This is a genomic window from Pantoea sp. ICBG 985 (assembly GCF_002928365.1).
GTDB classification, from domain to species: domain Bacteria; phylum Pseudomonadota; class Gammaproteobacteria; order Enterobacterales; family Enterobacteriaceae; genus Pantoea; species Pantoea dispersa.
This window is the reverse complement of the sequence record NZ_POWM01000002.1, coordinates 1-230686: the sequence shown is the minus strand read 5'-3', so window position 1 is coordinate 230686 and position 230686 is coordinate 1. Positions and strand designations below refer to the sequence as shown.

Below are 230686 nucleotides of genomic sequence, written 5' to 3'. Positions count from 1 at the left end.
GAATTTATGCGCGACATTCAGCAGCGTAACGTGTCGCCGCAGGATAAAGAGTTATTGTGGCGCACGCTCAGCGCGGTGACGTTACGGCGGCCGTAATGTTGCGCGGCGAACGTGCCGTCGATCGCAGCAGGCCTGTCATTTTGCTGCGTTTATTCCGGTCGCCCTGAATGGCGACCCTGTAACCGGTTAACGACTTTCAAGGGTGTGCAGTGATGCGCACCGCAACGCCATTCTGAAACTTCTCTTTCCAACTACCCCATGCGCTCTGTGATTGCGTTCACAACTCTGCAACAGCAACTTGTATGGTAGTATTATTGCGCGTATTTTTTCGTCATTACTGTCGCATTATTACTGGTGTGCCGCGCCTTCAGGCCACCAGCCAGGAGTGAATGATGAAAAGTGTGGTGATTGAACAACCGGGTAAACTGCTGCTGGCCGAGCGCGCGCTGCCACAGCCCGCCGCTGATGAAGTGCGGGTAAAAGTGAAATTTGCCAGTATCTGTGGCTCTGATGTGCACATCTGGCACGGTCACAATCCATTTGCCCGCTATCCGCGCGTGATCGGCCATGAGTTCTTTGGCGTGATTGACGCGGTCGGACAGGACGTTGATGCCAGCCGGCTGGGCGAGCGCGTGGCGGTCGATCCGGTGGTGAGCTGCGGCCACTGCTATCCCTGCTCCGTTGGCCGTCCTAATGTCTGTCAGTCACTGCAGGTGATTGGCGTCCACCGCGACGGCGGCTTCAGCGAGTATGCGGTGGCGCCAGCAAAAAATGCCCATCGCCTGCCGGCGAGCATTCCCGACCAACTCGCCAGCCTGGTTGAGCCCTTCACCATTGCCGCGAATATCACGGCGTTCCTCAAGCCGCAGCCACAGGATGTGGCGCTGATTTACGGTGCCGGTCCGATGGGGCTGACCGCCATTCAGGTGCTGAAAGGCGTATACGGCGTACAGCAGGTACTGGTGGTGGACCGCCTGCCAGAGCGGCTGGCGCTGGCGCAGCAAAACGGTGCCGATCGCCTGTTCAACAACAGCGAGATCCCGCTGGCGGCGCAGCTGGAAGGCGTTCAGCCGACGCTGCTTATCGACGCCGCCTGCCATCCGGCGATCCTCGCTGAAGCGGCTGCGCTGGCCTCGCCGGCAGCGCGCATTGGCCTGCTCGGGTTTTCTGCTGAGCCGTGCAGCCTGACGCAGCAGGCGTTGACCAGCAAAGAGCTGTCGCTGTTTACCTCGCGCCTGAACAGCAACCGCTTCCCGGAGGTAATTGCGTGGCTGGAACAGGGGCTGATCCAGCCGGAGAAACTGGTCACCCACTATTTCCCGCTGGCGCAGATCGAGCGCGCCATGACGCTGTTTGAACAAGACCCGCGCACCTGCTGCAAAGTGATCCTGCAAATGGATTGAGTGATGCGCCACACCAGATGTCCCTGATACCGGTGCGTACCCGCCGGCCACAACAATAATCCCCTGCATAAATCAGGCGCAGCGCCGCGGTCATCAAGGTCATCTCCCCGTGACGCTGCAGCCTGAAGAAGAACAGGGAAACGGAGTTTCTATGCTGAAGAATCTACGCTGGACCCTCGTACTGCTGCTGTTCCTGGTTTATATGATCAACTACCTCGATCGTATTGCCCTGTCGCTCACCGTGCCGCTGGTGGAAAAAGATCTGATGATCAATGCCGAGCAGTTCGGCCTGATCTTCGGCAGCTTCTTCTTCGGCTATGCGCTGTTCAATTTTATTGGCGGTTTAGCCACCGATAAATTCGGCCCGACGATTGTGCTCGGCACCGCCGTCGGCATGTGGTCGCTGTTCTGCGGCATGACCGCACTGGCGACCGGTTTCTGGTCGATGATGATTCTGCGCGTACTGTTCGGCATGGCGGAAGGTCCGATTTGCGCCTCGGCCAACAAAGCCATCAATGGCTGGTTTCCGAAAAAGCAGGCCGCCACCGCCATGGGCCTGCTGAGTGCCGGTTCCCCGCTCGGCGGCGCGGTCGCCGGGCCGATTGTCGGCTACCTGGCGCTCTCCTTCGGCTGGCGTCCGGCGTTTGTGGTGATCTGCCTGATTGGTCTGGTGTGGATGGCGCTGTGGTTCTTCTTCGCCGCCGACAATCCGGCGCGCAGTAAGCGCGTCTCTGCGCAGGAGCGCGCGCTGGTAGAGAAACTGAAAGCGGAAGAGCCGGCAGATATCATCGACGCGGACGGCAAAGCGCACGGCATGGGCTACTATCTGCGTCAGCCGATTATCCTCGTCACCGCGTTCGCCTTCTTCTGCTACAACTACATTCTGTTCTTCTTCCTGAGCTGGTTCCCGGCCTATCTGGTGCAGGCGCACGGGCTGGATATCAAAGCCATGAGCATCACGACCATGATCCCGTGGATTGTCGGCTTCATTGGCCTGGCGCTGGGCGGCTGGATTTCCGATAAAATCTTTAATATCACCGGTAAGCTGCTGCTATCGCGCAAGATTGTGCTGGTAGTGTCGCTGCTGGCGGCAGCGATATGTGTGGCGCTGGCGGGCACCATCAAAGAGGTGAATTCGGCAGTGATCATGATGTCGATCTCCATCTTCTTCCTCTACATCACCGGTGCCATTTACTGGGCGATTATTCAGGATGTGGTGCACAAGAGCCGCGTCGGCAGCATCAGCGGCTTTATTCACCTGATTGGCAGCCTGTCCGGCATTATCGGCCCGATCGTTACCGGCTTCATCGTGCAGCACACCGGCAAATTTGACAGCGCCTTTGTGCTGGCGGGCGTGGTAGCGGCACTTGGCGCGCTGCTGGTGCTGTTTGTGATTCGCAGCCCGAAAGCCAGCGACAAACCGGTTTCCGTTTAATCGAATGACTCTGCCGGGGCGCCGCGCGCCCCGTTTGCCACAAGGATTATGCATGTTACAACCCGATCGCCTTCCCGCTGACGTACAGCGCCCCACTTACGACCGCAGCCAGCTGAAAACCCGCATGGTGCACATCGGTTTTGGTGCCTTTCACCGCGCGCATCAGGCGCTGGCCACTGACCAACTGGCGCAGCACGGCAGCGACTGGGGCTACTGCGAAGTGAATCTCAACAGCGGCGCGCTGATCGCCGCTCTGCGCCAGCAGGATTTGCTGTACAGCGTGACCGAAATGGCCGACGACAGCCTGCACACGCGCATTGTTGGCATAATTACCCAGGCGCTGCACGCGAAAAGTGACGGTATTGAGGCGGTGATTGAAGCGATGAGCCAGCCGGAAATCGCCATCGTGTCGATGACGGTCACGGAAAAAGGCTACTGTTCGCTGCCGTCGAGCGGCCAGCTCGACCTGACGCATCCTGACATCGTGCACGATGTGGCGCATCCTGACGCGCCGCGCTCGCTGCCCGGCGTGATCCTGGCGGCGATTGAACGCCGTCGCCAGCGCGATCTGCCGCCTTTCAGCGTGATGTCGTGTGACAACATGCCGGAGAACGGCCACGTTACGCGCAATGTGATTACCCAGCTGGCGCAGCGCCGCAGCCCGGCGCTGGCGGATTACATTCAGACCCACCTCACCTTTCCCTCAACCATGGTGGATCGCATCGTACCGGCGATGACTGATGAAGCTTTCGCGACGCTGGAAGCGCGGCTGGGCAGTCGCGATCCGGTGGCGGTGGAAGCCGAACCTTTTTTCCAGTGGGTGATTGAAGATAACTTCGTCAGCGGCCGCCCGGCGTGGGAACAGGCCGGTGCGGAGCTGGTGCGTGATGTGCTGCCGTACGAAGAGATGAAGCTGCGCATGCTCAACGGCAGCCACTCGTTCCTGGCTTATCTCGGCTATCTGGCCGGGTATCAGCACATCAGCGATTGCATGGCCGATGCCAATTTTCGTCAGGCGGCGCGCGCGCTGATGCTGCAGGATCAGGCATCCACGCTGCGCACGCAGGATGTTGATTTGGTCGCCTATGCCGACTCGCTGATCGCCCGTTACGAAAACCGGGCGATTAAACATCGCACTTATCAAATCGCCACCGACGGTACACAGAAGCTGCCACAGCGCCTGCTGGATAGCGTGCGCTGGCATCTGCGTAACGGGACGGCCTGTGATTATCTGCTGCTGGGCGTAGCAGGCTGGATGCGCTATATCAGCGGCATCGATGAGCAGGGCGCGGCGATTGAGGTTCGCGATCCGCTCAGCGCGCAGCTGGCCAGCATTGTTGCCAATAGCGAGGATGGCCCGCAACGCGTTGAGGCCTTACTGCGCCTGCAGGCGGTGTTCGGCGACGATTTACGTTATCACTCAGTGTTTGTTACGCGGCTTACCGAGCTGTATCAGCAGCTGCGGCTTACCGGTGCACACGCCACGGTGCAGGCGCTGGTCACAGAAGGCTAAGCCGCCTGCACAAATGTGTAGCGCAGACGCAGCGTGCTGATTAGACTGACGCTTTCTCATCGGGCTGGCGGCGGCCAGCCGTAATACGGATATTGCTGCATGTCGATTGCCTATACCATAACCACCAGCGAACCGGTAAATCAGCAGATTTATCGCTATCTGCGGAAGGATATCGTGACCTGCGTGATCCATCCGGGCTCGCTGCTGTCGGAGAAAGAAGTGTCGGCGCGCTTCAACGTGTCGCGGCAGCCGGTGCGGGAAGCCTTCATCAAACTGGCGGAAGCCGGTCTGGTGCAGGTTCTGCCGCAGCGCGGCACCTTCGTGCGCAAAATCTCCGCTCAGCGCGTCGCCGACGGCCGTTTCATCCGTGAAGCGGTGGAGATCGCCGTGGTTCGCCGCGCCGCGCTGGAGATCGCTGCCACCGGACTGATGGCGCTGGAACACAATCTGCAGCTGCAGCGTCTGGCAGCGGAACGCCACGACAGCCAGGCGTTTCTGGCGCTCGACGATGAGTTTCACCGGTTGATTGCCGAAGGCATTGACTGTCTGCTGGCGTGGGAAACGGTGGAGAACATTAAAGCGACGATGGACCGCGTGCGCTTTCTGACGCTAAGCGAAGTGTCGCCGCCGGAGAGCCTGATTCAGCAGCACGAAGAGATATTTGCCGCGCTGAAAGCGCAAGATGCCGATGCGGCGGAGAAGGCGATGCGGCGACATCTGCAGGAGATGATTCTGACCATCACGCCGATTGCCGAGCGCAACAGCGAATGGTTTGAAGGGCCGTAGTGTTGTGGGGTGAGCTTGCGATGTGATGCTGTGGGGTGTGATGCGGTGCGGTTTGATGCCCTCACCCCGGCCCTCTCCCACCGGGAGAGGGAGCTGTTCCAGTAAGCTGTCAGAGAATTAACGCATTAAAAAACCGCACAATACTGTTCCCTCTCCCGCCTGCGGGAGAGGGTTAGGGTGAGGGTGAAAAACGCACCTCACACCATCAGGCAATCGTCACATCCTTCGCCAGATACACATCCTGCACCGCATTAATCAGCGCCACGCCCTCTTTCAGCGACTTCTTAAACGCCTTGCGCCCGAGAATCAGCCCCATGCCGCCGGCGCGTTTATTGATTACCGCCGTACGCACCGACTCTGCCACATCGGTCGCACCGGCTGAAGCACCGCCGGAGTTAATCAGCCCGGCGCGGCCCATGTAGCAGTTGGCTAGCTGGTAGCGCACCAGGTCGATCGGATTCTCACTGGTCAGCTTGCTGTACACGCGCTCATCGGTGTGGCCAAACTTCACCGCGTTATAGCCGCCGTTATTCTCTGCCATTTTCTGCTTCACAATGTCGGCACCAATGGTGGCCGCCAGATGGTTAGCCTGACCGGTTAAATCGGCGCTGGCGTGATAATCCACCCCATCCTTCTTGAAATCGTTGTTGCGCAGATAGGCCCACAGCACCGTCACCATGCCCAACTCGTGCGCGCGCTCGAAGGCCGCTGCAATTTCCTCGATCTGCCGGCGTGACTGCTCAGAACCAAAATAGATGGTGGCGCCGACCGCAACCGCGCCCATGTTGAACGCCTGCTCGACGCTGGCGTAGAGCGTCTGGTCATACTGCGTGGGATAGCTCAGGGTTTCGTTATGGTTCAGCTTGACCATAAACGGGATGCGGTGCGCGTAGCGACGTGACACGGAGGCCAGCACGCCATAGGTTGATGCCACACAGTTACAGCCAGCTTCAATCGCCAGCTCGACGATATTCTTCGGGTCGAAATAGGCCGGATTGGCAGCGAACGAGGCGCCAGCAGAGTGTTCCACGCCCTGATCCACCGGCAGAATCGACAGATAGCCGGTACCCGCCAGACGGCCGGTGTTGTAGAGCGTCTGCATATTGCGCAGTACCGCAGGAGAACGATTGTTATCAATCATCACGCGAACGACATAATCCGCGCCCGGCAAATAAAGGCTATCCGCTGGAATGGTCATGCAGCGATGTTGAAGAAGCGTATCCGCCTCTTTACCCAATAACTGTACGATGTCCGTCATGTTCGCTCCTGATAAATGGCTGGAAAAGAACCGGCACCTGCCGATTCGCCCCCACAGCCTGGACCGAAACGCGCCAGGCTGGCAAATTGCTGACTCCATTTTTCAGACGGATACGCAGTGAAAAAACGGCAATCTGGCGTTACGCCCTACCACCACTGATGAAAATGATGCACCGGCCCAATGCCGTGGCCGACCTCCAGCGAATCGGCGTGCAGCAGCGCCTGCTGCAGCCAGGCCTTGGCCTCCGCTACGGTGCCCGCCCAGTCCGCATGGCGCGGTCGCAATGCCGCCAGCGCCGCCGACAACGTGCAGCCGGTGCCGTGCGTATGACGGGTGTTAACGCGCGGTGCGGTAAAGCGCTGGCGGCCGGCACGGGTGATCAGCCAGTCCGGGCTTTCCGCATCGCTGAGATGACCGCCCTTCATCAGCACCGCTTCGCAGCCCAGTTCCAGCAGCGCATCGCCCTGCTCCAGCATAGTCGCCTCGTCCTGCGCCATGCTGCAGCCCAGCAGCGCTGCGGCTTCCGGCAGATTGGGCGTGATCAGCGATACCTGCGGCAGCAGTCGTTCACGAATGCTGGCTACCGCATCAGGCGACAGCAGCGCATCGCCGCTTTTGGCAATCATCACCGTATCCAGCACCACAAACGGCAGACTGGCGCGTTTCAGCTTCTCTGCCACCACCTCGACAATCGTCGTCTCTGCCAGCATGCCGATTTTCGCGGCGTCAATGCGCACGTCGTCCAGCACCGAGTCGAGCTGCGCCGCGACAAATGCCGGTTCGATGCGATACACCGACTGCACGCCGCGGGTGTTCTGTGCCACCAGCGCGGTAATCACGCTGGTGCCGTACGCGCCGAGCGCGGAAAACGCTTTCAGATCGGCCTGGATACCTGCGCCGCCGCTGGGGTCAGTGCCGGCAATAGTCAGGGCATTAATGCGTTTCATGCAGCCACCTCCAGCGTCCACAGCGCATCCACAAAAGCGGCGACGAAGCTGCCCGGCCCTGCCACACTACGCGCGGCCTGTTCACCGGCCAGCGACATCAAGCGACACGCCGCTGCCACGTGCTGGATGCGCTCACCCGGCAGGCTGCTGCACGCCGCGACTACGGCGGATAGCGCACAACCGGTGCCGACCACGCGCGTCATCAGCGGGCTGCCGCCGGGAATTGCCAGCGTCTGGCGGCCATCGGTGACGTAATCGACTTCGCCGGTTACCGCGACGATAGTGGTGCAGCGTTGCGCCAGCTGCTGCGCGGCGTTCAGTGCAGCATCGGTCTGGTGCACGCTATCCACACCGCGTCCGCCCGTGGCCTGGTGGGCTAAGGCGAGAATCTCTGAAGCGTTGCCGCGAATGGCCGCCGGTCGCAGGCTCAGCAGCTGCTGACAGAATTCCGTACGCAGGGTTAGCGCGCCTACCGCCACCGGATCGAGCGTCCACGGTGTGCCGGCCTGGTTAGCGGCCTGTACCGCCGCCAGCATCGCATCGCGGCGATCATAGGTTAAGGTGCCGACGTTAATCAGCAGCGCATCGGCAAAACCGGCAAACTGCGCCGCTTCATCGCCATCAATCACCATCGCGGGCGAAGCCTGCAGTGCCAGCAGCACGTTGGCGGTAAAAGTTTGCACCACGTCGTTGGTCATACAGTGCACCAGCGGTGCCTGCTGCCGCAGCAGTTGCAGAGAGTGCGCGAGTTGCGCCGGGGAAAGAGGGGCAGGCTGTGTCATAAGGCTCCCAACCGGCAATCAGGAAGGCGAATGCGGTCAGGCATCTGACTTCCCTACGCTGGCATTATCCAGATCAGGTATTACGGGTATTTCTCAGCCTTCACAAAGAAGGGCACCCCGAGTCATGCACGTCCGTGTCAGACGTGCCTTCACAGCATAAAGGGTCAGCTTAAAGTTGTAAATCCTGCGGCGGGTGCGCTTTTTTTGCCGGACAACGATGAGCAAAAATACGTGCGCCATCAATTTTCATGATTTTTTGATCATCAGGAAAATATAAACAAATCGACGGAGATCAATTTTTCCAAAAGCCCTAAAATTCATCAGGATAGTTAATTTAATCTGCCGGGGCAGTAGGCGGGAAATAAACAGAAGAAAGCGCGCAACTTGATTAATATCAAACCGGCCGGCGGCGTAACACGGCCTAATTCCCTTCCGGATTTGAAGACCGCTGTTTCACCTTCACCCGGAATCGCTAATGACTTTATTCAGTTTTCTTCCGCACGCGCACCACTGGCACAATATCACCATTTCCCGTCAAGGCGCCGTTGCCCCCGGTGGCCGTTACCGGTACTCCACGTACCTCGAAGCCGAATGCAAACGCTGCGGCGAGCGCATCCATAAAATTTATTATCGCGATATCAGCGATGAACAGGCGCGTCGCTGGCTGGGATAAAAAAAAGCCCCGCAACACAGGTTGCAGGGCGCTTGCGTGGCTATCGCAAAACTTATTCAGCCGGTTTGGTGCGGATCAGGTAATCAAACGCGCTCAGTGACGCTTTAGCCCCTTCCCCGCTGGCAATGATGATCTGCTTGTACGGCACCGTGGTGCAGTCGCCGGCGGCAAATACGCCTTTCAGGCTGGTTTCGCCTTTGGCGTCGATCAGGATCTCGCCCATGCGGTTGCGCTCTACCGCGCCTTCCAGCCAGTTGGTGTTGGGCAGCAGACCAATCTGAACGAAGATACCGCTCAGCGCCAGTTCGTGGCTGGTCTGGTTATTGCGGTCGATGTAGGTCAGACCGGTAACTTTACTGCCGTCACCTTTTACTTCGGTGGTCTGCGCGTTGAGGATCACATCGACATTTTTCAGGCTGCGCAGTTTATCCTGCAGCACTTTATCGGCGCGCATTTCGCTGGCGAACTCCAGCAGCGTAACGTGCTCGACAATACCGGCCAGATCGATAGCCGCTTCAACGCCGGAGTTACCGCCGCCGATCACCGCCGTGCGTTTGCCTTTAAACAGCGGGCCGTCACAGTGCGGGCAGTAGGTTACACCTTTGGTGCGATACTGCTCTTCGCCCGGAACGCCCATGTTGCGCCAGCGTGCGCCGGTAGCAATGATGATGCTGCGTGATTTCAGCACCGCGCCGGAAGCGGTTTCGATGGCGTGCAGGCCGCCCTCTTTCGCTGCCGGAATCAGCTTGATGGCGCTCTGGGTGTCAATCACGTCAACGTCATAGTCATCAACGTGCGCACGCAGGGAACCGGCAAGCTTCGCCCCTTCGGTTTTCGGCACGGAGATGTAGTTTTCAATGTCAACGGTGTCCAGCACCTGGCCGCCAAAGCGCTCGCCCATCAGGCCGGTACGGATGCCTTTACGCGCCGAGTAGATGGCCGCCGCAGCGCCCGCCGGGCCGCTGCCGACGATCAGCACTTCATAGGCATCACGCTTGTTCAGCTCTTCAGCCGCACGCTTATCCGCATTGGTGTCTACCTTACCGACGATTTCTGCCAGGCTCATGCGACCCTGACCGAACTCTTTGCCGTTGAGGTAAACCGCCGGCACGCCCATGACGTTGCGTTCGGTGATCTCGTTCTGGAACATGCCACCGTCGATGGCGGTATGACGGATGCGCGGATTGAGCACCGCCATTAAGTTCAGCGCCTGTACCACGTCCGGACAGTTGTGGCACGACAGAGAATAATAGGTTTCGAAATGCAGGTCGCTGTCCAGCGCAACAACCTGATCCAGCAGGCTCTGCGCCTCTTTCGACGGATGTCCACCGGTCTGCAGCAGTGCCAGCACCAGTGAGGTAAATTCGTGGCCCATTGGCGAACCGGCAAAGCGCGGACCGCTGTGGCTGCCTGGGTTAGTAATCAGGAATGATGGCTTACGTACCGGTTGATCGTTCTCTTCACGGAAGCTGACTTTATCAGACAGACTCGCGATATCGGTCAGCAGAGTACGGATCTCTGCGGATTTTGCGCCATCGTCCAGTGTGGCAATCAACTCAACCGGTTTCGTTAGTTTCTCAAGGTAGGCCTTGAGCTGGGTTTTTAAATTGGTGTCGAGCATAGTGAGTTCCTGTGAAGAAAATCGGGTGCCGCAGCACCCGATGGAAGAAAGATCAAAGGGCGTAGGTGACTTAGATTTTGCCAACCAGGTCCAGTGATGGAGCCAGCGTTGCGTCGCCTTCTTTCCATTTAGCCGGGCAAACTTCACCTGGGTGAGAAGCCACGTACTGAGCCGCTTTCACTTTACGCAGCAGGTCAGACGCGTCACGGCCGATGCCTTCTGCAGTGATTTCGATGGCCTGGATGATGCCTTCCGGGTCAACGATGAAGGTACCGCGGTCAGCCAGGCCTTCTGCTTCACGCATGATTTCGAAGTTACGGGTCAGAGCACCGGTCGGGTCGCCGATCATCGCGTACTGGATTTTCGCGATGGTGTCTGAAGAACCGTGCCAGGCTTTGTGGGTAAAGTGCGTGTCAGTTGAAACGGAGTAGATGTCTACGCCCAGTTTCTGGAACTCTTCGTAGTGGTCTGCCACGTCACCCAGTTCAGTCGGGCATACAAAGGTGAAGTCAGCCGGGTAGAAGAAGAAAACACTCCATTTACCTTCAACGTCTTTCTCGGTTACGTCGATGAATTCGCCGTTTTTGAATGCAGCGTTTTTGAACGGTTTGATTTTGGTATTGATGATAGACATGGGTGACCTCCGTTAAAAAGATGTGATGCAGGCTACATAATTTTCGGGCCAACTTCTAATATGCAGACGTTATCAATCAGATAATCAAAAGCTATCAAAGTGCCGACGCCAGATTTGATGCGGCTTGCCGCGGCATTCTACACAGAAAAGCCGCAGAGTTAACAGGCTTTATCTTTGCGCGCGGCAACTGCTATTTTTTTATAAACATTCAATCATCTTTGCTGCACAATTCAACTGCGTGCGCAACGCCGCTACAAAACGTGCCCGCTTACTCGTCATGGAGTCTGGAAGTGAAAATTCGTCTTTTTGAAGAAGCCGACCGCCCTTTTTTACGCACGCTGTATCTCGCGGCGCGCCGTCATAACTGGACATGGCTGGCCGGCGACGACTGGCAGCTGGAAGATTTCGACGCGATTATCCCCGGTGAAACGGTACTGGTAGCGGAGATCGACGGCCACCGTGCAGGCTTTGCCGGCGTGATGGATAACGATAATTTTTTGCACAGTTTGTATGTCGATCCGGCCTTTCAGGGCCAGGGCGTCGGCAGTGCGCTGCTGAACGCGGTGCAGCAGCGTTTTACCTCCACCGGCGCGCTGAAATGTCTGCTCCAGAACGAAGCGGCGCTGCAGTTTTATCAGCAGCACGGCTGGCAGCGCGAAGCGCTGGGAGAGAGCGAACAGGGTCAGTACGTGTTGATGCACCTGCCGCTGGCGTCACGCACCAGCGGCAGCTAAGGCTTAAACCGCGCGGAAGGCGATGTCGCCCGGAATCACCTCGCCCTGCCAGTAAAGCTGGGCGGCAACCCGGCCCGCAAGTTCACGATACAGCGCGGTGAATTCACTCTCCGGACGGCGAATCACGGTCGGTTCACCGTCGTCGAGATCTTCGCGCAGATTAATGTGCAGCGGCAGCTGAGCCAGCAGGCGGGTGTGATAATCCTCAGCCAGCTTCTGCGCACCGCCGGTACCAAAGATTGGCTCGTGATGGCCGCATTCGCTGCAGATGTGCATGCTCATGTTTTCCACCACACCCAGCACCGGCACGCTGACTTTTTCGAACATCACCATGCCCTTGCGCGCATCAATCAGCGCAATGTCCTGCGGCGTGGTCACCACCAGCGCGCCGGTCACCGGCACGTTCTGCGCCAGCGTCAGCTGAATGTCACCGGTGCCCGGCGGCATGTCCAGAATCAGGTAATCGAGATCCGGCCACAGCGTTTCGTTCAGCAGCTGCATCAGCGCCTTGCTGGCCATCGGTCCGCGCCACACCATGGCGTTATCGTCGGTCACCAGATAGCCGATTGAGTTGGTTGCCAGGCCGTGCGCCATGATCGGCGCCATGTGCGTGCCATCCGGCGAGGTGGGACGCTGCTTTTCGGTGCCGAGCATGTCCGGGATCGACGGACCGTAAATATCCGCATCAAGAATACCGACGCGCGCGCCTTCGGCCACCAGCGCCAGCGCCATATTCACGGCGGTGCTGGATTTGCCCACGCCACCTTTACCGGAGCTGACGGCGACGATGTTTTTCACGCCGTTGACGCCCGGCTGATTTTTCACGCGTTTCAGGGTGGCGATGTCATGACGCAGCCGCCAGTCGATGGCGCGCGTGTTGGTCAGGCGCAGCAGTTCTGCACTGGTCTGGGCTTTCAGCGCCTCAAACGCGCTGGCCCAGGCAAATGGCATCACCAGTTCAATGTGCAGCTTGTCGTCGAGCAGCGCCACGTGGCGTAGCGCTTTGAGGGTAGTCAGATTGTGTTGCAGCGTCGGATGCTCAAACTCGCTCAGCACGCCGATAACCACGGCGCGCAATGCTTCAGGTGAATGATGGTCCCGGGATTGTGCGGTCATCCCAACTCCTTATTTAGTCATGACGCCAGACGATGGCGGTGTGCCATCAATCATATCAGATAGGCGCTAAAAGTGACGTGGCCGAGCTGCTGTGTTTACGCCAGAGGGTGCTTCGGTTAACATCTAAGCCCGATTTTTTATTCACGGAATGCTACGCAAATTATGACTCAAGTCGCTAAAAAACTACTGGTAACGTGCGCCCTGCCGTACGCAAACGGCTCTATCCACTTAGGTCACATGCTTGAACACATTCAGGCTGACGTGTGGGTCCGTTACCAGCGAATGCGTGGCAATCAGGTGTTCTTCATCTGTGCGGACGACGCCCACGGCACGCCGATCATGCTGAAAGCCCAGCAGCTGGGTATCGCGCCGGAGCAGATGATTGCGGAAATGAAGCAGGAGCATGAGACCGATTTCGCAGGTTTCAACATCAGCTATGACAATTATCACTCCACGCACGGCGACGAAAACCGCCAGCTGTCTGAGCTGATTTACACGCGCCTGAAAGAGAACGGTTTCATTAAAAACCGCACCATTTCGCAGCTGTACGATCCGGAAAAAGGCATGTTCCTGCCTGACCGCTTCGTCAAAGGCACCTGTCCGAAATGTAAATCGCCCGATCAGTACGGCGATAACTGCGAAGTGTGCGGCGCGACCTACAGCCCGACCGAGCTGATTGAGCCGAAATCGGTGGTGTCAGGTGCGACGCCGGTGATGCGCGATTCTGAACACTTCTTCTTCGATCTGCCATCCTTCAGCGCGATGCTGCAGGCGTGGACGCGCTCCGGTGCGCTGCAGGAGCAGGTTGCAAACAAGATGCAGGAGTGGTTTGAAGCCGGTCTGCAACAGTGGGATATCTCCCGCGATGCGCCGTACTTCGGCTTCGAAATCCCTGGCGCGCCGGGCAAATATTTTTACGTCTGGCTGGATGCGCCAATCGGCTACATGGGATCGTTTAAGAACCTGTGCGACAAACGCGGCGACATCGATTTCGACGAGTTCTGGAAGAAAGATTCAAGCACCGAGCTGTATCACTTCATCGGCAAAGACATCGTCTATTTCCACAGCCTGTTCTGGCCAGCGATGCTGGAAGGCAGCAATTTCCGCAAGCCGACCAACCTGTTTGTGCATGGTTATGTCACGGTGAACGGCGCGAAGATGTCGAAATCGCGTGGCACCTTCATCAAAGCCAGCACCTGGCTGCAGCATCTTGATGCCGACAGCCTGCGCTACTACTACGCGGCCAAGCTCTCTTCGCGCATCGACGATATTGACCTTAATCTGGAAGATTTCGTCCAGCGCGTGAACGCTGACATCGTTAATAAAGTGGTGAACCTCGCCTCACGCAACGCCGGCTTTATCACCAAACGCTTTAACGGCCAGCTGGCAAGCGAACTGGCGGATCCGGCGCTGTATCAGACCTTTGTTGATGCGTCAGAGAAGATTGGTGAAGCCTGGGCCAGCCGCGAATACAACCGTGCGATCCGCGAGATCATGGCGCTGGCCGACCTGGCCAACCGCTACGTTGACGAGCAGGCACCGTGGGTGGTGGCGAAACAGGAAGGCCGCGATGCCGACCTGCAGGCGATTTGCTCTATGGGTATCAACCTGTTCCGCGTGCTGATGACCTGGCTGAAGCCGGTGCTGCCGTCGCTGAGCGAGCGCACAGAAGCCTTCCTGCAAAGCGAACTGAACTGGGATGGCATTGCGCAGCCGCTGCTCAACCACAGCGTAGCGCCGTTTAAAGCGCTGTATGGTCGTATTGAGATGGCAAAAGTGGAGGCGCTGATTGCGGCTTCGAAAGAGGACGCAGCGGCGGCGAACCAGCCAGCGGCAAGCGGTCCACTGGCCGATGCACCGATTGGCGAGACCATCACCATTGATGACTTCGCCAAAGTCGACATGCGCGTGGCGCTGATCGAGCAGGCTGAGCTGGTAGAAGGCTCCGATAAGCTACTGCGTCTGCAGCTGGATCTGGGTGGCGAGAAGCGCCAGATTTTCTCCGGCATTCGCGCCGCTTATCCGGATCCGTCGGTGCTGGTGGGCAAGATGACCATCATCGTCGCCAACCTGGCGCCGCGCAAAATGCGTTTCGGCGTGTCCGAAGGCATGGTGCTGTCTGCCGGCCCTGGCGGCAAAGACCTGTTTGTGCTGTCAGTGGATAGCGGTGCCCAGCCGGGTATGCCGGTGAAGTAAAGGTCAGTGCGCGCTGGCCCTCACCCTAACCCTCTCCCGCTTACGGGAGAGGGAACCGTTAAGTGCGGGGTTTGGGTTCAGAGCCAGGCCTTTACATAGCAAAACACCGCACAAGTCTACCTCCTCTCCCGCTTACGGGAGAGGGAACCGCTGAGTGCGGGGTCTGGGTTCAGAGCCAGGCCTGCACCTCGTTCGCTTGACTCATTCTCCCGCATTGAAAGGGCCGAACAGCGCACGTTGTTACCCATGTATCAAACCTGCACATAGCAAAACACCGCACAAGACTCCCCCTCTCCCGCCTGCGGGAGAGGGCTGGGGTGAGGGGAAAACCGCACCGCGCTTATCGCGCTAACATCAGACAGCGATAAATCTCCGCCATCACTGCCTCAAATTCATTAAACACCTGATGATTCCAGAAGCGCAGCTTTGTGCTGTCAGTGGATAGCGGTGCCCAGCCGGGTATGCCGGTGAAGTAAGGGTTGGTGCGCGCTGGCCCTCACCCTAACCCTCTCCCGCCTGCGGGAGAGGGAACCGCTGAGTGCGGGGGTTGGGTTCAGAGCCAGACCTGCACATAGCAAAACCCCGCACAAGGCTACCCCCTCTCCCGCCTGCGGGAGAGGGCTGGGGTGAGGGGAAAACCGCACCGCGCTCATCGCGCCAGCATCAGACAGCGATAGATCTCCGTCATCACCGCCTCGAACTCATTAAACACCTGATGATTCCAGAAGCGAATAACGCGCCAGCCGCAGCACCGTAAATACGCCGTGCGCCGGGCATCGTAAGCCTGCTCTTCAGGCATATTGTGCTGTCCGCCATCTATTTCCACGATCAGCGATTGCTCAACGCAGGCAAAATCAACGATGTACCCTCCTACTGGATGCTGGCGGCGAAACTTCGCGCCACACACATTTCGGTTGCGTAAATAGCGCCATAGTTTTTGCTCCGCTTGCGGCATCGCCTTTCGCAGCGCGCGCTGCGGTTGCACGGTGTGGTTCATCGCTGCTCCTTCGCTCTGGCAACCAGCTTACGCCGCTTTACTCAGCTTCAAAGCAGAGGTGTTGAAATCCTGAATCTGCATTCCAGTGTGATCGCTAGCACGCTAAGCGCTTAATGCGTATGATGAAGCGCCACGAAAACAGGAGCCTGACATGCCCACCGTGCTATCTGCCTGCTGGCGCTATCTGCGCGCCTTTGCCATTGTCTATGCCGCGCTGTATGCCGGCAACGGCCTTGCCGCCCTGCTGCCATTTACCATTCCCGGCAGCATCCTTGGCATGCTGTTACTGTTTGCCCTGCTGGCGCTGCAGATTATCCCGGTAACGTGGGTGAAACCCGGCTGTCAGCTGTTGATCCGCTACATGGCGCTGCTGTTTGTGCCGATCAGCGTTGGCGTGATGGGCTACACCGATATCCTCAGCGCACAGTTTGGCCCGATTGTCGTCTCCTGCATGGTCAGCACCCTGCTGGTATTACTGATTGTCGGCCTGAGCGCCGAGCGCCTGCAGCGTCCGAAGGAGTCCGGCCATGAGTGACGCCTGGTGGTCACTGCCGCTTACCGTGGTGGCGTATCTGCTGGCACGCCGTCTGGCAGCCAGAATTAACCTCTCCATTGTCAATCCACTGCTGGTGGCCATGGCGATCATTATTCCACTGCTGCTGCTGACGCACCTGCCCTACGCGCGCTATTTCGCTGGCAGCGCGCTGCTTAATCAGCTGCTGCAGCCCGCCGTGGTGGCGCTGGCGCTGCCGCTGTATGAGCAGATGCACCAGATTCGCGCGCGCTGGAAAACCATTATCAGCGTCTGCTTTATCGGCAGCATTACCGCCATGGTGTCCGGCACGGCGATCGCGCTGTGGATGGGGGCGACTCCGGAAATCGCAGCCACCATCCTGCCGAAGTCGGTGACCACGCCCATCGCCATGGCAGTGTCGAGCTCGCTACACGGTATTCCCGCCATCAGCGCCATTTGTGTATTGATTGCTGGCGTGCTGGGCGCGGTGTTTGGTCACATGCTGCTGAATCTGTTTAAAGTGCGCAGCAAGTCCTCACGCGGGCTGGCGATTGGCAACGCGTCACATGCGCTCGGCACCGCGCGCGCCGCGGAGATTGACTATCAGGAAGGCGCCTTCAGCTCACTGGCGCTGGTAATCTGCGGCATCATCACCTCGTTACTGGCGCCTTTCATTTTTCCTTTGCTGATGCGCTTACTGGGGTAAAACTTGCGAGAGATCTCGCAAAGTTGAAACAAGCCAATCAGCTTGCATTGTCATAGCGACATGGATCACATATAAACCTTGAGGCGGCGCTTCGCCGCTGACGAGTTAATGAGGCCATAACATCATGCATGCACGATTCACTTCCGCTTTCTCTGCCCTGCCCGCTACGCTGCAGAGCGCGCTTCAGCCGCTGCTGGACGCCGCTGATTTTCACGGCGTGCTGCGACCGCAGGAGGTGACTCAGCTGCAACAGGCAACCGGTCTGGATGATGATGCGCTGGCACTCGCACTGCTGCCGATTGCCGCCTGTTGTGCCGTGGCACCGGTTTCGCACTTTAACGTGGGCGCTATTGCGCGCGGCATCAGTGGCCACTGGTACTTCGGTGCCAACATGGAGTTTTTACATGCGCCATTGCAGCAAACGGTCCACGCCGAGCAGAGCGCAGTCACGCATGCCTGGCTGCGGGGCGAAGCGCAGCTGGCGACTATTACCGTCAACTACACGCCGTGCGGACACTGCCGCCAGTTTATGAATGAACTCAATAGCGGTACGGCGATTCGCATCAGCCTGCCGGGCCGCGCGGTCAGCACGCTGGCCGACTATTTACCCGATGCCTTTGGCCCGGCCGATCTCAATATCAGTGAACGGCTGCTGACGCCGGTCGACCACGGTTTCCTGCCGCAGGGCGATGCGCTGCAGCAGGCCGCGATTGATGCCGCCAGCCGCAGCCATGCACCTTACAGCCAGAGTTATAGCGGCGTGGCGTTGCAGAGCCGCAGCGGCCAGATTTACCCCGGGCGCTATGCCGAAAATGCCGCTTTCAACCCGAGCCTGCCGCCATTACAGGCCGCGTTGATTCTGATGAATATGCACAACGAAGCGCTGGAGGAGATTCAGCAGGCAGTGCTGGCAGAAAGCGCCGACGCCACGCTGAGCCAGTTTGATGCCACGCGCACCACCCTCGCCGCGCTCGGCTGCAGCAATTTCTCAGTTACTTTAGTTTCGAAACCAACAGTTTAGTGATCCTTTTACCGCTTTTGTGACCTTCTATTAACAAAAGCTGTACATCTGCAGGAATTTTCATAGGATCGGGCGCCAGAACTTCACAATAAACGGGTCTGGCGTTACCTTCTTGCTGGCGACACGTCAGAAAACACTGCAACCGGAGCAAACACTGCATGGAACTCGAGTACGAAAGTAAACGTCCGCTGTATATTCCTTACGCGGGTCCGATCCTGCTGGAATTTCCGCTGTTGAACAAAGGCAGCGCCTTCTCGCTGGAAGAACGTAACGAATTTAACCTCAATGGCCTGCTGCCAGACGCCGTAGAAACCATCGAAGAGCAGGCCGAGCGCGCCTGGCGTCAGTTCCTGGACTTCAAAAACAATAACGACAAGCACGTCTACCTGCGCAACATCCAGGACACCAACGAAACGCTATTCTATCGCCTGCTGGACAACCACCTGGAAGAGATGATGCCGATCATCTACACCCCAACGGTTGGCGCGGCCTGCGAACACTTCTCAGAAATCTACCGTCGCGCGCGCGGGGTGTTTATCTCCTATAACAACCGCGACCGCATTGAAGACATGCTGCAAAACGCCACCAAGCAGAATGTCAAAGTTATCGTGGTCACCGACGGCGAGCGTATTCTCGGCCTCGGCGACCTGGGCATCGGCGGCATGGGCATTCCTATCGGTAAGCTGTCGCTGTACACCGCGTGCGGCGGCATCAGCCCGGCCTACACCCTGCCGGTGGTGCTGGATGTCGGCACCAATAATCAGCAACTGCTGAACGATCCGCTCTACATGGGCTGGCGCCATCCGCGCATCACCGGCGAAGAGTATGAAGCCTTCGTTGATGAATTCATTCAGGCGGTGAAGCGCCGCTGGCCAAACGTGCTGCTGCAGTTTGAAGATTTCGCGCAGAAAAACGCCATGCCGCTGCTGGAGCGTTACCGCGATGAGATCTGCTGCTTCAATGACGATATTCAGGGCACGGCCGCTGTCACGGTGGGCACGCTGATCGCCGCCAGCCGCGCCGCAGGCAGCCGTCTGTGCGAGCAGAAAGTGGTGTTCCTCGGTGCCGGTTCCGCCGGCTGCGGTATCGCCGAGCAGATCGTCGCACAGATGAAATCCGAAGGCCTGAGCGATGATGAAGCGCGCGCGCGCGTGATGATGGTAGACCGTTTCGGCCTGCTCACAGACAAATTGCCTAACCTGCTCGATTTCCAGAGCAAGCTGGTGCAGAAGAGCGACAATCTGAAAGACTGGGACGTTACCAGCGATTCGATTTCACTGCTCGACGTGGTGCGCAATGCCCGGCCGGATATCCTGATCGGCGTATCCGGCCAGCCGGGACTGTTCACCGAAGAGATCATTCGCGAGATGCACAAGCACTGCAAACGCCCGATCGTGATGCCGCTCTCGAACCCGACCTCACGCGTGGAAGCAACGCCAGCAGATATCATCGCCTGGACCGACGGTGACGCGCTGGTCGCCACCGGCAGCCCGTTTGCACCGGTCACCTGGAAAGGCAAAACCTACCCGATTGCCCAGTGCAACAACTCCTATATCTTCCCGGGTATCGGTCTCGGCGTGATCGCTGCCGGGGCTACCCGCGTAACGGATTCGATGCTGATGACCGCCAGCCGCGCGCTGGCTGACTGCTCACCGCTGGTTAACGACGGTGAAGGTCCGGTGCTGCCAGAGATTAAGGACATCCAGGGCGTCTCCAAAGTGATCGCCATGGAAGTGGGCAAAGCGGCGCAGCTGGCGGGCGTGGCGGTGGTCACCTCCGAGGACGTGCTGTCGAAAGCCATCAACAACAACTTCTGGCTGCCGCAGTATCGTCACTACCGCCGTACCTCGATTTAATTGCAGACCGAAGCTGCCGCACGCTTCAGGTGCGGCAGCGCTTAAAAAAACGCCAGCCGACCGGCGCGAACTTGCTTAGCCGTGCCGCCTCAAGTAGCCTTGACCCATCTGAATTTTCGTCAACCGAGTGCCCGTGCGCATACTTAAACGCGTTTTCTTTGGTCTGTTTATCATCATCTTACTGGTGATGGCGACCGCGCTCGGCCTCGATCGCTGGATTAGCTGGCGAACCGCGCCGTTTATTTATGAAGATGTCGCTTCGCTGCCGCATCGCCAGGTCGGCGTGGTGTTGGGCACCGCCAAGTATTACCGCACCGGCGTCATCAATCAGTATTACCTGTATCGCATTCAGGGCGCGCTCAACGCTTACAACAGCGGCAAGGTGAATTATCTGCTGCTGAGCGGCGATAATGCGCTGCAGAGCTACAACGAGCCGATGACCATGCGACGTGATTTAATCAAAGCCGGCGTCGATCCCTCGGACATCGTGCTGGATTATGCCGGTTTCCGTACGCTGGACTCGATTGTGCGCACGCGCAAAGTCTTCGACACCAACGACTTCATCATCATTACCCAGCGCTTCCACTGTGAACGCGCACTGTATATCGCCCAGCACCTTGGTATTCAGGCGCAGTGCTACGCCGTGCCGTCGCCCAAGAATATGCTGTCGGTGCGGTTCCGCGAGGTGGGTGCGCGTCTCGGTGCGCTGGCGGATCTCTATCTGATGAAGCGCGAGCCGCGTTTCCTTGGCCCGCTGGTGCCGATTCCGGCGGTGCATGAAGTGCCGGAAGATGCGCAGAGCTACCCGGCGGTCACACCGGAACAGTTGCTCGAGCTGGAAGAGAAGCTGCGGAAATAATCGGCGAGAGGCCAGCAGCCGGATCTGACGTTGGTGAGTTAAGCAGGATCGCGGCGATGCTGCCGGTGCGCATCAATGCGCACCCTACAAAATACCGGCCATCCCCTGCAGTTCTCACCGCTATCCTTATTGTGCAATAAAAACAAAAAGGGCCGCGTTGCCGCAGCCCTGATGGGTGGCCTTGTTCTCTGCTATTTCTTGCGCGCGTATTTCAGTGAATCAAGCGCCACGGCGAAGATGATGATGCCGCCCTTGATGATGTACTGCCAGTACGGGTTCACGCCGATGTAAGTCAGACCGTAGTTGATGACGGTGAAGATGATCACACCGGTCACCACACCCGCGACGGTACCTACCCCGCCAGCGAACGACACGCCGCCCACCACGCAGGCCGCAATCGCATCCAGCTCATACATAAAGCCGAGGTTGTTAGTGGCGCTGCCGATACGGCCCGCTTCCAGCATCCCGCCGAAGGCATAGAACACGCCGGACAGCGCATACACCAGGATCAGGTTAAGCGGAACGTTAACGCCAGAGACTTTCGCCGCTTCCGGGTTACCGCCGATAGCAAAGATGTTTTTGCCGAAGCGGGTTTTGTTCCACAGGATCCAGACGAACACGATGGCGATAATCGCATAGAAGGTGATGAACGACAGCTTGAAGTCGCCGAAGCGCAGGAAGCCCTGGGCAAACTTCGAGAAGCCAGCGTCAAAACCGGCAATCGGTGAAGCGCCCACGAAGTCGTAGTACAGCGAGTTGATGCCGTAAACGATGATCATGGTGCCCAGCGTGGTGATAAACGGCGTCACCTTCAGGTAAGCGATGATCACGCCGTTAACCAGACCAATCACGCCACCGATGATGCACACGGTCAAAATCACCAGCGGAATCGGCACGGTTTCCAGATGCGGGAACACCTTATTGGCGTTATCCATCGACTGCAGCAGCGTTGCTGCCACCACCGCCGCCAGACCCACCTGGCGACCCGCCGACAGGTCAGTGCCCTGGGTCACGATCAGACCGGCTACGCCGAGGGCGATAATAATACGGACCGATGACTGAGTCAGAATGTTACTCAGGTTCATCAGGCTTAAAAAGGTCGGATCCTGGAAAATAATAATCGCCAGCAGCACCAACAGGACAACATAAATGCCGCCCTCTTTTAACCAGGTTAGCGCATTCTTTTTAGTAGTCGCTTTCATGTTAAAGCCCTTGCTTCATTAAAGGTGTAATGACGCTAAACGCAGGATTTCATTCTGCGAGGTCGTTTTAGTATCGACAATGCCCGCTACCTGACCATTACTCATTACCAAAATACGGTCGGTAATGCCCAGCAGCTCTGGCATTTCAGAAGAGATAATAATGATGCCCTTTTCTTTTTTCGCCAGCTCCGAGATCAGCTGATAAATCTCGAATTTAGCGCCAACGTCAATACCGCGCGTCGGTTCATCAAGCATCAGTATTTCCGGCTGCGTCAATAACCAGCGACCAATAATGACTTTTTGCTGGTTACCGCCGGAGAGCGATCCAATTTGGGTATGATGGCCGGGCGTTTTCACCCGCATGGCATCAATGACCCACTGGGTATCGCTTTTCATGCGTTTATTATCCAGCAGACCCATACTGGATTTATATTTCTTGATATTAGAAATGAGCGAGTTAAAACCAATATCCAGGTAGGCATAAATCCCGGTGGAACGCCGCTCTTCCGTTACCAGCGCAAAACCATGGTTGATGGCTTCGTTGGCGCTGTGGTTATTAATCGCTTTACCGTGCAGTTTAATGGTGCCGCCCGACTTCTCACGGATACCAAATAAGGTTTCCACAATGTCAGTACGCTTGGCGCCCACCAGGCCGGCAATCCCGAGAATCTCGCCTTTGTGCAGGTCAAACGAGATATCACGAATTGATGGCTGGCGCAGCGAGGTCAGATTGCGCACCTCCAGAATCACTTCACCCGGCACGTTAGTTTTGTCCGGGAAGCGCTGGTTGAGTGAACGGCCGACCATCATGGCGATGATCTTGTCCATGTCCAGCCCTTCCAGCGGCTGAGTGGCAATCCACTGGCCGTCACGCAGAATGGTGATCTCATCGCACAGCTGGAAAATCTCTTCCATTTTATGCGAAATATAAACAATACCGCAGCCGCGATCTTTCAGCTTACGGATAATGGTGAACAGGTGGTTAACTTCTTTTTCGGTCAGCGATGACGTGGGTTCATCCATAATGACGATTTTCGCGTCATAGGAAAACGCCTTGGCGATTTCAATCATCTGCATTTGTGATACCGAAAGCGTCGCGACTTTATCGCGCGGATCGATATCAATATCTAATTCATCAAAGATCGCTTTGGTATCACGATACATTTTATCCTGATCGACAAACGGACCTTTGCGCGGATAGCGCCCCAGCCACATGTTGTCCATCACGTTGCGCTGCAGCACCAGATTTAATTCCTGATGCACCATTGAAACGCCATTTTCCAGCGCCTCTTTGGAGGATTTGTAATCTATTTCCTCACCCTGAAACAGGATGCTCCCCGTATCCTTTTTATAAATCCCAAACAGGCATTTTAATAAAGTGGATTTACCGGCGCCGTTTTCACCCATTAAGGCATGGACGGAGTGCGGCCGCACTTTTAAATTCACATTATCTAAGGCTTTCACCCCTGGAAATGATTTCGAGACATTCGTCATCTCCAGCAGATATTCTCGCTGTGTGGTCGGATTCTCACTGGCCATAATTTACCTGGCTAAAAAAAGCGTTGGTCAGATGCAATAAGGCGCGGCAGAAAAGCCGCGCCCGGGACGAATTACTTCACAAACTGCGACAGGTTTTCTTTATCAACCGGTACGTACGGTACACGCACTACTTTGCCATCCATCTTGAAGTTGGTACCTGCGGTTGGCTCTTTGCCATTGGCCAGGTTGTTAGCAATGTCCAGCGTGGCTTTCGCCTGGTTTTCCGCATCGTTCAGCACGGTACCGGCCATCGCACCGGATTTCACCAGCGCCAGCGCTTCTGGCAGGGCGTCAACACCAAATACCGGAATGCTGGTTTTGTTGTGCGCCTTCAGCGCTTCAACCGCACCCATCGCCATCGCATCGTTGTTCGCGATGATCACTTCAATTTTGTTGGCGTTCGGGCCAGACAGCCAGGCATCCACTTTGTCTTTCGCCTGCGCGGTATCCCACATTGCGGTATCCATCGCCAGCTGCTGGGTTTTGATGCCGTCTTTGTTCAGGGTTTCGATAACGTATTTGGTACGCGCTTCAGCGTCCGGATGGCCCGGTTCACCTTTCAGCAGCACGAACTGAATCTGACCGTCTTTGTTCAGATCCCAGGCTGGCGTGGCTTTCCAGTGTTTCTCGATCAGCTCACCCTGCTTGATGCCGGACTCTTTGGAGTCGGTACCGACATAGTAAGCTTTGTCGTAGCTGGCCAGCACTTTCGCGTTAGGCTCTTTGTTGAAGAACACCACCGGCACGTCGTTCGCGCGCGCTTTGTCGATCACCACTGCCGCAGCAGCCGGATCCACCAGGTTGATGGCCAGCGCTTTCACGCCTTTCGCCATCAGCACGTCAATCTGGTCGTTCTGTTTGGATTGGTCGTTCTGTGAGTCGTTCATCAGCAGCTGAATGCCGCCAACGGCTTTCGCCTCTTTTTCGATGTCTTTGCGCACCATCGACATGAAGTTGTCGTCATATTTATAAATTGTCACGCCAATGCGGGTATCGGCGGCGTGCGCAGTTGCACCAAACATCATGCTGGCAACCAGTGCTGTGAGCGTGAAAACCTTCTTATTCATGGTATCTCCGGTTTTTTTATGCAGGGTATTTCATCGCGCCGTATTGCCTGCGGGCAGACAGCGCAGTCGGTTGAAACGCTATTTTTTATGGGGCAGGCGCTGCTACCAAGCCGGACCACCATCGCTATCCTGACTTCCCTGTAGGTAAACGCTTCCTGAAGTGTGTTGTGAACCATTTCAATCGGCTACTGAAACCAGACCGGGGAAGGAAAGCCCGGCGTTACATAATGTTTCAGTCCGGTAAGACGCTGCCATCATAGTGAGCGCCATGTTAATTAACTGTGAATACAATCACAGATTGGAAACGGTTACACGGCGCTATCGCCTGAATTAGTGACCGACTCCACAATTTGCCGCTGCGCCACCGAATGGCGCCGCACCAGCGTAGGCATGAAGCAGTGCGCGGCGTGCGGATCGAGCGTGCCTGCTGCGCCCTGCAGGGCCAGCTCAGTCGCCAGTTTCGCCATAGAAACAATGGGATAGCGCACTGTGGTCAATTGCGGGTCGGTGTAACGGGAAATGGGAATGTCATCGAAGCCGATGACAGAGAAATGCTGCGGTACCTGAATACCATTATCTTTCAGCGCGGTGAGTGCACCGGCCGCCATGCCATCGTTATAGGAGAACACCGCAGTGAGGTGCAGATTACGCCCCAGCAGCTCCACCATCGCGGCTTCACCGCCCTGCATGTCCGGTTCGGCATGCGCAATCCAGCCCTCCGGCGGGCGGATGCCCTGCTCCGCCAGTGCCTGCAGCCAGCCGTCGCGGCGCTGAGCCACGTCCTCAATCGGATGGCTGGAGCTGAGGTAACCAATGCGCTGATGGCCCTGCTGTAACAGCATGCGCGTCGCTACCTGCGCCCCGGTAACATTGTCGAGGCAGACGCAGCGGTGCTCGTAACCGGGAATAGTACGATTAATCAGTACCATACCGGGAACCTGATCCATAAACTGCGCCAGTTCCGCGTCTGTAAGCGTTTTCGCGTGCACCACCAGCGCGTTGCAGCGCTGGCGGATCAGCACCTCAATGGCATGACGTTCTTTCTCTTCCTGATGCCACGAATTGCTGATGAGCACATGCTTGTGCATGCGCTGCGCCACGGTATCCACCGCTTTAACCAGCGCACCAAAGAAGGGATCGGAAACGTCCATGACCACCACGCCGATGGTATCGCTCACCTGGGTAGCCAGCGCCTGCGCGTTGGCATTCGGCCGGTAGCCGAGCGATTCAACCGCCTGCAGCACGGCTTCGCGGGTATCAGAGGTGACTGCACTGCTGTTATTGAGCACCCGCGACACGGTGGCAACGGAAACCCCGGCCTGACGGGCGACATCACGAATCGTTATCATGCAGTTGTTCCACAGAGGAGAAAATGCGCGACTGGCGCGTAACGGCGCTATTCTGTCAGGGCATCGGAAACAGCTGCGTGAATTACGTCACACGGATGAAAACGGTTACATACAATTATGCAACCTTTGTGATGAACATCATTATCTGCCGGCGGACGCGTTATCCGCTTTTCCGGCGGCGAGCTGCGTCAGCCGGCGCCAGAGCCACTCCATCGGTCCCTGCGGGAAGACGCGCAGCCACAGCACGGAGAACAGAATATTGACCAGCCAGATGGCTGGTACAAAAGCCAGTAGCTGCAGGCGGTCAAATTTGAGGAACAGATCGAAGCGGTAGAACAGCGTGGTGCAGATTAGCGTCTGCAGCAGATAATTGCTCAGCGCCATGCGGCCGACGCACTGAATGGCGTAACTGAACCGCGTGGCGGCGATGGCCGGCCAGTAACCGAGACAGAGCGCAGCGTAGCCAAGGCTGATAAACGGACTGGCGAGATCGCGTGGCACCTGCAGGAAAAAGCCGCTCCAGCGAAATTCCCACTGTAGCAGCCACTGTGCCAGCACGCCGGGTATGGCAATCAGCCAGCCGATGGTCAGTAACAGCGCCGCCGCGTGTCGGTAGTGTTGCAGACTAAACTGGCCGCTCAGCCAGCCGCTGCGCATCAGCGCGGCACCGATTAGCATCAGCCCGGCCAACTGCCAGCCATACTGCGAAGCCAGCGCCATCAGGCCGGATGACAGGTGTTCGAGGCGATTCTGCACCGCTTCCCAGCCACCGACCAGTTTCCAGTAGCTCTCATACTCCAGATCTGCCGCGCCCGGCAGCCATGAGCGCGTCGGCTGCGGACTGGAGATGACGCCAAACACCAGCAGCACGACACAGCCCACCAGATAGAGCAGCACGCCGGTATGTAATAGCGCCCGCTCCGATGGCACGTCACGCAGCATGCGCCAGACAATCAACCCAATCAGGCCATAATCCAGCAGGATGTCGCCTTCCCACAGGAACACCGCGTGGATGAACCCGATGAAGACCAGCAGCGTTAAGCGCGAGGAGATCCAGCGGCTGCCGCGCGGCACCTGCAGTGCCAGTCCGGCACCAAACAGCAGCGCAAACAGCGTCAGGAATTTTAGCTGCGCCAGGCCATCCATGATTGCCCAGGTCCAGGCATCAGAAACGGAGGCTTCACCCTGCCAGGCCGGATTGAGATAGGCCGCCGAGGGCAGACCAAAGCCGACGATATTCAGCAGCAATATGCCGAGAATGGCGCAACCACGAATGAAATCCAGCGCGAGATAGCGTTGCATCGAGTGCCCTGACGGTGAGAGGAACACGGGCGACAACGACGCCGCCCGCGCTGCTTAGCTGTGGCGTACTGCGCGCAGAAACTCCTGACGCGTGTTCTGGCTCGATTTGAACAATCCGCCGAGTGAAGTGGTGGTGGTCGCGCTGGTCGCATCTTTGACGCCGCGCGCTTTCACGCAGTAGTGCACCGCATCGATCGACACCGCCACGTTATTGGTGCCCAGCAGGGTTTGCAGCGCCACCAGCACCTGCTGGGTTAAACGCTCCTGCACCTGCGGACGCTGGGCGAAGAACTGTACGATACGGTTGATCTTCGACAGGCCAATTACCTTGTCTTTAGGGATATAGGCCACGGTGGCTTTGCCGTCGATGATCACGAAGTGGTGTTCACAGGTGCTGGTCAGGGTGATATCACGCACGGTGACCATTTCGTCCACCTTCATCTTGTTTTCGATGACGGTGATTTTCGGGAAGTTGGCGTAATCCAGACCTGAAAAGATTTCGTCGACGTACATCTTGGCGATGCGGTGCGGCGTCTCCATCAGGCTGTCGTCTTCCAGGTCCAGATTCAGCAGCTGCATAATCTGGGTCATGTGGCCGGCGATCTCGCGCTTGCGTGACGCGTCGTCCATGTCGCGCACCGGGGCGCGTAATGGCGTTTCCAGGCCACGCGCCAGCAGTGCTTCGTGAACCAGGGCGGCTTCCTGACTTAAGGTGCTCATCGTACTCTTCTCCGGCAGGTGATGCGCCCGCAGGTCTGCGCCTGCGGGGGAAATTCTGAGCGCGTATTGTGAAACACAACGCGCGCTTAATCCAGCAATCAATCCGATTGGAGATGAAAGCGTTTCAGGTGGGCGATCGCCGCATCACCAGCGCCCCCGCCAGCAGCAACCCGCCTCCGGCCACCCACAGCGCCGGATCGAGCCGGTGCCACAGCAGGCTGGAAATCCAGGACAGCAGCGGCCCACCGAGCTGTCCGATGGCATAACCGGTCGTGAGCAGGCCGGCGAGATAGCGCGCGTGGTGCGGCGCCAGCTCCCGGCTGTACTGCAGCGACAGCTGGACCACGCAGAGAAAGCCGCCGCCAATCAGCAGAGCCGCCAGCAACAAACCGTTGATGCCCGGCAGTACGATGGCGGCGATCACGCCCAGCGCCTGCGCCCACAGCACCAGCGCCAGCCGCCGATGGCTGCTACCCCAGTGGCGCGTCACGATCCCCAGCACGATGCCGATCACCGCCGCGCCGCCAAACACCGGCCAGACAAACTGCGCAAAAGCGCTATCAGGGAAGCGCGCCGCCGCCATTTGCGACAGGAAGGTGGCGGGCAGAATATAGCCAAAGCCGGCGAGGCTGTAGCTGAGGATCAGGCGCTTCAGGTCACGCGTCAGCAGCAGCGGCTCGGCGGCCTGTTGCGGGCGATGCAGCTGTCCGCTGCGCGGCAGGAAACGCGCAATCGCGGCAATCAGCAGCAGCGCCAGCACACCGTACGCCGCCCAGGCAAACGCCGCGCTCACGCCGCTGGCGTGCAGCATTACCGCCAGCATGCCGCTGATGAAGATGCCGGTGCCGGGACCGGCAAACACCGCTGCCGACAGGCCCGGCCGGCCGTGATGCAGCAGTTGCTCATTGCTCCATGCTGCCACCAGCACCATTGCCCAGCCGCTGGCGACGCCGATCAGGAAGCGCACCACCGCATGCAGCCACGGCCCGCTGATACAGGCGGACAGCAACGTCAGCGCGACGGCACCCCAGACGCCCAGCTGCAGCCGCCACTCCACGCGCCGCTGCGCGCGCATCGCGTCAAACGATCCGGCCAGATAACCGAGATAGTTCAGCGCCGCGACCAGGCTGGCGCTGGCGAGCGTGAGCTGACCGTCGTGAATCATCAGTGGCACCTGCGGGGTAAACGCAAATCGCCCAATCCCCATTGCAACCACTAAACTTAAAAACGCGCTAAGCGCAACTCGCCACGCCATTCTGACTCCGGATCGATTGGATTATCACTTGTCAGCAGCATGCATGACGTTTAGACTCACGAAAAGTGAATAATATTAACCAAGTTGTTTACGAGAAGAGAATATGGATTTAGTACAGCTCCGCATGTTCTGTTCCGTGGCCGAAACCGGCTCACTGGCGCGCGCCGCCGAAATGCTGCATCGCGTGCCGTCTAATCTCACCACGCGACTGCGACAGCTGGAAGAAGAAATCGGCGTCGATCTGTTTATTCGTGAGAAGCAGCGCATTCGTTTGTCGCCGATGGGCCACAATTTCCTCAATTATGCGCAGCGCATTCTGGCATTGAGCGACGAGGCGCTGAACATGGCGCGCGCCGGTGAACCCGGTGGTAACTTTGCCTTCGGTTCGATGGAGAGCACCGCCGCCACCCGCCTGCCGGGATTGCTGGCCGCCTATCATCAGCGCTTCCCCAACGTCGCGCTGTCGCTGGTGACCGGCACCTCAGGCGATATCATCGATAAAGTGCGCGCCGGCACGCTGGCGGCGGCGCTGGTGGACGGTCCGGCCAGTCATGACGATCTGAATGGCTGCATCGCCTTTCGTGAAGAGATGGTACTGATCACCAGCCTCGAACATGCGCCGATTCACAGCGCCCGCGATACGCAGGGCGATACGCTGTTTGCTTTTGGCAACAGCTGCTCGTACCGCACCCGGCTGGAGTCCTGGTATCGCGACAGCCAGAGCGCACCGCACAGCGTTATGGAGATTCAGTCTTATCACGCCATGGTCGCCTGCGTAGCCGGCGGCGGCGGCGTGGCGATGATTCCCGCCTCAGTGCTGGCGCAGATGCCGGCCCGCGCGCGCGTGCAGCAGCACAGCCTGCCGCCGACCTGGCGCGACACGGCCACCTGGCTGATGTGGCGCCGCGACGCCTTTACGCCCAACGTTGAGGCGCTGAAGTATCTGATTATTGAAATGTTTGATGACCGCCCGCTCAACGATGAACTGCTGCATCCGCTGCAGGCCGCTGAGTAAGCGTTATTTTTTATCCAATCACGACATCACAGGAAGAGGGATTGCATGAACATGATTAAAACCCGCGCGGCCGTGGCCTGGGCTGCTGGCGAACCGCTGAAGATTGAAGAAGTGGATCTGATGCCGCCACAGAAAGGGGAAGTGCTGGTGCGCATCGTGGCCACCGGCGTGTGCCATACCGATGCTTACACCCTGTCAGGTAAAGATCCGGAAGGCGTATTCCCGGCGATCCTCGGTCACGAAGGTGGCGGCGTGGTTGAAGCGGTGGGCGAAGGCGTTACCAGCGTGGCGGTCGGCGATCACGTGATCCCGCTGTACACGCCAGAGTGCGGCAAGTGTAAATTCTGTCTCTCCGGCAAAACCAACCTGTGTCAGGCAATCCGCACCACGCAGGGCAAAGGGCTGATGCCCGACGGCACCACCCGCTTCTTTAAAGACGGTAAGCCGATCTTCCATTACATGGGCACCTCGACCTTCTCTGAGTACACCGTTGTACCGGAAATCTCCCTGGCGAAAATCAGCAAAGAAGCGCCGCTGGAAGAAGTGTGCCTGCTCGGCTGTGGCGTGACCACCGGCATGGGCGCGGTGATGAATACCGCCAAAGTGAAAGAAGGCGACACCGTGGCGATTTTCGGCCTCGGCGGTATTGGCCTGTCGGCGATCATTGGGGCGAAAATGGCGAAGGCCGGTCGCATCATCGGTATTGATATCAATACCAGCAAGTTTGACCTGGCGCGCAAACTGGGCGCAACCGACCTGGTTAATCCGAAAGATTTTGCTAAGCCAATTCAGGAGGTTATCGTCGAGATGACCGACGGCGGCGTGGACTTCTCGTTTGAGTGTATCGGTAACGTCAACGTGATGCGTTCCGCGCTGGAGTGCTGCCATAAGGGCTGGGGCGAATCAGTGATTATCGGCGTTGCCGGTGCTGGCGAAGAGATTTCTACCCGGCCGTTCCAGCTGGTTACCGGTCGCGTATGGCGCGGGTCGGCGTTTGGCGGCGTGAAAGGACGTACTCAGCTGCCGGGCATCGTGCAGGATTACCTCGACGGTAAGTTTGCGCTGAATGATTTCATCACCCACACCATGCCGCTGGAAGAGATCAACGAGGCATTTGAGCTGATGCATGAAGGCAAATCGATCCGTTCCGTGGTGCATTTTAATAAATAAGCAGGAGGCGACATGGCATCCACTCTGGAGCTGCTGGAAGAACACCGTATTTTTGGCGGCTGGCAGCAGCGCTGGCGTCATCAGTCCGCCGTGCTCAACTGCCCGATGACGTTCAGCATTTTTCTGCCACCGCCGCGCGACGACGCGCCACCGCCGGTGGTGTGGTTTCTCGCCGGGCTGACCTGCAACGATGAGAACTTCACCACCAAAGCCGGTGCGCAGCGCGTGGCGGCCGAACTCGGTCTGGTGCTGATTATGCCGGACACCAGCCCGCGCGGCGATGCAGTGGCCAATGACAGCGGGTACGATCTGGGCCAGGGTGCCGGGTTTTATCTCAACGCCACGCAGCAACCGTGGGCGGCACATTATCGCATGTTCGATTATCTCAGCGAGGAGCTGCCGGCACTGGTGGCGGATAACTTCAAGCTGAGCGATCGCCAGTCGGTAATGGGGCATTCGATGGGCGGCCACGGCGCGCTGGTGCTGGCGCTGCGCCTCGGCGGGCGCTTTGCGTCGGCGTCCGCGTTTGCGCCAATCGTCAATCCGACCGAAGTGCCGTGGGGACAGAAAGCCTTTGCCGCCTATCTGGGCGACGATCGCCAGACGTGGCGCGAGTGGGATAGCTGCCTGCTGATGCAGAACGCTGAACATCGCCTGCCGGTGCTGATCGATCAGGGCGATAGCGATCAGTTCCTCGCCGATCAGCTACGCCCGGAGCGGCTGGAAGCAGTGGCGCGCGAGCAAAACTTCCCGCTGGAGCTGCGTATCCAGCCGGGGTATGACCACAGCTACTTCTTTATCGCCAGCTTTGTGGAGGACCATCTGCGGTTCCACGCGCAGCATTTACTGGCGTAGTGCACTTTTCTGCCCCTCTGATGCTGAGGGGCAGAACGTGTCTGGCGTCAGGCCAGCGATTCCGCCACCAGCCCATCAATCATTACCTGCGGCATGCCCTGTGAGCAGTGCTCAATGCGGCCGCGCACGCCATACACCTGCGCCAGCGTCTCCGGCGTAATCACCTGCGACGGCACACCGTCGGCCAGCAGTTGCCCCTGCTTCAGCATCAGCGCGTGATCGGCATGACGCAGCGCGATATTGATGTCATGCACCACCACCACCGTCACCATGTTGCGCAGCCGGGTTTCGCGCCGCACCAAATCCATCACGTGGAACTGATAATTCAAATCCAGCGCGCTGAGCGGTTCATCCAGCAGCAGCAGTTCCGGACGGCGAATCAGCGACTGCGCCAGCCCGACCAGCTGCTTCTGGCCACCGGACAGCTGATCGAGATAACGCATCGCCAGGTGGGCAATGCCCAGCTGCTCCAGCAGGTGCATGATTTCCGCTTCACTGGCGGCGCTGTGTAATCCACCGGAGGCACGCTGCGCCACGATGATCGACTCCAGCACGTGCAGATGCACACCGGCTGGCAGCGTCTGCGGCAGATAGACCACGCGCTGCGCGCGCCGGGCAAACGGCTGGCTCATCAGCTCTTCACCGTTGAGCCACAGCTCGCCCTGCCCTTTGCTCAGACCGGCCAGCGCGCGCAGCAGCGTCGATTTGCCGCAGCCGTTGGGCCCCAGCAGCACGGTGATTTTGCCGCGTGGCAGCTGCGTGACATTGAGATCGTCGATGACGTTCCGCTTCGGGTAACCGGCGTAAAAGTGGCTGACGCGTAAGCCCTGCTCCATCACACTGTCCCCCGATGCCGCAGAATAATGCTGAGAAAGAACGGCACGCCCACCAGCGAGGTGACGATGCCGACCGGAATGATGACGCCGGGGATGAGGTTTTTCGAGGCCACCGACGCCAGCGACAGCACCAGCGCGCCGGTCAGCGCACTGGCCGGCAGATAGTAGCGGTGATCTTCACCAAACATCATGCGCGCAATGTGCGGCGCGACCAGGCCGATAAAGCCGATCGGGCCGACGAATGCCACCGCCAGCGCTGAGAGAATGCTGATGCGCAACAGCGTCGCCAGCCGCAGACGCCGCACATCAATGCCGAAGCTCACCGCGCGATCTTCACCCAGGCGCAGCGCCGTGAGTTTCCAGCTGCTGAGCATCGAGAACGGCAGCAGGATGGCAAAGGCGGCGCTCAGCACGCCCAGTTTTTCCCATGAGGCACGCGCCAGACTGCCCATGGTCCAGAACACCAGGCCCTGCAGCGTATCTTCGCTGGCGATGAACTGCATCATCGAAACCAGGGCGTTAAAGGTGAACACCAGCGCGATGCCAAACAGCACCACGCCGGAGGTTGAGACTTTGGTCCAGCGCGTGATGCCATCCAGCATCAGCGCGGCAAACAAGGCGAAGACAAAGGCATTGGCGGAGATCAGCCACTGGTCCGGCACGCCGGGAATACCGATGCCGAGAATGATTGCCAGCGCGGCACCAAACGCCGCTGCCGACGAGACGCCGAGCGTAAACGGGCTGGCCAGCGGGTTATTGAGGATGGTCTGCATTTCAGCGCCGGCGAGGCCGAGTGAGAAGCCGACCACCACTGCCATCAGCGCATACGGCAGACGGATGTCCCAGACGATCACGCGCGTGCCGGCGTCCACCGCTGCGGGATGGAGCAGCGTTTGCCACAGCGTGTCGAGCGTCAGGCCGGCCGGGCCAAGGGTGAAATCGAGGATAACTGAAGCGAGGATCGCCAGCACCAGCACACCAATCAGCAGCAGTCGCTGACGCAGAACCTGACGATAACGGGTCAGGGTATCGGCTTCGGTGCCATGTTCCGCCACCAGCGCGGAGTCCGTACTACGCATTGTTCTACCTGTTTCCTGTCGCCTTATAACGGCTGCCACAATAGAGCAGGTGATAATAATTATCAATGCTGTCTCTGTAACAAAGCCCGAATGGTTTGCGCCAGGTTTGCATAGCGTAATAGATCGCAAAAAAAACGCGGCCGTGGCCGCGTTGTCAGGCATTACTGCTTAAAGGAGGGGAATTCCATCTCGCTGTATTTCACGAAGCGGGTGCCGCGCGTCAGCTTATAGCCCAGCCAGATCACCAGGAACAGCGGAATGCCGATATAAGTTGCGGCTACGCCGTACCAGTCGATGCGATCGGCGAGGAATGCCTGATAATTCTGCCCCAGCGTAATGATCAGACACAGCGCGAACGCAAACATCGGACCCAGCGGGAAGAAGCCGGAGCGGTAAGGCAGATCGGCCAGATTCAGCCCCTGCGCCACATAGCCGCGGCGGAAGCGATAATGGCTGATAGCAATGCCGAGCCAGGCGATAAAGCCGGTCATCCCTGACGTATTCAGCAGCCACAGGTACACTTCCTGATTGCCAAATTTCGAGGTCAGGAAGCACAGCGCTGCCACCACCGTGGTCGCCAGCAGGGCATTGCGCGGTACGCCGCCTTTCGACAGCTTCGCAAAAATGCGCGGTGCCTTGCCTTCCTGCGCCAGGTTAAACAGCATGCGCGTTGAGGCGTACATCCCGGAGTTACCCGCCGACAGCACCGCCGTCAGGATCACCGCGTTCATCACCGCCGCCGCGGACAGCAGACCGGCATTCTGGAACACCAGCGTGAACGGGCTGACGCTGATATCGGTGACATCGTTATGCAGCAGTTGCGGATCGGTATACGGCAGAATCAGGCTGATGATCAGGATCGCGAACACATAGAACAGCAGAATGCGCCAGAACACCTGGCGCACCGCGCGCGGGATATTCTTCGCCGGGTCTTCTGATTCACCGGCGGCAATCCCGATCAGTTCGGTGCCCTGGAAAGAGAAGCCGACAATCATCGCCACGCCAATCATCGCCGCAAACCCGCCGGCAAACGGCGCATCTCCCACCGTCCAGTTGTGCCAGCCAGCATTTTCTGCGCCGCGCAGGATGCCGGTAATCATCAGCACACCGACCACAATAAAAATGATAACGGTGGCGACTTTGATCAGTGAGAACCAGTATTCCGCCTCGCCGAAGCCTTTGACCGAAATATAGTTGAGCAGGAACATCAGACCGAGGAACAGCGCGCTCCAGATCCAGCCCGGCGTGTCCGGGAACCAGTAGTTCATCACCAGCTGTGAGGCGACGAGGTCAACAGCGATGGTCACCGCCCAGTTGTACCAGTAGTTCCAGCCCAGCGCGAAGCCAAAGCCCTCTTCGACATATTTGGCGCCGTAGGTGGCAAAGGAACCGGAGACCGGCATAAACGCCGCCAGTTCGCCGAGGCTGGTCATCAGGAAGTAGACCATCAGGCCGATCAGCGCGTAGGAGAGTAACGCACCGCCAGGACCCGCCTGAGAGATAGTGGCACCCGAGGCGACAAACAGGCCGGTGCCGATAGAACCGCCAATGGCGATCATGGTGAGATGGCGCGCTTTTAATTCACGGCGCAGCCCAGGTTGTTGTGTTGTTTTTGAGTCATTATGCATGTGTAAACGCTATGCTGGATAAAAATAAGGCGCGATTGTAGCAGCAAAGCCTGCACTGTATAGCATTCGCCTCGGGTTATTAGTTACCTTCATAATCGGCCGGGAATTATTAGCCACAGCACAGGGCACACCGCAGCTATTCCCGGCAATAGGCGAGGAAGCGGCTCAGCGCTTTCGACAGATGTTTCTGCCGGTGATGGATGCGATACAGGGTGCGCGACAGGCGCGGCAGGGGCACCGGCACTTCCGTCAGCGTGCCCGCCTCCAGCAAATCGGTAATCACCCGGCGCGATAAGCAGCTGATGCCCATGCCGTGGCGCACCGCGTGTTTAATCGCCTCCGAATTGCCTAACTCCATCCCCAGCTGAAACTGCGGCAGGTGCGACAGCAGCAGGTAATCGACAATCTCACGCGTACCGGAACCGCGCTCGCGCAGGATCCACGGCGCAGCGGCCAGCGTCTCCAGCGTCACCGGCTGCTGTAACAGCGGCGCATCCGGCGCGGCGAACACCACCAGTTCATCTTCCAGCCACGGTTCGCTGATGATATCCGGCTCATGGCACGGCCCTTCAATCAGGCCGATATCGACGCGAAAATCGGCCACCGCATTGATGGCGTCCTGGCTGTTGCCGACGCTCAGCTCCAGCGGCAGCGTGGGAAAATCACGGCGATACGCGGCGATCATCCCCGGCAGCAGATAGTTGCCGATGGTGCTGCTGGCAAACAGGCGAATCGCTCCGTTGTCTTCTTTAAACAGCTGTTCGATCTCAATCGCCTGCTCCAGCAGCCCGACCGCACGCGGATAGAGCAGCCGGCCGTGCTCGTTGAGCACCAGCCGTTTGCCGACGCGGTCAAACAGCTGCACGCCGAGCTGACTTTCCAGATCGGCCAGGGCCGCGCTGACCGCCGACTGCGACAGCGCCAGCACCTGTGAGGCCTGCGTGGTGGAGCCGCTTTTCAGCACCTCGGTAAACACTTCAATCTGACGCAGCGTAATGTGCATGCGTGCTCCTTACATGGCGTACCGCTTCACCAGATAGATCACCACCGCCAGCCAGATCAGCAGCATCAGAATCAGGCCGCTCCAGCTGACGATCTTTTTGCCGCGCGCCCGCTGCACCTCGGCGCGTTCGGCGCTGCTGATGCGCACGTCGCGCGGCAGCAGACGCAGCAGGATCATCACGCCAAGCGGGATGATAATCGCGTCATCCAGCAGGCCAATAATCGGGATGAAGTCCGGAATCAGATCGATGGGGCTGAGCGCATAAGCGACGATGCCAAACGCCAGCAGCTTAAACCACCACGGCGTACGCGGATCGCGACAGGCAAACCACAGCGTCAGCACGTCCCGTTTGATGAGCTTCGCCCAGCGGCGCAAGCGCATGAACATTGTTGCCCTTCCTTATCACTTATTCCGGTTGATTATAAATATATTATCAATTTCACTTTTAAGCCAGCCAGGCGCACGCTAAAGCCTCACTGAGGAGAAGCGTATTATGGCTGAACTAAGCGTCAACAAAACCCCTTTTCATGTTCATCGCTGGCTGCCGGGACTGCTGCTGACCGCCGCCATCGCCGCAGGTGCCGCGTGGCTGGCCAGTCAGCCGTGGCTGGCTGGCGCGGGATTCGGCGCGCTGACGCTGGCCATCATTATCGGCATCGTGCTGGGTAATAGCCTGTATCCCCGCGTTGCGACCCCGTGCGACAGTGGAGTACTGCTGGCCAAACAGCGACTGCTGCGACTCGGCATCATTCTTTACGGCTTCCGCATCACCGTGCAGCAGATCGCCGATGTCGGCGTCAGCGGCGTGCTGATTGATGTGCTGGTGCTGAGCTCAACCTTTCTGATCACCTGCCTGATCGGTATCCGTGTACTGAAAATGGATCGTGAAACCGTGTGGCTGATTGGTGCCGGCAGCAGCATCTGCGGTGCGGCAGCGGTGCTGGCAAGTGAACCGGTGATAAAAGCCGCACCGTCGAAAGTGGCGGTCGCGGTGGCCACCGTGGTGCTGTTTGGCACCGTCGGCATTGTGCTGTACCCGTTTCTCTGGACGCTGCTGCCGCAGGTCAGCGCGCAGCACTTTGGCGTCTTTACCGGCTCGACGCTGCACGAAGTGGCGCAGGTGGTGGCGGCTGGCCATGCGATGGGCGCGGAAACGGAGAACACGGCGGTGATCGCCAAGATGCTGCGGGTGATGATGCTGGCACCGTTTCTGCTGATCCTCGGCAGCTGGCTGCAGCGCCAGCGCAGCCACCAGCGTCAGGCACAGCAGCCGATCCGCTTTCCGTGGTTTGCCTTGTTGTTTATTGTGGTGGCGCTGTTTAACTCGCTGCATCTGCTGCCACCGCCGGTGGTAACGGGACTGAATCAGCTGGCGAATCTGCTGCTGGCGATGGCGATGGCGGCGCTGGGCTTAACCACCCGTTTCGGCGCGCTGAAGCAGGCGGGCGTCAAACCGCTGCTGCTCGGTCTGCTGATGTTTATCTGGCTGATTCTCGGCGGCGGCGCACTGAATGTGCTGGTGCAACATTTCATGGCGTAAGCGCATCCGCTATCATGGGCGTTTTGCATCAGCAATCGCCCATTCAGGAGAGCGGCATGAAATATATCGGCGCACACGTAAGCGCATCCGGCGGCGTAGACCAGGCAGTGATCCGGGCCCATGAAATCGAAGCCACAGCCTTTGCGCTGTTCACTAAAAATCAACGCCAGTGGAAAGCCGCGCCGCTCTCTGCGCAGGTGATCGACGCTTTTAAAACCGCCTGCGATCAGTACAACTTCAGCGCCGCGCAAATCCTGCCACACGACAGCTATCTGATTAACCTCGGCCATCCGGTGATGGACGCGCTGGAGAAATCGCGCGAGGCGTTTATCGATGAGATGCAGCGCGCCGAACAGCTTGGTCTGACGCTGCTCAACTTCCATCCCGGCAGCCACCTGCAGCAGATTGATGAAGATGCCTGCCTGAAGCGCATCGCCGAGTCGATCAACATTGCGCTGGATAAAACCCACAACGTGGTAGCGGTGATTGAGAATACCGCCGGTCAGGGCAGCAACCTCGGTTTCCGCTTTGAACACCTCGCGGCGATTATTGACCACGTCGAGGATAAATCGCGCGTCGGCGTATGCATCGACACCTGCCACGCCTTCGCTGGCGGATATGATTTACGCAGCGAAGCCGACTGTGAAGCCACCTTTGCCGAGTTTGAGCGCGTGGTAGGCTTCCAGTATCTGCGCGGTATGCACCTCAACGATGCTAAAAGTACGCTCGGCAGCCGCGTGGATCGCCATCACAGCCTCGGCGAGGGCAACATTGGCAAGACCGCGTTTAGCTGGCTGATGAAGGATGCGCGTTTTGACGGTATCCCGATGATTCTCGAAACCATCAATCCGGATATCTGGAAGGATGAAATTGCCTGGCTGAAGGCCGAGCAGCAGGCGTAACGGGTTTCACCGGGGCCTGTCGCCAATAAAAAAAGGGAGCCGCGGCTCCCTTTGTTGTTCCTGGCTGCCGTTACGCGGCTTTGGCCAGTTCCTCTTCCGGACGTTTCAGAATCGCATAGCCCAGACCCGCAATCAGCGTACCAATCACAATCGCCAGCAGGTAACCCAGCACCGGGGTAATGGCGCCTGGAATCAGCAGGACGAACAGCCCGCCGTGCGGCGCCATCAGTTTGGCACCCATCGCCATGGAGATCGCACCGGTCACTGCGCCACCCACGATACAGCATGGCAGCACGCGCATCGGATCTCGCGCCGCAAACGGAATGGCACCTTCGGAGATAAAGCACAGGCCGAGTACCAGCGCGGCTTTACCGCCCTCCTGCTGACCTTTATTGAACTTACGACGCGCTACCAGCGTTGCCAGCCCCATCGCCAGCGGTGGCACCATACCGGCCGCCATGATCGCGGCCATCGGCGCGTAGGTTTGCGAACTCAACAGACCAACACCAAAGGCGTAAGCCACTTTGTTCACCGGACCGCCCATGTCGGTACACATCATGCCGCCCAGAATCGCGCCCAGCAGGACCGCGTTAGCGGTGCCCATGTTCGCCAGCCAGCTGGTCAGGCCGCTCATGATGCCGGCAACCGGTTTGCCTACCACGTAAATCATCAGCAGGCCGGTAATCAGACTGGCCACCAGCGGAATGATCAGAATCGGCTTCAGCGCTTCCATACTTTGCGGCAGCTTCACTTTGCTGCTTAGCAGTTTCGCGGCGTAACCGGCGATGAAACCGGCGATGATGCCGCCAAGGAAACCGGCGTTGATGCTGGTGGCGATCATGCCGCCAATCAGACCCGGCGTCAGGCCCGGACGGTCAGCAATCGAGAAGGCGATAAAGCCCGCCAGCACCGGCACCATCAGCGCAAAGGCGCTGCCGCCACCGATCTGCATCAGCGCCGCGGCTAAGGTGCCCTGCTCTTTAAACGCGGTAATCCCAAAGGCGAATGACAGCGCAATGCTCAGACCGCCGGCGACCACCATCGGCAGCATATAAGATACGCCGGTCAGCAGATGCCGATAGGCACCGGCTTTCTCTTTGCTGTCGCTCTGGCTGGCTGCCGCCTGGTTGCCGGAAGGCTGCCAGACTTTAGCTTCCGCCTGCGCTTTATCCAGCTCCTGTGCGGTTTTCTTCAGCGCCAGACTGGTGGAGGTGCGGTACATCGGCTTGCCGGCAAACTTCGCCAGATCAACGTCAATATCCGCCGCAACGATCACCAGATCGGCCGCCGCCACTTCTTCCGGGGTGATCGGGTTGCCGGCGCCGACTGAGCCGCGGGTTTCCACTTTTACCCACCAGCCGCGCTTGCTGGCTTCCGCCTCAATCGCCTCGGCTGCCATGAAGGTATGCGCCACGCCGGTCGGACAGGCGGTGACGGCCACAATACGTTTCTGCCCGGTGCTCTGCGCCGGTGCGCTTGCCGCCGGGGTTGCCGCAGCCGGCTGCCACGGTTGCGCCGCATCTTTAGCCAGCGCCAGCGCGGCCTGCGGATCGCGCAGCGCCTGCTGCACGTCCACGAGGGCAACGGACTTGCCGGCGAGCTGCGCGTTGTCGGTAACCTGCTGGCCAATCACCAGCACCAGTTCGGCGTCCGCGGCGCTGTCGACCAGCGTCAGTCCTGCCTGCCCTGCCGCCGCCTGCAGACGTTCCGAGGCTAAATGGCCCGATGCCAGGCCGAGTGACGAATCTTTTATCAGCAGCGTTTTCATTATCGCTCTCCTGCTGTTAGTTAACGGGTTGTAAGTCGACGCGCGCCATCATCGCGGCCAACTGGGTACGATCGGTCACGCCGACGTTGCTCTGGCTGACGGCCATGGCCGCCACCGCCGTCGCCAGACGCAGCGTGTGTTCACTGGATTCCCGCATCAGCAGGCCATAAATCAGGCCGCCAACCATCGAATCTCCGGCGCCTACGGTGCTGACCACTTCACACGCAGGCGGTTTGGCGATCCATTCGCCAGAGGCATTGACCCACAGCGCGCCTTCCGCACCGAGGGAGATCACCACGTGGGCAATGCCCTGCTCGCGCAGCTGGTGCGCGGCGTCAATCACATCCTGCAGCGTCGGCAGCTTGCGTCCAGCCCAGATCTCCAGCTCGCGGCGATTGGGTTTTACCAGCCACGGTGCCGCTTTCAGACCGGCCACCAGCGCTTCACGGCTGCTGTCAAAAATGATGCATGGGCAGTGGGTGCGCAGATCGCTCATCCATTTGGTGAACGCGTCCGGCGCAACGCCGGCTGGCAGGCTGCCGCTGACGCACACCATATCGAACTGACCCAGCCAGGTCAGCGAGTCGGCGGTGAAGCGGTCCCAGTCCTGTGGCGTGACGTCAAAGCCCGAGAAGTTGAGGTCGGTGACGTCGCCGTCTTTTTCCGTCAGCTTAACGTTAATGCGGGTACGGCCCTGCACCACCTGAAAACGATTAGCGATGCCGAGTTCGCTGAACAGCTGCTGAAAGCCGTCCTGATTCTCTTTGCCGAGGAAGCCGCCGACGGTGACGTCGATGCCGAGATCTTTCAGCACTTTGGCGACATTGATGCCTTTACCCGCAGCGTGCAGCCCGGTGGTTTTGACCAGGTTAACTTCGCCACGCTCGATCTCCGGCGTGTAGCCGACCAGATCGTACGCCGGGTTCAGGGTGATAGTGGCAACGCGACGACTCATGCTGCCCCCTCGCCCAGACCGCTATTAATGGCTTCTTCGATAGCGTGCAGTGCCTGCTGCGCATCGTCACCGCTGGCGGTGAAACGCAGACGATGGCCTTTCTTCACGCCCAGCGCGACCACCTTCATCAGACTGCGCCCATTAGCCGGCTTACCGCTGCCGTCGAGATTGGTCACGGTGATATCACTGTTGAACTGCTTGATCACGCTCACCAGCGCGGTGCCCGGACGCGCATGCAGACCGTGCTCGTTGCGGATGGTGAATTCCGCGGTTAAGACGTCCGCAGCTTCATCAACTTCGCTGGTCAGCAGCGCGAGAATACCTGCCGCGTCCGCCTTCAGAAGGCGTTCAGCCTGCTTGTTCAGCAGCAGATTGCTGAGGTAGCCCAGCACCTCAAGCGGGCGCTGATCGGTGGCGGCGACCGTCAGCAGCAGCGCTACCGGTTCGCCCTGATGTGTCAGCGGCGTCGCGCTGCGGCTCACTGCCACCGCGCTGTTGAGGTTGCCGTGCGTGCTGTCGCTCAGCCAGATGCCCTGACCGAGGCTGAGCGGCGCGTGCGAGACAACGTCCGCGACAAAGCTGGCGTCAACGGCACCGGCCGCCTGCAGACGACCGGCGTTCAGCGCCTGCAGCGTCATCAGATCGCTGGCGGCCACGTCAGTGGCGATCAGCGACGTATCGAACTGGAATTCAGCGGCCTGCTTTTCACCCATCAGCAGCGCGCGCAGCTCTTCAGCAGAGGCAGATTTCAGCTGCTCAGCGATGCTGTCATCGCTTAATACGTGGGTCAGCTGGCGCAGCAGCGCGAGGTGCTCGTCAGATTTGGCGGCAATGCCGATGGCGACGTACGCCGTCTGGCCATCACCCCAGTCCACGCCCTGCGGGAACTGATAAACCTGCACGCCGGTTTTCAGCACCAGATCGCGGGTATCGGTGGTGCCGTGCGGAATGGCGATGCCGTTGCCGAGAAAGGTGGTGGTTTGCTGTTCGCGCGCCAGCATGCCGTCGACGTAGCCTTCGGCCACATTTCCGGCCGCGGTAAGCGCAGCGGCAACCTGACGAATGGCCTGTTCTTTATCGGACGCGCTGGCGCCGGTGTGAATGGCCTGAACTTCGAGCTGGAACATATTTCTCCTCGCTTGCTGAAAGTGAATCGTTTCAGCCTGATGGCGAAAAAATACGCTGTGCGACACGGACTTAGCCGGGAGGACAACGCTGAAACGTTTCAGGGAATATGGTACAGCCCCCGATTACAGGCAAGAAAATGCGCAATCGGCGTAGCAGATTTTTGATGCTCCGCACACTTCGCGGCGGATTTAGGATTTTTCACAGCGGGCGCGCTGACGCGTTGCTGTAACGCGGTACCTGTGACGAGCGTGCTGTTCAGCTCGCGTCAGCTTAAACTCAGGGCGCGGTATCGGCTTCCAGCTGCAGCAGGTAGATCATGGCATCGGCGCGGCTGTTGCCGCACATCTCCACCTGTGGCTGTAAACCGGCACACACCGCCGGACGCAGCGGCGAGCCAAAAATTTTGCAGCGCTGCTGTTCGTCGAGCTGAACGCAGCGGGTATTGGCCGGTTTGCCGTCAGGCATACCCGGAATGGGGGAAGAGATGGAGGGGGCTGTGCAGCAGGCACCGCACTGGTCTCGACATAACATCATGCGCTCCTGCAAAGATTAGCGGCCGACAATAGCAGTCTGCACCGCGGAATTCTATGCGCGACCAACAATTTTCACCGGCCTCACTTGCCTGTTTTTCACCGCGCGAGTAAGTTGGCGCGCATCTACCTGGTTATAGCGAGTCAAGCATTATGCCAAAGGCAAACGAAATCAAAAAAGGAATGGCCGTCACCTGGAACGGTAAACTGTTGCTGGTGAAGGATATCGATGTCCAGAGCCCAAGCGCGCGCGGTGCCGCCACGCTGTACAAGATGCGTTTCACCGATGTGCGCACCGGCCTGAAAGTTGAAGAGCGCTTCAAGGGTGACGACATTATTGATGCCATCCAGCTCAGCCGCCGCGCGGTGACCTTCTCATACATCGACGGCGACGAATACGTGTTTATGGATGACGAAGATTACACGCCGTACAGCTTTAAAAAAGATCAGATCGAAGAAGAGCTGCTTTTTATTCCGGAAGGCGGCATTCCCGGTATCCAGGTGCTCACCATGGATGGTCAGGTGCTGGCGCTGGAACTGCCGCAGACGGTAGACATGGAGATTGTTGATACCTCACCTGGCATCAAAGGGGCATCCGCCAGTGCGCGCACCAAACCGGCGGGCATGAGCACCGGGCTGTCGATTCAGGTGCCGGAGTACCTGAGCAATGGCGATCGCATCCGTATCCATATTGCCGAGCGTCGTTATATGGGACGCGCCGATTAAGCGCACGATTTTCTCCGGCGGCGGTTGATTGTTATAGTATAACAACAGCCTGCGCGCCGGATGCGGTTGTCCGGCGCGGCTATTTTAACGGAGTAAATCATGACGCGCGTGAACCTGATTACCGGTTTTCTCGGTAGCGGTAAAACCACCACCCTGTTACATCTGCTGGCGCACAAACCGGCCAATGAGAAGTGGGCCATTCTGGTCAACGAGTTTGGCGAGATCGGCATTGACGGCGCCCTGCTCGCCGACCGCGGCGCCACGCTGAAAGAGATCCCCGGCGGCTGCATGTGCTGTGTTAACGGCCTGCCGCTGCAGGTTGGGCTGAATATGCTGCTGAAGCAGACTCAGCCGGACCGCCTGATTATCGAACCCACCGGCCTTGGCCATCCCAAACAGTTACTGAATATGCTGCGCGCAGCGGTATATCAGCCGTGGATCCGCGTGGACGCCACGCTGACGCTGCTCGATCCGCGTCAGTTAGCCGATACGCGCGTCACGGAGAATGAAAACTTTCGCGACCAGCTGATCGCCGCAGACATCATCATCGCCAACAAAAGCGACAAGTGGGATGCGGAAGATCGTCAGCGGCTGGCGAGCTGGCAGCAGCAGCATTTGGGCGACCGTCAACTGGTGGAAGCCAGCTGGGGCAACATTGATCCGGCGTTGCTGAGTCAGCCGGCATTGGCGGATCGTGCGGTACCCGATGCCGCGCATCATCATCATTCGTCACGTCCGCAGGGGCTGGCGGCGCTAAAACTGGAAGGCGAAGCGCGCTGGCGTCGTGCGTTAAATGAAGGTCAGGGCTATGCTTCCTGTGGCTGGATTTTCGATGGTGACACGGTGTTCGATACCATTCCGGCTTTAGAGTGGGCGCGGCTTGCGCCGGTGGATCGCGTGAAAGGCGTGCTGCGTACCGCTGACGGTCTGGTCAGCATTAACCGTCAGGGCGAAGACCTGTTCATCGAAACGCGCCCGGTCACGCCGCCGGATAGCCGTATCGAATTGATCCACCATCAGGCCGCCGACTGGAATGCCTTGCAGACTGCCCTGTTGAAGATTCGTTTAAATTAGCTGCGGTAGGTTTGCCCGTTATTTTTTTCTTTTTGAGTTACTTTTATGCGCACTACTCGTTTGATCACCATCCTGCTGCTGAATGCGCTGGGTGTGATGCTATTTATGTCGTGGTATCTGCCGCCGGAGCACGGGTTCTGGTTCGCTCTCGACAAAGGCATCTTTTTTGGCTTTAACGACCAGATGGTCGACCATCACGGCTTTGCGCTGCTGGTGGCGATCACCAATTTCCGCGGTTTTGATGCGGTGTCGCTGCTGGCGATGGGCCTGCTCTATCTGTGGTTCTGGCGCCGCGAAACGCCGCAGGGCCGACGTCGTATGCTGGCGATTGGTATCACCATGCTGCTGACGGCGGTGATTCTTAACCAACTGGGCCACCTGCTGCCGGTTAAGCATGCCAGCCCGACGCTGTTCTTTGATAACGTGCATCGCGTCAGCGAACTGACCGGTATTCCGGCAAAAGATGCGTCCAGAGACAGCTTCCCCGGCGACCACGGCATGATGCTGATTATCTTCGCCTGCTTTATGTGGCGCTATTTCGGCTTCCGCGCCTTCCTGATGGGCCTGCTGATTGTGGTGGTCTTTTCCCTGCCGCGCGTAATGGCAGGCGCACACTGGTTTACCGATATCGCGGTCGGTTCGCTGTCGGTGGTGCTGGTGGGCCTGAGCTGGTGGTTATTAACACCGGCCAGCGACAAACTGGTGAACTGGCTCTATCGTTCGCTGCCCGGAAAATATAAACCCCAGGCGTAATAGTTTAGCGCGGGCGATTATTCCCTGTATTTAAGATCGCCTGCGCTTATTTAATCCTGCAATAAACTATTAGCGGACTAAGCGTTTTCTGATAAAAGAAAAACCTATGCGTCAAATTGTCTGACAATGGCGTTATTCCTGGCCTGTCCAGTCAGAACCCTCTTAAAATCTCCCTTAGCGCCAGAATTAGCCGCTATTCCTGCCGTTAATTGACGCTTAAATCGCTACCAGTTGTTGATAAAGTAACCGTTGTGTTACAGATTGATTTCACATCAAAAAAACCTATAAAAATTTATATAAAAGCACTCGCCACGCGTTCTGTAATCGGTTAACCTCAACTCCGATTACTACCGTGCAGCATAAAATTCGGTACCTTAAGCAACAAAAATGTGTGCATTAACACATTTTAGTAATTAAGGAATTGTCTTAGAGGGTCGCACTTATTAATCTCAACCCGTTTTGTCATCTGGCTGGCGACATTCTGTCGTAAGGACATCGAAGGAAAACACGTACAATGGTCAAGTCTCAACCAATTCTGAGATACCTCAGGCGGATTATTCCCGCAGTAGCATTAGCAACCCTCTTATCGGCATGTAGCAGTACCCATAACGGTCAGAACGCGAATAACGAGAATCATGAAGTTAACAACCAGAATGGTTTTTTACTTCAGGCGTCTCAGGACGAATTTGAACAAATGGTGCAGAACGTGGACGTTAAGTCCCGCATCATGGAGCAGTACAGTGACTGGAAAGGTGTGCGTTATCGCTTAGGCGGCGACACCAAACGCGGCATTGACTGTTCTGCTTTTGTTCAGCGCACCTTTCGCGAACAGTTTGGTTTAGAGCTGCCGCGTTCCACATCGGAACAGCAGGACAGCGGTAAAGAGATTTCACGCAGTAAACTGCGTCCGGGTGATTTAGTGCTGTTCCGCGCCGGCTCCACCGGTCGCCATGTCGGCATCTATCTCGGCAACGACAATTTTGTACACGCGTCTACCAGCAGCGGCGTGATGATTTCCAGCCTTAACGACAGTTACTGGAAAAACCGCTACCGCGAAGCGCGTCGGGTACTGGCAAAAAACCCCAGTTAACCCCCTTCCTTCCTGATGTTCTCAGCCAGAGAATCTGAAAACGCTGCCCCGGCAGCGTTTTTTTTCGTCTGCGGTTGCTTAAGCCAAATCCATGGCGGAAAAAGTAATTGTGAATCAAAAATATAACGAGACTTTTCGCGCAGCCTCGTTATATTCTCGTTGCCTTGAACCAGCACAGTTGTATGCGTTTTTATAACAAAAAGGGCAAGATCAGGGGAACCAACTCCATGCCACTGTCGGGGACGTTAAATCGTCATGCCAGCTACTCGCGGCGCATCGCCTGGAGTAGCGTAATTATTGGGGTCGCGTTTTTTATCCTGTTTGTCACCGTCCTGCTCACGCTGACCTGGCAAAAACGCGTCCAGCAACACCAGCAGCTGCTGGCTCACAGCCGTGACGATCTGCAACAGGTGATGTCAACCCTGGTCGAGAGCCTTTATCCACTGCAGCAATACACTCAACTCAGCTGCAACAGTGTCAACCGTGAGCTGACCTCTCGCGCCGCCTTTGCCGGCAACATTCGCGCGATATTACTGGTACGCGACGGCAACGCTTACTGCTCTTCGGCTACCGGCGCATTTCTGCTGGCCGCCAGCGCCATTTCACCCGATTCAGAGCTGGAGCGCGACCGTGACGTCCGCCTGCTGCCCGGCACACCGCTGCAGCCCGCCAAGCCAGCGCTGGCGCTGTGGCTGAAAAGTCCAGGAGCGAGCGAAACCGGCATCCTCGCCACAATGAACCTCAGCATGACGCCTTACCAGCTGCTGGCCTCTTACCATCCCGAAATCACGCGCATGGCGCTGGTGGCAGGCGACAGCGCGCTGCTCAGCGGCACCAGCCAGGTGGTGCGCAGCCGCGATCTGCCGCCCGCCCTCACCGACCTGACGCTTGATGACGGCAGCATGCGCTTTGTGCTTTACGGCAGCACGCTGGCCTCACGCGATTACACGCTGGCGTTGCTGACCGGCCTGCTGCTGGCGCTGCTGGTTGCCGCAATCAGCTGGCTGCTGCTGTCGCTGCATCAGCGACCGGGACGTGAAATCCTGCTCGGCATCCGGCGCGGTCAGTTTCACGTTGAGTATCAGCCGCTGGTAACGGCACACAACGGCAAACCCTATGGCGTTGAAGCGCTGCTGCGCTGGACTCACCCGGTTGAAGGCATGATCCCACCCGATGTATTTATCAGCCACGCCGAAGCGCAGAACCTGATTATTCCTCTGACCCAACATCTGTTCAGCCTGGTAGCGCGCGACGCGCGTTTTCTCTGTCAGCAACTGCCGCGCGGCACCCGTCTCAGTCTGAATATGTCACCGCAGCATCTGGCATCGGCCAGTTTTCGCCGCGACGTGCAAGCGTGGATCGCCAGTATGCCCGCCGATCATTTTAACTATGTATTTGAAATCACTGAGCGCACCATGGTGCGGGAGAAGAACGCCGGCGAAATCTTCGCCTGGCTGCATGAACACAATTTCAAGATTGCCATCGATGATTTCGGCACTGGCCATAGCGCGCTGATCTACCTGGAAAAATATCCGTTCGACTACCTGAAAATCGATCGCGGCTTTGTGCAGAGTATCGGCACCGAAACCGTAACCTCGCCGGTACTTGACACCGTGTTGCTGCTGGCAAAGAAACTCAACCTGAAAACCGTGGCGGAAGGCGTGGAAACCGGCGACCAGGCGGCCTGGCTGGTTAACCGGGGCGTCACACATCTGCAGGGGTATCTGTTTAGCCGCCCGCTGCGCCCGGAAAAGCTGATCAGCTACTATCAGAGCCAGGCCAGTTTGGGTTAACGTCACGTACCGCGCATGAAACTGCTACCATACAGTGCGGATTATCACAGGAGAGCGCCCCACTTATGCTGCTTCGTCTTGCCACAGCACTACTGATGTGCAGCGCCATTGCGCCGGCGCACGCGGTCACTATCCATGAAAGCTATGCCTTTGCGAAGCTGGGCGAACCGAAATACGCGGTCAACTTCACCCATTATGATTACGCCAATCCGGCGGCGCCAAAAGGTGGCAAGATCACCCTCGCCGTGGTGGGCACTTACGACAACTTCAACCGCTATGCGTCGCGCGGCAACCCCGGTATCGGCACTGACACGCTGTACGACGGCCTGTTTACCACCTCAGACGATGAGCCCGGCAGCTACTATCCGCTGATCGCCGAATCAGCACGCTATCCCAGCGATTATCACTGGATGGAAGTGTCTATCAATCCGCACGCGCAGTTTCAGGACGGTACACCGATCACCGCGCAGGATGTCGCCTTCACCTTCGGCAAATTCATGACCGAAGGCGTGCCGCAGTTTCGCGTGGCGTTTCGTGGCGTGCAGGTGAAAGCGCTGAACCGGCTGACAGTGCGCATTGAGATGCCCAAACCGGATAAAGACCTGGTGCTGAGCTGGATCACGCTGCCGGTGCTGCCGGAAAAATTCTGGCAGAACAAAAAATTCAATGAGCCGATTGGCTATCCGCCGCTCGCCAGTGGGCCTTACCGCGTCACTTCGTACAAATCCGGCCAGTTCATCCAATATAGTCGGGTGAAGAACTACTGGGCGGCCAATCTGCCGGTGAACCGCGGTCGCTTTAATTTCGATACCCTGCGCTACGACTACTATCTCGATGACAACGTGGCTTTTGAAGCGTTTAAGGCCGGTGCCTATGATCTGCGCGAGGAGGGTTCGGCGAAGAAATGGGCCACACAATATCGCGGGCGCAACTTCACCAGCCACGCCATTGTGAAAGCCACCACGCCGAATGACGTCGCCACCGACACGCGCTGGCTGGCGTTCAATAACGAGAAAGCATTGTTTGCCGACCGCCGCGTGCGCGAGGCGCTGACGCTGGCGTTTGATTTTGAGTGGATGAACAAAGCGCTGTTCTACGGCGCTTACAAGCGGACCGACAGCTACTTCCAGAACACCGCTTACGCCGCCAAAGGCTATCCTGACGCCGATCAGCTGGTCCTGCTCGCGCCCTACAAGGCGCAGCTGCCTGCCGAGGTCTTTAACAACACCTACGCGCCGCCGCACTCTGACGGCAGCGGCTTTGACCGCAACAATTTGCTGCGGGCGATGGCGCTGCTGAAGCAGGCCGGCTGGCAGATCAAAAATCAGCAACTAGTGAACGTGAAAACCGGCCAGCCGTTTCAGTTTGAACTGTTGCTGCGCAGCGGTTCTCAGAACGACTGGGCGCTGCCGTTCCAGCACAGCCTGGCACGGCTTGGCATTACGATGACGCTGCGTCAGGTGGACAGTTCGCAATATCTGCGCCGGCTGCGCGAAGGCGATTACGACATGATTCCGTCGCTTTATCAGGCGATGCCGTGGCCCTCCACCAGCCTGCAATATGTCTGGCAGTCGGATTACATCAGCTCATCGTGGAACACCGCGCGGGTAAAAGATCCGCTGGTCGACCATTTCGTGCAGCAGATCGTGGCGCATCAGGGCGATGAAAAAGCGCTGCTGCCGCTCGGTCAGGCGCTGGATCGCCTGCTGCTGTGGAACGCCTACATGATTCCGATGTGGTACAACGCCGAGCAGCGGCTGGCCTGGTGGGACAAGTTTTCCCATCCGCAGATTAAACCGGCGTTTGCCACCGGGCTGGAAAACTGGTGGTACGATGTGAACAAAGCCGGTCGTTTACCGGCCGATCGACGCTGAGGAGAGCGGTTTGGGTGCTTATTTCCTGCGCAGGCTGTTGCTGATTATTCCCACGCTGTGGGCCATCATCACCCTGAATTTCTTTATCGTACAGATTGCGCCGGGCGGTCCGGTCGATCAGGCGCTGGCCAACATCCAGTTTGGTCATAGCACCGGTCTGCCTGGCGGTGGCGGCAGTGACAGCGGTGCGCGCGGTGCGCTGGTGCGCGACAATCCCGGCGACAGCCAGTACCGCGGCGCGCGCGGGCTGGATCCGGAGGTGGTGGCAGAAATAACCCATCGCTACGGCTTCGATAAGCCACTGCTGCAGCGCTATGGCGAAATGCTGTGGAATTACCTGCGTTTTGACTTTGGCGACAGCCTGTTTCGTAACGCCTCGGTGCTGCAGCTGATTAAAGAGAGCCTGCCGGTGTCGATCAGCCTCGGGTTGTGGAGCACGCTGATCATCTATCTGGTGTCGATTCCGCTGGGCATCAAAAAAGCGGTGCGCAACGGCAGCGCGTTTGATATCTGGAGCAGCATCTTTATCATCATCGGCTACTCTATTCCGGCGTTTTTGTTTGCCATCATGCTGATTGTGCTGTTTGCCGGCGGCAGCTATCTCGACTGGTTCCCGCTCCGCGGCCTCACTTCGCCGCAGTTTGACACGCTGCCGTGGTACAGCAAAATCAGCGATTATCTGTGGCATATCACCCTGCCGGTGCTGGCTACGGTAATTGGCGGCTTTGCCACCCTGACCATGCTGACGAAAAATTCGTTCCTTGATGAGGTGCGCAAACAGTACGTCGTCACGGCGCGCGCCAAGGGTCTGGATGAGAAGCGCATCCTGTACGGCCACGTGTTTCGCAACGCCATGCTGCTGGTGATCGCCGGGTTTCCCGCCACCTTTATCAGTATGTTTTTCACCAGCTCGGTGCTGATTGAGGTGATGTTCTCACTTAACGGCATGGGGCTGCTCGGCTATGATGCCACCATTCAGCGCGACTATCCGGTGATGTTCGGCACGCTGTATATCTTTACGCTGATTGGCCTGCTGATGAATATTCTCAGCGATCTGACCTATACGCTGGTCGATCCACGCATTGATTTTGAGGGCCGCTGATGCGTTTATCTCCCGTTAACCAGCAGCGCTGGCAGCGCTTTCGTCACAACCGGCGCGGCTACTGGTCGCTGTGGCTGTTTCTGCTCATTTTTGTGCTGTCGCTGGGCGCGGAATTATTAGCCAATGACAAACCGCTGCTGGTGCACTATCAGCAGCGCTGGTACGCACCGCTGCTGTTTAACTACAGCGAGAGCGATTTTGGCGGCCAGTTTGCCACGGCGGCCGATTATCAGGATCCGTGGCTGAAACAACGTATTGACCAGCAGGGCTGGGCGCTGTGGGCGCCCATCCGCTTCAGCGACAGCACCATTCATTTCGCCACCGACGTGCCCTTCCCGTCACCGCCGTCCGCGCAAAACTGGCTGGGTACCGATGCTAACGGTGGCGATGTACTGGCGCGTCTGCTGTACGGCACGCGCATCTCGCTACTGTTCGGTTTGCTGTTAACGCTGTTCTCCAGCGTGATTGGCATTGTGGTGGGTGCCCTGCAGGGCTACTTTGGCGGCCGCGTTGACCTCATCGGCCAGCGATTGATTGAAGTGTGGTCCGGCATGCCGACGCTGTTTATGCTGATTCTGCTCTCCAGCGTGATCCAGCCCAATTTCTGGTGGCTGTTACTGCTGACGGTGATCTTTGGCTGGATGAGCCTGGTGAGCGTCGTGCGCGCCGAGTTCCTGCGCACGCGTAACTTTGACTATATCCGCGCCGCACGCGCGCTGGGCGTGAGCGATAGCCGCATCATGTTGCGCCACATGTTGCCCAACGCCATGGTTGCTACGCTCACCTTTCTGCCGTTTATCCTGTGCGGTTCGATCACCACGTTAACCTCACTGGATTTTCTCGGCTTCGGCCTGCCGGTGGGCTCGCCGTCGCTGGGCGAACTGCTGCTGCAGGGAAAAAACAATTTACAGGCACCGTGGCTTGGCCTTTCTGGTTTCTTCGCCCTCGCCCTGCTGCTGTCGCTGCTGATTTTTATCGGCGAAGCGGTGCGCGATGCCTTTGATCCGAGCCGGGGGCGCTAAATGAGTTTGTTAACGGTGAATCATCTGGCGGTGGCGTTCGGGCCGCGCCGCGTGGTGGAAGATATCTCGCTGCGTATCGACGCCGGCGAAACGCTGGCTCTGGTAGGCGAATCGGGATCGGGCAAGAGCGTGACGGCGCTGTCGATTATGCGTCTGCTGCCGCAGCCGCCGGTGAGTTATCCGCAGGGCGAGATCCTGTTTGACGGGCGCGATGTGTTACAGGCCAGCGAACGTGAGATGCGCGGGCTGCGCGGCAACCAGATGGCGATGATTTTTCAGGAGCCGATGGTGTCACTCAATCCGCTGCACAGCGTGGAAAAGCAGCTGTATGAAGTGCTGTCGCTGCACCGTGGCATGCGGCGTGAAGCGGCGCGCGCTGAAATTCTCAGCTGCCTCGATCGCGTAGGCATTCGCCAGGCCGCGACGCGCCTGCAGGATTTTCCGCACCAGCTGTCCGGCGGCGAGCGCCAGCGCGTGATGATCGCCATGGCCTTGCTGACGCAGCCCAAACTGCTGATTGCCGATGAGCCCACCACGGCGCTGGATGTCACGGTACAGGCACAGATTTTACAGCTGCTGCGCGAACTGCAGCGCGAACTGAACATGGGCATGCTGTTCATTACCCATAACCTGAACATTGTGCGTCAGCTGGCCCACAGCGTGACGGTGATGCGCAACGGGCGCGAGGTGGAACACAACCGCTGTGACGCACTGTTTCGCCAGCCACAGCAGCCTTATACCCGTGAGCTGCTGGCCGCCGAGCCGGACGGCGCACCGGTGCCGCTGAACGACGCGCCGCCGCTGTTGCAGGTGAATAATTTGCAGGTGGGTTTCCCGATTCGCCGTGGACTGCTGAAGCGCACCGTGGCGGAAAAAACCGCGCTACACAATCTCAGTTTTACCCTGCGGCGCGGCGAAAGCCTCGGGTTAGTCGGCGAATCCGGGTCAGGCAAAAGCACCACCGGCCTGGCGCTGCTGCGCCTGATTGCTGCGCGCGGCGAGATCTGGTTCGACGGCCAGCCGCTGCATCAGCTGAGCGCGAAGCAGCTACTGCCGCTGCGCCAGCGCATTCAGGTGGTGTTTCAGGATCCCAACTCTTCACTCAATCCGCGCATGACGGTACAGCAGGTGATTGCCGAAGGGCTGGCGGTGCACCAGCCGCAGCTCAGCGCTGCCGAACAGGAAGCCAGAGTCATTGCGGTGATGGAAGAGGTTGGCCTGGAGGCAGCGAGCCGCAGTCGCTACCCGGCGGAATTCTCTGGCGGTCAGCGCCAGCGTATCGCCATCGCCCGCGCGCTGATCCTGCAGCCGCAGCTGATCGTGCTGGATGAACCCACCTCGTCGCTGGACCGCTCGGTGCAAAAGCAGATCCTCACCCTGCTGCGCCGTTTACAGCAGCAGCATCAGCTGGCGTATCTGTTTATCAGTCACGATTTGCAGGTGGTGCGCGCGCTGTGTCATCAGCTGGTGGTGTTGCGCCAGGGTGAAGTGGTGGAACAGGGTGAATGCGAAGCGCTGTTCAACGCGCCCGCAGCAGAGTATACGCGTCAGCTGCTGGCCTCCGCGCAGGGCGAGATCGGGCCTCAGTGACCGTCAAAGGTTTCGGCGATCGCCACGCCCTGATTTTTCAGACAACAGTTAGTGGCGCTCTCGTCGCCGCGCTGAATCAGCAAACACGGCTGCCCTTCACATTCGGCAATTTTGCACTCGACCTGAATCTGCGCCAGCGTTTCCTGTAGCTGCTGCAGGATCTCCAGCGCCGGATGGCCATCATGGCTCAGCAGGCGCAGCGCGACCAGATCCCCGTCATGCGCGCCGTTCGCTGCTTCCTGGCGTTCAATGGCGCCGGCATGTTCCAGCGACCAGCGGTAAAGTTGTGGTAAACGATGCACAACCGAGAGTTGCAGCATAGTGTTTCGGTTCCCAGAGACAGTAACGTTATTCACAACGGACGGCTTCATCGCGGTGAATCCCCACCTGGCAAGCTCAGCATACGGACGTCAAGGATAGCCTTCTCGTTTTAAGCACAAAGCGTGATGCAACTTTATTATTTGCGAGCTTTCTCGCATTTATGCCTATGTTTACCGCGTTACGCGGCGCTTAACAATCATTTTAGACGCAATGTCGTTACTTTTTTATCAATTAATTTTCACAATATGGAAACATTAAGCAGAGCGAGAGTGCGGAGAGGGGCAAATCAGGAGGTGAAATAACAGCGGGCTCAGCATAGACCCGCCGCCATCACGCGGTGTGGCGCGGACGGGCGGCGTAGCTGAACAGCACGATTGAGACGGTAGCGCACAGCGCGATGGTGGCGACCATCGGCCAGGCGCTGTTGACGCTGACCAGCGACAGTAGCGCGCCAACCAGCGCACCGACGCCAAAGCGCAGCGTACCGGCCAGCGAGGATGCGGTGCCGGCCATATGGGGAAATTCGTCAAGGATCACCGCCATCGCATTGGAGGAGACGGTCGATACGCAGCCAATAAACATTGCCACGCCAAACACCAGCGGCAGGAAACCGAGGTTCAGCGCGCTGACAATCAGCAGCCAGATTCCCATGGCAAACTGAATCAGCAGACCGAGGCGGAACATCGCCAGCGGTCCGAAACGGCGCACCGCGCGGCTGTTAATCAGCGTCATGACAAACAGAAACACCACGTTGAGGCCAAAGTAGTAGCCGAAATTTTGCGGCGACACATGGTTCACTTCAATGTAAACAAACGGCCCGGCGTTAAGAAAGGTAAACAGCCCGGCAAACGAGAAGCCGCTTGCCAGCATATAGCTGAAGGCGCGTTTGTGCCGCACCAGCGCGACAAAATTGCTCAGCGTGGTGCGCAGGTGAAAACGCTGCCGCTGCTCGGGCTTAAGCGTTTCGCGGATCTGCGTTACCACCAGCACCGTGGTAATCAGTGCGGCCAATGCCAGCGTCCAGAAGATGGCGTGCCAGTTCCACAGCAACAGCAGCCAGCCGCCGATGATCGGGGCCAGCAGCGGCGCAATGGTGGTGATCAGCATGACAAACGACATCATGCGCGAGAAATCTTCTTTCGAATAACTGTCGCGCATCAGGGCGTTAATCACCACGCTGGCCGCGGCGGCGGAGAGCCCGTGCAGGAAACGCATCAGAATCAGCTGGTCAATGGATTGCGACAGCGCACAGGCTGCTGCCGCGCAGGCAAAAATCAGCGTGCCAAGCACAATCACCGGTTTACGTCCGTAGCTGTCCGCCAGCGGGCCATACACCAGCTGACCAATGGCGAAGCCAAGGATGTAGAGATTCAGCGTCATCTGTACGCTGCCGGCCGACACCGCGAATTCACGGGCGATTTGCGGCATTGCCGGCAGATACATATCAATGGAGAGCGGCATCAGCATCGCCAGCAATCCCAGAATCACCACTAATCCCACCGGTGAATTTTTTTCCTTACGCACCGCTGTCTCCCGCTATTTGCGCTGTTTCAGTTCGTCCGGCAGGCCGATGCTGTTGATTTCCGCCTCGGTCAGTTCACGGTATTCGCCTTCACCGAGCTCCTCATCCAGCACAATCTCACCGATGCTTTCGCGATGCAGCGCCGTGACGTGGTTGCCCATCGCCGCAAACATGCGTTTCACCTGGTGATAGCGCCCTTCACTGAGGGTGAGGCGCGCGGCTTTCTCATCGAGGATTTCCAGCTGCGCCGGTTTGGTCAGATCTTTCTCGTTGTGCAGCTGAATGCCGGCAGCAAATTTTTCGATCAGCCCCGCGTCAAGCGGCTGCTCCAGTTCCACCAGGTAGGTTTTCTCCAGGTGATGGCGCGGAGAGGTAATGCGATGCGACCACTGACCATCATCGGTCAGCAGCACCAGCCCGGTGGTATCAATATCCAGCCGCCCTGCCGCGTGCAGTTTGAACGCCGCCGGCTCCTCAATGAAATAGAGAATGGTGGGATGATCCGGATCGTCGGTGGAGCAGACATAGCCCTGCGGTTTATTCAGCATGAAATAGCGCGGGCCCTGCTGCACCGTCAGCGGATTGCCGTCGTACTCTACGGCATCGTCCGGCAGGACTTTATACGCGGTGTCGCGCACCACTTCGCCATTGATGGTGATCTTTCTGCCACGTATTTCACGGCCGGCGATGGCACGGCTAACTTCCAGTTGCTGAGATATGAATTTGTCGAGTCGCATGAATTCGCTTTTTTGCCTGTTACTGCGGAGGGGAACTGAAACGGCGTTTGCCCGGTAAATCATTTACAGCGTAGCGCGGCGGCCACGGCATAATTGAGCGCAGGGTTAACCGTTGAAAAAGTGTGGGCAGTATAGCCTGAACCTTCGCCTGCTAATAGTGCCGATCCTGCGTTTCAGCCACTTTCATGGCATAATGCGCGTCCGTTCCAGAAAAAGCCGGTTCCCATGTCGTTTACCCTGCGCCCCTATCAGCAAGAAGCCGTTGATGCCACCGTTGCCCATTTTCGCCGCCACGCCACGCCAGCGGTGATTGTGCTGCCGACCGGCGCCGGCAAAAGCCTGGTGATCGCCGAACTGGCGCGGCTGGCGCGCGGACGCGTGCTGGTGCTGGCTCACGTCAAAGAACTGGTGGAGCAGAACCACAGTAAATATCAGGCGTATGGCCTGGAGGCGGACATCTTCGCCGCGGGCCTGCAGCGCAAGCAGAGCGACGGTAAAGTGGTGTTCGGCAGCGTGCAATCAGTGGCGCGCAATCTGGCCAGTTTTGACAGCGCCTTTTCGCTGGTGATCGTCGATGAGTGCCATCGCATCAGCGACAACGAGGAGAGCCAGTATCAGCAGCTGTTCGCCCATCTGCGCCAGCACAATCCGCAGCTGCGTCTGCTGGGGCTGACCGCCACGCCATTCCGCCTGGGCAAAGGCTGGATTTACCAGTACCACTATCACGGCATGGTGCGCGGCGACGATAACGCGCTGTTCCGCGACTGCATCTACGAATTGCCGCTGCGCTATATGATCAAACATGGCTTTCTGGTGCCACCTGAGCGGCTGGATATGCCGGTGGTGCAGTACGATTTCAGTCGGCTGATCCCGCAGAATAATGGCCTGTTCAGTGAGGCCGATCTTAACCGCGAACTGAAACAGCAGCAGCGCGTAACTCCGCAGGTCATGCGACAGATCATCGAGTTCGCTGAGACGCGCCGCGGCGTGATGGTGTTTGCCGCAACCGTTGAACACGCGCGGGAAATTCTCAGCCTGCTGCCGGAAAACAGTGCGCTGGTATCGGCAGAAACCCCGGTGAAAGAGCGTGACCGGCTGATTCAGCAGTTCAAAGCGCAGCAGCTTAAGTTTCTGGTTAACGTGGCGGTGCTGACCACCGGCTTCGACGCGCCGCACGTCGATTTGATCGCCATTCTGCGCCCGACCGAATCGGTCAGCCTGTATCAGCAAATTGTCGGTCGCGGGTTGCGGCTGGCACCGGGCAAAACCGACTGCCTGATCCTCGATTACGCCGGAAACCCGCACGATCTCTTTACGCCCGAAGTCGGCGCACCGAAAGGCGCCAGCGATAACCAGCCGGTGCAGGTGTTTTGTCCGGCCTGCGGCTTTGCGAATACCTTCTGGGGCAAGGCGACCGAAGATGGCCACGTCATTGAGCACTTTGGCCGCCGCTGTCAGGGCGTGCTCGACGATGACGAGGGCAATCGCGCGCAGTGCGACTACCGTTTCCGCTTCAAAAGCTGCCCGGACTGCGGTGCAGAAAATGATATCGCCGCGCGCCGCTGCCAGCAGTGCGACAAGGTGCTGGTCGACCCCGATGATATGCTGAAAGCGGCGCTGAAGCTGAAAGACGCGCGCGTACTGCGCTGCAGTGGTATGACGCTGGCGCACGGACGCGATGATAAAGGCGAATGGCTGCAAGCCACCTATTTTGATGAGGATGGCACCAGCGTCAGCGAGCGCTTTCGCCTGCGCACTCCGGCGCAGCGCACCGCCTTTGAGCAGCTGTTTATGCGGCCACATCAGCGTGCGCCCGGCGTGGAGCTCGGCTGGCAGACCGCCGCTGATGTGGTGGCGCTGCAGCCGCTGCTGCGCCATCCCGATTTTGTGGTGGCGCGCGCCAAAGGCCACTTCTGGCAGGTGCGGGAAAAAATGTTCGATTATCAGGGACGCTATCGCCGTGCTAACGAGCTGCGCTAAGCGGCGGAATCATTTGCCCCGCTGTGGCAATCCGGCTATAATGCCGCCCGCTTTTGCATCCGTAAAAGCGTATTGAATAACCGTCCTGTTGCTGGGTCGCCTGTAGCAGGAACTATAGAAGAGATCTTAAGATGTTCACTATTAATGCAGAAGTACGTAAAGAGCAGGGTAAGGGTGCGAGCCGCCGCCTGCGCGCAGCGAACAAATTCCCGGCCATCATCTATGGCGGTAAAGACGCTGCGGTTTCTATCGAACTGGACCACGACGCTGTGATGAACATGCAGGCTAAGCCTGAGTTCTACAGCGACGTGCTGACTCTGGTTGTTGACGGTAAAGAAACCAAAGTTAAAGTTCAGGCTGTTCAGCGTCACCCGTTCAAGCCAAAACTGCACCACATCGACTTCGTTCGCGCTTAATCGCTAACGGGTTGACGAAAAAACGCCGCATCTGCGGCGTTTTTTTATGGCGCAAATCCGGCGATCACTGACCGCCGGTGCGACGCTGCAGCTGATCGCGCAGATTCGGCGGCGTGCCTTTAATGGTCAGCGTATCGGTGGCCGGATCCCAGAAAATGCGCTCGCCCAGCAGCATGGCATCAAAGTTAAGCGTTAATCCCCCGCCGCTACCGGCAAACTTCGTCAGCTGACGCAGGGTGCTGCGGTCAGCCGGGAAATGCTCTTCCAGCTCATAACCCTGTTCCTGGGTAAACGCCTGAAAGGTTTTTTCGCCCAGCGGCGGCAGTTCGCTGGAGAGATCTTCCAGCGCAATCTCCTCGCCCGCCTGCAGCTGTTCATTGCAGTAGCTGTAGACCTGTTGGCGATAGTTCTGGCGCTCATTTTTATCCAGGCTGGACTCGGCGCAGTAATCATCTACCGCCTGCAGCAGCCCGCGGTTCTGTGCTTTGGTATCCAGACCGACGCTGGCGCCGAGGAAATCCATGAAGAAATCGGCCACTTTACGCCCCACGCGTCCGCGCAGGAAGGTCAGGTAGCGCGTGGATTCCGGGTTGGTTTCCCACTCGGTGAGATCGATACGTGCCACGATATCGGCATGATTGATGTCCAGATAGTGCGTGCTGCTGATGTCGAGCTGCTCATTGACACGCATGCTCGACTGGCTGTTCAGCACCGCCACCAGCAGATACTCCACCGCCAGATAGCGATAGTGCAGAAACAGCACCACGCCGCCTTCGGCGAACGGGTATTTGCTCAGCTCGTCGCGCAGGCGTCCGGTAGCCGCACGGCTGAACGCCAGGAAGTCATCCTGCCCTTTGCGGCAGTTGCGCAGCGCTTCCGCCAGCTCGCTGTCTTCATTAAACAGGCCGTAAGCCTTGCTTTTGGCGCTATAGACGCGGTGTAACTCTTCCGCCATCTCTTCCACCGCCTGCGTGGCAGGTAACAGGGTATCGCGCAGCACCAGTTCCAGCTGGTTTTCATCACGTTTGACTAACTGATGCAGGGCAATCTGGTCGATATCCAGACTCATGGTAGACTCTCCTTTTGGCTCAGGCGCGTATTCAAACACCGCCCGCAGCCGCTTTCAACTGCGCGCACAAACTGATCGTTCTGCTTGCGATAAAATTGCGGAAAAAAGTGCGTTGTTACGGTAATATACCGCGTTTTCACACTTGATTAGTCGACGATATGCCACAATCATCCCGTTACAGCGACGCGCGCGTCGAACAGCTTCTCGCGCAGCTGGCGCAGGTTCTTGAAAAAGACAAAGCGCCAACCGATCTTTCCCTGATGGTGTTGGGGAACATGGTGACCAATTTGATCAACACCGACATCGCACCGGCCCAGCGCCGCAGCCTCGCCCGCTCGTTTGCGGAAGCGCTGCAGTCTTCCGTGCGCGATGACAACGCCCACTAAATTGCAGATTTGACCTCATAAATATGGTAACCAACCGGCAGCGCTACCGTGAAAAAGTCTCCCAGATGATCAGCTGGGGGCACTGGTTTGCCCTGTTTAATATTCTGTTTGCGCTTATTTTAGGCAGCCGCTACCTGTTGGTCGCCGACTGGCCCTCTTCCCTCGCCGGCCGTATTTATGCGTTTACCAGCTGGATTGGCCATTTCAGCTTTATCGTGTTTGCCGCTTATCTGCTGATCATCTTCCCTCTGACGTTTGTCGCCATGTCGCAGCGGTTGCTGCGCGTGCTCTCCGCCGTGGTCGCCACGGCCGGGCTGACGCTGATTATGGTCGACAGCGCGGTGTTCAACCGTTTCCATCTGCACCTCAATCCGGTGGTGTGGGAACTGGTGGTCAACCCCGATCAAAGCGAGATGGCGCGCGACTGGCAGCTGATGTTTATCAGCGTACCGCTGATTTTCCTCGTTGAAATGCTGTTTGCCACCTGGAGCTGGCAAAAGCTGCGCAGCCTGAACCGGCGTTCGTTTGGCAAGCCGCTGGCCGCGCTGTTTATCAGCGCCTTCTTTGCCAGTCATCTGCTGTATATCTGGGCAGACGCCAACTTCTACCGGCCGATTACCATGCAGCGTGCCAACCTGCCGCTCTCCTATCCGATGACGGCACGGCGTTTTCTGGAGCGACACGGCCTGCTGGATGCGCAGGAGTATCAGCGCCGTCTGGTGCAACAGGGCGATCCGGAAGCGCTGTCGGTGCAGTATCCGCTCAGCGATATTACGTTCCGCGATGGCGGAACGCGCCACAACCTGCTGATTCTGACGGTGGACGGACTGAACAATGCCACGGTGGATAAAGCGCTGCCGTCGCTCAATCAATTCGCCAGTGAAAATGTGCGCTTTACCCAGCATTACAGCGCCGGACTGCAGCCGGAAAAAGGCCTGTTCGGCCTGTTCTATGGTATCTCCTCCAGCTACATGGACGGCGTGCTGGCGGCGCGCATGCCCTCTGCCCTGCTCGGCGCGCTGAACAGCCAGGGTTATCAGTTCGGCCTGTTCTCTTCCGATGGCTTTAGCCAGCCGCTGTACCGTCAGGCGCTGCTGGCGGATTACAGCCTGCCGCAGGCTGATACCCAGCCCAACAGCACCACGGTGACGCAGTGGCAGAACTGGCTCAATGGTCAGAAAGGCGGCGCGCCCTGGTTCTCATGGATCGCGCTCAACGGCGTGACGGTAACCGGCGACAGTACCAAAGCGCGCCAGCGCAGCTATATGCGCCAGGCGACAGGCGTGGATGAACAAATCGCGACGGTGCTGCATACGCTGCAGCAGAATGATGCGCTGAAAAATACCGTGGTGGTGATCACGGCGCAGCGCGCCATTACCTTCGACAACAGCGATAATCCGGGCAACCGCGCGACGCTGCAGGTACCGCTGGTGGTGCACTGGCCGAATACCCCGGCGCAGAGCATCGATCGCCTGACCGATCAGCAGGATGTGATGACCACGCTGATGCAGCGCCTGCTGCACGTGCGCACCAATCCGGTTAACTATTCGCAGGGTGAAGATCTGTTTGCCGCGCAGCGCAGCCATAACTGGGTCGCCAGCAGTGAAGATGGCAAACTGGTGGTGACCACGCCAACGGTGACGCTGGTGCTCAGCAACAACGGTAACTACAGCGCGTACGATGCCCAGGGCAAAGAGCTGAAAGATCATAAACCTCAGCTGGCGCTGCTGTTGCAGGTGCTGACGGAAGAGAAACGGTTCACGGCAAACTGATTAATTATGAGGCAGTTAAGCTGCCGGCATATTGCAATCGCCAACGGAACCAGTAGTATAACCCTCCACGTTCGGCACGTAGCGCAGCCTGGTAGCGCACTGTCATGGGGTGTCAGGGGTCGGAGGTTCAAATCCTCTCGTGCCGACCAAAATCCCAAAGAAAAGCAGCCTTTATGGCTGCTTTTTTATTTTCTGCTGTAAAATCGCGGCGTTAAGCACAGCGCGGTAATAAATCCTAACGCTTTCCTTCATTGCATAATGACCAATCCTTTCCAGGCTTAAACGGTTAATCACCAATGCAAGGAGGAAACATGCTTGATGAATATAAACGCTGCGTGGAGGCTTGTTATCTGTGCGCAGCCGCGTGCGACCACTGCGCAACATCCTGTCTGGATGAGGAAAATGTGGAGATGATGCGCGAATGCATCAGGCTGGATATGCAGTGCGCCAATACCTGTCGCCTCACGGCGCAGTTCATGGCGCTAAACAGTGCATCGGTGCAGCAGCTCTGTCAGTTCTGCGTCGACATCTGCCAGCAGTGCGCGCAGTCGTGCCAGCAGCATCAACACCAGCACTGCCAGCAATGCGCTCAGGCCTGTCAGCGCTGTGCAGAAGAGTGCCGTAAAATGGCGGCATGATGCCAGCCGGATTGAGATTCGCTGCGGCGAATCTCAATCGTTGACGCTGAGTGAAACCTCTGCCTCGCAGGATTGCACCAGAATCAGCGGGCATTTCTTCACCTTACACGCCTGCGAATAAGCCAGCTCGCACACTTCGCAGATATCGCGCACTTCCGACTCATACTCATACTCCATGAAGTAGCGAAACGTACCGCTGCGCGTGTCGCTGCGCCAGAAGCGTTGCGGTTCCAGGATTTCATCCAGCTGCCTGAAGGTCAGGGCTGAGGGGTTGTGAAAACCCACTCTTACACGATATTTAGTCATGCCCTGATAATTATCGAGTTTCCGCTGCGTTGCCAGCCGGAAACAATTCTCGCTGGGATAGGGAAAATCTTTGCTGTGGATAACGCATCGGGTGCCGCAACCAAAGGCGCGACGATCGCGGCACAGATGAAGGGCTAACCCGTCAGCGTTTGATTTTTAAATCATCATCCCAGCGGTCTGCCGCCGCGTTTGCGGGATCGTGATCCTGCAGCAAAAACTCGCCGTTTTGCTGGGCGATCTGCTCACCGGTATCGGTAATCGCGTTTTGAATAAATACCTTTGCCTGCGCGCCATTCACAAAGGTGAGCTGATGGAAGGCAGTTTTGTTGCCCCAGTCTTTCGACGGCGCTGAAATATAGCGGATGGTGTAACTCTGGTCCTCAACGCTGCCCTGTATCACGTAGAGGCCATAATGATTTTCGCCCTGCGACAGGATTTTATACACCCCGTTGCTGTAGTAATAAATCACCGCATCCGGGAACGGCTTTTCATCATAGAGCTTGCGGTAGTGCAGTTTATGCACAAAGGTGGGTTTGCCGGGCACCATTTCAATATTGCCCTGCGCATTCTGGAAGCTGAGATCTGCTGCCTGTGCAGCGCCTACGCTCATGCAACCCAGTAACATTATGCCAGCCAGTTTTTGCATCGTTCGCTCCTTAGCCTCTTTCGTCAGCCACCAGCATGTTACGCCCACGCTTCACCTCAGTTAAACGAAGCGGCTATTGGTGTGTGATGAGCTTCATAATACAGCCATCACCGGAAGGATAGAGATGGAAAATGACGGCGCCATTACCGCGCCAGAAGCGGCTATTCGTCACCACTGCGACAGGCCCTGACCTTACTGTTCAGAGTGCAAAATCCTGCAGCATAATCTTGCATCACACTTCATTCATGCTGCGAATCAGGTACTTAACTGAAGTCAGCAAAGCCGACCGGGATCACGTTTTTACTGATTTGTGACAGCAATTCATTAAAGTGAAACAAAAATGTCACAGATTTCCCCTACCCTAAAGCTCCCGTTTATTTGATGGAATCTCGTTATGGTCATCAAAGCAAAAAACCTGCAGGATGCGGAAGAACTCCTGCACTCAGGCATCAGCAAAGTGGAGCTGGCGTATGATATTGGCAGCGATGATTTCTTCCGCCTGGCGAGCCACTGGTGCGACCGTGGTGCACGCATTACCAAAGGCCACCACCATTTTGTGGTGCAGATGAAGAGCTTCGCTATCCCGCCAAATCGCTAACCCGCAGCAGCCTTTTCGGCTTGCTCTGCCCGCGGCTGACTGGTAAAACACGCTTTTCCATCAGCCGTTACTCGTTATGTTCTCAGCCGAAACATCCCTGCCGCTGCCCGCTTGTGGTTTCATCACCGCCGCTGGCCACACCGCTGAATCGCTGTCGCTGGCGTGGTGCCGCTTTGATCGGCAACAGTGGCACGCCGCTTTACCTGCGCAGTGGCAACTGCCGCTGCCGTCCGCGCTACAGCAGGCAGCCAGCAAACGCAAAATTGAATATCTCGCCAGCCGCTGGCTGGTGCGGCAACAGCTGGCGCAGCTGGGCATCAGCGATTTCGTGCTGCACAACGCACCGGACCGCTCACCGTGCTGGCCGGCAGGCATCCGTGCTTCGCTGTCGCATAGCCATGACTGCGTGGTGATGGCCGCGACGCGCGAGGCATTGTATGTGGGCATTGATGTTGAGCAGGTGATGGCAGAGGAAACCGCGCAGGACACGGCGGAACTGCTGATGAACGCGCAGGAGCGCGCGCTGCTGGAGGGCCAGCCGCTGCCCTTTGCGCAGGCAGCAACGCTGCTGTTTTCGCTGAAAGAGAGTCTTTATAAGGCGCTATGGCCGCGGCTGCATCAGCCCATGGCGTTTCATCAGGCAGCGCTGATCGAGCTCGACCTGCCGCAGCAGCGCGCCAGGCTGCAGCTGTGTCAGGATTTCAGCGCGGAATTTACCCGCAGCACCGTGCTGGACGCACGCTTCTGGCTGCAGCCGGCGCGCGTGGTCACACTGCTCACTCACCCGGCCTGCACGCAATAAAAAACCGGCGCGGAATAAGCCCGGGCCGGTGACAACACAAGACGACAGAAGTGTTCCAGGGAGGCAGAGACGAGGATCTCTGCTGCCATTCACTGTATCCCGCTGACAACGTCCTGCCCAATAAGGGTTTTTGCTAAGCTTTGCCGCCAGCCGTCAATGGCCGGTATCGGTGCGTTTGACGGCGTCCAGCGTGGCCATTTCGCGCTCGCGGCCGGTCAGCTCGCTTAACTGCCCATCGCGCATTTCCAGCAGCCGATCGGCATGAATAAAGTAGTGATCGTCATGGCTGATGGCGAACACGGTTTTGCCGGACGCCTGAAGCCACGGCAGCAGCTCGCGGTAGAAGATGCGGCGGAAGTGCGGGTCCTGATCGGCCGCCCACTCATCGAGCAGCAGGATATCGCGCTCCTCCGCCGCCGCCAGCAGCAGAGCAAGGCGCTTGCTCTGCCCTTTCGACAGCTGCAGGTTGAGTACCCGGTTGCCTTCCAGCTTCAGCTTGTCCTGCATTTTCAGCCGTTCCAGCCACTGCTGCACCAGCGCCGGATTAGCCGGCTCACCACCGCGACGAATCAAACGGTCAAACAGGTGCACGTCAGTGAATACCGCCGAAAAGTGCTGGCGATAAGCATCAAGGTTATGCCAGTCCACCTCTTTACCGTCCAGCAGCAGGTGGCCTGAATGCGGCTGATACAGCCCGGTCAGCAGCATCGCCAGCGTGGATTTACCGCTGCCGTTACCGCCAATCAGAAACACCAGTTCACCGCGGCGCAGCGTCAGGTTGATCGGCCCGACGGCAAAACCGTGCTCGCCATAATGGAAACAGACGTCGCGCAGCTCCAGCGTCTGCCAGTCGCTCACCGTCGGCAGCGCGTTGAAACCGGCGCTGTAGGGAGCCAGATCGAAGGTATTAATTTTCCGTAATGCCACCTGTGCGCTGAGCAGCGTCGGCAGCGCGCCTACTGCCGCCAGCAGCGGCGTGCGCAGGAACAGCAGCGTCAGCGAATAGGTCGCGGCGACAGCGGTATTGGCCCAGCCGAGACCGTTGGCCATGAAGAACACAATACCAATCGCGCCGAGCATCATAATGTTCGACCAGTTCACGGCGCTGAGATGGAAGGTATCGGCGCGCACAATGTGACGACGATAATCCGTGGCATTTTCCTGATACACGGTGTCGTAAATCAGTTGGGCGCGCTCGCGGTTAAGCTGCAGCTCTTTGCGCCCTTCAATGATGGTCTGAAAATCGCGGTACAGCTCGTCCTCGATGTCGCGCAGCTTCGCCATGTGCTGATAGACGCGCGACACCAGCAGCCAGCCGCCGATCAGCGTCACCACCAGCCACAGCGTGGTGATCAACAGCATTTGCGGTGACAGCCACGCCAGATAGATCGCGGAACCCAGCGTAATAATGATGCCCTGAATCAGCTCCGGCAGGCGCACAAACGCGATAGTGATGGCACGCACGTCGCTGGTCAGGCCGGCCAGCAGCTGAGCGTTACCAATCTGCTCAATGCGTTCAACCCGGGTATCCAGAATACGTTTGATAAACTCACCGCGCAGCCGCCAGACAAAATGGTGGCCGAGCTGAGTCAGCGCCAGCTGCGACGCCAGCGTCACCGCCATCAGCAAAAACAGCTGGGCGAGAAAGCCCGGCAGCACGGTGAGCGAGGTATTAACTGCCACGATCAGTTCATTATTGATGTAGGCGATCAGCCCGATACCCAGCGCGGCGCTGAGCAGCGTCAGCACAATCACGCCGATAAACGGCCAGCGGTACTGGCGAAAAACAACCTGAAGCAATGCCATTAAAAATTATCCAGAGGTCAACCAGGCAGCCTGCAGTTTAATGGCGCTTCGGGTGAAGGCAAGAATAATTCTCATCCGTTTTACGGTTACTGGGCGCGGCGGAATGTCAGGTTGTAACGGAACGCGCCAGCCTGCGGATGGATGCCCGCTTTTAGCGGCAAAATGCCGTGATAGCGCAGGCGCGACGGACCGCCCCACACCACGATATCGCCGTGCTCCAGCAGCACGCGCTGCGTCGCATCGCCGCGCTCGAAACCGCCAAACTGAAAAACGGCCGGCAGGCCAAGCGATACCGAGACAATCGGCTGGCGTAAGTCTTTCTCATCCTTATCCTGATGCAGCGTCAGTTTGGCGCCGGGCTCATAGCGGTTAATCAGGCAGGCGTCCGGATTGAAACCGGCAAAGCCGGCCTCCTGCGCGGTCTGCTGCGCCAGCGTGCGGAACAGCGCGGGCATCGGCGGCCATTTACGGCCGCTGCTGACATCCTGTTCGGTGTACTGGTAACCGCGCGAATCGGTCGACCAGCCGAAATCGCCGCAATTGGTCATGGCGACTGACATGCGATGTCCACCCGGCGTGATGCGATGGGCAAACGGGTTAAGGGCCGCGACGTCATGAATCGCCGTCAGCAGCGCATCGGCCTGCTCGCGCGCCCGGCGCCGCAGAATCACCGCGCCCTCGGCCAGCGGTTCCTGCCATGGCGCATCCTCACTAAATAGATCCAGCACAGTTACCTCCTGTCAGGTCAGGGCTGATCGATAAGAAACGATTTGAACTGTGGCGACATCCAGTGGCTGAAGCCGTCGCCCTGCTTCGTAATCAGATACACCGCCAGATGCTGTTTCAGCGCCAGCGCTTTGGCACGCTCGGTGCCGAGCACCATCAGCCCGGTGTCCCAGCCGTCGGCTTCCAGCGCGGTGGTGGCAATCACCGTGGCTGAGACCAGCCGGTGATCGATGGGTCGGCCGCTGGCCGGATCGATCACGTGCGAGATGCGTTTGCCATCCAGTTCATAATAGTTGCGATAGCTGCCGGAGGTGCTGATTCCGTGCCCCTGCAGATCGACGCGTGCCTCCACCGCGTTCTCGCGATCGGTCGGTTTCTGGATGGCGACCCGCCACGGCTGCTGGCTGGCATTCAGGCCGCGACTCAGCACCGCCCCGCCCACCGACACCAGATAATTAGTGATACCCTGCTGCTCCATCAGCCGCGCCAGGTGATCGGTAGCGTAGCCTTCGCCCATGGTGGAGAGATCAACATACAGGCCAGGCAGATCTTTCTGCAGCCACTGGCCGTTCACCGTTTCAATCACGCGCAGGTGCTGCAGGCCGGTCTGCGCTTTGGCGGCGGCAATAGCGGCATCCGATGGCGTATGAGCCGGCTGCTGCGCCGGGCCAAAGCCCCACAGATTCACCAGCGGTCCGACGGTAATGTCCATCGCGCCGCCGGTCAGCTGGCCGATGCGCAGCGCGCGGGTGACGATATCGGCCATATCGGCACTGACCGGCTGAGGATCCTGCCCCTGATACTGGTTGAAGCGCGACAGCACCGAGTCCTTTTTCCAGGTGGAGAGTTCGCCATCGTCGCGATCGAGCTGCTGCTGAATCGCCTGCTGCAGCGCGGCTTTACGCTGAGAATCCACGCCCGCCAGACTCACGCGCCACACCGTTCCCATGGTTTTGCCTTCCAGCACCAGCGCCTGCTGCGCCGGTTTTTGCTCGCACCCGCTCAGCAGCAGTGCTACCATGCCTGTCAGCAGAATGTTCTGAAAATTCATCAATTCCTCGTCTGTAACTCATTACTACAGCCTATTACAAAGCATAACTCGCTTGTAAAACCGTCTAAAGCTGCTTGAAGTTGATCGCTGGCTGGCACAGCATACTGCGTTCCTGCACGAGAATCCTTACAGGAGCGACAGATGATTTATATGATCCTTGCTATTACCGCCGGGTTATTTGCTTACGGAAGCTTCCGTTGCTGGCAGCACTATCGCCACCGCCTGATTCAGCACTATCCGTCGCGCCGACGTTAAGGCATTGCACCAGCGTCGTGCATCCTGCACCGCTTCAGCGCTGGCGCAGTGTAACAAAGCGGCCACGGGGCGCGTGGCGCTGAGAGCGGTGGCGTGGCATGAATTGTGCAGCGTTGATGCTGGGTTGAACATCAGCGAGGTGCAATATGAGTAAGGCAACAGAACAACAGGATAAATGGCAGCGCTGGCTGAGCTTTTCCGCCTTTACGCTGGCGGGCGTGGCGCTGGAAGGCAGCCTGCCGCCTGCCACCACATCCCCGCAGCAGGCGGCAAAGGCCAGACGCTGGCGCAACGCGCCGTAAATTACAGACCCAGCTCGCTCAGGCCCGGATGATCGTCCGGGCGTCTGCCAGCCGGCCAGTGAAACAGCCGCGCTTCAACGCTAATCGGCAAATCGTTGATGCAGGCGAAGCGCTGAATCATCAGACCATCGGCACCAAAGTGCCAGTTTTCATTGCCGTAGCTGCGGAACCAGTTGCCGCTGTCATCGCGCCACTCATAGGCAAAACGCACCGCCAGCTTATCGTGGTGCCACGCCCACAACTCTTTAATCAACCGATAATCCAGCTCGCGGGCCCATTTACGCTGCAGAAAGGTCACGACGTCTGCGCGGCCGTTAACGAATTCGCTGCGATTGCGCCAGCGGGTATCTTCACTGTAAACCTGCGACACGCGCTGCGGATCGCAGCTGTTCCAGGCATCTTCCGCCATACGCACTTTTTCTAAGGCACTTTGATGATCGAACGGGGGGATGAGCATTTTTATCTCCTGATGATGTAGACAGGTCTGTCTACTTGATTCATCCTGCCGTATGTAGACAATTCTGTCTACCCCCGTAAACAGGAATTTTTTCTTATGCTCGCACCCCTGCTGTTTGATGCCAGCGCCAGCGCGCGTGACCGCATCCTGCTCAGCGCGCAACAGCTGTTTTATACGCAAGGCATCCGTGCTACCGGCATCGATAAAGTGATTGCCGCGGCTGGCGTGACCAAAGTGACCTTCTATCGCCACTTTCCGGCTAAAAATGACTTAATTCTGGCGTTTCTGCAGCAGCGTCATCAGCGCTGGATGAGCGGCTTTCGCAGCGCGCTGGCGCAGCAGCCAGCCATCAACGTGGCGCTGCCGGCTGCGCTACTGAGCTGGTTTCAGGAGGAGGATTTTCGCGGCTGTGCGTTTATTAATAGCGCGGCAGAACTGGCTGATACCCTGCCGGAAGCGAGCGCACTGATTCGCCAGCACAAGCGGGAGATGGCAGCCGCCATTGCCGAAAGAATCAGCGCGGCGCAGCAGGATAAAACCGGGCAGATCGTGTTGCTGGTGGATGGCGCAATCGTGCAGGTTCAAATGGGGGAAGCGGCGCAGCAGGTGACGGCAACGCTGCAGGCGGCGCTGAACGCGCTGCTGGAGATCAGAGCGTGACCCGCAGGCCACGCTCTCCGGCTTAGAACTGGTAAACCAGGCCCAGCGCAACGATGTCGTCGGTGTTGATACCGGCCGCATCGGTGAAGTTGTTGTCGTCCAGCAGGTTGATCTGGTAATCAACATAGGTCGACATGTTTTTGTTGAAGTAATAGGTCGCACCCACGTCGACATATTTTTTCAGGTTCTGGCTGCCGTAACCTTCGATATCGCTGCCGCGTGAGGAGACGAAGGCCAGCGACGGACGCAGACCGAAGTCAAACTGATACTGTGCCACCAGTTCCCAGTTGTCCGCTTTGTTGGCATAGCCGTACGCAGCAGAATCCACCGCGCCGAAGCGGGTTGCGTTGTAAGAACGGGTGTACATCGCCGCCAGATATACGTTGTTAGCGTCATATTTCAGACCGCCGGTGTAGGCTTCGGCTTTATCACCGCGACCAAGAATGCCTGGCGCGTTGCCGTTCTGATTGTTGGTACGGTCAGACTGGAACATCGCCGCACCCAGACCGAAGCCGGAGCCGAGATCGTAGGTGGTGCTCAGGCCCCATCCGTCGCCGTTCTCACCCAGGACATCACGACCGGAAGAGGATTCGGTTGGGTTGTCGTTTTTGCCCTGATACTGCACGGCAAAGTTCCAGCCATCCACCAGGCCGAAGAAGTTGCTGTTGCGGTAAGTCGCCAGGCCGTTGCTGCGCTGGAACATGAAGTTGTCCGCGCCGTAGGTGTCACCACCAAACTCCGGCAGCACGTCAGTCCAGGCGCCGATGTCATACAGTACGCCGTAGTTACGGCCGTAGTCGAACGAGCCCGCATCACCGAATTTCAGACCGGCGAAGCCGACACGGGTGTAGCTGTTAGCGGTACCCTGCGATTCTGCGGTGTTCAGCGCTGCCTGGTACTCCCACTGACCGTAGCCGGTCAGCTGTTCGGTCACCTGAGTTTCACCTTTAAAACCAAAACGCAGGTAAGACTGGTCACCGTCCTGGCCATCGTTGTCCGAGAAATAGTGCAGGCCGTCTACTTTGCCGTAGAGGTCTAATTTGTTGCCATCTTTGTTATAAATTTCAGCTGCGCTTGCTGAGCCTGCCACCAGCAATGCAGGAATCATCAGGGAGAGAACGCGACGTTTCATTTTATTACCCTCTGTAATGTGCCTTTTATATGTGCCACTGCTAACTGAATGCTTAAAAATTCAGCCGGCAAGCCATTGTTATTTTATGGAGAGCAATAATCTATCACGAAAATGATACTAAATTTCCGAAAGTGTTTCATTTTATTAAATAGTTATTTCTAAATGTAAATTTCGCGGAACTAATAATCAGCACGCATCGGCAAAAAATATCGCACTAATTGATAAACCGAATTTTATTCATTTAAATACATAGAGATAAGATGAGATGAGCTGCCGCACTGAATGATAAAACTTAACGCCACTCAGCGCATACAATTACTCCCGCTATCATCATTTATTTCATTATTACCTTCATTCACCCCGAATGAGAGATTTACCCTAATTCCCGCCGGACATGATTGTCCGGCATTTTTTTGCCTGCCATTTTTCTTCCGCTGTGTAATTTTATGTAAACCTGTTTACTGAGGTTAAATTAACCGCCACTCAGGACGCCATTATTTGTTCGTTTTCGCACTTTTTGTTCATTACTTAGCCATGATTGCACAATGTTAATTTCCGGGCGTAATAAAGTTGAACAGGAATATAGCCGATGCGTTTCTCCAACCGTTTGCGGAATATTCTTTACCACTATTCAGTCAGTTAGCGTTGCCGCAGTAATCGATTTTCACCCCAACTTAAGCCAAATTTTCACTGAATCTGTCGGTTTACTAAGAGCCAGAGAGCTTATGAAGTCCAGGAAATGTCTGGAAAAGCGCAGCGCCTGGCAAAAGATCGGTAATATGCTCGTTTCTGGCGACCATTTTTGCCCTGCTCTTCGCCTTCATTGAGCGGTGCCGCGCCAGCTTTAATGCTAAACTTCGTCGCTCGAACGACTTATGACAACGACACCTTTATGACAGCACTGGACGCCGCACAGCCCAACAAATTGCATCAGCGTGTCAATCTGGGAACACGCCTCGTTTTTCTCATCGCCGGTTTAAGCATGTCTGCCTGGGCGCCGCTGGTGCCGTTTGCCAGCCAGCGCCTCCAGCTGACGGGCGCGTCGCTGGGCGGCCTGCTGCTGTGTCTCGGCATTGGTTCACTGGCGGCAATGCCGGTGACCGGTGCGCTGGTGGCACGCTTTGGCTGCCGCCGCGTTATGCTGTGCTCCACGCTGGTAGTGCTGGCAGTACTGCCGCTGTTGGCGACGCTGGATGTGATGTGGCTGATGGCCGCCACGCTGATGGTGTTCGGTGCCGGGCTCGGCATGCTGGATGTGGCCATGAATGTGCAGGCGGTTGAGGTTGAGAAAGCGGCGGCCAAGCCGATGATGTCCGGTTTCCACGGTTTCTTCAGCCTTGGCGGTATTCTCGGCGCCGGCGCGGTCAGCCTGTTACTTGGCGCGGGTCTGACACCGCTGCAGGCGGTGGGCGTTATCATGCTGCTGATGGTGCTGCTGTTGCTGTGCAGCCTGCCGACGCTGATGACAGAGCGGCTGCATCAGCCCGATCAACCCTGGCTGGTGATCCCGCGCGGCTGGGTCGCCTTCCTAGGTTGCCTGTGCTTTATTCTGTTCCTTGCTGAAGGCGCGGTACTCGACTGGAGCGCCCTGCTGCTGCTGCAGAGCCCGGGCATGAGCGTGGCGCACGCCGGCCTGGGTTACGCCATCTTCTCTATCGCCATGACCATAGGTCGTCTGACGGGCGATAAAGTGATTCAGCGCTTTGGCCGCTATCCGGTGATGCTGACCGGTGCGCTGGCGGCGGCAGCCGGCATGACGTTAGCGGTGCTGCTGCCGTGGCCGCAGGCGGCGCTGCTGGCCTTTTTGCTGGTGGGCTTTGGCCTGGCCAATACCGTGCCGATGCTGTTTAATGCCGCCGGTAATCAACAGGATATGCCGGCCAATCTGGCGATTTCCGCCATGACAACGCTCGGCTATGCGGGTATTCTTTCAGGCCCGGCTTTAATCGGCTTTATTTCCCAGTGGCTCAGCCTGAGCGGCGCGTTTTTACTTATCGCCCTGCTGCTGCTGGCGGTTGCCGCCAGCGCCCGGCTGGTCGCGCGTTAATTGCAGGATCCTGAGACACCTATGCTGCCTTATAAATTTCCGCTGACCTCCGGCAACGTAACGCGCTTTTTCGTGGTGTTTAACCTGGTGCTGTTTCTCGCGCTCGGTGCCATGGTGCACAACAGTGTGAATGCGTGGATCATGGAAAAGCGCTACGCCATGACCGACCTGGCGCGCGCGATGCAAAAACGTATTGATGCTTACCGCTTTGCCACCTGGCAAATCTATGAAAATCTCGCCACCAGCGCCGCAGGTTCTACGCCGAACAGCAGCCTGCAGGAGACGCGCCTGCGCCCGGATGTTTACTATCTGGAGAAAACCCGCCGCAAGACCGAAGCGCTGATTTTCGGCTCGCACGACAGCAGCACGCTGGATATGACGCTGCGCATGTCCAATTATCTCGATACGCTGTGGGGCGCTGAAAATCCGGCGTGGTCGATGTACTTCCTCAATGGTCAGGACAACAGCCTGATCATGATCTCGACCCTGCCGCTCAAGGATATGGCGACGCGCTATAAAGAGAGCGCGATCAATACGCTGGTGGACAGCCGCCGTGCCGAAATGCTGCAACAGGCCAATGCGCTGGACGAACGCGAAAGCTTCTCGCCACTGCGCCACTTTGCCTGGCAGAACGATCACTACTTCACGCTGCGCACCACGTTTAACCAGCCAGGTCATTTAGCCACAGTGGTGGCGTTCGATCTGCCGGTTAACGATTTGATTCCACGCAGTATGCCGCTGGAGAATTTCCAGCTGCGCCAGGATGCCAGCCAGCCCGGCAGCGCCACCAGCGATGACGCCAGCAGCGAAAGCACCGCAGTGACGCTGGTTAACCCGAACCTGGAGATTGCCGCCACGCTGCCCAGCACCTCGCTCCAGCTGGTGTACCGGGTGCCACTCGCCAGCCTGGCGATGGATACCCTGCACAACCTGATGTGGCCGCTGCTGATCAACCTGTTGCTGTTCCTGCTGTCTATTGCCGGCATTACGCTGCTGCGCCAGCAGTCGCTGCGACCGAATGAGAACCAGAGCGCTGAGCTTGATTCGCTGCGTATGCTGAATGAGGAGATCGTCGCCAGCCTGCCGGTCGGGCTGCTGGTGTATGACTTTGGTACCAATCGCACCCTGCTGAGCAACAAAATCGCTGAGCATCTGCTGCCGCATCTCAATCTGCAGAAGATCATCAATATGTCCGATCAGCATCAGGGCGTGCTGCAGGCTACCATCAATAACGAAGTGTATGAGATTCGCCACGCGCGCAGCATGCTGTCGCCGCACACCCAGCTGTTTATGATGCGCGATCAGGATCGCGAGCTGCTGGTGAATAAGAAGCTGCAAAAAGCGCAGCAGGTGCTGGATCGCAACCACCAGATGCGCCAGCAGCTGATGCAGAATCTTGGCCATGCGCTTAATCGTCCGCTGCAGAGCATGGTGACGCAGCTGGTGCAGCTCAGCCAGCGCGATGACGACGAGAGCGTGCTGGATCTGCTGGATGAGAGCCAGGGTCTGGCGCGGCTGGTGGACGATATCGTCCTGCTCAACCGGCTGGAAGCCCACGACTGGTCGCCGGATGCGGGCGTGTTTAACCTGCAGGACCTGCTGGATGAGATTGCGCTGGAAAGCCTGCCGCTACTGCGCCGCAAAGGGCTGACGCTGGTGGTCAACAATCAGCTGGCCAACGACGAGATGCGCTTTGGCGATCGTCGCGCGCTGCGTAAAGTCCTGACCACGCTGATGCACTACGCGCTCACCACCACGCAGTGGGGCAAGATTTCCCTTGATATCAAAGCCAGCGACAGCAAAGCCAACAGCGTGCTGTTCCAGCTGGTGGATACCGGCTCAGGCCTGACCGGCGACGAGCTGGCCAACGTCGATTTCCCTTACCTCGGCGAAACCACGCAGGACCGTTACGGTCAGGCGTCCGGCATGGCATTTTTCCTGTGTAAGCAGCTGTGTAAACAGATGGGCGGCCAGCTGGAGATTATCGCCAAACCGGATATCGGCACGCGCTACAACATTCAGCTGCCGCTGGCGCTGGAGCAGCAGAGCGAGCAGGAAGAGAAACTGCTGGAAGGCGTGACGGCGCTGGTGGATATCGCGGTCGAAGACGTACACAAAATTGTCTGCCGCCACCTCGAGAACTGGGGGGCAAACTGCCTGACCTCGGACGAACGCTTGTCCGGGCAGGAGCATGATGTGCTGGTGACGGACGATCCGGCACGCCTGCACGGCTGGGCGCTGTTGCTGGCGGGTGACGAAATGGGGCATCACGCCCTCAACGACCAGCAATTCCGGGTCAATTTCAATCTCAGCAATGCGCTGCTTGATGCGCTGCTGGCCCTGATTGAGAAGCAACTGGCTCACGATTCGATAGAGGAGAGCGACGACGATGAGGCTGCCACGCCGCTGCTGAGCGGCGGCTATTTCCAGCTGTTTACGGAGACAGTACCGCCAGATGTGAAGAGACTGTATACTGAGTCGGCGGAGAAGGACTATCCCTCGCTTGCTCAGACAGCGCATCGCCTGAAAGGCGTGTTTGCCATGCTCAATTTACTGCCGGGTAAACAGCTTTGTGAAGAGTTAGAACAGCACATTAAACTGTGCGACGATTTAACCATTAAAAATACCACCAGTGAAATTGACGCGTACGTCAACCAACTGCTGCAGCAAGGTAACCAATAAGATGAATAACCTGAATGTAATTATTGCCGATGACCATCCAATCGTTCTGTTCGGTATCCGTAAATCTCTGGAACAGATCGAATGGGTGAATGTGGTAGGTGAGTTTGAAGACTCAACAGCACTGATCAATAGCTTGTCCAAACTGGATGCCAACGTCCTGATTACCGATCTGTCGATGCCGGGCGAAAAATACGGCGACGGCATCACGCTGATCAAGTACATCAAGCGTCACTATCCTGATCTTTCCATTATTGTTCTGACCATGAACAATAACCCGGCGATCCTGAGCGCGGTACTGGATCTGGATATCGAAGGCATCGTGCTGAAGCAGGGTGCACCAACTGACCTGCCAAAAGCGCTGGCAGCCCTGCAGAAAGGCAAAAAGTACACGCCGGAAAGCGTGGCCAAACTGCTGGAGAAAATCAGCGCCGGCGGCTACGGCGACAAACGTCTGTCACCGAAAGAGAGCGAAGTGCTGCGCCTGTTCGCCGAAGGCTTCCTCGTCACCGAGATCGCCAAGAAGCTGAACCGCAGTATCAAAACCATCAGTAGCCAGAAGAAATCAGCAATGATGAAGCTGGGCGTGGATAACGATATCGCGCTGCTGAACTACCTCTCTTCCGTCAGCGCCACTCAGGTCGACAAAGAGTAATCCCTGCGGCGGTGCTTCGGCACCGCCTCTCCTCTGCCCTGCTTATCCTTCCCGGCTTTTGCGAACACGTTCGGCATACAGCGCCAGCGTGGTTTTCAGCACATCCAGCGTCACCGGTTTTGACAGGCAGTTATCCATGCCGGCATCCATACAGCGCTGTTTCTCTTCCGCCAGTGCGTTAGCGGTCACTCCAATCACCGGGAAAGCATGCCCCAGCTGGCGCAGACGCTGCGTCAGCCGGTAGCCGTCCATGTTTGGCATGTTGACGTCGCTCAGCACGATATCGATATGGTTACGGCTGAGCACGTTGAGCGCATCCACGCCGTCCTGCGCCGTTTTGGTCTGATAGCCCAGCGTGCCGAGCTGTTCAGACAGCAGCATCCGGTTAATCGGATGGTCATCAACGATCAGCACCATGATGTCTTCATAGCTGGAGGCCTGCTGCGGCACCGGCAGTTCCAGCGTGGTCACCGTTTCGCTGTCGATGGCAATGCGATAAATCCGGCCCAGCAGCAGCGGCAGATCGTGCAGCGTCGCGCTGCTGTGCACCCACTGTCCCGGCGTCGTTTCCTGCGGCATATCAATGTGTTCACCGCAGATACGGATGCGCGCGCGTACCGTCTGCGCTGGCGCGTCGTGGTGATCGCAGATCATCACATCGTCCGCCCCAGCCCGCCCCTGATAGTGCGCAACCTGGATGCCCTGCTGCTGGAGCAGACGCAGCAGGAAGGCCGCCAGATAGTCGTTGCGCAGGTCGAGCCAGATGGCTTTTTCCTGCAGACCATCCAGCAGCGGCGGCGCGGGTTGCTGTCCGGCGTAGATCGGAATACGCACCACAAACTGGCTGCCCATGCCCGGTTCAGAGTCGACTTCGATGTCGCCATCCATCATGTTGATGAGCTTTTCACAGATCGCCAGTCCCAGCCCGGTGCCCTGGAAATTACGCTGCACGCCGGAGCCGACCTGGAAGAACGGGTCGAACAGGCGCGTGATCTCTTTCGCCGGGATTCCCACGCCGGTGTCGCGCACGCGAAACGCCAGATACCCCTCTTTGACATAGGCGTGCAGGATAATGCAGCCGGTGTGGGTGAATTTGATGGCGTTGTTCAAGAGGTTGGAGATCACCTGCTGCAGGCGCAGCGGATCGCCATCCAGCGCCAGCGGCACATCGTTCTCGATAAACACATACAGCGTCAGGCGCTTGCGCACCACCAGCGACAGATAGTTGCTGGCAATATGGTTGACCACCTCACGCGGCGAGAAGGGACGCGGCTCAATCTTCAGCTGCTCGGACTCGATCTTCGAGAAGTCGAGAATATCGCTGATGATTTTCAGCAACAGGCTGGATGAGTTGTTCATCGCCGTGACCAGCGAATCCACGCCCTTCGGCAGCGATTTGGTCTGCAGCAGATCGAGGTTACCGATAATGCCGTACAGCGGCGTCCGCAGTTCGTGACTGACGGTAGCAAGGAACATCGACTTGGACTGGCTGGCCTGCTCGGCGGCGTGCGCCATCTCCTGTAGCGACTGCTCCATGCGCACGCGCGCCGAGACGTCGACCAGCACGCAAATCGCCACGTTCTCGTTGCGGTAGCGCGAATGCACAAAGCTGATTTGCAGGTTAGTGTTACTGCCGGTCAGCATATCGACAAAATTAACCTGCTGGCCGCCGATGATTTCGTTCAGCCGCAGGCGATCTTCCTGCGTCAGCAGCGTCAGATAGTTATGCGCCAGTTCATTACTGAGGATGTTGGTGCCATCGCTGGTACGCAAAATACAGATGCCGACCGGCGCTGACGCGACAATCTTGCGGTTGAACTGCTCGTGCTCCTCCAGCCGGTGAGCGTTGTCTTCCGCCGGCAGGAACATGCGGCGTTCGAACACCCACGCCAGGGTAAACAGAATCAGCGCGCTGAGAATATTGAGCAGCAGCGCGTTAATCAGCATCAGCTTGAGCTGATCCATCAGCACATCGGTCGACAGCGACCACACCACATTGAGGCTGGACGGCGGCAGCGGCTTTTTCAGCACCAGCTGACGATAGCCGTCAAGATAACCAAACCAGGTGCTGTTATCCGGCAGATCGTCCAGCGAATAACCGGGTCCGCCGCGTCGTGAGCTGATCAGCGGACGATAGTTTTCATCGGTGATGGTGGCCACCAGCGGCAGCCCGCCGGGCTGAATAAATTCATCCAGGCGAATGTTCTGTTCCACGCCGAGCAGCGCCTGCAGTTTGTTGGCGACGTAAACCGGCACCACCATGTAGAAGTTGCCGATGCCTGGCTGGCTGCTGTTGGTAATCCAGTACATTGGATTACGCCGCTCTTCCTCGTTGCCGCTGCGGTAGTGCAGCACGTTTTCGCGCAGCGCCTTCAGGCTGCGTTCGCGATCGACCGGATTATTGTTACCGATGGTGAAATCTGCCAGGCACTGATTTTCGCCGCCAATAAAGAACACCCGATTGAGTTCATAGGCTGAGGCGAAATTGCTTTTCCAGTAGTTAATGAAATAGCTCAGTGAATCGAGCGAGTTACGCCAGGTGTTGCTCATTGACGTGCAGTCACCGTCGGTAAACAGCGGCGTAAACTGCGGCAGCGTGCTTTTGCCGCCCGGCATGCCGTTGAGCATATCCAGCCCGTTGACGCTGCTGCTCAGGCGATTCTCAGTGATGTACTTCAGCTCGCGCATCACATCCGCGGAGTGGCGCACATACCATTCGGCCTGACCATAATTGGTGGCAAACTCCTGGCGCACCGCGTTCTCTTTCTCGTGCAGCACATTGATGATGTAGAAAGTGGTCAACAGTGCACCCAGCGACCAGAGCAGCAGTGCCAGCGCACGAAACAGGTAGCGCGAGATGCGAAGCGTGGTGCGAAAGGAGACGAGATATTTCAAAAGAGACTCACTGGCGGCAAGGGTTATCGGGACGTTGAAAAGTTCTCATACACTAGCTTTATCAGGGCGAAAAAGCCAGTTGGCACGCGACTTTGGGAGTGAAAGTCAGACAAAAAAACGGCAGGTCGGTTGCCCTGACCTGCCGCTTGTGACAGACAACGAACGGTTACTCTTCGTCGTCTGTTTCCGGTGCGTCGTCGTCGCTGTCGACTTCCGGCGCGATATCGTCTTCGCCTTCTGCCACGCTGCCGTCGATGGCGTCGAGTTCTTCCTCTTCCACCGGTTCAGCGACGCGCTGCAGGCCGACCACGTTTTCATCTTCCGCGGTACGAATCAGGATCACGCCCTGCGTATTACGGCCCACCACGCTGACTTCCGACACGCGGGTACGCACCAGCGTACCGGCATCGGTGATCATCATGATCTGATCGCTATCTACCACCTGTACCGCGCCCACCACTGGCCCGTTACGCTCGGTGACTTTAATCGAGATCACGCCCTGCGTGGCGCGCGATTTGGTCGGATACTCGCTGTTAGCAGTACGCTTGCCGTAGCCGTTCTGCGTTACGGTGAGAATCGCGCCCTCTTCACGTGGCACAATCAGCGACACCACTTTGTCGCCTTCTGCCAGCCTGATGCCGCGTACGCCCGAAGCCGAACGGCCCATGGCGCGCACCGCGCTCTCCGCGAAGCGCACCACTTTACCGGCGGCAGAGAACAGCATCGCTTCGTCGTTACCGTTGGTCAGCGCCACGCCAATCAGCTCATCGTCTTCACGCAGGTTGATGGCAATGATGCCGGCACTGCGCGGACGGCTGAACTCCTGCAGCGCAGTTTTCTTCACGGTACCGTCTGCGGTCGCCATGAAGATGTTGAAGCCTTCGGTGTATTCGCGCACTGGCAGAATCGCGGTGATACGCTCGTTGGCTTCCAGCGGCAGCAGGTTGACGATCGGACGACCGCGCGCGCCACGGCTGGCTTCCGGCAGTTGATAGACCTTCATCCAGTAGAGGCGGCCACGGCTGGAGAAGCACAGAATGGTGTCGTGGGTGTTGGCCACCAGCAGACGATCAATAAAGTCTTCTTCTTTAATGCGCGCCGCCGATTTACCCTTACCACCGCGACGCTGGGCTTCATAGTCTGACAGCGGCTGGTATTTGACGTAGCCCTGATGCGACAGGGTGACCACCACATCTTCCTGGTTGATCAGGTCTTCGATGTTGATGTCAGCGCTATTAGCGGTGATTTCCGTTCGGCGCGCATCACCAAACTGATCGCGCATCGCCACCAGCTCTTCACGGATCACTTCCATCAGGCGCTCGGCGCTCTGCAGGATGTGAATCAGTTCGGCGATCTGGTCCAGCAGCTCTTTGTACTCGTCGAGCAGTTTTTCATGCTCAAGGCCGGTCAGTTTCTGCAGACGCAGATCAAGAATGGCCTGTGCCTGCTGCTCGGTCAGGTAGTAGCGACCGTCGCGAATACCAAACTCCGCTTCCAGCCACTCCGGACGCGCGGCGTCGTCACCGGCTCGTTCCAGCATGGCGGCGACGTTGCCGAGATCCCACGACTGCGCCAGCAGGCCGCTTTTCGCTTCGGCTGGCGTCGGAGCCCGACGAATCAGCTCGATAATCGGATCGATGTTGGCCAGCGCAATCGCCAGACCTTCAAGGATGTGCGCACGATCGCGCGCTTTACGCAGTTCGAAGATGGTACGACGCGTCACCACTTCACGGCGGTGGCGAACGAAGGCTTCGATGATCTCCTTCAGCGTCATAATCTTCGGCTGGCCCTGATGCAGGGCCACCATGTTGATGCCGAAAGAGACCTGCAGCTGCGTCAGCGAGTAGAGGTTGTTGAGCACCACTTCGCCGACCGCATCGCGTTTCACTTCAATGACGATACGCATGCCGTCTTTGTCAGATTCGTCACGCAGGCCGCTGATGCCCTCAACGCGCTTCTCTTTCACCAGCTCGGCAATTTTCTCGATCAGGCGCGCTTTGTTCACCTGATACGGGATTTCATTGACGATGATGGTTTCACGACCGGTTTTGGCGTCGGTTTCGATCTCGCCGCGCGCGCGGATGTAAATTTTACCGCGCCCGGTGCGGTAGGCTTCTTCAATGCCACGACGACCGTTGATAAAGGCAGCGGTCGGGAAATCCGGCCCGGTAATGTGCTCCATCAGCCCTTCGACGCTGATGTTTTCATCTTCGATAAACGCCAGACAGCCGTTGATCACTTCCGTCAGGTTGTGAGGCGGAATGTTGGTCGCCATGCCGACGGCAATACCGGAGGAGCCGTTGATCAGCAGGTTAGGAATTTTGGTCGGCAGGACTTCTGGGATCTGCTCGGTGCCGTCATAGTTCGGCACAAAGTCGACCGTCTCTTTTTCCAGGTCAGCCAGCAGTTCAGAGGAGATCTTCGCCATGCGCACTTCGGTATAACGCATCGCTGCGGCGGAGTCGCCGTCGACCGAACCGAAGTTACCCTGACCGTCGACCAGCATGTAGCGCAGGGAGAACGGCTGGGCCATGCGCACGATACTTTCGTACACAGCGGAGTCACCGTGTGGGTGATATTTACCGATAACGTCACCGACCACACGGGCAGATTTTTTATAGGGTTTGTTCCAGTCGTTACCCAGTTCGCTCATGGCAAAAAGCACACGGCGATGCACCGGCTTCAGGCCATCACGTACATCGGGTAAGGCTCGGCCAACGATGACCGACATGGCGTAATCGAGGTAGGAGTTTTTCAACTCTTCTTCGATATTGACCGGTGTAATTTCTCTCGCAAGGTCGCTCATGGAGCCGCTATCCCTCTACATAATCCCGGATTTTAAAGGTGCGAAAGTATATCACATCGCTTGCGTACGGTGAACGTAAAGCAGGGTTTTGTGGCGCTTTTCCTTTGCGCTGAGAGATGCCTCGCAGGGTTTATGCGTTTATACTGGTGGCATATTTTGTCAGGAGTCATGATTCAATGAATGAACAACCGCAGGAAAGCCGCCAGAACGTTGACCACGCCGAAATTGCCAAGTTTGAGGCGGTTGCATCACGCTGGTGGGATTTAGAGGGTGAATTTAAGCCGTTGCACCGCATCAATCCCCTGCGTCTTGGCTGGATTGCCCAGCACAGCCATGGGCTGTTCGGTAAGAAAGTGCTGGATGTCGGCTGCGGCGGCGGCATTCTTGCCGAGAGCATGGCGCGCGAAGGGGCGGAGGTCACCGGTCTGGATATGGGCGCCGAGCCGCTGGAGATCGCGCGTCTGCACGCGCTGGAGAGCGGTGTGAGCGTCAATTACGTGCAGCAGACGGTTGAAGCGCATGCGGCCAGCCATGCCGGTCAGTACGACGTGGTAACCTGTATGGAGATGCTGGAACACGTGCCGGATCCGCGTTCCGTGGTGCTGGCCTGCGCGCAGCTGGTGAAACCGGGCGGCGAAGTGTTCTTCTCCACTATCAACCGTAACCCTAAAGCCTGGCTACTGGCGGTGTTTGGTGCTGAATACGTGCTGCGCATGGTGCCGCGCGGTACCCATGACGTGAAAAAATTTATTCGTCCTGCCGAGCTGCTGAACTGGGTGGATGAGACCGCCCTGCGTGAACGCAATATGACTGGCCTGCACTACAATCCGCTGACCAACCAGTTCCGCCTTGGCCGCGGGGTGGACGTCAATTATATGGTGCATACCCACCGTCAGGCGTAAACGACCTGTTTGGCCTGCCTGCCCGTGGGCAGCGCTGTTGTAGCGGCGCGATGTATTACGCGAAAAATCGCGCCGCTATGGAATCTACGACCAGCAATTTACCCAACTGAACGGCATAACGCTCTACAAACTGCCAGTCCTCCTTTCACTTCCGACCGCACCCGGTTTATCACGCGCTGGCCCTATCCAGATCAATTTCCTTTTAGACGCTGCGATGCGCTTTTTGTAAGGTGAAAAGGTCATAAAAAATTCATAAGCAATGGCAGATAAGTGCGCTGCTGGCGGAGCGGCGCGGGCTTTTTTCGCCTGGGAAATTTCCCGAATCGCAGCGGTTGAGCAATAAACACGCGCTCGATCAAAAATTGAAAAAAAACCTGTTATCCGTTGACACCAGGTGCAGGCCTTGTGGCGTGGGGATCCAGGATTTTCGCCACCCCCCAGGGCGTAAAATTTTGTGAAAATCAACTCTTGTGATGATCCGATTGCTGACTAGAATACTCACCATATTGTTGTTCAAACTTTCCGCACCCCCTATATATAGTGTTTATCCACAGGCTTACTCACAATGAGCCGCCTGTGAATAGACGGGGGATAATTTTGTATTTCATGGACAGGTAAACACGCGACATGAACCAAAGTCTGCTCGTTACGAAACGCGATGGCCGCCAGGAGCGCATCGACCTCGATAAGATTCACCGGGTGCTGGACTGGGCAGCTGAAGGGCTGAACAATGTCTCCGTCTCGCAGGTTGAGTTGCGTTCGCACATCCAGTTTTACGATGGCATCAAAACCTCGGACATTCACGAGACCATCATCAAAGCGGCTGCTGATTTGATCTCCCGTGACGCGCCTGATTACCAGTACCTGGCTGCGCGTCTGGCGATCTTCCACCTGCGTAAAAAAGCGTACGGTCAGTTTGAGCCACCGAAGCTGTACGACCAGGTAGTGAAAATGGTCGAGATGGGCAAATACGATCGCCATCTGCTGGAAGACTACAGCACCGAAGAGTTCGAGCAGATGGACGGCTTCATCGACCACTGGCGCGACATGAACTTCTCCTACGCGGCGGTGAAGCAGCTGGAAGGCAAATATCTGGTGCAGAACCGCGTCAGCGGTGAAATCTACGAGAGCGCCCAGTTCCTGTATATTCTGGTCGCCGCCTGCCTGTTCTCCGGCTATCCGCGCGATACGCGCATGGATTACATCAAGCGTTTTTACGATGCGATCTCCACGTTCAAGATCTCGCTGCCTACGCCTATCATGTCCGGCGTGCGCACCCCGACCCGTCAGTTCAGCTCCTGCGTACTGATCGAGTGCGGCGACAGCCTGGATTCCATCAACGCCACCTCCAGCGCTATTGTGAAATATGTGTCACAGCGTGCCGGCATCGGCATCAACGCGGGCCGCATTCGTGCACTCGGCAGCCCGATCCGCGGCGGTGAAGCGTTCCACACCGGCTGTATCCCGTTCTATAAGCACTTCCAGACGGCGGTGAAATCCTGCTCGCAGGGCGGCGTGCGCGGCGGTGCGGCAACGCTGTTCTACCCGATGTGGCATCTGGAAGTGGAAAGCCTGCTGGTGTTGAAAAACAACCGCGGCGTCGAAGGCAACCGCGTGCGTCATATGGATTACGGCGTGCAGATCAACAAGCTGATGTACACCCGCCTGCTGAAAGGCGAAGACATCACCCTGTTCAGCCCGTCCGACGTGCCAGGCCTGTATGACGCGTTCTTCGCCGATCAGGATGAGTTTGAGCGTCTGTATACCAAATATGAGAAGGACGACAGCATCCGCAAGCAGCGCGTGAAAGCTGTCGATCTGTTCTCGCTGATGATGCAGGAACGTGCCTCAACCGGCCGTATCTACGTGCAGAACGTTGACCACTGCAACACCCACAGTCCGTTTGATCCGGCCATTGCGCCAGTGCGTCAGTCTAACCTGTGCCTGGAAATTGCGCTGCCGACCAAACCGCTGGAAGACGTCAACGACGAAAGCGGCGAGATCGCGCTGTGCACCCTGTCCGCCTTTAACCTCGGTGCGATTGAAAGCCTGGACGATCTGGAAGAGCTGGCGACGCTGGCAGTACGCGCACTGGATGCCCTGCTCGATTACCAGGATTACCCGATTCCGGCGGCAAAACGCGGTGCGATGGGCCGTCGTACCCTGGGTATTGGCGTGATCAACTACGCCTATTACCTGGCGAAACACGGTGTGCGCTACTCTGACGGCAGCGCCAACAACCTGACGCACAAAACCTTTGAAGCCATTCAGTACTGGCTGCTGAAAGCCTCCAACGAGCTGGCGAAAGAGCAAGGTGCCTGCCCGTGGTTTAAAGAGACCACTTATTCGCAGGGCATTCTGCCGATCGATACCTATAAAAAGGATCTCGACAGCGTATGTAATGAGCCGCTGCACCTTGACTGGGAAGCGCTGCGTGAGTCGATTAAAACCCACGGCCTGCGCAACTCCACGCTGTCTGCACTGATGCCATCTGAGACCTCTTCGCAGATTTCGAACGCCACCAACGGTATCGAGCCGCCGCGCGGTCACATTAGTATCAAAGCGTCGAAAGACGGGATTCTGCGCCAGGTGGTACCGGAGTATGAGCGTCTGAAAGATCAGTACGAACTGCTGTGGGAGATGCCATCAAACGACGGCTATCTGCAGCTGGTGGGCGTGATGCAGAAGTTTATCGATCAGGCGATTTCATCGAACACCAACTACGATCCAGGCCGTTTCGCCAATGGCAAAGTGCCGATGAAACAGCTGCTGAAAGATCTGCTGACCGCGTACAAATTTGGCGTGAAGACCCTGTACTACCAAAACACCCGTGACGGTGCCGAGGATGCGCAGGACGATCTGGCGCCGTCTATTCAGGATGATGGCTGCGAAAGCGGCGCCTGTAAAATTTGATCGAAAGGCGCCTGCGGGCGCCTTATCGTGTCTGGGCCAGCAGCGGCTGGCCCGTTTCACTTTTGGACTTAGTCATGGCTTACACTACTTTCTCACAGAACAAAAATGACCAGCTGAAAGAGCCGATGTTCTTCGGCCAGTCAGTGAACGTTGCCCGTTTCGACCAGCAGAAATACGACATCTTTGAAAAGCTGATCGAGAAGCAGCTATCTTTCTTCTGGCGTCCGGAAGAGGTTGACGTCTCGCGCGATCGCATCGACTATCAGGCGCTGCCGGAGCACGAGAAGCACATCTTCATCAGTAACCTGAAGTATCAGACGCTGCTGGATTCCATTCAGGGCCGCAGCCCGAACGTAGCGCTGCTGCCGCTGATTTCGATTCCCGAGCTGGAAACCTGGGTGGAAACCTGGGCGTTCTCCGAGACCATCCACTCACGCTCGTACACTCACATCATCCGTAATATCGTCAACGATCCGTCACTGGTGTTTGATGACATCGTGACTAACGAGCAGATTCTGGCGCGCGCGCAGGATATCTCGAAGTATTACGATGATCTGATCGAGATGACCAACTACTGGCATCTGCTGGGTGAAGGCACGCATCAGGTGGCGGGCAAGAGCGTGACCGTGAATCTGCGTGCGCTGAAGAAGCAGCTGTATATCTGCCTGATGAGCGTTAACGCGCTGGAAGCGATTCGCTTCTACGTCAGCTTTGCCTGCTCGTTCGCCTTCGCCGAGCGCGAACTGATGGAAGGCAACGCCAAGATTATTCGTCTAATTGCCCGTGACGAAGCGCTGCACCTGACCGGCACTCAGCATATGCTGAATCTGATGCGTACCGGTGAAGACGATCCTGAAATGAAAGAGATCGCCGCTGAGTGCCGCGACGAGTGCTTCGACCTGTTTAAGAAAGCGGCCGAGCAGGAAAAAGAGTGGGCTGAGTATCTGTTCAGCGGCGGCTCAATGATTGGTCTGAACAAGGACATTCTGTGCCAGTACATTGAGTACATCACCAATATCCGCATGCAGGCGGTGGGCCTTGATCTGCCGTTCCAGACGCGTTCTAACCCGATTCCATGGATTAACTCGTGGCTGGTGTCAGATAACGTGCAGGTGGCGCCGCAGGAAGTTGAAGTGAGCTCCTATCTGGTGGGTCAGATCGACTCCGAAGTGGGCGAAGACGACTTCAACGATTTCCAGCTGTAAGCATGAGCCGTTCCGTGGTAATCCTGCGCAGCTCCGGCTCCCGGCTGGAGTGCGCAGACGAACACCCTAATCTGCTGACGACGCTGGAAGCACATAATGTGTGCGTCGAGTTTCAGTGTCGCGAAGGCTACTGCGGCTCCTGCCGCATGCGTCTGCTGAAAGGCGAAGTGGATTATGCGGAAACCCCACTGGCGTTTATTCAGCAGGGCGAGATTCTGCCCTGCTGTTGTAAGGCCAGAGGGGAGATTGAGATCGAGCTGTAACCTGCCGCTACACCAAACCCAAAAGTCCTTTAATGCTTCAACATCCATACAGGTCGTCAGAGAGGTTGCCGCTTGCTGCACCGGCGTAAATCCATCCCTGGAGCCTGCCGCCGCGCCGTCCTGGCGCGGAGGCTGCTGCAAGCGGCAACCTCCCCCACGCCCTATCAGGCTTCTTCATTGCGGTAACAGAACGTCACCCTGCAGCGACACCAATGCTAACGGGAAGAGGGGATGTTGAGCTAAGCCGGACGTCACGCGGCAAGGATGCCGCGTGTCGAGGCCCGCAGGGAGCGGGTTTTGCCGTTCCGGGCGTGCTCAACTTCCCCTCTGACCTTGCTGTAAATTACCGCCAGCACAATGGAGTCAGCTCTTCACCGTCTCCAGGACATCAATCCAGCCGTGACCGGTACTGACTTCACTGCCGTGCAGCCAGCGGCGCAGCATATTCATCGCCATCATTGCCACCACTTTCTGCCGGGTTTCCAGATTGTGCCGCCCGTGGGTAAATTTCACCCGCTGGCCCCAGCTGGCTTCCGGGGTGTGCAGCGCAATCGACACTTCCCCTTCCTGCAGATCGCCAACCGACAAGGCCAGCACCGTGCCCTGCTGAGCGGCTAACTGACGCGTGCGCGTAACCTGCGCTTCCAGCGACTCCTCACGTGCCGGCAGCAACTCGGCAGCGCTAAGCGGTACCTGTGCGGCGGCCAGCTGCCAGTGCAGCAACCCGGCCGTGTATTGTTCGCTCAGAGCAAGGCGGAAGCCGCGATCGTGCAGTTCCCGCGCCAGCACGGCCGGCAATCCTTCAAAGCCTTCAAAAATGGTGCACTCGGCCAGCAGTAACTTAACCTGCTGCCACACCTGCTCCATCGCCACGCGCTGGCTGGCCGGGCCGGTCAGTTTGATCTCAATGATGGGCATCGACGAACGGTAGCCCATCACTACGCCCTCCGGCAGCGGCAGCGGTTCAAGCTCGGCGGCGATATCGCTCTCGCCGCGACCAAAGGTGGTCAGACGCAGGCACAGCGGGGGTTCTGGCAACGTAAAACGCGCCTTAAGACGCGGAATAATCTGCTGCTCAACCATCACTTTGAATTCTGACGGCACGCCGGGGGTAAAGAAAATCCAGCAGCGATTAAGCTGCAGGGCAAACCCACAGGCGGTGCCGACCGGGTTATCGATCAACTCGGCATTGGCCGGAATCTCCGCCTGCTTGCGATTACTGGGTGCCATGAGCCGCCCGCGGCTGGCAAACCAGGCTTCCATCTTCTCCAGCCACGCCTGTTGCAGCACCAGTTCGCTGCCGCTGGCGGTGGCCGCTGCCTGCGCGCTGAGATCGTCGCTGGTCGGCCCGAGACCGCCGTTCACGATCAGCACGTCGGCAATCTGACTGCGGCTCTGTAGCGCTTCAACCAGCGAGCTCATTGCATCGCCGACCGTGCTGCGACTGGTCATCGGCAGGCCGTGCTGAAACAGCATATCGGCCAGCCACGCGGCGTTGGTATCGACAATCTGCCCATGTAACACTTCATCGCCCGTTGAGAGCATTTCGACACGTATCACGATCTCTTCTCCTTATCCCTGTGGCTTTCACTGTAGGGAGCGCGCAGGCGAAACACAATCGCCGCCGGTGCGAAATGGCGGGTTAATCGCGATGCGGAAAGGAAACAGCGGGAAAGCAGGAATCGGGCGCGACGGACATCGCGCCCACGGGGATTAACGGCGCGCCAGCAGCAGGCCAACAAACAGACCGGCAGCCGCACCGATACCAATGCCCTGCCACGGTTTTTCATGCACGTAATCGTCGGCACGATATGCTGCCTGTTTGGCACGATAGTAATAGCTGTCGGACGCCTGGCTCACGCGATTCTTCACGTCTTCCAGCGCCTGCTCGGCTTTCTGCTTCAGTTCGATATATTTCTGGTCCGCCGGATCGCCCGAGGAGCGCAGCACTTCTTCCAGCGTTTCCGTCAGCAGCGCCAGATCGTCATCAAGACGGGTTTCAAATTGATCGGTAGATGACATGTTCACAATCCTCCATGTTTAAATGCGGTGTCGATTAACTATAGTCATAAATTGCGTTTTTGCGCCGCGCCGTCATCCGCTGACTGCGCTTTTTGCCGCGCTGAACGCAAAGTTATGTCATCCGGGGCGTTGCACGCGGAATTGTGCTTCGTTTATTTGATTAATCTGATAAATTTTCAGCGGACTGAATTTTTTATTTTCGCCACTGTCGTAACCCCCTGTAGCCTGACGCTAAATGTCTTGCGACAGCCTCAATACACCCGAGCAGCTAAGGAAAAGATTTCCGGCATGAATCGTAGAAAATTTATGAAAGCGTCCATGGCCCTCTCTGCCGTTAGCGGCATGACCGGGCTCTCCTCGCTGTTTGCGCAGTCCGCCTGGGCCGATGATGGCATCGCCGACGGAACCGCCGTGCGCTTCGATTTCGATGTGCTGAAAAAGAAAGCCGCGGCGCTGGCCAAACAGCCCTGGGGCGGCGCGCCCGGCCCCCTGCCCGCGACCCTGGCCAATCTGACACCGCAGGCGTATAACGAAATTCAGTACGACGCTAACCACTCACTGTGGAACAACATCGCCGACCGCGAGCTGGATGTGCAGTTCTTCCACGTTGGCATGGGCTTTAAGCGCCGCATTCGCATGTTCTCCGTGGACGCCGCCAGCCGCGAGGCGCGGGAAATCCACTTCCGTCCGGAACTGTTTAATTATCACAACGCCAACGTGGATACCCAGCAGCTGGTGGGTAAAACCGACCTCGGCTTTGCCGGTTTCCGCGCCTTTAAAAAACCGGAGCTGGCGCGACGCGACATCGTTTCTTTCCTCGGTGCCAGCTACTTCCGCGCGGTAGATGAAACCTACCAATATGGCCTGTCAGCCCGTGGCGTCGCGGTTAACACCTTCAGCAATGGCCAGGAAGAATTTCCCGACTTCACCGCCTTCTGGTTCGAGACGCCAAAAGCTGAAGACACCACCTTTGTGGTGTATGCACTGCTGGACGGGGCCAGCGTCACCGGTGCCTACAAATTCACCATTCACTGCGAAGAAAAACGCGTGGTGATGGAGGTGGAAAACCACCTGTTTGCGCGCAACGAGATTCGTCAGCTCGGTATTGCGCCCATGACCAGCATGTTCAGCTGCGGCACCAACGAACGCCGCATGTGCAATACCTATCATCCGCAGATTCATGACTCCGATCGCCTGGCGATGTGGAGCGGCAGCGGCGAGTGGATTGCCCGTCCGCTGAATAACCCGCAGCGCCTGCAGTTTAATGCCTATCAGGATGAAAACCCACGCGGCTTCGGTCTGCTGCAGCTGAATCATGATTTCAAAGATTATCAGGACGTGATTGGCTGGTATGACAAACGCCCCAGCCTGTGGGTGGAGCCGATCGGTAAATGGGGTAAAGGCGCCATCAACCTGATGGAGATCCCGACGACCGGGGAAACGCTGGATAACATTGTTTGCTTCTGGCAGCCGGCCGAGCCGGTCAAAGCTGGCAGCGAGTTTAATTTCCAGTACAAACTCTACTGGAGCCAGCTGCCGCCGGTCCGCAGCGGTCTGGCCCGCGTTGATGCCACGCGCACCGGTATTGGTGGCTTCCCGGAAGGCTGGGCACCGGGCGAACACTTCCCGGACCAGTGGTGCCGCCGCTTTGCTATCGATTTCATTGGCGGCGACCTGCAGGCGGCCGCGCCGAAAGGCATCGAACCGGTGATCACCGTGTCGTCCGGCACCTTCAAACAGGTGGAGATTCTCTACGTCGAACCGCTGAAAGGTTACCGTATCCTGTTTGACTGGTATCCGAATAGCGACTCAACCAAACCGGTAGATATGCGCCTGTTCCTGCGCACCAAAGATGAGACGCTGAGCGAAACCTGGCTGTATCAGTACTTCCCGCCACCGCCCGATCAGCGCAAGTACACCGACGACCGGCAGATGACGCCGGGCTAACCTGCACGGCGAGGCCAACACCTCGCCGTTAGTTTTTCTGCATGCCGACGTGCGGAATATTATCTTCCAGATAAACGTCCGTGACTGCCCGGAAACCCAGGCGACCATAAAAGCCTTCCAGATGCGCCTGCGCGGACAGATACACCGCCCGCTGCGGCCAGTGCTGTTCGCAGCTGTTCAGCGCCTGCTCCATCAGCCGATAGCCCAGTTTCAGGCCGCGCGCCTCTTCCGACACAATCACCCGACCAATGGTCACCGGCGAGGAAGCCAGCGCGGGCGTCAGCAGACGCGCATACGCCAGCAGTTTGCCATCAAGAAAGCCCAGCAGATGGCGGTTATCGGCCGTCAAATCCTGGCCATCTATATCCTGATACGGACAGGTCTGTTCGACGATAAACACCTGATTGCGCAGCGCCAACACGGTATACAGCTGCTGCGCGGTCAGTTCACTGTGGTGGCAATCAAGCCATTGCATATCCATCGTGCTTCCTTGTCTGAGCGAAAAAAGTGATCTTCACAGCCTATCACAGCGCATGCGCTAAACGCAGTTGGCTGCACGTAACAGGGGCGGACACGCGGAGCAATGTGATCAAACTCTCAAATTGCAGGCAAAAAAAATCAGGCCCGCAGGCCTGATTGTGAAGATGACGCGCTGTTTACATCAGCGGCTGGGCCAGCTGCACCAGCGTGATGAGCGGCTGCGGATAAACACCGAGCAGCAACACGAGGATGGCGGAGATCAGCACCACCACACCACCTGCGGTGAACGCCCAGTTGGCCGGGGTATCGCGGGTGTGCAGTTCCGGCGGGCTGAGGTACAGGCTCACCGTAACGCGCAGGTAGTAATACAGACCAATGGCGCTACCGGCGACAACCGCCGCGGTCAGCCACCACAGATGCGCGTTAACACCGGACGCGATGACGTAAAACTTACCGATAAAGCCCAGCGTCATCGGGATACCGGCCAGCGACAGCATCATCACCGTCATCACGGCGGAGAGAATCGGACGATGCCAGAACAGACCGCGATAGGAGTAAAGCGTATCCGCATCCGGACCACGGTACGGGCTCGACATCAGGCTGACTACACCGAAGGCGCCGAGGCTGCTGAACAGGTAACCGGCCAGATAGACACCGGCGGTTTCCAGCGACAGCTGATGGGTTTTCACCGCAATCAGCGCCACCAGCAGATAGCCAAGATGCGCGATAGATGAATAACCGAGCAGACGCTTGATGTTGCTCTGCGAAATCGCCATCAGGTTACCGAACAGGATTGAGACGAAGGCAATCACACCCAGCACGGTGCGCACCGCTTCACTGTCGGTTACCGGTGCGTACATGAACAGACGCATGATGACCGCAAAGATAGCGATTTTGCTGGCGGTGGCGAGGAAGGTCGAGACCGGAGCCGGCGCGCCCTGATAAACGTCTGGCGTCCACAGATGGAACGGCACCAGCGACAGCTTAAAGCCAAGACCGATGATCATCATGCCCAGCCCGACCAGCAGCAGCGGCTGCTGAATCATGCTGTCATTCAGGCTTTTGCCGAGCTGCACAAAGCTCAGGCTGCCGGAATCGGCGTAGACCAGCGCAATACCGAAGATCAGGAACGAGGAGGCCGCAGCCGACAGAATCATGTACTTCAGCGCCGCTTCCAGCGAGCGCTTCTGACGGAAGGCGTAGCCGATGAGACCAAACAGCGGCAGCGACAGCAGTTCGATACCGATGAACAGCGCCGCCAGATGGTTGGCGCTGGCCAGCACGATCCCGCCCAGCGCCGCGATCAGCACCAGCAGATAGAACTCATCTTTGTTGTCCGGAAAACCGGCCAGCCACGGATAAGCAAAGGTGCAGGTTGCCAGACTCGCCAGCATCACCAGCGCGGTATAGAACATCGAATAGCCATCCACGCGCAGCAGCGGCGTGACATCCATGGCGCCCACGTGGCCCACAAACCACAGCGACAGCAGCGCGAGGTTAAGACCGATGACCGTCAGCGTGGCATTAACAAAGTGGTTGCGTCGCCACGCAATGGACAGCATCACAACCACCACCGTCAATCCGACGATTAACAGCGGTAGCAACGCGATCAATTGTTGAGGAGTTATTGTCATGGCGAATTACGGCCTTGTAGTTGAAATTGAAGCGGTAAACCACTGCTGAATATTGCTCATCGCAGCATGGGACGTGTCGAGGATTGGCTGCGGGTAAACGCCCAGCAGCACCAGCAGCACGACCAGTACACCGATGGTCAGGAATTCGCGCGGCGACATTCCAGCCAGCGGCTCTTTTGATTTGGCTTCGCCGTAGTAAGCGCGCTGCATCATGATCAGCGAGTACACCGAGGCAAATACCAGGCCGAAGGTGGCAATCACGATAATCAACGGCACCACCTGATAGCTGCCGGTCAGAATCATGAACTCACCCACAAAGTTACCGGTGCCCGGCATACCGAGGTTGGCCACGGCGAAGAACAGCGACAGGCCCGGAATCCATTTGATGCGCGACCACAGGCCGCCCATCTGGCGCATGTCACGGGTATGCAGACGTTCATACAGCTGACCGCACAGGATGAACAGCGCCGCGGCCGACAGGCCGTGCGCAATCATCTGCACCACCGCGCCCTGGAACGCCAGCTGGCTGCCGGTGTAGATGGCAATCAGCACGAAGCCCATGTGCGAAATCGAGGTGTAGGCGATCAGGCGTTTGATATCGGTCTGCGAGAACGCCATCCACGCGCCGTAGAAGATACCGATGATGCCGAGCCACATGGCGATCGGCGCGAACTCCGCCGACGCATTCGGGAACAGCGGCAGGCTAAAACGCAGCAGGCCGTAAGCCGCCGTTTTCAGCAGGATACCGGCAAGGTCAACCGAACCAGCGGTCGGTGCCTGGCTGTGGGCATCCGGCAGCCAGCCATGCAGCGGCACCACCGGCATTTTCACCGCAAAGGCGATGAAGAAGCCGAGCATCAGCAGATACTCAACGGTGTGTGACATCGGCGTTTTCAGCAGCTCTTCATAGCTGAACGTCCAGACGCCAGTGGCGTTGTAGTGCACGAACACCAGCGCCAGAATGGCAATCAGCATCACCAGACCTGACGCCTGGGTATAGATGAAGAATTTGGTTGCCGCGCTGATACGGGTTTTCCCGTCAGACGCTTTGTGACCCCAGAGCGCGATGAGGAAGTACATCGGCACCAGCATCATTTCCCAGAAGAAGAAGAACAGGAACATGTCGATGGCGAGGAACACGCCGATCACGCCGCCGAGAATCCACATCAGGTTGAGGTGGAAGAAGCCCTGATACTTTTCGATTTCATTCCACGAACAGAGTACCGCCATCAGACCCAGCAGGCCGGTCAGCACCACCATCAGCAGCGACAGGCCATCCAGCGCCAGATGGAAATTAATGCCAAAGCGTGGGATCCACGATACCAGGAAAGTCGACTGCCACTGCGGCAGACCCGCAGCCTGCGTCAGCGAATAGCCTCCCTGCAGCCACAGCTGCAGGCCCAGCGCCAGCGTCAGCCCCATGGTGATCAGGGCAATCCAGCGCGGCACCTTCGCGCCAAGGCGCTCAGCCAGCCAGCAAAGCAAGCCCCCAACAAAGGGTATAATTATTAGCCAAGGTAATAACACGGCGTACATTCCCTATTTTCGTCTTCGTTCAGGCTATCGGACGCGCCTGTTTCGCCTCGCCCGCGCGGGCAACGTTCACGTATTACTACGCGCCGGTTGCTGCGCTGACGAACACCAAACTGACTGCGTTGATCTCACCCGTGCATCAGACAATTTTGAACATTCTTACGTGGGGCGCTAAACCATCGCGCGCCCCGCTCATCAATCGTTAAATCACCAGCATCAGCGCCAGCACCACCACGGCACCGACGCTCATCGACGCGATATACCAGCGCAGATAGCCGTTCTCACTCACCACCAGACCTTTATTACCGATGCGCGACAGCAGCGCCGGCAGGTTCATCAGTGAATTGAGCGGATCGCGCTGCAGCAGCCAGGCAATGCCAAGGTACGGTTTAACAAATACCTTATCGTACAGCCAGTCGAAGCCCCAGGCCGCAAACCACCAGGTGCCGAAGAAACGGCCCGGCGCGCTGTTAGCGATGCGGGTGACCAGCTGACGTTTGCCCAGCCACAGCGCGGCGGCAATCAGGATACCGATAATCGCCACGGCACCCGAGGTGATTTCCAGCGCCACTTTGCCGGTTTCACCAAACTCGTTCTGTGGCAGCACGCCCGCCAGCGGAGGCGTAATCAGCGCGCCAACGAAGGTTGAGAGTACCAGCAGCACAATCAGCGGCAGGTGATGCGTAATGCCTTTACCGGCATGCGCATGAATTTTCTCTTCGCCGTGGAACACGATGAAGATCATGCGGAAGGTGTAGATTGAGGTAAGGAATGCACCCACCAGACCGGCGACCATCAGATTGATGTGACCGTTAGCCAGCGCACCGAACAGAATCTCGTCCTTACTGTAGAAGCCGGCGGTAATCAGCGGCAGCGCGGCCAGCGCGGCACCGCCCACCAGGAAGCAGACGTACACCAGCGGGATGCTCTTACGCAAACCGCCCATTTTGAAAATGTTCTGCTCGTGATGACAGGCCAGAATCACGGAACCGGAGGAGAGGAACAGCAGCGCCTTGAAGAACGCATGGGTCATCAGGTGGAAAATTGCGGCGTCCCACGCCTGTACGCCCAGCGCCAGGAACATGTAGCCGATCTGACTCATGGTGGAGTAAGCCAGCACGCGTTTGATGTCGGTCTGCACCAGCGCGGCGAAGCCCGCCAGCACCAGCGTAATCGCACCAACGATACCCACCAGATGCAGCACTTCCGGCGTCAGCAGGAACAGACCGTGGGTGCGGGCAATCAGATAGACGCCTGCGGTTACCATGGTGGCAGCGTGGATCAGCGCGGAGACCGGCGTCGGACCGGCCATCGCATCGGCCAGCCACGTCTGCAGCGGCAGCTGTGCCGATTTACCCACGGCACCGCCCAGCAGCATCAGCGTCGCCCACTGCAGCATGTGGTTGTCCGCCGCGAAGTGCGCCGGGGCCAGCTCCATCAGCTCACGGAAGTTCAGCGTACCCAGTTCGTTGTAGAGAATGAACAGCGCAAAGGCGAGGAACACGTCACCGACACGGGTGATGATGAAGGCTTTCATCGCCGCTTTGCCGTTTTCCGGATTGCTGTAGTAGAAGCCAATCAGCAGGTAGGAACACAGCCCTACCCCTTCCCAGCCCAGGTACATCAGCATCAGGTTATCGGCCAGCACCAGCACCACCATGCTCGCGATGAACAGGTTGGTGTAAGCGAAGAAGCGTGAATAGCCCTCTTCACCGCGCATGTACCAGGAAGCGAACATGTGGATGAAGAAGCCGACGCCGGTAACCACCGACAGCATGGTCAGCGACAGACCGTCCAGCACCAGGTTCACTTTGATGTCAAAGTTACCGACGTGCATCCAGGTCCACAGCGCCTGGGTAAACGGCTGTTGACCCTGGCTGAAGAAGTCCATGCCCACAAATACGGTGGTCAGTGCCGCAAGGCCTACTGAACCCATCCCCACCGCAGCCGACAGGTTCTCCGACCAGCGACCACGGGAAAACGCCAATAGCAGGAAGCCAATCAGCGGAAATAATACGGTTAAATAGAGAAGATTCATCCGCGCATCTCGCTCACTGTGTCAATGTTCAGCGTCTGACGACGACGATAGAGCTGGAGCAGCAGCGCCAGACCAATACTGGCTTCCGCCGCCGCGAGGCTGATTGCCAGGATATACATCACCTGACCGTCGGCTTGTCCCCAGTAGCTGCCTGCCACCACCAGCGCCAGCGCCGCGGCGTTGATCATGATCTCCAGACCAATCAGCATAAACAGCAGGTTGCGGCGCAGTACCAGCGAGGTCAGGCCGAGAACAAACAGCACAGCAGCCAGAATCAGGCCGTGTTGTAACGGGATCATGCGTGCTCCTCCTTATTGGCCGCCGCGTCTGACACGCGGTTGCTCAGCACTTCGCCCTGACGATCTTCACGTCCGATATGGAACGCCACCACCAGACCGGCCAGCAGCAGCATTGACGCCAGCTCAACCGCCAGAACATACGGGCCAAACAGACTGATGCCCACCGCTTTGGCATCGATGACGGTGCCATCAATACCCTGGTCGGTCGCGGTCAGGATGGCGTAGATCATCACCACCAGCAGCAGCAGCGAGACAATGCCCGGACCGATCCACAGCGACGGCTTCAGCCATTCGCGCTCCTGATCCTGCTGGGTTTTACCCAGGTTAAGCATCATCACCACGAACACAAACAGCACCATGATGGCACCGGCATAGACGATGATCTCCAGCGCACCGGCAAAATAGGCACCCATCGAGAAGAACACGCCGGCAATCGACAGCAGCGAAACAATCAGGTACAGCAGCGCATGTACCGGATTGGTGTGGGTGATGACGCGCAATGTCGTCAGCACCGCCACCAGTCCGCAAAGATAAAACGCAAATTCCATACCTGGCTCCTTAAGGTAATAAGCCTTTAACGTCGATCGGTTTGGCTTCGTTTTCCGCGTCGCCTTTGTCTTTACCGTCGATCGCCATACCTGCCATGCGGTAGAAGTTGTACTCCGGATATTTACCCGGGCCGGAAATCAGCAGGTCTTCCTTCTCATACACCAGATCCTGACGCTTGAACTCACCGAGTTCGAAGTCCGGCGTCAGCTGAATCGCGGTGGTCGGGCACGCTTCTTCACATAAACCACAGAAGATGCAGCGCGAGAAGTTGATGCGGAAAAATTCCGGATACCAGCGGCCATCCTGCATCTCCGCTTTCTGCAGCGAAATACAGCCGACCGGGCAGGCAACGGCGCACAGGTTACAGGCCACGCAGCGCTCTTCGCCGTCCGGATCGCGCGTCAGCACGATACGGCCACGGTAGCGCGGCGGCAGATAAACCGGCTCTTCCGGATACATCTGGGTTTCGCGCTTGGCGAAGGCATGCATGCCAATCATCCAGATACTGCGCACTGTCGTGCCGAAGCCAACGACAATATCTTTTAAAGTCATCTCAAAACCCCTTACTGCGCGTTGTACAGAATCACTGCGGCAGTGGCCAGCAGGTTCAATAACGTCAACGGCAGACATACTTTCCAGCCGAACGACAGCACCTGGTCATAGCGTGGACGCGGCAGCGCAGCACGAATCAGGATAAACATCACCATAAAGAACGCCGTTTTCAGGGCGAACCAGATGAACGGCGGCAGGAACGGACCGTGCCAGCCACCAAAGAACAGGGTGACGATCAGCGCCGATACGGTAGTAATGGCCACGTACTCACCGACAAAGAACAGGCCGAACTTCATCCCGGCATATTCGATGTGGTAACCGTCGGCCAGTTCCTGCTCCGCTTCCGGCTGGTCAAACGGATGACGGTGGCACACCGCGACGCCGGCAATACAGAAGGTCACGAAGCCAAAGAACTGCGGGATGATGTTCCACAGGTGCGTCTGGCTCTCAACGATGGCGTTCAGGTTAAAGGAACCCGCCTGCGCCACCACGCCCATCAGCGACAGGCCAAGGAACACTTCGTAGCTCAGGGTCTGCGCGGAGGCACGCATTGCACCGAGCAGCGAGTATTTGTTGTTACTCGACCAGCCCGCAAACAGTACGGCGTACACCGCCAGACCCGCCATCATCAGGAAGAACAGCAGACCGATGTTCAGGTCGGTGACCATCCAGCTCGGCGAAACCGGCACAATCGCAAACGCCAGCAGCAGCGAAACGAAGGCGATGACCGGTGCCAGGGTAAAGATGAAGCGATCGGTAAACGGCGGAACCCAGTCCTCTTTAAAGAACATTTTGATCATGTCCGCCGCCAGCTGCAGCGAGCCGCCCCAGCCTACGCGGTTCGGTCCATAACGGTTCTGCCACAGGCCGAGCAGACGACGCTCGGCAAAGCTCATGAAGGCACCACAGGCCACCACCACCAGCAGGATAACAATGGCTTTCACCACCTGCAGGATGATGTCAATAACGTCCGGTGTCAGCCAGCTCATTGCGCTGCCTCCTGCAGTTTGTCAATTTGCGCACCCGCGAGGAACGGCGGTACACCCGGCATGCCGAGCGGCAGACCCACCTGCCCCGCCTGCAGTGCCGCAGAGAAGCGCACCGGCAGACGCAGCGTTTCACCGGCGCAAACCAGCTCCACGGATGCACCATTGTTAACGCCCAGCTTCTCAGCATCTGCCGGGTTGATCACCAGCGTGGCCGGTGCCATACGTTTCTGGAAGGTTGGCGAACGCTGCGTCATCTCTTCACTACCAAACAGCTGATAGTAAGGAGCCACGCGATACTGGCTGCCGCCCACGAAGCGTGCCGGAACCTGGCTGAACCAGTCCAGTGCACTTTCGCTGGCTTCAAACAGACGCACGCCCGGATCGCCATGACGCAGTTTACCGCCCACTTCCGCCTGGAACTTGTTCCACGCCTGCGGTGAGTTCCAGCCTGGTGCCCAGGCAAAAGGAATCTGCGAACGCGGTGCCGACGGCTGGTTGTTACCTTCCATGGAGAAGGCAAACATGGTGTCTTTATCCTGCGGCTGACGCGGTTCGTGCACGCTGATGTTGGCGCGCGCGGCGGTACGGCCACTGGCACGATGCGGTGAACGCGCCAGTTTCTGGCCACGAATACGGAAGCTGGCGTCCGGCGCCGCGTCCTTAATCCCTTTCAGCTGCGGCAGCGCCACAATCGCGGCATCAATCACGTGATCGAGCTGCGTCCAGTCAATCTGGCGGCTCTCGACAGCGCTGTGCAGCGAATGCAGCCAGCGCCAGCTCTCCAGCATCACCACGCTATCGTCGTAGTAGGCCGGATCGTAAACCTGGAAGAAGCGCTGGGCGCGACCTTCATGGTTGATGGAGGTGCCATCGCTCTCAGCAAAGCTGGCGGTGGAGAGCACCAGACCGGCTTTCTCCAGCGTGGCGGTGCGTTGATGATCAACCACAATCACGTGCGCGGTGTTGTGCAGTGCTGCATCGACGGTGGCTTTCGGTGCGTGACGGTAGAGATCGTTCTCCAGCACCACCAGCGCTTCCGCTTCGCCTTTATCCAGCTGCTCCAGCGCGCTGTCCAGCGACTGACCGCCCATCAGGCCAAGACCAAAGCTGTTGGCGGCTCCCGCGAGGAAGGTAATACCGACGTCGGCACCGCGCGCTTTCAGCGCTTTAGCCACGTTGGCTGCCGCTTCAATCATTGCCGTGCTGCCTGAGTGGGTGCCGGAAATGATCAGCGGTTTTTTCGCGCCGGCCAGCGCCTGTACCACCACGTCCAGCTTGCCGTTCAGGCTGCTGTCAAAATCGCTAACCGCCGGTGCGCTGTCATCCAGCGCGTGCGCGATGGCGAAGCCCAGGCGGGCCTGATCTTCCACCGGTGCGCGATAGCTCCACGCGGCGATATCATCGAGACGGGTTTCATCAACGTTAGTGACAAACAGCGGATGTTTGGCGTGCTGACCAATGTTGAGGATGGCGGCGATCTGCCAGTCCGCGACTTTCTGAGCGGCGGCCATTTCGCGTGCTTTGCCTTTAACGGCCTGACGCACCGACAGCGCCACGCGGGCACCGACCTGAGTCAGGTCTTCACCCAGCACCAGTACGGCGTCATAGCTTTCAATTTCACGCAGCGATGGCGTATAGATACCACCCTGCTGCAGCACTTTCAGCATCAGCTCAACCCGCGCCTGCTCAGCTGCCGGCATACCGGTTGAGAAGTTTTCCGCGCCCACCAGTTCACGCAGCGCGAAGTTGCTTTCAATACTGGCGCGAGGTGAACCGATACCGATCACCTTCTTCGCCTGACGCAGGATATCCGCGGCGGCATTAACCGCCTGCTCTGCGTTCAGCGTGATGCGGTCGCTACCGCGCAGCTGTTCCGGATGACGCGGACGATCTTTACGGTTTACGTAGCCATAGCCGAAACGGCCACGGTCGCACAGGAAGTAGTGGTTCACCGATCCGTTGTAGCGGTTTTCGATACGACGCAGCTCGCCATAGCGCTCGCCCGGGCTGGTGTTACAACCCACGCTGCACTGCTGGCAGATGCTGGGCGCAAACTGCATATCCCACTTACGGTTATAGCGTTCAGAGTGGGTTTTATCGGTGAACACGCCGGTCGGGCAGATTTCTACCAGGTTACCGGAGAATTCGCTCTCCAGCGTGCCATCTTCCGGACGTCCAAAGTAGACGTTGTCATGCGCGCCGTACACGCCAAGATCTTTGCCATCGGCGTAATCTTTGTAGTAGCGCACGCAGCGGTAACAGGCGATACAGCGGTTCATCTCATGCGAGATAAACGGCCCGAGATCCTGATTCTGATGGGTACGCTTGGTAAAACGGTAGCGACGGAAGCTGTGTCCCGTCATTACCGTCATATCCTGCAGGTGACAGTTACCGCCCTCTTCGCACACCGGACAGTCGTGCGGGTGGTTGGTCATCAGCCACTCCACCACGCTTTCACGAAACTCTTTCGCTTCGCCATCGTCGATGGAGATAAAGGTGCCGTCAGACGCAGGCGTCATGCAGGACATGACGAGGCGACCACGGGTATCTTCGGCATTCTGGAATTGCTTCACCGCGCACTGGCGGCAGGCTCCCACGCTTCCCAGCGCCGGATGCCAGCAAAAATAAGGAATATCAAGGCCCAGAGACAGACACGCCTGCAGCAGGTTGTCCGCTCCGTTCACATCATATTCTTTACCGTCTACATGGATTGTAGCCATAGTGAACATGCTTCCGTAAGGCTCGTCCGCAGACGAGCGTTAAACATCTAATTCCTGCCCCGCAGCCTCAGGCCCGGGCGATTCCGTGTACGACGGCGGCTTACCAGCGCGCTTTCAGCAGGTTAGGCTGAATCCCGCCAATGGCGCGGGTATTGCCAAACACCTGCGGCGCAATGCCGGCTTCAAACTCGTCACGGAAATATTTAATCGCGCTCTGCAGTGGCTCAACGGCACCCGGTGCGTGGGCGCAGAACGTCTTGCCCGGACCGAGCTGGCGGCAAAGCTGCAGCAGGGTTTCGATATCCCCCGGCTGGCCTTTTTTCTGCTCCAGCGCACGCAGGATCTTCACGCTCCACGGCAGACCGTCGCGGCACGGCGTACACCAGCCGCACGACTCGCGCGCAAAGAACTCTTCGAGGTTGCGTACCAGCGACACCATATTGATTTCGTGGTCGACCGCCATCGCCAGCGCGGTACCCAGACGGCTGCCGGCTTTGCCGATGCTGGCAAATTCCATCGGCAGGTCGAGGTGCTGCTCGGTCAGGAAGTCGGTACCGGCTCCGCCCGGCTGCCAGGCTTTGAACTTCAGGCCATCGCGCATTCCGCCGGCATAATCCTCGAGGATTTCACGCGCGGTGGTGCCAAACGGCAGCTCCCATACGCCCGGATTTTTCACCCGGCCGGAGAAGCCCATCATCTTGGTACCGGTGTCTTCGCTGCTGGAGATGTTTTTGTACCACTCCACGCCATTCAGGAAGATCGCCGGCACGTTGGACAGCGTCTCAACGTTGTTGACGCAGGTCGGTTTGCCCCAGACGCCGGCACTGGCCGGGAACGGCGGCTTGGAACGCGGGTTAGCGCGGCGCCCTTCCAGCGAGTTGATCAGCGCGGTCTCTTCGCCACAGATATAGCGGCCCGCACCGGTGTGAACAAACAGCTCGAAATCGAAGCCGGTACCAAGAATGTTTTTGCCGAGATAGCCCGCGGCAGTAGCTTCGGCAATCGCACGACGCAGGTTTTCCGCGGCTTCGATGTATTCACCGCGCAGGAAGATGTAGCCACGGTAGGCTTTCAGCGCAAACGCACTGATCAGCATGCCTTCCACCAGCTGGTGCGGCAACTGCTCCATCAGCAGGCGGTCTTTATAAGTGCCAGGTTCCATCTCATCGGCGTTACACAGCAGGTAACGGATGTTCATGGATTCATCTTTGGGCATCAGGCTCCATTTCAGGCCGGTGCTGAAGCCCGCACCGCCGCGCCCTTTCAGGCCGGAATCCTTCACCGCGGCGACGATCTCGTCCTGGCTCATGCCCTTAAGCGCTTTATCGGCGCCAACGTAGCCGTTTTTACTGCGGTATTCATCGAACCATACCGGCTGTTTGTCGTCACGCAGACGCCAGGTCAGCGGATGGGTTTCCGCAGTACGAATGATCTGTTTAATGGTCATTGATACTGCTCCAGCAGGTTGGCGATGCCTTCCGGCGTCAGGTGAACGTGGGTATCTTCATCCACCATCATGGTCGGGCCTTTGTCACAGTTGCCGAGGCAGCAGGTTGGCAGCAGGGTAAAGCGGCCATCCGGCGTGGTTTGTCCTGGCTTAATGTTCAGGTTTTGCTCCAGCGCCGCCTGAATGCCCTGGTAACCGGTGATGTGGCACACCACGCTGTCGCAGTAGCGAATCACGTGGCGGCCAACCGGCGTACGGTAGATCTGGCTGTAAAACGTCGCCACACCTTCTACGTCGCTGGCCGGAATGCCCAGTACCTCAGCAATCGCGTTGATGGCACCGTCTGGCACCCAGCCGCGCTGCTTCTGCACGATCTTCAGCGCTTCAATCGACGCCGCGCGCGCATCTTCATAGTGATGTTTTTCATGCTCAATAGCGTGGTGCTCGGCCTCGCTCAGCACAAAGACCTCAGTCGGGTCGATGGTTTGAATGGCAATTTTTTGATCGTGCATAATTAGCGGTCCACGTCTGACATAACAAAATCGATACTACCGAGGTACACGATCAGGTCGGATACCAGGCTGCCGCGAATCACCGAAGGAATCTGCTGCAGATGCGGGAAGCTCGGCGTACGCACGCGGGTGCGGTAGCTCATGGTGCTGCCATCGCTGGTCAGGTAGTAGCTGTTGATCCCTTTCGTCGCTTCAATCATCTGGAACGATTCGTTGGCCGGCATTACCGGGCCCCACGAAACCTGCAGGAAGTGCGTGATCAGGGTTTCAATGTGCTGCAGCGTGCGCTCTTTCGGTGGCGGCGTGGTCAGCGGATGATCGGCCTTAAATGGCCCTTCCGGCATGTTTTTCAGGCACTGCTCAAGGATACGCAGCGACTGCCACATCTCTTCCATCTTCAGCTGCACGCGGGTGTAAGCGTCGCTGATGCCGGCGCCGACCGGCACCTCGAAGTCGAAGTTTTCATAGCCGGAATAGGGACGCCATTTACGCACGTCGAAATCCAGACCGGTGGCGCGCAGACCGGCACCGGTGGTGCCCCACGCCAGCGCTTCGTCCATGTTATAGGCGGCCACGCCCTGCGAACGGCCCATCAGCACGGTGTTGCGCAGCGCAGCTTTGTCGTACTCTTTCAGACGCTTCGGCATCCAGTCGAGGAACTCGCGCAGCAGACGCTCCCAGCCTTTCGGCAGATCGTGCGCCACACCGCCGATGCGGAACCACGCCGGGTGCATACGGAAACCGGTGATGGCTTCCACCACGTCATAGATTTTCTGACGGTCGGTAAAGGCAAAGAACACCGGTGTCATGGCACCGACGTCCTGAATAAAGGTGGAGATGTACAGCAGGTGGCTGTTGATACGGAACAGCTCTGACAGCATCACGCGAATCACATTCACGCGATCCGGCACGGTGATGCCCGCCAGCTTTTCCACCGCCAGTACGTACGGCATTTCGTTTACGCAACCGCCGAGGTACTCGATACGGTCGGTATACGGAATATAGCTGTGCCACGACTGACGCTCGCCCATCTTCTCCGCGCCGCGATGGTGGTAACCCACGTCCGGCACGCAGTCGACGATCTCTTCGCCATCCAGCTGCAGAATGATGCGGAACGCACCGTGCGCTGAAGGGTGGTTCGGACCGAGGTTGAGGAACATGAAGTCCTCATTGGTGGTGCCACGCTTCATGCCCCAGTCTTCCGGCTTGAAGGTCAGTGACTCCATCTCCAGATCTTCTTTCTGCTTAGTCAGCGTGAAAGGATCGAACTCAGTGGCGCGCGCCGGGTAGTCTTTACGCAGCGGGTGCCCTTCCCAGGTCTGCGGCATCATGATGCGCGTCAGGTGCGGGTGGCCGTTGAAGGTGATACCAAACATCTCCCAGGTTTCGCGCTCGTACCAGTTGGCGTTGGCGAAAATTTTGGTGATGGTGGGCACATTCAGATCGTTTTCAGACAGCGCCACCTTGAGCATGATGTCGCGGTTGCGTTCAATCGACAGCAGGTGATAGAAAACGGAAAAATCCGCGGCGGGCAGACCGGCGCGGTGGGTACGTAAACGCTCATCGAAACCGTGCAGGTCATAGAGCATGACGTACGGCTTCGGCAGCTTACGCAGGAATTCAATGATTTCCAGTAGCTGTTCACGCTTCACCCAAACGACCGGAATGCCGGTGCGGGTGGCCTGAACGGTAAAGGCATCCGGCCCAAAACGGTTACGCAGCTCGCCGATCACCGGATCATCCAGGTGATCCCGGGTTTGCCATGCAGGCTGAGCGAGATCTTGCGTGGTTAAATCTGTCATACGTTACTCACCATTCCGGCCTGTAATCAGGCACTCAAAAGAAGGCGTCAGGATGGCGGCACACACTACGTTGTCATTATCTGCTGCGGCCGTGGCTCCATCCGTGTACGGGGTGCTTAAACTTCGTCTGGGGTTCTCAGGTTGGTGACGGCAATACGCTCACCACGCTTTCTTTCACGCTCAGACTGCATATTGGCGCGATACACGCCCTGATCGCCAACCACCCACGAGAGCGGACGACGTTCTTTGCCGATGGACTCACGCAGCAGCAGCAGCGCCTGCATGTAAGCTTCCGGACGTGGCGGACAACCCGGGATATACACATCAACCGGCAGGAATTTATCCACACCCTGCACCACCGAATAGATGTCATACATACCGCCGGAATTGGCGCAGGCCCCCATCGAAATCACCCATTTTGGTTCCAGCATCTGGTCATACAAACGCTGAATCACCGGCGCCATTTTGGTAAACGGCGTACCGGCGATCACCATAAAGTCAGCCTGACGTGGCGAGGCGCGCATTACTTCCGCACCGAAACGCGCCACATCATGTACTGCGGTGAATGACGTGGTCATTTCCACGTAGCAACAGGAAAGGCCGAAGTTATACGGCCAGAGAGAGTTTTTACGACCCCAGTTCACCATGTCATGCAGGGCGTGCTCGAGCTTGCCCATATAGACGCTGCGATGAACGTGCTGCTCCAGAGGATCGGTAACAATCTCCTGTTTCTGCAGGGGATAACGGTCGTTATCGCCCCCGTTCGGGTCTACGCGTGTCAGCGTGTAGTCCATCTTATTGCCTCGCTTTTACTGCTTATGAGGGTTGGTGTGACTGTGGCTGACCGGGCTCGATTTGACGACTACGCGACGACGCGCAGGCGCCCAATCCAGCGCACCGATGCGCACCAGATAAACCAGGCCTGCCAGGAGCACCAAAATGAAAATTGCGGCTTCGACAAAGCCGACCCAGCCGCTTTCGCGAATGGAGGTCGACCATGCGTATAGATAGAGGGCTTCGACGTCGAAAATGACGAAAAACATCGCAACCAGATAGAATTTTGCCGAGAGGCGGATATGGGTATCACCGACGGATTCGATACCGGATTCAAACGGCGTGTCTTTATGGCGCGCGCGTGCACGTCCACCTAACAACCAGCCACCGGTTAACATAAAGGCACACAGGCCAAACGCGATAACAATGAAAACAATAAACGCCCAGTGATGAGCGATGACTTCTGTGGTTGTTGACATACTCTTTGCTTACTCATCAAAAGTGGCGATGGCATCCTGCACTGTCGCAGCAAACACACCACATCGATTCAAGGGAAGGATAAAAAACCTTATAAACTTTGCTGTCTTTATCAATTAAGCAGCAATTTTATGGGGTTTTTTACTCCTTTCTATAACCTTTTGTCAACTTTGACAAAAGTATCCAAACATTAATTTACACCCGCATCATATTATTAACATATGCACCCCTGAGCGCCAGCTAAATCGCTTCAGTTTGTACGGTTAATTTCAGTGTAGCGGGTATTCACATGCATGGATCGTGCATTTAACAATCATAGTTTGACAGGTCTTGCGCGGATTTCCCCCCCCTTATCGGGGGTATTTTTTTGATCCAGAACACATATTGACGTTTTTTGCTGGAAAAACCGGCAGGCGGTCTGGCGACAGGCGGAGATAAAGTTGGCACGAAATGATAAATAAATTCCGCGCAGGATGAAAATGAAACACATTTCACTTTTCAGGAAGTTAGTGAAATTATCAGGTGCAAATCGTGCTAAAAAAGCGGAAATAACCGCCATAAAAAAAGCCTTAGCTGATTTTCATCAGGCTAAGGCTCTTTTCTCTAACTTTTAACAATTATCTGGCATGCCGGTTGTGCAGGATTACCAGTAACGGTCAACCTTACTCTTCATCATCCAGCAACAGCGTACCGTCCGGATTCGCGCTCAGATTGTAAGGATCGTTAGTGGACTGCATCGCGTTGAAGATGGCCAGCGCCAGCTCATTATCGCTGTCCGGATTACGGCACAGCAGATATTGCGTATCCGGCAGCACCGGCAGGCCTTCTGCCGCCCCCATCACGCGCAGTTCCGGGCTCATCATTTCAACCGGACGCGCGGTAACACCCAGCCCCGCTTTTACCGCCGCGCGTACCGCCGCCAGCGTGGAAGCCACGTAGGAGATACGCCACGGGATACCCGCTTCGTTGAGATGATCGATCGCCATGTCACGGTACGGGCTTGGCTCATCCAGCAGCACCAGCGGAATGGCTTCACCACGCTGGAAAATATAGTCTGCCGCGCAGTACCAAAGCGTTGGCGAGGTGCGCAGCACCTGGTAGGTGAAGTTACCCGGACTGGAGGTGGTCACCACCAGATCCACTTCGCCCTGGTTCAGCATCTCCATCATAAACGGATTACGCTTCACGCGGACATCGATTGCCAGTTTCGGATACACTGACGTTACGCGGTTAAGCAGAAACGGCAGAATGGTATCAGAGGTATCGTCAGACGCGCCAATCGTCAGCACGCCCTGGATATTGCTGTACATTAAAGAAGTGCAGGCTTCATCGTTGAAACGCAGGATCTTCCTGGCGTAGCCAAGCAGCTGAATGCCATGCTCAGTCAGCAATTTGTTACGTCCATGTCTGGCAAACAGCTCTTTACCTACCAATTGTTCCAGACGTTGCATCTGCTGGCTTACGGCTGATTGCGTTCTGCATACTGCTGCAGCGGCGGCTGCAAAGGTATTCAGGTCAGCAACGGCGACAAAAGTACGCAGCAGATCGAGGTCGAGATTCAGTATCGGACGATTTGCATTAGTCATGTTATTTCTTCACTTATAAGATTTTTTGAAACTACTACCCTGGTGTATTACCATACTTATCAAAGAGATAAGTGGTAATGGTGCTTAATGATCGCCCTGTGTGAAGGCGCTCATGAAAAAATCGAGTCAGGCGGATGCCGACGAACACATCACCGCAAAACGGGCAATGGCGTCGTAAAAGTCAGAACAACTTCCTGGGCCAGGGACGTCAGTAGAACGTTGCTGGAAGCTGTGTAGTTGCCTGGTTTCCCGCCAAACTGTCCTGCGGGGCAAAAAGGAATAACATCTTGTTATGCTGATGCGAAGCGATAAAGTGCATCAAATAATAAATTATACTTAATCATTTTTACGCTATAAATGGAAATGTTTTTGTTCAAAACATCGTAATTTTTGACCAAAAGCCATTTCCGGCACATCCTGCCACAACGCTGCTGATTTTTTAACCCGCCTGGTTCTTAAACTGAATGATAAGCGTTAAAGTGACAGCGTAAATGCTATTTAAGCCGCTGCCACGCGGTTTTATCCCCGGCTGACGGGGCCTGGTTTCAACCGCCTGGCAAAGCAAATAACCGTCGTCATCGCCTCATGCCAGATAGTGCTTAATCATTGCTGCACATTTTTTCGGCATCTAACAAGATTTCTTTAACTATTTCATCAAGTCGCTAACCATTCCTCAGACCGCAGTTAAATGAAAAATTGCTGAATGGCGCGGCGCGCGGCTGGATATCCCGGTTTACAGGCGACCCGATCAGCGTAAGCATTTAATGTTGACTCCTGCCATTTTAATAGATAATTAAACCAGTTTTAATAGTTAAAAATGCGTTTCGCGCCACTGAATCCGGCAAAGCCTGGCTATCGCGCCAAAACCCAGCGCTGCCCTTCTTTTGTTACGGTGAGAGGAGTAAATTGAGCAGGTTTGATTTTAGTGGCAGGTTAAAAGGACTCTGCCCATTAAGGCGGTAACGATGAATTTTCAAATTGATAAATCCGGCAAGCTGGAAAATGTCTGTTACGACATTCGTGGCCCGGTACTGAAAGAAGCTAAACGTCTCGAAGAAGAAGGCAACAAAGTTCTCAAACTCAACATCGGCAACCCTGCCCCGTTTGGTTTTGAAGCCCCTGATGAAATCCTGGTAGACGTGATTCGTAACCTACCGAGCGCGCAAGGCTATTGCGACTCGAAAGGTCTCTATTCAGCACGTAAAGCCATCATGCAGCACTACCAGGCGCGCGACATGCGCGACGTTACGGTAGAAGATATCTATATTGGCAACGGTGTGTCTGAACTGATCGTGCAGGCGATGCAGGCGCTGCTGAACAGCGGCGATGAGATGCTGGTGCCCGCGCCAGATTATCCGCTGTGGACGGCGGCGGTTTCGCTGTCGAGCGGCAAAGCGGTGCACTATCTGTGCGACGAATCCGCGGGCTGGTTCCCGGATCTGGATGATATCCGCAGCAAAATCACACCGCGTACCCGCGGGATCGTGATCATCAACCCCAACAACCCGACCGGTGCGGTGTACAGCAAAGAGCTGCTGCTGGAGATCGTGGAGATCGCCCGCCAGCATAACCTGATCATCTTCGCCGACGAGATCTACGACAAGATTCTGTATGACGAAGCCCAGCATCATTCGATTGCCGCGCTGGCACCGGATCTGCTGACCGTGACCTTCAACGGGCTGTCCAAAACCTACCGCGTGGCCGGTTTCCGCCAGGGCTGGATGGTACTGAACGGACCGAAGAAGCACGCCAAAGGCTATATCGAAGGTCTGGAGATGCTGGCCTCGATGCGTCTGTGCGCTAACGTGCCAGCGCAGCATGCCATTCAGACTGCGCTGGGCGGCTATCAAAGCATCAGCGAGTTTATCGCGCCGGGTGGACGGCTGTTCGAGCAGCGCCAGCGCGCCTGGGAACTGATTAACGATATTCCCGGCGTCAGCTGCGTGAAGCCGCAGGGCGCGCTCTATATGTTCCCGCGCATCGATGCGAAGAAATTCAACATCATGGACGACCAGAAAATGGTGCTGGATTTCCTGCTGCAGGAAAAAGTTCTGCTGGTGCAGGGCACCGCCTTTAACTGGCCGTGGCCGGATCACGTGCGCATCGTTACCCTGCCGCGCGTGGACGACCTCGAGATGGCCATCAACAAGTTTGGTCGCTTCCTGCAAGGCTATCGCCAGTAATCTGTGACGCGTATACTGTTTGACTTTCGGGGAGCCGCACAAGCTCCCCGCCGTGCAACAGGAACCGTCCATGACCCGTAGCCACTTTTTCGCCCACCTCTCCCGCCTGAAACTCATCAACCGCTGGCCGCTGATGCGCAATGTGCGCACGGAAAATGTCTCCGAGCACAGTCTGCAGGTCGCCATGGTGGCGCACGCGCTGGCCATCATTAAAAACAAAAAATTTAACGGCAATCTGAATGCCGATCGCATCGCCATGCTGGCGCTGTATCACGATGCCAGCGAAGTGCTGACCGGCGATCTGCCCACGCCGGTGAAGTACTACAACGCGCAGATTGCCCATGAATACAAGAAGATCGAAAAGATTGCGCAGCACAAGCTGATTGAGATGCTGCCACCTGAGTTGCAGGACGCGTATCGTCCGCTGCTGGATGAGCACCTGCATAGCGAGAGCGAGCAGGCGGTGGTGAAACAGGCTGATGCGCTGTGCGCCTACCTTAAGTGCCTTGAAGAACTGTCGGCCGGCAACAACGAGTTTCTGCTGGCCAAAGCCCGTCTGGAGAAGACGCTGGCGCAGCGGCGATCGCCGGAGATGGATTACTTCGTTGAAGTCTTCATCCCCAGCTTCAGCCTGTCGCTGGATGAAATTTCCCAGGATACGCCGCTGTAATCTGCGCCGCTCAGCGTGGGCTGTTTCAGGCGCGGAGCGTCACGCTGAAATAACCGTCCGGCTGTTTACTGATGTGCAGCGGCTGCAGATTTTCCACCTGCAGCGCCACTTCACTCAGGCGTGACGCATCGGCTGGTGGATTGACCGCCACCACCGCGCTGCCTGCTTCCAGCCCGGCGATAATGCCCGCCGGTGCATCTTCCACCACCACGCATTCTGGCGCAGAAAGCCCGAGCCGCTCAGCGCCCAGCAAATAAGGTTCAGGATTGGGCTTACCGAATTTAATGTCCTCGGCGGTAATAAACACCTCCGGCAGCGGTAAACCGGCCGCTTTGTGACGGGCATGCGCCACCGGGATCGATCCCGAAGTCACAATCGCCCAGGGAATGTCGAGTGCGTTCAGGGTGGTCAGCAACGCGTGTGCACCGGCAATCGCCTGCACGCCTGCCGTGTCTTCTGCTTCCAGCTGCTCCAGCCAGCGAAATTCGGCCTGGATCGCCGCTTCAGACTGGCCCGCCATAAAGTGGCGCAGCGAGTTGATCGCCGGTTTGCCGTGAATGTAGTCCAGCACCTGCTGCGCGGCCAGGCCGTGGCGCGCGCCCCAGCTTGACCAGGCGCGATTCACGGCCGGCAGTGAATCCACCAGCGTCCCGTCTAAATCAAACAGAAAACCCCTGTACTTCACACGTTGCTCCTTATTCAGGCATTGAGGATTTGCGCGATCTCATTCTCGCTGAGGTGATACTGACGCGGACAAGTGTGCCACACCGCCAGCATGCGTTGGTATTTTTCCCACATCGGGGTTTGCGCATTGAAGCCGTGGGTGCCGGAATCGAAATGGGTATAGCGCCCTTCCACATTAACCATAAAGCGCACATAGCCGAGGTAACGCGCTTCGGTGGCCGCGTCGAAGCCGAGAAACGCCAGGCGACGCTCTTCAATGTTGCACGGCGCTTTGTGATTGGACCAGGAAACATGCAGCGCATGATGCATTTCCATAATGTCGATCAGCGTACGGCAGGTCGCCTCGCTCAGTTCGCCGAACTCTTTGTCCAGCTCGCGCAATTGCAGTCCATAGCCGCGTTCAATAATGGTCTGACAGCGGCGATAGCGCTCGGCGTTATCCGGCTCAAGCATCGCCATCATCTGGTATTGATTAGAAAGAATCAGTCGCTGTGCATGGGTCATTTCCATGGTTTACTCCCGGGCCGCAGGGCCGCTTAAGATTTAAACAATGCAGAAATGATTACACAACGAAAGCGATGCGTGTATGTCCGCATCACTATTCTTTGATTTGAACCGGGATTGGGCGCAAATTCTCTGGCAGAGAAAAGCGCCATTTGATCAAAGATCGTCGAGGAAAGTACGGTCGAGCTGCTTAAAAGCACGCTTGAGCACATCCGCCAGCGCCTGGTAAGTCGGCTTGCCGTCAACGGGGGCGATAGCCTGTCCGGCCTCTTCCAGTTTGGCGCGCACTTCGTGGAACCAGTGCAGCAGCGTTGGCGGCAGCGGCGTGACGGAACGTTTACCCAGCCACCATAATCCCTGCATCGGCAGGCTACAGGCAAACAGCGCGGTGGCAATGGCCGGACCGAGCTGCCCGCCGAGCGCGATTTGCCACGTCAGCGTAAAAATGGCCAGCGGTGGCATAAAGCGAATCGCAAAGCGGGTTGCCGTCACCACACGGTTCTCAGGAAACACCGGCGCCAGACGTTTGTCGGCGGGCCAGGTTTTCATGTAGTGCTGGCCGCGCTGAAATAAGCCGAACCAGCCTGGATTGCCTGCGTCATTCGCCATGGTAGACCTCAACTATTACTGCAACATTTAAAAAAATTTTATAACTACACAACTTTACGTGACATCCTTCAAAAGATTTTGTCTTTGCGGGTCACAGTGGGTATTCTGGCGCCGTTTTTGCAACATTACCGGAAGCCGCAGCGCAATAAAAGAGCGCGCTGGAGCCATGTTTCGCTTCGTGGATTTCAAAAATCTGCGTAAAATTACCGAAATTTTTTGCGTGTCGTTTCTTTTTTGACTAGCGCATGATGTTAATCATTAATCTACCAGCTTTCATAGGCTACGCTGTTAGTCTGATTGCGTTATTTTTAGCCACTATTTAACAAAATAGGTACTTCCATGTCGACGAAGTTAGTACTGGTCCTCAACTGCGGCAGCTCCTCTCTTAAGTTTGCCATTCTCAATCCAGCCAGCGGTGACGAATACCTTTCCGGTCTGGCGGAGTGTTTCCACCTGCCGGAAGCGCGCATCAAGTGGAAACTGGACGGCAGCAAACAGGAAGCCCCGCTCGGCGCGGGCGCAGCGCACAGCGAAGCGCTGAACTTCATCGTTAAAACTATTCTGGCACAAAAACCAGAGCTTTCGGCACAAATCGCTGCAATCGGCCATCGTATCGTTCACGGCGGCGAGCAGCTGACGCAATCGGTGGTGATTGACGAGTCCGTCATTCAGGGCATCAAAGACGCGTCGTCTTTCGCGCCACTGCACAATCCGGCGCACCTGATCGGTATCGACGAAGCGATGAAAAACTTCCCGCACCTGTCGGATAAAAATGTCGCCGTTTTCGACACCGCCTTCCATCAGACTATGCCGGAAGAGTCCTATCTCTATGCCCTGCCATACAACCTGTATAAAGAGCACGGCGTGCGCCGCTACGGCGCGCACGGCACCAGTCACTACTATGTGACGCAGGAAGCCGCCAAAATGCTCAACAAGCCGGTCAGCGAGCTGAACATCATCACCTGCCATCTCGGCAACGGCGGTTCTGTGGCGGCCATCCGTAACGGCCAGTGCGTGGATACCTCAATGGGTCTGACGCCGCTGGAAGGCCTGGTGATGGGCACCCGCAGCGGTGACATCGATCCGGCTATCGTCTTCTTCCTGCACGATACGCTGGGCATGAGCGTGGATGCGATCAACAAACTGCTGACCAAAGAGTCCGGCCTGCTCGGCCTGACCGAAGTCACCAGCGACTGCCGTTACGTAGAAGACAACTACGCCACCAAAGACGATGCCAAACGCGCGATGGATGTGTTCTGTCACCGCCTGGCGAAGTACATCGGCAGCTACACCGCGCTGATGGAAGGCCGTCTGGATGCGGTGGTGTTTACCGGCGGTATCGGTGAAAACGCGGCGATGGTGCGTGAGCTGGCGCTGGACAAACTGGGTCTGCTTGGCTTCGAGGTTGACCACGAGCGCAACCTGGCTGCACGCTTCGGCAAATCCGGCTTCATCAATAAAGAAGGTACCCGCCCGGCGGTGGTGATTCCAACCAATGAAGAGTGGGTCATCGCCCAGGACGCCGCGCGCCTCACCGCGTAATGTTTCTCTCCGTCAGCTTCGGCTGACGGTGTTGTTTTTGACACCCTGTAACACCGCGAGGTTTCTATAGTGTCACGTACAATTATGCTTATTCCTACCGGCACCAGCGTCGGCCTGACCAGCGTCAGCCTTGGCGTGATTCGTGCCATGGAGCGCAAAGGCGTGCGCCTGAGCGTGTTCAAACCGATCGCCCAGCCGCGCGCTGGCGGCGATGCGCCAGACCAGACCACCACCATCATTCGCAAAAACTCCGCGATTCCGGCCGCGGTTCCGCTGCCGATGTCCCGCGTTGAGTCACTGCTGGGTTCTAACCAGCAGGATGTGCTGATGGAAGAGATCATTGCCAACTACCACGCCAACGCCAAAGATGCGGAAGTGGTGCTGGTGGAAGGCCTGGTTCCGACGCGCAAACATCAGTTTGCCTCGGCGCTGAACTATGAAATTGCCAAAACGCTGAATGCGGAAATCGTCTTCGTCATGTCGCTGGGTAACGACTCTCCGGCACAGCTGAAAGAGCGCATCGAACTGACGCAGAGCAGCTTCGGCGGCAGCAAAAACAAAAACATCACTGGCGTCATCATCAACAAACTCAACGCGCCAGTGGATGAGCAGGGCCGTACCCGTCCGGATCTGTCAGAAATTTTCGACGACTCCTCAAAAGCCAGCATCGCCAACATCGATCCTAAGCAGCTGTTCGCTAACAGCCCGCTGCCGGTGCTGGGCTGCGTGCCGTGGAGCTTTGATTTGATCGCGACGCGCGCCATTGATATGTGCCGCCATCTCAACGCGGAGATCATCAACGAAGGTGAAATCCACACGCGTCGCGTCAAATCCGTCACCTTCTGCGCGCGCAGCATCCCGCATATGCTGGAGCACTTCCGTCCGGGCTCGCTGCTGGTGACCTCAGCCGACCGTCCTGACGTGCTGGTGGCGGCCTGTCTGGCGGCGATGAACGGCATCGAAATTGGTGCGGTGCTGCTGACCGGTGGCTATCAGATTGAAGCGCCGATCGCCCGTCTGTGCGAACGCGCCTTCCAGACCGGCCTGCCGGTGTTCATGGTAAAAACCAACACCTGGCAAACCTCGCTCAGCCTGCAGAGCTTCAATCTGGAAGTGCCGGCTGACGACACACAGCGCATTGAAAAAGTACAGGAGTATGTGGCCAGCTTTATCAATGCTGACTGGGTTGAATCACTGACCGCCACATCCGAACGCAGCCGTCGTCTGTCACCGCCGGCATTCCGTTATCAGCTCACCGAGCTGGCGCGTAAAGCCGGCAAGCGCATCGTCCTGCCGGAAGGCGACGAACCGCGCACCGTTAAAGCGGCGGCGATTTGTGCCGAGCGCGGCATCGCCACCTGTGTGCTGCTGGGCAATCCGGATGAGATTCAGCGCGTGGCCGCAGCGCAGGGCGTTGAGCTCGGCAAAGGCATTGAAATTGTCGATCCGCAGGTGGTGCGTGACAACTACGTGCCGCGCCTGGTTGAGCTGCGTAAGAGCAAAGGCATGACCGAAGTGGTCGCGCAGGAGCAGCTGGAAGATAACGTGGTGCTGGGCACCATGATGCTGGAAAGCGGCGAAGTTGACGGTCTGGTCTCGGGCGCGGTTCACACCACCGCCAACACCATTCGTCCGCCGTTGCAGCTGATCAAAACCGCGCCGAACAGCTCGCTGGTCTCCTCGGTATTCTTCATGCTGCTGCCAGAGCAGGTGCTGGTGTACGGCGACTGCGCCATCAACCCGGATCCTAATCCGGAACAGCTGGCCGAGATCGCGATTCAGTCCGCCGACTCCGCCAAAGCCTTCGGCATCGATCCACGCGTAGCGATGATCTCCTACTCTACCGGTAACTCCGGTGCCGGTAGTGACGTAGAGAAAGTGCGTGAAGCAACGCGCATTGCGCAGGAAAAACGCCCGGATCTGGTGATCGATGGCCCGCTGCAGTACGACGCCGCGATCATGGAAGACGTCGCCAAGTCTAAAGCGCCGAACTCGGCGGTGGCCGGACGTGCGACGGTATTCATCTTCCCGGATCTCAACACCGGTAACACCACTTACAAAGCGGTGCAGCGTTCTGCCGACCTGATCTCCATCGGGCCGATGCTGCAGGGCATGCGCAAACCGGTTAACGACCTGTCACGCGGTGCGCTGGTCGATGATATCGTCTACACCATTGCGCTGACGGCGATTCAGTCGCAGCAGGCTGAAGGCTAATCCCCTTCCCCGCTCCGCATCAGCACGCCCGCCCGGGCGTGCTTTTTTTTATCCTGCGCCACAACCCTGCCCGTATAAACGCACTGGCAAAATCCCGCCTGCGCGCTAACACTGATTACACTCTCCCGCGACTTACGAGGTCAGCAATGAGCAACAGTGATGTGCACAGCCGTCGGTTACAGGCCACGCCGCGTGGTGTGGGCGTGATGTGTGATTTCTTTGCGGCGAAAGCCGAAAACGCCACGCTGTGGGACCAGCAGGGGCGCGAATATATTGATTTCGCCGCCGGCATTGCGGTGCTCAATACCGGCCACCGGCATCCCAAAGTGCTGGCGGCAGTACAGCAGCAGCTGACGTGCTTCACCCATACCGCGTTTCAAATCGTGCCGTATGAGAACTACATTCACCTTGCGGAGCGTCTGAATGCGCTGGTGCCGATTGAAGGCGCCGTGAAAACCACCTTCTTCTCTACCGGCGCCGAGGCGGTCGAGAACGCGGTGAAAATCGCGCGCGCAGCCACCGGCCGCCCGGGGATTATCGCCTTCAGCGGCGCGTTCCACGGACGCACCAATATGACCATGGCGCTGACCGGCAAAGTTCTGCCTTACAAAACCGGCTTCGGCCCGTTTGCCAGCCCGGTGTTTCACGCGCGCTACCCCAATGCGCTGCATAACGTCAGCGTGCACGATGCGCTCGACAGTCTGGAGACGATTTTCCGCAGCGATATCGCGCCACAGCAGGTGGCGGCCATCATCTTTGAACCGGTTCAGGGCGAAGGCGGATTTTATGTCGCGCCGCCAGAGTTTGTGACGGCGCTGCGCCAGCTGTGCGATCGCCACGGCATCCTGCTGATCGCCGATGAAGTACAGAGCGGTTTTGCGCGCACCGGCAGGCTGTTTGCCAGTGAATATTATGAGGTGCAGCCGGATCTGATCACGCTGGCGAAAAGTCTGGCAGGCGGGTTTCCGCTGTCGGCGGTGAGCGGCCGGGCCGCGGTGATGGATGCACCGGAGCCGGGTGGTCTGGGCGGCACCTATGCCGGCCATCCGCCAGCAATTGCCGCCGCGCATGCGGTGCTGGATATTATCAGTGAGGAAAAGCTGTGCGAGCGTGCGCAATGGCTCGGTACGCAGCTGGCGGAAGCGTTGAACGGCGCCGGCTGCCGTGCGCTGGCCGAGGTACGCGGCTATGGATCGATGATGGCGGCGGAATTCCATGACGCCAGCGGCCGACCCTCAGCGGAGATCGCCAAAGCGATTCAGCAGCAGGCGCTGGCCGAAGGATTGATCCTGCTGACCTGCGGCGTGCACAGCAACGTGATCCGCTTTCTTTATCCGCTAACCATTCCGGACGCCCAGTTCAGTACGGCGCTGAACATTCTCACCCGCATTCTCAGCCAGCATTAAACACAAAAGGCACCCTTAGGGTGCCTTAATGCGGAAGCGCAGGAATCAGGCTTCGCTGCTTTGCTTACTGCGCACCGCGTCACTGTTGCGGCTCAGCCACAGCGACAGGGCTTTGAGTGAATCATCGGTGAATTCATCACAGCGGGCGGTGATCTCTTCCGGCGTCATCCAGAACACTTCATCCACTTCCTCTTCCTGCATGGCAAACGGACCGTGCGACACGCAGCTGAACAGTCCACCCCATACGCGGCAGTGCTGATCTTCGAAGTAGAATTTGCCGTGCTCGGCGAACGGGACATCAGCGATGCCGAGCTCCTCTTCCGCTTCACGACGGGCGGATTCCAGCAGGTCTTCACCGCTTTGCACCACGCCGCCCGCAGTGGCATCCAGCATACCCGGCATGAAATCTTTGCTCTCGGTACGGCGTTGCACCAGAATCTTGCCCATGCCGTCGTGCACCACAATATAGGTAGCGCGATGGCGCAGACATTGCGCACGCATCTGCGCACGGCTGGCCTGCGCAATCACTTCGTTTTCTTCGCTAACGATATCCACCCACTCGATACCGTCACCTGCCGTTTGATCCACCATCCGGTAACCCTTTCTCTGTTTTCGGCGTGCCCAGCACGCGCCTGTTTGCGATGCTTTATTAGAATGAGCGCTAAGGTAAAGCGTTCTTTTCGCCGCCGCAAGGTTTTAGCGTGCTTTACCCGACTCGGCCAGCCACAGCTGCACCGAGGCGCGCTGCCACTGGAATTCTGCATAGTGCTGCAGCTTCACCGGCAGCGGATCGCCGTGCAGCGCCAGCCGGTTAATCATCACCGCCAGGTCAGTGTCGGCAATCGACCACTCGCCAAACAGGTTCTGTTGGCCGTCCGGCAGCAGGCGCTGCACCGCGGCAATCAATTTACTGGCGGCCTGTTCGCCAGCGGGCGTGAGCGGAGCAAAGCGTTCAGCAGCAAACAGCACCTCAGTGGGTCGCTCCGTGCGCAGCGCCAGTAAATCGCTGCGCAGCCATGCCTGCACTTCGCGCGCGTGGGCACGTTTTTCGCGATCGCGCGGATAGAGGCGCTCAAACTCCGGCGCCGGAAAACGCTCTTCGAGATATTCGGCGATGGCCGAGGATTCATTCAGGCTGACATCATCAATTTGCAGCGTGGGCACACGGCAGGTCAGCGACAGGCCGCGGTATTCATCGTCAAGCTGTGCATTGCGCGACAGGTCAACGCGCCTGACCGTAAAGGGAATGCCCTTCTCGGTAAGCGCAACATAAACTGACATGGCATACGGGCTAAAAAAACAGGAATCGGACCACAACGTAATGGCGGGATAGTTCATCAGCTGCCTCGGCTAAGCGTCAGGTGTGCATCATGTTTACCGATTTTTGCCGGCTAAGGCAATGGCGCGCTGGTCCGATGTTTTGCCGCAGGACCACGGCAAACTGGCGGTTTTTCATCATAAGCGTAAGCGCTGTCACGCCGCAGCGGCACTTCTCTTCTATGCTCAATTCAGAGCAGATAATTAATGACAGGGAGACTAAACATGCACCTGCTTATTACCGGCGGTACCGGCTTGATAGGTCGCCATTTAATTCCGCGCCTGCTGCAGCTGGGCCATCAGGTGAATGTGGTAACGCGTGACGTGGCGGCCGCGCGGGAAAAACTCGATGCGCGCGTGATGCTGTGGTCGGGCATTAACCAGCAGTCCGATCTCAATGCTATTGACGGCGTCATCAATCTGGCGGGAGAACCGATTGCCGACAAGCGCTGGACCGAGCAGCAGAAGCAGCGCCTGTGCGAAAGCCGCTGGCAAATCACTGAACAGATCGTCTCGCTGATCCACGCCAGCAGCAATCCGCCGCGCCTGTTGATTTCCGGCTCGGCCACCGGCTTTTATGGTGATACCGGCGATGTGGTGGTGACCGAGGACGATCCGGGCCACGAGGAGTTTACCCACACCCTGTGCGCCCGCTGGGAGCAGCTGGCGCTGAAGGCGCAAAGCGAGCGCACCCGCGTGTGCCTGCTGCGCACCGGCGTGGTGCTGGCGCGCGAAGGTGGCGCGCTGAGCAAAATGAAGCTGCCGTTCAAACTTGGCGTCGGCGGACCGATTGGCAGCGGCAAACAGTACCTGCCGTGGATCCATGTGGACGATCTGGTCAACGCCATCCTGTGGTTGATCGATAACGATCAGTTGCAGGGCCCGTTCAACATGGTGGCGCCTTACGCGGTGCGCAACGAGCAGTTCGCCGCCACGCTGGGCTTGGTGATGCACCGTCCGGCCTTTATGCGCACTCCGGCCAGCGCCATCAAACTGATGATGGGAGAATCCGCCGTGCTGGTGCTGGGCGGGCAGCACGTGCTGCCGAAGCGGCTGGAGGAGTCCGGCTTTGGTTTCCGCTGGTACGATTTACACGAAGCGCTGCAGGATGTCGCCGGCTGATGCGTCTCCGCTCAGGCTTACCGCGGCGCCACGGCGGGCGTGAGGCAAAGCTGCTGCAGGAAACGCGCCGTTAACGGTCGGGCATCCTGCCTGCGCCAGACGGCATATAGCACGATCTCCAGCGCCAGATCTGGCACGGGCAGCAGGATGACATTATCCGGAACGATGCGCGCCAGGCTGTGCTGGATCAGGGTGAAACCCAGCCCGGCTTCGACACAGGCAAGCGCGGCCAGCGGACCATTCACTTCAAAACGAATATCCGGCTGGAAACCGGCGCGCTGGCAGGCTGCCAGCAATCGCGCCCGCGCGGCAGGGTTGAGATTTTCCTGGTCGGCAATCCACGCCCGGCCGTGCAAATCAGACGGTACGGGCGCGGTCAGCGCGCTGGATGCCGGCATCGCCAGCAGCACCGGCTCGGTCGCGATCTTCTTATGCACAAAATCCGCGTCGTCGTGCGGCAGCGTATGCACAATGGCAATATCGATCGCCCCCGCCTCTAACCGGGCAATTTGCTGTGCGGAACGTAACGCATGCAGCCGGACATCAATGCCCGCCCCCGGTGCCAGCCGCGCCAGCGCCGCGGGCAGCAGGCGCGAGTGAATAGCCGCCTCCACATATCCAATATCCAGCCGCCCAACGTCCCCCTGCTGCAGATGCTGCGCATACTCTTTTAACCGTTCGTGATGCTGCAAAAAGGGCGTCACCTCGGTGAGGAAGCGCTTACCCTCGTCCGTCAGGCGCAGACGTTTCTTTTCACGGTGAAACAGCACCATCCCCAGTTCGCTTTCCAGCTGCTGAATTTGCCGGCTAAGCGGTGACGGCGAAATATGTAACCGTTCCGCAGCCTGACCAATATGCTCCAGCGCCGCGACAGTGGCAAAGGCGCGCAAAATTTTTATGTCCATGACAATCCGGGTCTCAACTCTGTCAAAAATGACACTGGTCACCTTAACGGTGTTAGCGTCATTATCGCGCTGACAGCCACTGACGCAGCATTATCATCGCGCTAATCCGCCGCGAAAATTGCCGCGTTATTTTGTTTAACGTGAACGAGTAAATTAGCGCACAGAGATCATTATGAGCCAGGCAATATTTTCATACACCATTGGGAAATATCAGGTCAGCGCCATCAGCGATGGCACCATGCAAGCCAGTCTGAGTTTATTAACGGATATCCACCACGACGATGCGGTCGATCTGCAACGCCAGGCAGGCATAGCACAGCCGGGCGACATCCATGTGTTTTGTTATCTGCTCCGCGGTCAGGGACGCGTGATTCTGGTGGATACCGGGATGGGAAAACGCGATGCGCAGAGCGGCAAATTACTGCCTCATCTGCAGCTGGCCGGGGTGACGCCGGACGACATCGATACCCTGTTATTAACCCATGCGCACCCCGATCATATTGGCGGCTTGCTGGACAGCGCGGGTCAGCCGGTCTTTCGCCATGCCCGGCTCTGCCTCAGCCACAGCGAAGCCGCCTTCTGGCAGGATGATGCGGCGATCAGCCAGCTGAGTGAACGCGCGCAGTTAAACGCGGCGCTGGTGCGGCGCACGCTGCAGGCTTATGGCCCGCGGCTGCAGCTGATAGCGGATGAGGAGATCAGCCCGGGAATCCGTGCGCTGGCGTTGCCCGGTCATACTCCGGGGCATTGCGGGTTTCGCATTGATTCAGACGGCGAGCGTTTATTGATTTGGGGTGATATTGTGCATTACCCGCCTGTTCAGCTGGCCTGTCCGCAGGTTTCTATCGCCTTCGATATTGATCCCGTCATGGCCAGAGAGTCGCGCCAGCGTATTTTGCAGCAGGTGGCAGCGGAAAATACGGTGATTGCCGGCATGCATTTTGGCGCGTCTGGCTTTGCCAGAATCGTGGCGTTAGCGAACGGCGGTTATACGGCCAGCTATGTGTCAGCATGTGACGATGGCGAAGCGAGTGAGCCATGACCGACTAACAGGCGGATTGGCGGTGACAGTACACCTGACCCTCCGCCTGTTATCACTTACGCCTGTTTCGGCTGGCCGTTCGACGCCGTCAGACCGCCATCGACCGGCAGGTTAACGCCGGTGATGTAACGCGCGTCGTCGCTGGCGATGAAAGCAATCGCGCTGGCGATATCTTCCGGTTCACCGGCGCGGCCCAGCGGAATACGGTCATAGAAGCGTGCAAGCAGCGCCTCATCGTTTTTCATATCTTCGGTGAGATCGGTAAAGGTAAAACCCGGGCATACGGCGTTAACGCGCACGCCGTCGGTGCCATAATCCATCGCCAGCGCGCGGGTGAAATTGGTCACCGCGCCCTTGGCGGCGTTGTAGACACTCATGCCCCAGTCGCCGCCCAGTCCGGATACCGACGAGGTATTCACTACGTTGCCTTTACTGTTGAGCAGCGCGGGCATAAAGAAGTGGGTGCAGTAAAATACACCGTCGAGGTCATTGCTCATCAGAGACTTCCAGTCCGCTATCGACACTTCGTGAATTTTGCCCTGCACAATGCTGCCGGCGTTATTCACCAGTACATCCACGCGCCCATACTGCTGCTGCACCTGCTCTGCCAGCTGTTTAACCTGATCCGCATCGCCGACGTCGCAGGGTGCCACCAGATGATTCTCGCCGCTCAGCGTGTTCAGCACCTGTTCCAGCTTGTCGCGGGTTCTGCCCACCAGCACCACCTGTGCGCCTTCACTGGCGAAACGCTGCGCCGCGGCGGCACCAATGCCGGATCCGGCTCCGGTAATCACCACCACTTTCTCTGCAAAGCGCGACATATTTCCTCCTGGTTATTTCGTGGTTGAAACGGTTAAGCCTGGCAGCCAGCGCGCTGAGTTCAAGCGAAGCCTGCAGATTTAACGTGGCGCTTAGTTCAGGAAATAACCGGCGGATTATCAAATAGTGCACTTTTTTGTACGGTTATTGGTCGCCACCACGCAGCCCGTCTACAGTTAACATTCGCGATAAAAATTTACAAAAACTGAAGATTCCGGCCCGTTGTGCCGCTGCGCACGCCGGCCGATTACGCCTTATCTTGTTACTCTGTCTGGAAGCGATAATGAAAAAACGAGCCAAAACCCTGCCCGGTGTCACACGACGCCAGGTACTAACCTGGTCGACGCTGGGCGTTGCCGCTGGCGTCACCCGCGCCGCCGATGCCGTCTCCCTCAAGGGCGCCCCCGGCTGGACGCCCTTCGCCGATAACCCACCGGAACAGTTCCAGGCTCAGGGCTGGCTGTTCTTTACCGAGGAAGAAGCGCGCACCGTGGAAGCCATGGTTGACCGCATTATTCCGGCGGACGAGCTGAGCGTGGGCGGCAAAGAAGCCGGCTGCGCTGTCTTTATCGACCGCCAGCTGCACGGCTTTTATGGCACCTTCGAACGCCTCTACATGCAGGGCCCGTTTCAGCAGGGCACCACCGAGCAGGGCGACCAGTCGCCGCTGGTGCCGCAACAGCGCTATCGCCAGGGGCTGGCGGCGCTCAACCGCTACGTGCAGCAAACTTCGCAAAAGAACTTTGTCGATCTGACGCCGGCGCAGCAGGACGCGCTGCTGGCAGACATGGAAGCCGGAAAGGTGCATTTCAGCGGCTTTGATGCGCAGTCGCTGTTTCTTGAGGTGCTGAACAACACCATGGAAGGCTTCTTTGCCGATCCGATCTACGGCGGCAACAAAGACATGGTGTCGTGGAAGATGCTGGGCTTTCCCGGCGCGCGCTATGACTATCGCGAATACGTTGAGCGCCACAACGAAAATCTGGGCTTAGAGCCGATCAGCATTGCGCAATGGAAAGCACGGGGATAGATGATGAAGAAATTACCAAAAACCGATGTGGTGGTGATTGGTCTCGGCTGGGCCGGATCGATTATCGCCAATGAACTGGCCGACGAAGGCCTGGAAGTGATCGGCATTGAGCGCGGCCCGTGGCGCGACACCGCGCGCGACTTCAATATTGGCACCGTCACCGACGAGCTGCGCTACGTGATGCGCGAAGAGCTGATGCTACGCACGCGGCAGAACACCTGCACCATGCGCAACAATCCGTCGCAAACCGCTCTGCCGATGCGTACCTGGGGCTCGTTCCATCCGGGCAACGGCACCGGCGGCGCGGGCAACCACTGGGCCGGCATTACCTTTCGCTTTCAGCCGGAAGAGTTTCGCCTGAAAAGCCACCTGACCGAACGCTACGGCGCCAGTGCCATTCCGGATGAGCTGGTGCTGCAGGACTGGGGCACCAGCTGGGAGGAGATGGAGCCGCACTACATGCAATTTGAGCGCGTGGCCGGCACCTCGGGTTACGCCGGCAATATTCAGGGACAGAAACGGGCGGGCGGCAATCCGTTCGAAGGTGCGCGGTCGGCCGACTATCCGACGCCGCCGCTGCGCCAGCCCTATGGTCCGACGCTGTTTGCCGAAGCAGCAAAAAATCTCGGCTACCAGCCGTTTCCGGTGCCGTCCTCGCTGGTCTCCGAGGCGTACACCAATCCCTATGGCGTCACCATGGGTCCCTGCACCTTCTGCGGCTTCTGCACCAACTACGGCTGCGCCAACTACTCGAAAGCCAGCGCCATCACCACCGTGCTGCCGGCGCTGATGCGCAAAGAGAACTTTACCGCGTACACCAACTGCGAAGTGCTGGAAGTGCTGACCGATGCCAGCGGCAAACAGGCCACCGGCGTCACCTACATCGACTCCTCCGGCGATAAGTGGGAACAGCCGGCCGATCTGGTGATCGTCGCCGCCTTTACCTTTGAAAACGTGCGCCTGATGCTGCTCTCCGGCATTGGCCAGGCTTATGATCCGGTCACCAACAAAGGCACCACCGGCCGCAATTACGCCTACCAGACGGCCAACGGCGTCACGCTGTTTTTTGACAACAAAAACTTTAACCCGTTTATCGGTGCCGGCGCGGTGGGCATGGGCATTGATGAATTCAATAACGATAATTTTGACCACAGCGGTCTGGGCTTCTTCGGCGGCGGCAGCATCCGCGTGACGCCCATCGGCTCGGCACCGATTGGCTACCGGCCGCTGCCGCCCAACACGCCCAAATGGGGCTCGAAGTGGAAGCGCGCGCTGAAAGACAACTATCTCAGCACCATGTCGATTGGCTGCGAGGCCAGCAGCTACACCACGCGCACCAACTATCTGTCGCTCGATCCCAACTACAAAGATCCGCACGGCCGACCGCTGCTGCGCATTACTTTCGACTTTGCGGCGAACGATCTGAAAATGGCGCAGTACTGCACGGGTAAAGTGGCGGAAATCGCTAAATCAATGAACCCGCGCGAGATGATTGTCAAACCGATGACCGGCCACTGGAGCAGCGTGCCGTATCAGTCGTCGCACGTGGTTGGCGGCTTTATCATGGGCAGCGATCCCTCAACCAGCTCGGTCAATAAACATCTGCAGGTGTGGGATGTACCGAACCTGTTCGTGGTGGGCGCGTCAGCCTTTCCGCAAAACCCGGGCTATAACCCGACCGGCACCGTCGGCGCGCTGGCATTCAAAGCGGCGCATGCGATTCGTCACTACTATCTGCAACGTCCCGGGGAGATGATTACCGCATGAAAACACGCCTCTCTCTGTGCGCTGCCGCGCTGCTGCTTACCAGCTTTGTGTCTCACGCACAGCCGGAATACGATCAGTACGCGCGCGGCAGCTATATCGCCACGCTGGCGGACTGCACCGCCTGCCACACCGCCGATCCGCAGCAGCCGTTTGCCGGGGGCGTCAGATTGCAGACGCCGTTTGGTACGCTGGTCGGCGCTAACATCACGCCGGACCGCGAAACCGGCATCGGCAACTGGCGCTATGAAGATTTCCGCCGCGCCATGACCGAGGGCATCGGCCACGGCGGCAAGCGGCTGTACGGCGCGATGCCGTTCACCGCCTACACCAAAATGTCGGATAAGGATCTGCAGGATTTGTGGGCATGGATGCAGACGCTGCAGCCGATACACAACCCGGTCGAGACCAATCAGCTGCCCTTCCCTTTCAACATCCGCACCAGCCTGATGGTGTGGAACTGGATCAACTTTGACCAGGGCGCGTTCCAGCCGGACGCCCGTCAATCCGCCCAGTGGAATCGCGGTGCGTATCTGGTGCAGGGCGCGGGCCACTGCGGCACCTGCCATACGCCGAAAAATCTGCTCGGCGGCGATAAAAACGGCGCGTTTTTGCGTGGCGAAGTGGTCGAAGGCTGGATGGCGCCGGACATCACCGCGAACCCGCACAGCGGGCTGGGCAAATGGAGCCAGCAGGATATCGTCAGCTACCTGCGTACCGGCGTGAACCGTTTCGATATCGCTTCCGGTCCGATGGCCGACGCGGTGCGTCACTCCACGCAGCACTGGCGCGATGAAGATCTGCAGGCGGTGGCGGTGTACCTGAAAAGCGGTGAATCGCGTGATGAGCAAGCGCCCGCCGCACTTGCCGCGACGGACGATCGCATGAAGCTGGGCGCGCAAATCTATGCGGCGAAGTGTTCAGCCTGCCACAGCCCGGGCGGTCGCGGTGAGAAGAATATCTTCCCGCAGCTGGCGGACAATCCGTTGCTCAATCAGGAGGATGCCACCTCGCTGATTCGGGTGGTCGCCGCCGGCAGTCGCGGTGTCGATACCGATGCCCGCCCGACGGCACCGGCAATGCCGGCCTTTGCCGGCACGCTGGGTGATGAGGAGATCGCCGCAGTGGTGAGCTACATCCGCAACAGCTGGGGAAATGCCGCCGCACCGGTCAGCGCTGACGACGTGAAGAAAGTGAAACAGAAGCTGGAATAGCGCCGGGTCAGCACCGGCAGCGGCGGCTGCCGGTGCGACAGGCTCAGCTTTAGCTGCGCTGCTGCACCACCGACGACTTCACCGCTGACGCTTCCCGCGTGTGTCCCGGCTGCGGCACACGGATAATAAAGGTCAGCACGCCGGCGAACAGGTAGAGCGCGGTATAGGCCCACACCACCCCGACGATATCGAAGAACGGCAGCAGCAGTGAAGCAATCGCCGGGGCCACAAAGTTACTCAGCCCGGCCGACAGATTGTAAATCGATACCGCTGCGCCCTTATGATGCGGTTCCAGCGTCGGGAACACCGCGGTCATTGGCACAAAGGCAGCGACAAAGATCCCCAGCATGATCGCCGGAATCAGCGCCACCCAGAAGTTATGCCCGGCATACAGCGGCAGGTAGTAAAACGCCAGGCTGGAGATCGCCATACCGAGACAGCCGAACCAGCGCACCTGACGGATCCAGCCCAGCTTCTCACCGGTAATGCCCCAGAAAATATTGGTAAAGATGGTGACGAAGAAGAACACCGCCCAAATCTGCAGCCATTCGGAGATGGTAAAGCCGAGCCGATCGACAAACAGCAGCGGCATGATGATGGCAAAACCAAACAGCGACAGCGTATTGATGATGCGGATCAGGCAGGCATAAAACACATGCTGGTTGGTGAACAGAATGGTTACGGCACGCGACATCTCCGTCATCTTATCGCGCAGCGGCAGATTAACGCGGGAACGGTCCACCGGCACGTTGCGCAGGCTGAAGTAGGCCAGCACGCCGCCGCACGCCACCCAGACAATCGCCAGCCATAAGGTGCCGGTTTCGCCCAGCATCGGGATGGTCAGGCTCGGCAGATAGCTGCCCACCACACCAATCCCCACGGAGTACATCGCCCAGAACCAGCCGGTGGCGGCGGCCAGCTTGTCACGCGGCAGCACCTGCACCAGCATCATCATGAACGAGTAGATAAACAGCGGATAGGCCAGGCCGCGAATGCCGTAGAACAGCACCATCAGCGGATAATTACGCAGCCCGAGCCCCAGCGACATAAACAGCGCATGCATGACGATCCACAGCACAAAGCCAATCATCATGGCGCGCTGCGGCGTAATCAGCTCCGCCACCACGCCGGAGGCCCACGCCGCCAGCGCGGCGGCCAGGCCGTAAAAGGTAAACACCACCGCCGACTGGGCCGGCGAAAAGCCCATGTCAGTGATGTGGCGCGAGAGAAACGCCATTTCGAAGCCGTCGCCGGCCATGAAAATGGCGATGGCCAGAAAGCCCCAGAACATCTTTTTCGGTAAGCCAAACCAGTATGCGTTCGATTGCATGACAATCTTCCTTCCGTTCGCTAATCCGATCAGGCAGGCAGCAACGCGCGCGCCTGCTGTTGTTGTACATAGAGTTCACGGAACAGGCGCAGCCGCTGCTGCAGCACGGCCCCGCGCGCCGCATCGGGCTGATAGCGCGCCTGCACCGGCGGCTTCAGGCACACGTCGGCTTCGCTGCCGCCGTCGGCCAGCCACGCCAGTCGCGCCGCACCCAGCGCGCCGGAGGCGCTGGCCGGATGGGTCACTATCGGCAGCTGCAGCACGTCGGCAATCAGCTGCGCCCACAGCGTGCTACGCGCACCGCCGCCGGTCAGGCTGCACTGCTGAATCTGCTGCTGCGTATCGCCCAGCACCGCCAGACCATCCGCCAGGCCAAACGCTACGCCCTCAATTACCGCATAGCCGAGCAGCGCGCGCGGCGTTTCGTGGCGCAGATGGAAAAATGCCCCGGTCGCCTGCGGATCGTTGTGCGGCGTGCGTTCACCAGAGAGATACGGCAGAAACAGCGGTGCCTGACGCAGCTGTTCCGCGCTGAGCTGTGCCATCTCGTCCATCAGCTGGCTTTCGGTGACCGACAGCAGATTGCACAGCCAGCGCAGACAGCTGGCGGCGCTGAGCATCACGCTCATCTGGTGCCAGCGTCCCGGCAGCGCATGGCAGAAAGCGTGCACGCCGGATTGCGGATCGGCACGCAGCCGATCGTTAACCACAAAAATCACGCCCGACGTGCCGAGCGAGATAAAGGCATCGCCCGCATTAACCGCGCCAACGCCCACCGCCGACGCGGCATTATCACCGCCGCCGCCGGCCACGCTCACCGTGGCGGCTAAGCCCCATTCGCTGGCCAGATCGGCGCGCAGCGTGGCGCTGACCGCGCTGCCCTCAACCAGTTCGGGCATCTGCGCGCGCGTCAGCCCGCTAATCGCCAGCAGTGCGTCAGACCAGTCGCGCTGCGCCACGTCGAGCCACAGCGTACCGGCGGCGTCCGACGGCTCGCTGACAAAGCGCCCGGTCAGACGCCAGCGCAGGTAATCTTTCGGCAGCAGCACCTTGTCGATGCGGCGAAAGATTTCGGGCTCATGTTCCGCCACCCAGTGCAGTTTCGGCGCGGTAAAGCCGGGCATAATCAGGTTGGCGGCGATTTCCATCATCTGCGGATGCTGCTGGCGCAGCGCATCACACTGCGCCGCGCTGCGCGTGTCGTTCCACAATATGCACGGCCGCAGCACCTCACCGGCGGCATCCAGCAGCACGGCGCCGTGCATCTGACCGGAAAGACCGATGGCGCGGATCGCGGCCCACGCGTCCGGTGCCTGCTGGCGCAGCCCGGCGATCGCCTGACCACATGCCTGCCACCAGCGCTCGGGATCCTGCTCCGCCCAGTGCGGATGCGGGCGCTGCACGCTGAGCGTGGCGTGATTCGACGCCACAATCTCGCCCTGCGGGTTAACGATCAGCGCTTTGAGTTCAGAGGTGCCAATATCAATGCCGAGATACATGCTGTGCGCTCCTTACACCGTCGCCGGCTGCAGCAGTTGCTGCTCAATGGCGTCTACGCTGCGCGTCACCAGCGCATGAAAAGCGCGGTCATCGGCCAGTTCGGCAAACAGCGCGCGGTCGCTGAGGAAGCGCTGTAGCGCATTCTCGCCGCTCAGCTGCTGGCGCAGCGCGTCAGCATTGAGCACGCCATCCTGATACGCATACGGCAGCTGGTTGCTGGCCCAGCGTTGCAGGAACAGGTAGAACAGCGCCGGCAGCACGGCGGTAGCGGTCGGTTCTGCGCCGCGCTGATAGCATTCGCGCAGCGTTGGCGTCACCATGCCGGGGATTTTCGATAGCCCATCGGCACCAACGCGCTGGTTGGTATCTTTGATATAGGGATTGCTAAAGCGCGCCAGCACCACGTCGCGGTAATCCGCCAGATCGAGCGGGCTGGGCGACAGTGATGGGATCACGTCCTGCGTGATGTAGTCGTACGCCAGCTGATAGATCGCGGGCTGACGCGTGCTGTCATCAATGTAGTCACGGCCGGTGAGCGTGCCGGCCCAGGCAATCGCCGCGTGCGTGGCGTTGAGGATGCGGATTTTCGCCTCTTCCCACGGCAGCACCGACGCCACCAGCTCCACGCCCACCTTTTCCAGCGCCGGGCGTCCGGCGATGAAATCATCTTCAATCACCCACTGGATAAATGATTCCGCCATCACCGCCGCGCCATCGTCTTTGCCGGTGGCCGCTTTGACGCGTTCGGCGACATCCGGCGTGGGGCGCGGCGTGATGCGATCCACCATGGTGTTTGGCGAAGTGGTGTTATCGCGCACCCAGCTGGCCAGCGCGTGGTCGCCCTGCGCAGCAAGAAACGCCAGCATGCCGTGACGGAAACGTTCGCCGTTGTGACGCAGGTTGTCGCAGTTGAGCAGCGTGACCGGCGCACCGCCGCTGGCCACGCGCTGGCGCAGAATGCGGGTCAGCGCGCCGTAAATAGTGCGCGCCTCACCACGGAGATCGGCCTGAATATCCGCCTGGCTGAGATCGAGTTCATGCGCCGGCGTCAGGTAGTAACCCGCTTCGGTCACGGTAAAACCGATCACTTTTGTCTCAGCGCTGGCGCCCTGTGCCACCAGCGCGCTGATCTCCGCGTCCCACGGCAGGATGGTGCGCAGCGAAGTAATGGTTTCATACGCGCGCTCGCCCTCCGGCGTCACGGTTTCCAGCACGTACTCGCCGTTTTGCGCCTGCAGCTGATCAAGCAGCGCTACCGCATCGCCGCGGATGTTGCCGAGCGCGATGCTCCAGCTGTCATCGCCCTGCTGGCGCAGCTGGTGCAGATACCACGCCTGATGCGCGCGGTGAAAAGAGCCTGCGCCGATATGCATCCACACTGATTTCGTCGTCATAGTCGCCTCGAAATAAACATTTGCCACAATGTAGGGCATTTGCCCGATGAGGCGTAGCATAGTCGCCGCCGGGGCGATCGTTCTGCGAGATTCATCACATTTAATACTTTTGCTCTTTTTTAGGGCTTTTGCTCAGTTAACGCTTCAGGGGCAAGACGCGATAAACTGGCGCATCGGAGTTTGACGGAACAAGGCGATGAGCAGAGAAGAGAAGAAGCAGGAGCTGGCGGCGCGGGCAGCGTGGATGTATTACGTGGCGGGCGTCACGCAGCAGGAGATTGCGCGCGCGCTGGGCTTATCGCGGCAGGTGGCGCAGCGGCTGGTCTCCAGCGCACGTGAAATGGGCATGGTCAGCGTGAAGATCGACCATCCGGTCACGCACTGCCTGCATCTGGCGCGCGAGATCGAACAAAAGTTTGGCCTGACGCTGTGCCGCGTAGTGCCGTCAGCCGGGCTGGATGATGAGGCGATTCAGCAAATGCTGGCGGTGGAAGGCGCGGCGGTGATGGCGCAGTTTATCAACGAAGAGACCCCGCAGGTGTTTGGCATCGGTTCCGGTAAAACGCTGCGCTCGATGATTGATGCGCTGCCGTGGGTTGAACGGCCACAGCATCAGTGTGTGTCGATGATCGGTGCGATTGCGCGTGACGATTCCGGTACCCGCTACGACGTACCGCTGAAAATGGCGGAGAAGATGCAGGGCAAATATTTCTTCATTCCGGCGCCGCTGTATGCTGACACGCCGCAGGATAAGACGATGTGGGTGCAGCATCAGGTCTATCAGCGCGTCACCCAGCGTGCGCTGCAGGCGAACGTGGCGTTTGTCGGCATTGGCGAAGTGATGCCGGGCTGCCCGCTCAATGCCGAAGGCTTTATCACCGATGCGCAGGTAGAAGCGCTCAACGCGCGCGGCGTGGTGGGTGAAATGCTGGGGCATTTTTTCAATCAGCAGGGAGAGCGGGTATACGGCGAAACCGACGAGCTGCTGACCAGCGTGCTGCTGGAGAGCCAGACGCAGCGCAATATCATCGGCTTTGCCGGCAGCGCGCGCAAATACGCAGCGATTCACGCCGCGCTGCACGGCGGCTGGATCTCCGGGCTGGTGACGGATGAAGACACCGCGCTGAAACTGCTGCATGATTAATTAAAAATTTCTGTGATTCGTCGCGGCGCGATGTATCGCGCGGATTTGTCCGCCGCATCGCCGGGAAACGCGCAATACATTGCGCCGCAACGGTTCAGAAACCTATTTCAACGATCCCTTCAAAAACTGCTGCAGGCGCGGACTTTTCGGGTTGCCGAACAGTTCGTCTGGCGCGCCCTGCTCTTCGATTTTGCCCTGATGCAGAAAAATCACGTGGTTGGATACGTGACGGGCGAACTCCATCTCGTGCGTCACTACCACCATGGTTTTGCCCTCTTCGGCCAGCTTCTGCATGATGCGCAGCACTTCGCCTACCAGCTCCGGATCGAGCGCCGAGGTGGGTTCGTCAAACAGCAACACTTCCGGCTCCATCGCCAGCGCGCGGGCAATCGAGACACGCTGCTGCTGGCCGCCTGACAGATGCACCGGATATTTGGCACGCGCGCGCGCATCAATACCGACTTTATCGAGGTATTTAATTGCCCGCTCACGCGCTTCGGCTTTGCTCAGCCCCAGCACCTGAATCGGTGCTTCAGTGACGTTATCCAGCACCGTCATGTGGCTCCACAAATTGAAGTGCTGGAACACCATGGTCAGCCGGGTACGCAGCGAACGCAGCTGCTCCTTGTTGGCCACTTTCAGCTGGCCATCGGTGTCGCGCACCAGGTTTATCGCCTCGTTGTTAACCGCGATGGTGCCTTCACTCGGCTTTTCGAGGAAGTTGATGCAGCGTAAAAAGGTACTTTTCCCGGAACCGGACGAGCCAATAATGCTGATCACATCGCCGGCGTTGGCCTGCAGCGACACGCCCTTCAGAACTTCATGTTCACCGTAACGCTTATGCAGTTCGGTAACGCTTAATTTATTTTCAGCCATAGTCATACTCAGTGCGACGAAGAGGGTTTCACGTGCGCGAGGAAGCGGCGCTCCGCGAGGCGGAACAGGCTAATCAGCACGTAAGAGATAATCAGGTACAGCACCGCAGCGATGCCGAACGCGGTGAACGGCTGATAGGTCGCCGAGTTGATATCGCGCGCGATTTTTAGCAAATCCGGCACGGTGGCGGTGAACGCCAGCGCGGTGGAGTGCAGCATCAGAATCACTTCATTGCTGTAAGCGGGCAGCGCGGTGCGTAGCGCCGACGGCAGAATGATGCAGCGGTAGAGTTTAAACGGCGAGAAACCATAGGCGCGCGCGGCTTCGATTTCACCGTGTGGCACGGCGCGAATGGCACCGGCAAAAATCTCGGTGGTATAAGCACAGGTGTTCAGGGTAAATGCCAGCAGCGTACAGTTCAGGCCGCTGCGGAAGAAGGCGTTCAGCAGCTCGGAGCCTTTCACCACCTCCAGCGTGTACATGCCGGAATAGAACACCAGCAGCTGCACATACAGCGGCGTGCCGCGAAACACATAGGTAAACAGCCACACCGGCGTGGAGATATAGCGATTTGGCGAGACGCGCGCGATGGCCAGCAGCACCGCAAGGCTGCCGCCAATCACTACGGACAGAATCAGCAGCCACAGCGTGATGGCCACGCCGGTAAAACGGTAACCGTCGGTCCAGAGCAGTTGTTTCCAGTACTCCTGAATAATCTCGATCATAACTCTGCCCTTTTCACCCCTACCGAGTAGCGACGTTCAAGCCACCACAGCACGCCGTTGGACAGCGTGGTAAACACCAGATAAATCACCCCGGCCACAATCGCGAAGTAGAACGGTTGCCAGGTACTTTTGCCGGCCAGCTGCGTGGCTTTTACCACATCTTCAAGGCCGAGCAGCGACACCAGCGCGGTGGCTTTGAGGATCACCTGCCAGTTGTTGCCGATGCCGGGCAGCGCAAAGCGCATCATCGCCGGGAACAGAATGCGACGGAAAGTTTGCGAGCCGGTAAAGCCGAAGGCGGTGGCGGCTTCAATCTGCCCTTTCGGCACCGCGAGAAACGCGCCACGGAAGGTTTCAGTGAAGTAAGCACCGTAGATGAAGCCGAGCGTAATAATACCGGCCACCATCGGGTCGATATCAAACTGCGCCATGCCGAGCGCATCGGTTACGGCGTTGAGGGCAATCTGCAGACCGTAAAAGATCAGCAGCATCAGCACCAAATCGGGCACGCCACGGATTAGCGTGGTGTAGCCTTCAAAAATCATCGCCAGCGGGCGATTGCGGGAGAGTTTGGCGCCGGCCCCTATCAGGCCCAGCACCACGGCCAGTACCACCGAGCTGAGCGCCAGCTCAAGAGTCACCAGCGTGCCTTTGAGAATTACTTCAGAATAGCCATACAACATGGGTTCGATCCTGTCGTGAGGGAAATAAACAAACGCTGTCCAACAACACACGGACAGTCCTGACCAGGGATGTGAATCACGGAAGGATGGTGGCAAGCGTATGAACTCCGGGAGTTTACATAAGTAAGCGCCCGGAGTGAATAGTTATGACCCACGTTAGCGTGACTCAATACACCCGTTCAGGAACAGGAGTCTTAATCGCCGTAAACGTTGAAATCAAAGTACTTCTTCGCAATCTTGTCGTAGGTACCGTCTTTTCGCATGTCGTTAAAGGCTTTGTCGATGGCAGCTTTCAGATCGGCGTCATCTTTACGCAGGCCCATACCGGTGCCGACGCCAAAGATTTTGTCATCTTTCACCGCCGGACCGGCGAAGGCGTAGTTTTTTCCGACCGGCTGCTTAAGGAAGCCTTCGCTCGCCTGCACTTCATCCTGGAACGCCGCGTCAATACGGCCAGCATTCAGGTCCTGATACACCAGATCCTGGTTGGCATACGGCGTGACGGTCACCCCTTTTGGACGCCAGTATTCATTGGCGTAGGTTTCCTGCGTGGTGCCCTGCAGCAGACCAATGTTCTTGCCCTTAAGCGACTCAATGGTCGGCTGCAGTTTAGACCCCTTCGGCGCCACTAAACGCGCGTTCGCTGCATACAGTTTTTCCGAGAAGGCGATCTCTTCCTGACGTTTCTCGGTGATTGAGAGTGAAGAGATGATGGCGTCGATCTTCTTCGCTTTCAGCGACGGGATCAGCGCATCGAAATCACTTTCCACATAAGTACATTTGGTCTTGATACGCTTACAGATCTCGTTGGCCAGGTCGATATCAAAGCCAACCAGCTGGCCCTGCGAGTTCTTGGACTCAAACGGCGGGTAAGTTGGATCGGTCCCGATGCGCAGCGACTGCGGTACCGCTGCGAACACGCTCGCAGCGCCGGACATAGCCAGCATCAGAGAAAGAGCCAGAACTCGCTTTTTCATAGGTAACCCTCAAGTGAAGTGCTTATTGTTATGTGGTGCGTGATGTGTTTGCGCTGAATGTTTTGCAGGTTTCATGCCAGTTGTGCAAATCGGCGAAACTGTGCGCAGGCGCACTAAATACCGCGTCCATCTGCGACGCAAGCACTTAGTTTGTGAGGGAAATATAACAGCGGTGTGAGGAAGAAAAAGTGAGATTGTTAACTTTTGGTGCACAAGATGCACGAACAGTGATCGGCCCCGCGCTTTTGCACGCATTCAGTGCATTATTGCACCATCATGCACCCTGCCAGCGGGTAAACAGATCTTCCGGCAGCTCGATATCAAACTGATCCAGCACGCGGTTGACCGTCTGATCAATCAAATCGTCGATACGCTGCGGGCGGTGATAAAACGCCGGCACCGGCGGCATAATCAGCGCGCCGAGTTCGGCGGCAGTGGTCATCATGCGCAGATGACCGAGATGCAGCGGGGTTTCCCGCACGCACAGCACCAGCCGGCGCTGCTCTTTCAGCACCACGTCGGCGGCGCGCGTCAGCAGACTGTCGCTGTAGCTGTGCACAATGCCCGACAGGGTCTTCATGGAACATGGCAGAATTGCCATACCCAGCGTTTTGAACGAGCCGGACGAGATGCTGGCGGCGATATCGCGCACATCGTGCACCACATCGGCCAGCGCCTGCACGTCACGCAGGCTGTAATCGGTCTCCAGCGCCAGCGTTTGCCGCGCCGCCGGGCTCATCACCAGATGGGTTTCCACTTCGGCTAACGGTTGCAGCACCTGCAGCATACGCACGCCGTAGATCGCGCCGCTGGCGCCGGAAATACCAATGATGAGTCGTTTCATAATTCAGCCTTGCTGCAAAAGAGTGCGCCAATAATAGCCGCTCCGCCGCCATAAATACAAAAACAAACAGGGCGGGATTGCGCCCGCCCTGTTTCGTCTGCCTGAGACTGACCTTAACCTTCGTTATGCAGTTCCAGGTTCTCCACTTCGTTCTGACGCGCAATCGCTTTAGCATCGTCGTTACGCAGCGACTGCAGATATTCCAGATACTGCAGATCAACGTCTTTGGTGACGTAGATGCCGTTGAACACTGAGCATTCGAACTGGGCAATATCCGGGTTCTCTTCACGCACCGCGTCGATCAGATCCTGCAGATCCTGGAAAATCAGCGCATCGGCTTTAATCAGCTGACGAATCTCTTCCACTTCACGGCCGTGCGCAATCAGCTCGGTAGCGCTCGGCATATCGATGCCGTAGACGTTAGGGAAGCGAATTTCCGGTGCCGCCGACGCCAGATAGACGCGTTTCGCGCCCGCTTCACGCGCCATCTCGATAATCTGCTCAGAGGTGGTGCCGCGCACAATCGAGTCATCCACCAATAGCACGTTTTTATCGCGGAACTCAGCGCGGTTGGCGTTGAGCTTACGGCGCACCGCACTGCGGCGCAGCTGCTGGCCCGGCATAATAAAGGTACGGCCCACGTAGCGGTTTTTCACAAAACCCTGGCGGTACGGCTTATCAAGAATACGGGCGATCTCCAGCGCGGTATCGGTCGAGGTTTCCGGAATCGGGATCACCACGTCAATATCGAGATCTTCCCACTCGCGGGCAATTTTCTCGCCCAGCTTGGTGCCCATGCGCACGCGTGCGCTGTAGACGGAGATCTTGTCGAGGAACGAGTCCGGACGCGCAAAGTAAACGTACTCGAACAGGCACGGATTGCTTTTCGGGTTCTCTGCGCACTGGCGCGTCGAGAGCTGACCCTGCTCGGTGATGTACACCGCTTCGCCTGGCGCAACGTCACGAATAAATTCGAAGCCGAGCGTATCCAGCGCCACGCTCTCTGAGGCCACCATGTATTCGGTGCGGCCATCGGCCAGCTCACGCTTGCCCAGTACCAGCGGACGGATACCGTTAGGATCGCGGAACGCAACCATGCCGTGACCGATAATCATCGCCACCACGGCGTAAGCACCGCGCACCTGCTGATGCACCGCCGCCACGGCAGCAAAAATGTTGTCAGCTTCCAGCGGATAGTGCTGAAAACGATCCAGCTCCTGAGCAAAGATGTTGAGCAGGATTTCGGAATCTGAGGTGGTATTCACATGACGGCGACCGACTTCGAACAGCTGCTTGCGCAGTTCATGGGCGTTGGTCAGGTTACCGTTGTGAGCCAGCGTGATGCCGTACGGCGAGTTCACGTAGAAGGGCTGCGCTTCAGAGGCGCTGGAGCTGCCGGCAGTCGGATAACGCACGTGGCCGATACCCATATTTCCCTGCAAACGCTGCATGTGGCGCGCTTCAAACACGTCGCTGACCAGGCCATTGGCCTTACGTAGACGGAAGCAGTTCAGCGCATCGATGGTACAAATGCCGGCGGCATCCTGCCCGCGGTGCTGCAGCACCGTTAACGCGTCATAGATCGACTGGTTTACTGGCATAAAACCGGTGATACCAACAATACCGCACATGTTGTCATTTCCTCATTAGCCGCACTCCCGGTGTTACCGGGGTAAAAAACTCGACGTGCTTTTCAGGTAATCGAAAAACCACCTGATGATGTAACTGAACTGGGGAATGAGTTGAGACTGTTGCCAGTCCGGACTTTTTGAAAAGCCGGTGAATGTATCAAGGAAGAAGAGAATGGCGGATACAATCAGCACGCCACGCAACGCCCCGAAACAGACCCCCAACACCCTGTCGGTTCCCGACAAGCCGGTTTTCTCAACCAGCGAGCCGATCACATAGTTCACGATGGCACCCACAATCAGGGTGGCAACGAATAACACCGCGATGGCGATGCCGTTGCGAACCAGTTCGTCGTCAAAACCTGTAAACCAGACTGCAAGGTAGGCGTAGTAATGACTGGCGACAAAAAACGCGCATCCCCAGGTAACAAGAGATAAGGCTTCCCGGACAAACCCGCGAATCAGGCTGACCAGAGCCGAAAAACCAACTACCGCAATAATGACGTAATCAATCCAGATCATGAACGCTTCCAGTACAGTGCATTTGCACCCCTGCATCCAGTTCGGGGCGCATTCTAACAGAAAAAGAAAACGTTTGCGTAGGGTTTTCCGGTTCTGTCCCGAGAAAAAGGGCGATGAAAAAAACTTTCCTCGCCCTTGTTGATGTCAGCCATTTAACCTGCTGATATTCCATAAATTTTCAGTAACGCTTCGCTAAAAAACACGCCAAAAGCCGCGCCTGTTTCTGCTATCGGCGCGGCTTATCAGTTGATCAGCGTGTGCTGTACGGCTTCACAACGCCGCCGAGGCCGGAGATGCCTTTCAGCTCGCCGAGTGCGCCCTGCAGTTTCGCTTTGGACGCATCCGGCCCCACGTAAATACGGGTGATCTGCCCCTGCACCGGCGTCGACGGCACGGTAAAGGCGCGATAGCCGGAGAGCCGCAGCTGCGCCACGATCTCATTCACTTTGGCGGCGTTCTTCAGCGCGCCGAGCTGTACCACATACGCCTGTCCTGCTGGCGCGGCCGGTTCGCTCTGCTTCGGCGTTTCCGCCGCTTTAGGTTGCTCTGTAGTTTTTGGCTGTTCTGTCGCTTTCGGTTGTTCTGCCGGCTTCGGTTTCGGCTGCTCCACCGGTTTAGGCTTCGGCTGCTCCACCGGCTTCGGCTTCACCTGCTCTGCCGGTTTCTGCTGCTGGTGCACCGGCGGCGGCGTCACGACGCTGGGCTGGCTGTTTTGCGCTGGCTGCGTGCTGCCGCTGGCGGCACTGCTCTGCGTTGCGCTGCTGGCGGGCGCCTGCTGCGCCGCGCTTGCCCCTTCCGGCGGCTGCGACGGCAGCGGCTGCGTCACCGGCGGCACCATTTCGCTGTCCTGCTGATCGTCAGGCTTTGGCACCAGCGGAATCGCCGCGAACTCCTCTTTATAATGCTTTTTCTTACCGTCCAGCAGACCCGGCAACACGATGACGCCAATCGCCACCAGAATCACCGTGCCCACTAAACGATTCTGAAACTTACTTGCCACTGCCGTTCTCCGCTGCCATCGATTGCATTACCTGCGCCACGGTGTGGAACGAGCCGCACACCAGAATCACATCGTCGGGCTGAGCCTGCTGCCGCGCCGCCTGCCACGCGGCTTCAACGCTCTGCCAGGCGCTGCCGCCCTGCAGATGCGCCATCAGCTCATCAGCGGACGCCCCGCGCGGGCCGTCGAGCGGCGCGCAGTACCAGCGGTTGACCTGCGGTGCCAGCGCGGCCAGCGTCCCGGCGATATCCTTGTCGTGCAGCATGCCAACCACCGCATGCACTGTGCCGTGTGCCGGCAGCTCAGCGAGACGTGAAGCCAGATAATAAGCCGCATGCGGATTGTGTGCCACATCAAGGATCACGCGCGGCGCGGTGCTGACCGTCTGGAAACGTCCCGGCAGAATCGCCAGCGGCAGATGCTGACGAATCAGCGCCTCGCTCACCGTCAGGCCGGAAGCGCGCAGCGCCGCAATGGCGGTGGCCGCGTTAGGGAGCGGCACCTGGGGCAGCGGCAGATCGCGCAGTTCACCCCGGGCATCCTGCAGCGTCCAGCTGTCGCCCTCGCGCTGCCACTGCCAGTCGCGGTTAATTTGTAACAGCTGCGCACCCTTCTCCGCGGCCACCTGGGCAATGGTGTCAGGCATATCGGCCTCGCCGACCACCGCCGGTTTACCGCCGCGGAATACGCCAGCCTTCTCGCGGCCGATGCTGGCGCGATCCGGCCCCAGCCAGTCGGTGTGGTCCAGCGCAATACTGGTGATCACCGCCACGTCGGCGTCGACAATGTTTGTCGCATCCAGCCGGCCGCCCAGCCCCACTTCCAGAATCACGACATCCAGCTGCGCTTCACGGAACAGATTGAGCGCGGACAGCGTGCCAAACTCAAAGTAGGTGAGCGAAATATCGCCGCGTCCGGCCTCGATGGCGGCAAAGCTAGCGCTGTGCCGGGCTTCATCCAGCTCAGCGCCCTGCACGCGCACGCGTTCGGTGTAACGCACCAGATGCGGCGAGCTGTAGACGCCAACGCGATAGCCTGCGGCCATCAGCAGGGTTTCCAGCGTACGGCAGGTGGTGCCTTTGCCGTTGGTGCCGGCGACGGTGAAGACAAACGGAGCGGGTTTTAGCAGGTCGAGGCGTGCGGCGACGCGCTGAATACGGTCCAGGCCCAGATCGATGGCCTGAGAATGCAGATGCTCAAGATAATGAAGCCACGTGGCCAGAGGCGACGTGGCTTGCGGGAGGTGAAGAGTGTCCATGTGCCCTGTTAGCTCTTTACGATGTAGTGCGTGAATAAAAAGGCGCATTGATATGCGCCTTTCGGTTGCCTGTCAGGCTTCGTTGCTCTCCGGCTCAGCCGCAGTCGGGCGATCACCATCCTGCAGCGGTGCCGGCAGGTTCATCATTTTCGCCAGCAGGCTGGCCAGCTTAAAGCGCATTTCCGGACGACGGATGATCATGTCGATCGCGCCTTTTTCGATCAGGAACTCACTGCGCTGGAAGCCCGGCGGCAGCTTTTCACGTACCGTCTGTTCAATCACGCGTGGGCCGGCAAAGCCGATCAGCGCTTTTGGCTCTGCGACGTTCAAATCGCCCAGCATCGCGAAGCTGGCGGAGACGCCACCCATGGTCGGGTCAGTCAGTACCGAAATATACGGCAGACCGCGCTCCTGCATTTTTGCCAGCGCCGCACTGGTTTTCGCCATCTGCATCAGCGACTGCAGCGCTTCCTGCATACGCGCACCGCCAGAGGCGGAGAAGCAGATCAGCGGGCAGTTGTCTTCCAGCGCCTGCTCAACCGCACGCACGAAACGGGCGCCGACCACCGAGCCCATTGAGCCGCCCATAAAGGAGAACTCAAACGCGGCAGCCACCACCGGCATACCGTGCAGCTGGCCTTTCATTACCACCAGCGCATCTTTCTCGCCGGTCTCTTTCTGTGCCGCAACCAGACGATCTTTGTACTTCTTCGAGTCGCGGAACTTGAGCAGGTCTTTCGGTTCCAGCTCGCTACCCAGCTCTGTCATCGAACCTTCATCCATCAGGCTATGCAGACGCTCGCGCGCGTGCATACGCATGTGGTGGTCGCACTTCGGGCAGACTTCAAGGTTGCGCTCCAGCTCGGCGCGGTACAGCACCTGACCACAGCTATCGCATTTGGTCCACACCCCTTCCGGGATGCTGGCTTTGCGCGAAGGCGTGGTAGTGCTTTTATTCAGTATGCGTTCAATCCAGCTCATTGATGACCTTTCTGTTTAATGCTGACCTGGTCCAGTCTTGTCGTTACTGCTGAAATCACCTTCAGCAGGCCGTAAATGTCGCTCATTAAACCACAACCCGTTCACGCTGTGGATAAAAATCTGGTAACAGGCTTACTGCGACTTGTGCTGACGCGCCTGGCGGCGGTGACGCCACACTTCAATCACGCCTGGCAGTACCGAGACAATGATGATGCCGACAATCAGCAACTTAAGGTTTTCCTGCACCACCGGCAGGTCACCAAACAGGTAACCGGCATAGGAGAATAGCAGGACCCACAGCAGCGCGCCTGTCACGTTAAAGAGCGCGAAGTGGCGATAAGACATGTGTCCCATTCCCGCCACAAAGGGGGCAAAGGTTCGCACGATTGGCACAAAGCGCGCAAGTATAATGGTTTTGCCGCCGTGGCGATCGTAAAACGCGTGGGTTTTGTCGAGGTAGCTGCGGCGGAAAATTTTCGAGTTCGGGTTACTGAACAGCTTCTCGCCAAACAGCCGGCCAATGGTGTAGTTAACCGCGTCGCCGAGGATCGCGGCAATCACCAGCAGCGTCACCATCAGGTGCACGTTGAGGTCGTTGCCCGGCAGCGCCGCCAGCGCACCGGCGACGAACAGCAGCGAATCACCCGGCAGGAACGGCGTAACCACCAGCCCGGTTTCACAGAACAGAATCAGGAACAAAATGGCGTAAATCCAGATGCCGTACTGCGCCACCAGCTCGGCCAGATGCACGTCAATGTGCAGAATGAAATCGACGATAAAGTGGATAAACTCCATAACAGCTAACTCCCTGACACTTTCCGATTAAAATGAATCCGCGAGGAACAACGGTCCCAGCGCAGGCTGAGGTAACGCAAACTGAGCAGGGTAATCCACCGCCACCAGATACAGCCCTTCGGCTTTCGCCGTTGCCGCCGCCAGCGTGCGATCTTTTGCCGCCAGCAGCGTGGCCATCCACGTTTCCGGCTGATTGCCGCAGCCAATCTCCAGCAGACTGCCGACGATATTGCGCACCATGTGATGCACGAAGGCGTTGGCTTTGATATCCACAATCACGTACGGCCCCAGGCGCGTGACGTTGAGATGCATCACGTTGCGCCACGGCGTGCGCGACTGGCACTGAACTGCACGGAACGAGGTAAAATCGTTCTCACCCAGTAAAGCCTGGGCGGCGCGGTGCATCTTTTCCGCATCCAGCGGATGGTAAAAATGGGTAATGCCGTTACCGAGAATTGCCGGGCGCAGCCGCTGGTTGTAGATCACGTAGCGATAACGGCGCGCGGTGGCGCTGAAGCGCGCGTGAAAGCTTTCCGGCACCGCTTTCACCCAGCGCACCGCAATATCGTCCGGCAGGTTGGCGTTCACGCCCAGCGTCCAGGCGCTGTCGGCACGCGAGGAGGTGGTCTCAAAATGCACCACCTGGCCGGTGCCGTGCACGCCCGCGTCGGTGCGTCCGGCGCAAAACACGTTCACCGGGTGATTGGCCACTTTCGCCAGTGCTTTTTCCAGCTTTTCCTGCACGCTGCGTACTTCATTCTGGCGCTGCCAGCCGTAGTAACGGCTGCCGTCATACTCAATGCCGAGCGCCAGCTTAAACGGGGTCGCGTCTTCCAGCATTAATACAGATACTCCTGCACCAGCTTCTCTGCGGTTTTCACCGCCATCAGCGCGCCGCCGAAGCGGATGTTGTCGGCCACCGACCAGAACTGCAGCAGCTCCGGGATGCCGTAGTCGTTGCGCACGCTGCCAATGCTCAGGGCTTCACTGCCGGAGGCGTCGCTGACCGGCGTCGGGTAATCACCGTCGTCGCTCAGGCTGATATCGTCGGCGCGCGCCAGTTCGTCACGCGCTTCCTCCGCCGACAGCGGCCGCAGGTTTTCGATATAGACGATCTGCGCGTTGCCGTAGAACACCGGCGCCTGCACGCTGCTTACCGCAATCGGTAATCCTTCGTCCTGCAGCACTTTACGCACCTGATCGACCAGCCGGCGCTCGCTCGCCACGCTGCCGGCACTGTCCGCCTGCTGCGGCAGCAAGTTGAACGCCAGCTGGCGGCCAAAATAGTGCTCATCGGCCGGTACGCCGTTCAGCAGCCGCGCGCTCTCACCGGCCAGGCCGTCTACCGCCGCTTTGCCGTGGCTGGAGACCGACACCAGGTTGGTCACCTGCAGACGGCCTAAACCGGCGGTATCCACCAGCGGTTTGATGGCGCTTAACAGCTGGCTCACCAGCGCATCGGCCACGGTAATGATGTTGCGATTACGGTAATCCGCCAGCACCTGTGGATTGACATCCGGCACCACCAGCGGCACGTCCGGCTCCAGCGCGAACAGGTCGCTGCTGTCGATTACCAGGCAACCCTGGCTGGCGGCTTCTTCGGCATAACGCGCCGACGCCTCGCGACCGGCGGTAAAGAACGCCAGCTGCGCCTGCGCCCAGTCAAATTCTGCGGCGTCCTGCACGCGCAGCGAGCGGCCATCAAAGCGTACGCTTTCACCGGCGCTGTTTTCACTCGCCAGCAGATATAACTCACCAACCGGGAACTGGCGTTCCGCCAGCAGTTCCAGTACAGCGTTCCCTACTGCGCCTGTCGCGCCCAGTAGCGCAATATTCCAGCCGTCAGACATGTTGGTTTACTCCAGACAATGACATAAAAAAGAGAGGCGATGACATGCATCGCCCATTAATTCAGAAAAATCAGAGATTAGTGATTCGCCTGCAGCGTGGCGCTGAAGCCAAGCTGATTGAGCAGCGCCGCGCTCTCCGCGTCATCACAGATCACCTGCAGCGAAGACCACTCGCGGCGCTCGACATACTGCTTGCGCAGGCGATCAAATTCGCCCGGCTGCGCGGCCACTTTGCGCAGCGGCGCATCGTCGCGGCGCACATCATACACCAGATGTACCAGGCGTTTCAGCGTCGGCTGATCGAGCCTGCCGTGCAGCGTAATGGTGTCAAATTCAGGGCGCGGCAGCAGCGTGTCCAGCGCCACCTGCTGCGGCTGACCGATAAATTCGCTCCACGCCTCAAACACCTGGGTGGTGCCGCGCGCCTTCCCTTCAAGGGTATAACCGGCGATATGCGCAGTGGCGATATCGACCTTGTCCAGCAGATCGAGGTTGAGATCCGGCTCCGGTTCCCACACGTCCAGCACCACGCTGAGATCGTTACGCAGCCGGAGCACCTCCAGCAGCGCGGCGTTATCCACCACCGGCCCCCGGCAGGCATTGATCAGAATGGTGTTGGGGCGCAGCGCCATCAGCAGCGCGGCATCCGCCAGATGCCAGCTTTTGTAGCGGCCGTCTTTAAACAGCGGCGTGTGAAAGGTCAGGATATCGGCCTGTGCCACCAGCGCGTCGAGCGAGTGGAAATCTTCGTCATCGCCGCGATCGGCGCGCGGCGGATCGCACAGCAGGGTTTTTACTCCCCACGCGGCGAGGCGTTTAGCCAGCCGTCCGCCCACGTTACCGACGCCGACGATGCCCACGGTGCGATCGCGCAGATCAAAGCCGTCGCGTTCGGCCAGCAGCAGCAGCGCGGAGAACACGTACTCCACCACCGCAATCGCGTTACAGCCCGGCGCGGCCGAGAAGCCGATCCCGGCCGCCGCCAGCGAGGCATCATCGACATGATCGGTGCCGGCAGTGGCGGTGCCGACAAACTTCACCGGCGTGCCGGCCAGCAGCGCGGCATCCACTTTGGTGACGGAGCGCACCATCAGCGCGCTGGCATCCTGCAGTTCGGCTATCGGCAGCGGGCGACCCGGCACCGCCACCACCTCTCCGGTGCGGCTGAACAGTTCACGGGCGTAGGGCATATTTTCATCGACGAGAATTTTCACGGCGGCGGTCCTGTCTGCTTGAAATAAACGGGGCATATCATGGCACAAAGCCGGGGATTAACCTAACCGACTGCGATAGCGATCCGGCGTGGTGCCCGCCTGCTGTTGAAACATCACGATCAGCGCAGAGGCGGAGCTGTAACCCAGCTCGTGGGCGATGCCCTGCACGCTGCAGCCCTGCTCCAGCAGCGCAATCGCGCGCAAAAAGCGTAAACGCTGGCGCCACTCGCTGAATGACATCTGCAGCTGCTGCTGACAGCGCCGCGCCAGCGTACGCTCGGTGGTAAACACGCGCTTCGCCCATTGTGCCAGCGTGGTGTTATCACCCGGGTTCTCTTCCAGCGCGCGCAAAATCGGTGCGAGGAATTTATCGTCGGACATCGGCAGATAGCTGGTGTTCACCGGTGCAAGACGCAGCCGATCAATCAGCACTTCGCACAGCCGCCAGTCGGCGTCGCTCTGCGGCTGCTCCAGCGCGCGGCGGGCAAAATCATTCATGATGGCGTGCACGATGGCGTCCACGCTCAGCAGGCAGGCTTTCTCCGGCATGCCGGCGCATAAATCAGCGGCAAGGTTGAAGGTGCGAAACTGCGCCTGACAATGGTTGTAGCTGCTGTGGCGCTGGCCCGGCGGGATCCAGATCGGCATCTCGGCTGGCGTCAGCAGCCGCTCGCCCTCCACTTCCATCTCCAGCACGTGGCTGGTGACGAAAATCGCCTGGCCCCAGTCGTGCTGGTGCGGCAGGTATTCGGTTTTGGCGTTGGTTTGCTCATAGCGCATGAAAAAACGCAGCAGCGGCGCGTCGCGCGGTGGCTGATACTCAACCTGAAGATTCATTCTGTCCGGTCACTAACGAATTTTGTCCGATTTTAACTATCTGCTTTAAACCGGTCAAACGTAAGCTAGTCGCGATTTACATTTGGAGCCGTACTATGAACTTATTGTTACCGCTGGTGGCGGTGCTGATTTGGTCGATCAACACCATCGTCAGCAAGCTGTCTGCCGGCAGCATCGATCCTGCTGCCATCTCCTTTTACCGCTGGTTGCTGGCGCTGCTGGTACTCACGCCCTTCTGCCTGCCGGGCGTATGGCGCCATCGTCACACCATCAAAAGCCAGCTGTGGCGCTTACTGGTGCTGGGCCTGCTCGGCATGGTGCTGTACCAGAGCCTCGCCTATTATGCGGCACACAGCGTTTCGGCGGTGATGATGGGGATTCTTGGCGCCACCATTCCGCTGCTGACCATCCTGCTCAGCCTGGTGGTACTGCGCCTTGCGCCGACGCGCGGCATTCTGATTGGCGGCCTGTTGTCGTTTGCCGGGCTGGTGTGGCTGGTGAGTGCCGGCAACCCGGCACAGCTGCTCAGCCAGCGCCTCGGTAACGGCGAGCTGATGATGCTGGCAGCCTCAACCTCCTACGCGCTGTACGGCGTACTGACGAAGCGCTGGGCAATCCCGCTGCCGACGTGGCAAAGCCTGTACGTGCAAATCTTCTTCGGCGTGCTGTTGCTGCTGCCCGGCTTCTGGCACGCGCCGGAGGTGGCGCTGAATGCCGACAATATTCCGCTGGTGCTGTTCGCCGGGCTGTTTGCCTCGATTGTGGCGCCGTTCCTGTGGATCCTTGGCGTGCAGCGCCTCGGCGCCAGCACCACCAGTATTTTCATGAACGTGGTGCCGGTGTTTACCGCCATCATTGCCGTGCTGTTCCTGCACGAACAGTTGCATGCTTATCACTGGATTGGCGGCGGTCTGACGCTGGTCGGGGTGATCCTGGCGCAGCGGCTGAAAACCCCGCTGCGTAAAGCGCGCGCGATGACTCCGCCGATCAGCGAAAGCTAACCGTCACCCGCAGGCCGCCCAGCTGCGGGCTGCGGTCCAGCTGCAGCTGCGCGCCGTGCCAGGCGCAGATATCCTGCACCAGCGCCAGTCCAATGCCCGCGCCGGGCTGGCTGGCGTGATCGAGCCGGCCAAACGGCTGCAGTGCCTGACGCTGCTGATCCGCCGCGATGCCCGGCCCGCTGTCTTCAATTTCCAGCACCTTTTGCCGCAGCCGCGCAGTCACCGTGCCGCCGTGCGGCGTGTATTTGATGGCGTTATCCAGCAGATTGGCGCACAGCTCGGCCAGCAACAGCGCATCGCCCTGCACCTGGCTCGCCGCCTGCTCTTCAAACCCCAGGTCGATCTGTTTACGCCGCGCCGCCGCATAACCGCTAAAACAGGCCTGCTGCACGATGTCGCTCAGGTTAACCTCACTGAAAGGCTTGTCTTCGCCGTGGCGCGCCTTGATTTGCGCCAGCTGCAGCAGGCGATCGGTGAGCTGAACGGTGTCGTCCAGCGTGTGGCGCATGCCCTGCAGGCTTTCGCGCCACTGTTGTGGATCGTCGCTGCTGAGCGCGACGCCGACCTGGGTTTTCAGAATGGTGAGCGGCGTGCGCAGCTGGTGCGACACATCGGCGCTAAAGCGCTCCTGCCGTGCCAGCAGTCCGCGCAGCCGCTCCAGATGGCGGTTGAAGGCGATGATCAGCGGCTGCAGTTCTGACCACGGCAGCAGCGACGGCAGCGGTGTCAGTTCGCCCGGCGCGCGGCGCAGCATCATGCGTGACAGCCGGCGCAGCGGGCGCAGCACTTTACGCAGCAGCAGCCCGGCCAGCAGCAGCGTAATCAGCACCAGAAAACTCTGGCTGATCAGCGCGGTGCGCAGCAGACTGTCGGCAAAGGCGTGACGCGAATTGAGCGTTTCCGCCACCAGTACCAGCGCCATGCCCTGCACCCCTTCCTCGTTCACCGGCTGCCACAGCGCGGCCACGCGAATCGGCTGCTTGCGGTAGTGCGCATCGTAGAAATGCACCAGCGCCGGATAGACATCGGACAGCGGCGCGTTGCCCGGCACCAGCGGTAAATCCGGGTAGCCGGACAGCGTGCGACCTTCGGGCGAAATCACCTGATAGAACAGCTGATCGTTCATGTTGCGCTCAAAGCTGTCCAGCACCACCCAGGGCACATCCACCTCCAGGCGTTGATGACGCACCACCAGCCGCTCGGCCACGGTGCGCGCCGAGGCCAGCAGCGAGCGATCGTAAGCCTGATTCGCCGCCTGCAGCGCGCTCTGATAATGGGTGTAGACCGACAATCCCCACAGCAGCAGCAGCGGCGCGCCCAGCCACGCCAGCAGTTCACCGCGCAGCGAGTGGATCAGTCGCACGGCTGGCACTCCAGGCTGTAACCGAGGCCGCGCAATGTGACGATCGCCACGTCGCTGCCCGCCAGCTTTTTACGCACCCGATGCACATACAGCTCAATGCTCTCCGGGCTGGCCTCATCCGCCAGCGTGAACGTTTGCTCGTACAGATGCTGGCGCGACACCGGCCTTCCCGGGCGCTGCATCAGCGTCGACAGCACGCTGGCCTCGCGCGGCGTCAGCGGCAGCGGCTTGTGATTCAGCAGGAAATAGCCTTCCGCATCGCGTTCCAGCTGGCCGAGGCTTTGCGTCTGCGTGGCCTGGCCCTGACTGCGGCGCAGCAGCGCGCGCAGCCGCGCGTCCAGCTCGTCCAGCTCAAACGGCTTGGTGAGGTAATCATCGGCGCCCGCATTCAGCCCCTGCACGCGCTGTTGCAGCGCGCTCTGTGCGGTGAGCAACAGCACCGGCACGCGTTGTCCGCGCTTGCGCAGGCGCGCCAGCACCGCAAGGCCATCCAGCCGCGGCAGCGACACATCCAGTACCACCAGCGCATAATCCTCACTCTGCAACACATGATCCGCCGCCACGCCGTCGGCCACCCAGTCCACGGCGAAGCCTTTTTGCGTCAGCGCTTTCTGCAGCCAGTTGGCCAGCTCCACGGTATCTTCCACCAGTAAGAGACGCATATCACATCCTGTTAGTTTTGCCGATGGCTGAAAGGTAAATGAAAGGTTGCTGTTTTAACAATTCAGCAACCCCGAATGTTCGGTGGCAATCACACTCTGGAAGAAACAATGGAGCGACAGATGAAAAAAACAATGCGCACCGCCTTTGCCACAACCCTGCTGGCTTTTTCCCTCGCGGCGGCTCAGGCCGCAGCACCCGAGCGGACCGAATGTATCGCCCCGGCCAAACCCGGCGGCGGTTTTGATCTGACCTGTAAACTGATCCAGGTTTCCCTGCAGGAAACCGGGCAGATCACCACGCCGATGCGCGTCACCTACATGCCGGGCGGCGTCGGTGCCGTGGCATATAACGCCATCATTGCGCAGCGGCCCGCCGAAGCAGGCACGCTGGTGGCCTTCTCCGGCGGGTCGCTGCTGAACCTGTCACAGGGCAAGTTTGGTCGTTACTCAGTGGATGACGTGAAGTGGCTGGCGGCCATTGGTACGGACTACGGCATGGTCGCCGTGCGCGCTGACGCGCCGTGGAAAACGCTGGGCGAACTGCTGGAGGCGATGAAACAGGATCCGACTAAAGTGGTGGTCGGCGCTGGTGCCTCCATCGGCAGCCAGGACTGGATGAAAACCGCGCTGCTGGCACGGGAAGCCGGTATCGATCCGCGCAAAATGCGCTATGTGGCGTTTGAAGGCGGCGGCGAACCGGTCACCGCGCTGCTTGGCAATCACATCCAGGTGGTATCAGGCGACATGAGCGAAATGGTGCCCCATCTGCAAAGCGGCAAGATGCGCGTGCTGGCCGTGATGAGCGATAAACGTTTGCCGGGCGAACTGGCTGACATCCCGACCGCCAAAGAGCAGGGCTTTAACGTCGAGTGGCCGATCATTCGCGGCTATTACCTCGGCCCTAAAGTCAGCGACGCCGATTATCAGTGGTGGGAACAGGCGTTTAAAAAACTGGTCACCACCAAAGAGTTTCAGCAGCAGCGCGATCTGCGCGGTCTGTTTGAGTTCAACCTGTTCGGGAGCGAGCTGGACGCTTACGTGAAAAAACAGGTGGCTGACTATCGCGAACAGGCGAAATCCTTCGGCCTGGCGAAATAACGGAGGCGCACATGAGCGATCGTATTTTTGCTGCCGTCTGGCTGGTGCTGTGCCTGGCCGGACTGTTTATCGGCTGGCAGATTCAGAGCGAGTACAGCTACGAACCGGTTGGCCCGCGCCCTTTCCCGCTGCTGCTGCTCGGGCTGATGGCGATCTGCGCGGTGATGATGCTGCTGCGCAAGCCGGACAGCGTGCAGTGGCCGGTGGCCTCGACGCTGAAAAAGCTGCTGGCGCTGTGCGTGATGCTAATCGTCTACGGCTGGCTGTTTGAGCGTCTTGGTTTTGCCCTGTGTACCACGCTGCTGACCTTTGGCATCGGCATGCTGTTTGGTGCGCGCTGGTGGGCGGCGGCGCTCTCCGGCGCGGTAATGGGCATTTCACTGTTCTACGCCTTCGATCATCTGCTGGATGTCACCCTGCCCTTCGGCAGCTGGCTGAGCTAACGGGAGTCACTTATGGATACCTGGTCTTTTCTGATGCAGGGTTTCGCCGTCGCCATGACGCCGGAAAACCTGATGATCGCCCTGATTGGCTGCTTTATCGGCACCATCGTCGGCCTGCTGCCGGGGCTTGGGCCGATTAACGGCGTCGCAATTCTGATGCCGCTGGCGTTTGCGCTGCACTTACCGGCGGAATCCGCGCTGATCCTGCTGGCAACGGTGTACATCGGCTGCGAATATGGCGGGCGCATCTCGTCGATTCTGCTTAACGTGCCGGGGGATGCCGGCGCGATCATGACCGCGCTGGATGGCTATCCGATGGCGCAGCAGGGCAAAGCCGGCGTGGCGCTGTCGATCTCGGCGGTCAGCTCATTTATCGGCTCAACCATCGCCATCATCGGCATCATTCTGTTTGCGCCAATCCTCGCCAACTGGTCGCTGGCGTTTGGTCCGGCAGAGTATTTCGCGCTGATGGTGTTCGCGATTGCCTGTCTCGGCAGCATGATGAGCCACAACCCGCTGAAGTCGTTTCTTGCTGCACTGATCGGCCTCGGCATGGCGACGGTGGGCGTCGATGCGAATACCGGCGTTTATCGCTTTACCTTTGACAGCGTGCATCTCTCAGACGGCATCCAGTTTGTGGTGGTGGTCATCGGCCTGTTCTCGGTGAGCGAAATTCTGCTGATGCTGGAGTCCACCAGCAGCGGCCAGAAGATGGTGCGCGCCAGCGGCCGCATGCTGTTCAATATGAAAGAGGCGGCACAGGCCACCGGCGCAACGCTGCGCGCCTCGTTCATTGGCTTCTTTGTCGGCGTGCTGCCAGGGGCCGGCGCCACCATCGCCAGCGCCATTGCCTATATGAGTGAGAAGAAAATCAGCGGCAGCGATCAGTTTGGCAAGGGTGACATTCGCGGCGTGGCAGCGCCGGAAGCGGCGAACAACGCCTCAGCCTGCGGATCGTTTATCCCGATGCTGACGCTGGGCATTCCCGGCTCCGGCACCACGGCGGTGATGGTCGGCGCGCTGACGCTGTATAACATCACGCCCGGTCCGGCGATGTTTACCGAACAGCCGGACATCGTCTGGGGCCTGATCGCCGCGCTGCTGATCGGTAACGTGATGCTGCTGATCATGAACATCCCGATGATCAACATCTTTGCGCGCATGCTGACCATTCCGCTGTGGTTCCTGGTACCGGCAATTGCCGCGATTTCGGCGGTGGGCGTGTATGCGGTGCACAGCACTACGTTTGACCTGCTGCTGATGGTCGGGCTGGGCATTTTCGGCTATATCCTGCGTAAGATGGATTTCCCGATGTCGCCGCTGATTCTCGGCTTTGTGTTGGGCGAAATGCTGGAGCAGAACCTGCGCCGCGCGCTGTCAATCAGCAACGGCAACCTGCCGATTCTGTGGGAAAGCCTGATCTGTAAAGTGCTGCTGGTGCTGGCTGTCGCCGTGCTGGTGGTGCCGCCGCTGTGGAAGCGCTGGCGTCGCAAGCGCATGAAGCTGGCCGCCGCAGAATAAATCCGTGTCTTATTGTTTTTCTCCCTGCCGCCCCCGTGGATTTCCCGGGGGCTTTTGCTATCATGTGCCATCGTTTTTCCGGCGCACCCGGATCTGACTCGTTTTTCAAGGATTCCGCCATGCAACCTCTCAGCGGTCCCGGTGTGCCCGCGGGCGATCGTTCATCTGTTAACCCGGCTAACGGCGCAGGCCGCCCCGGCGCTGCGGCAGGTGAACAGCCGCTCTCCCCGGCCCAGCGCACCACGCTGGAACGCCTGATCGTCCGTATCATGTCACTCAGCACGCTGAAAGCGCCCGAACTGTGGGCTGGCATCCGTCATGAAGTGGGCGTAAAAAATGACGCCGAGCTGCAGTCGCGCCACTTCCCGGCGGCCGAGCAGCATCTTAACAGCCGTCTGACGCAAGTGCAGAACAGCCACGCCACGCGCCAGCTGTTGCAGCAGCTGCTGGAAAAACTGCCGCAGGGCAACAATCGTCAGGCGGTGAGCGACTTTATCCGTCAGCAGTTTAATCAGACGGTATTGAGCGCGCTGAGCCAGGATCAGCTGCGTCAGGTGCTGACCATGCTGCAGAACGGTCAGATGGCGATCCCGCAGCCGCAGCAGACGCGCACCACCGATCGCACCCTGTTACCGGCCGAACAGCAGGCGCTCAACCAGCAGGTCACACGCCTTGCCGCCGCGACCGGGGAATCGCCGGTAAAAGTGCTGGCCGACACGCTGAAACTGGTCAATCTGAAGAGTGGCGACCCGGTTCCGTCGCGCCACTTCCCGCTGCTGACGCAGTTTTTACAGGTGCGCCAGACGCTGAGCCAGCACAGCGCGCCGACGCTGCAGCTGCTGGAAAGCTCGCTCAAACAGCCGCTGAGCCACGACGAGCAGCGTATGCTCGAGGATTACAGCCTGCAGCGCTTCCAGGCCACGCCGCAGACGTTGCTGACACCGGCGCAGAGTCAGGATCTGCTGATGCTGCTGTTCAGCCGCCGCGCCGAGCGCAACAGCGAAACGCCGCTGGCCGACAGCGAGCTGCGTCCGCAGCCAATCTGGGCACCGTTTGTTGAAATTCTGCCGCGTCCACTGGCGCAGCGCCCGGCGCTGACGCTGGTGCTCGGCCTGGCGCTGTTCTTCTTTTTGCTCTGGCTGCTGCTGTAGTTAAGCCATCGCGCTCAGCAGCCGCACTCCGCCGCGGGTGCCGCGGCGGGCCACTCGCCTGCCGCCGCGCCCCACGCCATCGGGTGGCCGTCGCGCTTCCAGAAATCCAGCCCGCCAATCAGCTCTTTAACCTGAAACCCCAGCTCAGCCAGCTTTAGCGCCGCTTTGGTCGAACCGTTGCAGCCGATGCCGTCGCAGTAAGTCACATAGACGCGGTGACGATCGAGCCGCGCGGTGCTGGCTGCATCCATCTCGCGATGCGGCAACGACAGCGCACCGCAGATATGTCCGGCCTGATATGCGTCGCGGCTGCGGGCATCAATCACCACAATCTGCGTGACGCCCTGCGCCAAATCCGCCGCCAGATCCCAGGCATCGGTGTAATAGCTGAGTTTGTGCTGCAAATAAGCCACGCTGTGCTGCGGGCTGGCGGGCGGATAAAACAAAACGGCTGACATGGCATTCTCCTGTTGTGATGTCCCTGCAGTGTACGGCAAAGTGGTCTGCATCCTGATACCACATTGACCGGAACAATAAGACCATTATGCACCACGCCTTTTTGCCGCTGTTTCGCCATCAGACGCAGGGCGGCTTACGTCAGCGGCTGTGCGCTACGCTGCGCCAGGCCATTGTCAGCGGCCATTTGCGCTTCGGGCAGAAGCTGCCCTCCAGCCGCCAGCTGGCTGCCGATCTGGCGCTGTCACGCGTAACGGTCGAGGCCGCTTACAGCCAGCTGGAGAGCGAAGGCTACGTGCAGCGGCACAGCGGACGCGGCACCTTCGTCGCCATCGCGCTGCCGCCACCGGCGGAAAAGGCGACAGCGCAGCGCGCACCGCGTTTTTCGCAGCGCGGCACGCAGGTGCTGGCGACCGGTGGCTGCCAGGATCCCCCTTTTCCCCTTGCCTTTGCCGCCGGATCACCGGAACTGCGCGCGTTTCCGCACCGCCAGTGGCAGCGGCTGAGCCACAGCGTACAGCGCGCGCTGGGCAGTCAGGTAATGGGCTATGGCGATCCGCTCGGTTATGCGCCGCTGCGCCAGGCGGTGGCGGATTATCTGGCGCTGTCGCGCGGCGTGCGCTGTACGGCTGAGCAGGTCATCATGCTCACCAGTTCACAGCAGGCGCTGCAGCTGCTGGCGCTGATGTTTCTGGATGCAGAGGATGAAGTGTGGCTAGAGGAGCCGGGCTACCGTGGCGCACGGAACGCCTTTCTCGCCGCCGGTGCCCGCTGCCGTGCCATGCCGCTGGACGATCAGGGCGCGCTGCCACTCAGCGGCCGGGCGCAACTGGTGTATCTGACGCCCGGCCACCAGTATCCGACCGGCACACCGATGAGCCTCGCGCGGCGGCTGCAGTGGCTGGCGTGGGCACGTCAGCACGACAGCTGGCTGATCGAGGATGACTACGACAGTGAATTTCACTATGACGGTCGCCCGGCGCCGGCGCTGCAGGGGATGGAAGCCGATAGCCGGGTAATTAGCCTGGGTACCTTTTCCAAAACCCTGTTTCCATCGCTGCGGCTGGCGTGGATGGTGGTGCCCGCGGCGCTGGTGACGGCGCTGGGTCGCGCACGCAGCGTACTGGACGGCCACAGCGCCCTGCTGCCGCAGGCGATCACCGCCGAATTTATCCAGCAAGGCTATTTCGCCAGCCACCTGCGGCTGATGCGTCAGCTCTATCATAGCCGGCGCGATCGGCTGCTGACACAGATCGAACAGCACCTGCAGCCGTGGCTGCGACCGCTGCCGGCGACAGGCGGGTTGCAATTGACAGTTGAGTTATTACAGGGAGATGAGGCGCGGCTCACGCAACAGGCGCAGGCCGACGGTCTGCTGCTGCCGCCGCTGTCACCCCTTTACGCCGGCGCATCGAAACAGCAAGGCTGGATACTCGGCTTTGCCGCGTTGACGCCCGGCGAAATTGACCGCGCCTGCGCGAAGCTGGTAAGGCTGCTGGCAACCTGAATCCGTCAGCGACAAAAACAACAAAGGCCGGATTAACCGGCCTTTGAGCATTAGCGTAAGCGTTACGCCTGGTATTTACGCAGGGTCAGCGTGGCGTTGGTGCCACCGAAGCCGAAGCTGTTGGACATCACCGTGGTCAGCGCTTTTTCGGTTGGCTGCGTCACAATGTTCATGCCCTTCGCTGCGTCATCCAGCTGTTCCACGTTAATGCTTGGCGCGATGAAGCTGTGCTCCAGCATCAGCAGAGTGTAAATCGCTTCCTGCACACCTGCCGCACCCAGCGAGTGACCGGTCATGGCTTTGGTCGCAGAGATGTATGGCGTGTTGTCGCCAAACACTTCGCGAATCGCGCCCAGCTCTTTCACGTCGCCGACTGGCGTTGACGTGCCGTGGGTGTTGAGGTAGTCGATTGGCGTATCCAGACCCTGCATCGCCATCTTCATGCAACGCACCGCGCCTTCGCCTGACGGTGCCACCATGTCAGCGCCGTCAGAGGTTGCGCCGTAGCCGACGATCTCAGCGTAGATGTGGGCACCACGCGCCAGCGCATGCTCCAGCTCTTCCACTACCACCATACCGCCGCCGCCGGCGATCACGAAACCGTCACGGCTGGCATCGTAAGTACGCGACGCTTTTTCCGGGGTTTCGTTGTATTTAGTCGAGAGCGCGCCCATGGCGTCGAACTCACAGGCCATTTCCCAGCTCAGCTCTTCGCCGCCGCCAGCAAATACCACATCCTGTTTGCCCAGCTGAATCTGCTCCACCGCGTTGCCGATGCAGTGTGCTGACGTCGCGCACGCCGAGCTGATGGAGTAGTTGACGCCGTGGATTTTGAACGGCGTGGCCAGGCAGGCAGAGACGCCGGACGCCATCGCTTTGGTCACTACATATGGGCCAACGCCTTTCAGACCGCGCGGGCCACGCATCGCGTCGGCACCGAACACCTGATAACGCGGGGAACCGCCACCGGAACCGGCAATCAGACCGACGCGCGGGTTGTTCTGGTACTGCTCATCCGTCAGGCCGGAATCTTTGATTGCTTCTGCCATCGACAGATAGGCATAGATTGAGGCATCACTCATGAAACGCACGATTTTGCGATCGATGAGCCCGTTAGTGTCCAGTTTGACGTTACCCCATACATGGCTGCGCATGCCGGCATCTTTCATCTCTTCGGAGAAAGTGATTCCGGAACGGCCTTCACGCAGGGAAGCCAGCACTTCCTGCTGGTTATTACCAATACTGGAAACGATACCCAGGCCAGTAATCACTGCACGTTTCATTCAATAGTCCTCATTCCACTTCTTTTGGATTGACGTGCACTCTAGCTTACAGTTGTACGCCGAACAAGTCCGATCAGCCATTTCCTTTTGTAAATTTGCGTCATGTGACGCCACTCGCTAAAATCGCGCCACTGCCTGAAAAATGAGCCTTTCCCGTGAAGTTATCCCCGGTTGAACATGCGCAATTAAACTGGAACGATCAGGGTACACCTGTTTCCCGAGCGTTCGACGACGTCTATTTCTCCAACGACAACGGACTGGAGGAGACGCGCTATGTGTTCCTCGACGGTAACCATCTTCCGCAGCGATTTGCCGCACATCCGCGCGATCTGTTCATCGTTGCCGAGAGCGGTTTTGGCACCGGACTCAACTTTCTTACCCTGTGGCAGGCGTTCGATCGCTTCCGCGCCGCCCATCCGCAAGCCGGCTTGCGCCGCCTGCACTTCATCAGCTGCGAAAAATACCCGCTGACCCACGCCGATCTGGTGAGCGCGCACGCGCACTGGCCGGAACTGGCCCCGTGGGCCGGACAGTTACAGCAGCAGTGGCCGCTGGCCCTGCCCGGCTGTCAGCGCCTGCTGTTCAATGGCGGCGAGGTGACGCTGGATCTGTGGCTGGGTGATATTAACGCGCTGATTGATACTTTTGATGACAGCCTCAACGGCCAGGTTGACGCGTGGTTTTTAGATGGCTTCGCGCCGGCGAAAAACCCGGAGATGTGGACGCCTTCGCTGTTCGCCGCCATGGCCCGGCTGGCGCGTCCCGGCGGCACCTTCGCCACCTTTACCTCGGCGGGCTTTGTGCGGCGGGGCTTACAGCAGGCCGGCTTCAGCGTGGCGAAGCGCAAAGGCTTCGGCCACAAGCGTGAAATGCTGACCGGCGTGCTGGACAGCGCCCCCGGGCAGCTAGCGGCTCAGCCGTGGTATGCGCGTCCGCAGGCCACCAGCCGCGAGGTGGCGCTGATTGGCGGCGGCTTGGCCAGCGCGGTGCTGGCGCTGGCGCTGCTGCGGCGTGGCTGGCAGGTTACGCTGTACTGCGCCGATGCCGCCCCGGCGCTCGGCGCATCGGGTAACCGTCAGGGCGCGCTCTATCCGCTGCTAAACCAGCACGATCCGGCGCTCGCCACTTTTTTCCCGGCGGCGTTCAGCTTTGCCCGTCGCCTGTATGATGCGCTGCCGGTGATGTTCGAACATCAGTGGAGCGGCGTGCTGCAGCTCGACTGGGATGCCAAAAGCGCAGAGAAGATCGCGCAGATGCTGAGCATGGATCTGCCGCACGAGCTGGCGCACGGCGTCAGCCCGCAGCAGGCGCAACAGCTGGCCGGCGTCGATCTCGACTGCGGCGGCATTTTCTATCCGCAGGGCGGCTGGCTGTCGCCGTCACAGCTCACCAGCAATCTGCTGGAGTATGCCCAGACTCAGGGGCTGCGCATGCACTGGCTGCATCGCGTGACGCAGCTGGTCCGCCAGCAGGCAGGCTGGACGCTGCAGTTCGCCCAACAGCCTGCGGTAAACCATCAGCAGGTGGTGCTGGCCAACGGCCATGCGCTGCAGGCGATCGGGCAAAGCCGCGATCTGCCGGTGTATGCGGTGGCCGGTCAGGTCAGCCATGTGCCGACCAACGCGGCGCTGAACCCGCTGCGCACCGTGCTGTGTTACGACGGCTATCTCACCCCGGTCAACCCGAACTTTGCCACGCACTGCATCGGTGCCAGCTACCATCGCGGTGAAACGACAACCGCTTTCCGCGCCGACGATCAGCAGGAGAATCGCCAGCGGCTGATTAACTGTCTGCCGCAGGTCAGCTGGCCGACGCAGGTTGACGTCAGCGCTGATGAAGCGCGCAGCGGCGTGCGCTGCGCCACGCGCGATCACCTGCCGATGAGCGGCAGCGTGCCGGATTACGCGGCGACGCTCAGTGAGTATGAGGATTTACCGGCGCAGCGCGCGCGCGGCGAGCAGATTGCGGAAGCGCCGGTGCATCCCGGCCTGTTCGTGCTTGGCGCACTGGGGTCGCGCGGACTGTGCAGCGCACCGCTGGCGGCAGAAGTGCTGGCGGCGCAAATGAGCGGCGAGCCGCAGCCGCTGGACAGCAGCACGCTGGCGGCGCTGCATCCCAACCGTTACTGGGTGCGCAAATTGCTGAAAGGGAAAAAGGCAGGACGCTAAAGCGCGGGGCGAGCGATCGCCCCGGCCAGTCAGGCAGTGAGGCGCGCCTGGGTAAACAGGTTATCCCACATGCCCACTACCAGCGCCTGGTCGCGCGGCGACAGCTCACCGGCGGCGATGGCGTTTTGCAGGCTGTTGGTGACCTGAATTTGCAGCGCTTCCGGCGTGTGTTCGCCGCTCTGCTCAATTTCCGCTACTGCCAGCGTCAGATGGCCACGCAGATAACCGCTGGCAAACAGTTCGTCGTCGCTGGCGTGTTCGACCATATCGTCAATCAGCGCCAGAATGCGGGACTCGAATTCTACGATCATCTTCTCATCATCCTTCATTTATCGGAGTGCGGCTCACAGATCTTCCGGCCACGGAAACTGTGCCGCCGTCAGTGCAGGCGTACCATAATAGCTGGCTAACGCATCAATAAAGCGCGCCGGACGCGCCGGAATGCCGTGCTGCAGATAATGCATTACCTGCGCATGCACCTTGCGCTGAAACGCGATGCGATCCGGTTCACAATCGCCGTCGAGATTGTCACAGCTGACGTTGAAGGGAAAGCCGGCTGCCACACAGAACAGCCACTCCAGCGCCTGCGGCTTAATCTCCACCGCTTCAAACTGGCCCTGCGTTTGCGCATCGCGCCCGTCCGGGCAGTACCAGTAACCAAAATCCACCAGCTTACGCCGCGCTTCACCGGCAATGCACCAGTGCGAAATTTCGTGCAGCGCGCTGGCGTAAAAGCCATGGGCAAATACCACGCGGTGCCACGGCGAGGTGTCATCCGCTGGAAGATAAATAGGTTCATCATCGCCTTTAATTAGACGCGTCTGAAAATCGTCAGCAAAGCAGCCGTCAAAAATCTCCACCAGCTGCTGATAATGGTGCTCTTTACTCATAATATTTTAATCTTTAAACAAACCGCCGCCATTGTCGCACTGGCGGCCGGTTTTGACGAGTGCGGATTACAGTGCGGCAAACCAGGCGAGAATGACACTGCCGTGGCTGTCCCACAACAGCTTAGCGCTCATGACAGCAGACACCGTCACCACCATCGGGCGAATCAGCTTCTGACCGCGGCTCAGCACCAGCCTGGCGCCGAGGCGTGCGCCAATAAACGCCCCCAGCAGCATAATCACGCCGGTGCCCCACACCACCTTGCCGCCGAACATAAAGAACAGCAGACTGGCGAAGTTAGAGGTGAAATTTAGGATTTTGGCGTGGGCGGTGGCTTTCGCCAGATTGAAGCCGCAAAGCGTGACGAAGGCCAGCGCATAGAACGAGCCGGCACCCGGGCCGAAGAAGCCATCGTAAAAGCCGACGCAGCCGCCGCCCACCAGCGCAAACGCCAGGCCGTGCAGACGCTGCTCGCGATCGGCCTCGCCGAGACGTGGCATCAGCAGGAACCATAGCCCGATGCTGATCAGCAGCAGCGGCAGTATCTGGCGCAGTATCTCAGCCTGAATATGCTGAATCAGCAGCGTTCCGCCAATCGCGCCGAGAAAAGTCATGGCGATATTCAGCCGCTGCTCGCGCAGTTTCACCGCGCCGCGCCGCACAAAATAGAGGCTGGCCGAGAAGGAGCCGCCGACCGATTGCAGCTTGTTGGTCGCCAGCGCCTGCGCCGGCGAAAGACCGGCCGCCAGCAGCGACGGCACGGTCAGCAGACCGCCACCGCCGGCGATGGAATCAATAAAGGCCGCCAGCACCGCGACCAGAAACAGCACGCCAAGCACTACCGGGCTGACAACAAACAGATCCATCTCAGGTTCCTACAGTAGATGCTTATCAAGTAACGCCTGGCAGGAAGGCGGCAACGGCGGCGGCGACTTCTTCACCGGCGGCGTAGTGCCCGGCTTCTTCGGCAGGAACCAGCTCTCCAGCTCTGCGCCGCAGCCATCGCCCGGCGGCGGTGGCGCCTGATCTTCACACTCCAGGCTGCCCGGCGGACAGCGCAGGCGCACGTGCATGTGTGCCCGATGGGCGAACCACGGCCGCACTTTGTGGAGCCACGCACGATCGCTACCGGCATCGGCACAAAGCTGCTTTTTAATCGCCGGATTGACGAAGATGCGCGTGACGTCTTCATCTTTCGCCGCCAGCTTGATCAGGCTGTCGATCTGCGGCTGCCAGTGCCGCGCAATCACCTGGCGGTCGTCCGGCCCAACCAGATCGAGCGGCTGCGGCTTCAGCAGCTGCTGTGCCGTCCAGCGGCTCTGCGGCAGCTGCAGCCAGATATCCACGTCGAGACCGGTCTGATGGCTGGCGTGGCCGCTGCTAAAACGTCCACCGGCGGCCATGCCCATATCACCAATCAGCACCTGGCCCAGCTGCAGCTGATGCGCCTGGGTGCTGAGGCGCTGGATAAAGGCGATCAGGTCCGGATGGCCGTAATAACGACGCTGATCCTGACGCATCACCTGATAGTTGGGCGAGTTGAGCGGCAGCTGCTGCGCCCCGACGATACAGCCGTTGGCGAAGCTGCCGATGGACTGCGGGCTGCCGGCAATCGGTTGATGGATTTGCTGCCACGGGGTGGCAGCCAGGCTGGCCGCACTGCACAGCAGCGCGGCAAGGGAGAGAAGCAGGCGGCGCATCATGCGGCTTACCAGCGCGGGACGCTGCTGTTAACGTCAGCGTTCTGCCCACGCTGGCGCAGCAGGTGATCCATCAGCACAATCGCCATCATCGCTTCCGCGATCGGTACCGCGCGGATGCCAACACAGGGATCGTGACGGCCTTTGGTGATCATCTCCACTTCCGCGCCGTCGCGGGTGATGGTGTTGCCCGGCACGGTGATGCTGGAAGTGGGCTTCATCGCCAGGTTGGCGCTAATGGTCTGGCCGCTGCTGATCCCGCCGAGAATGCCGCCGGCATGGTTGCTTTGAAACCCGTTGCTGCGGATTTCATCACGGTGCTGACTGCCGCGCTGGTTGATCACCGCGAAACCATCACCGATCTCCACGCCTTTCACCGCGTTGATGCTCATCAGCGCGTGCGCCAGGTCGGCGTCAAGGCGATCGAACACCGGCTCACCGAGGCCCGGCGGCACGTTTTCGGCCATCACCGTGACTTTGGCACCGATGGAGTCACCCTCTTTTTTCAGCGCGCGCATCAGTTCGTCCAGCGCATCGAGTTGGTCGGCATCGGGGCAGAAAAACGGGTTATCTTCCACGATACTCCAGTCTTTCAGCTCGCAGGCGATGTCGCCAATCTGCGCCAGATAGCCGCGCACCACGATACCGTGCTTCATCTGCAGATACTTTTTAGCAATGGCACCGGCCGCCACGCGCATGGCGGTTTCGCGGGCCGAAGACCGGCCGCCGCCGCGATAGTCGCGCAGGCCATATTTTTGTTCGTAGGTGTAATCCGCATGGCCAGGACGGAACAGATCTTTAATCGCGCTGTAATCCTGCGAACGCTGGTCGGTGTTTTCAATCAGCAGACCGATGGAGGTGCCGGTAGTGACGCCTTCAAACACGCCGGACAAAATCTTCACCTGATCCGGCTCGCGGCGCTGGGTGGTATAGCGCGAAGTGCCGGGACGACGGCGGTCGAGATCGTGCTGAATATCGGCTTCGGTCAGCGGGATGCCGGGTGGCACACCATCAACAATGCAGCCAAGCGCAATACCGTGCGACTCGCCAAAGGTGGTAACGCGAAAAAGTTGTCCGATGCTGTTTCCGGCCATGGGGGTTCCTTGTTGCGATGTTGCGGGCGAGCACTCGCCCCGATTTTTAGTCTTTATAGAATGAGAAGTGCGACTGCGCCGCGACGATTTGATCGCGCGTCAGCATGAACACGCCGTCACCGCCGTTATCAAACTCCAGCCAGGTAAAGGGCACGTCCGGATACTGCTCCATCATGTGCACCATGCTGTTACCGACTTCGCAAATCAGCACGCCCTGCTCACTGAGGTAGTCCGGCGCGCAGGCCAGGATGCGGCGCACCAGCTTCAGGCCGTCGCTGCCCGCGGCCAGACCGAGCTCCGGCTCGTGGCGATATTCGTTCGGCAGGTCATCCATGTCTTCGGCATCGACGTACGGCGGGTTGGTGACGATCAGGTCATATTTAACCTGCGGCAGATTGCGGAACAGATCGGCGCGAATCGGCGTGACGTGATGCAGCAGACCGTGCTCTTCAATATTCTGTTCAGCCACAGCCAGCGCGTCGGTGGAGATATCGACGGCATCCACTTCCGCTTCCGGGAAGGCGTACGCACAGGCGATGGCGATACAGCCGCTGCCGGTGCACATATCGAGAATGTGGCGTGGCGCTTCGTTGATCAGGCCGGCAAAGCGGTTTTCGATCAGCTCGCCAATTGGTGAACGCGGCACCAGCACGCGCTCATCGACGTAGAATTCATGGCCGCAGAACCAGGCTTTGTTGGTGAGGTAGGCCACCGGAATGCGCTCGTTAACGCGACGGATGACGCGTTCCACGATGCGGTGACGTTCGCTGGCGGTCAGACGCGCGTGGCGCATGTCTTCCGGAATATCCAGCGGCAGCCACAGCGTCGGCAGCACCAGTTGGACCGCTTCGTCCCAGGGATTGTCCGTGCCGTGGCCGTACCAGATGCCCGCCGCCGAAAAGCGGCTTACTGCCCAGCGCAGCATATCCTGAATGGTGTGCAGTTCGTTCACTGCCTCATCGACGAAAATCTTGTCCACGTAGCCCTCCGCAGGCCATAAAATCAATCGGCCGATAGTGTGCCATGAAGCCGGGCAGAATTCAGCGCAGCGAGGTGAAAAAGCTGACATTTGTTGACGCTTAGCGGTAAGGTAACGGCCAGACACCCGCCATTTCTGATGATTCACTGAGACATGAGTAAAAAGACGCCGCTAAGCCAGGACGACCAGGCGCTGTTCCGCCAGCTAATGAGCGGCACGCGCCAGCTGAAACAGGATACGATCGTGCACAAACCGGCAGTGAAAAGCCGCGAAGTGCCGCTGAAGCGGCTGCTGTCTGAGCAGGCCGATAACAGCCATTATTTCTCCGACGAGTTTCAGCCGCTGCTCTCCAGTGACGGACCAACGCGCTACGTGCGCGCCGATGTCAGCCACTATGAGCTAAAGAAATTACGGCGTGGCGATTATACGCCGGAGATTTTTCTCGATCTGCACGGGTTAACCCAGCTTCAGGCGAAACAGGAACTTGGCGCGCTGATTGCCGCCTGCCGCCGCGAGCATATTTTTTGTGCCAGCGTGATGACCGGCCATGGCAAGCACATTCTCAAGCAGCAAACCCCGCTGTGGCTGGCACAGCATCCGCACGTGATGGCGTTTCACCAGGCACCCAAACTGTTTGGCGGCGACGCCGCGCTGCTGGTGTTGATTGAAGTCGAAGAGTGGCAGCCGCCGGAATTACCCTGACCGGCAAAGGGACAGCGAGTGGGAAATAAAGTGATCTCTATTATTCCCCAAAATAATTCAGGTTGCAGCAAGGCGGCAAGGGAATGAATCCCCGGGAGCTTATGCGAAGAAGTGCCTGGGGTGAATTGACGCAGCTAACGCAGCTGCGGCCTGAAGTATGACGGGGAATTACATGGCTTTGGCTAATTTGGCCGGACTCACCTGCCACGCCAGCTTGCCTTCGCAGGCGTCGGCATCAAACTCCACGCAGGCAATGGCGGAGGTGGCGAACATCGGTGGTGCTTCCTGCGGGCAGAGTTCGGAAACCAGATAGCCGACCAGCGGCAGATGCGAAATCACCAGCACCGCGTGCGCACCCTGCACTGCCAGCGCCTGTAAATGGCAGGCGACCATGCCCGGATCGCCGCCTGGCGTCAGTTCTGGCAGCACTTCCTGCCCTTCCGGCAGTTTCAGCGCTTCACGTACCGTGGCGAGCGTTTGCCCGGCGCGCAGATAAGGGCTGACCAGCACCTTATCGATTCCCGGCGTCTGACCATTCAGCCAGCTCGCCATCTGACGTGATTCGTCGCAGCCACACAGGGTGAGAGGACGAACCGCATCACTCGCTGCTTCCAGAGCTGCGTCGCCGTGACGCATGATAAAAACTTGCATAAAGCACCGCTGTTGTTTGTCGATATCGCCGGGTACCACAGCACCAGACGCTTCATTCTGCGAATGAACGCTGTGTTTTACCCCAATGGCTTGAGTATAGTCAACCGGTTGTTTATTAAATAAGCATATCTCAGAATGGTGCCGCGCCAGGCACTGCGCGGCCCCGATTCTAACCCGCTGAATCCGTGCGGCTATTCATGAATGTGCAGAAGTGTAAAAATTCGTTTTCCCTTCTGACATTGCCACTAACGCGTCACAGGGCGTAAAACGCTCGCCGTATTGCTGCATTAATGTACGTAATGTATTGACGATCTCGCCCGCACCACGCTGGTCAATATAGCGGAACGGCCCGCCGAGAAACGGCGGAAACCCGATGCCAAACACTGCCGCGATGTCGCCGTCGCGGGCGCTGCGGATCACAGCTTCGTCGAGACAACGTACCGCCTCGTTAAGCATCAGCATCACGCAGCGCGTGGCGATCTGCTGCTCGCTCTGTTTCGCCTGGGGTTTTAACTGCAGCAGGCGGTACAGACTGGCATCGGCCTGACGTTTGCGCGGCCAGCGCGTGCGCTGATAATCATAAAAGCCTTTCCGGTTTTTGCGCCCTTTGCGATCGTCGGCCAGGATAGCGCTCACCGCCTGCGGCGCGCTGAAGCGTGAACCGTAAGCCTGTTCGAGAATCGGGCTGATTTTGCTGCCGACATCAATACCAACTTCATCCAGCAATTGTAGCGGGCCGACCGGAAAACCAAATTTCACCAGTGCGCTATCAATGTGTTCAATGGGCTCGCCCTCCAGCAGACAACGCATGGCTTCATTTATATAGGGCGCGAGAATGCGGTTAACATAAAAGCCGGGACGGTCAGCCACCACCACGGCGGTTTTGCCCTGACGGCGCGCCAGTTCCACCGTGGTGGCCAGCGTCTGCGCCGACGTGCCGCTGTGCGGAATTACCTCAACCAGCGGCATCTTGTCTACCGGGCTGAAGAAGTGCAGGCCGATAACATTCTCCGGGCGCTGCGCGCCGGCGGCGATCTGCGCAATCGGCAGCGAAGAGGTGTTCGACGCAAAGATAGTGTGCGGCTGACAGTGTTCTTCAATCTCGGCCACCATTTGCTGCTTCAGCGCCAGATCCTCAAACACCGCTTCGATCACCAGATCGCGCTGGCGGAAGCCCTGATAATCGGTGCCGCCGCTGATGCGCGCCATCTGCTGCTGGCGTTCCGCCGGCTTGAGCTGGCGCCGTTTCACCTTTTTGCTCAGCAAATCCCAGCTGTACTGCAGCGCGTGGTTAACGCCGTTCAGGTTGATATCGCGGATTCGCACCGGCAGACCGGCTTTCAGCGCGGTGACGCTGGCAATCCCGCCGCCCATCAACCCGCCGCCCAGCACGCCGATCTGCTGCAGCGGGCGCGGCGGCGCATCCGCCATCGGCTCTTTCTTCAGGGCGGTGGACGCAAAAAACAGGCTGCGCAGTGCGTCCGACTGCGCGGTCATCGCCAGCTCGCCAAACGCACGCGCTTCCGCGGCGTGACCGGCGGCGCTGCCCTGCTCCAGCCCGATGCGCACCACCTGCAAAATGCGGTCGGTGGCCGGATAGTTACCGTGGGTTTTACCATCGGTCTGGCGTTTGGCCAGCGTAAACAGCAGCGGACGCGCCAGCGGCCCCTGCAGCAGGCGATCGCGGCGCGACAGGCTGCGTGTGGCGTGCTTTCCTTTATGGACACGTGCCACGGCGGTTGCCAGCAGAATCGCCTGCGGCACCGCATCATCCACCAGGCCAAGCTTTAGCGCCTGCTTAGCGCGCAGCTGTTTGCCACTGAGGATCAGCGGCAGCGCCTGCTGCACACCAATCAGACGCGGCAACCGCTGGGTACCGCCGGAACCGGGCAACAGGCCGAGCTGCACCTCCGGCAGGCCGAGACGGGTTTTCTCATCCAGCGAGCAGATGCGCGCATCGCAGGCCAGCGCCAGCTCCAGCCCGCCGCCAAGACAGGCTCCATGAATGGCGGCGACCACCGGGAACGGCAGCGCGGCGATCTCCGCCATCACTTCCTGTCCCTGCCGCGCCAGCGCTTCAGCCTGCTGCGCCGTTTCACAACTGGCGATCATGCTGATGTCCGCACCGGCGACGAAGTTGTCGCGTTTGCCCGAAATCAGCACGATGCCCGCCAGCTGCGCATCGCTGCGCGCCTCCGCCAGCACCGCGCGGATTTGCGACACAAACTCCGCTTTCAGGGTGTTCATCTTTTCGCCCGGCACATCAATGGTGATCACCGCAACGTGATCCGGACGCATCTGTAAATGGAATGCAGATTCACTCATTATTCGGCCTCCAGAACCATCGCGCTGCCTAATCCGCCAGCGGCACAGGCGGTCACCAGCCCTAAGCCGCCGCCGCGCCGCCGCAGCTCATGCAGCGTTTGCGTGATCATGCGCGCGCCGGTGGCGGCGAACGGATGACCGTAGGCGATGGAACCGCCCAGCACGTTGAAACGCGTCTCGTCGACTTCGCCCAGCGCGCGATCGCGCTTCAGCACCTCGCGCGCAAAGCGTTCATCGTTAAACAGCCTGAGGTTGGCCAGCGTCTGCGCGGCAAAGGCTTCATGCATGTCGATCAGCGTCAGATCGCCGAGGGTAATGCCGGCGCGATCCAGCGCCAGCGGTGATGCGTAAGCCGGTCCGAGCAACATGTCCTGCCAGACATCAATCGCGGCAAACGCATAGCTGCGCAGGTAACCGAGCGGTGTAATGCCCAGCTCGCGCGCGCGCCCTTCGCGCATCAGAATCAGCGCCGCCGCGCCATCGGTCAGCGGCGTGCTGTTGGCCGCGGTGACCGAGCCGTGGCGACGGTCAAACGCCGGACGCAGCTTTGCATAATCCGCCGCACTGGCGTTAAAGCGAATGTTGTTGTCCTGCTCAATCGGTGCTTTCCACGGCGGCACAAACGCCGGCATCACTTCCTGTGCCAGCACGCCGGATTGCCAGGCCTGCGCTGCACGCTGGTGCGAGCGCAGCGCCAGCGCGTCCTGCTGCTCACGCGTAATACCGTGCGTTTTGGCCATCTGCTCGGCGGTGTCGCCCATGCGTAAACCGGTGGAGTATTCCGCCACTGCCGGCGGCACCGGCAACAGATCGCGTGGGCGCAGGCGGCGTAAGATGTGTAATTTTTTGCTCAGGGTGCGGGCTTTGTTGAGGTCAACCAGCGCGCGCGCCAGCGTTTTGCTGACGCCAATCGGCAGCACCGAGGAGGAGTCGGCGCCACCGGCAATACCTGCATCAATGGTCCCGGCCATCAGGCTTTCCGCCACGTTGGCCACCGCCTGAAAGCTGGTGGCGCAGGCGCGGCTCACGCTGTAGGCATCGGTGTGCACGCTCAGTCCGCTGCTCAGCACGATTTCACGCGCGATGTTGGGGGCTTCCGGCATCTGCACCACCTGGCCGAACACCAGCTGATCGATCACCTCCACCGGCAATTCGCTGCGCGCCATTAATTCGCTGACCACCATGCGCCCCAGCTCCAGCGCCGGAATGCCATGAAAGTCGCTTGCCTGGCGGGCAAACGGGGTGCGTAATCCGTGGGTAATGGCGATACGTTCGCCCTGACGCGTCAGCAGCGGCTGCGCTTTGCTCATTGCACTCACCTGTAATTTACGACCTGAGCATCATTGCCCAACAGGTCTGACCTGATCATCAGTGTTAACCAGGTGTTGCTAAGTCGCCAATAACAGAAGAAAAAAAGTGCGAGGAGTAACACGAAAAAGAGGCAACGCTGCCGAAAAAGCGGGTCGGCAGCGGCGGGATTAGCGTAAGCCGAGCTGGAAAATCAGCGTTTCGGCCTGGCAGGCAAAGGTGAAATCGACGTCCAGGCGCACGCCGTCTGCTTCGTCGGTAAAGCGCGAGTGAATCTCGCACGGATCGGACTCGACCTGGCGCGCTTTGGCGCTCAGCTCGGCCAGCATTGCTTCTGCCGCCTGACGGTCAGCGAACACGCCTGACCAGCTGGCGCTGCAATCGGTATTGTCCATCACGGTGCCCACGTCAACGCAGCAGCAGGCTGCCGTTTCGTTCGCACTACAGTTTCTAATGGCATCAGTCATGTTTTTCTCCTGACGATAAATCAACACTATCGGATCATTTTCTGCTGCAAAGTGTACGCCGGATGCCACGTCGCGGCTATCTTCCGCCCGCTAAGTGACGAATATCACACTAAAATTTGATCCAAAACAAATTTGACTCGCTATGCTGGAGCAGAACCGCAAGGATTTTGTTAAGCAGATCTGATTTTATCGATCAAAGCAGAAATATTTTAAAAACAATATTGCAACAAATACACAGGTCGGACCTATACTCGTCGCACTGGTCTGATATGTGTCTGTATCGTCAGTCCCTACAATCCGCCGTCCTTTGTTACGCGACGTAACTACGTTTAATAATAATTTAGATGAGGTTGTGGTCATGAACCATAAGAACCTGTTTGCAAAGTCAGCTGTGGCAGCTGCAGTGGCGCTCGTCTCTTCTCACGTCTACGCCGCAGGCTTTCAACTTAACGAATTCTCAGCAATCGGCCTGGGCCGCGCCTATTCCGGTGAAGGCGCCATGGGTGATACCGCCGCCTCTGCCAGCCGTAACCCAGCCACTATGGCCCTGATGGACCGCCCTTCTTTCTCCATCGGTGCCGTCTATATCGACCCGGAAGTGGATATCAGCGGTAACAGCCCGACCGGCAACAGCCTCAACGCCAGCAATATTGCGCCAAACCAGTGGATCCCGAACATCCATTATGTGCATCCGATTAACGATCAGTGGTGGATTGGCGCCTCGGCCACCTCGAACTACGGTCTGGCCACCGAATTTAATAACGGCTACACCGCGGGCGGCTTCGGTGGCAAAACCGATCTGATGACCGGCAACTTCAACCTCAGCACCGCTTATCGGTTAAATGATAACTTCAGCTTCGGCGTCGGCTTTGACGCGGTGTACGCCAAAGCGAAAATTGAGCGCTACGCCGGTGAAGCCGGTGCCCGCGCCGGTCTGCCGGCCGATACCCAGGTCGCGCATCTGAAAGGTGACGAATGGGGCTACGGCTGGAACGCCGGTATCCTGTATGAAGTGGATAAAAACAACCGCTTCGGCTTCACCTATCGTTCCAAAGTGAAGATCGACTTCGACGGCGACTATAAGAGCAATATCCCGCGCGCCTTTAACGGCACGCCGCAGGCGATTGCGCTGGGTCTGCCGTATGGCACCAGCGGCGCCACCATTCCGGGTTCGCTGACGCTGAACCTGCCGGAAATGTGGGAAGTGTCCGGCTGGCATAAAGTGGCGCCACAGTGGGCGGTTCACTACAGCCTCGCTTATACCAGCTGGAGCCAGTTCCAGGAGCTGAAAGCCACCGGCAGCAACGGCCAGACGCTGTTCTATAAAGATGAAGGCTACCGTGATGCATATCGCATCGCGTTAGGTACCACTTATAACTACGACGATAACTGGACGTTCCGTACCGGTATCGCGTTTGATGACAGCCCGGTGCCGGCGGATAAACGCTCTATCTCGATTCCGGATCAGGATCGCCTGTGGCTGAGCGCCGGTGCGTCTTACGCCTTCACGCCGGATGCGTCGGTTGATGTCGGGGTTTCCTATATGCACGGTCAGCACGTGACGGTGAAAGAAGGTCCTTATACCTTTAATTCCGAAGGTAAGGCCTGGCTGTACGGCGCTAACTTTAACTACAAGTTCTGATAATCAGTGCAGCGGCCCATGCGGGTCGCCAGCTGAAAACAAAACGGCGACCTGTTGGTCGCCGTTGTCATTTATTGAGAGTCGATATCTTTTAAATCGTCCTGAATCGCGCTGGCGTTCGGGTTCTCCTCCGGCTTCAGCTTGCCGCCGCTGGCGAGGAAATCGTTACGCTGGAAATAGGCGTTGCGGATAAAGGCGTACGGATCCTGCTGCTGTCTGAGCAGGCCGTCGGAATCAAGCAGCTGCGCGCGCGTTTCCACCCCTTCCAGCGTCCATTTACCGATCGACATCGGCCAGGTAAGCCAGCTCAGTACCGGATAAAGCGTATCGACGTAGTCGCCGCCATCCTGACGCACGGTAAAGCTGCCGTAACCTGGCAGCACCACGTACGGACCGTAGCCAACACCATAACGGCCCAGCGTGCTGCCAAAGTGGTGCGGCACTTCACGCGCCAGCTGGGGATTGGCTTTGCCGGCGACGTCGATGAAACCGCCGAGGCCGAGCACGGTATTCAGGAAGAAACGGGTAAAGTGAATGCCCGCCTGACGCGGCTCGCCGACCAGAATCGAGTTCACCATGCTGGCCGGTTCATCAAGGTTACCGAGGAAGTTGCTCAGCCCGGTACGAGCCGGCACCGGCACGTAATCACGCCAGGCAACCGCCACCGGGCGCACCACATAGGGATCCAGCACGTTGTAGTTGAAGTTAAACATCGTGCGGTTGAACCCTTCGAGCGGATCGCTGCGCTGCGCAGGCGTCGTCTCGTCGGCCGGTTTGGAACTGGCACATCCCACCAGCAGTAAACTGGCCAGCGCCAGGCCGGTCAGGCGATTATTCATTCTTCTCTCCCTGTGCAGATAAAAGGTGTATCGCTTCAGGGCTGCTGCTGATTGACCTCAACAGCCATCGGCTGGTGACCATCCCAGGGGGTGACCGCGCTTAAACCAAACCAGTCGCCGGACTGCGGATTAGCACTACCATCGCGCGAAATGCGCACCCTGACCTGCACCTGATGCTGCGCCGAAAGCAGGCGATCCGGCATCATGGCGTTGCTGTCATCCAGCGTAAGCGATAGCGGGAAGTGGCTGAGCGGTAAACGCTTTACAGCCACAGGCACCGGTGAAACACCGTCAGACACAGAAATATACAACACTCCGCCCGGCGGTAACATTTTTTCTGCCTCTGGCGTTAAGCTCACCGTCAATGCCAGCTGGCTATTTTGCTGTCCCGCGTCGGTTTTCGCTTGTTCAATGCTGCGCTCTATCATGGTAATGCGTCGATCGCCGGCCGGCAGCAGCTTCAGCATCACCTGCCACGCGCCAATCGCTTCGCCATACTGCTGCTGTTCAAAGGCATTGAACGCCAGCAGACTGAGGGTGCGCACGTTGCTGTGGTCGCGCTTCAGCAGGTCTTTCAGCAGCATATTGGCCTGGCGGTTATCCTGCGGATCGCTGGAGCGCGTCAGCACTTCGGCATAATCCTGCTGCAGTTCAAGGTTGTCCGGCGCCAGCTGCAAAGCGTGCTCAAAGGCCTGGCTGGCATCGGTGGCGTTGTTCAGCACCATGCCGAGGCGGCCCAGCATCGCCCAGTCATTGAGGTTTTGCGGATCGTTTTGCAGCGAGGTGCGCAGGCCGAGCTGCAGACGCGCCAGCTCTTCCATGGTCAGCGGCTGCGCATTGGGATCCATCACCCGCGCGCGCAGCGCCGGGTACTCCTGCTGCACGCTCTGCCAGCCCGCCAGCTGGGCGAGGCCACCGGTTTTCAGATAAACGCCCACCGACACCAGCACCAGGACGATCACGCCCGGCAGCAGTACCCAGCGGCTTCTGTGATGCGCGCGTGCCGCCGCGTCGCCGGGCACGTCGGTCAACAGCGTTTGCTGCAGTTCGCGCACCATCTCCGTACGTTCACTGACCACGCCCTCGGCTTCGTCATGCTCCAGCTCGCGCAGACGCTGCTGATAAAAATCGGTGTTCAGGCGATCACGATCGCCGCTGCTGGCCTGACGCTGCCGCCAGCCGGCACCGACAAACAGCGCCGTCGCCGCCGCCAGTAAAATAATCAGGGTAATCCAGAATCCAGTCATTACGGCTTCCCGTCACGCTTCAGAATCGCCGCAAGGCGCTGTTGTTCATCGTCATCCAGCTCGCTGCGCGCGTTGCCGCGTCGGCTGCGCAGAATAATAATCAGCCCGCCGAGCACCACAAACAGTGCCGGTCCGACCCACAGAATCAGCGTCGACGGCGTCACCGGCGGTTCATACGTGACGAAGTTGCCATAACGCGCCACCATGTAATCAATGATCTGCTGGCGGCTCTGGCCCTGCTTCATCAGCTCATACACTTTCAGCCGCATGTCGGCGGCAATCATCGCGTTGGAGTCGGCAATACTGTTGTTCTGGCACTTCGGACAGCGCAGCGATGCGGTGAGCTCACGATACTGCTCCTCCTGCTGGACCGAATCGAACTGATAAGTATCGATTGCGGCCCACAGGCTGGTGCTCAGCAGCAGACCCGCGATCAACATAAGCAGTTGCTTCATACGCCGGCCTCCCTGCTGTATTTCTGCCACAGCGGCTTCACCTCTTCATTCCACACCCGATCGTTCATGTCGCCGGCGTGGCGGTAACGGATAATGCCGTGGCCATCAATCAGGAAGGTCTCCGGCGCGCCGTAGACGCCGAGATCCAGACCGAGCATGCCGTCGCCGTCGTACAGGCTCAGCGCATATGGATTGCCGAGCGTGTTAAGCCAGGTGACGGCTTTGCTGCGATCGTCTTTGTAGTTGAGGCCAACCACGCGGATGCCCTGCTCCGCCAGCGTGTTGAGATATTGATGTTCGGCGCGGCAGGTCGGGCACCAGGTGGCCCAGACATTCAGCAGCAGCGGTTTACCATCGGTCAGCACCTGCTGGTTATAGATTTTACCCGGCTGATCCAGCGCTTCGAGTTTAAATACCGGCACCGGTTTACCGATCAGCGCCGATTCGAGGCGCGTAGGATCGTCACCGCTGGCGTTGCGCGTCAGCTGCCACAGCAGCGCCGCCGCCAGCAGCAGAAACAGGACTAAAGGAATAAACAGGATCTTTTTATTCATGCCAGTTCCTCGCGCTGCGCTTTTTTGCGCGAGCGGTAGCGCGGATCGAGCAGGCACAGCAGGCCGCCCACCGCCATAAACACGCCGCCGAACCAGATCCAGCGCACAAAGGGTTTGTAATAAATACGCACCGCCCAGGAACCGTCATCCAGCTCTTCGCCCAGCGCCGCGTAGAGATCGCGCGTAAAGCCACCGCTGATCGCCGCTTCCGTCATCATGGTACGCGCTGCGGTATAGAAGCGTTTCTCTGCATGCAGCACCGCTTCTGGCTTACCGTTGCGTGTGACATCGATAATCGCCACGCCGCCGCTGTAGTTCGGGCCCTGCAGATTGTGCACGTCGCGGAAAATAAAGTGATAGTTGTGGATATCCACGCTGTCACCGGCCTTCATGCGCACGTCACGCTCAACGCTGTATTGGGTGCTAAAGGCAATGCCCACCACCGTCACCGCCACGCCAAGATGGCCCAGCACCATGCCCCAGTGGCTGCGCGACAGATGGCGCAATCCCGCCAGAAAACGATGCCGATGGGTAGCGCGTTCGTGCAGCTCCATCAGCGTCAGCAGGATCACCCAGATGGCCATCAGCAGGCCAATCACCGTCATCGCTTCGATGCGATCCTGCAACAGCCACGGCAGCACGATCGACAGGATCAGCGTCACCAGCAGACCCACGCCGAGCCGCTTCCACAGCTTTTGCGGCTCATCGCGGCGCCAGCGCACCAGCGGCCCGATGCCGAGCATCAGCGCGAACGGCGCCATCAGCCAGGTGAACATGGTATTGAAGAACGGCTCGCCAACCGAAATGCTGCCCAGCCCGAGCTGTTTATGCACCAGCGGCAGCAGCGTACCGAGCAGCACTACCAGCATTGCGGCAATCAGCAGCACGTTGTTGCCGAGCAGGAAGGATTCGCGCGACCAGGCTTCGCTCTGCACGCGGCTGCGCACCTGGCCCCCTTTCAGGGCGTACAGCAGCAGCGAACTGCCGATGACAATCACCAGGAAGGCGAGGATGAACATACCGCGCGCCGGATCGGAGGCGAACGAGTGCACCGACACCAGCACGCCGGAACGCACCAGGAAGGTGCCCAGCAGGCTTAATGAGAACGCGGTAATCGCCAGCAGCACCGTCCACGACTTAAAGCTGCCGCGTTTTTCTGTCACTGCCAATGAGTGCATCAGCGCAGTACCGGCCAGCCACGGCATAAAGGAGGCGTTTTCGACCGGATCCCAGAACCACCAGCCGCCCCACCCGAGTTCGTAATACGCCCACGCGGAACCGAGCACGATACCAATAGTCAGAAATACCCATGCCGCAGTGGTCCACGGACGTGACCAGCGCGCCCAGGCAGTATCCAGCCGGCCCGCCATCAGCGACGCAATGGCAAAGGCAAACGCCACCGAGAAGCCAACATAGCCCATATAGAGCAGCGGCGGATGGAAGATCAGCCCGATATCCTGCAGCATCGGGTTGAGGTCGCGCCCATCAATCGGGAAGTTCGGCAGCGTGCGGGTAAACGGATTCGAGGTGAGGATGATGAACAACAGGAAGCCGAGATTGATCATCCCCATTACCGCCAGCACGCGCGCCAGCGCATCCTGCGGCATGCCGCGGCTGAAAATCGCCACCGCTAATGTCCAGGTGCTGAGCAGCAGCACCCACAGCAGCAGCGATCCTTCATGCGCGCCCCAGGTGGCGGCGATGCGGTAATACACCGGCAGCAGCGAATTGGAGTTGGTGGCAACGTAGCCGACGGTAAAATCGTTGACCACAAACGCGTGCACCAGCACGAGGAACGCGGCGGCGATGCACAGGAACATGCCCCAGGTGAGCGGACGCGCCAGCGCCATCAGCCGGCCATCATGACGCGCCGCGCCCCACAGCGGATAAATACTTAATAGCAGCGCTAAGCCCAGCGCCAGACACAGCAGAAAGCTGCCAATTTCCGGCATCATGATTGCGTACCCGCCTGCTGATAGGCCGCTGCCGGTCCGTTATGATTCTTCTTCATTGCGTCCTGAATTTCCGGCGGCGTGTACTTCTCATCGTGCTTCGCCAGCACCTCTTTGGCGTTGACCAGATTCCCGTCCTCCAGCACGCCCTGCGCCACCACGCCCTGCCCTTCGCGGAACAGATCCGGCAGAATGCCTTCGTAGCTGACGCTGACCACGCCGTTGGCATCATACAGTTTGAACGACACCGCCAGCGTTTTCGGATCGCGTTTGACGCTACCGGGCATCACCATGCCGCCGACGCGCAGGCGCTGACCGGCCTCCGGCTTCTGGTGATCCTCACCTTTGCCGTAGAGAATTTCACTCGGGGTGTAGAACAGGTCGATGTTGGAACGCAGCGCGTACATCACCAGCGACGTGGCAAGGCCTAAGCCCACCAGCACCGCCACCACCACATACAGGCGGTTACGACGACGGATATTCACACGGACTCTCCTGCTGCTTCACTGGCAGCTTGTTTGGCTTTTGCCGCGCGGATGCGGCGCTCGCGGGACTGACGCTGGCGAATCTCTGCCAGCAGGCGGCGACGGAACAACACGGTGTGCAGCACCAGACCGATCAGTGGAATCAGCGTAAAACACACGGCCAGCCAGACGTAAAAGGCATAGCCGCCCATGGCGAAAAACTCGCTCCACGATGAGAAGGCAGGCGTCATGCTTTGCGTCCTCCCTGCGCCACGTCAATTGCCCACGGGCGGTGACGCTCGGTAAACAGAATCAGGTTGCGCAGACGCATCAGGGTGAGCGCACCAAACACCAGCAGATAGCCGAGAATCGACCAGCGCAGCGGCGTGCGCATGCTGGGATCGATCGCCTGTTGCAGAATGCCCGACGAGCCCTGATGCAGCGTGTTCCACCACTGCACGGAGAAGTGAATAATCGGCAGGTTAACCACGCCGACCAGAATCAGGATGCCGGCCGCGCGTCCGGCGGTGCGGCGATCGTCGAAAGAGTGATAGAGCGCAATCACGCCCATATAGAGGAACAGCAGCACCAGTTCAGAAGTCAGACGTGCGTCCCAAATCCACCAGGTGCCCCACATCGGCTTGCCCCACGCCGAGCCGGTTACCAGCGCGATAAAGGTAAACACCGCACCAATCGGCGCCATCGCCGCCGCCGCCAGATCGGCCATTTTCATCTGCCACACCAGGCCGATGAAGGCGGCGATGGCCATCGAGGCATAGACGCCCATCGACCACATTGCCGCCGGCACGTGAATGTACATGATGCGGAAGCTGTTGCCCTGCTGATAATCCGCCGGCGCAAAGCCGAATCCCCAAATCCAGCCGAGCAGCAGCGCGCCGACGCCCAGGATTGCGAACCAGGGAATCAAGCGACCGCATAGCTGGTAAAGCCGCTCAGGCTTTGCCCACTGGTGTAACCATTTCCACATTGACATTGCTCACACTAAACAAGAATTCGGATGGCGGCCTCTCTGCCGGAGGCCCGCCTTAATGCAGACTGATGCGCAGCGCGGCAGCAGTCGCAAACGGCGACAGCGTGGCGCTGACCGCCAGCATGGCGCCGAGAATCGCCAGATAACCGCCGATCGGTAACCCCTGACCGGCCGCATCAATCGCCGCGCTGGCAAAAATCAGTACCGGTATCGACAGCGGCAACACCAGTAAACTCAGTAATACGCCGCCGCGCCGCAGCCCGACGGTCAGGCCGGTGCCAATCGCACCGAGAAAACTCAGGGTTGGCGTGCCGATCAGCAGCGTCAGCGCCATTGCCCGCCAGCCTGCAAAATCCAGCGACAGCAGCAGCGCCGCCAGCGGCGAGAGTAAAATCAGCGGCAGCCCGGTAATCAGCCAGTGCGCAATCACTTTGCCCAGCACGGTGATTGGCAGCGGCGTCGGCAGCAACAGCAGCTGCTCCAGCGATCCATCAAGAAAGTCGTCGCGAAACAGCCGCTCCAGCGCCAGCAGCGATGCCAGCAGCGCGGCTACCCAGGCGACGCCAGGCGCGATGCGCGCCAGCTGCTGCGGCTCAGGGCCAATGCCTAACGGGAACAGCGTAATCACGATCAGAAAAAACCACAGCGGATTAACCACTTCCGCGCCGCTGCGAAAGGCAATCTTTAACTCACGCTGAATAACCCGGCCAAGCATCACGCCCACTCCGATGTAAGACGAATTTTGCGCACGCGCGCATGGCTGTCCGGCAGATCCTGATGGGTCGTCAGAATCACCACGCCACCGTTATCGGCATGATCGGCGAAGCGCGCCATTAATTTTTCCACGCCGTGTTTGTCGATGGCGGTCAGCGGCTCATCCAGAATCCACACCGGAGCCGGGCTGAGCCACAGTCGCGCCAGCGCCACGCGCCGCTGCTGCCCGGCAGAAAGCTGAGCCACCGGCACCTCTTCATAGCCCAGCAGATTGACCTGCTCCAGCGCGTCATACAGCGTGTCTTCGCTGCGATCGCCGTGCCAGAAATGCAGATTCTCCCGCGGCGACAGCACCGATTTCACGCCCGGATGATGGCCGAGATACAGCAGGTTTTGCTGCCATATTTCGCGCTGCCGGCGAATCGACTGCTGCTGCCAGCGTACTTCGCCCTGCTCTGGCCGGCTTAACCCGGCCAGCAGTCGCAACAGTGAAGTTTTGCCTGCGCCGTTAGGCCCTTCGATTTGCACCACATCGCCCGCCTGCACCTGAAAACTCAGTCCGTGGAACAGGGTTCGCTCATCGCGAACGCAGGCGAGATTAATCACTTCGAGCATAGAAGGGAGATTCATAGCAATAAATGAGGCGGGAATAATACCACACTCAAACCAGGGGCCGAAGTCTGTGCGCAAGCTCCCCCTTCCCCCAAATGGGGTATTCATGCGCATCAGATCAAGAAAGCGCTCAAAAAACCAACTTTGCTAATCTCTTGTTACTCTTAATTTGAATCTTTGTAACATTTCGCCCTTGCTAAAAGCGTCTACGCTTATTACGCACTGGCATTATCACCGGGAGAAAAAATGAAGCCATCGCCATCAAATAACACGCATGACAATGACGTGGACAGTGAAGAAAAAGAACAAGGCACGGATATTGAAGTGGACGAAGACGCCCTGCCCTCGCGGGCTGCGGCGATCCATGAAGAGATTCGGCAGGATGGGGAAAAGGAGCTGGAGCGCGACGGCATGGCGCTGCTGTGGTCAGCGATTGCCGCCGGCTTATCGATGGGTGCCTCGCTGATGGCGAAAGGCATTTTCCAGGTGCACCTCGCTGGCGTGCCCGGCGCTTATCTGCTGGAGAATCTCGGCTACACCTTTGGTTTTGTCATCGTGATTATGGCGCGCCAGCAGCTGTTTACTGAGAATACCGTCACCGCCGTACTGCCGGTGATGCATAAACCCACCGGCGGCAATTTTATGCTGCTGCTGCGGCTGTGGAGCGTGGTGCTGATCGGCAATTTGATTGGTACCGCGCTGGGCGCGCTGGCGTTTAATCATATGCCGATTTTCGATGACGCCACGCGCCAGGCCTTCACCGCCATCAGCGAAAAAGTGATGGAGCATACGCCGGGCGAAATGTTTGCCAACGCAGTGATTTCAGGCTGGATCATCGCCACCATGGTGTGGATGTTTCCTTATGCTGGCGGCGCCAAAATTGTGGTGATCGTGATGATGACCTGGCTGGTGGCGCTGGGCGATCTGGCCCACATTGTGGTCGGATCGGTTGAAGTGCTGTATCTGGTGTTTGCCGGCACGCTGCCGTGGCAGGAGTTTTTGTGGCCGTTTGCACTGCCCACCCTGCTGGGCAACATCACCGGCGGTACGCTGATTTTTGCCCTGATCAGTCACGCGCAGATCCGTAACGACATGAGCGAAGCGGCCAAAGCCAAAGCGCGAGCCGAACAGAAGCGTAAAGAGAGGCAGGAAAAGCAGAAAGATCAGGAAAAAGCGTGATCGCCACCGCCTGATTGCTGACACTTTGAGCAAACAGGCGGCCCACGGTTAAAATCCCCTGCACGGTGCGCTATACTGCGCGCCGCACGTCTCCTTAGTTAAATGGATATAACGAGCCCCTCCTAAGGGCTAGTTGCAGGTTCGATTCCTGCAGGGGACACTTTTTGCAAGTCTCAGCTTATCTCAAAAAGTCAAAAATACCCTCTAAATCAAAAGATTTACCACACACTATGTCCAGCACCGTCCAGTAAAGTTCGATAGAATCTATATACATGCTGCGATCTGTTATTCAAATTAAACGTGCTAAAGCCGCTGGAGGTGTTAGCTGTGCTACAAAAATAGAAAAGCGTGGCGCGTTAGAGAAGGCAAGCAAGATCCCCAGCCGTTGCGATGAAGTTCTCCGTTTTGCTGTGGTAACTGACCGAGAAAAGTACAATTTTGCTCCAGATTTAGCCATTGCTTCGAACAAGCCTAAACAGAATCATTTCCCGTTCCTGAAAGAAAAAGATTTTCCCGCTTTTCTTAAAGCGCTTAAAGGGTATCAGGGCAGCTTACTGACTGAATACGCCACTCAGCTACTCATGCTTACTGGTGTACGTACTATTGAACTCCGGGAGGCTTCATGGTGTGAGTTTGATTTGGGTTACGCTCTATGGGAAATCCCGAAAGAACGAATGAAAAAGCGCCGTTCTCATTTAGTGCCGCTATCGTCTCAAGCGATTGAGATTTTGAATAAGCTGAAGGTGATTTCCGGCAAATATTCGCTAGTGTTTCCAGGCAGAAACGACGTTAGAAGGCCGATGAGCGATGCAAGCATTAATAAAGTGATAAAGATGCTTGGCTATCATGGACGGCTAACGGGGCATGGTTTCCGCCATATGATGAGCACGATCTTGCATGAACATGGCTTTGAAAGCGCATGGATTGAAATGCAGCTTGCGCATGTTGATAAGAATTTCATTAGAGGAACTTACAATCATGCGCAATACTTATCAGGAAGTAAGGACATGCTTCAATGGTATGCTGAGAAAACTTTCAATAAACCTCAGTAGCCTGCATCTTTGACATCAGTTTCAATTTCTTTAACCTGCTTTGAAATTCTTTTTTTGAAATGGTAGTCAATTTCCAATGAAGTCAAATTCTCAGTTTTCTTCTGAAAGTAATGATTTAACACATGGACTTTTTGTCCTTCAGTGTAATTATCAAAATTAGGAATATAGGTTGTATCCCGCCTATTATGTTTTATTTGGAAGTAAGTGCGCACGAAGGATTTCAAATTAATCTTAACATTAAATCTTTTACATAGACCATTCAGAAATTCATCAAATTGATGAAGCAGTGTTTCATCATTCATTTCTGAAAAAAAATACATCCATCCTTTAGACTTGTTTTGAAAGATACAACCTGTAATTCTTAGATTCACCCGCCATTCTAAAAACTCTTCACTTTTTAGTTTAGAGTGTTTGTAACCTGTAAATATTGCCAATAGAGATTCGCGCAGTTTTTCAACCGATCCTACTCTTGCTGATACAATATCATTATTGAAATAATAACCTAGATATCCAAAACTATCGCTTCCTAATGATCCAACACTGGATTTTTCAGGCTCTTTTTTTGGATCATATACTTTAAGCTTTATTTTTCTAAACTTTGAAATTATATCATTGGATATTTTTTGCACATCTTTTTCGTCACACAAGACGAGCACATCGTCAACATATCTAAAATACTTAATCTCTGTATTATTTAAAAAATACTTATCAATATTTGATAAATATATTGCGGCTAATATGTTGGAAATGGAAAGGCCTTGAGGAACACCTCGAGATGAAGCTACATCTTTCCTGCTAGCTTTGGATACAGTAGGGGACGAGATAGCACTTTCAATTAATTTTAATATACGTTCATCACGAATATTTTTTCTTAACCTGCTAATAAGTTTAACGTGGTCTATTGATGGATAAAAATTAGCCACATCGAACTTAATGAAGGAATTAAATTTATTAGATGATACATCCAATTTCAATTCACGGATCATGGTTTGTGGCAATTTAAAATCAATTGAATCTTGATATTTCTGCTGTAGAAAATTACAAAGCGCTTTGAGCGCAATCTTATCTCGTATGGTAGGAATTGATATTTCACGTGGAGGCTTACCACGCCCTTTACTAATTAACTTTAGCTTATATTTACTAAAATTATAAGTAGATGCTATAACCTTTTTATTAACAATTGCTAACTGTTCATCCAAGATAGGCCAGAGCAATTGATGTGACATATTATCAATTCCAGTCGCAGCAGAAAGAGATACATTATTTAAATAAATATCCTTGAGGTAATTAATATCATAATGTGAATCAAAAATCGCAGAAATTTTCATTTCACGCCATCCTTAATAACCAAACGGTCAAAAATGGGAAAATAAACAAAAATATTATTGACACCACATTTCTTGTTTTAATTAGGTTGACTTTCCGTATCATTTTATCGGTTGGCACTTTAGAAACTTTTGTTTTATCGCTGGCATTATTGTATTCATCGACGACTGCTAAATAAAAGTCTTTCTCTTGGTGATTTTCTGAAATAGACAGGACTGCTTGATAATCTCTATCAAGAAGAGAATCGTCCGGATTCACAACTTGCGATCTAGTATAAATAATGCTTAGTTGTTCATAGCACTGCTTTACTAACAGAGCCCTTCCTTTGAAATCCATATTATTTATAAAAAGAGTAGCTACTAATACCATTACAGAGAGTGCAACCATAGTTGCGGATTCAGTCTGAGTAATGCTACCAACAGGCAGTACTAAGGTATAAATTGAGTAACACACCAGAAATATGGAATACCATAATAGAAAAAATTGAGAATAAAAATTTAGGTTTAGAAGACGCACCTCAGTTTTTATTCTTGCCTTTTTAGTCCACCAAATTTTATCTGAAAAATTACTCATTAATTTCAACTCCTTTTGAAGACCGAGGCGCCTTAGGTAGTAATCGTGTAACGCCTGGATTAACAGACTAGACGAGCTAGAGGCAAAACCTCCCAGAATTAGTTGCACCCATTGCTGGATGATCGTAGAACGATACGCCTCGGTAGAAATACTTTACACAATTTTAATAAATTAACAAATCAAATTTTGAAATGACAAAAACGGCGCTACACCGCACCCGCCTGCGGTTTTCATATCAAGAAATTATTTCAGTTTTGCTTTTCTTCAAAGCACTATCTCCGCCCACGGCAGCAGAGGGTTTACGGCTCATACCCTTGACTGAAATCGTTGAAAGGAATTTCACTTTTTTCAGTTTCGCAACAACCTCAAGCCATCCAAAATGGGATTAACTTATTGATTTTAAATAAAATTATTTTTTACGTGACTAAGGAAGTCAACCTTATTCATATTGTAGAAAACATAATGTATTGATATATATGGACTTTAAAGAAATGTCTACTGAAATTTTTTCATCCCAAAAGTAAGCCGGACGCTCACATTCTGCCCGGCATAGTAGTTAACTCTTAATCTCTTCCTCTCTTTGTAACTCAAGCACTCGTTTACGCTCATCCTGCCCAAGCGCGTTTAGCAGCTCCCTTACCCTTCCATCTCCAGCTAACGCACTGGGACTGATGGTATGTGAAAACGAGACGTTCATTACAAAGGTGTGCCCACATTCCAGATTGGTGCACTGGTAATAAACATCCGACAGCTGAGGATGCTTTCTGTTGGTTTTGCGTATCGTTGCGTCCGCCAGGTAATACGGGCATGTCATTTTTATTATCCGCATTGTTTTTCCTTTAAAACATGCCCGCTATGTTGAAAGCAATTGGCACGGTTATCAATCTAAAGGGGCGTGTAACACTAATAACGCAAGTAAACCCTTTGTTTTATTTTGATAAAAATAGAAGTCACTGCGCAGCTCATACGCTTAGCTTATTCACCCAGTCACTCTGCCACCCCAATGCTGTTTTTCATCTGCCACAAGGTGTAAATCTGCGATCGCAGGTGCTGTTCGAGCTGGCGGATAAGCTGCTGCCGCTGGGGGGCACTGGCTGGTAGCGAGTGGATTTGCCGCAATTGTTCCTCAATGGGCTCAGCCTGCTGAAAACGGGTCATCATGCCAAATACCGAGGACTTCAGCTCACTCACCGTGATGTATTTGCCTTTTTGCTCATCCAGTCCATTCAGCCGCTCGCTTAACTGTGCCAGCTTCATCATTCCCTGATGCCAGGCCGCAAGGTTTTGCGCTGGCAACGTGCTGGCCTCAAGCTGATGCTGCCACCGAGCTGATAACGAACCCGCCTGTTCCGGCCACAGCCCCTGCGCCTGCTCCACCAGCTGCTGGCCATACGCAATATTCCAGTCGGGCGCGAGTTGCTCCAGGCGAGATAACTGCTGCTGCGTGTCGGCAAGCAAAGCTGGTGGTAAGGACGTCCGCTGCCGCAGCACATCCCGCTGCTGTGGCGTGAGTGTGACGGGCACAGGAGCCAGCGATGCCACCAGCTGAGCCTGCAGCGGATCGGGCCGGTGCAGATATTGCCAGCCGCCCACCGCGACCACGCTGATAAGCAGCATGGTAAACATCCCGGCACTGAAAAATTGCCACTTATTACGACGGGCCAGCGCCGCTGTCTGCACCTTTATCTTCGGCTGATGTTGCTGCTGCGCGACATAAATCCATCTGGCGCTATGCGGAGTTTTCGTTTCATGCGGGAGTGCGGATATCGCCCCGTTATCTATCGTGGTGCCGGGCAAGATGTCGCTGGTCATACCGTCACGGCTTTCCAGCCTGGCAGCACTGTTGTGCATCAGAGCACGCAACGTATCAAGCTGGCTAAGATGTTTAAGCTCCAACCGCTGTAACACGGTCCCCAGGCGGGTAAGCAGTTGTTCAGCACGATAAAGCTGACTCAGATCGTCATAATTCAGGGAAAGGGTGCGCATCTGCTGCTGCACGCGCTGGCTCAGGCTGATGAGAATATCCATGCGCGCATGAATCGGTTGCGGCCACAGCGCCCCCCACTGATGGCTCACCAACGCTTCCACTAGCGCCAGACCTTCATTCAATCCGACCAGGCCGGCCAGTTGCATGCGGGCAAGCGTGTACCAGGCCGCGGTCTGCAACTCCACTCCGTTTTGTTCGAACAGAGAAAGGCAGCGTTGTTCAACGTAAAGCCAGTCTATATCTGGCCGTGCCGGATGGGTCAATTTGCTCAGCTCTTCACGCAGAGCAGCATAATCCGGCAGCTTACGCGGGTCGCTGCCGGTTTTAATCCGACGGGCAGGCATGTCATTCATGACTTATTGTCCCTGTGAGGTATGTACAGCGTGGGAGGATAATTAATTATGCAGTCTGGTTTTTTTGCCTGTTCTGAGCGAGGTCCGATGCAAACATTTTTTTCCGCCCTCCCCCTTACCCGCCTTAATTAATATTGATTACCGGTGCAAATAGGTAAATGCGTGTAGCCGGGTTGGCTGGCCATATAAAGCGGAGCGCAGGTCGGTTTTCGTGGTTGCAAATCGTTTTGATCCTGAGGCTGAGCCACCGGCTGTGGCTGTTTCTTTGATGTAACGATCTTTTTGGTCTGCGTTTTGCCGCTGTTAAGCGGTGATTTTGCCTGCTGCGTGTTATCTGACGAATCATACCTGGAGCAAAATTTCTTCGACTGACTCAGACTTCCGTCATTACAAACAAAACGTCCATCTGAGGTACAGTGTGCAATACCACCCTTTGCACCAGAACAGGGTTTTCTGCCTCTGGCCGCTTCAGCCTGCAGAGTCACTAATAAGCTAAAAACCAACAGCGGTATCAATTTTTTCATATTCAAATCCATATGTTATTTTATTATTCAGCCTTGTTCGTAATAATGCAGCTTAGATTTGCGCTTTACCATCAAGATATTGCTGCTGCCGGAGATGCCGCAACAGAACGCGCCCTTCCGGCATAAATTCAGTGCCGTATCGCACCAGACCGAGTCCCTTCAGTTCCGCATCAATCGCGTAGCGCAATTCGCCGGGCTGCGCCTGCTCCAGCAGCACCACTCTGATGCTTTTCAGGCGCGGCTCATACCTGAGCAGAACAGCAGACAGGGTGCCAATCAGCTCATGGGCCGTTCCCGGCATGCCCTGCAGGATTTTGGTCATATCGGGCAGACCATAGTCCGGCAGATGCGCCAGCGTGCCGGCGCGGCAGTTGAGGATGCGCTGCATGTTATCGAGCACGGACAAAATCACCTGATTCTGTTCGCTGACCTGATGCAGGTCGAGGCCGCCGGTGAAGTTGCCGGTGAGCATTTCATACAGCGAAGGTGTGTTATGTCCCTGGGGCATCAGTCGTCCTTGAGCGGTTGTAGCGTCAAATGGTTTTTACCGGCTTCCAGAATGCGCGGCTTATCCGGGTCAAGGTCTTCACGCCCTATCACCAGCTTCCAGGTGTTGTTAACCCTATCCGGATGGCGGAACAGCCCTGCCACGGCGACAAACTGCGCATCTTCTTCCATTGGCATATCGAGGTTCGCATCACCGCCAGGTTTTACCACTACATCCCGGGTTGCCAGCAGATCGGCTTTCAGGATCGTGTCGCCATCCCGGAGTAGCTGCTGATAGACCGTTTTGTCGAAGGTTTTACGGTCTTTCAGCTGCCAGACCCGAATAACCACCGGCTCAGACAGCGAATTACTTTCACGGGAATCGGTGTTCAGCGCCTCACGGGCGGTGAAATCCAGGTGCAGCACCTTAATCTTTTTGTAAAACACGGCGTTAAATGCCGATTTGGTGCCATCGGTGATACCCTGCGTCACCCCACAGCCCGTCAGGCTGAATGCCAGTAGCGCAGGTAGCCAGCATGCGGATTTAATCAAACTTGTACGTAACACGTCGGTTTCCTTGTTGTGATGATGCAGGCTCCAGCCCGGCGTAATAACCCAGTTCCGTGGTAAAGGTCTGCGGAATATCCTCCGGGAGATCTTCATCTTGCGCGCCCAGTACGCCATTCATCCCCAGCCAGAATGGGCCTTCGCCGAGCGGCGGCACGACCAGCAGGCGGGTTCGGGTGGTCAGGGTGATTTTTGCTTTAAAGCGCCAGCCGAGATACACCCGCAGCATCACCAGAAAGTCCTGATACAGCAGGCCGTCCGGTTTCCAGCCCTGTGATTCCTGCTCGTTATCGGTGGACAGAGCAATCAACAGCTGGCTGTTGACATCCATCGCCTCTTCACCCAGCGGTGTGTTGCCATCCAGCAGAAAATCGTCATCGCCGTAAAAGCCCAGCGGCTGGCTGACTGCCACTGGTCGCAGGCAATACGGGCTCACCTGCACCGTCGTGTCGGGTGCCAGCAGGCTCACCAGGGCCTGTATTCCCTCCTGGGTTTTACCTGGCTGCTGCAGCACACCCAGCAGCGCCAGAAATCGGGATACCGGGGTGGCGATGTGCTCTGCGGTGCCCGGTATCCCCAGTCCCACCAGACCCAGCAGTGACTGCGAGATAGCGTCAGTACCGCCGGGCTCAAAGGTGGCCGGGTAAGAGTATTTACGCCAGACACGGTAAAACTGCGTCAGGATACGGTGGCTGAAGATATCCAGAAAACCCTGCAGCGCCTCATGCCCTTCGCAGCGCTGGGTGATGTCATCAAGGTACGCTGTGGGCAAAGGAGAATCGACACCGTACATCCCCATAAAGGTCGTGCGGATGAGCGGTGGCTTGCTGTCATCCTCCTCGTCATATTCGACAGTCTTTATTTCGCTGGCCGGAAATCCCATCCCCGGATGTGGCGCAAACCGCACCGGGTCGTCCGCCGGGTGGCTGGTCGAACCCATCAGCGGCCTGCCAGGATTACGCTTCTCCAGCAGCTGGCATAAGCGGTAAAAGTTGATGCGGTGAAGGTCGGCTTCCAGCCGCGGGGTCAGCCGGGAATGCGGCGGTTGTGCTTCTCTTCCCATTCCAGGCGCTCTCCGGTCGGTTGCAGGATGATAATCAGGCGGTTGAACAAATAGATATCGGTATACAGCGCGAAGAAGCGGCTCAGCGTCTCGCCGAAAAGACAGATGTCGCCGCGCCCGGCAAAGCCGTGACTGTCCAGCGTTACCTCAATCTGCACACCGCGTACCAGATAGCCCTGCTCGAAACGCTCGGTTTCGCGGTGCTTAACGTCAATGATGGCTTCCAGCCGACGGCGGTTCATCTCACTGTCGGTCCATTCGTACAGCGCCAGCGTCCCGCGCAGCACGTCGGCATTGTCCATCATCGACAGGAATCCGCTGCCGAGATGGCTCAGCACACGCCAGTGGAAACGGTCCTGCGCCGGTGGATAACAGGGTAGTGTCGGCGCACACAGGTTACGCACGGCGATACTGGCTGAGGTGGTTTTCATCACCGTATCAAGCACCGTGCTCTGCAGAGCTCGTCGTGGCAGCTGGCCGTTGGTGCCGGTGAGCGTCAGCGACAGGCTTTCGTCTTCCGGCACCGTGTGGTTATCAAACGCTTCACCGCCAAGGATAAGCCAGGTGTTATGCAGTCCGGACGGACCGCGACGTACGCGAGTGTGGTAGTAATATTCCGGGGCCTGATGGCGCATCATGCCGCCTTTATGGCGAAAGCTCGAAAACGGCACGTAGGTATGCTGGCTGGATGACATCACCGAATCCACCGCATAAATCTCGGTATGGCCATCCTGCACGCGCATCGGGCGCAGCATGTATTCGGTCTGCAGAGAATTGAGCGTCAGCGGGTCTGACTCCAGCGGGAACAGGTTAATCACCGGCACACAGTTCAGGCGCAGATGCTTTTCGGTAAAGCTGAAGTCATGTTCCCAGCGCTCCGCCAGCACCACGTCGATTTCGAACCAAGGGAGTGCAGCCGGAAAGACCACGGTCTCCAGTCCACGCAGGCCCGTGAACATGAATTTCTCGCGGAAGGTGAAATACTCCAGCAACAGCTGATAGCCGCTGAAACTGCTGCTGCCCTTCGGCCACAGGTCGTCGTTATCGCCAAAGCCCAGCGCGGTGAAATACCCGTTGAGCGGCCTTGTGTCGATGTCACCCGGCAGGCGCAGCCACAGGCGGGCGACATTCATGGTGAAGGCTTCATGCATGGCACAGGCCAGCGGCGCGTCGGCGTTGAAATACAGCGGAATACAGCTCAGGTCGATGCGCGTCCAGTCAGCCAGGTCACTGCAGTGAAAACGCAGAGTCATAACCGAACGCCCGTCAGGATCAGTCGACAGACGGGCATGTTCCAGCCACAACGGCAGAAGAGTCGTCTCTTTGGTGGTGGTATACCGGCAGCGCGTGCCCTTCTCGCCGATCGGCCGCGAGTTCACCTCAAAACCTTTGACGATGCGCATCGGCTCTTTCATCTCGCGCCAGTCAGGGGTGAACTCGACCACCGACATGGACGGAATGGTACGCAGGTAATGTGGCCACAGCAGACTGACCAGCCCTTCGGTTAATTCGGGCAAGTCGTCATCGAGCTTCTCGCGCAGCCGGCCCATCAGGAAGGCAAAGCCCTCGAACAGCCGCTCAACGTACGGGTCGCGCGCTCCCGCTTTATCGAGATTGAGCATTGCCGCCTGCTCGGGGTGAGCACGGGCAAACTCTTCACCGGCTTCCAGCAGGTAGCGCATTTCAGCGTCGTAATAACGCAGGGTTAAATCATCCATAAAAACCTGAATATGTGTGTTTGAAAGGTATGCCTGGCGTTTTAACCGCAAAGCACTGCGCTGCTGGCCGGATCGAGCGCAATCAGACCCGCCAGAAGCAAATCCATCTCTGGCTGTAACCGTGATTTATCGGTTTCACTGCGTGTGGCTTTCATGCGCAGCAGTCTGAGGCGGCGCGATTTCACTTCAAACAGCAATGCCGGTGTCCACTGCGTGAGGGTAATTGACTGTGCGGCACTGTCGAGCTCTCCCAGCAGATGCAGGGCCAGTTCATTTTTGCCCTTCTGCTCGGCCACGCGGGCCATCAGCAAACGCAGCAACCATCTGTCTTTTGTCGAGTCGGTGCCCGGGCGTGTCTGTAGCCAGCGAAGCGTGGCGTCCAGACCGTCAGTGTCCGCTTTCTCCAGCGCTTCCGGCTCAAGCGCCAGAATATCGTTGTTATCCGTGCTGGCGGCGCTGACCGGCTCATCCCGCCAGCCGGAGATGTCGTCCAGTACGCTCTGGTTTATCCAGTTCAGCGTCACTTCATCGGCAAACGGCGTACCGTCATTAAAGGCCAGGGTTTCAAGCCCGGTAAGGCGACGCAGCAACCCTTTCAGGTCGGCGGCGATGATATCAGCCAGTACTTCCTGCCCCGATTTCATCAGCGCCTGGTGGATATACCACTGCAAATCCAGCCAGAGGTGATTAGCGCCACGCGAAAAGGCGCTGTCTGCCTGCTCCAGTATTCCGCCCCAGCTCTGCTGCAGATACAGACGTTTGAGCATGGCACGCTGGTCTGCGCGAGGCGGATCTATGCGGGTTTTGCCTTGTGCATCCGGCGCAGGAATGCTGTGCAGCGTGTCATGACGCAGACTTTTCATCAGCCGGTGTGCGGCAAGCCAGCCATCGGGTTGCTCACGCAGATATCCGGTCAGGGTGCGGGCCTGGGCCAGCAAATCCTGACCGGAGGTGATGCGGCTCAGCACAGGCGCATCTGGCTCCGTCACAGGCGTGGAGAACTGTGACGGAGCCTTATCACCTGCATTCTGCGGTACCACGGCATCCACACCACCGGCCTTCATCAGGCGGGATTCCAGCGCGCTGTACAGGGCATTCAGCTCTGGCCGCGATGCTTCCGGCTCTGTGTCCAGACTGTCGCGCAACAGCAGCAGCGCACCGGCAGTGCGCAGTGCATCGTCGCGAATCACTTCCGGCCAGAGTGACAGGCTGTCCAGAACACGGGAGCCTGCCAGCCACTCCAGCACCGGTTTACGGCTCCGCTCGCGCTGAGGATGAAGCTGCGTGCCATAACGCTGTAGCAATCCCGCCAGCAGCTCAAGTCCTTCGGCAAAACCGGCTTCGCCGTCCCGGTGCAGGCGCGCCCAGCAGTAATAAGTTGCAACCCGGATATCTTTGGCCGCAGTGGTCAGCAGTTTTTCGGCAAGCGTACAAATCAACCCGGTATCAATGCCGGAGAGCTTATTGACCTCTTCGCGGATACGCTGAAAATCATCATCATAGCCCGGGTCTTCACCGGTCGGACTGGCGCCACCTACCGGCACAAGCCAGGGCTGCCAGTTTTCCGTGCGTACCTGCGCCTGCTGCCGCAGCTGAGTTTCTTGAGCCTGACAGGCGGTGACCAGATTCTGCAGTGTGCTCATTCTTCGACCTCCTCCATGTCACTGTTTGCGGTGTGAGCCATCAGCGCCTGCGCGGTGGCTGCGCTGTCGACACTGAATATCTGATCCGGCAGCGTGAAACCGCGCAGATCCAGCAACGCCAGCGGACCTTTCCCGAGTTGTGAGCGCAGCACCCACTGCAAAGTGCAACCGTCCGGGGCAGTAAAGCTCATCATCCACCGGCTGCGGTCAAGCTGCTGGCGTTTGCCCTGGTCCAGCCAGCGAATAAAACCCCAGGTCCCGCTGTAATCCCCGAACAGACGCGCACCGGCGTTGACTGAGGTCCAGGTCAGCATCGTCCCCGGCTTGTAAGTGTCACCCGGCCAGCGGAAGCTCTGCCAGTCGGCCATCTGGTTGAAGTAGTGCAGCTTTTGTCCATCAATAATCAACTGGGTTTCCACTACCTGCGGTACAGGACGCGCCTGCAGCTCAAAGCTGATGCCCTGGCTGCCATCGGTGAACAGAATGTCTGACAGTTGGCTCAGCTGATTAATCGCCCGCAGCAAGGCCGGGTTAAAGCTCAACCCCTGGCTGTTGACCTTATCCGGCACCCACTGGCTGCCCTCTTTGTGCAATACCCCGTTGAGCTCTGTCGTCAGGAAGCGCTCGATACGCCCGCTGTCCTTGCGCACAAATTCAGCCAGCATGGGTAAAGAGGCATCACTTTTACTGGCGGCAAACGGGAAACGTCCGTCAAAGGCAGTTTGCCAGTTGGCGACAACCGAGCGGCTCCATTTATCATTCAGGCTCGCCGCCGACGGCTGAAGCACGGTCTCCCAGGCCTGAGTCAGGGGCTGGACAAACATTGTGCTGCCAAAACCACTCCACTCTTCGCCCAGGCTTGCCGAAATCAGACTGCCGTACTGCTGGGTGTCGGTCAGGTCCACACTTTTGCCCTGGAACACGGTCTGCGCCAGAGTCTGCATCATTGCCTGCGGATCAGAGGCGCTGACGGTAAGTGGCCTCCGGGAGGTCATCCAGACTTAGGACGACGTCATGCTCCGCACGACGCCTGGCGACAATCCACAACGCCAGGATAAGCCCCAGCACCGCAAGCAGAAAGAGCACTGAAACCAGTCGCGATACCGGCAGGAAACTCAGGCAAACCACGGCACTCAGCAGGGCGGCCCACAGCGCAAGCCCGCGCTGCTGTGCAGGACTCATTTCACGGCTCCCGGCAGCAGGGTCACCAGCATCTGATCCAGCCAGTGGCTCAGTCCCCACCACAGTGCAGCCACCAGCACCACGCTCAGGCCAATACGCACGGGCCATGACGCCAGCCAGCCGCCCATTTCTCGTCCGGTACGGCTTTCCGCCAGAACCGGATGGGTTGGTGGATAGCTGAACGGCGTGATATGTTCGCTGAGCGCGTTGACGAGTTTCTGGCGCTCCGGATCGTTAAGAGAGCGGAAACTGCCGAGGAACCCCAGCATCATGACCCGCTGAAAGCAGGTCATAACAGCCTGGTCAGGCGCCGGTTCACGCAGCACATCACGCATGCGATCGCACAGCGTATCACCGGCATCCATGGTGCCGAGAAAGTGCCCCTGCAGGGGAATGTCATACCACTGCACGCAGGCGTCATCCTCCACACCACGACCTTTGACCGCCTCATCAAGCAGCGCACACTGTGCGGTGAGAATATGCTGACAGCTGACTTCATCGAGTTCGCTCGCTTTCAGCTCACGCTGCACATGTTCGACATCGGCAATGCAACGCTCCCACAACGTGCGCCCCTCTCCATCCTGAAACGTCGGACCGTGACGCAGGCTGATGACCTGCAGCCAGGTATCCTGCAGCAGAGCATCAATATCAATGGGCGCAGCAGTACTGCGTTTAGGCTCACTCATGTTCTCAGTACCGCAAAAAGTTCAAGTTCAGGCTCGCCGAGCATGCCCGGAACGTAAAACATACAGGTGCCGCTCTGAAGCATTTCGCTGGCCAGAGGATGCGAGACATCAAGGCTGAAATACTGGTTTTCCAGACGCAGCGGAATGGCTGCCGGCACATGGCGCAGTGGCGTCAGTGGCACGCCCACCCGTGAGGAATTGACGATACTCCTGACATGATCGGGACTGCCGATCTTGCACTGTCGCGGGAACTGCTCCTGCAGTTGTGCCACCGGCATCGGTGAACGCACGGAAAGGTAGTAATCCGCCCCTTCGCGCAGACGGGAGTCATGCAGACGGGCCTGCCAGACGTGCAGCCGGGCATCGTGCTCAAGCTCAATCGCCACCACCCGTGACGGCAGGCTGGCTTCCAGCAGATCGCCCAGTAAGTCAAACAGCGGCGGGAAGACGTTATTCAGCTGTTCATGCTGCCAGACCGGAATAGCACTCACCTGATGTTCCAGCGAGAAAGTCAGCAGGCTGCCCGCAAGCCGCGCCAGTTCCGGGTACAAACGCTCCGGTGGGCTTTGCAGGTTACGCTGAAACTGGCCGAGCACCGGTTCTGCGCTGTTCAGGGCATTGAGCAGCCAGAACAACGACACATCAGCCACGGCAAAGTCGGCCATGCGCTCGTTACTTTCACGTCGCATGGCCATCAGTCGACTCAGACGGGCACGCAGTTGCGTCATCAATTGTTCCAGCTGGGTTACCAGCCAGCGGCTGCCCTGCAGAGCCAGCAGTGGCGGAAGCCAGGTTTCATCGAGTGCCCAGCTGCCCTGTGAATCCTGCTGCAGACGGGCGACCGGACAGGTCAGATAATCACTGTTGTTCTGATGGGCAAAACGCAGCGTCAGCTCTGGCTGCATCACTGCAATCTGCCGGGTATCGTCGCCAAAGGTGTTGCGGACATCCCGCCAGCGCTGGCGATAACGCACAGGGCGCTCGGCCACCTCATCGGGTTTAAGACAGTTGCCGCCATTTGCCCGCAGCAGCGGAAGCGCCAGAACCACCACCACGTCCTGTGATTCGCCCTCAAGCATCAGCACCGGCGGCAGGTCATCGGCATTATCGGTGTCGATAAGCGTGCCATCGGGGAAACGGATGTGCAGATGACGGGCCTGCAGGCGGCCCAGCTTCAGTGCATCAGGTTCGAAGGTGGCAGCAATCATCCCCCAGGGATGGGAGAGGCCCAGCCGGGCGATGCATTCCGCAGACCAGGCCGCATAGGCGACCTGTTGCTGGAAGTGCTGGGGAGAGACCATAACGCCCCTGCCCCATAACGGTTGTTCCGTTTTCATTGGCTTCCTGCCTTAGCTTACGATTTCGCCTTCGGCATCTGGGAAACCAGTGACAGGTTGACGTCCATGCCCTCTACCTGGAAGTGTGGGATGGCGTACAGCCTGACGCGGAAGAAACCCGGGTTGTCGTCGATATCTTCCACTACCACCTTCGCGTCACGCAGCGGGTGAGAAGCCTGCAGTTCATCGCCCGGATCGGTCATTTCGGTCACCAGACTGCGCACCCAGGTGTTCAACTCCAGTTCCAGCAGACGCCGATCCTTGGTGGTGCCGATGTTTTCACGCTGAATCAGCTTCAGATAATGCGCGATACGCGACAGCAGGAAGATATACGGCAGACGGGCGTTAATGCGGCTGTTGGCGGTGGCATCCGCAGTGTCATACAGCGCAGGTTTCTGGGTGGAGTTGGCCGAGAAGAAGCAGCTGTAGTCGCGGTTTTTGTAGTAGGACAGCGGAATGAAACCAAGATTGGCGAACTCGAATTCACGGGTTTCCGGGATCATTACCTCACTCGGGATCTTCACCTGATTACCGGTGCCCAGATCGTACAGATGAATCGGCAGATCCTGCACCGCACCACCGGCCTGTGGACCACGGATTTGCACACACCAGCCATTGTTAATAAAGCTGCGCACCATGTTGGATGCGAAGGCAAACGAGGCGTTGGTCCACAGGTATTTGTCGTGATCCGGGCCTTTGACTTCTTCAACGTAGTTGAAGCTGCGCACCGGTACGGTGTCCGGGCCATACGGCAGGCGACCCAGCACACGCGGCATCACCAGACCGATGTAGCGCGAATCGTCCGTCTCGCGGAAGGATTTCCACTTGATGTATTCAGCGCGGTCAAAATAGTTACCGATATCTTTGATGGCCGCCACGTCTTCCATTGAATCCTTGAGGAAGAATTGCGGGCCGGCAGAGCCGATAAACGGCATATGCGCCGCAGCAGACACTTTTGAAATATTGCGCAGCAGGGCAACATCCTGCGCAGACGCATCAAACTCATAAGCGGAAATCAGCGCCGCAATCGGCTCGCCGCCTGGTGTGTCATACTCATCAATGTAGGTGTGTTTATACAGACCGCTCTGGATAATTTCCGGGCTGTCCTCGAAGTCCTGACGCAGGTCTTCTTTAGACATATCCAGCAGTTCGACTTTCACGTTCTGGCGGAAATCGGTTTTATCAACCAGCGATTTCACGCCGCGCCACAGGCTCTCCACTGCCTGGAACTCTTCACTGTGCATGACCGCATCCAGCTGACGACTGATCTGGTGATCCAGCGCGGCGATATGATGGTCAATCAGGTTTTTGTCGAGTTTTTCAACTTTTGCGCCTGATTTTTTCAGGCACTCCAGAAATACCTGCATGCCGGCGGTTAAACGCTCATCCGCCGTTGCATCCGACATCGCCTGCGCATCCTGCCAGATATCCAGCGCGCTCAGTTCAGAAACCGGGTTGAGATTGATCTTTTCAAACAGGGTGGCATAAACCCCACCGGCTGCCGGACGCTCCAGCACCACGCTCTCGCCACCCGTCGCATTCTCATTATTTACAGACATCAGCATCTTCCTTATTAATCCGTTAAATCATCGTGATGGTTATGGCTGTTTTGGTGCCAGGGTTGAGAGCTCAGCGCGCAGTTCTGCGCTTAACGCCGGGTCCAGCAGAATTTTTTCCAGCTCTTTTCGGAAGGCCTGGTTATCCAGCAGGTTGGCTTTTAAATCACGCAGTAAATTACGCATGGAAAGCATGGCCTTCAGCTGAGGTATTTGCCGGGAGACCTGTTCCGGAGAGAAATCTTTCATGCTCTGGAAAGTCAGACTGATGCTGTCTTCGCTGCCGTCATCGGCCAGCGTATTTTTAACGGCAACCGTGACTTTGGGCGAATATTCGGAAAGCACTGCGTCAAAATTATTTTTATTCAGATTAACTTTGGCTCGCTCTGATAATGGTGCGGACGCCTGACCATGACTGAAGTCGCCCGCCACCAATAATTTCAGCGGAAGCTCGGTTTTCTTGCTTGCGCCTCCGGTATGCAGGTCAAGTTTTAAGTTAATACGTGCCTTTGGGATTTCGGACTGAAAGGAAGAGTTAGACATGGCTGTCCCTGTTCTATTGAATGATAGAAACGGTCAATGCCAGTGAGAAATTAGTAAGAAAGGCAAACCCAGCCAGAACAACGTCCCGGTTCACGTCCTCCGACGGGAATAAAAACTCCGGAATTAAAAGCGAGTGCATTCCATTCACCAGCATATCGACACTATTTTTTAGGCATTTTTCTGAAATGAAAAATTTCGGATAAAACCCAATAGCCGCAGTGTAAGAACGTTCCCTGTCTGACCGGAACGGAAAAATGTAAAAAAATATTACAAACCCCGATTTTAACATCTCCAGATCATCTTCATGATTAATAAGAATTTTCTTGCATTACCCCTTCAGGCCCTGTGGGATAAGGACATGCAACGAGAGATCAATTTGGCTTAGGGCGTGATTCTGTTCAAAATGCCATCAATCAAGAGAAATATCTGATTTTGTACTTTGTTCAAAAATGAGAGGCCGGACGTGACTGAGCATGTGAAAAACAGACTACTTTTTCAAATTCCAACATTTCTTTTCGTTCAAATAAACGGGGTTTAATTATTTTCGTCAGATGAAATGACATAAAAAGATAAAATTTTCGGATAGCAGCAGCGTGCATTTTTATACAGGACGATAATGTGATGCTGTTAAACCTCCCTGTTAAAAAGATCGACGCAAGCCTTGTACTACATCATTCCCAGGTATTTGAGCGAATATCCATCTGCGGGACAATGTTGGTACTATCCTGAGTATTAAGTGCTGTATTTCACCAGGCAACACCTGACTGGTTTAAGCAGGCACATAGGGATGTGCAGCCGCATTTACCCGCTGTAGCGTAATCCGTAATGCAATTCTCGCAAAATTCAATGCAACTGCCCCGTCAGCGCTGACGCCATGCCGAGGGTGCCATGCCGTGCAGCTGGCGGAAGCGGTTGCTGAAATGGCTGGAAGAGTGGAAACCGCAGCGCAGGGCAATCTCGGTGAGCGACAGCGCGCTGAATTGCAGCAGTTGCTGCGCGGCTTCCATACGGCGGCGCATCACATACTGGTGCGGCGCTTCGCCGGTGCTGCTGCGGAACATACGTGCAAAATGGTATTCGCTGAGCGCCGCCTCTGCCGCCAGTTGGGCCAGCGTTAACGGCTGATCCAGCTGCGTATCGATCAGCGCCAGCACGCGGCGCAATACCGCCGGCGCCAGTCCGCCGCGCACCTGCGGCAGCTGCCACTTTACCTGACTGTAGCGCTGCAGCAGATGGGTCATCAGCAGTGTTGAGGCGCTGCTCAGCATCAGCTGGTTAGCCGGCTGCTGCCAGTCGGCGCTCAGCAGAAAATGGCGATACAGCTGGGTGATGCGATCATCGTCGGCAAAAATCTTCTCATGCAGGTTAAGCTGCGCCGGACTGCGATCCCACACCTGCTCACCGAGGTGACGCAAATGCGCATCGGTGCAGTAGAGATGCACGAAGGATAAATCCGCGCGCAGATCCCAGGTCGACTCGGTGCCAGACGGCATCAGGCAAAAGCGATCCGGCGCGCCGCCGTTGCGCCAGCCGTGCGGCGTTTTGTGCCAGGTGTCGTAACCATCGGCGACGTACAGGCTAAGCGTATGGTGATCGCTGAGGTTGGTCACGCGATCGCCACTGTTGAACCAGGCCGCCAGCCGAATGCCGCCGCTCAGCTGCACGCTATCGCGCAGCTGCGCTTTGTGACGCTGAAGCATAGTAAACGTCTGATATTCCGGCATGGTCTGACATCGCTCTCTGGGTTGATGTCCTTTAGTTTACGCAACTGACCGGACAGACAACAGGCCAATGCCGGACCAGGCGGGAAAAAGCGCAAGAATTTGCAAGTGCTGCGCAAAGTCATGCAAGCCGCGCTCCTGTCGCTCAGGCACACTGCGAGCCTGATTCCGCCGGAGAGTTTCTGATGAACCTGATGTTATACCTCGCGGTGGTGCTGATTTGGGGCACCACCTGGATTGCGATTTTTCTGCAGCAGCAGGCCGCCGATACGCCGATACTGGTGGCGGTGTTCTGGCGCTTCCTGTTCGCCTCGTTGACCATGCTGGTGCTTCTCCGGCTGCTGAAACGTCTGCGTACGCTGGATGCGCGTGACCACCTGTTTTGTCTGTTACAGGGCGGCTGCGTATTCGGTTTTAATTTTGTTTGCTTTTACCACGCGGCAGCGATGATCAGCACCGGACTGGAGTCGGTGATTTTTTCGATGGCGGTGCTGTATAACGCGCTCAACAGCTGGATCTTTTTCCGCCAGCGCCCGCCTTTCCGCCTGCTGCCCGCCGCCGCGCTGGGCCTCGGCGGGATTGCTGCGCTGTTCTGGCAGGATATTCAGTCAGCCCATGTTGCGCCGCAGCTGCTGTGGGGCGTGGGGCTGAGCGCGCTGGGCACGCTCGGTTTCTCCTTTGGCAATATGATTTCTACCCGCCATCAGCGTCATCAGCGCGACGTGCTGACCACCAACAGCTACGCCATGCTGTACGGTGCGCTGATCATGGCCGTGCTGGCGCTGGTGAATGGCGACGCGCTGGCACCGGCACTCAATCTGCAGTGGCTGGGGGCGATGAGCTATCTGGCTTTGTTTGGCTCGGTGCTGGGCTTTGGTGCCTACTTCACGCTGGTGGGGCGCATCGGTGCCAGCCAGGCGGCTTACAGCACCCTGCTGTTTCCACTGGTGGCGCTAACGCTTTCGACGCTGTATGAAGGCTATCAGTGGCATAGCAATGCTATCGTCGGGCTGGTGATGATTCTGGCAGGGAACATGGTGATGTTCGTGCGCTGGCCGGCTCATCGCCGGTTACGTCTGGCCTGAAGCAAGAGCGGGCTTGGCGCCCGCTCTGTCACTCCTCTAGCGCCAGCCCCCGACGCCGATGTTGAGCTGGTGAGGTTGGTTTATGGCTTTTCTGGCAATCCAGTAAAGCAGAACGCGTTCATCATCTCTGTCGCGGTCGGCCATCGCCAGTAATTTCAGCGACAGGGTGGACCTGGTCACAGGCTGCTGTTCATCGCTTAACTCGATAACCGCCTGACCGATGATGCAGCAAACCTCATCCCCGCTGGATACGGATTCATATGCCCGGTCTTTCATATTTCCTCCTGTTGAGTGAACTATAAGCCTGGCAAAGTTCCTGCGTTTTGCCGCGCAGATGCTGCGCTTAAAACACCCTGTTACACATGCTCACCTGTCGCAATGCCTGTTCATGTGACGACATCCGCGCTGCGCTTAAGCAAAGGCGCAATGCCATTCATACCGTTTTCACAGCATTTCATTCCGTCTCCCGCTCCGTTCACGCCCGTCCGCGCCACCCGCGCCCGCGTGAGGCTTATTATCGCTGCAGATTCCGTATTCCCGGATGGGAGAGAGAAAAATGACAACAGCCGTTACCCCTAATCATCAGCGTGTCCGTATCCTTACCCTCGCAGGCACCATCATTACCCAGTTCGCGCTCGGCTCGGTTTATACCTGGAGCCTGTTTAACGGCCAGCTGGCGCAGAAACTGGATGCGCCAGTCAGCCAGGTGGCTTTTTCCTTTGGTCTGCTCAGTCTTGGCCTGGCGATTGCTTCCTCGCTGGCCGGCAAGCTGCAGGAGCGCTTTGGCGTGCGTAATGTCACTATCGGTGCAGGCATTCTGATGGCGATTGGCTTCTGGCTGACCGCCCATGCTGACAACCTGATGATGCTGTACCTGAGCGCCGGCATTCTGGTCGGGCTGGCCGATGGCGCGGGCTATCTGATGACGCTCTCTAACTGCGTGAAGTGGTTTCCGGAGCGCAAAGGGCTGATTTCGGCCTGTTCGATCGGCGCTTACGGCCTCGGCAGTCTCGGCTTTAAATTCATCTGTGGCGCGCTGCTCAGCACTCAGGGGCTGGAAAATACCTTTGTGATTTGGGGTGTGCTGGCGATGACGATGATTATTGCCGGGGCCCTGATGATGCGCGATGCGCCGATACAGCAGGCCGGTTCACGTCAGCAGCAGGCCACACAGGAGTTCACGCTGGCGCAGTCGGTGCGCCTGCCGCAGTACTGGATGCTGGCACTGATGTTCCTGACGGCCTGCATGAGCGGTCTGTATGTGATTGGCGTAGCGAAGGATATTGGTGAAGGCCTGGTGCACCTGAGTACGCAAACGGCGGCCAATGCGGTGACGGTAATTGCCATTGCCAACCTGAGCGGACGACTGATTCTCGGCGTGCTGTCGGACAAAATGGCGCGCATCCGGGTCATTTCGCTGGCACAGCTGGTTTCGCTGAGCGGCATGAGTATCCTGCTGTTCACCCACATGAATGAAACCACCTTCTTCCTGTCGCTGGCCTGCGTGGCGTTCAGCTTTGGCGGCACCATCACCGTCTTTCCGTCACTGGTCAGCGATTTCTTCGGCCTTAACAACCTGACCAAAAACTACGGCCTGATCTATCTCGGCTTCGGCATCGGTAGCGTACTTGGCTCGCTGGTGGCTTCGGTGTTCGGCGGCTTCACCGTGACCTTCAGTCTGATTATGACGCTGCTGGTGATCTCGCTGGTGCTGTCGCTCAGTATCCGTCTGCCAAATCGTCAAAACCTGGTCGCGCCGGTACTGCATAATTAATTCACCCACCCTGCCGTGTAAATGCACGGCAGGCTTTTTACTGATAACCACAGAATTGATCACGCGTTGAGAATGACTGTTATTTAACCTTGCATTTCAGAGTAATCGGGTTATTATCAGGCGCTATTCAGCTTATTCCGATTGGTTTATTTCCCGCTCTGTCACTTTTAGCTTTTAATTGACATATCTGGTAATAATTACGGAAATAACTCTACATTCACTGCATCTTCACTCCACTTTTCCCGGTTAATCTGGCCTCATTGGAAAAGAGGAGGACTCTCCATGAAGAAGTTAATAAAAGTCGCTTCGGTGGTGGCGATTATGACCATGCTAAGCGGGTGTATTATCGAGCACGACCATGGACGCGGTCCCGGCTGGGGCCACGGGCACGGCGGCGGCTGGCATCACGGCCATGGCGGCTATCGTCACTGGTAATTGGGCAAAGCACACACAGCACATAATAAAAAATGAATAAAGAAAGGGCGGGAATCAATCCCGCCCTTATTTTTTAGCTTTTCACCGCGTAATTACATTGATACCAGACTTTCTTCAGGCCAGGCAAATTGCTGTCCTGCGCCGGAAGCGATTCGACTTTATCGAAGCCGCGCTGGTTACAGTAATTCGCCAGATCAAGTTCCAGCGCATCTTTATCCAGCTTCTGTGGATCGTAACGATACTGTACGGTATTTGAACGGGCATCTTCATCTACACGCTCAAAACCCCCGGGTTTGCTGACACTACAACCGGCCAGCATAAAAAGCGCTAACGCGCTAATAAGCATTTTATTCATTAGGGTGTCCTCATCAGACGTTGCAGTGTAAAAGGCAACGCCACACGCCTCTATAGGAAAAAGACGCGAAATGTCCGATTAATGCAAAGCTTTCGCCAATCAAATCAATAAAACCAAACGGTTTTCCTTATCACATCAGCAGTGAGAAGATGACTTCAGACAAAACGAAGTCTGCACCACACCAGGTGATACCCACAAAAAGACATACTGAAAGTGACCTTTATGCCCGTGCTGAGCGGGCTTTTTTTCGCCCGTTATCCGGTAAGGCTGACCATCTTACGCAAAAGATTGGCCGCTTGTTTGTCCGGCAATGCGAGAATTCCGCTGTAAAGATCAATCGACATCGCGCACATCGTGCCGCGATCCACCGCCGTATCCGCCGGCATATTCAGTTGCTGCAGCTTATCGCCCCACTTGCCATACAGTTTTTCCACCACACGCTGCAGATCGCGCTGCGCCTGAGGCTGATCCACCGCCAGCTCATCGCCGGTACTGTTTTGCAGCAGTGCCTCGAGCGCTTCACCATCGCGCTGATTAAGCTCCGGCGACAGCACCTGTTGCAGATTGACGCCACCGCTGACCTGCGGATAGAGGAAACGGAAGCAGCGCTGTGTATCCTGCTGCTGTAGCGCCTGCATCTCCTGCACCGAAACGCGGATGTAGTTGATGATCGCCGCATCGCTGGCGCGCGCCATGCGCTGATTCACCAAATCCATCAGCCAGCCGCGCATATCGCCCAGCGCCTGCTCCGCAGGTACGCCCTCTGCCAGCTTGTGCTGCAGCTCGCGATTCAGCAGTTGCCACAGCGCCGGCTCCTGCACTTTCAGTACGCGATAACCCGGCGCGTCGCTCAGTTGGGTAGCCACCTGCGCCGCCAGCGCCTCGCGCTCCTGACGCGGATGCAGCCAGCTAAACCACAGCAGATTGGCCAGCAGCACAGGCAGCAAAAACAGCAGGACACCCTGCCAGACGCGCAGCGCGGTGGTGCGCAGCAGTATCACGATGATGATCGCCAGCACCACAAAAGCGGCCAGCGTGAGCGGGAAAAGCGAGAACATGGAGCGACATTAATCCTTGCGAACGTCAATTAAAACCGGACAGCTGGCGCGTTCAATCACTGCTGCGCTTACCGAGCCTTTCAGCAGGCGGTTGAGCGGCGACAGGTGACGACGGCCCATTATAATCATACTGGCGTGCAACGCCTCAGACTGCGCCACAATGGTTTCCGCCGCTTCACCGGCCAGAATCAGCCCGCGTGCGTCAATGCCAGCGCGCAGCAGCGGTGCCAGCGCATGGCGTACCACCATTTCAGCCGTGTTTTGTTCATCCTGCGCCACGACAAAATCGTCCGGGTCTTCCCCGGCGTCGATCTCAATCGGCTGATTGCACGACGAATAAGCCGGATCGACACAGCACAGCACGGTGACCTGCGCCTGTTGCGCCAGCGCCTGTTCAATGGTCAGGGCGATCACTTTTTCCGCCACCGGTGAGTTATCAATGGCCATCAGCAAGGTTTTCATCAGTCGGTTATCCTTCCGCAGCAGTTATTTTGCCAATTTCGCGAATCAGCGCCTCTTTACACTTTATCAGCGCTGTCCGGTAATGCGCTTCCTGGCGGTGAAAACGTGCCGTCGGCACCAGCAGTGAGATCGAAAAGCGCCCGAACAGCGTATCAATCGCGACCGCCATGGTGGAAATGCCCTCCAGCGTTTCGCCGCGATCGATAGCCAGTCCGCTGGCGCGCACTTCGGCAATCAGCGTCAGCAACTGCGGCAGCGTTTTTACCGTCATTTCCGTCAGTTCCGCATAGGCTTCGCCGACCATCACCCGCACATCTTCGTCGCTCTCCAGCGCCAGCAGCGCCCGGCCACCGGACGTACTGTAGAGCGGCAGATTCAGGCCGATGTGTGGCACCACGCGCAGCTCACGCGTGGCCACCACGTAATGGACAATCGCCAGCTGCGTCCCGCTGGCCCGCGCCAGCGACACCGTTTCATTGATTTCCGCCGAGAGTTGTTCGAGGAACGGCCGGACAATTTCCACCACGTCACTGTGCACGCTGGAGATCAGCTTCAGCAACGCCGGACCGAGGCGCAGCCCGCCTGCCCCGCCGCTGCGCACCAGCTGCGCGCTATCCAGCGCCGCCACGATGCGCTGCACCGTCGAGCGCGGCAGATCGACCACCTGCGCAATTTCACCCAGACTCATGCCGCCCGGATGCTCACCGAGCGCATTTAAAATTTTTGCCGCACGCGCAATGACCTGAATGCCACCCGCTTTTTCATCCTCACGGCTTGAGGGAGGTTCTACCATGATACGTTCCTTTTTGGCCTGCCCTACTTTAGCGCGAACGATCGCACTTTTACACCCTGTATCACATTGCAATACACCATATCGAAATGTAAGATGCGAGCTGTATCACATCGCAATACACTGCATCAACCAATAACGAGACACCTGTTATGAATGCCCAGCCCGTCGCGGCACCGGCACCGCATCCTTTTACCCTGCGCCTCGCGCTGGGGCTGGTGGGGGTGCTGATCGCCGCGCTGACCTCCGGATTAAACGATCGCGTTACCGACATCGCGCTGGCCGATATCCGTGCCGCAGTCGGCATTAGCTACGATGACGGCAGCTGGATTATTTCGGCCTATCAGGCAGCGGAAGTCGCCGCGATGATGATTGCACCGTGGTTCGCCGTCACCTTTTCGCTGCGCCGCTTCGCGCTGGCGGTGTCGGCCGGTTTCATGGTGTGCGGTGTCCTGCTGCCCTTTATGCCCACGGCCCCGCTGTTTATTGCGCTGCGCGTGGTGCAGGGACTGTTTGGCGGCGCCCTGCCGCCGCTGCTGATGACGGTGGCGCTGCGCTTTCTGCCACCGCCGATCAAACTTTATGGGCTGAGTGCTTACGCCCTCACCGCCACGTTTGGCCCGAATCTGGCGGCGTCGCTGGCGGCGTTCTGGACCGATGACGTCAACTGGATGTTTGTGTTCTGGCAGGTGGTGCCGGCCATGCTGATCGCCATGCTGCTGATCGGCTGGGGTCTGCCGCAGGATCCGCTGCGCACTGAGCGATTTAAACAGATTGACCTGTTCGGCATGCTGAGCGGCTGCTCGGGCATGGCGCTGCTGATTCTGGCGCTGACGCAGGGTGAGCGTCTCGACTGGCTCAGCTCGCCGCTGTTTGTCGCCCTATTATTCTGCGCGCTGGCGTTGCTGATTGTGTTCTTTATTAATGAATGGTTTCACCCGCTGCCGCTGTTTAAGTTGCAGATGCTGCGCCGGCGTAATTTGTCGCACGGTTTGCTGGCGCTGGCGGGTGTACTGATTCTGGCGCTGTCCGGTTCGGCGCTGCCGTCGGCCTATTTTGGTCAGGTGGAGGGGTTTCGCACGCTGCAGTTCGCGCCGCTGGCGTTGACCATCGGCCTGCCGCAGTTGCTGATTGCACCGCTGGTCGCCAGCCTGCTGAATATCCGCTGGATTGACTGCCGCTGGGTGCTGATCGCCGGTGTGCTGCTGCTGGCGACCGCCTGCCTGCTCGGCATGCAGATCACCACCGACTGGGCGCGGCAAAACTTCTGGCTGATGCAGATCTTGCAGGCGTTTGGTCAGCCGATGGTGATTCTGCCGGTGCTGATGAGCGCCACCAGCGTGGTCGCGCCGCCGGAAGGACCGTTCGCCTCTGCCATGTTCAATACCGTACGCGGCTTTGCCAGCATCGCTGCCAGCACGCTGGTGGAGTGGTTTATCAGCCATCGCGAGCAGTTTCACTCCAGCGTGCTGGTCGATCAGGCTGCCAGTCGCAGTTGGCTGATGACCGCAGCGGATAGCCAGCAGGCCAGCAGCAGCCTGCCGCTGTTGGCCGACGGCAGCGCCAGCAGCGCGGCCAATCTCAGCGGCTTCGCCACCCTGCTGAAGCATCAGGCGATGGTGCTGAGCCTGAGCGATGCGTATCTGATGCTGATCGCCTTCGCTGTCGGGCTGTTAGTGCTGACGCTGTGCCTGGCGAAACGCGTCTGGCCACCGCAAACCCTGATTCAACCTGTTACCCAAACTCCGGAATAACTGTTATGCACGCTTTTGCTATGAAACGAACAATCCTGCTGAGCGCCCTGCTGCTGGTTTTGCTGGCGATGGCGTTTTGGCTGTGGTCAGCCATGACCGGCAACGACCATCGAACTGATGATGCCTGGGTGAATGCCGACTACACGCTGGTGGCCCCGAAGGTGTCCGGCTATATCGCCCACGTCAACGTGCAGGATAACCAGCGCGTGCGGGCTGGCGACGTGCTGGCGACGCTCGACGACCGCGACTATCGCGTGGCGCTGGAGACCGCGCGGGCGAACCTGCAGGTCAGCGACGCCAAACGGCTGAGCGCGCAGGCGCAGCTCGACCAGCAGCAGTCCACCATTGCCGAGGCCCGCGCCACGCTGGCCGCCAGTCAGGCATCGGCGCAGTATGCCGGACAGAGCGCGGCGCGCTACAACCAGCTGTACAAGAGCGGCACCATAGCCGCTGACGATCAGCAGAAAGCCAGCTCAACCCAGCGTTCCGCCGCCGCTACGGTGCGCCAGAGCGCAGCAGCGCTGGCGGCGGCCGAACAGCAGGTGAAGGTGCTTGAGGCCGCGCTGCGTCAGGCGGAGGCTGATGTCGCGGCGGCGCAGGCCAGCGTCGACCAGGCCGGGCTGAATCTCTCTTATACGCGTATTATTGCGCCGGTGGATGGCATGGTGGGTCAGCGTTCGGTGCGCGTGGGAGCCTGGGTCAGCGCGGGTACGCGTCTGCTGGCCGTGGTGCCGCTACAGCAGACTTACATCACCGCCAATTATCTGGAGACGCAGCTGGCGGATGTGCGCCCGGGCCAGAAAGTGGTAGTGAAGATTGATGCATTGCCCGGCAAGACCTTCACCGGTCACGTTGACAGTATTGCGCCCGCTACCGGCGCCACGTTTTCCGCGATTGCCCCCGATAACGCCACCGGCAACTACACTAAAGTGGTTCAGCGTTTGCCGGTGAAAATTGTGCTGGATCCGCATCAAAGCGATCTGGCGCAATTACGTGTCGGCATGTCGGCGATTCCGCAGATTGAGACCCGATGAAAATGTGAGCAACTTCTCAGAAGTGACCTATTTATTTTCGGATCGATTCCGCGTAAATTAGCGCTCGATCCTGTTTCGGGGCAGCCCGAAGCGACCTGAGTAGAAAGCGTGTAGCGATGATGAACTCCACCTTTCTCTTATTCTGTTCGGGTTACGCTGGTTTGGGATCGCCATCATTGTAACCGCTCAGAGGAGTTGTTTTGTGAAATACGCCTTGATGGGAATCTCTTTCTTCGTCTTACTTTGGGTCGGCACCTTCGTGCTGATGCTGTAAAGACGCCAGCCGGGGCGACCGCTCAGTCGCCCCGATTTGTAGTTACTCTGCTTCTTCCACCGCTTTTACCGTTCCCGGCAAAATACCGTCGGCGCGGAACATCGCTTTAATGCCACGCACCGCCTGACGAATACGATCGCTGTTTTCAATCAGGGCAAAACGCACGTGGGTATCGCCGTAGTCACCAAAGCCAATGCCCGGCGAGACGCACACTTTCGCCTCCTGCAGCAGCAGCTTGGCAAATTCCAGTGAGCCCAGATGCGCATAGTGATCGGGGATTTTCGCCCAGACGTACATGGACGCTTTCGGCAGATCGACCATCCAGCCTGCCTCATGCAGCCCTTTCACCAGTACATCGCGCCGGCGTTTATACTGCTCGGCGATATCGCGCACGCACTGCTGATCGCCCTCCAGTGCCGCAATCGCCGCCACCTGCAGCGGTGTGAAGGTGCCGTAGTCGTGATAGCTTTTGATGCGTGCCAGTGCCGCCACCAGCTCTTTGTTGCCGACCATAAAGCCGATGCGCCAGCCCGCCATGTTGTAGCTTTTTGACAGGGTAAAGAATTCCACCGCCACATCGCGCGCGCCCGGCACCTGCATAATCGACGGCGCTTTCCAGCCGTCATAGGTGATGTCGGCGTAGGCCAGATCATGGATGACCAGCACGTTGTACTGTTTCGCCAGCGCGATGACGCGCTCGAAGAAGTCCAGCTCCACGCACTGCGATGTCGGGTTGGACGGAAAGCCGAGGATCATCATCTTCGGTTTCGGGTAGCTTTCACGGATGGCGCGTTCCAGCTCATTGAAGAAATCGACGCCCGCGACCAGCGGTACCGAGCGCACCTGCGCGCCGGCGATCACCGCACCGTAGATGTGAATCGGGTAGCTGGGATTGGGCACCAGCACGGTGTCGCCGTGATCGAGCGTCGCCAGCATCAGGTGCGCCAGGCCCTCTTTCGAGCCGATGGTAACGATGGCTTCAGATTCCGGATCGATATCCACCTGATAACGCTCGGCGTACCAGCGCGAAATGGCGCGGCGCAGGCGCGGAATCCCTTTGGAGGTAGAGTAGCCGTGCGTGTCTTCACGCTGTGCCACCTGACAGAGCTTTTCCACGATGTGCGGCGGTGTCGCGCCATCCGGGTTGCCCATGGAAAAATCGATGATGTCTTCGCCGCGCCGGCGCGCAGCCATCTTCAATTCAGCCGTGATGTTAAATACATAGGGGGGCAGACGTTCAATACGCGAGAAACGACGGGGTGTGCTGTTATCAGCCATGATGTCCTCTGGATTACGTTAGCGCCCGGACCGTCCGAGCGACGCTGGTCACTGCGGTGACCGAAACAAGAACATAACGCGCTGATAACAATATTGTCGAGGGGGGACGGCAAATTTTCTTAGCCTGCTTCGTTTAAGCGCCCAAACACCCAATCGTTTACCCACTGGCCGTTGAGGCGGTAATTATCGCGTAGCGTGCCTTCCAGCGCGAAACCGTTCTTTTCCAGAATGCGCCGCGACGGCCAGTTGCCCTCAATCACCAGCGCTTTGAGTTTGTGGAAATCGGCCTGCAGCAGGAACGTGCACAATGCCTGCAACGCTTCGCTGCCGTAGCCCTGACCGGTACAGGCGTGGCGCAGCATGTAACCCACTTCGGCCTGACGATACGGATGCCATTCGGCGCTGCAGCCAAACAGGCCAATCGCTTCACCGCTGTCGCGCAGGCGCGCCACCAGGCACAGCATGTGAAAACTACTGGGTTGCCACGGTGCCAGCCGCTCGTTAAAGCGCTGGCGGATGTCGTTTTCATCGGGGATCTCGCTCACCCAGGTCATGGTCGCGGCATCTTCATGGACCGCTTTGAAAATCTGCCAGTCTTCCGGCTGTAACCGGCTGAGGGACAAACGAGGGGTGAGTAATTGCATGGCCACGCTCCGCTGTTGTGCTTACGGCAACATAGCAAACCGCATCCGTGACAACCAGTGAACGCTGCACGCTTTCAGCAATCCTCTTTTTGGCACTCAGGATTTCCTCTTTTCAGGTTTCATAGCGGATAATTTGCCTTGCCTCCCTTCAGGGGCGGGTGTTACGGGCGGATCTGGTCGCCATAAATGGCGCCCCTACGGTGCATCTGCGGTCTTGTAGGGTGCGCATTGATGCGCACCGGCAGTGCGCACCTTCATATCTGGTCGCCATAAATGGCGCCCCTACGGTGCATCTGCGGTCTTGCAGGGTGCGCATCTTCGTATCTGGTCGCCATAAATGGCGCCCCTGCGGTGCATCTACGTGTTTACAGGGTGCGCATTGATGCGCACCGGCAGCGCGCACCTTAAAAATTGATCCAGGCTATGAGAAACGTCTGCAGCTTGCCGGGACGCTGGCGGATCGCGATCACATTTTTTATCATGTCCGCAACCTTGCCTGCTCCGGAGAACACCGTGCCTTCCCATTTCGACATGCTGCTGGCGGTGTTTGACCGCGCCGCGCTGATGCTGATCTGCCTGTTCTTCCTGACCCGCACCCGCGTATTTCGTCAGCTACTGCAAAAAGATGAACACTCAATCGGCGAAAAAGCCGTGGTGACCGCCATCTTCTCGCTGTTTGCGCTGTTCAGCACCTGGTCCGGCATCAACGTTGACGGCTCACTGCTCAACGTCCGGGTGATTGCGGTCATGGCAGGCGGCATTCTGTTCGGGCCGTGGGTCGGCATTGCAACCGGTGTGATTGCCGGCGTGCACCGCTTCCTGATTGATATCGACGGCATCACCTCGGTGCCCTGTCTGATTACCAGCATCATCGCCGGTATCGCCGCCGGTGCCATCAACCGCTTCGTCAGCAAAGAGCAGCGCTGGCGCGCCGGCATCCTTGGCGGCATGCTGTGTGAAAGCCTGACCATGCTGCTGATCGTGCTGTGGGCGAAACCGATGTCACTCGGTTTAACCATCGTGTCGGAAATTGCGCTGCCGATGATTCTCGGCGCGTCGAGCATTGGTTTGATTGTGCTGCTGGTGCAGAGCGTCGAAGGGGAAAAGGAGGCGATTGCCGCGCGTCAGGCCAAACTGGCGCTGGAGATTGCCAACAAAACCCTGCCGCTGTTTCGTCAGGTTAATAGCGACTCGCTGCGCAAAGTGTGCGCCATCATTCGCAGCGACATCCATGCCGATGCGGTGGCGATCACTAACACCAAACAGATTCTGGCTTACGTCGGCTACGGCGAGCAGAACTACCACAACGGCGACGACGGCATCAGTCCGACCACCGCGCAGGCGATCGCCAGCGGTAAAATTATCATTAAGAATAATGATGAGGCACACCGCACCAAAGATATTCACTCAATGCTGGTGATTCCCCTTTGGGAAAAAGGGGAAGTGACCGGCACGCTGAAAATCTACTATCGCCGCGCCCATCGTATTACCGGTTCACTGAAAGAGATGGCGGTCGGTCTGTCGCAAATCATCTCGACGCAGCTGGAAGTCTCGCGTGCCGAGCAGTTACGCGAGATGGCCAATAAAGCGGAACTGCGCGCGCTGCAAAGCAAAATCAACCCGCACTTCCTGTTTAACGCGCTGAATGCCATCTCCTCATCAATTCGCCTGAACCCGGACACGGCGCGCCAGCTGGTGATTAATCTGTCGCGCTACCTGCGTTACAACCTGGAACTCAACGACGATGAACCCATCGACATCAAAAAAGAGCTGTGGCAGGTGAAAGATTACATCGCCATTGAGCAGGCAAGATTTGGCGACAAGCTGTCGATGATTTACGACATCGATGAGGATCTGCACTTTTCGCTGCCCAGCCTGCTGATTCAGCCGCTGGTGGAGAACGCCATCGTGCACGGTATTCAGCCCTGTCGCGGCAAAGGCGTGGTCACGCTAAGCGTGAAAGATCTGGGCGATCGCGTGCGCGTGGCGGTGCGCGATACCGGTGCCGGCATCAGCGAAGAGGTGGTCAGCCGGGTGGCGCGCAACGAAATGCCGGGCAACAAAATTGGCCTGCTGAATGTGCATCACCGGGTGAAACTGCTGTCCGGCCATGGCTTAACCATCACCCGTCATCAGCCCGGTACGGAAATCGCCTTTACCCTCAGCAAAAGTGGTCAGCGGCTGTCCGGCCCGCTCACCCCGTTAGCGGAAACCTCAGCGTGAAAGCCATTATTGTCGAAGACGAATTCCTGGCGCAGCAGGAGCTAAGCTGGATGATCCAGCAGCATAGCCAGATCAGCATCGAAGCCTGCTTTGATGATGGGCTGGAAGTGCTGAAGTATCTGCAGACTCATCGGGTGGACGTGATTTTTCTCGATATCAACATCCCGTCGCTGGACGGCATGTTGCTGGCGCAGAACATCAACCAGTTTATCCATAAGCCGCTGATTGTGTTTATCACCGCGTGGAAAGAGCACGCGGTCGAGGCCTTCGAACTGCAGGCGTTTGACTACATCCTCAAGCCGTATCACGAGTCGCGCATCATCACCATGCTGAACAAGCTGGAGGCCAGCGCACAACAGCAGCAGGCGCAGCAGCACAATCCAGCAGCAAGCGCGCCGCAAACGGTGAATTTAGTCAAAGATGAGCGCATTATCGTGACCGATATTAACGATATCTATTACGTTGAAGCACATGAGAAGCTGACGTTTGTCTACACGCGGCGCGAAGCCTATGTGATGTCGATGGCGATCAGCGAGTTTTGCAGCCGTTTGCCTGAGTCGATGTTCTTTCGCTGCCACCGTTCCTACTGCGTGAATCTGAGCAAGATTGGCGAGATCGAACCGTGGTTTAACAACACCTATCTGGTGAAGCTGCGCGATATGGATGCGCAGGTGCCGGTGAGTCGCAGCAAGGTGAAGGCGTTTCGCCAGCTGATGCATCTTTGAAGGCGAACGGCACGGGAAGCCGTTCGCCCGTCAGATTACAGCACGCGCCCCAGCGCCTGGCGCAGATGGGCACCGGCGCCAAGCAGGCCCGGCTGGTCGTGAGTAATCATGTAGACCGGGATATCAACGAGGTAATCGCGGAAGCGGCCTTTGTCTTCGAACGCCGCGCGGAAGCCGGACGCTTTAAAGAACTCGAGGAAGCGTGGCACGATACCACCGGCAATGTAGACGCCGCCAAAGGTGCCGAGGTTCAGCGCCAGGTTGCCGCCAAACCGTCCCATGATGACGCAGAACAGTGTCAGCGCGCGGCGGCAGTCAATGCAGCTATCCTGCAGTGCCCGCTCGGTGACATCTTTTGGCTTGAGGTTTTCCGGCTCGCGCTGATCGGATTTCACAATCGCGCGATACAGGTTAACCAGTCCGGAACCCGACAGCACGCGCTCGGCAGAAACGTGACCCAGTTCGGCGCGCAGCACTTCGAGAATCGCGTCCTCTTCTTCGCTGTTTGGCGCGAAGTCAACGTGACCGCCCTCACCCGGCAGGCTGACCCAGCGCTTATCAACGTGCACCAGATGGCTGACGCCGAGCCCGGTGCCAGCACCGTAGATGGCAATCGGTTTATCCTGCACCGGCGATTTGCCGCCGAACTGCAGGACGTCCTGCGCCGTCAGCATCGGAATCGCCATGGAAACCGCGGTGAAATCGTTAATGATTTCAAGCGTAGTAAAGCCCAGACTTTCCTTCATCTGACGCGTTGAGAAGGCCCAGTCATGGTTGGTCATCTCCACCCAGTCGCCGGTGATCGGACAGGCGATGGCGATGCAGCCGTCGGTAATGTCCTGTTTTTGCTCATCCAGATAGTGACGGATAACTGCTTCAAGGTTGTCGTAGTCTGATGTTGAGAATGTTTTGGCCTGGGAGATGGCGCCGGTCTCCACCTCACACAAGGCGAGACGAGCGTTAGTGCCGCCCACATCGCCGACCAGGGCGTATTTTGTCATTCTTCTGCTGCTCCGCTTGGGTCATAAACAAGTGCAGGACACTATAAAAGCCTGCCAATAAAACAACAACGCTCACCTTGCACGATGAGCGTTGGTCATTCAGTGCGACGCACAGCCTGACTGTCGCCAGCCCAACTGTACAGAGGCAACTGTCCTAAACTTTGTGGCTATTGCGCTGGTGCAGCGCCGCCGTGACGGTGCGCAGCAGCGGCGGCAAATCCTGTTTCTCCATCACCACCTCAATCAGTGACAGGCAACGCGCCTCGCTGAGCAGCGCCATCACGGCGTCGAGCTGCGCCGTTTCACTGATGCGCCAGCTCTGCGCCGCACAATTCAGGCTCATCGCCTGCGGCAGCGCGGTCCAGTTCCACTGCGCGATGTCGTTGTAGCGCTGTTCCGCTCCATGGATCGCGCGTTCGACAGTGTATCCCTCATTATTCAGCAGAAAAATGATCGGGCTTAAGCCGTCGCGCTGGATCGATCCCAGTTCCTGAATGGTCAGCTGCGCCGATCCATCGCCGATGATCAGAATGACGCGGCGGTCGGGCTGCGCCGTCTGGGCACCAAAGGTGGCGGGTAAAGTATAGCCAATGGAACCCCATAAAGGTTGTACCAGCAGCTGCGCATCATGCGGTAAACGCAGCGCGGCAGCGCCAAACGCCGCCGTGCCCTGATCGGCAAGGATAATATCACCGGGCTGCAGGAAACGCTGCATCGCCTGCCAGAAAGCCTGCTGACTGATTACGGCGGCAGCAGCGGGCGGTGCATCGTCCGGCATGTCGGCCACGCCCGTGGCCCAGTGCGCGCAGTGGCGCTGATAAACCGGCAGCAGCGCGGCCAGCGCCTGCGCCATGCTCAGCGGTGCGAAGGTTTCTCCGGCGACGCTGGCATGAAACGGCTGCAGATCAATCACCCGCTGCGCCGACAGCTGCTGGGTAAACCCGGCGGTCAGGGTGTCGGTAAAACGCACGCCGACGCACAGGGTGACATCGGTATCTTCAATTGCCGCGCGCACGGTTTCGCGGCTGCCGCTGGCGGCGTAGGTGCCGACGAAGCCCGGTTGCTGCTCATCCAGCACGCCCTTGCCCATCAGTAGCGTCGCAGCCGGAATGGCGCGCAGCGCACGCAGCTCAGCCAGCGGTGCCTGCAGCTGCCAGCGGGCAGCGAGAAAATCGGCCAGCAGCGCCACGCGCTGCGCCGGTGCCAGCAGGTGTTCCGCCGCTGCGGCAAACGCCTGCGCCACGTCGCGGTTTTCAGCCGGTGCCGGGCTGGCGCTGGCTGACGGCAGCGTTACCGTGGCGGCGGCGACATCCACCGCCAGCAGCAGATAGCCCGGACGGTGCTGCTGCAGCGCGCCAGCGATGACCCGATCAATTTCAGCCACGGCGTTGTCGGCGCTCAGCACCGCGCTGGCGGCACTGACTTCCTGGGCCATGCGCAGAAAATGGCCAAAATCGCCGTCGCCGAGCGAATGATGCACGCAGTCGCCCTGCTGCTGGGCGTGGCTGGCGGGAGCGCCGACGATGTGAATCACCGGCACATATTCGGCGTAGCTGCCGGCGATGCCGTTAATCGCACTAAGTTCACCGACGCCAAAGGTGGTCAGCAGCGCGGCCGCGCCGTTGCAGCGACCGTAACCATCGGCCGCATAGGCGGCATTGAGTTCATTAGCGCAGCCGACCCAGGTAATACCGGGATGGTCAATGACGCTGTCGAGAAATTGCAGGTTGTAGTCGCCGGGTACGCCGAACAGATGGCGGATACCCGCCTGGTGCAAACGATGCAGTAAATAGTCGCCAACGTTAAGAGTGTTCATCGACCGCTCCTATGAGGGGGAATGATCAGGAGTATTAGCGATGTGGCTGAACTGGCGAGATTTTCACCATCATCGCGCTGTCATGCATGGCAAGCATTCGTTACGACGACAGAAAATTCTGTAAGTTGCGATCTTTGCCGCGTTACGGCGCAGTGTAAACGCATACACTGCTATGCTGATGCCACTTTCTCCCACCTGAGACAGGAACGCTGCATGAGTACTTTTCCCCACGCCGAACGTTATCACCAGATGCAGTATCGCCGCAGCGGCCGCAGCGGCCTGAAGCTGCCGGCGATTTCGCTGGGTCTATGGCACAACTTTGGCGACAGCACGCGCGTCGACAACAGCCGCGCGCTGCTGCGTTACGCGTTCGATCGCGGTATTACCCATTTTGATCTGGCCAATAACTACGGGCCGCCGCCCGGTTCCGCGGAGAGCAACTTTGGCCGCATTCTGCGCGAAGATTTTCACGGCCTGCGCGACGAGCTGGTGATCTCCACCAAAGCGGGTTACACCATGTGGGACGGTCCGTACGGCGACTGGGGCTCACGCAAGTACCTGATTTCCAGCCTCGATCAAAGCCTGAAGCGCATGGGTCTGGAGTACGTAGATATCTTTTATCACCATCGTCCGGATCCGGAAACGCCGCTGGAAGAGACCATGCGCGCGCTCGATCAGGTGGTGCGTCAGGGTAAAGCGCTGTACGCGGCGATTTCGAACTACCCGGCGGATAAAGCCGCCGCCGCTATCGCCATGCTGCGCGATCTCGGCACCCCCTGCCTGATCCACCAGCCGCGCTATTCGATGTTCGAACGCACGCCGGAACAGGGTCTGCTGGACGTGCTGGGTGACAATGGCGTCGGCTGTATTGCTTTTTCACCACTGGCCGGTGGCGTGCTGACCGACCGCTATCTGCAGGGCATTCCGCAGGATTCGCGCATCGCCAGCGGCAGCAAATTCCTCAACGAAAACCAGCTGACGCCAGAGAAGATGGCGAAAGTGCAGCAGCTGCAGGCGCTGGCGCATCAGCGCGGTCAAAAGCTGGCGCAAATGGCGCTGCGCTGGGTGCTGCGCGACACGCGCGTCACGTCGGTGCTGATTGGCGCCAGTAAAACCGCGCAGATTGACGATGCCGTCGACATGCTGAGCCAGCCTGAATTAACCGCGGACGAGATCGCTGCCATTGAGCAAATTCTGGTGTAACCGTTTACCCGCCCGGAATTTTCCGGGCGCTGTCTTTAGCAGAAAACGCTGCACAACCTTTCGCTGACACTTTTTCAGACTAAATCTCAAGGCGTGTCTGGTCCGATATGGCACACTAGCGCCACGGTAGCCTCGATGCTATCGATGAGGAGAAAGTATGAAACGTGCAATTTTGTTTGCCGCTTTGCTGGCAACGTTATCCCCTCTGGCGCTGCACACAGCTGAAGCCAGTAGCGCTACCATCAATCTGGCCCCTGGCGTCACGCTGCATCTCGGCGATCGCGATCGTCGCGGCTACTACTGGGACGGTGGTCGCTGGCGTGAACCGCGCTGGTGGCACGATCGCTATCAGTACAACGATCATCGCTGGTGGCGTCACGAAGAGTGGAAACGCCACCGTGCCTGGGAGCGTGAACGTGAGCGCCGCTGGCACGAGCGCGAACGTCGCGAACACTGGCGTCACGATCACCGGCACGACCGCCACGACCATCATCACCATTAAAAAAAATCCCGGCGCAGACGCAGCCGGGATTTTTTTATTCAGTCATTTGTTTACCAGCCGAGCGCTTCGCCCACCAGCAAATAGATATTCAGCGCCACCACCAGCACCACAATCAGCCGACCGGCATTTTGCATCAGGCGTGAGTTCACCAGTTCATCGCCCATGATGTCACGGTTCCCGGTGAACGACAGCAGCGGAATCAGCGCCAGCGCAATACCGAAGCTCAGCAGCACCTGGCTCATCACCAGAATGCGCGTCGGATCCCAGCCCGCCCAGATAACAATAAAGGACGGCAGCATAGTAATGGTACGACGGAACCACAGCGGAATGTGGAAGCGGATAAAGCCCTGCATCACCACCTGGCCGGCCAGCGTGCCCACCACGGTAGAAGAGAGGCCGGCCGCTACCAGACTCAGCCCGAACACAATCGCCGCCGCGTGACCCAGCAGCGGCTGCAGCGTCAGATAGGCCTGGTCGAGATCGACAATGCTGGTGTGACCGCTAAAGTGAAACGCGGCCGCTGCGGTGGCCATCATCGCCAGGTTAACGAAACCGGCAATGGTCATGGCGATCGCCACGTCGAGCTTGGTGGAGGAGTAGCGCTCCGCCTTGCTGCCTTTATTACCGTACTGCGTCAGCGCCGAGTGCAGATAAATGACGTGCGGCATAATGGTCGCGCCCAGTACGCCAGCCGCGAGGAATACCGCGTCCGAAGTAGGCAGGCTCGGCAGCGCCATGCCCACCACCAGATCGCTGACGCGCGGCTGCGAGAAGAACAGCTCAACGATATAAGCGGCGGCGACAAACAGCAGCAGCCCGCCAATCACCAGCTCCAGCGGCTTCTGTCCACGGTTTTGCAGCATCAGGATCAGGAACGTGGCGATACCGGTTAACACCGCGCCCTGCAGTAGCGAGATGCCGAGCAGCAGCTTAAAGCCGAGCGCAGCCCCGATGAATTCCGCCAGATCGGTGGCCATGGCGATAATCTCCGCCTGTACCCAGTAGAACCACACCGCCGGGCGCGGGAAGCGATCGCGAATATGCTCGGCGAGGTTTTTACCGGTGGCAATACCCAGCTTGGCAGACATCAGCTGGATCAACATCGCCATAATGTTGGCCCATACCACCACCCACAGCAGTTTGTAGCCGTACGCGGCCCCCGCCTGGATGTTGGTGGCAAAGTTGCCGGGATCGATATAACCAATGGCCGCGATGAAGGCCGGTCCCAGCAGCGCGAGCTTGATCTTTCTGGCTCCGCGAGCGGCGCGCTCGGCGGTGCGACTTTCTGACATAGTTTTGACCCTGTCCTAACGCTTGTCTGACCCATCCAGCTTACGGGGCATTCAAGGCAAGTGAAATTTGGTTATAGTTATCGCATTGATAGATGGTGCTATAAAGTATAGCCATTGCTATACCACAAGGTAAAGTTAGCGCTTGCTAAAAATTATGCAACAGGTTTCACTCTACTCCCGGGTCAAATTATAGACAATCTCTTTGTGGATATTTCTTGTGATCGATTTGTAAACAGGTTGTGAGCGGTGAGACTAATCCGAGAAATAAAGCGATACCGAATACTTATATTGTGGTTTTGATCTCGTTTTTAAGTAACGCGTTACATAGAATACGCAGCAAAATACAACCCTCCTCAAATTTGGAGCCGATATGTCCCATATTTTGCACTTCCTTTTAGCATTGGTGGTGGTAGCCGTGCTGGCGTTACTCGTCAGTCACGATCGTAAGAGTATCCGGATTCGCTATATCGTTCAGCTGCTGGTGATTGAAGTGCTGCTGGCGTGGTTCTTCCTTAACTCCGAAGCAGGCCTCGGTTTTGTTAAAGGTTTCGCCGGGCTGTTTGATCATCTGCTCAAATATGCAGCAGAAGGCACCAATTTCGTGTTCGGTAACATGAACGAGAAAGGTCTGGCCTTCTTCTTCCTCAATGTTTTGTGCCCTATCGTCTTCATCTCAGCCCTGATCGGTATTTTGCAGCATTTCCGCATCCTGCCGTGGGTGATTCGCGCTATCGGTACCGTGCTGTCGAAGATCAACGGCATGGGCAAACTGGAATCCTTTAACGCCGTCAGCTCTCTGATTCTGGGACAGTCAGAAAACTTTATCGCCTATAAGGATATCCTTGGCAAAATGTCACAGCGCCGCATGTACACCATGGCAGCCACCGCGATGTCGACGGTGTCGATGTCGATTGTGGGTGCATACATGACGATGCTGCAGCCAAAGTACGTGGTGGCCGCGCTGGTGCTCAACATGTTCAGTACCTTTATCGTGCTGTCGCTGATTAACCCGTACCGCGTGGACAGCGAAGAAGACCTGCAGCTGCAGGATCTGCATAAAGGTCAGAGCTTCTTTGAGATGCTGGGTGAATACATCCTGGCCGGTTTCAAGGTGGCGATTATCGTTGCGGCGATGCTGATTGGCTTTATCGCGCTGATCTCCGGCCTCAACGCGCTGTTTGATACCATCTTCGGCATCAGCTTCCAGGGCGTGCTGGGCTATGTGTTCTATCCGTTTGCCTGGGTAATGGGCGTACCATCCAGCGAAGCGCTGCAGGTGGGCAGCATCATGGCGACCAAGCTGGTTTCTAACGAATTCGTTGCAATGATGGACCTGCAGAAAATCGCCGGTCAGCTGTCGCCGCATGCGGAAGGCATTCTGTCGGTGTTCCTGGTCTCCTTCGCCAACTTCTCCTCCATCGGCATTGTCGCAGGCGCGATCAAAGGTCTGCATGAAGAGCAGGGTAACGTGGTATCACGTTTCGGCCTGAAACTGCTGTACGGCTCGACGCTGGTGAGCGTGCTTTCCGCCGCCATCGCCGGTCTGGTGCTGGGCTTCTGATCTACAGGGCGGGCTGCGGCTCGCCCTTCTCTTCTTTTATATACCTAAGCGTTATATCCCGCGCCAGTCAGCCTGCCGCCGCGTCACGCCCTGCTTCACCGTTTCCCGCAAACCCTTTGCACAATATCGAATTTCCGTTGTTGCCGTCTGCGCCCGTAGCTTTTCCTTCTGACCTCACCTCAGGAGAATCGCATGAGCATTCAGTTCCTTGGCATGATTGGCCACCGGCTTGCCTCAGAAATCATTCCCGCATCCGGCACGTTGTTCGATAAAGATTACATTGCCCGCTTTGCCCGCGCCCATGAAGCGGCCGGCTTCGATCGCATTCTTGTCGGCTACTGGTCCGATCAACCCGATGGCTTTCTGGTCACCGCTCACGCAGCGGCGCATACCCAGAAGATTAAATTCCTGCTGGCGCACCGTCCGGGGTTTGTCGCGCCCACGCTGGCGGCCCGCAAGCTGGCTTCGCTCGACCATCTCACCGACGGCCGCCTGGCCGTGCACATTATCAGCGGCGGCAGCGACAGCGAACAGCGCCGCGACGGTGATTTTCTCAGCAAGGCTGAACGCTATGCGCGCACCGACGAATTTCTCAGCGTGCTGAAACAGAGCCTTGAGTCGCCACAGCCTTACGATCATCAGGGCCGGTTTTACCAGGCTGAGCAGGCTTTCTCTGCCATTAAACCGCTGCAACATAAGCTGCCGATCTATTTCGGCGGATCGTCACCGGAGGCGATTGACGTGGCGGCGCGACATGCCGATGTCTTCGCGCTGTGGGGCGAACCGTTAAAAGGCGCGGCCGAGACGGTACGTAATGTGCGTGCGGCGGCGGCCGCGCAGGGGCGCCAGATTGCGTTTAACATCTCCTTCCGGCCAATTCTGGGTAACACCGAAAAAGAAGCCTGGGAGCGTGCCGAACATATCCGCGCCACCGCAGAGAAGCAGCTGGCGGAGACCGGCTATACCTTTGGTTTGCCGAAGCCGCAGAGTGTCGGTGCGCAGCGTCTGCTGGCGGCGGCGCATGAGAGCGAACGCCACGACAAAGTGCTGTGGACCGGCGTGGCAAAACTGGTGCAGGGCGGCTACAACTCCACCGCGCTGGTCGGCACGCCGGATCAGGTTTCTGAGGCGCTGCTGGATTACTATCGCCTCGGCATTCATAGCGTGCTGATCCGCGGATTTGACCCTCTGAATGACGCGGTGGAATACGGCCGTGAGCTGCTGCCGCTGACGCGTGAGAAAGTGGCTGCGCTCAGCGCAACTGAAAAAAGGAGCGCCTGATGCGTCTCGCCGCTCTGTTTGCCGGTGTTGCGCTGGCCTTCGCGTCACTCCAGCCGCTACTGGCGGCCGATAAAGTCACGCTGCGCCTCGGCGATGTGAAAGGCGATCGTTTTGCCGCCCTGAAAGCCTCGGGCGAACTGAACAATCTGCCTTACGATCTTAAGCTCACCGCCTTTGACTCCGGCGCGCCGGTGCAGGAAGCGCTCAATGCCGGGGCGCTCGACGTTGGCTTTACCGGCGATTTGCCGTTTCTGTTTGTCTATGCGGCAGGTGCGCCGGTGAAAGCCGTGGGTGCCTGGCAAAATAACCCGGACAGCATTGCTCTGCTGACCCGCCCCGACGCCGGCATTCACCGGCTGCAGGATTTAAAAGGTAAGCAGATCGCGGTCAACCGCGGCGGCTGGGGACACTATCTGCTGCTTGGCCTGCTGGAGCGCGCGGGCCTGACGACGCAGGATGTCACGCTGCGCTTTCTCGGACCGGTGGATGGCCGCGCGGCGCTGACGTCCGGTGCGGTCGCGGCCTGGGCGCCGTGGGAGCCCTATATCGCCACTTCGACCGCCATCGACGGCACGGTGCGCGTACCGGACGGCGGGGGTAAAGGCATTATGTCCGGTTACTCCTACGCGCTGGCCCGCAATGAAGCGTTGCAGGACGCCGGCAAGCGGGAAGCGATTGCCGACCTGCTGGCGCGACTGGCGAAGGCGCAAATCTGGGCGCAACACCATCCGCAGGAATTCGCCGGCGTGCTGAGCCAAACCCTGAATATGCCCCCCGCCATTACCCGTAGCTGGATTGACGATGCGCGTATCCGCCCGCTGGTGTTTGACACGCACCTGATTGCCACGCTGCAGAAATCCGCCGACTTTTTCCATCGTTATCAGGTGTTGCCAAAACAGGTCGATGTCAGCCAGGCGTTTGACTTCAGTCTGTCCGCCGCCGCTAACCGCATCGCCCAGCACGCGCCGGGAGACAAATCATGAGTGATTATCAGCACCATCGCCTGCGCACCTTCGTCGCCCGGCTGGCCACCCTGCTCGACAGCCAGCCGGACGAAGCGACCATTTTGCGGCAGGGCAGCGGCTGGCTGGCCGAACTGATTCGCCACGATGACTGGCTGGATGAGGCGTTTACCCAGCCCCATCCACAGCACTATCAGCAATATCTGCTATATGCCGATGCGCAGCAGCGCTTTTCCGTGGTGAGTTTTGTCTGGGGGCCGGGTCAGCAGACGCCGATTCACGATCACCGCGTCTGGGGCCTGATTGGCATGCTGCGCGGCGCCGAGATTTCACAATCGTGGCAGCCGGGCCCGCACGGTTTACAGGCAGAAGGTGCGCCGGTGCGGCTTGAGCCCGGCAGCGTGGAGGCGGTGTCGCCGACGGTCGGTGATATCCATCGCGTCAGCAACGCCTATGACGATCGCGTCTCTGTCAGTATCCACGTGTATGGCGCAAATATCGGCGCGGTTGAGCGCGCGGTCTACACCGCCGACGGCCACGAAAAGCGCTTCATTTCCGGTTACAGCAACCGTTATCTACCTAACATTTGGGACCTCTCACATGACTAAACCGGTTTTCCCGTTTCGCCAGGCGGCGGAACTGCTGACAGCGCTGCGTCAGCAACAGGAAGTGGCGATCATTGACGTGCGTGATGAGGCGCTGTTTGCCACCGGGCACCCGCTGTTTGCCGTCAACATTCCGCTATCAAAGCTGGAGCTGGAGCTGCTGGACCGCATTCCCCAACGTCACACCGCCATTACGCTGTATGACAACGGCGAAGGCCTGGCGCAGACCGCCGCTGAACGTCTCGCCGCACTGGGTTATCAGCAGGTCACGCTACTGGCCGATGATTTAGCCGGCTGGCAGGCGGCTGGCGGCGAGCTGTTTATCGATGTTAATTCACCCAGCAAAGCGTTTGGCGAACTGGTGGAACATCATGCCCGCACGCCTTCGCTCTCCGCCGATGAGGTACAGACGCTGATTAGCAATGATGCCGACGTGGTGGTGCTGGATGCGCGGCGCTTTGATGAATATCACACCATGAGCATTCCGGGCGCCACCAGCGTACCCGGCGGCGAACTGGTGCTGCGCGTGCGCGATTTAGCCCCCTCACCGCGCACCACAGTGATTGTGAATTGCGCCGGACGCACGCGCAGCATTATTGGCACGCAGTCGCTGGTCAATGCCGGTATTCGTAATCCGGTATTCGCGCTACGCAACGGCACCATTGGCTGGACGCTGGCCGGTCATGCGCTGGAGCATGGGCAGAGCCGCCGCTATGGCAACACCAGCGAAACCGCGCAACGCCAGGCCGCGAGCCAGGCCCGCGCCATTGCCGATCGCGCTGGCGTGACACGCATTCCTCTGGCGACGCTGACGCGCTGGCAGCAGGAAGCACGCACCACCTACCTGTTTGACGTGCGTGATGCCGAAGAGTACGCCGCCGGTCACCTGCCGGGCAGCCGCCACGTGGCGGGCGGCCAGCTGGTACAGGAGACCGATCATTACGCCAGCGTGCGCGGTGCGCGTATCGTGCTGGTGGATGATGACGGTGTCCGCGCCAATATGACCGGTTCCTGGCTGGCGCAGCTTGGCTGGCAGGTGGCGGTGCCTGACGCATTGCAGGCCAGCGATTTCAGCGCTGTCGGTAGCTGGCAGCCGCAGGTCGCGCCGGTTGCTGCGCCGGAATCGATCTCCCCTGCGCAGCTGGCCGAGTGGCTGGCGGCTGGCGACACGCAGGTGCTGGATTTCACCACGCTCGCCAATTACCGCAACAGCCATATTCCCGGTGCGGCCTGGCTGCTGCGTTCCACCCTGCAGCAGCAGGGCAAGGCACTACTGCCCGATGCTGGCCGCTATGTGCTGACCTGCGGTAGCAGCCTGCTGGCCAGCTATGCCGTGGAGCAAATTGCCACGCTGAGCGGCAAACCGGTGCGGGTGCTGGCGGGAGGCAATGCAGCCTGGCGTGCCGCCGGTCTGCCCACCGAACAGGGCGAGCAGCGCCTGCTCTCGCCGCCCATCGATCGTTATCGCCGCCCATACGAAGGCACCGATATTGAACCGGACGTGATGCAGGCCTATCTCGACTGGGAATATGGTCTGGTGGCGCAACTGGATCGCGACGGTACCCACGGTTTTCGCGTGCTGCAGCTGCAGCCACAGGCCGTAACGGTTTAACACGGAAAGGCGCTGCAGGTCAGCGCCATTGCGCGCAGCCAGTCGGCGAATGCAACGTCACACTGCGCAAACGGGCAGTATTATTATCGGGTTGTGAATACGTTTGTTCTGAACGAACAGAGAATTGGTGGAGATAAGCGGGATCGAACCGCTGACCTCTTGCATGCCATGCAAGCGCTCTCCCAGCTGAGCTATACCCCCACATCTGGAATTCGTTTTTTCAGTGCAAACCGTTGGGAGCGGTTTGGTGGAGCTAAGCGGGATCGAACCGCTGACCTCTTGCATGCCATGCAAGCGCTCTCCCAGCTGAGCTATAGCCCCGTACCGAAAAAACCGCCGAGTTACCTCGACGGACGGCATAATATGAGACCGCTGTTTGAGTGTCAACGGCAAATTCTCGTTCTGCGTGCGATCGCTGAAAAAGGCGGCAACCCTGTGTCGCCGTGGCTTTTTTTTCAGCGCAGCGCGTACTCGTCATCCCTGCCCTCAGCCGTTATCTCAACGCCGCCTCAACGGTGCACCACGCCGAGGTTAACTTTAGGTTAAAGATGTTAGCGTCAGGCTTGTTTTCGTTAATGGTGCGTGTAAAACTTAGCGCGCTAATTAACCGGTTAGCCGTCCAGGGTATTCACTCGCTAACCGGCCAGCACGTCCTCCTTGTTTAATAAAAGAAAAGTGAACTATGTCGCTGCATACACCTAAAGAGATCGCGCAACTGGCGATTCAGGCCGGCGTGGCTAAAAGCCGTCTGCCGGTTTCCACCTTATTAATTCTTGGCTTTATGGCTGGCGCGTTTATCGCCACCGGCTTCCTGCTCGATCTGCACGTTATTAACCAGCTGCCTGCTGAATGGGGCTCGTTTGCCGGCTTCCTCGGTGCGGCGGTATTCCCGGTCGGACTGATTCTGACCGTGCTGGCGGGTGGCGAACTGCTGACCGGCAACATGATGACGCTGCCCATTGCCTGGTTCGCGCGCCGCATTAGCGGTTTCAGCGTGCTGCGTAACTGGTTTTGGGTCACCATCGCCAATTTTATTGGCAGCGTTGCGGTAGCATGGTTCTTCGGCCATCTGCTCGGCATGACCGAAGGCGACTATCTGAAGAAAACCGTGGCGATCGCCCATGCCAAAGTGAACGCCGATTTCATGCACGCGTTCATCTCCGGCATCGGCTGCAACTGGCTGGTGTGTCTGGCGGTGTGGCTGGCCTTCGCCAGTAAAGATATGGTCGGCAAAATCTTCGGCATGTGGTTCCCGGTGATGGCCTTCGTGGCAATCGGTTTCCAGCACGTGGTGGCCAACATGTTTATCGTGCCTGCCGCAATTTTTGCCGGTCAGATGAGCTGGGCAGAATTTGCACCTAACGTGGTTGCGGTATTTTTAGGCAATGGTGTGGGCGGTGCGATCTTTGTCGGCCTCACCTATTTCCTCGCCTTCCGTCCGGCACAGGCGGCGGTCAGCGAAGCGCAGTAAACCGATTTTGCCTTTTGTCGCACAGCAAAAGGCATTTTCTGCCTTGATTACTTTTCCCCGTAACGTTTTGTTGTAATATGTAGAGCTAATGTATTTAACAGGGACAGCATCGTGAAAAAGGAATGGCTCACTCCCGAAGAGCTCGCGCTGGAAACGGGCTACAGTCGGCAGACGGTGAATAAATGGATCAAGCGTGAAAACTGGACGACCACGCCCAAGCCCGGTGTACAGGGCGGTAAGGCGCGATTAATCCACATTGATGAGCGTGTCAAAAGCTTCATTCAGTCCACCCGCCATGCAAACGAACCGGCGGCGAATTACGGCGCTCAGCAAAATACGTTACCTGCGTTATTAATAAATTCTGTCCAGCAAATGACGGCCACCGAACAGGAACAACTGGCGGCGCTGTTATTGCGGGAAGGGATCAGGGGCGTATTACAGCGGTTAGGAATCCAGGAAGAATAGAAAAGCCGGAAGCAGTGAGATGCTTCCGGCTTTTTTGTTGCCTGCCTCATCACAGCAGCCTGACAGGCCGCTGTTCAGCTCAATCAGGCCTGTGCTTCACGCTCCGCGATGAACGCCAGCGCTTTTTCGATACGCGCCACGCTGCGGCTGCGGCCGATGGCTTCCACCGTCACGTCGAGTCCAGGCGACTGACCGGCACCGGTTACGGCAACGCGCAGCGGCATACCGACTTTGCCCATGCCGAGCTCAAGTTCATCCGCAGCAGCCTGAATGGCGTGATGCACGTTTTCCGCATTCCAGTCGCTGTCGCTGATGGCCGCCAGCTTGTCGCGCACCACTTCCAGCGGCTGACGCGCCACCGGACGCAGATGCTTTTTCGCTGCATCCGCATCAAACGCGTCAAACTCTTCATAGAAGTAGCGGCAGGACGCGGCGATTTCGACCAGCGTTTTGCAGCGCTCACCCAGCAGCGTCACCAGCTTCGCCAGCTCCGGTCCGGTGCGGGTATCGATATTCTGCTGCTCGATGTGCCACTGCAGCTGGGTCGCGACATATTCCGGCGGCAGCGTATTAATGTAGTGGTGATTGAGCCACTGCAGTTTCTCGGTGTTGAAGGCGCTGGCCGATTTGCTCACCGCATCGAGGGTGAACAGTTCGGTCATTTCCGCCACGCTGAAAATCTCCTGATCGCCATGTGACCAGCCGAGGCGCACCAGATAATTAAGCAGCGCTTCCGGCAGGTAGCCGTCGTCGCGATACTGCATGACGCCCACTGCGCCGTGACGCTTGGACAGCTTTTTACCGTCATCGCCAAGGATCATGGATACGTGCGCATAAGTTGGCACTTCCGCACCAATCGCTTTCAGGATGTTGATCTGACGCGGCGTGTTGTTGATATGGTCTTCACCACGAATAACGTGCGTGATGCCCATATCCCAGTCGTCGACCACCACACAGAAGTTGTAGGTCGGTGAACCGTCGGTACGGCGGATGATCAGATCATCCAGTTCCTGGTTGCTGAATTCGATCGGACCACGAATCTGATCGTCAAAAATCACCGAACCGTCCTGCGGGTTGCGGAAGCGCACCACGCACGGCTCATCGGCAGCATGATGTTCATGGCTGTCGCGGCAGCGGCCGTCATAACGGGGCTTCTCGCCTTTTTCCATCTGCTCTTCACGCAGCGCGTCCAGACGCTCTTTCGAGCAATAGCATTTATAAGCAGTACCGGCTTCCAGCATTTCGTCGATAACGTCGTTATAACGGTCGAAACGTTTGGTCTGGTAGTACGGGCCCTCATCCCAGTCGAGATTGAGCCAGTTCATCCCATCCATAATGGCTTCGATCGCTTCCGGCGTGGAGCGCTCCAGGTCGGTATCTTCGATACGCAGGACGAATTCGCCCTGGTTATGGCGAGCATAAAGCCATGAGTAAAGCGCAGTACGCGCACCACCGACGTGCAGGTAGCCCGTCGGGCTGGGTGCGAAGCGAGTTTTGATTTTCATTCAGCATTGCCTTAAATGCGCAGGTTTCGTTGTCTGGATGACAAAAAAACGGGTTAACGCGGAAAAACAGTGCGCATATTCTAGCAGGTGAGGCTGATTCCTCAATCACTGTCACGCTGGCGGCGCGGGCAGAAGTGCGTTTTTCTGCTAATAAAACCAGCACATTGGCTAAAAGCGCTGCATGATGTCTAAATTTAAAGCGAACGCACATTTATGTTTTAAAAAGCGTTGACTCACTTCGAAGGATCCCTATAATGCGACTCCACACAGCGGGGGTGATTAGCTCAGTTGGTAGAGCATCTCCCTTACAAGGAGGGGGTCGGCGGTTCGAGCCCGTCATCACCCACCACTCTTAATGAGATGGCCCGCAGTGAACAAGAGATAAGATATGGGTGATTAGCTCAGTTGGTAGAGCATCTCCCTTACAAGGAGGGGGTCGGCGGTTCGAGCCCGTCATCACCCACCATATCTTAGTCAGATGACACTCTTGTTAAGCAGTACCGAAGTGGGTGATTAGCTCAGTTGGTAGAGCATCTCCCTTACAAGGAGGGGGTCGGCGGTTCGAGCCCGTCATCACCCACCACTTCGGGTCGTTAGCTCAGTTGGTAGAGCAGTTGACTTTTAATCAATTGGTCGCAGGTTCGAATCCTGCACGACCCACCAAATTCAGAAAAGAGCGCCCTCAGGGCGCTTTTTTCGTTTCTGTGCGCCGATGCTGAACGTGCAGGATGAGAACCTGCTGCAGGTTCGACTGAATCGCCGGGAGCGATTCAGGCTGATGCGCCAGCATCACCCGCAGGGCGAGGCCCCGGATGGGCCGAGGCATATCCTGCACGACCCACCAAATCCCGAAAAGAGCGCCCTCAGGGCGCTTTTTTCGTTTCTGTGCGCCGATGCTGAACGTGCAGGATGAGAACCTGCTGCAGGTTCGACTGAATCGCCGGGAGCGATTCAGGCTGATGCGCCAGCATCACCCG

General features: G+C 58.0%; 210 protein-coding genes, 8 tRNA genes, 1 other RNA gene, 4 pseudogenes and 1 riboswitch (1 of these 224 cut by a window edge). Of the genes and pseudogenes, 91 read left to right on the top strand and 132 right to left on the bottom strand.

Annotated features, from left to right (window positions below; all coding sequences use genetic code 11):
• From C1Y42_RS07120 to C1Y42_RS07100, 5 genes are all read left to right on the top strand, one after another.
• On the top strand, positions 1-96 hold the 3' portion of the coding sequence (locus C1Y42_RS07120; RefSeq protein ID WP_058775774.1) for a chorismate mutase. It extends 450 nt beyond the left edge of the window; 96 of the gene's 546 nt are visible here — the last part of the coding sequence; its start codon lies off the left edge, out of view; it ends in the stop codon at positions 94-96.
• Positions 97-392: 296 nt separating this feature from the next.
• Positions 393-1403, top strand: coding sequence for a Zn-dependent oxidoreductase (locus tag C1Y42_RS07115; RefSeq protein WP_021509302.1), 1011 nt, complete (start codon positions 393-395; stop codon positions 1401-1403).
• A 151-nt stretch (positions 1404-1554) separates the two neighbouring features.
• Complete coding sequence (locus C1Y42_RS07110) at positions 1555-2838, top strand: MFS transporter (protein ID WP_021509301.1); 1284 nt, start codon at positions 1555-1557, stop codon at positions 2836-2838.
• Between the two features lie 52 nt (positions 2839-2890).
• Complete coding sequence (locus tag C1Y42_RS07105) at positions 2891-4351, top strand: mannitol dehydrogenase family protein (protein ID WP_104093095.1); 1461 nt, start codon at positions 2891-2893, stop codon at positions 4349-4351.
• Positions 4352-4450: 99 nt separating this feature from the next.
• Positions 4451-5137 (top strand): GntR family transcriptional regulator, encoded by a 687-nt coding sequence (locus tag C1Y42_RS07100; RefSeq protein WP_021509299.1) that lies wholly within the window; start codon positions 4451-4453, stop codon positions 5135-5137.
• Positions 5138-5342: 205 nt separating this feature from the next.
• On the opposite strand, the gene fbaB is transcribed toward C1Y42_RS07100, so the two are convergent.
• The 3 genes from fbaB to thiM form a co-directional block, all read right to left on the bottom strand.
• Positions 5343-6395 carry a class I fructose-bisphosphate aldolase gene (gene fbaB, locus C1Y42_RS07095; protein WP_021509298.1) on the bottom strand — a complete coding sequence of 351 codons (1053 nt, stop codon included), beginning with the start codon at positions 6393-6395 and terminating at the stop codon, positions 5343-5345.
• A 146-nt stretch (positions 6396-6541) separates the two neighbouring features.
• Complete coding sequence (gene thiD / locus C1Y42_RS07090) at positions 6542-7342, bottom strand: bifunctional hydroxymethylpyrimidine kinase/phosphomethylpyrimidine kinase (protein WP_021509297.1); 801 nt, start codon at positions 7340-7342, stop codon at positions 6542-6544.
• On the bottom strand, positions 7339-8124 hold the full coding sequence (thiM, locus tag C1Y42_RS07085; RefSeq protein WP_031280055.1) for a hydroxyethylthiazole kinase: 786 nt from the start codon (positions 8122-8124) through the stop codon (positions 7339-7341). Before thiM ends, thiD begins: the two co-directional genes overlap by 4 nt.
• A gap of 33 nt (positions 8125-8157) precedes the next feature.
• Positions 8158-8254: riboswitch (TPP riboswitch) on the bottom strand.
• Between the two features lie 345 nt (positions 8255-8599).
• On the opposite strand from thiM, the gene C1Y42_RS07080 reads away from it, so the two are divergent.
• Positions 8600-8797 carry a hypothetical protein gene (locus tag C1Y42_RS07080; RefSeq protein WP_021509295.1) on the top strand — a complete coding sequence of 66 codons (198 nt, stop codon included), beginning with the start codon at positions 8600-8602 and terminating at the stop codon, positions 8795-8797.
• Positions 8798-8849: 52 nt separating this feature from the next.
• On the opposite strand, the gene ahpF is transcribed toward C1Y42_RS07080, so the two are convergent.
• Complete coding sequence (ahpF, locus tag C1Y42_RS07075) at positions 8850-10418, bottom strand: alkyl hydroperoxide reductase subunit F (protein WP_058769944.1); 1569 nt, start codon at positions 10416-10418, stop codon at positions 8850-8852.
• Positions 10419-10488: 70 nt separating this feature from the next.
• Entirely contained in the window at positions 10489-11052 is a 564-nt protein-coding gene (ahpC, locus tag C1Y42_RS07070) for an alkyl hydroperoxide reductase subunit C (RefSeq protein ID WP_010617942.1), read from the bottom strand.
• A gap of 290 nt (positions 11053-11342) precedes the next feature.
• Here ahpC and C1Y42_RS07065 point away from each other — a divergent pair, with 290 nt between their 5' ends.
• Positions 11343-11786: a GNAT family N-acetyltransferase gene (locus tag C1Y42_RS07065; protein ID WP_058757267.1), complete on the top strand. Its 444-nt coding sequence runs from the start codon at positions 11343-11345 to the stop codon at positions 11784-11786.
• A gap of 3 nt (positions 11787-11789) precedes the next feature.
• Here C1Y42_RS07065 and apbC read toward each other — a convergent pair whose 3' ends face one another.
• Positions 11790-12902, bottom strand: coding sequence for an iron-sulfur cluster carrier protein ApbC (gene apbC, locus C1Y42_RS07060; RefSeq protein ID WP_021509292.1), 1113 nt, complete (start codon positions 12900-12902; stop codon positions 11790-11792).
• A gap of 162 nt (positions 12903-13064) precedes the next feature.
• Between apbC and metG the strand changes: the two genes are divergently transcribed.
• Positions 13065-15098 (top strand): methionine--tRNA ligase, encoded by a 2034-nt coding sequence (gene metG / locus C1Y42_RS07055; RefSeq protein WP_104093094.1) that lies wholly within the window; start codon positions 13065-13067, stop codon positions 15096-15098.
• A 649-nt stretch (positions 15099-15747) separates the two neighbouring features.
• Here metG and C1Y42_RS07045 read toward each other — a convergent pair.
• The gene (locus tag C1Y42_RS07045) at positions 15748-16095 is read right to left on the bottom strand and encodes an endonuclease domain-containing protein (RefSeq protein ID WP_104093093.1); all 348 of its coding nucleotides are present in this window, start codon (positions 16093-16095) and stop codon (positions 15748-15750) included.
• Positions 16096-16246: 151 nt separating this feature from the next.
• On the opposite strand from C1Y42_RS07045, the gene C1Y42_RS07040 reads away from it, so the two are divergent.
• From C1Y42_RS07040 to sanA, 5 genes are all read left to right on the top strand, one after another.
• A complete protein-coding gene (locus C1Y42_RS07040) occupies positions 16247-16630 on the top strand; it encodes a CidA/LrgA family protein (protein WP_021509289.1) in 384 nt (127 codons plus the stop codon).
• On the top strand, positions 16623-17315 hold the full coding sequence (locus C1Y42_RS07035; protein WP_104093092.1) for a CidB/LrgB family autolysis modulator: 693 nt from the start codon (positions 16623-16625) through the stop codon (positions 17313-17315). The genes C1Y42_RS07040 and C1Y42_RS07035 overlap by 8 nt, the downstream gene beginning before the upstream one ends.
• Positions 17316-17439: 124 nt before the next feature.
• On the top strand, positions 17440-18336 hold the full coding sequence (gene cdd, locus C1Y42_RS07030) for a cytidine deaminase (RefSeq protein WP_058769940.1): 897 nt from the start codon (positions 17440-17442) through the stop codon (positions 18334-18336).
• Positions 18337-18494: 158 nt separating this feature from the next.
• On the top strand, positions 18495-20192 hold the full coding sequence (locus tag C1Y42_RS07025; RefSeq protein WP_021509286.1) for an NAD-dependent malic enzyme: 1698 nt from the start codon (positions 18495-18497) through the stop codon (positions 20190-20192).
• A 139-nt stretch (positions 20193-20331) separates the two neighbouring features.
• Entirely contained in the window at positions 20332-21051 is a 720-nt protein-coding gene (gene sanA, locus C1Y42_RS07020) for an outer membrane permeability protein SanA (protein ID WP_104093252.1), read from the top strand.
• 191 nt (positions 21052-21242) lie between these two features.
• Here sanA and mglC read toward each other — a convergent pair whose 3' ends face one another.
• From mglC to C1Y42_RS06985, 7 genes are all read right to left on the bottom strand, one after another.
• On the bottom strand, positions 21243-22253 hold the full coding sequence (gene mglC, locus C1Y42_RS07015; RefSeq protein WP_021509284.1) for a galactose/methyl galactoside ABC transporter permease MglC: 1011 nt from the start codon (positions 22251-22253) through the stop codon (positions 21243-21245).
• A gap of 18 nt (positions 22254-22271) precedes the next feature.
• The gene (gene mglA / locus C1Y42_RS07010) at positions 22272-23792 is read right to left on the bottom strand and encodes a galactose/methyl galactoside ABC transporter ATP-binding protein MglA (protein ID WP_021509283.1); all 1521 of its coding nucleotides are present in this window, start codon (positions 23790-23792) and stop codon (positions 22272-22274) included.
• 71 nt (positions 23793-23863) lie between these two features.
• A complete protein-coding gene (mglB, locus tag C1Y42_RS07005; protein ID WP_059009180.1) occupies positions 23864-24859 on the bottom strand; it encodes a galactose/glucose ABC transporter substrate-binding protein MglB in 996 nt (331 codons plus the stop codon).
• A 308-nt stretch (positions 24860-25167) separates the two neighbouring features.
• On the bottom strand, positions 25168-26208 hold the full coding sequence (gene galS, locus C1Y42_RS07000) for an HTH-type transcriptional regulator GalS (protein ID WP_058757261.1): 1041 nt from the start codon (positions 26206-26208) through the stop codon (positions 25168-25170).
• 141 nt (positions 26209-26349) lie between these two features.
• The gene (gene yeiB / locus C1Y42_RS06995) at positions 26350-27510 is read right to left on the bottom strand and encodes a DUF418 domain-containing protein YeiB (RefSeq protein ID WP_104093091.1); all 1161 of its coding nucleotides are present in this window, start codon (positions 27508-27510) and stop codon (positions 26350-26352) included.
• Between the two features lie 54 nt (positions 27511-27564).
• Positions 27565-28230, bottom strand: a complete 666-nt coding sequence (gene folE / locus C1Y42_RS06990) for a GTP cyclohydrolase I FolE (protein ID WP_021509279.1) — start codon at positions 28228-28230, stop codon at positions 27565-27567.
• A gap of 124 nt (positions 28231-28354) precedes the next feature.
• Entirely contained in the window at positions 28355-29485 is a 1131-nt protein-coding gene (locus C1Y42_RS06985) for a YbfB/YjiJ family MFS transporter (protein WP_104093090.1), read from the bottom strand.
• 103 nt (positions 29486-29588) lie between these two features.
• Between C1Y42_RS06985 and C1Y42_RS06980 the strand changes: the two genes are divergently transcribed.
• From C1Y42_RS06980 to fghA, 3 genes are read left to right on the top strand one after another with little or no spacing between them, the layout of a single operon-like run.
• A complete protein-coding gene (locus C1Y42_RS06980) occupies positions 29589-30500 on the top strand; it encodes a LysR family transcriptional regulator (RefSeq protein ID WP_058757258.1) in 912 nt (303 codons plus the stop codon).
• Positions 30501-30545: 45 nt separating this feature from the next.
• Positions 30546-31670, top strand: a complete 1125-nt coding sequence (locus C1Y42_RS06975) for an S-(hydroxymethyl)glutathione dehydrogenase/class III alcohol dehydrogenase (RefSeq protein ID WP_021509276.1) — start codon at positions 30546-30548, stop codon at positions 31668-31670.
• A 12-nt stretch (positions 31671-31682) separates the two neighbouring features.
• The gene (gene fghA / locus C1Y42_RS06970) at positions 31683-32525 is read left to right on the top strand and encodes an S-formylglutathione hydrolase (RefSeq protein WP_021509275.1); all 843 of its coding nucleotides are present in this window, start codon (positions 31683-31685) and stop codon (positions 32523-32525) included.
• 47 nt (positions 32526-32572) lie between these two features.
• On the opposite strand, the gene C1Y42_RS06965 is transcribed toward fghA, so the two are convergent.
• The 5 genes from C1Y42_RS06965 to C1Y42_RS06945 all read right to left on the bottom strand — a co-directional run bounded on the left by C1Y42_RS06965 (position 32573) and on the right by C1Y42_RS06945 (position 37458).
• On the bottom strand, positions 32573-33361 hold the full coding sequence (locus C1Y42_RS06965; protein ID WP_021509274.1) for an ABC transporter ATP-binding protein: 789 nt from the start codon (positions 33359-33361) through the stop codon (positions 32573-32575).
• Positions 33361-34440, bottom strand: a complete 1080-nt coding sequence (locus tag C1Y42_RS06960) for an iron ABC transporter permease (RefSeq protein WP_058757255.1) — start codon at positions 34438-34440, stop codon at positions 33361-33363. Before C1Y42_RS06960 ends, C1Y42_RS06965 begins: the two co-directional genes overlap by 1 nt.
• 161 nt (positions 34441-34601) lie before the next feature.
• Positions 34602-36068: an amino acid permease gene (locus C1Y42_RS06955; protein WP_021509272.1), complete on the bottom strand. Its 1467-nt coding sequence runs from the start codon at positions 36066-36068 to the stop codon at positions 34602-34604.
• Positions 36069-36204: 136 nt separating this feature from the next.
• On the bottom strand, positions 36205-37071 hold the full coding sequence (gene yieE / locus C1Y42_RS06950; RefSeq protein ID WP_104093089.1) for a DNA-binding transcriptional regulator YeiE: 867 nt from the start codon (positions 37069-37071) through the stop codon (positions 36205-36207).
• A 9-nt stretch (positions 37072-37080) separates the two neighbouring features.
• A complete protein-coding gene (locus C1Y42_RS06945; RefSeq protein WP_058757253.1) occupies positions 37081-37458 on the bottom strand; it encodes a YkvA family protein in 378 nt (125 codons plus the stop codon).
• Between the two features lie 106 nt (positions 37459-37564).
• On the opposite strand from C1Y42_RS06945, the gene C1Y42_RS06940 reads away from it, so the two are divergent.
• Both C1Y42_RS06940 and nfo read left to right on the top strand, forming a co-directional pair.
• Entirely contained in the window at positions 37565-38611 is a 1047-nt protein-coding gene (locus C1Y42_RS06940; protein ID WP_021509269.1) for a YeiH family putative sulfate export transporter, read from the top strand.
• Between the two features lie 56 nt (positions 38612-38667).
• Entirely contained in the window at positions 38668-39513 is an 846-nt protein-coding gene (nfo, locus tag C1Y42_RS06935; protein ID WP_021509268.1) for a deoxyribonuclease IV, read from the top strand.
• Positions 39514-39583: 70 nt separating this feature from the next.
• Here nfo and fruA read toward each other — a convergent pair whose 3' ends face one another.
• The 4 genes from fruA to C1Y42_RS06915 all read right to left on the bottom strand — a co-directional run bounded on the left by fruA (position 39584) and on the right by C1Y42_RS06915 (position 43895).
• Positions 39584-41281, bottom strand: a complete 1698-nt coding sequence (gene fruA, locus C1Y42_RS06930; RefSeq protein ID WP_021509267.1) for a PTS fructose transporter subunit IIBC — start codon at positions 41279-41281, stop codon at positions 39584-39586.
• Between the two features lie 16 nt (positions 41282-41297).
• Positions 41298-42236, bottom strand: coding sequence for a 1-phosphofructokinase (gene fruK, locus C1Y42_RS06925; RefSeq protein WP_021509266.1), 939 nt, complete (start codon positions 42234-42236; stop codon positions 41298-41300).
• Entirely contained in the window at positions 42233-43363 is a 1131-nt protein-coding gene (gene fruB / locus C1Y42_RS06920) for a fused PTS fructose transporter subunit IIA/HPr protein (protein WP_058769932.1), read from the bottom strand. The genes fruK and fruB overlap by 4 nt, the downstream gene beginning before the upstream one ends.
• A 277-nt stretch (positions 43364-43640) precedes the next feature.
• A complete protein-coding gene (locus C1Y42_RS06915) occupies positions 43641-43895 on the bottom strand; it encodes a YkgJ family cysteine cluster protein (RefSeq protein ID WP_104093088.1) in 255 nt (84 codons plus the stop codon).
• Positions 43896-44047: 152 nt separating this feature from the next.
• On the opposite strand from C1Y42_RS06915, the gene yeiP reads away from it, so the two are divergent.
• From yeiP to yejF, 9 genes are all read left to right on the top strand, one after another.
• On the top strand, positions 44048-44620 hold the full coding sequence (gene yeiP, locus C1Y42_RS06910; RefSeq protein ID WP_031280049.1) for an elongation factor P-like protein YeiP: 573 nt from the start codon (positions 44048-44050) through the stop codon (positions 44618-44620).
• Positions 44621-44719: 99 nt separating this feature from the next.
• Positions 44720-45694, top strand: coding sequence for a GTP-binding protein (locus C1Y42_RS06905; protein ID WP_058769931.1), 975 nt, complete (start codon positions 44720-44722; stop codon positions 45692-45694).
• Positions 45695-45739: 45 nt separating this feature from the next.
• Positions 45740-46447: a phosphatase PAP2 family protein gene (locus tag C1Y42_RS06900; protein WP_104093087.1), complete on the top strand. Its 708-nt coding sequence runs from the start codon at positions 45740-45742 to the stop codon at positions 46445-46447.
• 514 nt (positions 46448-46961) lie between these two features.
• Entirely contained in the window at positions 46962-47537 is a 576-nt protein-coding gene (mepS, locus tag C1Y42_RS06895; protein ID WP_031280047.1) for a bifunctional murein DD-endopeptidase/murein LD-carboxypeptidase, read from the top strand.
• 227 nt (positions 47538-47764) lie between these two features.
• Positions 47765-49330: a cyclic di-GMP phosphodiesterase gene (locus C1Y42_RS06890; RefSeq protein WP_104093086.1), complete on the top strand. Its 1566-nt coding sequence runs from the start codon at positions 47765-47767 to the stop codon at positions 49328-49330.
• A gap of 65 nt (positions 49331-49395) precedes the next feature.
• The gene (locus C1Y42_RS06885) at positions 49396-51204 is read left to right on the top strand and encodes an extracellular solute-binding protein (protein ID WP_104093085.1); all 1809 of its coding nucleotides are present in this window, start codon (positions 49396-49398) and stop codon (positions 51202-51204) included.
• 10 nt (positions 51205-51214) lie between these two features.
• Positions 51215-52306 (top strand): microcin C ABC transporter permease YejB, encoded by a 1092-nt coding sequence (locus tag C1Y42_RS06880; protein ID WP_058757245.1) that lies wholly within the window; start codon positions 51215-51217, stop codon positions 52304-52306.
• A complete protein-coding gene (locus tag C1Y42_RS06875) occupies positions 52306-53328 on the top strand; it encodes an ABC transporter permease (RefSeq protein ID WP_021509256.1) in 1023 nt (340 codons plus the stop codon). The genes C1Y42_RS06880 and C1Y42_RS06875 overlap by 1 nt, the downstream gene beginning before the upstream one ends.
• Positions 53329-54918, top strand: coding sequence for a microcin C ABC transporter ATP-binding protein YejF (yejF, locus tag C1Y42_RS06870; RefSeq protein WP_104093084.1), 1590 nt, complete (start codon positions 53329-53331; stop codon positions 54916-54918).
• On the opposite strand, the gene C1Y42_RS06865 is transcribed toward yejF, so the two are convergent.
• From C1Y42_RS06865 to rsuA, 3 genes are all read right to left on the bottom strand, one after another.
• Positions 54912-55238 (bottom strand): hypothetical protein, encoded by a 327-nt coding sequence (locus C1Y42_RS06865; RefSeq protein ID WP_021509254.1) that lies wholly within the window; start codon positions 55236-55238, stop codon positions 54912-54914. The genes yejF and C1Y42_RS06865 overlap by 7 nt on opposite strands.
• 331 nt (positions 55239-55569) lie before the next feature.
• The gene (locus C1Y42_RS06860; protein ID WP_021509253.1) at positions 55570-56763 is read right to left on the bottom strand and encodes a Bcr/CflA family multidrug efflux MFS transporter; all 1194 of its coding nucleotides are present in this window, start codon (positions 56761-56763) and stop codon (positions 55570-55572) included.
• Between the two features lie 12 nt (positions 56764-56775).
• On the bottom strand, positions 56776-57498 hold the full coding sequence (rsuA, locus tag C1Y42_RS06855) for a 16S rRNA pseudouridine(516) synthase RsuA (RefSeq protein WP_021509252.1): 723 nt from the start codon (positions 57496-57498) through the stop codon (positions 56776-56778).
• 225 nt (positions 57499-57723) lie between these two features.
• On the opposite strand from rsuA, the gene C1Y42_RS06850 reads away from it, so the two are divergent.
• A complete protein-coding gene (locus tag C1Y42_RS06850) occupies positions 57724-59478 on the top strand; it encodes a DEAD/DEAH box helicase (RefSeq protein ID WP_104093083.1) in 1755 nt (584 codons plus the stop codon).
• Between the two features lie 131 nt (positions 59479-59609).
• Positions 59610-59894, top strand: coding sequence for a 50S ribosomal protein L25 (rplY, locus tag C1Y42_RS06845; protein WP_010618083.1), 285 nt, complete (start codon positions 59610-59612; stop codon positions 59892-59894).
• Between the two features lie 64 nt (positions 59895-59958).
• Here rplY and yejK read toward each other — a convergent pair whose 3' ends face one another.
• Positions 59959-60963 carry a nucleoid-associated protein YejK gene (gene yejK / locus C1Y42_RS06840; RefSeq protein ID WP_021509250.1) on the bottom strand — a complete coding sequence of 335 codons (1005 nt, stop codon included), beginning with the start codon at positions 60961-60963 and terminating at the stop codon, positions 59959-59961.
• A 158-nt stretch (positions 60964-61121) separates the two neighbouring features.
• On the opposite strand from yejK, the gene C1Y42_RS06835 reads away from it, so the two are divergent.
• The 4 genes from C1Y42_RS06835 (at position 61122) to C1Y42_RS06820 (ending at position 63759) form a co-directional block, all read left to right on the top strand.
• The gene (locus tag C1Y42_RS06835; protein WP_021509249.1) at positions 61122-61349 is read left to right on the top strand and encodes a YejL family protein; all 228 of its coding nucleotides are present in this window, start codon (positions 61122-61124) and stop codon (positions 61347-61349) included.
• A 23-nt stretch (positions 61350-61372) separates the two neighbouring features.
• Entirely contained in the window at positions 61373-63121 is a 1749-nt protein-coding gene (gene yejM / locus C1Y42_RS06830) for an LPS biosynthesis-modulating metalloenzyme YejM (protein ID WP_021509248.1), read from the top strand.
• 72 nt (positions 63122-63193) lie between these two features.
• Positions 63194-63270: transfer RNA gene (locus C1Y42_RS06825), tRNA-Pro, on the top strand.
• Positions 63271-63432: 162 nt separating this feature from the next.
• Positions 63433-63759, top strand: a complete 327-nt coding sequence (locus tag C1Y42_RS06820; RefSeq protein ID WP_104093082.1) for a four-helix bundle copper-binding protein — start codon at positions 63433-63435, stop codon at positions 63757-63759.
• A gap of 33 nt (positions 63760-63792) precedes the next feature.
• Here C1Y42_RS06820 and C1Y42_RS06815 read toward each other — a convergent pair whose 3' ends face one another.
• Positions 63793-64065, bottom strand: a complete 273-nt coding sequence (locus C1Y42_RS06815; RefSeq protein WP_104093081.1) for a hypothetical protein — start codon at positions 64063-64065, stop codon at positions 63793-63795.
• A 142-nt stretch (positions 64066-64207) separates the two neighbouring features.
• Entirely contained in the window at positions 64208-64711 is a 504-nt protein-coding gene (locus tag C1Y42_RS06810; protein ID WP_199188962.1) for a hypothetical protein, read from the bottom strand.
• 394 nt (positions 64712-65105) lie between these two features.
• Here C1Y42_RS06810 and C1Y42_RS06805 point away from each other — a divergent pair, with 394 nt between their 5' ends.
• Positions 65106-65309: a hypothetical protein gene (locus C1Y42_RS06805; RefSeq protein ID WP_010618078.1), complete on the top strand. Its 204-nt coding sequence runs from the start codon at positions 65106-65108 to the stop codon at positions 65307-65309.
• A 76-nt stretch (positions 65310-65385) separates the two neighbouring features.
• Entirely contained in the window at positions 65386-66111 is a 726-nt protein-coding gene (locus C1Y42_RS06800) for a 4'-phosphopantetheinyl transferase (RefSeq protein WP_104093080.1), read from the top strand.
• Positions 66112-66264: 153 nt separating this feature from the next.
• Here C1Y42_RS06800 and C1Y42_RS06795 read toward each other — a convergent pair whose 3' ends face one another.
• The 3 genes from C1Y42_RS06795 to apbE all read right to left on the bottom strand — a co-directional run bounded on the left by C1Y42_RS06795 (position 66265) and on the right by apbE (position 69694).
• Positions 66265-67917 (bottom strand): multidrug ABC transporter permease/ATP-binding protein, encoded by a 1653-nt coding sequence (locus C1Y42_RS06795; RefSeq protein ID WP_104093079.1) that lies wholly within the window; start codon positions 67915-67917, stop codon positions 66265-66267.
• A gap of 86 nt (positions 67918-68003) precedes the next feature.
• Positions 68004-68645: a DNA oxidative demethylase AlkB gene (gene alkB / locus C1Y42_RS06790; RefSeq protein WP_058769918.1), complete on the bottom strand. Its 642-nt coding sequence runs from the start codon at positions 68643-68645 to the stop codon at positions 68004-68006.
• Between the two features lie 17 nt (positions 68646-68662).
• Positions 68663-69694, bottom strand: coding sequence for an FAD:protein FMN transferase ApbE (gene apbE, locus C1Y42_RS06785; RefSeq protein ID WP_058775798.1), 1032 nt, complete (start codon positions 69692-69694; stop codon positions 68663-68665).
• A gap of 401 nt (positions 69695-70095) precedes the next feature.
• On the opposite strand from apbE, the gene C1Y42_RS23670 reads away from it, so the two are divergent.
• On the top strand, positions 70096-70251 hold the full coding sequence (locus tag C1Y42_RS23670) for a hypothetical protein (protein ID WP_164861051.1): 156 nt from the start codon (positions 70096-70098) through the stop codon (positions 70249-70251).
• Position 70252: 1 nt separating this feature from the next.
• On the opposite strand, the gene C1Y42_RS06780 is transcribed toward C1Y42_RS23670, so the two are convergent.
• Entirely contained in the window at positions 70253-70708 is a 456-nt protein-coding gene (locus tag C1Y42_RS06780) for a nuclear transport factor 2 family protein (protein WP_058775799.1), read from the bottom strand.
• A 96-nt stretch (positions 70709-70804) separates the two neighbouring features.
• Here C1Y42_RS06780 and C1Y42_RS06775 point away from each other — a divergent pair, with 96 nt between their 5' ends.
• Positions 70805-71368, top strand: a complete 564-nt coding sequence (locus C1Y42_RS06775) for a TetR/AcrR family transcriptional regulator (RefSeq protein WP_104093078.1) — start codon at positions 70805-70807, stop codon at positions 71366-71368.
• Between the two features lie 22 nt (positions 71369-71390).
• Here the strand turns inward: C1Y42_RS06775 and ompC are convergent, their stop codons facing one another.
• Positions 71391-72500: a porin OmpC gene (ompC, locus tag C1Y42_RS06770; RefSeq protein ID WP_058775801.1), complete on the bottom strand. Its 1110-nt coding sequence runs from the start codon at positions 72498-72500 to the stop codon at positions 71391-71393.
• Positions 72501-73392: 892 nt separating this feature from the next.
• Here ompC and C1Y42_RS06765 point away from each other — a divergent pair.
• From C1Y42_RS06765 to rcsB, 3 genes are read left to right on the top strand one after another with little or no spacing between them, the layout of a single operon-like run.
• The gene (locus tag C1Y42_RS06765; RefSeq protein WP_058775802.1) at positions 73393-74547 is read left to right on the top strand and encodes an MFS transporter; all 1155 of its coding nucleotides are present in this window, start codon (positions 73393-73395) and stop codon (positions 74545-74547) included.
• Positions 74548-74571: 24 nt separating this feature from the next.
• Positions 74572-77229, top strand: a complete 2658-nt coding sequence (gene rcsD, locus C1Y42_RS06760; protein WP_058758458.1) for a phosphotransferase RcsD — start codon at positions 74572-74574, stop codon at positions 77227-77229.
• 1 nt (position 77230) lies between these two features.
• A complete protein-coding gene (gene rcsB, locus C1Y42_RS06755) occupies positions 77231-77881 on the top strand; it encodes a response regulator transcription factor RcsB (protein WP_013509853.1) in 651 nt (216 codons plus the stop codon).
• A gap of 42 nt (positions 77882-77923) precedes the next feature.
• On the opposite strand, the gene rcsC is transcribed toward rcsB, so the two are convergent.
• Positions 77924-80776 carry a two-component system sensor histidine kinase RcsC gene (gene rcsC, locus C1Y42_RS06750; RefSeq protein WP_104093077.1) on the bottom strand — a complete coding sequence of 951 codons (2853 nt, stop codon included), beginning with the start codon at positions 80774-80776 and terminating at the stop codon, positions 77924-77926.
• 166 nt (positions 80777-80942) lie between these two features.
• Complete coding sequence (gyrA, locus tag C1Y42_RS06745) at positions 80943-83582, bottom strand: DNA topoisomerase (ATP-hydrolyzing) subunit A (RefSeq protein ID WP_021509233.1); 2640 nt, start codon at positions 83580-83582, stop codon at positions 80943-80945.
• 176 nt (positions 83583-83758) lie between these two features.
• Between gyrA and ubiG the strand changes: the two genes are divergently transcribed.
• The 4 genes from ubiG to yfaE all read left to right on the top strand — a co-directional run bounded on the left by ubiG (position 83759) and on the right by yfaE (position 88865).
• The gene (gene ubiG / locus C1Y42_RS06740; protein WP_021509232.1) at positions 83759-84484 is read left to right on the top strand and encodes a bifunctional 2-polyprenyl-6-hydroxyphenol methylase/3-demethylubiquinol 3-O-methyltransferase UbiG; all 726 of its coding nucleotides are present in this window, start codon (positions 83759-83761) and stop codon (positions 84482-84484) included.
• Between the two features lie 627 nt (positions 84485-85111).
• Positions 85112-87397: a class 1a ribonucleoside-diphosphate reductase subunit alpha gene (gene nrdA / locus C1Y42_RS06735; protein WP_021509231.1), complete on the top strand. Its 2286-nt coding sequence runs from the start codon at positions 85112-85114 to the stop codon at positions 87395-87397.
• A 74-nt stretch (positions 87398-87471) separates the two neighbouring features.
• Entirely contained in the window at positions 87472-88602 is a 1131-nt protein-coding gene (gene nrdB, locus C1Y42_RS06730) for a class Ia ribonucleoside-diphosphate reductase subunit beta (protein WP_021509230.1), read from the top strand.
• 2 nt (positions 88603-88604) lie between these two features.
• Complete coding sequence (gene yfaE / locus C1Y42_RS06725; RefSeq protein ID WP_021509229.1) at positions 88605-88865, top strand: class I ribonucleotide reductase maintenance protein YfaE; 261 nt, start codon at positions 88605-88607, stop codon at positions 88863-88865.
• A gap of 363 nt (positions 88866-89228) precedes the next feature.
• Here yfaE and C1Y42_RS06720 read toward each other — a convergent pair whose 3' ends face one another.
• Positions 89229-90425 (bottom strand): nicotinamide mononucleotide deamidase-related protein YfaY, encoded by a 1197-nt coding sequence (locus C1Y42_RS06720; protein ID WP_104093076.1) that lies wholly within the window; start codon positions 90423-90425, stop codon positions 89229-89231.
• Between the two features lie 153 nt (positions 90426-90578).
• Positions 90579-90887, bottom strand: a complete 309-nt coding sequence (gene elaB, locus C1Y42_RS06715) for a stress response protein ElaB (protein ID WP_021509227.1) — start codon at positions 90885-90887, stop codon at positions 90579-90581.
• 288 nt (positions 90888-91175) lie between these two features.
• Here elaB and C1Y42_RS06710 point away from each other — a divergent pair, with 288 nt between their 5' ends.
• Positions 91176-92834, top strand: coding sequence for a glucan biosynthesis protein D (locus tag C1Y42_RS06710; protein WP_031280040.1), 1659 nt, complete (start codon positions 91176-91178; stop codon positions 92832-92834).
• Positions 92835-92862: 28 nt separating this feature from the next.
• Here the strand turns inward: C1Y42_RS06710 and C1Y42_RS06705 are convergent, their stop codons facing one another.
• The 14 genes and pseudogenes from C1Y42_RS06705 to C1Y42_RS06640 form a co-directional block, all read right to left on the bottom strand.
• Positions 92863-93315: a GNAT family N-acetyltransferase gene (locus C1Y42_RS06705; protein WP_104093075.1), complete on the bottom strand. Its 453-nt coding sequence runs from the start codon at positions 93313-93315 to the stop codon at positions 92863-92865.
• Positions 93316-93490: 175 nt separating this feature from the next.
• Positions 93491-94948, bottom strand: a complete 1458-nt coding sequence (gene nuoN, locus C1Y42_RS06700) for an NADH-quinone oxidoreductase subunit NuoN (protein WP_031280039.1) — start codon at positions 94946-94948, stop codon at positions 93491-93493.
• A 6-nt stretch (positions 94949-94954) separates the two neighbouring features.
• The gene (gene nuoM, locus C1Y42_RS06695) at positions 94955-96475 is read right to left on the bottom strand and encodes an NADH-quinone oxidoreductase subunit M (protein WP_031280038.1); all 1521 of its coding nucleotides are present in this window, start codon (positions 96473-96475) and stop codon (positions 94955-94957) included.
• A 208-nt stretch (positions 96476-96683) separates the two neighbouring features.
• Positions 96684-98519 (bottom strand): NADH-quinone oxidoreductase subunit L, encoded by a 1836-nt coding sequence (gene nuoL / locus C1Y42_RS06690; protein ID WP_104093074.1) that lies wholly within the window; start codon positions 98517-98519, stop codon positions 96684-96686.
• Complete coding sequence (nuoK, locus tag C1Y42_RS06685; RefSeq protein ID WP_013509877.1) at positions 98516-98818, bottom strand: NADH-quinone oxidoreductase subunit NuoK; 303 nt, start codon at positions 98816-98818, stop codon at positions 98516-98518. The genes nuoL and nuoK overlap by 4 nt, the downstream gene beginning before the upstream one ends.
• Positions 98815-99366, bottom strand: coding sequence for an NADH-quinone oxidoreductase subunit J (gene nuoJ, locus C1Y42_RS06680; RefSeq protein WP_021509221.1), 552 nt, complete (start codon positions 99364-99366; stop codon positions 98815-98817). The genes nuoK and nuoJ overlap by 4 nt, the downstream gene beginning before the upstream one ends.
• A gap of 10 nt (positions 99367-99376) precedes the next feature.
• A complete protein-coding gene (gene nuoI / locus C1Y42_RS06675; protein ID WP_021509220.1) occupies positions 99377-99919 on the bottom strand; it encodes an NADH-quinone oxidoreductase subunit NuoI in 543 nt (180 codons plus the stop codon).
• A gap of 11 nt (positions 99920-99930) precedes the next feature.
• The gene (nuoH, locus tag C1Y42_RS06670) at positions 99931-100908 is read right to left on the bottom strand and encodes an NADH-quinone oxidoreductase subunit NuoH (protein WP_021509219.1); all 978 of its coding nucleotides are present in this window, start codon (positions 100906-100908) and stop codon (positions 99931-99933) included.
• A complete protein-coding gene (gene nuoG / locus C1Y42_RS06665) occupies positions 100905-103628 on the bottom strand; it encodes an NADH-quinone oxidoreductase subunit NuoG (protein WP_058775807.1) in 2724 nt (907 codons plus the stop codon). The genes nuoH and nuoG overlap by 4 nt, the downstream gene beginning before the upstream one ends.
• 100 nt (positions 103629-103728) lie before the next feature.
• Complete coding sequence (gene nuoF, locus C1Y42_RS06660; protein WP_031280037.1) at positions 103729-105069, bottom strand: NADH-quinone oxidoreductase subunit NuoF; 1341 nt, start codon at positions 105067-105069, stop codon at positions 103729-103731.
• Between the two features lie 2 nt (positions 105070-105071).
• A pseudogene (gene nuoE, locus C1Y42_RS06655) lies at positions 105072-105615 on the bottom strand (NADH-quinone oxidoreductase subunit NuoE).
• On the bottom strand, positions 105590-107389 hold the full coding sequence (nuoC, locus tag C1Y42_RS06650; protein ID WP_031280036.1) for an NADH-quinone oxidoreductase subunit C/D: 1800 nt from the start codon (positions 107387-107389) through the stop codon (positions 105590-105592). The pseudogene nuoE and the gene nuoC overlap by 26 nt, the downstream one beginning before the upstream one ends.
• Before the next feature lie 116 nt (positions 107390-107505).
• Entirely contained in the window at positions 107506-108183 is a 678-nt protein-coding gene (locus C1Y42_RS06645; protein WP_021509214.1) for an NADH-quinone oxidoreductase subunit B family protein, read from the bottom strand.
• 15 nt (positions 108184-108198) lie between these two features.
• Positions 108199-108642: an NADH-quinone oxidoreductase subunit A gene (locus tag C1Y42_RS06640; RefSeq protein ID WP_021509213.1), complete on the bottom strand. Its 444-nt coding sequence runs from the start codon at positions 108640-108642 to the stop codon at positions 108199-108201.
• Between the two features lie 477 nt (positions 108643-109119).
• Between C1Y42_RS06640 and C1Y42_RS23965 the strand changes: the two genes are divergently transcribed.
• A complete protein-coding gene (locus C1Y42_RS23965) occupies positions 109120-109254 on the top strand; it encodes a hypothetical protein (RefSeq protein ID WP_021509212.1) in 135 nt (44 codons plus the stop codon).
• A gap of 48 nt (positions 109255-109302) precedes the next feature.
• Here the strand turns inward: C1Y42_RS23965 and lrhA are convergent, their stop codons facing one another.
• Positions 109303-110226, bottom strand: a complete 924-nt coding sequence (gene lrhA / locus C1Y42_RS06635) for a transcriptional regulator LrhA (protein WP_021509211.1) — start codon at positions 110224-110226, stop codon at positions 109303-109305.
• Positions 110227-111191: 965 nt separating this feature from the next.
• On the opposite strand from lrhA, the gene C1Y42_RS06630 reads away from it, so the two are divergent.
• Positions 111192-112409 carry a pyridoxal phosphate-dependent aminotransferase gene (locus tag C1Y42_RS06630; RefSeq protein WP_021509208.1) on the top strand — a complete coding sequence of 406 codons (1218 nt, stop codon included), beginning with the start codon at positions 111192-111194 and terminating at the stop codon, positions 112407-112409.
• Positions 112410-112479: 70 nt separating this feature from the next.
• On the top strand, positions 112480-113079 hold the full coding sequence (gene yfbR / locus C1Y42_RS06625) for a 5'-deoxynucleotidase (RefSeq protein WP_021509207.1): 600 nt from the start codon (positions 112480-112482) through the stop codon (positions 113077-113079).
• Positions 113080-113104: 25 nt separating this feature from the next.
• Here yfbR and C1Y42_RS06620 read toward each other — a convergent pair whose 3' ends face one another.
• The 3 genes from C1Y42_RS06620 to yfbV form a co-directional block, all read right to left on the bottom strand.
• On the bottom strand, positions 113105-113764 hold the full coding sequence (locus C1Y42_RS06620) for a sugar phosphatase (RefSeq protein ID WP_104093073.1): 660 nt from the start codon (positions 113762-113764) through the stop codon (positions 113105-113107).
• A gap of 14 nt (positions 113765-113778) precedes the next feature.
• Entirely contained in the window at positions 113779-114273 is a 495-nt protein-coding gene (locus C1Y42_RS06615) for a YfbU family protein (RefSeq protein ID WP_104093072.1), read from the bottom strand.
• Positions 114274-114423: 150 nt separating this feature from the next.
• Positions 114424-114876, bottom strand: coding sequence for a terminus macrodomain insulation protein YfbV (gene yfbV, locus C1Y42_RS06610; protein ID WP_021509204.1), 453 nt, complete (start codon positions 114874-114876; stop codon positions 114424-114426).
• 339 nt (positions 114877-115215) lie between these two features.
• Between yfbV and ackA the strand changes: the two genes are divergently transcribed.
• From ackA to C1Y42_RS06595, 3 genes are all read left to right on the top strand, one after another.
• Positions 115216-116418, top strand: coding sequence for an acetate kinase (gene ackA / locus C1Y42_RS06605; protein WP_021509203.1), 1203 nt, complete (start codon positions 115216-115218; stop codon positions 116416-116418).
• Between the two features lie 69 nt (positions 116419-116487).
• Complete coding sequence (gene pta, locus C1Y42_RS06600; RefSeq protein ID WP_199188961.1) at positions 116488-118632, top strand: phosphate acetyltransferase; 2145 nt, start codon at positions 116488-116490, stop codon at positions 118630-118632.
• Between the two features lie 146 nt (positions 118633-118778).
• Positions 118779-120038 carry a 4-aminobutyrate--2-oxoglutarate transaminase gene (locus tag C1Y42_RS06595; protein ID WP_088517047.1) on the top strand — a complete coding sequence of 420 codons (1260 nt, stop codon included), beginning with the start codon at positions 118779-118781 and terminating at the stop codon, positions 120036-120038.
• A gap of 45 nt (positions 120039-120083) precedes the next feature.
• Here the strand turns inward: C1Y42_RS06595 and yfcD are convergent, their stop codons facing one another.
• The gene (gene yfcD / locus C1Y42_RS06590; RefSeq protein ID WP_021509200.1) at positions 120084-120629 is read right to left on the bottom strand and encodes an NUDIX hydrolase YfcD; all 546 of its coding nucleotides are present in this window, start codon (positions 120627-120629) and stop codon (positions 120084-120086) included.
• 105 nt (positions 120630-120734) lie between these two features.
• Positions 120735-121376: a glutathione transferase gene (yfcF, locus tag C1Y42_RS06585; RefSeq protein WP_021509199.1), complete on the bottom strand. Its 642-nt coding sequence runs from the start codon at positions 121374-121376 to the stop codon at positions 120735-120737.
• Between the two features lie 204 nt (positions 121377-121580).
• Between yfcF and C1Y42_RS06580 the strand changes: the two genes are divergently transcribed.
• Positions 121581-122477, top strand: coding sequence for a TIGR01777 family oxidoreductase (locus C1Y42_RS06580; protein WP_104093070.1), 897 nt, complete (start codon positions 121581-121583; stop codon positions 122475-122477).
• A 17-nt stretch (positions 122478-122494) separates the two neighbouring features.
• Here C1Y42_RS06580 and C1Y42_RS06575 read toward each other — a convergent pair whose 3' ends face one another.
• Positions 122495-123382, bottom strand: coding sequence for a LysR family transcriptional regulator (locus tag C1Y42_RS06575; protein WP_104093069.1), 888 nt, complete (start codon positions 123380-123382; stop codon positions 122495-122497).
• Between the two features lie 172 nt (positions 123383-123554).
• Here C1Y42_RS06575 and C1Y42_RS06570 point away from each other — a divergent pair, with 172 nt between their 5' ends.
• Positions 123555-124424, top strand: coding sequence for an MBL fold metallo-hydrolase (locus tag C1Y42_RS06570; RefSeq protein WP_104093068.1), 870 nt, complete (start codon positions 123555-123557; stop codon positions 124422-124424).
• Positions 124425-124480: 56 nt separating this feature from the next.
• Here the strand turns inward: C1Y42_RS06570 and C1Y42_RS06565 are convergent, their stop codons facing one another.
• On the bottom strand, positions 124481-125245 hold the full coding sequence (locus C1Y42_RS06565; protein ID WP_104093067.1) for an SDR family NAD(P)-dependent oxidoreductase: 765 nt from the start codon (positions 125243-125245) through the stop codon (positions 124481-124483).
• Between the two features lie 281 nt (positions 125246-125526).
• On the opposite strand from C1Y42_RS06565, the gene C1Y42_RS06560 reads away from it, so the two are divergent.
• The 3 genes from C1Y42_RS06560 to C1Y42_RS06550 are packed head-to-tail and all read left to right on the top strand — an operon-like array spanning position 125527 to position 129251.
• Positions 125527-126273, top strand: coding sequence for a gluconate 2-dehydrogenase subunit 3 family protein (locus tag C1Y42_RS06560; protein WP_021509194.1), 747 nt, complete (start codon positions 125527-125529; stop codon positions 126271-126273).
• On the top strand, positions 126274-128040 hold the full coding sequence (locus C1Y42_RS06555; protein ID WP_021509193.1) for a GMC family oxidoreductase: 1767 nt from the start codon (positions 126274-126276) through the stop codon (positions 128038-128040).
• A complete protein-coding gene (locus tag C1Y42_RS06550; protein WP_104093066.1) occupies positions 128037-129251 on the top strand; it encodes a cytochrome c in 1215 nt (404 codons plus the stop codon). The genes C1Y42_RS06555 and C1Y42_RS06550 overlap by 4 nt, the downstream gene beginning before the upstream one ends.
• Before the next feature lie 49 nt (positions 129252-129300).
• Here C1Y42_RS06550 and C1Y42_RS06545 read toward each other — a convergent pair whose 3' ends face one another.
• Genes C1Y42_RS06545 through dalD form a run of 3 tightly spaced genes read right to left on the bottom strand, consistent with a single transcriptional unit; the run spans position 129301 to position 133475 of the window.
• Positions 129301-130581, bottom strand: coding sequence for an MFS transporter (locus C1Y42_RS06545; RefSeq protein WP_021509191.1), 1281 nt, complete (start codon positions 130579-130581; stop codon positions 129301-129303).
• Positions 130582-130610: 29 nt separating this feature from the next.
• The gene (gene xylB, locus C1Y42_RS06540; protein ID WP_104093065.1) at positions 130611-132080 is read right to left on the bottom strand and encodes a xylulokinase; all 1470 of its coding nucleotides are present in this window, start codon (positions 132078-132080) and stop codon (positions 130611-130613) included.
• 12 nt (positions 132081-132092) lie between these two features.
• Entirely contained in the window at positions 132093-133475 is a 1383-nt protein-coding gene (dalD, locus tag C1Y42_RS06535; protein ID WP_104093064.1) for a D-arabinitol 4-dehydrogenase, read from the bottom strand.
• Positions 133476-133671: 196 nt separating this feature from the next.
• Between dalD and C1Y42_RS06530 the strand changes: the two genes are divergently transcribed.
• Complete coding sequence (locus tag C1Y42_RS06530; RefSeq protein ID WP_031280034.1) at positions 133672-134619, top strand: sugar-binding transcriptional regulator; 948 nt, start codon at positions 133672-133674, stop codon at positions 134617-134619.
• A gap of 102 nt (positions 134620-134721) precedes the next feature.
• On the opposite strand, the gene hisP is transcribed toward C1Y42_RS06530, so the two are convergent.
• The 15 genes from hisP to C1Y42_RS06455 form a co-directional block, all read right to left on the bottom strand.
• On the bottom strand, positions 134722-135495 hold the full coding sequence (gene hisP, locus C1Y42_RS06525; RefSeq protein ID WP_058769896.1) for a histidine ABC transporter ATP-binding protein HisP: 774 nt from the start codon (positions 135493-135495) through the stop codon (positions 134722-134724).
• An 8-nt stretch (positions 135496-135503) separates the two neighbouring features.
• Positions 135504-136220 carry an ABC transporter permease gene (locus tag C1Y42_RS06520; protein ID WP_021509186.1) on the bottom strand — a complete coding sequence of 239 codons (717 nt, stop codon included), beginning with the start codon at positions 136218-136220 and terminating at the stop codon, positions 135504-135506.
• Entirely contained in the window at positions 136217-136903 is a 687-nt protein-coding gene (locus C1Y42_RS06515) for a histidine ABC transporter permease HisQ (RefSeq protein WP_021509185.1), read from the bottom strand. The genes C1Y42_RS06520 and C1Y42_RS06515 overlap by 4 nt, the downstream gene beginning before the upstream one ends.
• Before the next feature lie 194 nt (positions 136904-137097).
• Positions 137098-137880, bottom strand: coding sequence for a lysine/arginine/ornithine ABC transporter substrate-binding protein ArgT (gene argT / locus C1Y42_RS06510; protein WP_104093063.1), 783 nt, complete (start codon positions 137878-137880; stop codon positions 137098-137100).
• A gap of 274 nt (positions 137881-138154) precedes the next feature.
• Complete coding sequence (locus C1Y42_RS06505; RefSeq protein WP_058769895.1) at positions 138155-138724, bottom strand: UbiX family flavin prenyltransferase; 570 nt, start codon at positions 138722-138724, stop codon at positions 138155-138157.
• Positions 138725-138837: 113 nt separating this feature from the next.
• Positions 138838-140355: an amidophosphoribosyltransferase gene (gene purF / locus C1Y42_RS06500; RefSeq protein WP_021509182.1), complete on the bottom strand. Its 1518-nt coding sequence runs from the start codon at positions 140353-140355 to the stop codon at positions 138838-138840.
• A gap of 33 nt (positions 140356-140388) precedes the next feature.
• A complete protein-coding gene (gene cvpA, locus C1Y42_RS06495) occupies positions 140389-140874 on the bottom strand; it encodes a colicin V production protein (RefSeq protein ID WP_021509181.1) in 486 nt (161 codons plus the stop codon).
• 250 nt (positions 140875-141124) lie between these two features.
• Positions 141125-141874, bottom strand: coding sequence for a cell division protein DedD (gene dedD, locus C1Y42_RS06490; RefSeq protein WP_058769894.1), 750 nt, complete (start codon positions 141872-141874; stop codon positions 141125-141127).
• The gene (gene folC, locus C1Y42_RS06485) at positions 141864-143132 is read right to left on the bottom strand and encodes a bifunctional tetrahydrofolate synthase/dihydrofolate synthase (RefSeq protein WP_104093062.1); all 1269 of its coding nucleotides are present in this window, start codon (positions 143130-143132) and stop codon (positions 141864-141866) included. Before folC ends, dedD begins: the two co-directional genes overlap by 11 nt.
• Positions 143133-143204: 72 nt before the next feature.
• Positions 143205-144113: an acetyl-CoA carboxylase, carboxyltransferase subunit beta gene (gene accD, locus C1Y42_RS06480; RefSeq protein WP_021509178.1), complete on the bottom strand. Its 909-nt coding sequence runs from the start codon at positions 144111-144113 to the stop codon at positions 143205-143207.
• Between the two features lie 132 nt (positions 144114-144245).
• Positions 144246-144908 carry a DedA family protein gene (locus tag C1Y42_RS06475; RefSeq protein WP_010617492.1) on the bottom strand — a complete coding sequence of 221 codons (663 nt, stop codon included), beginning with the start codon at positions 144906-144908 and terminating at the stop codon, positions 144246-144248.
• A gap of 27 nt (positions 144909-144935) precedes the next feature.
• Entirely contained in the window at positions 144936-145748 is an 813-nt protein-coding gene (truA, locus tag C1Y42_RS06470) for a tRNA pseudouridine(38-40) synthase TruA (RefSeq protein ID WP_058758421.1), read from the bottom strand.
• A complete protein-coding gene (locus C1Y42_RS06465; RefSeq protein WP_104093061.1) occupies positions 145748-146758 on the bottom strand; it encodes an aspartate-semialdehyde dehydrogenase in 1011 nt (336 codons plus the stop codon). Before C1Y42_RS06465 ends, truA begins: the two co-directional genes overlap by 1 nt.
• Positions 146759-146835: 77 nt before the next feature.
• Positions 146836-147972, bottom strand: coding sequence for a 4-phosphoerythronate dehydrogenase PdxB (gene pdxB, locus C1Y42_RS06460; protein WP_104093060.1), 1137 nt, complete (start codon positions 147970-147972; stop codon positions 146836-146838).
• A gap of 57 nt (positions 147973-148029) precedes the next feature.
• Positions 148030-148809, bottom strand: a complete 780-nt coding sequence (locus C1Y42_RS06455; RefSeq protein WP_021509174.1) for a helix-turn-helix domain-containing protein — start codon at positions 148807-148809, stop codon at positions 148030-148032.
• Between the two features lie 95 nt (positions 148810-148904).
• Here C1Y42_RS06455 and C1Y42_RS06450 point away from each other — a divergent pair, with 95 nt between their 5' ends.
• Positions 148905-149810 carry a DMT family transporter gene (locus C1Y42_RS06450; protein ID WP_104093059.1) on the top strand — a complete coding sequence of 302 codons (906 nt, stop codon included), beginning with the start codon at positions 148905-148907 and terminating at the stop codon, positions 149808-149810.
• On the opposite strand, the gene C1Y42_RS06445 is transcribed toward C1Y42_RS06450, so the two are convergent.
• Both C1Y42_RS06445 and tctD read right to left on the bottom strand, forming a co-directional pair.
• Complete coding sequence (locus C1Y42_RS06445; RefSeq protein ID WP_104093058.1) at positions 149797-151173, bottom strand: sensor histidine kinase; 1377 nt, start codon at positions 151171-151173, stop codon at positions 149797-149799. The genes C1Y42_RS06450 and C1Y42_RS06445 overlap by 14 nt on opposite strands.
• On the bottom strand, positions 151164-151835 hold the full coding sequence (gene tctD / locus C1Y42_RS06440) for a transcriptional regulator TctD (RefSeq protein WP_104093057.1): 672 nt from the start codon (positions 151833-151835) through the stop codon (positions 151164-151166). Before tctD ends, C1Y42_RS06445 begins: the two co-directional genes overlap by 10 nt.
• A gap of 120 nt (positions 151836-151955) precedes the next feature.
• On the opposite strand from tctD, the gene C1Y42_RS06435 reads away from it, so the two are divergent.
• The 4 genes from C1Y42_RS06435 to flk all read left to right on the top strand — a co-directional run bounded on the left by C1Y42_RS06435 (position 151956) and on the right by flk (position 156048).
• Positions 151956-152933 (top strand): tripartite tricarboxylate transporter substrate binding protein, encoded by a 978-nt coding sequence (locus tag C1Y42_RS06435; protein ID WP_104093250.1) that lies wholly within the window; start codon positions 151956-151958, stop codon positions 152931-152933.
• Between the two features lie 11 nt (positions 152934-152944).
• Positions 152945-153376: a tripartite tricarboxylate transporter TctB family protein gene (locus tag C1Y42_RS06430; protein WP_021509169.1), complete on the top strand. Its 432-nt coding sequence runs from the start codon at positions 152945-152947 to the stop codon at positions 153374-153376.
• A 12-nt stretch (positions 153377-153388) separates the two neighbouring features.
• Positions 153389-154897, top strand: a complete 1509-nt coding sequence (locus C1Y42_RS06425; RefSeq protein ID WP_058775828.1) for a tripartite tricarboxylate transporter permease — start codon at positions 153389-153391, stop codon at positions 154895-154897.
• A 119-nt stretch (positions 154898-155016) separates the two neighbouring features.
• Positions 155017-156048 carry a flagella biosynthesis regulator Flk gene (flk, locus tag C1Y42_RS06420; RefSeq protein WP_059009109.1) on the top strand — a complete coding sequence of 344 codons (1032 nt, stop codon included), beginning with the start codon at positions 155017-155019 and terminating at the stop codon, positions 156046-156048.
• A gap of 14 nt (positions 156049-156062) precedes the next feature.
• On the opposite strand, the gene C1Y42_RS06415 is transcribed toward flk, so the two are convergent.
• The gene (locus C1Y42_RS06415) at positions 156063-156506 is read right to left on the bottom strand and encodes a rhodanese-like domain-containing protein (RefSeq protein WP_058769886.1); all 444 of its coding nucleotides are present in this window, start codon (positions 156504-156506) and stop codon (positions 156063-156065) included.
• Between the two features lie 86 nt (positions 156507-156592).
• Between C1Y42_RS06415 and C1Y42_RS06410 the strand changes: the two genes are divergently transcribed.
• A complete protein-coding gene (locus tag C1Y42_RS06410) occupies positions 156593-158011 on the top strand; it encodes a PLP-dependent aminotransferase family protein (RefSeq protein WP_104093056.1) in 1419 nt (472 codons plus the stop codon).
• A gap of 62 nt (positions 158012-158073) precedes the next feature.
• Here C1Y42_RS06410 and fabB read toward each other — a convergent pair whose 3' ends face one another.
• Positions 158074-159294 carry a beta-ketoacyl-ACP synthase I gene (gene fabB / locus C1Y42_RS06405; protein ID WP_021509164.1) on the bottom strand — a complete coding sequence of 407 codons (1221 nt, stop codon included), beginning with the start codon at positions 159292-159294 and terminating at the stop codon, positions 158074-158076.
• A gap of 155 nt (positions 159295-159449) precedes the next feature.
• Here fabB and mnmC point away from each other — a divergent pair, with 155 nt between their 5' ends.
• Positions 159450-161462 (top strand): bifunctional tRNA (5-methylaminomethyl-2-thiouridine)(34)-methyltransferase MnmD/FAD-dependent 5-carboxymethylaminomethyl-2-thiouridine(34) oxidoreductase MnmC, encoded by a 2013-nt coding sequence (mnmC, locus tag C1Y42_RS06400; protein WP_104093055.1) that lies wholly within the window; start codon positions 159450-159452, stop codon positions 161460-161462.
• A 29-nt stretch (positions 161463-161491) separates the two neighbouring features.
• Here mnmC and C1Y42_RS06395 read toward each other — a convergent pair whose 3' ends face one another.
• The 6 genes from C1Y42_RS06395 to prmB form a co-directional block, all read right to left on the bottom strand.
• A complete protein-coding gene (locus C1Y42_RS06395) occupies positions 161492-161773 on the bottom strand; it encodes a YfcL family protein (protein ID WP_010617478.1) in 282 nt (93 codons plus the stop codon).
• 33 nt (positions 161774-161806) lie between these two features.
• Complete coding sequence (locus C1Y42_RS06390; protein WP_021509161.1) at positions 161807-162352, bottom strand: elongation factor P hydroxylase; 546 nt, start codon at positions 162350-162352, stop codon at positions 161807-161809.
• Between the two features lie 66 nt (positions 162353-162418).
• Complete coding sequence (locus C1Y42_RS06385) at positions 162419-163216, bottom strand: sulfite exporter TauE/SafE family protein (protein WP_058758411.1); 798 nt, start codon at positions 163214-163216, stop codon at positions 162419-162421.
• A gap of 9 nt (positions 163217-163225) precedes the next feature.
• Positions 163226-164050, bottom strand: a complete 825-nt coding sequence (gene mepA, locus C1Y42_RS06380) for a penicillin-insensitive murein endopeptidase (RefSeq protein ID WP_104093249.1) — start codon at positions 164048-164050, stop codon at positions 163226-163228.
• Positions 164051-164058: 8 nt separating this feature from the next.
• Entirely contained in the window at positions 164059-165144 is a 1086-nt protein-coding gene (aroC, locus tag C1Y42_RS06375; RefSeq protein ID WP_058758410.1) for a chorismate synthase, read from the bottom strand.
• A gap of 46 nt (positions 165145-165190) precedes the next feature.
• A complete protein-coding gene (gene prmB, locus C1Y42_RS06370; RefSeq protein ID WP_104093054.1) occupies positions 165191-166123 on the bottom strand; it encodes a 50S ribosomal protein L3 N(5)-glutamine methyltransferase in 933 nt (310 codons plus the stop codon).
• 153 nt (positions 166124-166276) lie between these two features.
• Between prmB and smrB the strand changes: the two genes are divergently transcribed.
• The gene (gene smrB / locus C1Y42_RS06365) at positions 166277-166825 is read left to right on the top strand and encodes an endonuclease SmrB (RefSeq protein WP_021509156.1); all 549 of its coding nucleotides are present in this window, start codon (positions 166277-166279) and stop codon (positions 166823-166825) included.
• 168 nt (positions 166826-166993) lie between these two features.
• Here the strand turns inward: smrB and sixA are convergent, their stop codons facing one another.
• The 4 genes from sixA to C1Y42_RS06345 form a co-directional block, all read right to left on the bottom strand.
• A complete protein-coding gene (gene sixA / locus C1Y42_RS06360) occupies positions 166994-167476 on the bottom strand; it encodes a phosphohistidine phosphatase SixA (protein ID WP_021509155.1) in 483 nt (160 codons plus the stop codon).
• 195 nt (positions 167477-167671) lie between these two features.
• Positions 167672-169801: a fatty acid oxidation complex subunit alpha FadJ gene (gene fadJ, locus C1Y42_RS06355; protein WP_104093053.1), complete on the bottom strand. Its 2130-nt coding sequence runs from the start codon at positions 169799-169801 to the stop codon at positions 167672-167674.
• The gene (gene fadI / locus C1Y42_RS06350; RefSeq protein WP_021509153.1) at positions 169801-171111 is read right to left on the bottom strand and encodes an acetyl-CoA C-acyltransferase FadI; all 1311 of its coding nucleotides are present in this window, start codon (positions 171109-171111) and stop codon (positions 169801-169803) included. The genes fadJ and fadI overlap by 1 nt, the downstream gene beginning before the upstream one ends.
• A gap of 168 nt (positions 171112-171279) precedes the next feature.
• Positions 171280-171576: a YfcZ/YiiS family protein gene (locus tag C1Y42_RS06345; RefSeq protein WP_021509152.1), complete on the bottom strand. Its 297-nt coding sequence runs from the start codon at positions 171574-171576 to the stop codon at positions 171280-171282.
• Positions 171577-171934: 358 nt separating this feature from the next.
• On the opposite strand from C1Y42_RS06345, the gene fadL reads away from it, so the two are divergent.
• Positions 171935-173218 (top strand): long-chain fatty acid transporter FadL, encoded by a 1284-nt coding sequence (fadL, locus tag C1Y42_RS06340; RefSeq protein WP_021509151.1) that lies wholly within the window; start codon positions 171935-171937, stop codon positions 173216-173218.
• A gap of 71 nt (positions 173219-173289) precedes the next feature.
• Here the strand turns inward: fadL and mlaA are convergent, their stop codons facing one another.
• The 10 genes from mlaA to ccmA are packed head-to-tail and all read right to left on the bottom strand — an operon-like array spanning position 173290 to position 181049.
• Positions 173290-174057, bottom strand: coding sequence for a phospholipid-binding lipoprotein MlaA (gene mlaA, locus C1Y42_RS06335; protein ID WP_021509150.1), 768 nt, complete (start codon positions 174055-174057; stop codon positions 173290-173292).
• A gap of 35 nt (positions 174058-174092) precedes the next feature.
• Complete coding sequence (ccmI, locus tag C1Y42_RS06330; RefSeq protein WP_104093052.1) at positions 174093-175304, bottom strand: c-type cytochrome biogenesis protein CcmI; 1212 nt, start codon at positions 175302-175304, stop codon at positions 174093-174095.
• Complete coding sequence (locus C1Y42_RS06325; RefSeq protein WP_104093051.1) at positions 175304-175759, bottom strand: cytochrome c-type biogenesis protein; 456 nt, start codon at positions 175757-175759, stop codon at positions 175304-175306. Before C1Y42_RS06325 ends, ccmI begins: the two co-directional genes overlap by 1 nt.
• Entirely contained in the window at positions 175756-176313 is a 558-nt protein-coding gene (locus C1Y42_RS06320) for a DsbE family thiol:disulfide interchange protein (protein ID WP_058782039.1), read from the bottom strand. Before C1Y42_RS06320 ends, C1Y42_RS06325 begins: the two co-directional genes overlap by 4 nt.
• The gene (locus C1Y42_RS06315) at positions 176310-178268 is read right to left on the bottom strand and encodes a heme lyase CcmF/NrfE family subunit (protein ID WP_104093050.1); all 1959 of its coding nucleotides are present in this window, start codon (positions 178266-178268) and stop codon (positions 176310-176312) included. The genes C1Y42_RS06320 and C1Y42_RS06315 overlap by 4 nt, the downstream gene beginning before the upstream one ends.
• Positions 178265-178750 carry a cytochrome c maturation protein CcmE gene (gene ccmE, locus C1Y42_RS06310; RefSeq protein WP_021509145.1) on the bottom strand — a complete coding sequence of 162 codons (486 nt, stop codon included), beginning with the start codon at positions 178748-178750 and terminating at the stop codon, positions 178265-178267. Before ccmE ends, C1Y42_RS06315 begins: the two co-directional genes overlap by 4 nt.
• Positions 178747-178980 (bottom strand): heme exporter protein CcmD, encoded by a 234-nt coding sequence (gene ccmD / locus C1Y42_RS06305; RefSeq protein ID WP_031280028.1) that lies wholly within the window; start codon positions 178978-178980, stop codon positions 178747-178749. Before ccmD ends, ccmE begins: the two co-directional genes overlap by 4 nt.
• A complete protein-coding gene (locus C1Y42_RS06300) occupies positions 178977-179717 on the bottom strand; it encodes a heme ABC transporter permease (protein WP_058769875.1) in 741 nt (246 codons plus the stop codon). The genes ccmD and C1Y42_RS06300 overlap by 4 nt, the downstream gene beginning before the upstream one ends.
• Positions 179718-179775: 58 nt before the next feature.
• Positions 179776-180435, bottom strand: coding sequence for a heme exporter protein CcmB (gene ccmB, locus C1Y42_RS06295; RefSeq protein WP_058758454.1), 660 nt, complete (start codon positions 180433-180435; stop codon positions 179776-179778).
• Positions 180435-181049, bottom strand: coding sequence for a cytochrome c biogenesis heme-transporting ATPase CcmA (gene ccmA, locus C1Y42_RS06290; protein WP_104093049.1), 615 nt, complete (start codon positions 181047-181049; stop codon positions 180435-180437). The genes ccmB and ccmA overlap by 1 nt, the downstream gene beginning before the upstream one ends.
• Positions 181050-181292: 243 nt before the next feature.
• On the opposite strand from ccmA, the gene C1Y42_RS06285 reads away from it, so the two are divergent.
• The 3 genes and pseudogenes from C1Y42_RS06285 to C1Y42_RS06275 form a co-directional block, all read left to right on the top strand.
• On the top strand, positions 181293-182225 hold the full coding sequence (locus C1Y42_RS06285) for a formate/nitrite transporter family protein (RefSeq protein WP_058775841.1): 933 nt from the start codon (positions 181293-181295) through the stop codon (positions 182223-182225).
• Positions 182226-182313: 88 nt separating this feature from the next.
• A tRNA-Arg gene (locus C1Y42_RS06280) sits at positions 182314-182385 on the top strand.
• A gap of 143 nt (positions 182386-182528) precedes the next feature.
• A pseudogene (locus tag C1Y42_RS06275) lies at positions 182529-183277 on the top strand (tyrosine-type recombinase/integrase); the annotation flags it as partial.
• On the opposite strand, the gene C1Y42_RS06270 reads toward C1Y42_RS06275, so the two are convergent.
• From C1Y42_RS06270 to C1Y42_RS06185, 17 genes and pseudogenes are all read right to left on the bottom strand, one after another.
• On the bottom strand, positions 183271-184605 hold the full coding sequence (locus C1Y42_RS06270; protein WP_104093047.1) for a reverse transcriptase/maturase family protein: 1335 nt from the start codon (positions 184603-184605) through the stop codon (positions 183271-183273). The pseudogene C1Y42_RS06275 and the gene C1Y42_RS06270 sit on opposite strands and share 7 nt — an antisense overlap.
• 1 nt (position 184606) lies before the next feature.
• Positions 184607-185176, bottom strand: coding sequence for an SLATT domain-containing protein (locus C1Y42_RS06265; protein WP_104093046.1), 570 nt, complete (start codon positions 185174-185176; stop codon positions 184607-184609).
• A 556-nt stretch (positions 185177-185732) separates the two neighbouring features.
• Entirely contained in the window at positions 185733-186005 is a 273-nt protein-coding gene (locus tag C1Y42_RS06260; protein ID WP_104093045.1) for an ogr/Delta-like zinc finger family protein, read from the bottom strand.
• Positions 186006-186163: 158 nt separating this feature from the next.
• Positions 186164-187516: a VasL domain-containing protein gene (locus C1Y42_RS06255; RefSeq protein ID WP_104093044.1), complete on the bottom strand. Its 1353-nt coding sequence runs from the start codon at positions 187514-187516 to the stop codon at positions 186164-186166.
• 128 nt (positions 187517-187644) lie between these two features.
• Positions 187645-188040: a hypothetical protein gene (locus tag C1Y42_RS06250; RefSeq protein ID WP_104093043.1), complete on the bottom strand. Its 396-nt coding sequence runs from the start codon at positions 188038-188040 to the stop codon at positions 187645-187647.
• 52 nt (positions 188041-188092) lie between these two features.
• Positions 188093-188548 (bottom strand): type VI secretion system baseplate subunit TssE, encoded by a 456-nt coding sequence (gene tssE / locus C1Y42_RS06245; RefSeq protein WP_058775843.1) that lies wholly within the window; start codon positions 188546-188548, stop codon positions 188093-188095.
• On the bottom strand, positions 188548-189093 hold the full coding sequence (gene tssJ, locus C1Y42_RS06240) for a type VI secretion system lipoprotein TssJ (RefSeq protein ID WP_104093042.1): 546 nt from the start codon (positions 189091-189093) through the stop codon (positions 188548-188550). Before tssJ ends, tssE begins: the two co-directional genes overlap by 1 nt.
• On the bottom strand, positions 189071-190156 hold the full coding sequence (gene tssG / locus C1Y42_RS06235; protein WP_104093041.1) for a type VI secretion system baseplate subunit TssG: 1086 nt from the start codon (positions 190154-190156) through the stop codon (positions 189071-189073). The genes tssJ and tssG overlap by 23 nt, the downstream gene beginning before the upstream one ends.
• On the bottom strand, positions 190120-191874 hold the full coding sequence (gene tssF, locus C1Y42_RS06230; RefSeq protein ID WP_104093040.1) for a type VI secretion system baseplate subunit TssF: 1755 nt from the start codon (positions 191872-191874) through the stop codon (positions 190120-190122). The genes tssG and tssF overlap by 37 nt, the downstream gene beginning before the upstream one ends.
• Before the next feature lie 41 nt (positions 191875-191915).
• Positions 191916-193517: a type VI secretion system protein TssA gene (tssA, locus tag C1Y42_RS06225; RefSeq protein WP_104093039.1), complete on the bottom strand. Its 1602-nt coding sequence runs from the start codon at positions 193515-193517 to the stop codon at positions 191916-191918.
• Positions 193514-194485 (bottom strand): annotated as a pseudogene (locus tag C1Y42_RS06220) (type VI secretion IcmF C-terminal domain-containing protein); the annotation flags it as partial. The pseudogene C1Y42_RS06220 and the gene tssA, both read right to left, overlap by 4 nt.
• A pseudogene (locus C1Y42_RS06215) lies at positions 194484-194699 on the bottom strand (OmpA family protein); the annotation flags it as partial. The pseudogenes C1Y42_RS06220 and C1Y42_RS06215, both read right to left, overlap by 2 nt.
• Positions 194696-195385: a type VI secretion system protein TssL, short form gene (gene tssL / locus C1Y42_RS06210; protein ID WP_104093038.1), complete on the bottom strand. Its 690-nt coding sequence runs from the start codon at positions 195383-195385 to the stop codon at positions 194696-194698. The gene tssL and the pseudogene C1Y42_RS06215, both read right to left, overlap by 4 nt.
• Positions 195382-196722: a type VI secretion system baseplate subunit TssK gene (tssK, locus tag C1Y42_RS06205; RefSeq protein ID WP_104093037.1), complete on the bottom strand. Its 1341-nt coding sequence runs from the start codon at positions 196720-196722 to the stop codon at positions 195382-195384. The genes tssL and tssK overlap by 4 nt, the downstream gene beginning before the upstream one ends.
• A 17-nt stretch (positions 196723-196739) precedes the next feature.
• A complete protein-coding gene (tssC, locus tag C1Y42_RS06200; RefSeq protein ID WP_031280019.1) occupies positions 196740-198287 on the bottom strand; it encodes a type VI secretion system contractile sheath large subunit in 1548 nt (515 codons plus the stop codon).
• A gap of 33 nt (positions 198288-198320) precedes the next feature.
• Positions 198321-198821: a type VI secretion system contractile sheath small subunit gene (gene tssB / locus C1Y42_RS06195; protein ID WP_104093036.1), complete on the bottom strand. Its 501-nt coding sequence runs from the start codon at positions 198819-198821 to the stop codon at positions 198321-198323.
• Between the two features lie 860 nt (positions 198822-199681).
• Positions 199682-200545, bottom strand: coding sequence for an AraC family transcriptional regulator (locus C1Y42_RS06185; protein ID WP_104093034.1), 864 nt, complete (start codon positions 200543-200545; stop codon positions 199682-199684).
• Positions 200546-200727: 182 nt separating this feature from the next.
• Between C1Y42_RS06185 and C1Y42_RS06180 the strand changes: the two genes are divergently transcribed.
• Positions 200728-201627, top strand: a complete 900-nt coding sequence (locus C1Y42_RS06180) for a DMT family transporter (protein ID WP_104093033.1) — start codon at positions 200728-200730, stop codon at positions 201625-201627.
• Positions 201628-201663: 36 nt separating this feature from the next.
• Here C1Y42_RS06180 and C1Y42_RS06175 read toward each other — a convergent pair whose 3' ends face one another.
• A complete protein-coding gene (locus C1Y42_RS06175) occupies positions 201664-201903 on the bottom strand; it encodes a hypothetical protein (RefSeq protein WP_021313687.1) in 240 nt (79 codons plus the stop codon).
• Between the two features lie 280 nt (positions 201904-202183).
• On the opposite strand from C1Y42_RS06175, the gene C1Y42_RS06170 reads away from it, so the two are divergent.
• Both C1Y42_RS06170 and C1Y42_RS23665 read left to right on the top strand, forming a co-directional pair.
• The gene (locus C1Y42_RS06170; protein WP_104093032.1) at positions 202184-203401 is read left to right on the top strand and encodes an MFS transporter; all 1218 of its coding nucleotides are present in this window, start codon (positions 202184-202186) and stop codon (positions 203399-203401) included.
• Between the two features lie 282 nt (positions 203402-203683).
• Positions 203684-203836 (top strand): hypothetical protein, encoded by a 153-nt coding sequence (locus C1Y42_RS23665; RefSeq protein ID WP_166711810.1) that lies wholly within the window; start codon positions 203684-203686, stop codon positions 203834-203836.
• A gap of 73 nt (positions 203837-203909) precedes the next feature.
• On the opposite strand, the gene C1Y42_RS06165 is transcribed toward C1Y42_RS23665, so the two are convergent.
• The 4 genes from C1Y42_RS06165 to C1Y42_RS06150 form a co-directional block, all read right to left on the bottom strand.
• Entirely contained in the window at positions 203910-204191 is a 282-nt protein-coding gene (locus tag C1Y42_RS06165) for a membrane lipoprotein lipid attachment site-containing protein (protein WP_021509105.1), read from the bottom strand.
• A gap of 254 nt (positions 204192-204445) precedes the next feature.
• Positions 204446-205249, bottom strand: a complete 804-nt coding sequence (locus tag C1Y42_RS06160; protein ID WP_104093031.1) for a hypothetical protein — start codon at positions 205247-205249, stop codon at positions 204446-204448.
• Between the two features lie 9 nt (positions 205250-205258).
• Entirely contained in the window at positions 205259-205711 is a 453-nt protein-coding gene (locus tag C1Y42_RS06155) for a universal stress protein (RefSeq protein ID WP_058758371.1), read from the bottom strand.
• 7 nt (positions 205712-205718) lie between these two features.
• Positions 205719-206504: an IclR family transcriptional regulator gene (locus tag C1Y42_RS06150; protein ID WP_021509102.1), complete on the bottom strand. Its 786-nt coding sequence runs from the start codon at positions 206502-206504 to the stop codon at positions 205719-205721.
• 149 nt (positions 206505-206653) lie between these two features.
• On the opposite strand from C1Y42_RS06150, the gene C1Y42_RS06145 reads away from it, so the two are divergent.
• The 3 genes from C1Y42_RS06145 (at position 206654) to ypdK (ending at position 209563) form a co-directional block, all read left to right on the top strand.
• Positions 206654-208255 (top strand): MFS transporter, encoded by a 1602-nt coding sequence (locus C1Y42_RS06145; protein WP_104093030.1) that lies wholly within the window; start codon positions 206654-206656, stop codon positions 208253-208255.
• A gap of 5 nt (positions 208256-208260) precedes the next feature.
• Positions 208261-209289: an HlyD family secretion protein gene (locus tag C1Y42_RS06140; protein WP_021509100.1), complete on the top strand. Its 1029-nt coding sequence runs from the start codon at positions 208261-208263 to the stop codon at positions 209287-209289.
• A gap of 202 nt (positions 209290-209491) precedes the next feature.
• Positions 209492-209563: a membrane protein YpdK gene (gene ypdK / locus C1Y42_RS06135; RefSeq protein ID WP_006120362.1), complete on the top strand. Its 72-nt coding sequence runs from the start codon at positions 209492-209494 to the stop codon at positions 209561-209563.
• A gap of 42 nt (positions 209564-209605) precedes the next feature.
• Here ypdK and alaC read toward each other — a convergent pair whose 3' ends face one another.
• Positions 209606-210841 carry an alanine transaminase gene (gene alaC, locus C1Y42_RS06130; RefSeq protein ID WP_058758368.1) on the bottom strand — a complete coding sequence of 412 codons (1236 nt, stop codon included), beginning with the start codon at positions 210839-210841 and terminating at the stop codon, positions 209606-209608.
• A gap of 119 nt (positions 210842-210960) precedes the next feature.
• The gene (locus C1Y42_RS06125; protein ID WP_031280018.1) at positions 210961-211485 is read right to left on the bottom strand and encodes a GNAT family N-acetyltransferase; all 525 of its coding nucleotides are present in this window, start codon (positions 211483-211485) and stop codon (positions 210961-210963) included.
• A 531-nt stretch (positions 211486-212016) separates the two neighbouring features.
• Between C1Y42_RS06125 and C1Y42_RS06120 the strand changes: the two genes are divergently transcribed.
• Entirely contained in the window at positions 212017-213708 is a 1692-nt protein-coding gene (locus tag C1Y42_RS06120; protein ID WP_021508253.1) for a sensor histidine kinase, read from the top strand.
• Entirely contained in the window at positions 213705-214433 is a 729-nt protein-coding gene (locus C1Y42_RS06115; RefSeq protein WP_021508252.1) for a LytTR family DNA-binding domain-containing protein, read from the top strand. The genes C1Y42_RS06120 and C1Y42_RS06115 overlap by 4 nt, the downstream gene beginning before the upstream one ends.
• Positions 214434-214468: 35 nt before the next feature.
• Here the strand turns inward: C1Y42_RS06115 and glk are convergent, their stop codons facing one another.
• Both glk and C1Y42_RS06105 read right to left on the bottom strand, forming a co-directional pair.
• Positions 214469-215434 carry a glucokinase gene (gene glk, locus C1Y42_RS06110; protein ID WP_058781785.1) on the bottom strand — a complete coding sequence of 322 codons (966 nt, stop codon included), beginning with the start codon at positions 215432-215434 and terminating at the stop codon, positions 214469-214471.
• 154 nt (positions 215435-215588) lie between these two features.
• Positions 215589-217250, bottom strand: coding sequence for an alpha-keto acid decarboxylase family protein (locus C1Y42_RS06105; RefSeq protein WP_104093029.1), 1662 nt, complete (start codon positions 217248-217250; stop codon positions 215589-215591).
• Positions 217251-217463: 213 nt separating this feature from the next.
• Between C1Y42_RS06105 and C1Y42_RS06100 the strand changes: the two genes are divergently transcribed.
• Positions 217464-218453, top strand: a complete 990-nt coding sequence (locus C1Y42_RS06100) for an aldo/keto reductase (protein ID WP_104093028.1) — start codon at positions 217464-217466, stop codon at positions 218451-218453.
• Between the two features lie 157 nt (positions 218454-218610).
• On the top strand, positions 218611-218955 hold the full coding sequence (locus tag C1Y42_RS06095; protein WP_059012163.1) for a DUF2502 domain-containing protein: 345 nt from the start codon (positions 218611-218613) through the stop codon (positions 218953-218955).
• A gap of 50 nt (positions 218956-219005) precedes the next feature.
• Here C1Y42_RS06095 and C1Y42_RS06090 read toward each other — a convergent pair whose 3' ends face one another.
• Entirely contained in the window at positions 219006-220247 is a 1242-nt protein-coding gene (locus C1Y42_RS06090; protein WP_021508247.1) for an Nramp family divalent metal transporter, read from the bottom strand.
• 370 nt (positions 220248-220617) lie between these two features.
• On the opposite strand from C1Y42_RS06090, the gene C1Y42_RS06085 reads away from it, so the two are divergent.
• The 5 genes from C1Y42_RS06085 (at position 220618) to C1Y42_RS06065 (ending at position 226268) form a co-directional block, all read left to right on the top strand.
• Entirely contained in the window at positions 220618-221808 is a 1191-nt protein-coding gene (locus tag C1Y42_RS06085) for a NupC/NupG family nucleoside CNT transporter (RefSeq protein WP_031279840.1), read from the top strand.
• Positions 221809-222000: 192 nt separating this feature from the next.
• A complete protein-coding gene (locus C1Y42_RS06080) occupies positions 222001-223089 on the top strand; it encodes an LLM class flavin-dependent oxidoreductase (protein WP_021508245.1) in 1089 nt (362 codons plus the stop codon).
• Positions 223089-224072 (top strand): ABC transporter substrate-binding protein, encoded by a 984-nt coding sequence (locus C1Y42_RS06075; RefSeq protein WP_104093027.1) that lies wholly within the window; start codon positions 223089-223091, stop codon positions 224070-224072. Before C1Y42_RS06080 ends, C1Y42_RS06075 begins: the two co-directional genes overlap by 1 nt.
• Positions 224069-224659: a cysteine dioxygenase gene (locus tag C1Y42_RS06070; RefSeq protein ID WP_058776543.1), complete on the top strand. Its 591-nt coding sequence runs from the start codon at positions 224069-224071 to the stop codon at positions 224657-224659. Before C1Y42_RS06075 ends, C1Y42_RS06070 begins: the two co-directional genes overlap by 4 nt.
• Positions 224652-226268, top strand: coding sequence for a rhodanese homology domain-containing protein (locus tag C1Y42_RS06065; protein WP_104093026.1), 1617 nt, complete (start codon positions 224652-224654; stop codon positions 226266-226268). The genes C1Y42_RS06070 and C1Y42_RS06065 overlap by 8 nt, the downstream gene beginning before the upstream one ends.
• Positions 226269-226393: 125 nt before the next feature.
• On the opposite strand, the gene C1Y42_RS06060 is transcribed toward C1Y42_RS06065, so the two are convergent.
• Positions 226394-226469: transfer RNA gene (locus C1Y42_RS06060), tRNA-Ala, on the bottom strand.
• 44 nt (positions 226470-226513) lie between these two features.
• Positions 226514-226589, bottom strand: a tRNA-Ala gene (locus tag C1Y42_RS06055).
• A gap of 361 nt (positions 226590-226950) precedes the next feature.
• On the opposite strand from C1Y42_RS06055, the gene C1Y42_RS06045 reads away from it, so the two are divergent.
• Both C1Y42_RS06045 and C1Y42_RS06040 read left to right on the top strand, forming a co-directional pair.
• Positions 226951-227739, top strand: coding sequence for a formate/nitrite transporter family protein (locus C1Y42_RS06045; RefSeq protein ID WP_021508241.1), 789 nt, complete (start codon positions 226951-226953; stop codon positions 227737-227739).
• 111 nt (positions 227740-227850) lie between these two features.
• The gene (locus C1Y42_RS06040; RefSeq protein ID WP_058758359.1) at positions 227851-228204 is read left to right on the top strand and encodes a YfeC-like transcriptional regulator; all 354 of its coding nucleotides are present in this window, start codon (positions 227851-227853) and stop codon (positions 228202-228204) included.
• Between the two features lie 83 nt (positions 228205-228287).
• On the opposite strand, the gene gltX is transcribed toward C1Y42_RS06040, so the two are convergent.
• On the bottom strand, positions 228288-229709 hold the full coding sequence (gene gltX / locus C1Y42_RS06035) for a glutamate--tRNA ligase (RefSeq protein ID WP_058776541.1): 1422 nt from the start codon (positions 229707-229709) through the stop codon (positions 228288-228290).
• A gap of 273 nt (positions 229710-229982) precedes the next feature.
• Between gltX and C1Y42_RS06030 the strand changes: the two genes are divergently transcribed.
• From C1Y42_RS06030 to C1Y42_RS06010, 5 genes are all read left to right on the top strand, one after another.
• A tRNA-Val gene (locus C1Y42_RS06030) sits at positions 229983-230058 on the top strand.
• Between the two features lie 41 nt (positions 230059-230099).
• Positions 230100-230175, top strand: a tRNA-Val gene (locus tag C1Y42_RS06025).
• 41 nt (positions 230176-230216) lie between these two features.
• Positions 230217-230292 (top strand) — tRNA-Val (locus C1Y42_RS06020).
• Positions 230293-230296: 4 nt separating this feature from the next.
• Positions 230297-230372, top strand: a tRNA-Lys gene (locus C1Y42_RS06015).
• A gap of 44 nt (positions 230373-230416) precedes the next feature.
• Positions 230417-230553: non-coding RNA, RtT sRNA (locus C1Y42_RS06010), on the top strand.
• The last annotated feature ends 133 nt before the right edge of the window (positions 230554-230686 follow it).

What these genes read in the sequence shown, in the direction of transcription:
- hisP (WP_058769896.1), bottom strand. Translation starts at nt 135,495, where the DNA reads ATGGCTGAAAATAAATTAAGCGTTACCGAACTGCATAAGCGTTACGGT.
- C1Y42_RS06805 (WP_010618078.1), top strand. Translation starts at nt 65,106, where the DNA reads ATGGTCATCAAAGCAAAAAACCTGCAGGATGCGGAAGAACTCCTGCAC.
- C1Y42_RS06285 (WP_058775841.1), top strand. Translation starts at nt 181,293, where the DNA reads ATGAAGCCATCGCCATCAAATAACACGCATGACAATGACGTGGACAGT.
- C1Y42_RS06945 (WP_058757253.1), bottom strand. Translation starts at nt 37,458, where the DNA reads ATGTTCATGCGCTTGCGCCGCTGGGCGAAGCTCATCAAACGGGACGTG.
- C1Y42_RS06300 (WP_058769875.1), bottom strand. Translation starts at nt 179,717, where the DNA reads ATGTGGAAATGGTTACACCAGTGGGCAAAGCCTGAGCGGCTTTACCAG.
- nuoC (WP_031280036.1), bottom strand. Translation starts at nt 107,389, where the DNA reads ATGACAGATTTAACCACGCAAGATCTCGCTCAGCCTGCATGGCAAACC.
- mglA (WP_021509283.1), bottom strand. Translation starts at nt 23,792, where the DNA reads ATGGCCAGTGAGAATCCGACCACACAGCGAGAATATCTGCTGGAGATG.
- C1Y42_RS06595 (WP_088517047.1), top strand. Translation starts at nt 118,779, where the DNA reads ATGAGCAACAGTGATGTGCACAGCCGTCGGTTACAGGCCACGCCGCGT.
- C1Y42_RS07040 (WP_021509289.1), top strand. Translation starts at nt 16,247, where the DNA reads ATGCCCACCGTGCTATCTGCCTGCTGGCGCTATCTGCGCGCCTTTGCC.
- C1Y42_RS06410 (WP_104093056.1), top strand. Translation starts at nt 156,593, where the DNA reads ATGCACCACGCCTTTTTGCCGCTGTTTCGCCATCAGACGCAGGGCGGC.
- fbaB (WP_021509298.1), bottom strand. Translation starts at nt 6,395, where the DNA reads ATGACGGACATCGTACAGTTATTGGGTAAAGAGGCGGATACGCTTCTT.
- C1Y42_RS06550 (WP_104093066.1), top strand. Translation starts at nt 128,037, where the DNA reads ATGAAAACACGCCTCTCTCTGTGCGCTGCCGCGCTGCTGCTTACCAGC.
- truA (WP_058758421.1), bottom strand. Translation starts at nt 145,748, where the DNA reads ATGCTGGAAGACGCGACCCCGTTTAAGCTGGCGCTCGGCATTGAGTAT.
- mepA (WP_104093249.1), bottom strand. Translation starts at nt 164,050, where the DNA reads ATGCGCCGCCTGCTTCTCTCCCTTGCCGCGCTGCTGTGCAGTGCGGCC.
- C1Y42_RS06980 (WP_058757258.1), top strand. Translation starts at nt 29,589, where the DNA reads ATGGATTTAGTACAGCTCCGCATGTTCTGTTCCGTGGCCGAAACCGGC.
- C1Y42_RS06640 (WP_021509213.1), bottom strand. Translation starts at nt 108,642, where the DNA reads ATGTCAACAACCACAGAAGTCATCGCTCATCACTGGGCGTTTATTGTT.
- C1Y42_RS06515 (WP_021509185.1), bottom strand. Translation starts at nt 136,903, where the DNA reads ATGTTGTATGGCTATTCTGAAGTAATTCTCAAAGGCACGCTGGTGACT.
- yfbR (WP_021509207.1), top strand. Translation starts at nt 112,480, where the DNA reads ATGACCCGTAGCCACTTTTTCGCCCACCTCTCCCGCCTGAAACTCATC.
- yfaE (WP_021509229.1), top strand. Translation starts at nt 88,605, where the DNA reads ATGAGCCGTTCCGTGGTAATCCTGCGCAGCTCCGGCTCCCGGCTGGAG.
- C1Y42_RS06070 (WP_058776543.1), top strand. Translation starts at nt 224,069, where the DNA reads ATGAGTGATTATCAGCACCATCGCCTGCGCACCTTCGTCGCCCGGCTG.
- metG (WP_104093094.1), top strand. Translation starts at nt 13,065, where the DNA reads ATGACTCAAGTCGCTAAAAAACTACTGGTAACGTGCGCCCTGCCGTAC.
- C1Y42_RS06615 (WP_104093072.1), bottom strand. Translation starts at nt 114,273, where the DNA reads ATGGAAATGACCCATGCACAGCGACTGATTCTTTCTAATCAATACCAG.
- C1Y42_RS06100 (WP_104093028.1), top strand. Translation starts at nt 217,464, where the DNA reads ATGAGTACTTTTCCCCACGCCGAACGTTATCACCAGATGCAGTATCGC.
- yfcD (WP_021509200.1), bottom strand. Translation starts at nt 120,629, where the DNA reads ATGGTGGATCAAACGGCAGGTGACGGTATCGAGTGGGTGGATATCGTT.
- C1Y42_RS06090 (WP_021508247.1), bottom strand. Translation starts at nt 220,247, where the DNA reads ATGTCAGAAAGTCGCACCGCCGAGCGCGCCGCTCGCGGAGCCAGAAAG.
- C1Y42_RS06075 (WP_104093027.1), top strand. Translation starts at nt 223,089, where the DNA reads ATGCGTCTCGCCGCTCTGTTTGCCGGTGTTGCGCTGGCCTTCGCGTCA.
- C1Y42_RS06160 (WP_104093031.1), bottom strand. Translation starts at nt 205,249, where the DNA reads ATGTTCTCGCTTTTCCCGCTCACGCTGGCCGCTTTTGTGGTGCTGGCG.
- C1Y42_RS06560 (WP_021509194.1), top strand. Translation starts at nt 125,527, where the DNA reads ATGAAAAAACGAGCCAAAACCCTGCCCGGTGTCACACGACGCCAGGTA.
- galS (WP_058757261.1), bottom strand. Translation starts at nt 26,208, where the DNA reads ATGATAACGATTCGTGATGTCGCCCGTCAGGCCGGGGTTTCCGTTGCC.
- fadJ (WP_104093053.1), bottom strand. Translation starts at nt 169,801, where the DNA reads ATGAGTGAATCTGCATTCCATTTACAGATGCGTCCGGATCACGTTGCG.
- C1Y42_RS06080 (WP_021508245.1), top strand. Translation starts at nt 222,001, where the DNA reads ATGAGCATTCAGTTCCTTGGCATGATTGGCCACCGGCTTGCCTCAGAA.
- yejM (WP_021509248.1), top strand. Translation starts at nt 61,373, where the DNA reads ATGGTAACCAACCGGCAGCGCTACCGTGAAAAAGTCTCCCAGATGATC.
- rsuA (WP_021509252.1), bottom strand. Translation starts at nt 57,498, where the DNA reads ATGCGACTCGACAAATTCATATCTCAGCAACTGGAAGTTAGCCGTGCC.
- C1Y42_RS07110 (WP_021509301.1), top strand. Translation starts at nt 1,555, where the DNA reads ATGCTGAAGAATCTACGCTGGACCCTCGTACTGCTGCTGTTCCTGGTT.
- C1Y42_RS06345 (WP_021509152.1), bottom strand. Translation starts at nt 171,576, where the DNA reads ATGACTGATGCCATTAGAAACTGTAGTGCGAACGAAACGGCAGCCTGC.
- C1Y42_RS06435 (WP_104093250.1), top strand. Translation starts at nt 151,956, where the DNA reads ATGAAAAAAACAATGCGCACCGCCTTTGCCACAACCCTGCTGGCTTTT.
- yejK (WP_021509250.1), bottom strand. Translation starts at nt 60,963, where the DNA reads ATGAGTCTGGATATCGACCAGATTGCCCTGCATCAGTTAGTCAAACGT.
- C1Y42_RS06795 (WP_104093079.1), bottom strand. Translation starts at nt 67,917, where the DNA reads ATGGCATTGCTTCAGGTTGTTTTTCGCCAGTACCGCTGGCCGTTTATC.
- C1Y42_RS06155 (WP_058758371.1), bottom strand. Translation starts at nt 205,711, where the DNA reads ATGAAAACCTTGCTGATGGCCATTGATAACTCACCGGTGGCGGAAAAA.
- C1Y42_RS06105 (WP_104093029.1), bottom strand. Translation starts at nt 217,250, where the DNA reads ATGAACACTCTTAACGTTGGCGACTATTTACTGCATCGTTTGCACCAG.
- nuoJ (WP_021509221.1), bottom strand. Translation starts at nt 99,366, where the DNA reads ATGGAATTTGCGTTTTATCTTTGCGGACTGGTGGCGGTGCTGACGACA.
- C1Y42_RS06150 (WP_021509102.1), bottom strand. Translation starts at nt 206,504, where the DNA reads ATGGTAGAACCTCCCTCAAGCCGTGAGGATGAAAAAGCGGGTGGCATT.
- C1Y42_RS06775 (WP_104093078.1), top strand. Translation starts at nt 70,805, where the DNA reads ATGCTCGCACCCCTGCTGTTTGATGCCAGCGCCAGCGCGCGTGACCGC.
- cdd (WP_058769940.1), top strand. Translation starts at nt 17,440, where the DNA reads ATGCATGCACGATTCACTTCCGCTTTCTCTGCCCTGCCCGCTACGCTG.
- dalD (WP_104093064.1), bottom strand. Translation starts at nt 133,475, where the DNA reads ATGACGACGAAATCAGTGTGGATGCATATCGGCGCAGGCTCTTTTCAC.
- C1Y42_RS06505 (WP_058769895.1), bottom strand. Translation starts at nt 138,724, where the DNA reads ATGAAACGACTCATCATTGGTATTTCCGGCGCCAGCGGCGCGATCTAC.
- fruK (WP_021509266.1), bottom strand. Translation starts at nt 42,236, where the DNA reads ATGAGTCGTCGCGTTGCCACTATCACCCTGAACCCGGCGTACGATCTG.
- C1Y42_RS06630 (WP_021509208.1), top strand. Translation starts at nt 111,192, where the DNA reads ATGAATTTTCAAATTGATAAATCCGGCAAGCTGGAAAATGTCTGTTAC.
- C1Y42_RS06385 (WP_058758411.1), bottom strand. Translation starts at nt 163,216, where the DNA reads ATGGATCTGTTTGTTGTCAGCCCGGTAGTGCTTGGCGTGCTGTTTCTG.
- C1Y42_RS06465 (WP_104093061.1), bottom strand. Translation starts at nt 146,758, where the DNA reads ATGTCTGACGGCTGGAATATTGCGCTACTGGGCGCGACAGGCGCAGTA.
- C1Y42_RS06255 (WP_104093044.1), bottom strand. Translation starts at nt 187,516, where the DNA reads ATGAATGACATGCCTGCCCGTCGGATTAAAACCGGCAGCGACCCGCGT.
- nrdA (WP_021509231.1), top strand. Translation starts at nt 85,112, where the DNA reads ATGAACCAAAGTCTGCTCGTTACGAAACGCGATGGCCGCCAGGAGCGC.
- C1Y42_RS06820 (WP_104093082.1), top strand. Translation starts at nt 63,433, where the DNA reads ATGCTTGATGAATATAAACGCTGCGTGGAGGCTTGTTATCTGTGCGCA.
- C1Y42_RS06085 (WP_031279840.1), top strand. Translation starts at nt 220,618, where the DNA reads ATGTCCCATATTTTGCACTTCCTTTTAGCATTGGTGGTGGTAGCCGTG.
- C1Y42_RS06565 (WP_104093067.1), bottom strand. Translation starts at nt 125,245, where the DNA reads ATGTCGCGCTTTGCAGAGAAAGTGGTGGTGATTACCGGAGCCGGATCC.
- ccmI (WP_104093052.1), bottom strand. Translation starts at nt 175,304, where the DNA reads ATGACTGGATTCTGGATTACCCTGATTATTTTACTGGCGGCGGCGACG.
- C1Y42_RS06415 (WP_058769886.1), bottom strand. Translation starts at nt 156,506, where the DNA reads ATGTCAGCCGTTTTGTTTTATCCGCCCGCCAGCCCGCAGCACAGCGTG.
- C1Y42_RS07115 (WP_021509302.1), top strand. Translation starts at nt 393, where the DNA reads ATGAAAAGTGTGGTGATTGAACAACCGGGTAAACTGCTGCTGGCCGAG.
- C1Y42_RS06260 (WP_104093045.1), bottom strand. Translation starts at nt 186,005, where the DNA reads ATGCGGATAATAAAAATGACATGCCCGTATTACCTGGCGGACGCAACG.
- C1Y42_RS06900 (WP_104093087.1), top strand. Translation starts at nt 45,740, where the DNA reads ATGCGCACTACTCGTTTGATCACCATCCTGCTGCTGAATGCGCTGGGT.
- C1Y42_RS06580 (WP_104093070.1), top strand. Translation starts at nt 121,581, where the DNA reads ATGCACCTGCTTATTACCGGCGGTACCGGCTTGATAGGTCGCCATTTA.
- C1Y42_RS06555 (WP_021509193.1), top strand. Translation starts at nt 126,274, where the DNA reads ATGATGAAGAAATTACCAAAAACCGATGTGGTGGTGATTGGTCTCGGC.
- yeiP (WP_031280049.1), top strand. Translation starts at nt 44,048, where the DNA reads ATGCCAAAGGCAAACGAAATCAAAAAAGGAATGGCCGTCACCTGGAAC.
- C1Y42_RS06430 (WP_021509169.1), top strand. Translation starts at nt 152,945, where the DNA reads ATGAGCGATCGTATTTTTGCTGCCGTCTGGCTGGTGCTGTGCCTGGCC.
- mlaA (WP_021509150.1), bottom strand. Translation starts at nt 174,057, where the DNA reads ATGAATAATCGCCTGACCGGCCTGGCGCTGGCCAGTTTACTGCTGGTG.
- gyrA (WP_021509233.1), bottom strand. Translation starts at nt 83,582, where the DNA reads ATGAGCGACCTTGCGAGAGAAATTACACCGGTCAATATCGAAGAAGAG.
- tssK (WP_104093037.1), bottom strand. Translation starts at nt 196,722, where the DNA reads ATGAAAACGGAACAACCGTTATGGGGCAGGGGCGTTATGGTCTCTCCC.
- C1Y42_RS06975 (WP_021509276.1), top strand. Translation starts at nt 30,546, where the DNA reads ATGAACATGATTAAAACCCGCGCGGCCGTGGCCTGGGCTGCTGGCGAA.
- purF (WP_021509182.1), bottom strand. Translation starts at nt 140,355, where the DNA reads ATGTGCGGTATTGTTGGTATCACCGGTTTTATGCCAGTAAACCAGTCG.
- fghA (WP_021509275.1), top strand. Translation starts at nt 31,683, where the DNA reads ATGGCATCCACTCTGGAGCTGCTGGAAGAACACCGTATTTTTGGCGGC.
- nuoL (WP_104093074.1), bottom strand. Translation starts at nt 98,519, where the DNA reads ATGAATCTTCTCTATTTAACCGTATTATTTCCGCTGATTGGCTTCCTG.
- yfcF (WP_021509199.1), bottom strand. Translation starts at nt 121,376, where the DNA reads ATGAACTATCCCGCCATTACGTTGTGGTCCGATTCCTGTTTTTTTAGC.
- C1Y42_RS06165 (WP_021509105.1), bottom strand. Translation starts at nt 204,191, where the DNA reads ATGAATAAAATGCTTATTAGCGCGTTAGCGCTTTTTATGCTGGCCGGT.
- C1Y42_RS23965 (WP_021509212.1), top strand. Translation starts at nt 109,120, where the DNA reads ATGAAACACATTTCACTTTTCAGGAAGTTAGTGAAATTATCAGGTGCA.
- C1Y42_RS06865 (WP_021509254.1), bottom strand. Translation starts at nt 55,238, where the DNA reads ATGCTGCAACTCTCGGTTGTGCATCGTTTACCACAACTTTACCGCTGG.
- tssF (WP_104093040.1), bottom strand. Translation starts at nt 191,874, where the DNA reads ATGGATGATTTAACCCTGCGTTATTACGACGCTGAAATGCGCTACCTG.
- xylB (WP_104093065.1), bottom strand. Translation starts at nt 132,080, where the DNA reads ATGTATCTCGGCATTGATATTGGCACCTCTGAACTCAAAGCGCTGATC.
- fadI (WP_021509153.1), bottom strand. Translation starts at nt 171,111, where the DNA reads ATGAGCAAAGCGCAGCCGCTGCTGACGCGTCAGGGCGAACGTATCGCC.
- C1Y42_RS06570 (WP_104093068.1), top strand. Translation starts at nt 123,555, where the DNA reads ATGAGCCAGGCAATATTTTCATACACCATTGGGAAATATCAGGTCAGC.
- sixA (WP_021509155.1), bottom strand. Translation starts at nt 167,476, where the DNA reads ATGCAAGTTTTTATCATGCGTCACGGCGACGCAGCTCTGGAAGCAGCG.
- tssE (WP_058775843.1), bottom strand. Translation starts at nt 188,548, where the DNA reads ATGCCCCAGGGACATAACACACCTTCGCTGTATGAAATGCTCACCGGC.
- nuoI (WP_021509220.1), bottom strand. Translation starts at nt 99,919, where the DNA reads ATGACTTTAAAAGATATTGTCGTTGGCTTCGGCACGACAGTGCGCAGT.
- C1Y42_RS06325 (WP_104093051.1), bottom strand. Translation starts at nt 175,759, where the DNA reads ATGAAGCAACTGCTTATGTTGATCGCGGGTCTGCTGCTGAGCACCAGC.
- C1Y42_RS07080 (WP_021509295.1), top strand. Translation starts at nt 8,600, where the DNA reads ATGACTTTATTCAGTTTTCTTCCGCACGCGCACCACTGGCACAATATC.
- mepS (WP_031280047.1), top strand. Translation starts at nt 46,962, where the DNA reads ATGGTCAAGTCTCAACCAATTCTGAGATACCTCAGGCGGATTATTCCC.
- tctD (WP_104093057.1), bottom strand. Translation starts at nt 151,835, where the DNA reads ATGCGTCTCTTACTGGTGGAAGATACCGTGGAGCTGGCCAACTGGCTG.
- C1Y42_RS06390 (WP_021509161.1), bottom strand. Translation starts at nt 162,352, where the DNA reads ATGAGTAAAGAGCACCATTATCAGCAGCTGGTGGAGATTTTTGACGGC.
- apbC (WP_021509292.1), bottom strand. Translation starts at nt 12,902, where the DNA reads ATGACCGCACAATCCCGGGACCATCATTCACCTGAAGCATTGCGCGCC.
- C1Y42_RS06175 (WP_021313687.1), bottom strand. Translation starts at nt 201,903, where the DNA reads ATGAAAGACCGGGCATATGAATCCGTATCCAGCGGGGATGAGGTTTGC.
- C1Y42_RS07025 (WP_021509286.1), top strand. Translation starts at nt 18,495, where the DNA reads ATGGAACTCGAGTACGAAAGTAAACGTCCGCTGTATATTCCTTACGCG.
- C1Y42_RS06765 (WP_058775802.1), top strand. Translation starts at nt 73,393, where the DNA reads ATGACAGCACTGGACGCCGCACAGCCCAACAAATTGCATCAGCGTGTC.
- tssG (WP_104093041.1), bottom strand. Translation starts at nt 190,156, where the DNA reads ATGGGAAGAGAAGCACAACCGCCGCATTCCCGGCTGACCCCGCGGCTG.
- nuoG (WP_058775807.1), bottom strand. Translation starts at nt 103,628, where the DNA reads ATGGCTACAATCCATGTAGACGGTAAAGAATATGATGTGAACGGAGCG.
- cvpA (WP_021509181.1), bottom strand. Translation starts at nt 140,874, where the DNA reads ATGATCTGGATTGATTACGTCATTATTGCGGTAGTTGGTTTTTCGGCT.
- ubiG (WP_021509232.1), top strand. Translation starts at nt 83,759, where the DNA reads ATGAATGAACAACCGCAGGAAAGCCGCCAGAACGTTGACCACGCCGAA.
- fabB (WP_021509164.1), bottom strand. Translation starts at nt 159,294, where the DNA reads ATGAAACGTGCAGTGATTACTGGCCTGGGTATCGTTTCCAGTATTGGT.
- C1Y42_RS06185 (WP_104093034.1), bottom strand. Translation starts at nt 200,545, where the DNA reads ATGCCGGAATATCAGACGTTTACTATGCTTCAGCGTCACAAAGCGCAG.
- flk (WP_059009109.1), top strand. Translation starts at nt 155,017, where the DNA reads ATGCAACCTCTCAGCGGTCCCGGTGTGCCCGCGGGCGATCGTTCATCT.
- C1Y42_RS06915 (WP_104093088.1), bottom strand. Translation starts at nt 43,895, where the DNA reads ATGTTATGTCGAGACCAGTGCGGTGCCTGCTGCACAGCCCCCTCCATC.
- thiD (WP_021509297.1), bottom strand. Translation starts at nt 7,342, where the DNA reads ATGAAACGCATTAATGCCCTGACTATTGCCGGCACTGACCCCAGCGGC.
- glk (WP_058781785.1), bottom strand. Translation starts at nt 215,434, where the DNA reads ATGACAAAATACGCCCTGGTCGGCGATGTGGGCGGCACTAACGCTCGT.
- C1Y42_RS06850 (WP_104093083.1), top strand. Translation starts at nt 57,724, where the DNA reads ATGTCGTTTACCCTGCGCCCCTATCAGCAAGAAGCCGTTGATGCCACC.
- C1Y42_RS06885 (WP_104093085.1), top strand. Translation starts at nt 49,396, where the DNA reads ATGCTGCTTCGTCTTGCCACAGCACTACTGATGTGCAGCGCCATTGCG.
- C1Y42_RS06530 (WP_031280034.1), top strand. Translation starts at nt 133,672, where the DNA reads ATGAGCAGAGAAGAGAAGAAGCAGGAGCTGGCGGCGCGGGCAGCGTGG.
- C1Y42_RS23670 (WP_164861051.1), top strand. Translation starts at nt 70,096, where the DNA reads ATGAGTAAGGCAACAGAACAACAGGATAAATGGCAGCGCTGGCTGAGC.
- ccmA (WP_104093049.1), bottom strand. Translation starts at nt 181,049, where the DNA reads ATGCTCGAAGTGATTAATCTCGCCTGCGTTCGCGATGAGCGAACCCTG.
- fadL (WP_021509151.1), top strand. Translation starts at nt 171,935, where the DNA reads ATGAACCATAAGAACCTGTTTGCAAAGTCAGCTGTGGCAGCTGCAGTG.
- mglB (WP_059009180.1), bottom strand. Translation starts at nt 24,859, where the DNA reads ATGAATAAGAAGGTTTTCACGCTCACAGCACTGGTTGCCAGCATGATG.
- C1Y42_RS06940 (WP_021509269.1), top strand. Translation starts at nt 37,565, where the DNA reads ATGGCTGAACTAAGCGTCAACAAAACCCCTTTTCATGTTCATCGCTGG.
- thiM (WP_031280055.1), bottom strand. Translation starts at nt 8,124, where the DNA reads ATGACACAGCCTGCCCCTCTTTCCCCGGCGCAACTCGCGCACTCTCTG.
- C1Y42_RS06455 (WP_021509174.1), bottom strand. Translation starts at nt 148,809, where the DNA reads ATGAATCTTCAGGTTGAGTATCAGCCACCGCGCGACGCGCCGCTGCTG.
- tssB (WP_104093036.1), bottom strand. Translation starts at nt 198,821, where the DNA reads ATGTCTAACTCTTCCTTTCAGTCCGAAATCCCAAAGGCACGTATTAAC.
- C1Y42_RS07045 (WP_104093093.1), bottom strand. Translation starts at nt 16,095, where the DNA reads ATGAACCACACCGTGCAACCGCAGCGCGCGCTGCGAAAGGCGATGCCG.
- C1Y42_RS06250 (WP_104093043.1), bottom strand. Translation starts at nt 188,040, where the DNA reads ATGAAAAAATTGATACCGCTGTTGGTTTTTAGCTTATTAGTGACTCTG.
- C1Y42_RS23665 (WP_166711810.1), top strand. Translation starts at nt 203,684, where the DNA reads ATGAAGAAGTTAATAAAAGTCGCTTCGGTGGTGGCGATTATGACCATG.
- C1Y42_RS06985 (WP_104093090.1), bottom strand. Translation starts at nt 29,485, where the DNA reads ATGGCGTGGCGAGTTGCGCTTAGCGCGTTTTTAAGTTTAGTGGTTGCA.
- apbE (WP_058775798.1), bottom strand. Translation starts at nt 69,694, where the DNA reads ATGAATTTTCAGAACATTCTGCTGACAGGCATGGTAGCACTGCTGCTG.
- C1Y42_RS07100 (WP_021509299.1), top strand. Translation starts at nt 4,451, where the DNA reads ATGTCGATTGCCTATACCATAACCACCAGCGAACCGGTAAATCAGCAG.
- folE (WP_021509279.1), bottom strand. Translation starts at nt 28,230, where the DNA reads ATGAGCACCTTAAGTCAGGAAGCCGCCCTGGTTCACGAAGCACTGCTG.
- C1Y42_RS06425 (WP_058775828.1), top strand. Translation starts at nt 153,389, where the DNA reads ATGGATACCTGGTCTTTTCTGATGCAGGGTTTCGCCGTCGCCATGACG.
- C1Y42_RS06835 (WP_021509249.1), top strand. Translation starts at nt 61,122, where the DNA reads ATGCCACAATCATCCCGTTACAGCGACGCGCGCGTCGAACAGCTTCTC.
- gltX (WP_058776541.1), bottom strand. Translation starts at nt 229,709, where the DNA reads ATGAAAATCAAAACTCGCTTCGCACCCAGCCCGACGGGCTACCTGCAC.
- C1Y42_RS06575 (WP_104093069.1), bottom strand. Translation starts at nt 123,382, where the DNA reads ATGGACATAAAAATTTTGCGCGCCTTTGCCACTGTCGCGGCGCTGGAG.
- C1Y42_RS06395 (WP_010617478.1), bottom strand. Translation starts at nt 161,773, where the DNA reads ATGATCGTAGAATTCGAGTCCCGCATTCTGGCGCTGATTGACGATATG.
- nuoN (WP_031280039.1), bottom strand. Translation starts at nt 94,948, where the DNA reads ATGACAATAACTCCTCAACAATTGATCGCGTTGCTACCGCTGTTAATC.
- aroC (WP_058758410.1), bottom strand. Translation starts at nt 165,144, where the DNA reads ATGGCCGGAAACAGCATCGGACAACTTTTTCGCGTTACCACCTTTGGC.
- ahpF (WP_058769944.1), bottom strand. Translation starts at nt 10,418, where the DNA reads ATGCTCGACACCAATTTAAAAACCCAGCTCAAGGCCTACCTTGAGAAA.
- nuoK (WP_013509877.1), bottom strand. Translation starts at nt 98,818, where the DNA reads ATGATCCCGTTACAACACGGCCTGATTCTGGCTGCTGTGCTGTTTGTT.
- yeiB (WP_104093091.1), bottom strand. Translation starts at nt 27,510, where the DNA reads ATGCAACGCTATCTCGCGCTGGATTTCATTCGTGGTTGCGCCATTCTC.
- elaB (WP_021509227.1), bottom strand. Translation starts at nt 90,887, where the DNA reads ATGTCATCTACCGATCAATTTGAAACCCGTCTTGATGACGATCTGGCG.
- C1Y42_RS06955 (WP_021509272.1), bottom strand. Translation starts at nt 36,068, where the DNA reads ATGCATAATGACTCAAAAACAACACAACAACCTGGGCTGCGCCGTGAA.
- C1Y42_RS06905 (WP_058769931.1), top strand. Translation starts at nt 44,720, where the DNA reads ATGACGCGCGTGAACCTGATTACCGGTTTTCTCGGTAGCGGTAAAACC.
- C1Y42_RS06545 (WP_021509191.1), bottom strand. Translation starts at nt 130,581, where the DNA reads ATGCAATCGAACGCATACTGGTTTGGCTTACCGAAAAAGATGTTCTGG.
- nuoH (WP_021509219.1), bottom strand. Translation starts at nt 100,908, where the DNA reads ATGAGCTGGCTGACACCGGACGTTATTGACATCATCCTGCAGGTGGTG.
- C1Y42_RS06810 (WP_199188962.1), bottom strand. Translation starts at nt 64,711, where the DNA reads ATGCAAAAACTGGCTGGCATAATGTTACTGGGTTGCATGAGCGTAGGC.
- C1Y42_RS06095 (WP_059012163.1), top strand. Translation starts at nt 218,611, where the DNA reads ATGAAACGTGCAATTTTGTTTGCCGCTTTGCTGGCAACGTTATCCCCT.
- C1Y42_RS06705 (WP_104093075.1), bottom strand. Translation starts at nt 93,315, where the DNA reads ATGGATATGCAATGGCTTGATTGCCACCACAGTGAACTGACCGCGCAG.
- yejF (WP_104093084.1), top strand. Translation starts at nt 53,329, where the DNA reads ATGAGTTTGTTAACGGTGAATCATCTGGCGGTGGCGTTCGGGCCGCGC.
- C1Y42_RS07105 (WP_104093095.1), top strand. Translation starts at nt 2,891, where the DNA reads ATGTTACAACCCGATCGCCTTCCCGCTGACGTACAGCGCCCCACTTAC.
- C1Y42_RS06320 (WP_058782039.1), bottom strand. Translation starts at nt 176,313, where the DNA reads ATGAATAAAAAGATCCTGTTTATTCCTTTAGTCCTGTTTCTGCTGCTG.
- C1Y42_RS06140 (WP_021509100.1), top strand. Translation starts at nt 208,261, where the DNA reads ATGCACGCTTTTGCTATGAAACGAACAATCCTGCTGAGCGCCCTGCTG.
- fruA (WP_021509267.1), bottom strand. Translation starts at nt 41,281, where the DNA reads ATGAAAACGCTGCTGATAAAAGATTCGTCACTCGGCCTGGCATCGGGC.
- C1Y42_RS06265 (WP_104093046.1), bottom strand. Translation starts at nt 185,176, where the DNA reads ATGAGTAATTTTTCAGATAAAATTTGGTGGACTAAAAAGGCAAGAATA.
- tssL (WP_104093038.1), bottom strand. Translation starts at nt 195,385, where the DNA reads ATGAGTGAGCCTAAACGCAGTACTGCTGCGCCCATTGATATTGATGCT.
- C1Y42_RS06450 (WP_104093059.1), top strand. Translation starts at nt 148,905, where the DNA reads ATGAACTTATTGTTACCGCTGGTGGCGGTGCTGATTTGGTCGATCAAC.
- ahpC (WP_010617942.1), bottom strand. Translation starts at nt 11,052, where the DNA reads ATGTCTATCATCAATACCAAAATCAAACCGTTCAAAAACGCTGCATTC.
- C1Y42_RS06045 (WP_021508241.1), top strand. Translation starts at nt 226,951, where the DNA reads ATGTCGCTGCATACACCTAAAGAGATCGCGCAACTGGCGATTCAGGCC.
- C1Y42_RS06645 (WP_021509214.1), bottom strand. Translation starts at nt 108,183, where the DNA reads ATGGACTACACGCTGACACGCGTAGACCCGAACGGGGGCGATAACGAC.
- accD (WP_021509178.1), bottom strand. Translation starts at nt 144,113, where the DNA reads ATGAGCTGGATTGAACGCATACTGAATAAAAGCACTACCACGCCTTCG.
- C1Y42_RS06170 (WP_104093032.1), top strand. Translation starts at nt 202,184, where the DNA reads ATGACAACAGCCGTTACCCCTAATCATCAGCGTGTCCGTATCCTTACC.
- alaC (WP_058758368.1), bottom strand. Translation starts at nt 210,841, where the DNA reads ATGGCTGATAACAGCACACCCCGTCGTTTCTCGCGTATTGAACGTCTG.
- C1Y42_RS06475 (WP_010617492.1), bottom strand. Translation starts at nt 144,908, where the DNA reads ATGGAGTTTATCCACTTTATCGTCGATTTCATTCTGCACATTGACGTG.
- ccmD (WP_031280028.1), bottom strand. Translation starts at nt 178,980, where the DNA reads ATGACGCCTGCCTTCTCATCGTGGAGCGAGTTTTTCGCCATGGGCGGC.
- C1Y42_RS06965 (WP_021509274.1), bottom strand. Translation starts at nt 33,361, where the DNA reads ATGGAGCAGGGCTTACGCGTCAGCCACTTTTACGCCGGTTACCCGAAG.
- tssA (WP_104093039.1), bottom strand. Translation starts at nt 193,517, where the DNA reads ATGAGCACACTGCAGAATCTGGTCACCGCCTGTCAGGCTCAAGAAACT.
- C1Y42_RS06800 (WP_104093080.1), top strand. Translation starts at nt 65,386, where the DNA reads ATGTTCTCAGCCGAAACATCCCTGCCGCTGCCCGCTTGTGGTTTCATC.
- lrhA (WP_021509211.1), bottom strand. Translation starts at nt 110,226, where the DNA reads ATGACTAATGCAAATCGTCCGATACTGAATCTCGACCTCGATCTGCTG.
- C1Y42_RS06270 (WP_104093047.1), bottom strand. Translation starts at nt 184,605, where the DNA reads ATGAAAATTTCTGCGATTTTTGATTCACATTATGATATTAATTACCTC.
- ccmB (WP_058758454.1), bottom strand. Translation starts at nt 180,435, where the DNA reads ATGCTTGGCCGGGTTATTCAGCGTGAGTTAAAGATTGCCTTTCGCAGC.
- C1Y42_RS06710 (WP_031280040.1), top strand. Translation starts at nt 91,176, where the DNA reads ATGAATCGTAGAAAATTTATGAAAGCGTCCATGGCCCTCTCTGCCGTT.
- C1Y42_RS06815 (WP_104093081.1), bottom strand. Translation starts at nt 64,065, where the DNA reads ATGACTAAATATCGTGTAAGAGTGGGTTTTCACAACCCCTCAGCCCTG.
- rcsB (WP_013509853.1), top strand. Translation starts at nt 77,231, where the DNA reads ATGAATAACCTGAATGTAATTATTGCCGATGACCATCCAATCGTTCTG.
- C1Y42_RS06145 (WP_104093030.1), top strand. Translation starts at nt 206,654, where the DNA reads ATGAATGCCCAGCCCGTCGCGGCACCGGCACCGCATCCTTTTACCCTG.
- C1Y42_RS07035 (WP_104093092.1), top strand. Translation starts at nt 16,623, where the DNA reads ATGAGTGACGCCTGGTGGTCACTGCCGCTTACCGTGGTGGCGTATCTG.
- C1Y42_RS06065 (WP_104093026.1), top strand. Translation starts at nt 224,652, where the DNA reads ATGACTAAACCGGTTTTCCCGTTTCGCCAGGCGGCGGAACTGCTGACA.
- C1Y42_RS06520 (WP_021509186.1), bottom strand. Translation starts at nt 136,220, where the DNA reads ATGATCGAGATTATTCAGGAGTACTGGAAACAACTGCTCTGGACCGAC.
- nfo (WP_021509268.1), top strand. Translation starts at nt 38,668, where the DNA reads ATGAAATATATCGGCGCACACGTAAGCGCATCCGGCGGCGTAGACCAG.
- smrB (WP_021509156.1), top strand. Translation starts at nt 166,277, where the DNA reads ATGAGTAAAAAGACGCCGCTAAGCCAGGACGACCAGGCGCTGTTCCGC.
- mglC (WP_021509284.1), bottom strand. Translation starts at nt 22,253, where the DNA reads ATGAAAGCGACTACTAAAAAGAATGCGCTAACCTGGTTAAAAGAGGGC.
- C1Y42_RS06890 (WP_104093086.1), top strand. Translation starts at nt 47,765, where the DNA reads ATGCCACTGTCGGGGACGTTAAATCGTCATGCCAGCTACTCGCGGCGC.
- fruB (WP_058769932.1), bottom strand. Translation starts at nt 43,363, where the DNA reads ATGTTCCAGCTCGAAGTTCAGGCCATTCACACCGGCGCCAGCGCGTCC.
- yieE (WP_104093089.1), bottom strand. Translation starts at nt 37,071, where the DNA reads ATGCACATTACGCTGCGTCAGATTGAAGTGTTTACCGAGGTGCTGAAA.
- tssC (WP_031280019.1), bottom strand. Translation starts at nt 198,287, where the DNA reads ATGCTGATGTCTGTAAATAATGAGAATGCGACGGGTGGCGAGAGCGTG.
- yfbV (WP_021509204.1), bottom strand. Translation starts at nt 114,876, where the DNA reads ATGGCGAATGACGCAGGCAATCCAGGCTGGTTCGGCTTATTTCAGCGC.
- nrdB (WP_021509230.1), top strand. Translation starts at nt 87,472, where the DNA reads ATGGCTTACACTACTTTCTCACAGAACAAAAATGACCAGCTGAAAGAG.
- C1Y42_RS06120 (WP_021508253.1), top strand. Translation starts at nt 212,017, where the DNA reads ATGCTGCTGGCGGTGTTTGACCGCGCCGCGCTGATGCTGATCTGCCTG.
- C1Y42_RS06960 (WP_058757255.1), bottom strand. Translation starts at nt 34,440, where the DNA reads ATGCGTAGTACGGACTCCGCGCTGGTGGCGGAACATGGCACCGAAGCC.
- argT (WP_104093063.1), bottom strand. Translation starts at nt 137,880, where the DNA reads ATGAAAAAGCGAGTTCTGGCTCTTTCTCTGATGCTGGCTATGTCCGGC.
- C1Y42_RS06315 (WP_104093050.1), bottom strand. Translation starts at nt 178,268, where the DNA reads ATGATGCCGGAAATTGGCAGCTTTCTGCTGTGTCTGGCGCTGGGCTTA.
- ompC (WP_058775801.1), bottom strand. Translation starts at nt 72,500, where the DNA reads ATGAAACGTCGCGTTCTCTCCCTGATGATTCCTGCATTGCTGGTGGCA.
- C1Y42_RS06125 (WP_031280018.1), bottom strand. Translation starts at nt 211,485, where the DNA reads ATGCAATTACTCACCCCTCGTTTGTCCCTCAGCCGGTTACAGCCGGAA.
- C1Y42_RS06180 (WP_104093033.1), top strand. Translation starts at nt 200,728, where the DNA reads ATGAACCTGATGTTATACCTCGCGGTGGTGCTGATTTGGGGCACCACC.
- rplY (WP_010618083.1), top strand. Translation starts at nt 59,610, where the DNA reads ATGTTCACTATTAATGCAGAAGTACGTAAAGAGCAGGGTAAGGGTGCG.
- ackA (WP_021509203.1), top strand. Translation starts at nt 115,216, where the DNA reads ATGTCGACGAAGTTAGTACTGGTCCTCAACTGCGGCAGCTCCTCTCTT.
- C1Y42_RS06875 (WP_021509256.1), top strand. Translation starts at nt 52,306, where the DNA reads ATGCGTTTATCTCCCGTTAACCAGCAGCGCTGGCAGCGCTTTCGTCAC.
- C1Y42_RS06780 (WP_058775799.1), bottom strand. Translation starts at nt 70,708, where the DNA reads ATGCTCATCCCCCCGTTCGATCATCAAAGTGCCTTAGAAAAAGTGCGT.
- folC (WP_104093062.1), bottom strand. Translation starts at nt 143,132, where the DNA reads ATGGACACTCTTCACCTCCCGCAAGCCACGTCGCCTCTGGCCACGTGG.